We start from the raw sequence: 225,472 nt of genomic DNA on the forward strand, positions 1-225,472 counted from the left end.
AATATGCTTGCCCTTGCTTACCAGCCAGTTCGCTGTTTTGTCATGAAAATCTTTGCGCTGAGATAGTGGTTAGTGGATAGTCACTATTCACTATCTACTGGTCACTATCCACTAGTCACTAGCCATAGGCGGTTTGACCCTTTCTTCTCGCGAGACAAGGCTCGCTGCAACCTCTTGAGCCTGAGCTCTGCCTTGCGATAGTACTGGGGAACTGGAACAGACTCCCCCGCATCGGTCACCAAAAAGGAGTCCAGTCCCACGTCGATCCCTGTAGTGTTTTCCAGCGTTGCAGACTCAGGAGTAAACTCAGGGACGGACGAATCTTGCAGGCTCAAGGTCACATACCACCCGTCTGCCTTGCGGGTGATGGTAGCCGCCTTAATCACAAAGCCCTCAGGCAAAGGACGGTGCTGAATTATCCGAACAGCACCGATTTTGGGCAGATGGATAAACTGCCCGCAAATGCAGTCCTGTTGCATCGGGGGGAAACTGAAGGAGCGATACCGCCCAGCTCCCTTAAATCTGGGTTTCCCTGCCCGCTTGCCGTTACCGTCCCCCTTCAGCCACCGGTCGAATGCTTTGTGCACTCGCTCTATGCAGTTTTGCAGGACTTGCGAATGGACTGCTCTGTACTCCGGAAACAGGGCTTTCGTGCTCACCAAGTCCCGTTTCTGGGAGTAGAAATCGGGCTTGTCTTTCAGCTCAGGCAAGTGACAGATTAAGGGACAAGCATTGCTATCACAGCGATTGTGTTCCCACCACGCAAAGCGCTCTGCCAAGCGGTAGTTGTACTGCTTGCGTAACAAGTCTAGCCATTGGTCCATCAGAGCAACTTGGCTAGAAGTAGGGCGTAAGCGATACTGGTAAGCAGTTCTCATGATGAGGGTATAAAATCCTGCTACGCCGGTCATAGCACCAGTAAGGACGAAGCATCGTGTCCTCGCCTTTTATCCCGACCCTCACCCTGGATAGTGGTGAGTGGATAGTGACCAGCCACTAGTCACTAACAGAAGGCGGGGCTTCCCGCCGGTCTAGCTAACAAAGCCAATCCCCAAAGATCGAAAATGGCCCCCTGGCTGCGCCTCAGCCCCTCCATCTCTCCTGCAGCTTGAGCTCCATCTGCAGATCCCGCGCCGGGACAGGGTCAGCTTCCAGTCTTGCTGCCCATCTCGGCAGCTTGGATCAAGGCCCTGGCTCGCTGTTGATCCAACTTGGCTTGCAAGCGCTCTTGCTTGTCGCTGCTGGTATTCAAAACTTTGCTTGCTTCGTCCAAGAGGGCCTGAGCCGCTGCCTTATCCACTTTTTCACCCCGCTCTGCTCGGTTGACCAGGACGGTTACCTCGTTATTTTCGACTTCTGCAAATCCGCCCATGACCGCAATGGCCAACCACTTTCCATCGGCTTTGACCCGCATAACGCCATTGCCGATGGCGGTCAAGAGGGGGGCGTGCCCAGTGAGAATGCCCAATTGGCCCGAAGTGGCAGGGAGGATCACTTCCTCGCTGGGGGCATCCCAAACCGTGCGGTCGGGGGTAATCACACGAACCATCAGCGTCACGACAGATCTCCTGAGGGCTTGAACACTTTCGCGTCGGCGGTGCGGAGCACCCTGCTTCCGATCCTACCGGATCCGGATCCCTGCAGCTTTGCCGGGTTCTCCTTTTGTCTCTTCTCTCGAGGCAGCCACACTTAACCTGTGCATAACTTTGCCTTTACCTCAGGCTGGAAGGCAAGCGCTAAGGTGTTGTCGGGAACACTTATCTCTCGCCCCCACCTCAGCATTGACGGCCAGCCCATTGCTGTTGGTTTGCAGAAGGGAGCCCAACGACCGGTGCGCCCAGTTTCCCTAGCGGAGCCAGCCTATGCCTGAAGCGATGCCTAGCCATTTTGCTGCCGGCCTGTCCACACGGGAGCGCCAGCTGCTAGAAGACCTCTACCGAAGCCGCAGTTTATCCCCCTACACTCCCGGCCAGGTTATCCCTCTGTTTCCTGATGAATGGGTGATCGTCTGTCGGGGCGTGGTACAGTTGACCACCCTCTATCCCAATGGCGGTGAGGCGTTGTTGGGGTTTGCCGGCCCCTCCATGCCCCTGGGATCCCCTCTGACGATGCTGGATCCCTACCAAGCTAAGGCTTTGACGGCAGTTGATGTGCTGCGGCTGCCGGCAGCAGAGGTGGAAGCCTCAGAGATCCTGAGTCAAGGGCTGCTCAAGCAGGTGGTGCGTCGGCTGCGCCAAACCGAAGCATTGCTTGCCTTGGCCGGACGGCGGCGGGTAGAGGATCGGCTGCGCCAGTTGCTCTCCCTTTTGGCTGTGGAGCTGGGATCCCCGGTTGCAACAGGGGTGCGCCTGCAAGTGCGCCTTACCCACCAGGACTTGGCCAATGCCATCGGCACTACCCGGGTCACCATTACCCGTCTCCTAAACCGCTTTCGTCAGCAGGGCTGGGTTGCGGTGGACAAAAACCGGCACCTTGTCATCAAACTCGCCCACGCTCCGTAAAACCTTTAGAAACTGAGCAGGATCTGCTCCTAGGGCATGGCTGAAAGCTGGCAGTTTTTGGCTCGTAGTTAACTGCTGGGAGATGGAGCTGACGGGAGTCGAACCCGTGTCCGAGATGGGTACTGAGGGATCACTCATTCACAGGTTTAGCCTCTTTGACCCTCGAGGCGGGGATCGCCGCTTGGATCCCGGCGATGGGAGTTCTCCGCCTAATCTTAGTCTCTCCCTCGACGGAGCCAGAGTAGAGAGCTGCACCCGTTGGGGTTGTGATCCGCCCACTTAACGGGGTCGTGAGCAGATCCTCGAGCTCAGAGTAAGTTTTCGGTTACTGAGCCTTAGGCAGCCAAAGCAGCTGCTTTACGAGCAAAGGGTACGACGTTGTTCGCACGTACTGTTTTGAGCCTGGTGGTAACGGGATAAGCTCAATCCCGACCTGCATCATGAACCCATGTTCGCCACCCCGTCGAAACCGTTACAGCCCCGGGGTTGACTTGAGTCCAGCATAGCAAGATTTTTGGGGATACGGCCAGAACCTTTGCGAATGTGACAGAAGCTTTGCTAATATGACGAAGCTGCAAACTTGGGTCGGTAGCTCAGCGGTAGAGCACTCGGCTTTTAACCGATTGGCCCAGGGTTCGAATCCCTGCCGACCCATGTCAGTCTTCTTCTTCCAAAATGCGAGGCACCTTGAAGAACATGTCAGCTCGATCAGGGGCGTTGGCCAGGATCCCTTCGATATCCGGGTAGGGCTCAACTTCATCGGGGCGAGTGGGCAGTTCCATGTCCAGGACATGAAAGGTGGGCTCTACCCCCTCCGTGTCCAGCTCCTTCAGTTGCTCCACGTAGGCCAAGATGTCTGTTAGCTGCTCTGTGAACTGGATCTCTTCCTCCTCGGTCAGCTCCAGACGAGCCAAGTGAGCAACATGTTGGACTTCTTCCCGTTGCAGCATCCTCTCCTCCGGCTCCCAGATTATCGACTTGACTTAGCCCAGGGTAGCCGAGATCAACCGTTCGCGTTAACGGAACGGAGTCCTTCTGCAGGAAAGCTCAGTACACCTCCAGGTTGGCGCGCCCGGTGGTTTTCAGCCAGTTTTGGGCCTCGATGTAGTTGTTGGGGGCAATGCGAATGGCCCGAATCCAGTACTGGGCAGCCTCGTTGAACAGGGCCTCTGCTGTTTCCTCATCCCCGGCTTGCAGGCTCAGCTCGCCCTTGTGGTGCAGCAATACGGCAATGTTGTTCAGGGCAGAGCAAAGTCTTGGGTTCAACTCCAGAGCTTGGTGATAGTACTCCAGAGCCTTGTCCAGTTCGCCGTTGCTCTGGTAGATCAGGCCCATGTTGTAGAGAATGTAGCTGCGGTCTTCTTCCCCTTGCTCGAGGGCGAGGGCTTCTCTGTAGTTTTCTAGGGCCTCGGCGTATTCTCCTTCGCTCTGAGCGGCCATGCCATCCCGGTAGTAGGCAAAGGCTTTCTTTTCCTCGGAACTCACCCCTGGCAGCAGTTTCAGAATTAGATCGGCCATGACGGTGAAGGTCTTGTCAATGAAGTTGTCGTTCTTCATGCTGCGCGGCATGGCTGACCCCTTTTAAGTTTAGGACTAAGGATCTCTACTCTTGCGTTGTATCACGCCCAAGGCGGGATCCGAAACACAACCCCGTACTGCCCACCCCACCTCTGGTGAGGTTTTTGCTATGCCTGCGGGAGGGGAACTGCAACGCTGCTGCAACGAGGCTGCGAACGGCTTGGCCAAGGAACTTCCGAGCCTGTTAAGACCGTGTCGAGGAGCGCTTGCTCAGGCGCACAGGATGCCACTGCACGGTTTCGCCGGGGGAAACTTCGATCTCACAGGCGGTGTCGATCAGCCGCTGTGCCTGCGCTTGAGGGGTGGGATAGCGGGCCAGATCTGCATCCACTAAGTGGGGATGTTCCTGCAACAGCCGCATGAGAAACTCCTGCAATTCCTCGGGGCTGAGAAATTGCTCCGGCAAGCCCGGTATCAGCAGCACATAGTGGTTGGCAGCACGCAACAGTTCGGGTTCTGAGTCTAACATGGTGTGGGGTTGGGCGTCTTTTTTCCATCATGAACCAACGGGTTGCGCCTCTCTTGATATCCTGAAAAAGACTTTCCTTGCTCTTGTCCTCCGTCTTGTTGGCGTTTGAGATCTGCTTTCCCTATGGCCAAGCCGCGCACCCTCTCTGGCATTCAGCCCTCTGGCGAACTGCATTTGGGCAACTACTTGGGGGCAATTAAAAACTGGGTGGCCGAGCAGGAGCACTACGAGAACTTTTTTTGCATCGTCGATCAACACGCCATCACCGTTCCTCAGGATCCTAAGCTGCTGAGGGAGCGAACCCGTTCGCTGTTTGCCCTTTATTTGGCCTGCGGTCTCAGCCTGGAGCATTGCGTGCTATTCGTCCAGTCCCACGTGCCTGCCCATACGGAGCTGGCCTGGCTGTTCAACACCATCACCCCCATGAACTGGGCGGAGCGCATGATCCAATACAAGGAGAAGAAAGAAAAACAGGGAGAGGAGACCAGCGTTGGCTTGTTCAGCTACCCGATTTTGCAGGCGGCAGATATTTTGCTCTACCAGCCCAAGTATGTGCCGGTGGGGGAGGATCAGCGGCAGCATATTGAGCTGTGTCGGGACATCGCTCGCCGCTTCAATGACCGTTTTGGAGAGGTGTTTCTGATCCCAGAGGCCCTGATTCGTCCGGAGGGGGCGCGGGTGATGAGCTTAACCGACGGTACGCGGAAGATGTCCAAGTCGGATCCCTCGGATTTCAGCCGTATTCATCTGCTGGATGACCCGGATACCATCCGCAAGAAGATCCAAAAATGCAAGACCGACCCCATTCGGGGCATTACTTTTGACGATCCGGCTCGTCCCGAAGCCCACAATTTGTTGACGATTTACATGCTCACCTCCGGCAAAAGCAAGGAGGTAGTGGCGGCTGAGTGTGCCGAGATGGGGTGGGGGCAGTTCAAGCCCCTCCTTGCCGACAGCATCATCGCTGCCCTGGAGCCCATTCAGCAGCGCTACCGGGAACTGTGGAGCAACCCGGACCACCTGCTCGTTCTGATACGAGAGAATGCCGCTAAGGCCCGTGCCATCGCCGAGCAAACGCTAAAAACGGTGAGAGAGGCTATGGGGTTCTTACCCCCCTGAGGGATCCCTGCCCAAGCTTTGATCAGTCGGGGTTGCCATCGCGGATCTCGACGGTGCTCAAGGCGCTCACCAGCCAGTCTAAACCCAGCTCTGAGAGGATCCCTTTCCAGCCCAGGTGGAGGCGCTCCTGCCATTCTTGCCGGTGGTTAATCAAGTACACACAGACCAGAGTGATGCCCACTCCCAGCCATTGCAGCCGCGTCAGCGATTCCCCCAGAAAGGTGCTGCCAAACAGCAGGGCAAAGATGGGGGTGAGGAAGGTCAGGGAGCTGAACTCGGTGAGGTTTTCCTGGGAGGCGAAATAGAAGAAGAGGGCATAGGCCAAGGCGCTCCCCATCACCGAAGCGTAGAGAAGGCCCAGCCAGTGGGTTCCGCTCAGGTGTTGCCATTGCTGAGTCTCCGTCAGTCCCGACAGCAGGATCAAGGGCAGGCTGCCCAACACCATGTGCCAGCCCGTCGCCAGCACCGGATCCGCCACCTCCGCCACCTTGGGCATCATCACGGTGCCAACTGCCATCGACAGGGAGGCCATCAACATCCAAACGACGCCGGCCCCCAACTGCAGGGATCCCCCACCGGATAGGCCGATGAGGCCAATGCCGAAAACTCCCAGCCCCAGGCTCAGCCAGCCTAGGGATCCCATCCGCTCGCGGTAAAACCAGGTGGCCATCAGAGCCACCGCCAGCGGCTGCGAGTCGATTAGCACGGATCCCAGGCCTGCCCCTGTCTCTTTCAGCCCTTGGGCCAAAAATCCCTGAAAACATGTGCCATCCACCAGCGCAAACGCCAACACCCATAGCCAGCCGCGCAGCCCTCTGGGATGCCAGGCGTGAGACGCAGAACCCCGCCCCTGCCAGAGCCGAAAGGCAAGAACCAGGATCCCTGCCGGCAGCAACCGCAGAATGGCAATGAAGAGGGGGGTGGTCTCGGAGAGGGCATCTCGCATCACCACCATCGCCGAGCCCCACAGGAAAAAGGGGGCAATCATCAGGAGGCGTTGCCAGATAGGCTGAAAGAACAGGTCAGACTGAGCCATAAGTGCTTCAAACTTGGAGACGGAAGTTAACCCCATGTTAAGCGCTGGGGCAGCTCAGTTACAAATCTTAACTGTTGATGCATATTATGCCTGGCATGGGATCCCTGGAGGGCTTTCTCAACCTGGACAAGCCGGCGGGGCTCACCTCCCACGACTGTGTGGCAGTGGTGCGGCGGGTCTTGCGCACCCGCAAGGTGGGGCATGGGGGCACCTTGGATCCGGCGGCAACGGGGGTTTTGCCGATTGCGGTGGGACGGGCAACACGCTTTTTGTCGTTTTTGTCGGGGGATAAGGTGTATCAAGCAACCTTCCGATTGGGACAGCGCAGCGACACCGACGATGCCGAAGGGCAGATCCGAGTGGGATCCCCTTGTCCTGAGTTGAGTCGCGAGCAGGTAGAGCAGTGCTTGCGGGAGTTTACCGGCGAGATCTGGCAGGTGCCGCCCCTCTACAGCGCCCTTAAGCGCCAGGGGAAAAAGCTCTACCAGTTGGCCCGTGCCGGCGTGGAGGCTGCGGAACTCCAGTTGGAACCCCGACGGGTGGTCATTCGGCAACTGCGCATCCTGGGCTGGCGAGCCGGAGACTTTCCGGAAGTGGATCTGGAAGTTGCCTGTGGCCCCGGCACCTACATTCGTGCCCTTGCCCGCGATGTGGGGGAAAAATTGGGCTGTGGAGGGCTGATGAGCCGGCTGCGACGGCTGCAAAGTGGCCCCTTTCGCATCGCAGAAAGCCTGCCCCTGGAGAAATGGCAGGGATCCGCGGATCCCGCTGCCGCCCTGTTGCCCATTGAGTGGGGATTTGCCGATTGGGAGGCAGTAGAACTCTCTTCCGCCAAAGCGGAGCAGTGGCTGCAGGGTCAGGCCATTCCCCTCGACCGGCCTGTTGTCGATGCCCCTACTTTGCGGGTGCTGGACGAGGCGGGCAAGTTTTTGGGCTTGGGGTATGGTCAGGCAGGCCAGCTCAAGCCGCTGCGGGTGTTGCCGCCGGATCCCTAGAGTGTTGCAGAAAGGTTACATTTTTGTAACAACATTGGCCATTGTCTCAGGGGGAAGCGGGAAAGAAACCCCTGCATGCTAAACTTCTGAGGGCGAAGGGGAGACTGAAGCGTCGCCGTTGCCGGGCTCTGGCTCAATTTTCCAAGGTTGACCTTTGGATGTTGTCCGGCAAAATCTCTTCTCATTTTTTCATCTCAAGCTACTTTACAAAATAAAGTCACAAGAATGGAGCTGGGGATATGCGGGATGCCGTAACCACACTGATCAAAACCTACGACCTGACGGGCCGCTACTTGGATCGGGAGGCAATGGATGCGCTCAAGGCTTTTTATGACTCGGGGCTGCGGCGCATCAAGGCTGTGAACGTGATCAATCTCAACTCAGTGGATATCGTCAAAACGGCTGCTGCGGCCATGTTCGCCCAGGTGCCGGATCTCATCCGTCCGGGAGGCAACGCCTACACCACCCGCCGCTACGCCACCTGTTTGCGGGATATGGACTACTTCTTGCGCTACGCTTCCTACGCGCTGGTGGCTGCCGATAACAGCATTCTGGATGAGCGGGTGTTGGCGGGCTTGCGGGAGACCTACAACTCCCTCGGTGTGCCCATCGCCCCGACGGTGATTGGGATCCAAAACATGAAAACCCGCACCCTGGAGCTGCTTGGCTCCGGCGAAGACTATAGCTTTGTGGCCGAGCCCTTCGATTACCTGAGCGCCAAGCTGAGCGAAACCGATATCTGAGCGCCTACTCTCACTCGTCGGCGTAGGGATTGGCCGGCACCGGTATCGGCTCCAGCCGCTCGGCAACGATCACCAACTGAGATAATCCATCCCGCTGCTCCACGGCCATGCGCCCCTCCAGACGCAGCCAACTGTCGGCAGTTAACTGTTCTGCCTCTGGCCAGCGCACCGGCAAGCCCACGGGGTAAGCATCGGCAGCACAGCAGCTAACCAAAAACCGAGCAATAACAAAGTGGTCGGGTCGCTCGTCAGGAATGACGAACCCCTGCACCCGCACCGGCTGGTCTTCATAGGTGTAGGGATCCGGGTAAACATCCAAGGTGCGCACCCAGTCCAGCAGAGTACGCTGACGGGGGTCGAGCTTGGGGCGAAAAGCCTGCGGCTGGCTACGAGATACCCCCAGATAGGGAGATACCCCTCGGTTGAGGGCAGTTTGGCTGGAGAGCGGGCGTGGCTCGACCCAAAACCCCAGCAGGGCCGTCAGGATCAACAGTCCTGCGCCCAGCCGCGGCCCCAATAGTGAGGCATGGACTTCAGAAGAGGCAACTTTGGCTCCTCGCCAACGGCCAATCCCCAAGCCCAACAGACACAGCCCGGCCAACAGCGCCACATTCACGTAGCCGGGATTGATCAACATCAGCAGGGTGCCCCGCCAGCGATAAACGATCAGCAGGATCCCTAGCAACATCAGCCCAGCCGCCTCCCAGTAGGCCGTATTGCCCCACCGCAGCAGTTTGGACTCCCTGCTGCTGAGGCGACCACCGAGCCAAGACATAACCTTAGCTTTGGCGTGCGCTTCCTCTGGATTTTGCTTTATCTCGAACACGACCAGAACTGCTTTTGGGCATGGGTTGCAGCTTTTTCACACCACTCCGAGCCTAAGTTTAGCAATCCTCGCGGAAGTGCCCACTGCCGGCGTTGGGGAATGCCTGTGCTGCCAATTTCCCAGTCACAGGTATCGGGTTGCCCGAATAAGGCAAGGACTCCGTCCCCCTAACGCGAACAGCAAAACATTTCGTTTGGCTCACGTTCTTTGATTGCCGTCTTTACAGCTTCAGGGATCCCATCATCAATTCAACAAATCCAGCCACAGATAACCTCACATTGATATCCCATTGATAACGGACTTTAGCGTGATGGACAGGGTTGTAGGCGGGTGTATAAAGCCTAGGGAGTTGCTGCAATTTTGGCGGTCTGCTCTACAGTGGGATAGAGACAACTGAGATAGCACACGCGAATGTTGGCAAGGATACCTAGCTGGCTGCGGGGCGTGAGCTACGCCATCTATGGTTTTCTCTACCTGCCAATTCTGCTTATTGCGGTCTATTCCTTTAACCGCGCCCGCTTTGGGCTGGTATGGACGGGCTTTACCTTCGATTGGTACTTGGCTCTCTTTCGGAATGCCTCGATCTGGCAGGCGACGCAAAATACCCTCGTCCTGGCGTTGGTCAGCACGCTGGTCAGCACGCTGCTGGGATCCCTGCTGGGCTATGGGCTGTATCGCTATCGCTTCCCCGGTAAAAAGATCCTGCAGGGGCTGATGCTGTTGCCGGTGATCGTCCCCGATATTGTGATGGCCATCGCGCTGCTGCTGTTCTACCAGTTTGTGCGCTTTTACACGGGCCTCTTTGAGCTGGGCCTGGGGACGATGATCTTGGCCCACATTACGTTTCAGATTGCTTTTGTGGCTATTGTGGTGCGCAGCCGTCTCCAACTTTTGGATCCCGCCCTGGAAGAAGCAGCCTATGACCTCTATGCAAACACCTGGCAAAAGCTACGCTATGTCACCTTGCCCTTGGCCATGCCAGGGATCCAAGCTGCCGCTTTGCTGGCTTTTACCCTTTCGATAGATGATTTTGTCATCTCCTTTTTTACCAGTGGGCCGGAGAGCCTGACCTTGCCAATTTTGATCTACAGCACGGCGCGACGAGGAGTTACCCCGGAAATCAATGCCCTCTCCACCTTGATCATTCTGGTTACCTTGATCTTGGTCGTTGGCTTCCCCCTGCGGAGTGCTCCGCACCGCTGACGCGAACAGCCGCTCCCGCCTGGGATCCCGCTAGCCGTTCTCGACAGTTCCCCCTCTCCCCCTGAGAGAGGTTGGAGATGAGGGCCTAAGCCTAAGTGTTGAAGTAGCGGGCTGCCGGATGGTAAGCAACGATGGCGGTGGTGGACTGTTCCGGATCCAATTGATCGCTTTCGTCCATGGTGAGGCCAATGCGCTCGGCCTGGAGCAGCTCCAGCAGAATCCGTTGGTCGGCGATGTTTGGGCAGGCGGGATAGCCGAAGCTGTAGCGGGATCCCCGATAGCCCTGGTGCAGGATCTTGCGGATGTCGGGGCTATCTTCGTGGCCGAACCCCAGCTCCCGCCGGATGCGGGCATGGCACCATTCCGCCAGGGCTTCCGCCAGGGTCACAGCCAGGCCGTGGAAATACAGGTAGTCGGTGTACTGGCCTTCGGCAAACAGGCGCTGGGCATAGGCGGTGGCTTCTGCCCCTACCGTGACCGCCTGCATGGGGAAAACATCCACCAATCCTGTGGAGCGAGCGGCGAAGAAGTCGGCGATACAGTAGCGGTGGCCGGTTTTTTGGCGGGGGAAGGTGAAGCGGGCCAATTCCCGCACCCCTGGAGAGAGTTGCGGGCGCTCCACCGTGGGCAGTTGGAAATAGGTGGTGGAGCCTGGCTCCAGGGAAAACAGCTCGGGGAAGCTGGCCGGGTCGAAGAGGATCAAAGTGTTCCCCTCTGCCTGGGCCGGGAAATAGCCGTAGACAATCTGGGGGTGCAGCAGATCTTCTGCCAGGATCCGCTCTTTCCAGCGCTCGATCACCGGATCCACCTGGGTGGCGATAAACTCGGCAAACTCCTCTGCCGACTGGTCGCGGGGCTTGCGAATCTGCCATTGTCCGGCCACCAGGGCCTGCTTGTCGATGTAGAAGAAGACTTCCGGCCAAGGGATCTGATCTGAGGTGAGAACCTGGGATCCCCAGAAAGGCGGGATGGGTCGCTCGGTCTCCAGGGCAACGGCTTCAGAGCGGCGGGTGTCTTGGGACTCGGAGAGGGTGAGGGCGGGAGCAGCTCCCACGGTGGTCTCCGCAGGGGGCAGGCTGGGATCCGTTTCCTCTGGAACCCAAGAAGCCTCTTTCTGGCCATTGGCAGAGGGGGATCCCTGCTCCAAGTCATCCAGAAAACCCAGCCGGTCGTCCCAGCGTCCGGCAGCTTTGGCCTGCATCAGCCGATCCATAAAGTGGAGATCGACGAAGGCGTCGCGGCCATAGATCACCTGGCCTTTGTAGGTCTTGCGGCAGTCTTCTTCCACAAAGCGGCGGGTGAGGGCAGCCCCTCCCAAAATGACGGGAACCGTGATGCCCCGCTCGTTAAACACCTCCAAGTTCTCCTTCATAAAGGCGGTGGATTTTACCAACAGGCCGCTCATGGCAATGCAGTCGGCCTTGCTCTTTTCATAGGCTTCGATGATGTTCTCCACCGGCTGCTTGATGCCCAAGTTAATTACCCTGTAGCCGTTGTTGGTGAGGATGATGTCCACCAAGTTTTTGCCGATGTCGTGGACATCCCCCTTGACGGTGGCAATCAAAAGAGTGCCTTTGCACACTTCCCCTCCCACCTTTTCCATGAAGGGCTCCAGGTATTTCACCGCCGCTTTCATGGTTTCTGCCGACTGCAGCACAAAGGGCAGTTGCATCTTGCCGGCACCGAACAGCTCCCCCACCTCTTTCATGCCATCCAGCAAAAAGGTGTTGATGATCTCCAGGGGAGGATATTTCTGCAGTGCCTCCGCCAGGGTCTCCTCCAGGCCAATCCGCTCCCCGTCAATGATGTGCCGCCGCAGGCGCTCCTCCAGAGGCAGCGTGGCCAGGGATCTGGCTGCCCGCAGCTCTTGGCTGGAAACTCCCGCAAACAGCTCCGTCAGCCGCGCCAGGGGATCGTAGGTGCAAATGCCCGAGGACTCCGTCCCGCTAACGCGAACGGCGTTAAACTGCCGCCGATCCCAGATCAAATCCCGACACACCTGCTGCTGCTCTTCGGGGATCTTGTTCAGGGGCAGGATCTTGGCGGCACTGACGATAGCGGCATCCAGGCCGGCCTCGCGGCACTCGTGCAAAAACACCGAGTTCAACACCACGCGGGCTGCCGGCGAGAGCCCAAAGGAGATGTTGGAAATGCCCAAGAGAATGTGGGTCTCCGGGAAAGCCTGGCGGATACGGCGGATGGCCTCCAGGGTGGCTGCTCCGTTGCTACGGTCTTCCTCGATGCCGGTGGAAATGGGCAAAGCCAGGGGGTCAAAGAAAATCTCGTAGGGCGGGATCCCGTACTCAACCGCCTGGCGATAGGCCCGCTCGGCAATCTGGAACTTCTTGTCGGCGGTGCGGGCCATGCCCTCTTCGTCGATGGTGCCGATGACCACCCCGGCGCCGTAGGTTTTAGCTAGCTCCAGCACCTTGAAGAAGCGCTCTTCCCCGTCTTCGTAGTTGGTGGAGTTGAGCAGACATTTGCCCCCCGCCACCTTGAGGCCCGCTTCCATCTTTTGCCAATCGGTGGAGTCCAGCATCAGGGGGATTTGGATTTGGGTGACCAGCCGGGACACCAGCTCCCGCATATCCCGCACCCCATCCCGGCCCACATAGTCCACGTTGACATCCAACACATGGGATCCCTCCCGCACCTGCTCGCGGGCCAGGGCCACCAGGCCATCCCAGTCTTCGGCATTAAGCAGCTCCCGCATCTTTTTGGAGCCGCTGGCGTTGAGGCGCTCGCCGATGATTAAAAACGAGTTGTCCTGCAGGTAGGGCTGAGGGGCATAAATCGAGGCAGCAGCCTGGATCCGTTCGATGCTACGACGTTTGGGCCGCAACCCCTGCACGGCTTCCACCAAGGCGGCAATGTGCTCGGGACGGGTGCCGCAACACCCTCCCACCACCGCTACCCCCAGATCCCGCACAAAATGCTCCAGGTGGAAGCGCAACTGCTCCGGCGTGAGCTTGTAGTGGGCTTTGCCGCCGATGTTTTCCGGCAGGCCGGCGTTGGGAATGCAGGAGATGGGAAAGGGGGAATGCCGAGAGAGGTAGCGGATGTGCTCCACCATTTTGTCGGGGCCAGTGGCACAGTTGAGGCCCAGCACATCGATGGGATAGGGCTCCAGGATGGCCAGGGCCGCCCCGATCTCCGTGCCCACCAGCATTGTCCCCTGCACCTCAAAGGTCAGGGACACCACCACCGGCAGGCGGATCCCGCGTCGGGCAAACTCCTGCTGCACGGCCACCAGGGCCGCCTTGGTCTGCAAAATGTCCTGGCAGGTCTCGATGATCAGCAGATCCGCCCCACCGTCAACTAGCCCCTGCACCTGCTCCTCGTAGGCAGCCCGCATCTCATCAAAGCTGATGTGCCCCAGGGTGGGCAGCTTGGTGGTGGGGCCGATGGAGCCGGCCACAAAACGGGGCTTTTCCGGCGTCGAAAACTCGGCTGCTACCCGCTTGGCCAAACGGGCTGCTGCCACGTTCAGCTCGTAGGCTTTTTCCGGGATCCCGTACTCGGCCAAAACGATGGAGGTGGCCCCAAAGGTATTGGTCTCAACAACGTCGGCCCCCACTTCCAGAAAGCCGCGGTGTACCCGCTCCACCGCCTCCGGCTTGGTCAGCACCAGCATCTCGTTGCAACCCTCCAGCTCCGGCCCACCAAAATCCGCTGCCGTCAGGTTCTGGGCCTGGAGGGAGGATCCCATCGCCCCATCAAAGACAATCACACGTTCCTGGAGATGCTGCAGGAAGGGATGGGTCATAGAAGTCAAAGTCAGGCAGGGTGTCATCGACCTAGAGTCTGATTTAAGTTAGCATCGAGCCATTTGCTCGGACTAGGCCGAAGGATGGATCCCTGGCCAGGGCTTCCATTCTGGCCATTGTTGAGGTGAATTTAACATTTTCTTTGCCTGCCCCGTTGCTGTTTCCCCCAGGTCGGGCTAATTTAGGGAAGACGTTTTGGTGTGAACGGCTACAGTTGCTCGCAAGTGTTCCTCCCAGGGTCACTTGCCGCCTGCTGTAGAGCGATCTTCTCCTCGCAGGTTGGAGTGGTTGAGGTGCTGAATGTTCCGTCCCCTTGGTAAAGTGCCTCGCACTCCGTCGCAGGATCGACGAAGAGAAAGATCCACCTTTCGCCACCTCGAGAGGCCCCGTCCATCAAGACGAGTCTTGCGCCAGTTCAGTTGAGCTCCATGAGCGATATCTGCTTCCAGATTGACCCGAGCAATCGGTTATTCAGAAGCGGGCAGGCTGGCCTAGGGCAAGTCAGGCTTTGGCTTGCGGATATCGGCTCCCTCACTCTGGCGTTGTGGGATGCAGCAGAGCTGCAACTTGCTCCTCTCCCTTTGGCGTCTAAGCTCCCTTAGTCACCTTTAGTTGTCTGTGATTAGGATCACGAGGAACTCAGCATGGCTCAAGCAAAGGAATTGGTGAAATCGGGTAAAACAGCTCTTCTCGAACCGGATCTGGAAAATCCACCTTCCAGCGCCCTGGAGTTGGACACCGAGACAGATACCCTCGAGAGCGAACTGGATACCGGTGACACTGATGCTTTTGATGAGGATGACGACGACGAAGAGGCAGCAGAGGAGGATGGAGAGACTGCCGCTACCGGTGCCAAAGGTCGCTCAAAGCGCAAGGCGGCCAGTAAGAAAAAGCCCTACACCGATGACTCTATCCGGGTCTACTTACAGGAAATTGGGCGTATTCGGCTGCTGCGGGCCGATGAAGAAATCGAGCTAGCCCGAAAAATTGCCGATCTGCTGGAGCTAGAGCGCGCTCGCGAGGCCGTTTTTCAGCGTATGGGCCTCTGGTCAGACCCAGAAGAGGTGCCGGACACCCTCTGGGCAGAAGAGGTCAAGATGTCCTTGCCGGAGTTTCGGCGGCGGTTGCATCGGGGGCGGCGGGCCAAAGAAAAGATGGTGCAGTCTAATCTGCGTTTGGTGGTGTCCATCGCCAAAAAGTACATGAACCGGGGCCTGTCTTTTCAGGATTTGATTCAGGAGGGATCCCTGGGCCTGATTCGGGCAGCCGAGAAATTCGACCACGAGAAGGGCTACAAGTTCTCCACCTATGCGACGTGGTGGATTCGACAGGCCATCACCCGCGCCATTGCCGACCAATCCCGCACCATTCGCCTGCCTGTCCACCTCTACGAGACGATCTCCCGCATCAAAAAGGTAACCAAGTTGCTTTCCCAGGAATTGGGCCGCAAGCCCACCGAAGAGGAGATCGCCACCCGCATGGAGATCACCATCGAGAAGTTGCGCTTTATCGCCAAGTCGGCCCAGCTTCCCATCTCTTTGGAAACCCCCATCGGCAAGGAAGAGGATTCTCGGCTGGGAGACTTTATCGAGTCGGATGGGGAGACGCCGGAGGATCGGGTGGCCAAAGTCTTGCTCAGAGAAGATCTGGAAAGCGTTTTGGAAACCCTCACCGCCCGCGAACGGGATGTGTTGAAGTTGCGCTACGGCTTGGATGATGGCCGCATGAAAACTCTGGAGGAAATCGGCCAGATCTTTAATGTCACCCGTGAGCGAATCCGGCAGATCGAGGCTAAGGCTCTGCGCAAGTTGCGCCACCCCAACCGCAACAGCGTGTTGAAGGAATACATCCGGTGACTCTGGGGCCCATTCCTTCTAGCTCTCAGGGAGAGCCGGGGCAAGGGATCCAAGAGAGTTCCCGGCCCCCTAAGGCAGACTGAGTTGGAACTGCCAACCCGCGCGATGGAGGATCTTCAGCATGAACTCGAACCAGACTCCGCGGATCCCAGTCTTTCTGAAAAAGCAGCCCTCTTTCTGGTGTTGGCCGCGGTGTGCGCCATCGGAGCTTTGGTGGCCAAGCTCACCATTGTCAAGCTCACCATTGTGGTGGGGCGCACCGTTCGCAAGGATTCCTATTTTCTCTCCCAGAGGGCTGGATTGGCGGATCCCTTTACACAGACTCAAGGACTGAGCGATTGCGGCGCTTCTGGGCAGCCTTGACTTTCTACACGGCCCTGCCTCTGGGGTGGGTCGGAGACTTGCCGTTTGAGGGCATTGCCGCCTGGCTGCCAGGGGTAGGTGTGTTGCTGGGCGGGATCCTCTCCCTGGCTGGGATCCTGTTGCAGATTTTCCCCAATCCGGTGCGGGCCGCTTTGCTCTTGGCCCTGTGGGTTCTCTTGACCGGTGGGCTGCACCTGGACGGGGTGGCCGATACTGCCGATGGCTTGGCGATCAATGTCCACAAGAATCCTTACAAAGGGGATCCGGAACGGTCAACTGAGGATGGACAAAAATCTGACTTGCAGGGATCCCGTCGCCGTCTGCAGGTGATGAGCGATAGCCACACCGGGGCCTATGGGGTACTGGCCTTGGTGCTGCTGCTGCTGCTGAAATTTGCTGCCCTGAGCAGCGTTCGAGCTTGGCCCCTCTTGCTGCTGGTGCCCGCCTGGGGGCGTTGGGGCCAGTTGCTCGCCATTGCCCTGTACCCCTATCTGCGAGAGCAGGGATCCGCCCGCTTCCTCAAAGACTCCACTTCCCTGCCGGGATCCCTGTGGCCGGGCACTCTGCTTGTGCTGGCCATCACCGGGGGGTTGGGCTGGGTCGGGCTCTTGGCTTGGCCCCCTTTGCTGCTCTGGACGCTGGGATCCGCCCTGGGGGCTTGGGCCGTGGGCTACTGGATCTACCGCCAGTTGGGAGGACACACGGGCGATACCTACGGAGCTACGGTGGAATGGTCAGAAGCGATAGCATTGCTGTGGGGATCTCTCATCGGGCCATCATGAATCTCCTGACCGTCCTGAAGACTTCCTTCCAGATTACCCTGGCTCCCCTATCCATCGACCGTGTCCACCAAGAGGCCTCCCATCCGGGCAATGGAGCTGTGGTGGTGATGAGCGGCACTGTTCGAGACAACACCAATGGCCGCCCTGTCGATTACCTGGAATACCAAGCCTACGAGCCCATGGCTCTGAAGGTCTTCGCCGATATTGCCCGACAAATTCAGCAGCACTGGCCAGATGCCAACAGTGTGGTCATCCACCACCGCATCGGCAAGCTGCACATTGGCGAGATCAGCGTCTTGGTGGCGGTGGGCACCCCTCATCGGGCCGAAGGGTTTGCTGCCTGCCAATTTGCCATCGACACCCTCAAGCACAACGCCCCCATCTGGAAAAAAGAATACTGGCGAGATGGCACCAGCGCCTGGGTGAGCATCGGTGCTTGCGAGCTCTCTTCGGCATAGATCCCCCTACACCATACCCACTTGCTCAGCCAAACCCAATTGCTGGCGGGCTGTTTGGCAATCTTGCTGAATTTGCTGAATCAAATCTGCCACCGTGGGAAATCTCCGCTCTGGGCGGATAAAGCCCCGTAGCGCCACCCGCACCTCTTGCCCGTAGAGATCTCCTGTCCAATCCAATAGATGCACCTCGACGGTGTGCTGTAAACCGGCAAAGGTGGGCCGATGGCCAATGTTCATCACCCCAGGTAGAGCTGCCGCAGCAGCAGGCACATCCACCCAAACGCTGTACACCCCATCGCGGGGCAAAAACTTCTCCGGAGGCAAGCGGAGGTTGGCGGTGGGAAAGCCCAGTTGTCGGCCCCGCTGATCCCCTTGCACCACTTCTCCCGTTAGCCGGTAAGGACGACCCAAGAGCGCTTCGGCGGTGGACACCTCCCCAGTCGCCAAGGCAGCTCGAATGCGAGAGCTGCTCACCCGTTCCCCGTTCAGTTTCGCCTCCGGGATCACCTCCACCGGAATGCAGCGCTCGGATCCCCAAGCCTGGAGCGTTTGGGCGTTGCCGGAGCGACGGTGACCAAAGCAAAAATCCCAACCGACGCTGAGATGGCGAACGCGCAGGCCCTGTTCAAGTACCGTTTGGATAAACTCTTGGGGGGGCTGGCAGGCAAATGCAGGGGTGAAGGGGAGCAGTACCACCTGCTCAAAGCCCATTTGCGCCAACAGATCCAGCTTTTCGGCAGGGGGAGTGAGCAACAGCTGAGGCCGCCTCGTCAAGACTTCCTGGGGATGGGGATGAAAGGTGAGGACAGTACGTACCCCCTGAAGAGAATCTCGAATCGGCTGCAGCACCTTCTGATGGCCCAGATGCAAGCCATCGAAGTTCCCGATGGCCACAGCGGTGGGTCGCAAGGTTTGAGCCAGATCAGAAGTGATGTGCACTGTCCGGGATCCTAAAAACAGCCAACCAACTGCCTACCCCAGAGGCCACAGCAGGGCCACCAACCCACTCAAGCCCACTACGCCCCACAAGCTCCGTCGCAGGCGCTGCAACACAGGATCAATCTGATACCTGACAATCAGCCGATGCTGAGCCAGCTCCTCTTCTGACTTGGCATACATCGCCCCATCGTACCAGCCACTTTCTTCATAGGGAATCTGGGCTTGTACCAAGCGCCGCCGCACATAAGCCCATCCCAAGTAGAGATGGAGCAACACCAGGCCGAGCAAGACATTGGCCCCCAGCACCGACCCAGAGACAAAGTGGCCCCAATCTCCGGCAAAGCTGCTCCAAACCAGCGGGGAAACCGCCAGCACAACAGCTCCCCAAACCCCAAAGATTCGTTTTAAGTAAGGGATCCACCCCAAAGCAGGCCAGGAAAAAGGAAAGGCTTCCCTCAGCTCTGCATATTGCCGGAGCGGCTGTTGCTCAGCGGGAATGGGATGGAAGGGATCCAGCATACGCCTTAACGTATCTACACAAAATGATACCGGTCGGGTCGGCCCCCCGCCAAGCCCATCCTCAGACCTCCATCTCCCAGCAGAGGCGGCTCAGAAATCGAGCCCGGATACCCCCCATCAACCGAAGGCAAGCGGGGTATCGTATTAAAGTGTGGTCGCGTCTAGAATTCATCTCATCATGAGCGTCACGAGCGAATCTGCCGCCACTGCCGCACCCTACGTGATCTTAAAAGAGCCGGATGGCAGCCAGAGGAAACACATTCTCTCGGGAGCGACCGCTTGGACCCTAGGCCGCGATGAAGACAACGCCATCGTCTTGAGCGATCCCAGCGTTTCCCGCCAACATGCCCTGCTGCAATACCTCGACAACAACAGCATCTATCTCATTGATCTGGGCAGCCGCAACGGCTCGTTTGTCAACAATCGCCGCGTCAGCATTCCCACCCTGCTGCAGGATGGGGATCACCTCACCCTTGGACAATCCCAGCTGGAGTTCCACAGCGGATCCCTGGCCAGCTCGGAACCCAGCCCTGCGGCCAAACCTTCGGACACCCTGGTTTTACAAACCCGCTGGCTGATCTCGGTGGCGGTGGTGGATGTGCGAGGTTACGGACAACTGACTCAACAACTGGACGAGCGCCTGCTTTCCCAGGTGATGGGCGATTGGTTCCGGCGGGGTGGGGATATCATTCAGCAGTACGGGGGCACTGTCGATAAATACATTGGCGATGCGATTATGGCCGTTTGGTTCCATGTGCCCCAAGCCAACACTGCTTCTCTGGGCACGGAAGTGCCGGGAATTCACCTCGATGTGAAGTCGGTTTTGCAGGCCATAGCGAAGCTGTTTCAAATGACCGAGCAGCTGAACGGTGAGTTTCCGCTGCCTTCTCCCATTCGTCTGGGGGCAGGGGTCAACACAGGCTCGGCAATCGTGCGCCAGGTGGGCAACAACACCCGCCAAGAATATACGGCTCTGGGAGATACGGTGAATTTGGCCTTTCGCATCGAGAGCGCTACCCGCACCCTCAACGCCGACCTGGCGATCAGCCAGGACACCTATACCTGCTTGGCCAAACAGCTGGGGCAGGCAGCCGCCTGCTTCTCCCATCAGGCTGTGGAGCTGAAGGGGTATGCCCACCGCCATCAGGTGTACTACTGCGATGTGCGGTCTTTGCAAGCCGTTCTCAGCCCCTAGACTTGGATCCGACTACCCGGAGATGTCTTGCCGCTGTCTGCTGTCTGACAGAGCAAGGTGGGGGATCCCGCTGTTCTTTTAGAACCTCCTGCTGCTCCTTGAGCCGATAAGATGGCAAGGCCCATTTCGACTGCACAAGAGCCTGGCCCATGACTCTGGTCAATCGCCCCGAGGTGGTGGCAGAGCTAACCGAACTCTACCATCAGTACGAAGCTGCCCTGACGAGCAATGATGTGCCCACCCTGAACCGCCTGTTTTGGGATGGCCCCCAGGTGGTGCGCTTTGGTGTGGGGGAAAATCTCTACGGGGGAGACGAGATCAAGGCTTTTCGCCAACGGCGTCCTCCCACGAATTTGGCCCGCGAGATGCTGCGTTTGCAGGTAGTCACCTTTGGGGCGGATTGCGGCTCGGTCACCTTAGAGTTTCGCCGTCCGGTGAACGGGATCCCTCGCTTGGGCCGCCAAAGCCAGATGGGGTACAGGTTCCCCGATATCGGCTGGAAGATTGTCTCTGCCCACGTGTCGTTTTTGGAAAAAGAAGAAATTGAGGGATCCATACAGCCCAGCAAGATCAGGTCAGCTTGCGCTCCCGGTGGGGCTTGGAGTTGGCGATCAAGCCCAGCCGTTAAGTATTCTTCACAAAAAGAATTAAGAAACATTGCTGCACAAGCTGCCGATTAGGAAAGACTTCTATATCTCTGAGGATAGATCTTTCCAAAAAAACTTGGGGGCAACAATCCACTCAAAAACTGAAATTATTTGTTAAGCAGGGATGATCAAAACCTGGTCAACCCGATGATAGGGATGAGGATAGAAATAAGGCATCCAGTCTGATTTGGGAGCAGTACCATGACTCAAACCATTGCCCAGTGTGCTCTACAAGGGGCCTCAGAGTTGCTCAGCCGCTACCAGCGGGGAGAGCGCCATTTTCCCCAGTCCTGCTTGGAGTATGCCTTTTTGAGGGGGGTCGATCTGCGAGGGGCCAATCTCGAGGGATCCGATTTGCATGGGGCTAACCTGCGCTACGCCAACCTGCGGGGCAGCAATCTGGCGAAGGCTGATCTGCGCTGTGCCGACCTGCGCTATGCCGACCTTGAGGGAGCCTGCTTGGAAGGAGCCAATTTGAGTGGCTCCCTCTACAATCACAACACCTGTTTCCCGGTGGGGTTTGATCCGGTGACGGCAGGGATGCAGCCCTTTGAATTTTGATTGGGGAAGGAGAGGGGATCCCTGAGCCCTCAGGCCAAGGGAAAGCGCTCCCGCAAATCTCGAATCACCGGAGCGGGCACCAGATGATCGATGGGGCCGCCCAGCTTGGCGACCTCCTTCACCAGGCTGCTGCTGACAAAACTGTGCTCGCTGGCGGTGGCAAGGAACAAGGTTTCCAGTTCGGGAGCCAAAAGCTTGTTGGTGTGGGCCATTTGCAGCTCCACATCGAAGTCCGACAAGACTCGCAAGCCGCGCACGATCACCTTTGCCCCCCGTTGACGGGCGTAGGCCACCGTCAGACCTGAAAACGTATCAACCTCAACATTTTTGAGATGGGCCGTGGACAGGCTAATCTGGGCTTGCCGCTGCTCGGGGCTGAACAGAGGGGTTTTGTTGGGGTTTTTCAAGACGGCGACAATCACCTTAGAAAAGAGACGACTGGCTCGCTCGATAACATCGAGATGCCCAAGGGTAATGGGGTCAAAGCTGCCGGGGTAGAGGGCGATCATGGCCAACTGTGCACTATTCCCTAGCCTACCTGGTCTCGGGCCCAAGCCAAATAGGTTGTGCTCACTTGAGTGGCTGCCAGAGCCAGGATCTCGGGCTCAGCGTAGGGGTGCAGCTCTCGCAGCCGTTGTTCCAGGCGGGGATAGGCAGTTGCGGGCAATTTGAGCAGGATGAGGAACTCGGCATCGGTCTGCAGGGATCCCTGCCAGCGATAGTAGGACGTGATCCCGGGCAAGACCTGGGCACAGGCCACATAACGTTCGGCCACCAAGGTATGAGCCAAGCGATGGGCCTCGGTTTCGGATCCCACCGTGGTCATGACAACCGCGAGGGTATCGGGTGTGATCTTGTCGTCCATGCGGGGCGGGGAAGTTGTTAGCCGGGCGGTTTCTCCCTATCCTATCGCCCGCCGGGCTAGGCGTTCCTAGCTCACCGAGGGCTTGGCTTTCCCAAAGTAGGGTCGCTTCTGGTGCCAGCGCCAGGCAGTTTGAATGATCTCGGCCAAGTCGGTGTAGAGAGGTTTCCAGTTGAGATCGCGAAGGATGGCACCGGCATCGCCCACCAAGCGCGGGGGATCCCCAGGGCGGCGCGCTCCCATTTGCATGGGGATCTGTCTTCCGGTCACGGCTGCTGCGGTGGCAATGACCTCTTTGACGGAAAAGCCTTGGCCATTGCCCAGGTTGTAGGCTGCTGGTACGGGTCGGCCAGAGGCCAGCGCTTCTATTGCCAACACGTGGGCTTGCGCCAGGTCGGTGACATGGATGTAGTCTCGGATACAGGTGCCATCGGGGGTATCGTAGTCCTCTCCAAAGACCGTGATGTGAGGACGTTGGCCGCCGGCGACCTCCAACACCAAGGGGATCAAGTGGGTTTCCGGGTCGTGGGCCTCCCCAATTTCACCATCGGGATCGGCTCCGGCGGCATTGAAGTAGCGCAGGCTAATGGATCGGATCCCGTGGGCAACCTGGAAATCTCGCAAGATCTGCTCCACCATCAGCTTGCTCTGGCCGTAGGGGTTGATGGGACGTTGCGGATGACTTTCGGGAATAGGGATCCGCTCTGGCACCCCGTAAGTGGCACAGGTGCTGGAGAGCACCAGGTAAGGGATCCCGTGATCTCGCATGGCCTCCAGCAAGTTCAGGGATCCGGCCACATTGTTGCGGTAGTATTTGCCGGGATCCTTGACCGACTCGCCCACATAGGCATAGGCAGCAAAGTGAATCACCCCTTCTGGGCGATAGTGCTGGATGACTTGATCAAGCCGCTTCCGGTCGGCAAGATCCCCAATCTCCAACGGCCCCCAGCGAACTGCCCAGGGGTGCCCGTAAACCAAGTTGTCGTAAGTGATGGGCAGATGGCCAGAGGCCGCCAGAGCTTTGCAAGTGTGGCTGCCGATGTAGCCCGCCCCGCCGGTAACCAGGAGACGCATAGGCAAACGTCAGATGGAAGATCCCACCCAGGGTAAAGGTTGTCAACGGGATCCCTTCAAGCTCCAAAAGCTTCTTTGGCGGCGTACATGACCTCCACACTGATCTCGGTCAAGCCCCGTTCGCGGGCAAATTTTTCGGTGTTGCGTTTAACCTTGCCGCGCACAAAGCCGGGCACCTTGTTCAGCTCCGCCTGGGCTTCCCGCGTCCAGATGAGGTCGGAATCGGCGCTCAGGCTCTTGTGAATCACCTCCTTGGTGTCGTGGCCACCGAAGATCTCCAACAGGTGATCTTCCATGCCCAGGGTAAAGGAGTTGTAGATCAAATCCACAATTTGGTTGGCGCCCTCGTAGCCCAAAAAGGGCCGGTAGCCGATAGGGAAATCCTGCACGTGGATGGGGGCCGAGATGACCCCACAAGGGATCCGCAGCCGTTTGCCCACATGCCGCTCCATCTGGGTGCCGAAAATCGCGGCAGGTTCCGCCTGGGCAATGGCGTCCGCCACGCGGGTGTGGTCCTCTGTCATCAAGACCTGATCGCAATATTCCCCCACCTCTGCCTGGAACCACTCTCCATCGTAGGTGCAATAGCTGCCCGCCCACACCACGTGGATCCCCATCTCGCGGGCCAAGATCTTGGTGATCGCTGCCGCGTGGGTGCAATCCCCGAAGACCACCGCTTTTTTGCCGGTCAGGTTTTGGCAGTCGATGGAGCGGGAAAACCAGGCCGCTTGGGAAATGTGCAGCGTTTGCTCCTGGATGTAGGCTTCATAATCGACAGGGATCCCTTGCTCATTCAGGATCTTCTGGATCTGGCGGATGAAGCGGGCCGTTTCCACCACCCCCATCGGGGTGATCTCGATGGAAGGCGTGCCAAACTCCTCCTGCAAGTAGCGAGCTGTCATCAGCCCCAGCTCCCGATAGGGCACCACATTAAACCAGGCCCGCCCCAGGTGTTTGAGATCGTGGACACTGGCCCCTTGCGGGATCACCAGGTTGAGCTGGATCCCCAGATCTCGCAGCAGCGCCTTCAGCTCCCGCAGATCGTGGGCATTGTGAAACCCCAGGCTGGAAATGCCAAGGATGTTACAGGAAGGACGCTCCGTCTTTTGGGGCGAGTCGTTCAGCTCCCCCTGTTTGCGAGCTTTGGTGATGTAGAACTCCACAATCTGGTGCAGGGTGCGATCTGCTGCCTGCAATTCGTTAACCCGGTAGTGGTTGACATCTGCCAGCATTACGTCGCAGCGACTGGCCAACTGGGCCTGCCGGACAAAGTGATGCAGATCTTCCTGCAAAATGCTGGAAGTGCAGGTGGGGGTGACCACGATCAAATCCGGGTGCTCCTCGCCGTCTTTGCGGACGATGTTGCGAATCACCTTTTCGTCGGATCCCCGCGCCAACACCTGCCGGTCAACGACGCTAGTGGTTACCGGAGTAAAATCCCGCTCTCGCTCCAACATGGAACGCATCACGTTGAAATAGTCGTCTCCCAGAGGAGCGTGCATGATGCTGTGAACGTTTTTGAAGGAGCTGGCCACCCGCAGCGTGCCAATATGGGCAGGGCCAGCGTACATCCAATAGGCCAATTTCATGGGCAGCCTCTCAAGAAAGCCAGAGACAAAATCAAGGATCCCAACCCACCGCCGGATGTGCACCCGCTGGGAATCTCTCCTGGCATTGTAGAACGCTCAGCAGCCGGCATCCCTTGGCTGTTATCCTCCGTAACTCCCAACCGAGACGCTCCCAAGCCAAACTCGATCAAAAGAAAAACAACCCTGCCAAGGCAAGTGTGATTACGGGGATCCCCCTACTCCGCCCAAAGGGCTTGTTCCATCCTAGAAATAGGAGCGATGGATACCCATCTGGCCCCAAAGTTCAAGCTGAGGAACCTCAGGGATCCTGACAGGGAATCGGCTGGTGGACAAGAGCAGAGGAGTTTTTGTATTTTTCGTTACATGTTAACTTTTGGAGACAAAACATGTAGCTCTACAACGTTGAGCAGAGATTCTTGTTTACAGAAGCAAGCTTTCTGTTGAGGAAGGCAGACTAACAGAGGGAAGAGAGATGGCTGATGTTTCCCTCAATACAAACTCGACACAGAGAATTGTCGATGGCTAGTAATTTTGCGCGCCGTAACCGACCAAAGGCTGCTGCTTCTTCAAAGGTTGAGGTGAAAGCTTATGGGTTCCACAACGATTTCTTGGCAACGTGCTCGCAAAGCTCCTCAGGAGCTGCCTGGTTCCATGACTTCTGTGCTTTTCAAGTCCACGGGTCGCCTGCGCGACTGGTTGCAGGCTCCGTTGCGTCCCATTCAATCGGCTATGGATAACTTTAGCATCCGCGATCCACGCTTGGCCCATTTCCTTTGCCAGTGGATCCCGGCCCGCTGCCCCTTTGAGCGAGATGTGGTGCTGTTTGGCCATAAGGTGATGCACATTCCGCCCATGTGTAAGCTCAACCCCCTCTACGACCAGGTGGCAGGGCTGCGCTTCCGGGCCTTGTCGTTTTTGGCGGAGCGAGGAGAAGACATTAGCCGTTACCTGTAAGGCAGCTTTTTCCACTAAATCTTTTTTCAAGGGATCCCTGGCCATCCAAAGCCTGCTGCCAAACTCCGGAGCGGATCCCATTAGAAGCGGGTCTCAAACTCGATGGAAATGACATTGTTGCCCTCGAGGTCGGTGCTGGCGCGGGTGAGGGTTTGCTCGTTGAGGCGGTAGCGGGCGCTGTAGCGGGTGGGCTGAAAGGGATCCGTTAGGTTGCGCTGCACCGAGATGGAAGTGGCTGGCCCCAGATCGCGGGCCACCTCCAGCGCTAGCCCTATCGAGGAGCGGTTGGCAGCGCGGGTATCGACCTGGGGGACGGGGCTAATGCGCACCTCGTCTAGGCCCAGGGTGTCCCGCAGCGTGTCCAGCACATCGTTGAGCAAGGCAGTTCCGGCCAGGCCGGCCACTCCCGCTTCGGGGTTGAGGCGGGCCAGAGCTGTGCCTCCCAGGAGGGCGACGATCTCTTCGGGGGAGCGGCTGGGGCTGCTGGAAAGGGCCAGAACCCCGTTGCGGGGATCCGCCTCAGCCAGCTGGCTGGCCCGCCCGTTGACCGTGGCGAAAATCTCGATGCTCTGCTGGGATCCCGGCAGGTTGCGGTTGGTGTCGAAGGGGGAGAGCTCTTGGGGAAAGCGATAGACCTCGATGGCCTGGGTCATCAAGCGCAGGTTCAGGAAGGGATCGAAGGGGTTGTCTAGGTCAAAAGTGGCGGTATTGGAGCGGGAGCGATCCAGGCGAAAGTTGGCAAGGGGCAGGTTGATGCGGCCTCGCTCTAGGGCAATGGTGCCCGCTGGGCGCAGATCCTGGGGAGTGCCAAACAGGCGCAAGGTGCCGGCAGCATTGAATTCAAACAGATTGGGACGCTGCACGCGGATCCCTGGCCCCAAGACCAGCTCCAGTCCGTTGAGCCGCGGCTGCCAGAAGGGATCCGGCGAAGTCGAGCCGGCGGCAGCTGTTGCGGCCTCAGGTTCTGCCCGGCGGGGGCTGACATCCACGATCCCTTGAGAAACCTCCAGCCGCCCCTCGAGCAAAGGTTGCAGAAGCAGCCCTCTGACAGCCACCTCGCCGTCCAGATGGCCAGTGTAGAGGCTGGGCAGGTTGAGCTGGATCCCTTGGAGTTGCAGAGTTAAGGGTGGCGAGGTTTCGTCCATCTGCAGGGCACCGCGAGAGTTGACGGGCAAGAAGCCTTCAGCCAAAAGGGATCCACCCCCCAACTGTCCCCGCAGCTCCTGGACTTGCAGCTGATTGAGGTTAAAGGCGATCTGGCCTGTGAGGTCGGTAATGGGCTCCGGCAGGGCTGCCAGCTTGAGGATCCCCGAGTTGACGCTCAAGTTCCCCTGCAGGCTGGGCTCTCGCAAGGTGCCGCGGATGGCCAGCTCCAGTTGGCTTTGGCCGCCTTCCCAGCGCACCTGGTCGGTGAAGAGGTTGATCAGGCGCAGACCGCCATGCTTGGCTTGCAGGGTGAGGTCGATCTGGTCGGATTCGGCCCGCACCTCGGCAAAGGGCAGGGTGTAGGGCACCAGGCCAAAGAGGCGAATGGGTTCGTCACCATTGGCCAGCAGGGCGCCGCCCAGGCGCAGCTGCCCCCGCTGGTAGTCAAATTGTCCTCCCACCTCCCGCAGCGGCACCTGGTTGATCTGGGCGTTGACCACTGTCAGGGATCCGCGGGCATGGGGATCCCGCAGGTTGCCGGCCAGCTCCACGTCCAGGTTGAGATCCCCCTGCAGCTCCAGCTCCTCTGGCAGGAAGCGGTCCAGCAAAGCCAGAGGCAATCCTTGGATTTGCAAGGATCCCGACTGTTCCTCTAGGCCCAGCTTGCCCACAAAAAGGGCTTGACGTTCGCCACTGCGCAACCGCAGCGGCTCCAACACCACTGCATCTCCAGCCAGGCTGCCCCTGGCAGTAAGGCTTTCGATGCCAAACTCCTCTGCCTGCCAATTCTGGCCCTCAAGGTAAAAGCTGACGCTAGGCCGGTTGAGGCTGCCGACCAGGCTAACGCTGGCTTGGAATTCCCCTCGCAGACTTGTGGGCGGCGGGAAAGTGCTCCGCACCGCTGACGCGAACAGCGGATCCATGCGGCTGGCCAAGGTCTCCAGGTGGACAGCCAGGATCTGGGCATAGTACTCCAGCTGCTCCAGGAGAGGATGGTTGGGCAAACCAACCGGGTCGGTCTTTAACACCGAGGCAGGGCCCAAGGGGGGCAATTGGAAACCCCGGGTGGTGAGGTCGCGCCACTGCCGCCACTTGAAGGCGGAGATGATATCTTCTAGCCGACCTTGATGGGTGCTGATCTCTAGGTCAATTTGGGGAGCGAGAGCCGCCAAGGTGGGATCCAAACCGGCTTGCAGAAGAGTTGCAGGCAGCTCTAAGGTGCCCCTAGCCGTATAGGTGCTCTCGAACAAATCCAGTTGGGCTTGAGCAATGGTCAGCCGGGGAGAGCCGGAGTCGCCCGCAGTCTGGTAGTCAAAATCCACCGAGAAGCCCTGCACTTTCATCCCTCCCCACTGCAGATCCGCTACCGCAGCCCGTCCTTGGGCAGCACCACTCGCCAGGTCAACTGCCACCTCCCCATCGAGGTTCCCCTGTAGGCTGGCCCACGGCCCGGCAGCTAAGCCCCCCAGCAAAGCCAGCGGCAGCCGATTCACCGTCACCTGGAGCTGTTCCTGCTGTCGTTGACCTACTGCCTCCGCCTCCCCTCGCCGGACTTGAAATTGCAAAGGCTGCAACTGGGGATCCAACTGCAACGCCAGCCTGTCCTGCTGTCCCTGGAGATCCACCTCTACCCCTCGAGCAGACCCCTGGAAGGATCCGGCCAAGTCTTCAAATTCAACTCCTGCTATGCTGAGGCCCTGGAGCCGAGCCTCTCCCTCCACCTCTAGGTTGTCCAGGGATCCCCGAATCTGCCCCGAACCTTGCAGCACCCCCTCCACCAAGGGTGGCAGGCCGGGCACTTCTGCCAAGGAAACCCCATCCACAGCCAAGGCCAAATCCAGGGATCCCACCTGCAGGGTTTGAGGATCCACCGGGATCCGCCCCCGTATGCCGGCCAGCCGAGTTGCGTCGGCCAAGATCTCACCTTCTTGGATCACTAGGCCCGCCCCATCCCAGGCCACCTGGCCCCTTGCCTCTCCCAGAGGCTGCGACAGGATCACCGAGCCCTGCGCCCGCAGCGCCCCCAAAAAGCCCAGCTCCGACACCTCAGCCGTGTTCACCTGCGCCGTCAGCTCGCCAGAGAGGGATCCCGGCCATTGGGGGTTGAAAAAGGCCAGCGGCACCTCCTGAGGAGCCAACTGCGTCTGGAGCTGTCCCCCCGCCCACCGCCCCGCCACCGCCACCCGGCCTCCGCCCACGTCCAGCACCGCCTGCGGCACCTGCACCACCCAGTCCCGACCCTCCGGCAAAACCTGCAGCTGCCCTCTTCCGGCGATCTCTCCCCCTTGGGTTGCCCAGGTGGCCTCCGCCCGCGGTTGGGATCCCGTCAGCGCCACCTGCACTTGAGCGGAAACCGGCCCCACCCAAGGAAGAGCGCCCCGGCGGGGCAGGTTGAGGCCGTAAAGGGCCAGCACCTGCTCCACGTCGGCTCCGCTGACTTGAAGATCGAACTGGCCTGCCAAGCCGGCAGCCCATTGCAGCTGGCCGGAGCCTTGGATGCGACCCCCTGCAGTCTTGAGGTCAATTGCTTCCAAGGCCAAGGTTTGATCCGCAAAGCGGAAGCCAAAGGCATACTCCGACACCGGCAGGCGATCCACCTGCCCCGGCGAAAGCCCCCGCAACTGTCCCCGGATCTGCGGCTGATCCAAGGCTCCAGTGACCGCTACGGATCCCCCTACCACCCCCTCCACCGCCACCGGCAGGCCAAAGGCAAACGTCTCTTGGATCTGCTGCAGGCGGGCCGGCGCTACTTCCGCCTGCAAACCAAACCCCTGTCCTTGCTCCCAGACCACCGGGCCTTTTAGCTCGGCAAAGGAAAGCTGACCAAAGCGACCGCTCACCCCCTCCAGCTCCAACCCCTGCAAGGTAAAGCGAACGGAGCCCTTCACCTCTTCAAAAGGATGGGGCAACCTCTCCAGATCCAGCCGAGCCTGTTGAACCTGGGCCTGCCCCGTCAACTCCAGCGGTTGATCCCGCCGCCAGAGCACCTGGAGATCCAAGCCAGTTTCCCCCTGCACCTCCGCAAAAGGGGCCGCCGGCACCACACTGGGCAAGAGATCCAAAGGCAGACGAGCCGCAGAAAGCGTCACCGAACCGGAAGCCTGGGCAAAATCCGCCACCCCCCTGAGCTGCAGCGGGTATCCCCTCCTCCCCTCCCGAGGGAGCAACCGTGCCGTCGCCTGGAAACTGGCCCGCCCCCCGAAAAGATCCTCCTCTCCTGGCGGGGCATTGTGGGGCAGCCACACCTGCACCTGGCCCTGCAGCCGATCAAACTGGCGTCGCTCCCCCACCAAAGGGATGGCCGTCAGGGATCCCTGGCGCAAGCGAATATTCAGCCCCTGGAAAGGCAGGGATCCCTCCCCTTCGGGCAGTTGAAACTGCACATCCGCCCAGCCGCGATCCAGCGTTTCCATCAGCAGCAGTTGTGGCCGATTTAAGGTAACATTGAGCACCCGTTCCCCCGTCCGCAGCCAAGTCCAGAAATCGGGGCTGAGGTCGATGGAGCCGATGGTGGCCAGATGTTCAACGCGGCTTTCTCCCAAGCTCACCTGCCAGGGGGCCAGAAACCTCACCTCCCCCAATTCCACGCGCCGGCGCATCGCTTGCGAGAGGGTTGCTTCCACCTGCGGCAGCACGTGATCTTGAAGGTAGATCCCTGTTCCCCAGGCGGCACCAAAGGCGGCAGCCGTCAAGCCCAAACCCACCCCAGCTAGAGTGATGGGGGAAAGGTTGAATCGTTGCTGCTGCATCTTTGGATCTTGGTGATCCTCTCCCAACCGCCTACCCCTTAAAAACCTGACAGGCTCCCAAAAGCCATTCGTGCACTGCGGGCCGACCTTGCCGGCACAGTTGCCCCCATCCTACCCAAGGTCTCCTGGCTTGCCACGAGGGAACAGAAAGAAGAGATCCCTGCTCCCAGGCGTAATTCCCCCGAAGACCCCGCGGAAAAATACCGTCTCCCGCGGAGAACGGGGATGCTAAGCTATCTCCACACCCGAGATTGAACTCACCCTGGGGCCTCTCTCAGGTGTTCCCTTCTGTCGAGATGGTTGAAAGGAGAAGAGCCATTCCGGAACCCCTATCTCTGACGGTCAGCTTGCGCGGCAGCCGCGAGGCGCTGGAAAACTGCCAGGTCTTTCACCTGACTGGCCTTCTGGATGCCTTTTCCGAGCCGGTCTTTGTTAAGGTGGTCACCAAATACCTGGAAGAGGGATCCCCTAACCTGATCCTGGATTTGACAGGGATCGACTTCATCGACAGCTCTGGCGTCGGCGCCCTGGTGCAATTGGCCAAGCTGGTGCAGAGCCGTGCGGGTGTCTTTCAGGTGGTGAGCAATCCCCGCATCACCCAAACGGTGAAGCTGGTGCGCCTGGAGAAGTTCCTGTCTTTGCGCAACTCCTTGCAGGAAGCCTTGGATCGCCTGAAGGAAGGAAGTACGGGCAGTACAGAGACCGCCTGATACGTAATAAGTATGGGTCTGGGAACCTTTTGGGGGATCAGTGCTGGAGCAGGGGATCCCGACTGGATAACGGTCAAAGCAGCCCGCATCCTCAGCACGGTCAACTGGGTGGCCTGTCCCCAAAATGCCGCCGGCCAGCCGGGCCTGGCCTATCAGATTGTGCGCCCTTGGCTGCGACCGGAACAAACCCTCTTGCCGCTTCGCCTGCCCTTTGTCACCCAGCCGGAAGTCCTGCAAGCTGCCTGGCGAGTGGCTGCCCAGCAACTAGCCCCACTCCTAGAAAGGGGAGAAGATGTCGCCTTCATCTGTGAGGGAGACGTGGGCCTCTACAGCACCTTCGCCTACGTGGCCCAAGCCCTGCGGCAGCGGATCCCCGCCTTGCCCATCCAGGCCATACCGGGGGTGTGCTCTCCCTTAGCCGCTGCTGCTGCCCTGGGATCCCCCTTGGTGCTCGGCTCCGAGAAATTGGCGATTTTACCGGCTCTGTTTGCCCTCTCGGAACTGGAGCAGGCTTGTGCCTGGGCTGAGGTAGTCGTCCTCATGAAAGTGGCCTCTGTCTACCCTCAGGTTTGGCAGTGGCTGGCCGAAAGAGGTTGGCTGCAACAAGCCAGCTTGGTGGTCTGGGCCGGCTGGCCCCAGCAAACCCTCTTCCCCACCCTGGAAGGACTGGCCGACTACCAGCCCCCCTACTTTTCCCTGCTGATCCTGCGTTCTCGGCCCCGAAATCAAGATTCTCTTAACCTGGAAAACGAGCTACAGCTGGAATGAGTTTTCTAGGATAGGGAATGAGTTCCTTCCGGCGATTAAGCCCGAAGCAGGGGTTGGTCGTTGTTTTTTTGCGTTTATTTCTGTTTAGCTCAAGGCTCGCGCCGAGCCAGCTTGTTTCCCCAAAAAATCAGGTGTCCTGTGACGGAAAGAGGCTGAGGAATCCGAATCGAGAATGCTGGGATCCCTCATTGACCTGAACCAAAAAGAGATGAAAAGACCAAGTTAAAGGAATGATCCAGCCTGTTAAGAATGGTTGCCGCCCTTGGTGGAGAGATCGGCTATAGGTTAGATTATGAATGTAGTGATTCAGGCGAGGAGGATAATATCTCATCCCCATCTCAAATGCGAGGCACCGCTTCTCGATTGAATCAAATCCAAAATTCAAGTCCAAAATTCTCTGTCGGTCAACGCTTTGATCCAAGCTTCCGATCCGTTGCTTCGGCAGACTCTCCTGAGAAGTGGTTGTCTCGCTCAGCAGAGCACCTGGTACCTACGACAGGTTTTCCTCAAAGCAGAACAAGGGAGTTAGGCAGATAGCAGTTGGGCTTGCTGCACAAGCCACTGGGAAAGTGAGAGAGCGCTCTAGGTGTTCCTCAAATAATCCTCAAATAAAAGTGGTTTTGCCAGATCAACAAGCTCAGCCGGCTATTTTGAATCTCCATTCATGAGCGAGTCAGGGTGGGAAAATCGGTGATCGGGTTCAGGTGCTCTCAACCTGCAAGCTCTGCGAGTCGGAACCAGCGCTCAGTGGGACAAGGACTGCGGGCTTTAGCAATTCGAGGTTCTCTCAGTTCATAGTTTCACTCTCACTTTCAGGAGGTTGCTATGTTTACCTTTCTCTCAAAGATTGCTAGAGCAATTATCCGCATATTTGCTCCTGCCAAGTCCGATCTGGTGGAAGTGGGTTACCAGCCCATCACGGATGATATCTATCGCATCAACGGCTCAGCCTGCCATTTTAGCGATCTGGAGATCTCATCGTAAACCTCAGAGTCGGATTCTGGTGTCGGAGCGGCCACTGGCGCTGGCCTAGAAATTGGAAAGGAAATTGGAAAGGAAATTGGAAAGCTACAAGTTAAGACAACTGAATAAGTCTTAGTTAAGTCTTGGATGCGGTTAGTCCGCGTCGGCAGGGGTGGTTTTCCTCCCTGTGGCCAAGTTCTACCGGTTCAGTGGTGGCTCCCCGTGGGGGTCACCACTTATTGTTTTGTTGTTTGCAAGTTGTTTGGGAAAATAAGGAGAATGCTTGCGGTTGCCCTATCTCAACCTGTGTTGCCTTCCCCCGTAGTTTACCCAGCTACATCGAATGATCTGGATCCCTTGGCCGAAGTTCTAGCCCAGGTTTTTCATCCCCCCTCAGGTCTGCAACGCTGGATCTACCCAATTCGCAAGCTGGGCATTCGCGAAGAGTTGCGCCTCAGGCTGGCCGCAAGGGATCCCCACTACTGCTGTCTGGCAGCTGCGGTGGGATCCGAAGTGGTGGGCACTGCCGAGATCTCTTTGCGGGTCACAGCCCACGGGAAGTATCCCTACCTCTCCAACTTGGCGGTGCTGCCCGGCTGGCGGCGGCGAGGAATTGCTCGTCTGCTTTTGCTCAGTGCTGAAGGGGTGGCGAAAGGGTGGGGCTACCGCTGTTTGCATCTGCACGTATTGGAAGACAATCTCCCCGCGCGGCAACTGTACGCTCAACTGCGCTATACCCCCATCGAACGCACCTCTCAACTCTGGCGATGGTTGGGGATCCCTCCGCAGCTTTTGCTCTGCAAGTGGTTACCTTGAATTGGCAAAGGAATTGGCAAAGCGGCAACATTGAGCTGGCAGAGTGGAGATGCTTCCCACCCCGCTGGCTTGCTTCTGCGCAGTGAGGCGAGTTCCTGGACTCATATAAAGTTATGTAAGCTAGAGATGGGTTCTAGAGAGGTCTCGGAGGGGCAGTGAGGGAATTGGGCAGGGTTTTCATGGGATTGGTTGTGGGCCTGCTTGTGGGCTTTGGGATGACTCAGCCTGCCTGGGCTCAGTGGGGAACTACTCCTCTCCCGCCAATAGGTTCTCCGGCACCGGAGTTCGCATTGCCAGATCAAGCCGGGCAAATACGGCGGCTGGCGGATTTTCGGGGGGAGTGGGTGGTGTTGTATTTTTACCCCCGCGACTTCACTTCCGGCTGTACGATTGAGGCCCGCCGCTTTCAGCAAGATTTGCCCAAGTTCCGGGCCATGGGGGCACAGGTTGTGGGCGTGAGCGCTGACTCGGTGGACTCTCACAGGCGCTTTTGCTCGGCAGAGGGGCTACAGTTTCCTTTGCTGTCGGATCCCGACGGCACGGTCAGTCGAGCTTACGGCTCCTGGATGGGCGATGTTGCCCTGCGCAATACGTTCTTGATCGACCCCGAGGGAATTTTGCGAGAAATCGACCCAATTGTAAACCCCAGCCGCCACAGCGCTGAGGTTCTGGCCCAGTTGCAACGGCTTGTCGGTAGCTAGCCCTCTAGCTTTCCGGGCCAAAAGTCTGCTCAAACTCGTGGAGCAACTCGTCGATCTCCTCCAGCGCTTGGTTGACATCCACGCGCAAGCTGCCCAAGTCTGGCTTTTCCAACAGCTTGGCTACCGCTGGCCGGCGTTCGCGGATTAGCTTGATGCGCTCTTTCAAGGCGGCAATTTCGGCGGCGTCCATAGCTTCAGAGACCTAATTGACTCTCCTAGCTTATCGCTTCCGCTGGGGGAGTGTCGCCTGCTGGGATCCCTTTCTGAACCACCGAGAGCCAATCATAATAGAGCTGCGCAACCTGGCACTCAACCCCGCTTCAGAGGTGCTGACATGCTCCCCTACACCCAGATCGTCGCCCACCGTGGGGAGCACACCCACGCCGAGGAAAACACGCTGGCCGCTTTTGCTGCCGCTATTGAGGTGGGGGCCGAGCAAATTGAGCTGGATGTGCGCTGTAGCCGAGATGGGATCCCACTGGTTGTTCACGATGCCGATTTGGATGGACAGCCTTTGGCCGCATTAACTTGGGCCGAGATTCGGGCCCGCAAACCCACGATTCCCACTCTTGAAGAGACCCTGTCACATATCAAGGGCAAGATCACCCTCGATATCGAACTCAAAGAAGCAGGCTATGAGGAACAAGTCCTTGCCCTCGTTAGCGATATTTTGACCCCCGAAGAATTTGTGATCACCTCTTTTTTGCCTCAGGTGGTGCAGCGGGTTAAAACGCTTTTGTCCCCGCAACCCAAGGTTGGCCTGTTGATCGAGGCAAAGGCTGAGGAGCAAGCCAAGGGATCTTTACTTACCCGTTGCCGGGAGTTGGGAGCGGATTTTCTGGCCCCCCACTACAGTTGGGTGAACTTGCAGTTCTTGGCTGAAGCTGAACAGGCCGGGATCCCTCTGTACGTTTGGACGGTGAACGATCCTGAAGTGATGAAGTTGTGCTTGCAGCCATTTGCCGGCTCAGTAGGACAAAATCCCGTTGTTCAAGGGTTGATTACCGACCGTCCCCAATTGGCTTTGCAAATTCGCGCCCACCTTTTGGCAGGAGTAGAGGGGGCAAAACCCTAGACCATGGGCACAAACTGCACCGGAAAAGCCCCTTTTTGAACCCATCCTTGGGCTGTTTTGCAGAGGATCAGCAAGGACTGGGATCCCTGGGCACCGGAGTCCGAAGGGCTTTCTCCCACCGGCACCACCAAGGTGCCCCCCACCGCCAGTTGATCCAGCAGCACCATGGGCACAGTTGGGGGCGCTGCCGTCACCAGAATGGCATCGTAGGGAGCATGCTCTGGCCAACCTTGGTAGCCATCCCCCTGACGCACTTCCACGTTGCGATAGCCCAGGGCAGCGAGGGTTTGTTGAGCTTGAGCAGCCAATGGGGACAGACGCTCCAGGCTATACACTTGCCGGGCCAGCTCTGCCAAAACAGCCGCCTGATAGCCGGAGCCGGTGCCGATTTCCAACACCACCGATTCAGGCGTGAGGCGAGCAGCTTCTGTCATAAAAGCAACAATATAGGGCTGAGAAATGGTCTGGCCATAGCCGATGGGCAGAGGGCAATCCCTGTAGGCCCGATCCCGCAGATCAGAGGGGACAAAAAGGTGACGCGGCACTTTTCCCATGGCTTCCAGTACCCGTGGATCTCGGATCCCTCGTTTGATGAGCTGTTTCTTGACCATCTGCTCCCGTTGGGAAGCAAAAGGATCGGAAGCGTCTGGGGGCTGAGGTTCAACTTCTGGGATCCCAGCTGGAGAGCGAGAAGAATGTCTCCACCGGAAGGATGAGAATGGGTTGATCACCGATACACAACCTCCAGAAACGATGAGCTGCTCAGCTAGAAATCGCAGGAGCCCCGTACCGTACCCGTAGGGTCAGTGTCGGGAGGAATGCTATAATGGTACTGCGGGCACCAGAAACAGCTGTTTAGGGCACTGGTAACGGTCGATTGGGGGTGCAGTAAACCACCCCAGAGGCTCGCGGTTGGCTTGCTAACTGCAGGGCTACTAAAAGCCCGCTTCGTACCGCCTAGCGGTCGGTGTCGGGTAGTTTACATGAAGCTTACAGCCGGGATCCCCATGGGAGATATGGGATCCGGTTTGATCAAAATTGTAAAGTTTTGTGCGCAATCTGCCGGGGCGAGCAATCACCACCCTGGTTCTGCCAGCGCAAGATTTTATAGTGTTGATCCCTACCTTTTCCCCGCAAGGGGAAGATGGTGAATGGGGTGACAGGCTGGGAACTGTCCTAGCGACACCTGGGGAGAGAGGCTGGGTTTAATAGACTGTAAACGTAATTTACGGTACAGATCTATGACAACTGCTGCCGCTTCTGCTACTCCCACTGCCCCTGAGACGACGCTGCTGAACGTTTGGCAAGTGCTGGCGGAAGAGTTTGCCGGTCAGGTTGCCCTACGGGATCCCCACGCGCAGACAGTTTTCGAGATGTCTTATGGAGAGCTGTTTCGCCGCATTCAAACCCTGGCGGCTGGCCTGCAGGCTTTGGGCATTTGCCCGGGGGATCGGGTGGCCATTTTTGCCGATAACTCCCCCCGCTGGCTGATGGCCGATCTGGCCACGATGTTCACGGGAGCTGTGAATGTGCCCCGCAGCGCTGTGGCGGATCCCAGTGAGCTGGGCTACATCTTGCGCCACTCCGGTAGCACGGCCCTGATTGCTCAGGATCTGAAGACCCTGAGGCGGATCCGGCCGGATGTGCAGGAGCTGGGCCTGGAACGGCTGCTGTTGCTTTCCGATGAGCAGGAAGCAGGGGTGCTGAACTTTTCCCAATGGCTGCAAAAGGGTCGGGAACACACCTACCAACCCCCAAAGCTGGAGCGATCCCAACTGGCCACCATCATCTACACCTCCGGCACTTCCGGTCGGCCCAAGGGGGTGATGCTCAGCCACGGCAACCTGATGCACCAGGTGGAGAACTTGGGCGTGGTTGTACAGCCACAGCCGGGGAATAAGGTGTTGACCCTTCTGCCCACTTGGCACTCCTATGAGCGGGCTTGCGAGTATTTTCTCCTCAGCCGTGCCTGCATGTTGGTCTATACCAGCCCTCGCTTTATCAAACAAGATTTCCAACAGGAGCACCCCCATTTTCTGGTGGCAGTGCCGCGGATTTGGGAAACCGTTTATGAAGGGATCCAACGGCAATTCAAAGAGAAAAGCCCCCTGATGCAGCGGCTGATCCGCGCTCTGATGGCCGTGAGTGAGAGCCATGTGCTCTCTGGACGGATAGCCCGCAACCAGTCGATTTTGCATTACGGAGTCAGCCCCTGGGTGCGCCTGCAGGCTCGCCTGCAACATTGGCTGCTCTGGCCCCTGCACCGATTGGCCGATGTGCTGATCTACCGCAAGGTACGACGGGCGTTGGGCCCCAATTTTCAACATGCCATCAGCGGCGGTGGATCCCTGCCTGCCTACTTGGATCTGTTCTACGAGGTGGTGGGCATTTCCATCTTGAATGGCTACGGCCTCACCGAAACTTCGCCGGTGTTGTGCGCGCGGCGTCCAGACAACAATGTGCGCGGTACGGCTGGCCTCCCTTTGCCGGGGACGGAGTTTCGCATTGTGGATCCTGAAACTCGACAGCCGCTGCCCCCTGGAGAAAAAGGACTAATCCTGGCCCGTGGCCCGCAGGTGATGATGGGCTACTACAACAACCCGGAAGCCACTGCCAAGGTGCTCAGCTCCGACGGCTGGTTTGAAACGGGGGATCTGGGCTGGCTCACCCCCGACGGGCAACTGGTGATCACCGGCAGAGCCAAGGATGTCATCGTCCTACTCAACGGGGAGAATATTGAGCCCCAGCCGCTGGAAGATGCTTGTCTGCAATCTCCTTACATCAGTCAGATCGTGATCGTCGGGCAAGACCAAAAGAAATTGGCTGCCCTCATCTACCCCAACCTCGATGCCCTCAAAGCCTGGGCTGCCGAGCAAGGGATCCCGGCTGAGGATGCCGAGCTGCTGGCCCAGCCCCAGACCCGCACCTTGATTTTGCAGGAGGTGCGCCGCCGCATCCAAGAGCGCCCTGGCTATCGGCCCGACGAGCAAGTTGCTGACTTTCGCTTCTTGCCAGAGCCCCTGAGTGTGGAAAATGGCCTCATGACCCAGACGCTGAAAATTAAGCGCAACCCCGTGGCGGAGCGCTACGCTCACCTCATCGAGGAGATGTACCGATCTTTGAAGTAGAGCCAGCCTTCTAGGTTTGGGATCCCCGTTGTTGCTCCAAGTAGCGCCGGAATTGCTCCGGTGGAATGGCCCCTCGGTAGGCTCCACAGTAGTAGAGGGTGAGCACCGCCTTGTAGGCCCAGTCGGTCGCCACCACGTCTGGGAAAGGGCTGGGCAGGGTATCGGCTTGGTTGGCGGCGCAGGCTTGCAGGATCTGCTCTGTGGTGAGCTGTTCCGCCAGATCGGGGGGGAGCTCCCGCAGGTTAGCCTGGGCCAGAACCGCTCCCGGCAGGCACAAGCTGGCGAGGGTCGCCGCCCAAAAAGCGCGAGTGAAGAGGTGTTGCCAGTTCATGGCTCTCCAGAGGGAATAGTTCGGACAAGTTCTGATACATTTACGCTGAACACTGCTGAACATCACTGTTCAACTATGCAGCGATAGCATTCTGTTTGTTTCCATTCGCGTTAGCGGGACGGAGTCCAAACAGAATGGCGGTATCCCGCAAAGCTTTGAGTAGAATACCCAAAGCGCAGTTTCCGTGTCGTCTTACTACCAATTTTCTGCTTTGCTTTGGCTACCATGTTGGCAGACTCGAAAGTAAACAGAAAGATCAACTGGTAGTAATCCGTACTGAACATATTATACATTATTTTCAGTATAGTTGAGCTTATTATTGACTAGAGTCATGCTCTAGGTTAGAGTTACCGCAGGCAGCAGCGTTCCTGCTAGGGGTGCGAAGCGCCCACACGGGGGAGCCTGTTGCAATGTTTTAATGAGTAGACAATTGCATGCTGCAGGAGGACAGTGAGATGAGCACAATTCCGCCGAACTTGCTGGACTATCAGCGCAGAGCTCTGGCGATGCGGGAGAGTTCATACATTGACTTTCCAGCTCATGTCCATCTGGAAACGATGGCACGTTGCAACGCTGCCTGCAACTTTTGTCCCTATTCTTCACTGGAAAGAAAGGGAGCAAAGATGGATGATTCTCTAATAGAAAAAATTGTCAATGACCTCAAAGACATTCCGCGTCTTCATCGCTTTCAATTAAGTCCTTTTAAGGTTAATGAGCCACTTTTAAGGTTAATGAGCCATTTTTGGATACACGGATCTTCGATTTGCTTACATATCTTCAGTCTGAGCTACCGCACGCTACCATCACCTTGACTACCAATGGCTCCCTCATCAACGAGCGGATTGTGGAACGATTAACACAGTTTCCCAATCTTGGTTACTTGTGGGTTAGCTTCAACGATCACCGCCCAGACGAATACGAGGCAACGATGAAGTTGCCCTACAGACGGACTCGCGAAAGCCTGGACAGACTTCACAAAGCAAAAGCTGAGGGACGCTTGCCAATGCGCATTGTGCTATCCCGTGTTGGAGACGGCACAGCAGCTGATGAGGATTTCATTACCTGGGTAAGGACAACGTATCCATTGTTCGAAGTTAGCATTTTTCCGCGCACGAACTGGCTTGGCCAGGTCGATGTGTCGCCTCCCACGGCACCGCCCATAGCCTGCACTCGCTGGTTTGACATATCAATCACGGCAACGGGTGTGGTAGCCCACTGTTGCGCCGATGGCCAGGCACGCTACCCCATAGGCAACGTTCGGGAGCAGCATGTCCTCGACATCTACAACAGCCCAAGCTATCGCCGACTGCGCGCGACGGTGGACAACCGTCTGCAGGTAGAGCCATGCCGCCGCTGCAACTTCCTTTAAACAAGGAGAGCATGACTCTAGTCAATAATAAGCTCAACTATACTGAAAATAATGTATAATATGTTCAGTACGGATTACTACCAGTTGATCTTTCTGTTTACTTTCGAGTCTGCCAACATGGTAGCCAAAGCAAAGCAGAAAATTGGTAGTAAGACGACACGGAAACTGCGCTTTGGGTATTCTACTCAAAGCTTTGCGGGATACCGCCATTCTGTTTGGAAACAAACAGAATGCTATCGCTGCATAGTTGAACAGTGATGTTCAGCAGTGTTCAGCGTAAATGTATCAGATCCATGGCTATCACTGCCATCGAATACGTTCTATTTAGCCAAATGCGGCAACAAAACGCTATTCCGCTTGGAGGCGACTGTTTGGAACTGGGCGAGGCCAACTGGTACGGCGACGTGGCTGTCGAGCAGCTTGGCCAAGACATTTATCGCTTTGCCAAAGAGGAAGAACGTACTGCCCTCTTCCGTCAACTTGATGAAATTACTCAGGCTAAGCGCCCTGGAATGCTGTTCGAGATCGCCAAGGTCTTTTGGCGCACCTTCTGGCAGCCACGTTCGATGACAGCGGTGGATCTTCATGGCACGGAGGCAGCTCTCAAGCTGGATCTCAATTTCCCTATCGAGTTGCCTCAGCGTTACCATGCTGTTTTTAACCTTGGCACAGCCGAGCACATCTTCAATAATATTGCCCAGGTGATGAAAACCATACACGACTACACGCTGCCTGGTGGCCTAATGATCCACGGTCTGCCATTTACCGGCTGGCTCGATCACGGTTTTTACAACGTGCAGCCGACCTTTTTCTGGGATCTAGCCCAGGCAAACAGCTACACGATAATGGCCTATCTCTACGTCGAGTATAATCCACTGAAGTTCGTACAGCTATGGAAACGCGAGGATATCCTCGAACTGGTCACTAAAAACCAGATTGGCCAAAACGCCTTGCTTTACTGTGTTCTGCGCAAGCCTGCTGAAGATCAACCGTTTTGCTTTCCGATTCAGGGCTACTCTGCCGGCACTCTCTCCCAGGAGGCAGCAGAGCATGCCTCTAACCCCCAAAACCCTGAACTTTGCTGAATTTACTGAGCTTTAGGCGGTTTGGCAAAAGTCATTGAGAGGGATATAGTAGACCAAGTTTCCCCCTGATCCTTGAGTCCACCGCAACGGTTGCCGGGAAGTGAAGGGGGAAAGCGCTCGGGGGGTATTCCTCAGGGCTTTGCGGGATACCGCCTTCCTGCTCAGAGATAGGCAGGATGCGATCGCTTCTTTCCTGAACCATGTTCAGGAGAGTTCAGCGTGAATGTATCAGGCTTGGAAGACTTTACGATAAGCGAGGGTGAAAATGAAGCGACTCAAGGAGCAATTTGCAGAACTTGGCTATTGCCATATTCCCCAGTTTGTTCCGCCTGTCTTGCTGAATGAATGGGCAGACGACCTGCACTGGCTGGTCGCTACCCAGCTTAAACGATTTGGCCTTGCAGCAAGTGAAGAAAGTGACCCTGTGCGTCGTTTGTCACGTTCACTGATCGCTCTCTGGAGAGCCAAGCCAGAGGCGCAGTCTTGGATTTACGAGGAGGTCAATCGGCGGCCTTGGATGTTTGAGCTGGCAAGTAGCCGTTTGCTCACCAGTTGGGCTATGGAAGTATTGGGCAGCGAGCGCATTGCCATCCATCCCCGCCTGCTCATGATCATCAGCATGCCTGGCCACGAGTGGAATGTTGCCTACTGGCATCAGGATCGTTTCTACGGCCCACACGTACACGTAGTGGCCTACATTCCGTTACAGAATACCGGTGCCTTTAATGGCGGGTTGATGGTTGCACCTGGCGAGCACAAGCGAGGCCTGATGCCGCACGCCCACAATGAGGCACTGAGTGGAAAGAACAAGTGGATTACGCTTCCGCCAGAAGTCATTGCTTCGTTTAAGGAACAGCGTCAGCTCGAACTGATGGCGGGCGACCTGGTTCTTTTTGACGGACTATTGCCGCATTCGGCCAACCTGAACTGCAGTGAGGATGTAAGGTTCGCAGTTGCGCTGCGCTACACTGATCTGACCGATCCTTTCTTTATTGAACGAGGCTGGCGCTGGGAGGATTTGGCAGAAGAAGGACGGAGAGCACTTGCCAGAAAGGAGAACGCACCATGAGCGGCAATGGCAATCCATTGAGCGGTATGATCCGTGAGTCATCTAACCAAAGCGAAGCCAATATCAGGTGCCTGGCAGAACTGGAGCGCTACTGGGCCGAAAGCCCGGGCAGTGCCAACGTCAAGCTGGAGAATTTTACCAAATATGTCACACGGGAAAGCCTGACCAAGTTTTTGGCGCGTGCCGAGGTGTTCCAAAAGCAATTGCATGTTCATGGCTCAGTGGTTGAGATGGGGGTTGCCCGTGGCGCCAGCCTCATGACGTGGTATCACCTAAGCTCAATCTTCGAGCCAACCAATTACCTGCGCGAGATCATCGGCTTTGACACCTTCACTGGCTTTCCAGAAGTGTCCGAAGTCGATTTAAGAGGCCAAGCAGTCTCTGAACATACCCGCCTCGGTGGCTTCGCCGTCGAAAGCGGCATGGCCAACGACATTATGCGTGCCGCGTCCATCCATGATTTGACGCGCTTTCTAGGGCACATACCAAAACTAAAGCTGGTTGAGGGCGATCTGCGTGTTACATTGCCCAAGTATCTTGAAGATAACCCCCATCTGGTTGTCTCTTTGCTGCATCTCGATGTCGACCTCTACGAGCCGACAAAGCTAGCGCTGGAGTTGCTTGTGCCACGCATGCCAAAGGGAGCTGTGATCTTGTTCGATGAGCTCAACATGCGTCAGTTTCCGGGTGAAACACTGGCAACGATCGAGATGCTGGGCCTCCGCAATCTCCGTCTCTTTCGCTTCCCTTACGCGACGAACATGTCTTATGCTGTGCTCGAGTAAGTGTAGAGCATGACTCCTCTTTATACGGATCCCTGTCCTGCCTGTGGCGAATCAGTGGCTCACCCTTTTTTTGACGGAGGGGCTGCGCCACTTGCCACATTGGGCTGGCCACGTACTGAAGAGGAGGCACGGGCCATGCCCCCCTATCGGCTTGACTTTGTGCAGTGCCTCGCCTGTGGCCATGTCTGGAATCGCGCCTTCCGCTATGAGGATGTCCCGTACGGCAGTCAGCCGAACCTCATGTTCAACGCCGGGGTCTTGTGGAACCGGCATCTGGCGCAACTGGTCGATGAGGTGCTGACCCGCCTACCTGAGAACCCAACCGTGGTTGAGATTGGCTGCGGTTGTGGTCACTTTCTGCGGTCTTTGGCTGCTCGCCGGCAAGGGCGGTACATTGGATTTGACCCTAACCAACCGGACGACTTCCCCAGTGAGTTTCAATTTGAGGCGCGGCTTTTTGACCCTGTTGAAGATCTGCTGCATCTCCAGCCGGATCTGGTGGTGATGCGTCATGTCCTGGAGCACTTTAGCCAACCAGCAGCCTTCCTACAGCAGTTGGCATGGGCTGCAGGTTGCTGTAAAAAGACTGTGCGCCTGCTTGTTGAAGTGCCCTGTATCGACCGGGTCTTTGCCACAGGGCGACTGGTGGATTTTTACTACGAACACCCCCAGCAGTTTAGCACTGAGTCGCTGCGTGCCCTGCTACAGCGCGTCGGTGCAATTGTGAGCTTGTGGCACGCCTACGATGGGGAAGTGGTGTTGGCCATCGTTGAGCTGCAGCTACCGCTAGCCTGGCGGCTCCGGGCTGAAGCAGCAGCCAAATTTGAGCAAGGCAGCCAAGAGGCTCGCCGCAAAATTGCTGCCCAGCTTCAAGAGCTGGCTAACAGTGGCCTGCGAGTTGCCCTCTGGGGAGGCACGGGGAAAGGGGCAGCCTTCATGCACCACTTTGGGGTTAAGACCAATTGGCTTACCTGGGTTGTCGATTCCGATCCAAACAAAGTTGGCACCTATGTTGCCGGCGTTGGCCAGCAAATTGTCAGCCCAGAGGAGCTGAAAACGCAGACCCCAGACGTGGTCATCATCCCAACCCAATGGCGCGCCGCTGACATTGTTGCCGAGATGGCTAGGCTTGGGATAGAGCCAAAGCAGGTGCTTATCGAGCACCAAGGGCAACTAGTCGACTACTGGCATTCTGCTCATCCCTATGCCTTGCCCAAACTAGAGGGCCGATGATGGAGCTAAGCAACCTTCTGCAGCAAGCTATTGACCACCACCAGCAGGGGCACCTGGAAGAAGCAGAGCGGCTCTATCGGGCCATCCTGCAGGTTGCCCCCCGCCACCACTACGCCCACCACCTTCTGGGCCAGCTTGCCCGTCAGCGGGGGCAGCCCCGGTCGGCACTGTCCCATTTGATGACGGCAGTCAGCGCCAATCCAACGGTTGGTCAATATTGGCTAGCTTTGGTTGAAGCCCTGCTGGAGTGTGGTGAATACGGGGAGGCCGAGCGGGTTCTTGCCGAAGCGTGCGCCCACGGTTTGGAAGGGCCCGCTGTTGTCGAGCTAACTGCGCGGCTAGCGGCCGCCACCCTGAAGGGAGAAGCTCCCTCTCCTGACCCTCTGCCAGCAACGCAGCCCCCCACCGAGGAAGAAGCCAGCGAGCTACAGGAAGCAGCAGCTGCCTACAACAGTGGCAACCTAGCCCTTGCTTTGGAAAAAGCCCAGCGGCTACTTGCCAAAAACCCAGGTCTTGCCCTGGCCTGGACCATTATTGCCCAGGTGCGCTGGGAACAGGGGGAGGCAGTGGCAGCGGAAGAGGCAGCTCGGCGGGCTCTTGCCATTGAGCCCAATCAGCGCGAGGCCCTGCTTGCCCTGGCCGTATCTCTTCAGGACCAAGAGCGCTATGAGGAAAGTGAAGCTCTCTTCCGGCAGGCACTGCTGGCTTATCCCGAGGATGCCGAGATATACAGCAATTTTTCAGCTCTGTTGCAAGAGATTGGCAAATGGCCTGAAGCGCAAGCGGTTGCCTTGCGGGCAATTGAGCTTAACCCAACCTATGCCGACGCTTGGGTCAACTATGGAAGTGCGCTGTTGGGAAGTGGCGAATGGGAGCGAGCTGCAAGCGCCTACCAAGCGGCACTGCAGTTCAACCCACAGCGGGTAGAAGCACTCTACTGCCTTGGACGATTGGCCGCAGTTAACCGTGACTTTCCCAAGGCGCTGGATTACTTTGACAAAGCCCTAACCCTTTGTCCCCACTTTGTTGAGAGCCTCCTGGCAAAGGTAGGAGTCTACGAGTTTTCTGACCAACTCCAAGAAGCAGAAAGCTGTGCGCGCCTTGCCCTGCAGAAAAAGCCGCACCACTTCTACGCCCATCTAGCTTTGGCCTTTGCTTTGGCAGCTCAAGGAAAGGATGGGGAAGCTGAGGAAGTGTTACAGGCGGCCCGCCAATGTAGACCCCAGCCCTCCGATGCGGCCGAGCGGATCCTTGCCACCCAGATTGCGGGTCGGCTTCACTTACTAGCCATCCCCGAGTCCCAAGCGGCCATTGCCCACTGGCGAGCTCGCTATCGGGAGGGCCTTAACGCTCTGCTGGACCTGCCTGGAACCTTGACCGACCCAACCCAATACTTCAGCAGCTCTCTTTCCTTCTACCTTGCCTACCACAACGCCGACGACCGAGCGCTCATGGAAGGTCTCTGTCGGCTCTTTCGGGCTAAGGCGCCGCAGTTGAACTTTGAAGCGCCGCATGTTGCCCGCTGGCAGTTCCCTACAGGTCGGCGCATCCGGGTTGGCTTTTGCTCCCAGTTGCTTGTCGGCCACACCATCGGCAAGCTCTACCAGGGCCTTCTGGTTCAGCTTGACCGTTCCCGCTTTGAGGTCATCCTCATCTACCCACCACAAGCCCAGCGTGACCAACTGCGAGCTAGGTTGGAAGCTGCTTGCGACCGAACGGTAACCCTCAGCGGTCGACTTCCCCAGTGGCAAGCACAAGTTGCAGCCCTTGAACTCGATGCCCTCTTCTACCCCGACATTGGCATGTGGCCATCCACCTACTTTCTGGCCTATGCGCGGCTTGCGCCTGTGCAGATGGTTAGTTACGGCCATCCGGATACCACCGGCATCGATACAGTTGATTACTTCCTAGGGGGAGATGCGCCGATGGAACCGGAAGGAGCAGAAGCCTACTACAGTGAGCGCTTGGTGCGTTTTACCCGCCTCCCCTTTTGCTACCAACTTTTCAGCTTGCCAACGTCAATTCCCTCCCGCACAGAACTGGGCCTGCCAGAGCACGGCCGGCTCTACGGCTGCCCTCAATCTTTGTTTAAGCTGCACCCTGACTTCGACGCGGTGCTAGCAGCCATTGCTGAGGGCGACCCCGAGGGCCACATTGTCATGATTGAGGACTACGCCAAGGCTCGGAGCGAGCAGCTCAGGGCGCGCTGGGCAAAGAGTGCCCCTATCCTCAACGAACGGGTCTGCTTCCTGCCGTACCAGCCGCTTGATCGCTTCATGGCTTTGGTGGCCCACTGTAATGTTTTGCTGGATCCCATTCATTTCGGCTCAGGCAACACTCTCTACGAGTCCATGGCTTACGGCAAACCAATTGTCACCTGGCCTGGGCGCTTTGCCCGTGGGCGTTTTGTGGCAGCAGCCTACGAGCAGATGGGGATCGCCGAGATTGCGCCTATTGCCCCCTCCATCGAGGACTATGCGCCCACAGCCCTTGCTTTTGCTCGTGACCAAGAACGCTGCCTCGCTTTTGCCAGCAAGGCTGTAGCAGCAGCCAAAACGCACCTGTACTTCGACCTAGGGGCGGTGCGTCAATTCGAAGCCTTCCTCCTAGCGGCGCTGGAAGCGGCTGCCCAGGGCGAGAAGCTGCCAAGTGGCTTCCGGGTGCCGCCTCCCAAGGGCGGGAGCTGACCTTTTTGGGAGGCTCTGGCCAGGCCTGGCAGCTTTGCTCTGCCGTGGGATGTAATCAGCCCCCTCACTCTGGGATTAAGATGCAGAAAAACTGCAGGCAGGATGGCAAGCTGCCAATTGTCTCCCCGCATGGCCATGTAGAGCTGAGAGCGCGATAGGTCGAAGCCAATGAGTTTATCGCAAGGGCCGGGTTTTGATGGGGTGGATCCCCCGGATCCGAAGCTGATCGATGCCTGTGTGCACTGTGGGTTTTGCCTGACCACCTGCCCCAGCTATCGCGTCCTCGGCAAGGAGATGGACTCACCTCGGGGCCGCATCTACCAGATGGACGCCCTCAATCAGGGCCAAATCTCTCTCTCAGCGGCAGTGGTTTCCCACTTCGACAGTTGTTTGGGCTGTTTGGCCTGTGTTACGGCCTGTCCATCGGGGGTGCAATATGACCGCTTAATTGCCGCCACCCGCCCGCAAATCGAACGCAACTACCCACGTAGCCTTTGGGATCGACTGTACCGCCAGTTGATTTTTTTCCTCTTCCCCTATCCGGAGCGGCTGCGACCGCTGCTCTGGCCCCTCTGGCTCTACCAAAAGATGGGGATCGGCGCCTGGGTCCACAAGGGGCTGGAAAAGATCTCCCCGCGGCTAGCGGCCATGGAATCCCTGATGCCCCCCCTCGAGGTAGAGCAACTGCTGCCCAAGCGCTACCCTGAGCGGATCCCGGCGGTGGGAGAACGCCGTTTCCGGGTGGGGCTCATTTTGGGCTGCGTGCAGCGCCTGTTTGCCCCGCAGGTGAATGAGGCCAGCATTCGCGTCTTGACCCACAACGGCTGTGAGGTGGTGATCCCGCCTGTCCAGGGCTGTTGTGCGGCCTTGCCCCACCATCAAGGGCAACTGCAGCAGGCGGAAACCCTGGCCCGCCAGATGATCGATGCCTTTGCCAATTGTGAGTTAGATGCCATTCTGATCACCGCTTCCGGCTGCGGACATACCCTGAAAGACTATGGCCACCTATTGGCCAGGGATCCCGACTACAAAGAGAAGGCAGCCCGATTTGCCGCCCAGGTCAAGGACATTCAGGAGTTTCTCGCTCAGGTGGGGTTAACGGCTCCTCTACATCCGCTACAGCCGGAACCCCTGGTGCTGGTCTACCAGGATGCCTGTCACATGCTGCATGGGCAGCGGCTCAGCCAGGAACCCCGACACCTGCTGCGGCAAATCCCAGGGCTGGAGCTGCGGGATCCCGTCGATGCGGCCCTCTGCTGTGGTAGCTCCGGCGTCTACAACCTGTTGCAACCCCAGGTAGCGGACGAGCTGGGATCCCAAAAGGTGGCCAACCTCCTCAACACCGGCGCCCAGGGGATCGTCTCCGCCAACATCGGCTGCCGCTTGCAAATCCAAAAGCACCTGCGCCTGCAAGGCAAGGCCGGGATCCCCATCTATCACCCGATGGAATTGTTGGATCGCGCCCTCGCCGCTCCGCGACGCTTTCGCGAACAAGCTACAGGGACTTCTTCGGGTCAGGCAGAGGTAGCCGAGGCAACCGGTTGAGTGGATCCTGGATTTCCGGTCGCGCTGGCGTAACCTGGCGCAACATAGCCTCCCACCCCACTTCTCTCCCCCATCGCCGATGGGCTATTCCATCAACAGGCCCAAGTCCAGGTGAGGCTGCCACAGATCGGCCAGGCGCTCCAGCAATTGCTCCCGCTGCTGAGCATAGTGGCCCTCCAGCTCCGGCAAGGGATCCCAGCCTTTTTGTCGGCGCAGCCCGTTCAGCCAATGTCGCCGCCACAGGTGGTTGTCAAAGAGGCCATGCAGATAGCTGCCCCAAATCCGACCCGTGGGATCCCGCCAGCCCAGGTTCTCTTGCTCGAACAGCGGCAGGCAGCCAGAGGGATCCGCCTGGGTGGATCCCTGATGAATTTCGTACCCCTGAATGGGGGCCAGGGCAGGCCATCGGCTTTGGGTCTGCACCTGCTGGGTGACCTTGGTGGGCTGTAAAACGGTGGTCAAAGGGAGAAAGCCCAACCCCGAGTAGGTGCCGGCGATCCCCTCCCAGCCTTCGGGATCGGCGATGGTCTCTCCCAACATTTGCAGCCCACCGCAAATGCCGATGATATGGCCGGAGTATTGGCGCAGTTGATCGGCCAGGCCGGTCTTTTGCAACGCGAACAGATCGTTGAGGGTGGTCTTGCTACCGGGCAGGATAACCACATCCGGGGATCCCAAACTTTGGCCAAGGTGAACCCAGCGCAGATGGACGGTGGGCTCCGCCAACAAGGGGTCAAAATCCGAGAAGTTGGCTACCTGGGGCAAACGCACCACAGCAATCTCCAGGCGCCCTTCCCTCAGGGCTTGGCCACCGGCCCGGTCGCGGCGATCTTCCCAAAGCAGGGGGTTGGCTGCAATTCCCATCGAATCCTCTTGGGGCAGAACCCAGTCCACCCAAGGCAAGACCCCGACAACTGGGATCCCGGTGTAGTTTTCCAGCCAATCCAGGCCGGGCTGCAACAGTTCCCGCGAGCCCCGAAACTTGTTGATGACAATGCCCCGGATCAGGGCCCGTTCTTCGGGTTCCAGCAGTTGGAGTGTGCCCACCACATGGGCCAGCGCCCCACCTCGGTCGATGTCCGCCACCAGCCAAGTGGGGGATCCCAAATGCAAGGCAACCCGCATATTTGCCAAGTCCCGATGTTTGAGGTTCACCTCTGCCGGACTGCCTGCCCCCTCGCAAAGGATCCAGTCGTACTGCTGTTGTAGGCGAGCAAGGGCTTCTTTGACCGCTTGCCAGGCCGGCGCAAACCAGCGCTCGTAATACTCTCCGGCGCGGTAGGTGCCCACCGCCACTCCGTTCAAGACGATCTGGGAAGTCAGGTTGCCCTGGGGCTTCAGAAGAATCGGGTTCATTTCCACCGCAGGGGGGATCCCGGCAGCCCAAGCTTGCAGAGCCTGCGCGTAGGCGATCTCTTTGCCCTCTGGGGTGACATAGGCGTTGAGGGACATATTCTGAGCTTTGAAGGGGGCGACCCTTTTTCCCGCTTTCTTGAGAATGCGACAGAGGGCTGTCACCAAAAGGGTTTTGCCCACATGGGAAGAAGTTCCCACCACCATCAAGGATCGACCTGAACAGCTCACCCCGGATCCCTCGCCCTTGGTTTCTGGTTGTTGCCATTCTCCCCGCGGCCAGCCTCGCCAAGCTAGGGCCTCCGTTGGCAAAAGCGACCCCATGATTCCTCAGTTCCCCAGAGCAACGCGCCCTGCTGATGCCCAGAGCCGCACCCTCCGGTCTGCACGGGATCCCAGGGGCTTGCGCTTTGTGCTTTCGACAGGATTTTGAGCTGGGGCAGATGGATTCGAACCACCGAATGGCGGGACCAAAACCCGCTGCCTTACCGCTTGGCGATGCCCCAATTCACATTGCTTAACCAGTTTAATTAATCTAGCGATGCAGCTTCGGGTCTGTCAACAGTTGCAGTGAGCTCCTATGCGTGGGGAAGCTGAAGCTCTTCGCCAAGGTCAGGGCCAATGTCAAGAGGAGTCACGGGGAGAGTGCGGGCTACCTCAAAGAAATAGGCGCGGATCTCCGGCCCGAAATAGATGACATCTCCGCTCCTCAGGTAGTGAGTAGCCACCCGCGTGCCGTTGACAAACACCCCATTGGTACTGGACTGGCCCTTGCGGTTGCCGTCGATCAGGCAATAGGTAAACCCTGTCCGGTTGGACTTGGTGGGCACCCGCACCAGGTAAGCGTGGCGACGCGAGACAAACCGATTGACGATCTGGATGGCGTTGGAGGGATCCCGTCCAAGCGTATAGATACTCTCCCGCAGGATGTAGCTGCAGGGCCGGACAGGATGGCAGATGGACAGGGTGAACTCCGGATGGGACACCGGCCGTTCAGGGACTTGATCGAACAAATCCGCCGGCAGATCAAAGCCCTGGCTGGGAAGAGGACTTTTCCCGCCAACCTCTGTGATGGAGGTGAAAAAATCGTCGTAGCTATGTGGCAAAGGTCTTCCCCCCTCAACGCTCAACGCCATTTACAGCAGCTTGGCTTTCCAAATTCAAAGTCTTATCTATAGTTCCCCAAAACCCTACTGCTTTCAAAGGAACTCTGGTCTTGGCGGGCTGCCGGAAAACCCACAAGCCCCAGTGTACTGTACTATACACCACAGGCAGCCTTGGAGATACCCCCTTTCCCCGGAAACTGGGCTTGGGCTCAGGTTGGGCCTATTTTGGCTTTCAGGGATCCCTTGGGAGCCTCAGCCTTCGCGGGCTATCCTGAGTAACAGATTCTTGAGGTAGGGGTGTGACAGAGGCCCTGCTGCGTCGGTTGGATGTGGCCACAGAAGCTGCCCTGGAGGCAGGAGCTTTGCTGCGCAGTTATGTGGGGGGCACCCTTGCCATTGAGGAGAAACGTCCGGGCGACTTGGTGACGGCGGCGGATCGCGCTTCCGAGGATCTCATCTTGAAAATCTTGAGGCGGCACTTCCCCGAAGATGTCATCTTGACCGAGGAATCAGGCCAGCAGGGATCTCCGGAGGGCGCCTATGCTTGGATGATCGATCCCCTGGATGGCACCACCAACTTTGCCCACGGTTACCCTTTTGCCGCCGTCTCCATCGGTTTGCTGCAGGGGCGGGAGCCGGTTTTGGGGGTTGTTTGTGACGTTTTTCGCGGGGATCTGTTTCGCGCCGTCCAAGGGATGGGGGCCACCCGCAACCGTCAACCCATTCGAGTCTCCACAACGGCTGAATTGTCTCGGAGCCTGCTGGTTACCGGCTTTGCCTACGATCGTCGCGAAACCCCCGACAACAACTACGCCGAGTTTTGCCACTTTACCCATCTCACCCAAGGAGTACGGCGCGGCGGATCTGCAGCTCTGGATTTGGCCTATGTGGCCACCGGCCAGTTGGATGGCTACTGGGAGCGGGGCCTCTCCCCTTGGGACATTGCCGCAGGGATCGTTCTGGTGCGGGAGGCAGGCGGCAAGGTGACCGCTTATGATGGCAGCCCGGTGGATGTTTACAGTGGCCGACTGTTGGCCAGCAATGGCTGGTTACACGCTGCTCTGCAAGAAGAACTGGCCCAGGTGCGGCCTTTGCCGGTCTCCTTTCCCATGCGGCGGGATCCCCACCCAACCTAGAAAAACCGGGAAAGCTTGCCGGTTGAACGAGTTGAATTCGAGACAGAAGTAGTTGAAGAATAATTGAAGAATAATCAAGAAGACTACAAAACATCCGTGTCGGGCAGGGTAGGTAGAAGATTGGTTAGCAAGCTCCACAGAAAACAGCGACATGGCTGCCGGGCGGCACAGTTCGGCCTGGCCCTCATCTTGGGAGCAATGGCCCTTGGGGTCGCCACTGCTGGCCCCGGCTACCCTCAGCCGGAACAAGGGAAGGTTGCCCCCACCGAGCGGGCACAGCCCCTCGATTCCCGTTGGGCCGAGATCCAGGCCCGGGGGCGCATTCGGGTTGGCTTGGATCCCAGTCTGGGGCCGGCCTATCTCTATACCGACTTGGAGCGACAAACCTACGCCGGCTTCGAGTGGGATATCCTGGAGGCGCTTGCCCAAACCCTTCAGGTGCAGGTGGATCCCATCTACGTGGCCTGGAGCGAGCAGTTGGCGGCCTTGCAAGCGGATGAGGTGGACTTGATCTGGGGAGCGCGGGAAGCTTTGGGCTTGGATCCGGAGCAGTTTCTGGCCACCCGGCCCTACTATCTCAGCCCGCAGCGCTTGGTGGTACGGGATCCCTTCCCCACCTCTGGGCCAGAGGAACCGGCCATTGAAGCACTATCGCAATTATTTGGCCGCAAAGTGGGCATTGTAGTTAACAGTACGGGGGCAGCCCTGCTGGAGGCGTACAACGAGAGGAGAGGCAACGCCATTCGTCTCTTTGCCACCAGTAACCCTGAGCGCTTGTTTGCTCAGCTACAGGCTGGCCAGTTGGATGCTGTGCTGGTCGATCAGCCCGTTGCCGCCCTGAACCTGCGCCAAGCTGGATCCCGACTGCGCCTGGTGGGGCCGCCCCTGTTCCCCATGCCTCTGGTGGGAGTAGTATCCTCTCAGCATCCTTCCCTGAAGGAAGCTGTGGATGGGGCGATTTCCAGCCTGATCGAAAACGGAACCTTGCAGCAGATTTTAGAGAAGTGGCAACTATGGGATCCAACTCTAATGTCCCCCGCCTCAACCGAGGACTAGCCCGCTACGAGACTGACCATTTCGCCATCTTAGGCGTGCCCCTTACCGCCGACTCCAAGGGGATCCGGCGCGGCTACCTGCAGGCGGCCAAGGCCCTCCACCCGGATCGGTTTGTGGGGGATCCCGAAGGTGCAGAACGCGCCAACATCCTCTTTGCCAAGCTGGTCAACCCGGCCAACGAAGTGCTGACCAAAGAGCGGGAGCGAGGGGAATACGAAACGGTGCTCAAAATGCGGATTAAACGCCTTTTGGAGACGCCCCCCCCGGATCTTTGGCCCTCTGGGGAAGCTGTCAAGGGCTTGGCCGAGCACCCCCATTGGCAAGAAGAGTATGTCAGGCGGGTGGAGAAGCTGGCCAAAGAGCAATACAGCTCCATGGAAACCCTGCTCGAGAAAACCGAGCAATTGAGCGAGCTGAACCTGGCCTATTTGTTGCTCAAAGCCGGCTACCAGGGGAGCCTAGCCCCTGCCTCTAGAACCACTACCGCGACCGGGATCCCAACCCCTTCCCCCAGCCGTACCACTGTGGGTGGGATCCCAGCCTCCCCCGTCGTTGCTCCGCCCAGCCGTCCCCCTGTTCAGCCCGTTCCCACCCCACCTCCGGCTCCCAAGCTCAGCCCTGCGGAAACCCGCTTTATCCAAGCCTTGGACATGATCGAGCGCAAGCAATACCGGGATGCGGTGCAGTATCTGAACTTTGCCATCAGCGCTGAGCCCAACGTGGCCCGCTACTACCTGCACCGGGGCATTGCCCACCTGAAGCAGGGTAATACCGGCATGGCCAAAGCAGACTTTATGCAAGCCAGTCGCCTAGAACCTGCCAACGCCGAGTTGATGGCAGAAGTGCGCCGTTGGATGCAGCAAGTCACCACTCAACAGCCCGTTCCCGTCCCCAAGGACTCCGTCCCGCCAACGCGAGTGGCCAGCCGTCAAACGTCACAGGCTCAGAAAGTGGTGCCACCTCCCCGTAAGGAGGACAACGGCGGGTTCTTGAGCCGCTTCTTCGGCAGGAAAAAGTAGGCAGAGCCCCCCTTAACGCGCACCCCCTAGCACCAGCAGCGTGACCAGGGATCCCGTATTCCAGAGGCTGTGCAGTAGGATGGGAGCCAGCAGGTTGCGGCTGTGGCTGTACACCACCCCCAGCACCACCCCCAGCATGGTCAAAGGCAGCAGATCGGAAAGGTTGAGGTGGGCAAGGGCAAAGGTGAAGGCGCTAAGCCCAATGGCGGCCCCCATAGGCAGGTAGCGGCTTAGAGTAGGCAGCCAAAAGCCCCGGAACAGCACCTCCTCAAAAACAGGGGCACAGACAGACACCACGGCCAAAAACACCAACCGCGCCCCCCAACCATGGCTATCCAGCAGCAGGGGCAAAATGGGATTCCCACCCCCCGCCTGCGGCAGCAGCAACTGCGACAGCGCCGCTGCCAGCACCACCAAAGGCAAGGCCACCCAGTAGCCACACAAGCCCCACAGCAGCCAAGGACCCCACAACCGCACCTGCAGCACCCTCTGCCAGCCGGGGTAGGCGTGCAAGAGACGGTACAATAACCCTGCCCCCAGCAAAGCGCCGGAATTGTAGGTGAGAAACAGGGCTACCGCCTGCTGCCAAGGGCTGAGCTGCCGTGCCCCCAGGCCGAGGATGATGATGTAAAGTCGAGGCACCAAAGCGTTGAGGGCGATAAACCCCAAAAACCAGCCGGTCAACACCGCTTGCGCCCCGATCCCCGGCCAAGGCACTTCCCAAGCAGGGCCCAGGAGCGGACGTTTGCGCCAAAGGCTCCAGCTCAGCCAGCCCAACAAGAGCATCAACCCCAGCAGTGCCCCCAGCACGGGGATCCCGCCCACCACCGCCAGTCGAAATAGAGCCGCCAAGGCCAATTTTTCCTGCTGTTGGTTGAGGGCATTTAGGCTATCGCTGCGCTGCTGCAGTCGGTAAAGCTGTTGCAGAGCCACCGCCTCAAACCAACCATCCAGATGATTGCGGATCTGCACTTCCGCCTCTGGCAAGATGCGCCGCGGTGTTCCCCACAGTCCCTGTAGAACCTGGGCTGCTCTCTTTTGACTCGATTCCACCTCCATCGCGCCAGCGGCGCGGAGCACTTTGGGACGTTCCAGGTCGATGATCTGCTGCCATTGCTGCTGAGCGGCCTCCAGATCTTCTTGGTAGGCATAGAGCAAGCCAAGGCGCAGCCACAGTGCATCCAGCTCCGTCTGCAAATCTTGCATTGAGGCCAAAAGGGCGGGATCCACCTCTGGAGATTGGGCCAGTTCTGGGCTGGCCGCCTCAGATTCGCCAGCAGGAGTTAAACGGGCCAGCCGTTTCAAACGTTTCAGGCGTTCGGTGTAGTTATCGGCGGTCTGCTGATAGCGATTTTGGGCCACCTTGAACACATCCTGACCCAAAAGTGCCCGTGCCAGATCCTGATAGCGGGGATCATCGAGGGTGCGGGAAGCCTGCAGGGCGAGATCGGTTTGCAACAAATCCAACTGCGTTTGGGGCGGCGGCTGAAACCAACTGCTGGAAAGAGAAAGCCCGACAATCACAATGGCCAATAGGCTCAGCAGGTTGAGGATCCCACGGCGAACAGAAAACCAAGCAGAGGAGGGGTCGGCAGAGGCCGTGGTTTCAGAGTGAGACATTGCGGCGACGGATCCAACTCAAGCGGGTTATATCCTATCTTCTGTATTGTCTTGGCGGAATGGAGTTGTTATTACTGCATTACGGATTTGTCCTGTTGTCACCGTCGCTCCAGCCAATAGCGATAGATGGGCAGGCCCAGTTGTAGGCAGTGCCACTCCCGCTCCGTGGGGATGCCGAGGGGATTGGAGTCCAAAGGCCCCTGATGGGGATCCCAAAACTGCGGATGCTCTAAAAATCGAGCTGCCATTTCTTCGGCCACCTCTTGGATATCCGATTGCAGGAAGACAGGGCTGCCCGGTCGCAGCAGCAGAGCCAGATCCGCCACCAGTTGGGGCTGGACAATCCGCCGTTTGTGATGGCGCTTTTTGAACCAGGGATCCGGAAATAGGATGGTCACCCGGCTGAGATCCCCCGGCGCAAACAGATGCCGCAAAGAGACATTGATGTTGGCAAACAGAAAATGGACGTTATCCAGCCCCAGCTCATCCCGCCAGGCATTGGCCCGCTCCACCAGCGCCTGCCGAATCTCTACCCCTAGGAAGTTCCAGTCGGGCTGCTCCTGAGCGAGGCGCAGCAGAAATCGTCCGCTCCCTGTGCCGATATCCAGATGAAAGGGCTGCCCCAGCCGTCGGTATACCCGCTCCCAGTGGGGTGGGGGGGTGGGCTGCTGATACTGCGCCTGCAGGGGATTGACGTGCTGCCGTACCCGGTGACCGAGGCCCCTCTGTAAGGGGATCCCGGCCCAAGGCGGAGAAGGGGGGCGCTTCTCCAGTTGGCCCTCAGGCGATTGCTGCCCCTGTTGCACCTCTGCTTCCATAGACCACCTCCTGCCGCCAGCTGCGGCCCTCGCCCACTGACCAAGGGATCCCCCAGCTTGGAGGGGAGCGACAAAAGTCCAGGAGATCTAGGCTACCACCGGATGCTGTCGATGACTTGCCGCAAGATCTGGGCCGAGCGGTGCAGCTGCTTGCGCTCGCTCTCGGTGAGGGACATGGCCAGCGTGCGTTCCACCCCCTGCCGCCCGACCACTCTGGGCAAGCTGAGACAGACCTCTGGCAGATCGTACTCCCCTTGGGTGAGGCTGCTCACGGTTAAAACGCGGTGTTGATCCCGCAGCAGGGCTTGGACAATTTGCGTCACCCCTAACCCGATGGCGTAGCTGGTGGCCCCTTTGCGACGGATGATCTCGTAGGCAGCGTTGCGCACCTGCTCGAAGATATCCCCCAAATGGGCGGGATCCCAGTCCGGCGAGAGTTCCCCAATCGGGGTGCCGGCGATGTTCACCTTGCTCCAAACGGCCACCTCGCTATCTCCATGTTCGCCGATGATGTAGGCGTGCAGGCTACGCGGATCCACCCCCAGGCGCTCCGCCAAAAGATAGCGAAAGCGGGCTGTGTCCAAAACCGTCCCCGACCCAATTACCTGCCCTGCCGGCAACCCCGACAACTTCAGGGAAACGTAAGTCATGATGTCAACGGGATTGCTCACCACCAAAAGGAGTGTGTCAGGGCAATGGGCCATCAAGGCCGGGATCAAGCCTTTGAAGATCTCGACGTTGCGCTGCACCAAATCCAAACGGGTTTCTCCAGGCCGCTGCTTAGCCCCTGCCGTTAAAATCACTACATCTGACCCGGCGCAATCAGCCAGTTCCCCTGCCCGTATCCGCGTCGGCTCCACAAAGGGGATCCCGTGCACCAGATCCATCACTTCCCCTTCCAGCTTGTTGCGGTCGATGTCGTGAAGGACCAGCTCATCCAGAGTGTTCTGGATTACCATCGAGTAGGCACAGGCCATGCCTACCTGGCCGGCGCCGATGATGGATCCCTTCAAAAGGCGGCGAGAAGTCAGCCCCTCGACCTGCTGCTGGGAGCGCTGCTTGGGTTGGTGCTTAGAAACAGTCATGGCTGCAGCCGCTACTCTTCGTTCTCCAGCTTAAGCCTGCCTAGAGGAAGAAAAAAACAGGCTACCGCTCTCCAGAAGAACTGGAAAGGCGAGAAGAGGCAGGATCGGTTGCCGCAGCGGACTGGATCCATCTGAAACAATAAAGCCCTCTAACCTTCAACAGTCCTCAACCCGGCTGCTGGGTTAGCCGCTGCCAAAGCTGCGGAGGAATGCGCTCGTGAGGACACTTTAGGGACTGAATCTGAGCTAAATCTTCCGGCATGTAGTGCAAGGCTACCCGCGCTGCCGGATCCAAAAGGCTGCGCCGTCGTCGGTTACATTGCTCCGCTTCTCCCAGAAACACGTCCAGCCAGCCATCTCGCTCTTGGTAGCGAATCCTCAAAGCAGAGAGAGAAGGCAGAGCAGAGGAAACTTCTTTGCGGTAGAGCCGAAAGCCCTGCTCCAGACTCCAGCCCAACCACCACTGAGGCGCCAATTGCCCCAACTGCCTACACCACACCCCCGCCTGAACCTGTTGCCATGCCATGCTTGCCACTCCGCAGCTTGTTCTCCTGAGAAGACTTAACTGCAAATCTTTAGCAATTGCTACTTGGGTAAGCACTCTACCAGACTCCTCAAGCTTAATGCAAGTCTTTATCAAAGAGGATCCCTACTTTGCCGGCACGCTATTGAAAGCTAATCTCAATAGAGCTATGCTGTTACTCGGTTGAGTGGTGGAGTTGTATCCATCAGTCTTCCTCTCTTGCCTTGGATGCATCGGGGATCCCACGCCCGCGGAATTAGCCATCCTGGGTCTGGCAGGGATCCCTTTTCCAGGGCTAGCTGAGGTTCTTTCTAATGAGAGCAGTTCTAACTAATAGGAGCCTGGTTCCTTCCCAAGCGTGTCGGTGTACGGGTAGAACAAGTTCGGGAGCCAGAAGCGGTTTAACCTTGAAAACGGCGACGCATAGCCCTTCACGTCGGCAGGACAGGCTTTTTAATAATTCTTTTAATTAACCTCAAGAGTTGCTTCAAAGAATATCCCCTCCGGAGCACCCAAAAGCCCGTGCCAGCCCGGGGATCTTTTGTATCGAGAGACACACAAACTCCCCCAACAATTCCATAGGATGACCGTAGAATGGCAGAGACAGCGTGAATTCATAGCTGTTTTTTTCGGCTTGCCCTCCCCGTTGCCCGAGCGTCTACTGGGTGTTCCTAGCCTATGGTTGAAAGGGGGACTGCTGGGCCAGACCAGGCTGGCAGCGTTTATGATGCGCTGACGCGGGCCGATCTGTGGAATCCCCAAGTCATGTACCGTGGGCGCCCGGTGCAAACTCGGGGGCGGGCTGTGCTGCGCACCATGTTCGAGAGCGTCAGCGATGGGTTGTTTGTCCTTGAGTGTCTGCCCCCGGAGCCAGAAAGAGGCTCACCTCAACCGCGCTGTCGGTTTTTGGTGGGTAACCCGGCCTTTCGCAGGATGTTTTTTCTCTCCTCTCGACCTATCGAGGGAGAAGAGCTCCAGAGTTGTCTACCGCCTTCTCTGGCTGCGCAGATTCAACTGCACACCGAACACTGCCTCAGCCATGGCCGGCAAGTGAGCTTTGAGCTGAGCCTAACGGCCTCTGCCGCTCCCGACCCAGAGTCGACCCATGTTCTAATCGTTACCCTTTCTCCAGTAGTTGAGGAGAACAAGCCAATCAGCCGAATTGTCGGCTCCTGTCAGGACATCACAGCACGCAAGCAAGTGGAGTGGCAGCTACAGCGCAGCCAAAAGCAACTGTTGGAGCACAACCGGGCTCTGATGGAGCTCACCCGGCACAAAGCCCTCAGCCAAGGAGACTTACAAGCTGCTCTGCAACAGATTTGTACTACAGCCGCCCATACCCTGGGGGTGGCACGGGTGGGGGTCTGGCTCTACACGTCGGAGCGCTCCAGCATTCGCTGCATCAATCAATTCGAGATCACCCCAGACAACCCCGAGGGATCCCATACTCAAGGGGCGGAGATCTGGGCCAAAGACTATCCCCGTTATTTTCAAGCCCTGGAGCAAGAGCGCACCATTGCTGCCGACCAAGTGGTGGCGGATCCCCGCACCGCCGAGTTCGGCAATTCCTACCTGACAGCAATGGGAGTGGTCTCGATGCTGGATGCCCCCATTCGACTGGAAGGACGGATGGTGGGTGTTCTCTGCCACGAGCACATTGGCTCCCCTCGCCACTGGACCTTAGAAGAGCAAAACTTCGCCGGATCCCTGGCGGATTTGGTGTCTCTGGCCCTCGAGATCTCGGAGCGTCGGCAAGTGGAAGAGGAGCTGCGTCAGGCTGAGGAGCGCTATCGCAATTTTTTCGAGAATGCGGTAGAGGGCATTTTTTTCACCGATGCGGCAGGTCGGTATCTCTCCGCCAACCCGATGCTGGCCCAAATCTGCGGCTACAGCTCCCCTGAAGAATTGATGCGCGAGGCGAGAGAGGTGGGCAAGCGGCAGTTCTATGTGGATCCCAGCCAGTGGGAAGAATTTGTGCGGCTATTGCAGGAACAGGGATCCGTACGCGGCTTTGAGTACCGGCTGCGGCGGCGGGATGGCTCGATCATCTGGGTCCGAGAAAAGGCCCGTTTGGTTAAAGATAAAGCCGGAAACATCCTCGGCTATGAAGGCATCTGCGAAGACATCACCGCCCAAAAGCAGAGCTTAGCCTACATGGAGTTTCGCGCTCATCATGATGCCCTGACAGGTTTGGTGAACCGCGAAGGCTTTCGAGAGCGGCTGCAGCAGGCCCTGCAGCAATACTACAGTGAATCACTGGCCCTCTTCTTTGTGGATTTGGATCACTTCAAAGACATCAACGATACCTTCGGCCACGGTGTCGGCGATGCCCTGTTGCAGGGGGTAGCTGAACGGTTAACCAAGTGCGTTCGACCTGGAGATATCGTCGCCCGCTGGGGAGGGGATGAGTTCACCCTGCTGCTGCCCCGAATTGGCAGCCCCACAGTGGCAGCGCGTCTGGCTCAGCGGATTGTCGATGTCTTCCAAACTCCCTTCTCCTGCGAGGGCCATTCCCTTTCCGTGACCTGCAGCATCGGCGTCGCCCTCTACCCCCAAGACGGCGTAGAAGTGTCCACCCTTTTGCACCATGCCGACTTGGCCCTCTACCAGGTCAAAGAAAAGGGTCGCAGCGGCTTTCAGCTCTACCGGCCAGTTTCAGGGATCCCGGCAGCAGTCCGCAACACTATCCTGTAAGCTGGTTGGGTCAGAGGCCCTTCTGGTTTGTGATTTGTGCATCCGGGTCGTAGCTATCGCCGTCTCATTCCCTTCATTCGGCCCCATCTGTGGATGTTGTTGCTGGGGCTAACCTGTACCCTTGGCTTTGTGCTAACCATGCCCGCCCTCGCCTACTTGATCGAGTGGGTGGCCCGCTCCATCGGTGCCGGGGATCTGGGGCAACTGCGGATGCTGGCCTTGATTGGGGTGGTGTTTTTCTTGGTGCGCGGCGCTTTCCAATATGGCCAAGACACCCTGATGGCGAGGGCCTCCTTGCAAATGGTTTTGGAATTGCGCCAACAGATCTATGCCCACCTGCAGGCACTGGATGTGGACTATTTTTCCGGCAGCCGCACCGGCGATCTGGTCTATCGCCTCACGGGGGATCTGGATCGGGTGGGAGAGGTGGTGCAGCGGTTTTTCCATCGCTTCATCCCCAGCGTGCTCACCATCTTGGCGGTGGTGGCCTACCTGTTCTATCTCAACGGCATTCTCACCTTGACCACCTTGCTGATAGCCCCCCTGATGGGAGCCTTGATCAGTTGGTTTGGGGATCGCCTTTTGTTTCGCTCCCGCCTCAACCAAGAGAAGATGTCGGATTTGGCCGCCCTCTTGACAGAGGTGTTTGCCGGCATCAGCCTCACTCGCGCCTTTGCGGCTGAGGACTACGAAATTCGCCGCTTCAGTGCCATTGCCGAAAGCAACCGCCTGGCCCGGTTTCAGACCGAACAGATGAGAGCCATCCAAGACCCGGTGGTGGGCTTCCTGTACGCCATGAGCGTGTTGGGGGTGTTTTGGGTGGGCGGCTGGCAAATTAGCCAGGGCAACCTGACCGGCAGCCAGTTTCTCGGCTTTATCGCCGGTGTTGCGATGTTGATCGACCCTATTGTTCACATCACCAACAACTACAGCGAGCTGAAACAGGGTGAGGCTTCGGTGGAGCGGATCTTCGAGCTGCTGAACACCCGCTCCCAGATCCGGGAGCTGCCCGGTGCCCGCCCCATGCCTCCCATTCAGGGTTGGGTGGAGTTCGACCAAGTTTCCTTTGCCTACAAACCGGATCAGCCGGTGCTCAAACAGATCAGCTTTCAGGTGTCTCCCGGCGAGATTGTGGCCCTGGTGGGATCCTCCGGCGCCGGCAAATCCACCCTGGTGAGCCTGATTCCCCGCTTTTACGATCCCCAGCAGGGCTGCATCCGCATCGACGGCATCGACATCCGCACCGTCACCCTCAAGAGCCTGCGCCGGCAGATCGGCATTGTGCCGCAGGAGATCACCCTGTTTTCGGGAACCATTGCCAGCAACATCGCCTACGGACAAGAGCATTTTGACCTGGAAGCGGTGCGCCAGGCGGCCCAGGTGGCCAACATTGACACCTTTATCGAGAGCTTGCCCGATGGCTACGCCACCCGCGTGGGAGAACGGGGGGTCACCCTCTCCGGTGGACAACGGCAACGGCTGGCCATTGCCCGCGCCGTGTTGCTCAACCCCAAGATCTTGATCCTGGACGAGGCTACCTCTGCTTTGGACAACGAGTCAGAAGCGTTGGTGCAGGAAGCGCTGCAACGGCTGATGCAACGCTGCACCGTTTTTGTGATTGCCCACCGCCTCTCGACAGTGCGCACCGCCCACCGCATTTTCGTCTTGGAGCAGGGGCAATTGCTGGAGCAGGGAAATCACCGAGAATTGCTGGGCAAAGGGGGTCGCTACGCCCAGTTTCACCTGCGCCAGTAATCCCTTGGCCTCTAGATCCCCCACGCCTGCCGGAAGGGCCGGTAAAACTCCGGATCCGCAGGCGCTCCCCCCGGGATCCCGCAGATGGCCGCCGCAAATTGCACAGCCCGTTGCACCAGAATCGCCTCCGGCCATCCCCGCAACAGCCCCAGGATGGCTACGGCGCTAAACGCATCTCCCGCCCCCACCGTATCCACCATCTGAGGCGCAGGAACCGGGTCGGCCCGATAGACCTGAGCAGGGGTGATCAGCAGCGCGCCTGCCGCTCCCAAGGTCAGAAATAGACCTTTCAGGTTCAGATGAGCCTGGAGGATCTGTCCTTGCTCCAGCACGTCTCCGGCAGGGATCCCTTCCAGTTGGGCCACTTGCTCCAGCTCTGCCTGGTTCAGCTTCAGCCAAGTGCAGGTGCGCAGCATCTCCTGGATGGCGTCTGGATGCCACCAGGGATCCCGCAGGTTGAGATCCAGAAACACCGGACAGCCCAAAGCGGGGATCCCCTCTTGAAAGTGGCGATGGGCTGCCTCCCGGCGGGCTGCCAAGCTGCCCCGGTAGAGCAGGCTGGGCTGGAGAGCTTGCAGAGCCCCGATATCCAACTGGATGTAGTCGTAGGCTTGGTCGGGCAAGATGGCGAAGGTGGGGATCCCTTGCTCATCCAGGGTTACTTGAACCTTGCCGGTGGGGTGAACAGAATCCTGCTGCAGACCCTCCAGGCGCAGCCCCTGCCGTCGCAAGGCCCCCAGCAGCTCTCTGGCGGCCTCGTCTTGGCCAACACGACTGAGCAAGAGGGGATCGGATCCCAGCCCCTTGAGGTTCCAAGCCACATTCAAAGCCGCCCCACCCAGCACAACCTCGGTGGGGAAGCAGTCGAAAAGCACCTCCCCCAAGATGAGCGGCAAACCCAGGGGCACATGAGAGGGATCCATCTTGAGCACTCAGGAAGCAGCCGTTGACGTCCGCGGTGCGGAGCCCAATCCCTGGAGCTCCAGGATCTGCTGATAGGTGTTGCTGCGGAACCAACGCTCGATTTCTCTGGCCCGCAGCACCGGCAGCGGATGGGTGCGCCCCACCGTTTGCATCTGCTTCAGCTCCATCTGCCACAGATCCCCGTCCAGCTCGTCGTAAGTACGGGCCTGCTCCAAAAAGGCGTCCACGTTCAGCTTGGAGGCCAATTGCGGGGATCCCCCACACAATTTCATCAACACCGAGATCACCGTCTTGGCATCTTGGGCTACCAACAGCGCCGCCCGGTCACAGGTAAACTCGGCACACCGCAGCCAGTGCATCAGTTGATCCTGCAACGCCTGATAAAACAACCCCCCGAAGGGGAGCAAGCTGGTGGAGAGCATGAGAATGTTGGCCATCGTCAAGTAGACCCCGTGATTGCACTTCAAGTGGCCCAACTCATGAGCGATCACGGCCTGAATTTCCGGCGGCTCCAACAGATCCAGCAGAGAGCTGTGCAAGACAATGAAGGGCTTTTTCCCCTGCATGGCAAAGGTGTAAGCATTGGGCGTGGGGTTCTGCCGCACGTAGAGCTGGGGCACCTCCAGATCCAAGATGCGACAGGCCTGCACCAAAAGCTGATGAATTTCCGGCAACTGATGCTCGTTAATTTGGATACTAGAAGCAATGTTGTCCAGATAAAATATCTGTCCTGCCGTTGAGCCAAGCCAATTTTGAATCAGCAGGCCCAGCCCCGGCACTTGCTGCAGAGAGCGGGTGGCTTGCAGATCCACGGGATGACGAAATTGGTCGGCCCGCAGGCCCAACAGAATGCGAGGTTCTCGTTGAATGGACGACATAGACAATAGACAACAGAGGGAGAAAGGACTTCGGTTACAACTCGTAGGGCACAAACTGGCGGTGGCGATTCAACAAAAATAGCCGCTCCGGCGGCGGATCCGGCAGGGCCGGCTTGTTGGTAAAGTCAAACGGGTTTTCTCCAGAGGGGATCTCCCAATAGACCACATGATCTTGAATGCGAGTGCCATCGGTAACAAAGCGCCCAGTATCGGCGGCAGCACGCTCAGCGCGGCGATAGAGTCGCCCTTGCCAGGTCAAGTGCGGGGGCAGCCCCAATCCCAAAAACAGTTGCTGCCGACTGGATTCCTGGTTGAACACCGTTTGCAGGCGATCCGCCCAGATCCTTGCCAGATCTGCCGGTTGGGGAGCAGCATGAGCCTCTGCATCGGCTGGAGTTACCTCCAACAGCAGTTGCTGGTTCAAAAGAATCCGAGCGGCTTGAGCTGGGGGATCCCCGCTGCCGGTCGTCGAGGGATTGGGACTGGGGATATCCAGACTGACCTGCACCTGAGGGCTGCTGGCCTGTAGCAAAATCTCTTCCAACCGTTGCTTCAGCAGACGGAGGCGAGCGGGGGCATCGGGGGTGCGCAGGGTCAAAACCAGCTCACTCCCCACCCGAAACTCGCTTTCTGCCCAGGTTGCCTCACTCCGCCAACTCCCCATCAGCCCACCCACGAGCAGGATCCCTGCCCACCTCGCCATCCTTGCCGGCCCCCTTACCGGGGGTGAAGCGCTCCTCTGTGGCCTTGACAAGTTCACTAACCTCGCCTCTCCCCTGCAGGACTCCTTGATCTTAGCCGCTACCCTAGATACATCTGTTCTCTTGACCCTATGCCGTTGGCAAGCTCGGCTTCTTTGTCATTGTTCTAAGGTCATCATGCGGATCCCGACTTCCACCTATCGCATTCAGTTTCATGCTGGGTTTGACTTCGACGCAGCACGACAGATTGTTCCCTACCTGAAGTTGCTGGGCATCAGTGACTTGTATGCCTCTCCCATCTTCCAAGCCCGCAAAGGCAGCACCCACGGCTACGACGTGGTGGATCCCAGGCAGATTAACCAGGAACTGGGGGGAAGCGAAAAGTTTGAGCTCTTGTGGGAAGCCCTCAATCAGCAGGGAATAGGCTGGATCCAGGACATTGTGCCCAATCACATGGCCTACGATGGCCAGAACCAGATGCTCATGGATGTTCTGGAGAGCGGCCCCAACTCAGATTTTATTGACTACTTTGATGTGAATTGGAATCACTCTTACCTGGGGATCAAGGGCAGAATCTTAGCTCCCTTCTTGGGAGATTTCTACGACAAATGTTTGGAGTCGGGTCAAATCCAGCTTCGTTATGATGCCGATGGCCTAAGTATTAACTACTACAACTTGAGGTTCCCCCTCAATATTGACACCTATGCGGATGTTTTTACCTACAACCTGAGCAAGCTGCGGCGAAAATTGGGACGCAGCCATCCCGACTACGTCAAGTTGCTCGGGATCCTCTTCAGCCTGAAATTTATCCCTAGCAAGGAAGATCTCCTGGAGCGCACCGATCAAATTAGCTTTGCCAAGCATTCTTTGTGGGAACTCTACACGTCTAGCCAACCTATCCAGAGCTTTTTTGACGAGAACATTGCCATTTTTAACGGCAAGCCAGGGGATCCGTCGAGCTTTGACCTGCTGGATAGTCTTCTGGCGCGGCAACATTTCCGCCTTTCCTTCTGGAAGGTGGGTGCTGAGGAGATCAATTATCGTCGTTTCTTTACCATTAACGAGCTGATCTCGCTGCGGGTAGAAGATCGCGAAGTGTTTCGCAAAACCCATCAGCTTATCTTTAAGCTTGCAGAACAGGGACGATTTAATGGTTTGCGCATCGATCATATCGATGGCTTGTTCAATCCCGAAGAGTATCTCCATCGCCTGCGGGAACGCTGCCCAAATCTTTACATCGTGGTAGAGAAAATACTAGAGGCCAATGAAAGTCTGCCCCAAAGCTGGCCGGTTCAAGGCACAACGGGTTACGATTTTTTGGCTAAGCTCAACGGCATCTTTTGTCAAGAAGAAAATGCGGAGGCTTTTGACTCTCTCTATCAAAACTTCACAAATCTGCGATATGCCCCAGAGCAGGTTATCGAAGATAAAAAACGCTTGATCATCGAGCGCAACCTGTCAGGGGATATGGATAATCTTGCTTTTTTGCTCAAGCAGATCACCAGCCATCATCGCTATGCCAATGACTTTACCCTCTACAGCTTACGTCGAGCTTTGGTAGAAGTTTTGGTGTGCTTTCCGGTCTACCGCGTCTATATCCACGAAGGGATCCTCAGTCCAGAAGGTCAACAGGTGGTTCGTCAAGCTGTGGAGAAGGCCAAGGAGAACCTGCCCGTTTTGGTGAATGAGCTGAATTTTATTCAGCGCTTTCTCTGCCTGGAGTCTCTGGACAATTTATCAGACCAGGAGAAAAATGAGCAGATCCATTTTGCCATGCGCTTGCAGCAGTTGGCCGGCCCTCTCATGGCCAAAGGGGTAGAAGATACTGCTTTTTATGTGTACAACCGCCTTTTATCTCTCAATGAAGTCGGCGGGGATCCCTGTCGCTTTGGCCTTTCGGTGCAAGAGTTTCACCGCTTTAATCAAGAGCGGGCAGCTCGGTGGCCTCTGTCCATGAATGCTTCTGCCACCCACGACACCAAGCGTGGCGAAGATGTGCGGGCCCGGCTGAATGTGCTTTCTGAAATCCCCGCCGAGTGGGAAAAGCACATCAACCTTTGGCATGAACTGAACCTCGGCTACAAAGTCCGCAGCAAACAAGCCAAGCGCTCAGAACTGCCGGATCGCAATGACGAGTATTTGCTCTACCAGACATTGCTCGGCTCTTATCCCTTCCAACCGGAAGAGGTGCCCCAGTTCGTACAGCGGGTCAAAGACTATGCCATCAAAGCAGTGCGGGAAGCTAAGGTCCACACCGCTTGGCTTCGCCCCGATACCGAATACGAAGAAGCCACTACCGCTTTTATCGAACGGATCCTTCAAGGCCCTAACCCCTTTTTGGAGTCCTTTTTGCCTTTCCAACGGAAAGTTGCCCACTTTGGCATTTTTAATTCCCTCTCGCAGACGCTGATCAAACTGACCAGCCCTGGGATCCCGGATATTTACCAAGGCACGGAACTGTGGGATTTGAGCATGGTGGATCCCGACAATCGTCGGCCTGTGGATTTTTCCCGTCGCCTCGCCTATTTGGAAGAAATTCAGCGGCGGGTTAAACAGGATCCTCTCCAACTCATCGCGGATTTGCTCCTGCACCGCAGCGACGGACGCATTAAGCTGTTTCTGATTTACCACGTGCTCAAGGCCCGCCAGGAACAGCCCCAATTGTTTCTCGAGGGCAGCTACATTCCTCTGCAAATCAGCGGATCCCATGCTGACCATGTTGTGGCTTTTGCCCGTCAGCACAGTAAGCAGGTATTGCTCACGGCGGTGCCGCGTTTCCTGACAAAGTTGATCGACGAAACCCAAGATCCTCTGGGAGAATCCGTTTGGGCAGATACCGAAATTCATCTGCCGCGCTGGAAGCGGCTGGACTGGGTGAATGGGCTAACCCAGGAAAGGGTCCCTGCCGGCGAAACCTTGCCGGTGGGCGTTGTCTTGAAATCCTTCCCGGTGGCCCTGCTGTGGGGACAATCCCGCTAGCGGCCTAGGCGGGAGCTAGGGCCTGAAAGTTGACGATGCGGGCAAACTCTTGGGGGTCTAGGCTGGCCCCTCCCACCAACACGCCGTCGATCTCAGGCTGGGCCATCAGCTCATCGATGTTGCCGGCCTTCACCGAGCCGCCATACAAAATGGGCAGTTGGGCATTGCCCAGGTGTTGCCGGATCAAGCCGATGACCCGGTTGGCCTCTTGAGCTGCACAAGTCTGGCCGGTGCCGATGGCCCAAATTGGCTCATAGGCAATCACCAAGTTCTCCAGATCGATCCCCGGCAAGGCGCGATCCAACTGCCCCACAATCCAAGACTCGGTCAAGCCTTGCTCCCGCTGCTGCTGGCTTTCTCCCACACAGAGGATGGGGGTAAGGCCGTGCCGCTGGGCGGCTGCCAGACGCCGATTGACGGTTTCGTCCGTCTCGCCGAAGTACTGCCGCCGTTCGCTGTGGCCGACGATGACATAGCGCACCCCCAATTCCGCCAGCATGGGGCCGGAAATTTCCCCGGTAAAGGCCCCCTGATCCTCCCAATGCAGGTTTTGTGCTCCCACGGCTATGTCGGATCCGCGGCTTTGCTCTGCCACCACCGCCAGGTCTGTAAAGGGCACACATAGGATGATCTGCCGCTGGGATGCTGACCCTGACGGCGATGACCGTAAAGCCAGGCCCAACTCTCGCAGAAACTCGCGAGCCTCAGCCTGAGTCTTGTGCATTTTCCAGTTGCCGGCGATGAGGATGGGGCGCAAGATGAGATCCTCCCTTAAAGACAACAGAAGGAAGGGATCCCGCAAGCAGAAAGCCCAATAAAACAGCAGGGATCCCAGCTTTGTTTTTTCGTATGACACAGTTTACCAGCAAGCGATCCCGAAAATACGGCGACGGGATCCCCTCTCCAAGCGCTGGTTAACCCTTCAACCAGCATGCAGACGGGACAGGCCAAGACCCAACAGGGAAGGCAGCTTCCTACAGCCCAACGATCTGGGTGTTTTCAAAAGTAGCCAGGATTTCATCCAGATCCTTGTTTTGCACCGAGTAGGTAGCAGTGGCATCGTTGCCAAACTGAATCTCGTCCCCGTCCTCCAGATCCCGAAATTCCACCCGTTGCCCACGCACGTAAAGGCCGTTGGTGCTGGGGGTGCCCTGAATGTCTCCGTCGATGATTTGGTAAGTGAACCCATCGGGAGAAGAGGGGGATTCTGTTTTGACCAAAATGGCGTGGTAGCGAGAGGCGTACTGGGAGTCGATGCGAATGCTGTTGCGTGGATCCCGGCCTAAGGAGTAGAGCTCAGCCGTCAACCAGTAGGCTTTTGGCCCATGACGATCCTTGACGATGAGCACGTGATTGAGGGCCGGTCGGCGAGGGGGCGTGGTCATGAAAGGCACCCGCTTGCACAACACTGAGGGCAAGATAGCCAAAACATAACATAGGATCCCCCTGGTGGATCCCTGTGTCCACCGGATAAGTCTCTTCAGGTCGGCATCCCAGGCTGGTGCGGGATCCCCCTGAGCAACAAGAAAGGGTCTGAGTAGATTTTTGTAACAATTCCTCTCATAATAGGATCGACGATGCAGATGGATCCCTGACCATGAATGGCTCGCAACCGGATCCCGGTGCTCAACCCCGTTCTCCCCAGACACCGAAGCTCATTGAGTTGCCGGAAGATGAAACCGATGCGCAGCTCAGCGATCCCCTGCGGATGCAGCGTTACGAATGTCGTTCTTGTGGCTATGTTTACGAACCGGCTAAGGGGGATCAGCTCAATCGGATCCCGGCGGGCGTGCCGTTTGAGGAATTGCCAGCCGATTGGAAATGTCCGGTGTGCCGAGCCGACAAGCGCTTGTTCCAAGCAGTGGGTGCCAAAGGCAAGCCTTCGGGTTTTCAAGAGAACCTGCGCTATGGCCTGGGGGTGAATGTGATGACCCCTGCCCAAAAGAACCTGCTGATCTTTTTGGGATTGGCGCTGGGATTTTTATTTTTGATGAGTTTTTATTTCGTCGAGTGAGGGTCAAGATGTTCAAACCCCTGAGGCTGGTGCTGCTGGTTGCTGTCTCGGTGCTGCTGATGGCGGCGGGGATGCCCAACATGCGGGTGGTCCCCTGGCAGCAGGTGGAAGTGCCCACCCAGAACATTCTGCTGGACATTGCCTTCACCGGCACCACCCCTTCCCATGGCTGGTTGGTGGGAGACAAGGCGACGCTGCTGGAATCCCGCGATGGGGGTCTGCACTGGCAGGTGCGGGAGCTGCCGGGTCTGGAGCCGGAAGCCTACCTGGCCTCCATTAGCTTTGCTGGGGCAGAAGGCTGGGTGGCCGGGCAGCCGAAGATCCTCCTCCACACCCTAAACGAGGGATCCGACTGGACTTCCATCCGCCTCAACAACCAACTGCCAGGGGAGCCGCTCTTGATCCAGGCTCTGGGCCCTGGCGCCGCCGAAATGGTGACCAATGTGGGGGCCATCTACCGCACCGAAGATGGCGGTCAGACCTGGCATGCCCAAGTGGATGAGCCGATTGGGGCCATCAAAAACATTGCCCGCGGCCCTGAAGGCGAATATATGGCGGTGTCGTCGCGGGGCAGCTTCTACTTTCTGTACACTCCTGAAAGTCGCACCTGGAAGCCCTACCCGCGGGAAAGCTCCCGCCGCATTCAAAACATGGGCTTTGGCCCCCACGGCAGCGCTTGGAAATTGAACCAAGGGGCGGAGATCGCCTTTACCGATGACTTCACCTCCGGCCAGTGGTCGTCGCCGCTGCGTCCGGGGCGGGCCCTCAGCTTTGGCTACCTCAATGCCGCCTATCAAAACGACCACGACCTGTGGGTGGTGGGGGGTGGCGCTACCCTGATCCACAGCCCTGACGGTGGCAAAACCTGGGAGCAGGCCAAGAAACTCAGCAACATCCCCGCCAACTTCTACAGTATTGAGTTTTTTGGCCCCGAGCAAGGGTTTATTCTGGGGCAGCGGGGCACCCTCTTGCGCTATGTCAGCTCCAACAACTCCTGAAGGTCTCAGGGATCCCTAATCGGCACACGGGTGGATATACGCGCCAAGGATCCAGCTTCACGCCCGCGGCTGCTGGTTGCTGCCAGTGGCACTGGTGGCCACATTTTTCCGGCTTTGGCTATTGCCGAGCAGTTGCCCGACTGGCAGATCGAATGGCTGGGGGTGCCGGATCGGATGGAAGGGAAGCTGGTGCGGGAGCGGTATCCCTTGCACCGGGTCGTCATGTCGGGCTGGCAGGGATCCCCTCTCCGCAAGCTGCAGGCCTTGGCCCAACTGGCCCGTGCGACCCTACAAGTGCGCCAACTCCTCAAGTTGGGACGGTTTGACGTTGTTCTGACCACCGGCGGGTACATTGCCGCTCCGGCCATTTTGGCCGCCCGCTCGCTGGGGGTACCGGTGTTGCTGCACGAGTCCAATCGGATCCCGGGCAAAGTGACCCGTTGGCTGGGGAGATTTTGTCAGGTGGTGGCGCTGGGCATGGCGGAGACGGCAGAGCATTTGCCAGGGGTGGCCGCCCAAGTGGTGGGCACGCCAGTGCGGGCCGAGTTCTACACGCCCCAGCCTTTCCCTGCCGACCTCCCCATTCCCGACGGGGATCCCCTCATTGTGGTCATGGGGGGCAGCCAAGGGGCGCGGGGCCTCAACCGCATGGTGGCCACCTGTGCCCCAGCTTGGTTGGAGGCGGGGGCCTGGATTGTGCATTTGACCGGCGACAGCGAAGCTCAAGATCCGGAAGCCAGGATCCCCAGCCATCCCCGCTACCGGCCCTTTCCTTTCCGTCGAGATGTAGCTGCCTTGTTGCAGCGGGCCAACTTTGCCATTAGCCGCGCCGGAGCCATGAGCCTGGCGGAGTTGCTGACCACCGCCACCCCAGCCATTTTGATCCCCTATCCCTTTGCCGCTGAGGATCATCAGTATCAGAATGCTCTGGCCTTTGTGGGGCGCGGTGGGGGGGTGGTCATGCGAGAATCCGAAGAGAATCTGGACTTGCTGCGGCAAACGGTGTTGACCTGGTTGGCTCAGCCGCAGGTGGTTGCCCAAATGGCCGCCCACTTGCAAGCCACAGCTCCCCCCAATGCCAGCAAGGCCATCGCCCGTCTGTTGCAGGAAATCCGCCAAAGTTCTGCCCGTTAAGCTGTGGTCCAGCAGAGAGTGGATGGTCTTTCCCACTGCCCGCCTGCGCCCGCTCAAGCAGCGGAGCCCCCTGCCCTGCTGGCGGAACTCCCGCCCGCCGACAGGATGGAATCGCTGTTGATGCGGCTAGAACAGTGCTTTGGGATCCCTCAGCAGGCTCCCAATGGCCTTTCCCCTCACCCCGATCTCCTGGACGAGTTGGTGGGCACGATCCTTTCCCAGAACACCACTGACACCAACAGCAGCCGTGCCTTCCGCGCCCTCAAAGCCGCCTTTCCCTCTTGGGAAGCGGTCTTGGCTGCCGACCCGGCAGATCTGGCCCAGGTGATTCGCCCCGGCGGCTTAGCCCACCTCAAGGCAGTCCGAATTCAGGAGATCCTGGCTGCCATTCAAGAACGACAGGGATCCCTGAGTCTGGACTTTCTAAGAGAGCTAGACGATGCTGGCGCCCTCGATTTTTTGCTCTCCCTGAAAGGGGTGGGGCTGAAGACCGCCACCTGTGTGTTGTTGTTCGGCCTGGGTCGGGATCTCTGCCCGGTGGATACCCATGTGCATCGAGTGGCCAACCGTCTGGGCTTGGTGCGGGCCAAACATCCCGACGACACTTTTGCTCAGCTTTCCCCTCAGATCCCCAGAGGCAAAGCCTATTCCCTGCACGTCAACTTTGTCCGGCTGGGCAAGCGCATTTGCAAGGCCCGTATGCCCGAATGTGGCCGCTGCCCGCTGCGTCCCACCTGCCCCTCTGGGCGGCAGCGTTGATCCCGACAGCAGGGCTCTATTCTGCGGGCGCAGTAGAAGCATCGGGGATCCCCTCTTGTCCGTTCCTGCCGGCGTCTCTCTCTGCTGGGGGAACTTCCAACTCCAGGGCTTGCCGCACCGATTGAATCTCTTGGGAGAGCAGCACCCGCTCTCGATCCAACAGGCCGACGATCTGCTCCGGGTCTTCCCGCGAAACCACCGGCAATTGGCGCAAATCGTATTCGTACATCGGCTCGGCTGCCACTGCCACCGCCTCATCGGGGAAGGTGGTGAGAACTGGGGATTGGCTGACCTCCTGCACGGTCAGCTCCGCCAACTCCGCCGCCTCCTTATGGGCCAAGGCCCGCTCCAGATCTTCCAGGGTGAGAATGCCCCGCAGCCGCTCCTGTCCGTCCACCACCAACGCGCTATGGCACTTTTGCTGCAGCAAACTCTCCAGAGCTTCTCGCAGCGGTGTGTCTTGCCGAAGCAAAAGAGATGGGGGCACCATCACCTCTTGCACCGTCAGCTCTCTAGGCTCCTGCCCAAGGACTCCGTCAAGCGTTGCGTGGCGAGAACGACGGGCGGAAGGGTAGATGGCCGGCGAATGCAACTGCTCCGTCAGCCAGATGCTCAAACCCACTGCCGCCATCACCGGCAGCGCAATGTGATAGTCCCGCGTCATCTCAAACAGCAGCAAGATGGCCGTTAGCGGAGCCCGCACACTGGCCGCCAACACAGCCGCCATGCCCACCATGGCGTAGGCAGCGGGGGGAGACAAGGCAATCAGGGGCAAAGCTTGGGATAGCACCTGACCGTAGCCTGCCCCCAGCACTGCCCCCATGAACAAAGCCGGGGCGAAGGTTCCCCCCACAAAGCCGCTGCCCAAGCTCAAAGCGCTCAGCAACAGCTTGCCAAGCAAGAGCAAGCCCAGATGGCCAAGAGAAAAGGGAACGGCCTGCAGAATCGACTCAATGGTTTCATAGCCCACCCCCAACGCCAATGGGATCCCCAAACCTGCGCAGCCCAGGATCCCGCCCCCCAAAATGGGCTTGCTCCAAGCCGGCCAGGCCGCCAGGGGGCCACTGTTGAACAGGTGCTTGCCCCACTCCAGGGTGTAGCTGAAGGCCATAGAAACCAGGCTGGCCAAAAAGCCCAAGCCGAGATACAGAGGTACCTCCAGCAAGCTGTGGATCTCGTAGTCCGGCAGGACGAAGGCCGGCTGGGTGATGGTGGGCAAAAGAAAAGCGGGTTGTGCCCCCAACCCCACCTGGGCGATCAAGGCGGAGACCACCGCCGCCAACACCACCACACTGACAGCAGAAGTGGTGAAGGTGCGGGCCAAAGCCAGCTCCAGCGCCAAAAACACCCCGGCAATGGGCGCGTTAAACCCTGCCGCCAGGCCAGCCGCTGCTCCGGCAGCCATCAACAGTTGCACCCGCTCCCGCGAGAGGCGTAGGTTTTGCCCCAGCAGGGATCCCAGCAAAGCGCCACTTTCCACACTGGGGGCCTCAGGGCCAAGGGAAGCTCCCGCGCCCAACGAGATGGCAGCCGCCAAGAGCTTGAGCGGGATCCACCAGGGCTGAAGTGCCAAAGGACGAGCAGGACTCACCAAGCCGGAGAGGCTCAAGTTGGGAAAGGGCACAACTGCCCCCAAAGCGCCGATCAGCAGGCCCCCCAGCACCGGCGCCAGAGCCAGTGTCCAGGATCCCAGCAGCCACAGGCCATAGTGTTCTGCAGCCCTGCCGAGGCCATCGACGAGGGTGTCCTGCAGCAGATAGCGCCACCAGCCAATCAAGTAGCGAAATCCAACCACCAACAGCCCCGTGGCCAACCCCACTGCCGCCGCCAGCAGCAGCAGAAGGTTCTCGGAGGAGAGGCGCAGGCGGAGAGCGGGGGCGCTGTTCATGATCGGCTCAGGGGCTTTGGGAAGGCAGGGTCAAGATCTCTACACCGGTTTCGGTAACGGCGACCGTATGTTCAAATTGCGCCGAGAGCTTGCCATCCAAAGTGACCGCCGTCCACCCGTCGGAGAGCACCTTCACCTCCCAGGTGCCCTCGTTGATCATCGGCTCGATGGTGAACACCATGCCGGGGCGGAGTTTCTCCCCTTTTCCCCGTTCGCCGTAGTGGGGGATCTGGGGGGCCGTGTGGAATTGCCGTCCCACCCCATGCCCGACAAAATCGCGCACCACGCTGTAGCCCTGGGCCTCGGCATATTCTTGGATGGCAGCGCCAATGTCGCCGACTCTCCCCCCCGGCTTGACGGCAGCAATGCCCCGCCGCAGACATTCTTCGGTCACCTCCACCAAGCGCCGCGCCCGCTCAGAAGGCTGTCCGACAAAGAAGGTTTTGGACGTATCGCCGTGGTAGCCATCCAAAACCGGGGTGACATCGATGTTGATGATGTCGCCTTCTCGCAGGATCTGCTTGGGGCTGGGAATGCCGTGGCAAACCACGTGGTTGACGCTGGTGCAGATGGACTTGGGAAAGCCATGGTAGCCCAAAGGGGCGCTTCTGGCCCCATGCGCCCGCGTCCATCGCTCGGCCTCGTCGTTGAGCTCTTGAGTGGTGACCCCTGGCCGCACCATCGGCTCCAAGTGCTTGAGCAGATCTGCCGCCAGGCGACAAGCCCGCCGCATTTTCTCCAGTTCCCGCGAAGAGAGCAACACAATGGGCTGAGGGGCTTGCGTGAGCTGGTTCATACCCGTCTGCAAAGCGGATCCCAACTGCTCCCCCCATCGCTGGGAGCGACGGCTGAGGTCTGTCAACAACGCTCGCATGTCTTCCATCATGAGACCTTATCTGTGAAAAGCTCTGTGAAAACGGATGGATCTCTGCACCTGCAGACTGTCCAGGATTGGGTTCTCAGGTTGGGATTCTGAATCGCCTTGCGCCCATTCACAGACCCCTGCCGGCCATTTTCTGCCGCCGACGAATCCGCTGCACCAACCACAGCCCCAGAAAATAGCTGACGAGGGATCCCCAAAAACCGACAAACGCACAGCCGACAAACAGCGTGCCCGACATCTCCAAGCCCCACTGCATCCAGTTTTGCCAGGTGGCCGCCACCAGCTCTGTGGTGGGAAGGACAGTTCGGGATCCCAGTAGCCATTCTCCCACCTGGTAGTTGAATGCATAGATGGGCACATAGGTGAAGGGGTTACTCACCCAGGTCCCTGCCGCCGCCGCCAGCTTGTTGCCCCGAAACGGAACAGCCAACACCAGAGCGGCCAACGTTTGAAAGCCGAAGATGGGGAAACAGCCGGCAAAAACCCCCACCGCCAAGCCACGGGCAATTTCTTTTGGCGACGATTGCAGCCGCAACAGGCGCAGATAAAGATAGCGCAGACAACGCTTCCAGGAAGGATCCCGGCGGGCTAGGGTCGGCCCTGGTTGAGATCCAGAGTAGGATCTGGAATAAAGCTTAAGGGATCCCGGCGAAGGCCAGGAGAAAGAGGGCAGCCTCAACCAAAAGAGGGGGCTCATGGCGGTCAGGGGGGGCAACTGAGAGAAGGTGTTAAGTCCTGTAAATCCAGTGTATCTTTCCTGCCGTCGGCGACAAAGGGCTATCGGCAAATCTGGGCCGGCAGCACCTGGGTGATGCTGAGGGATCAGTTTGCTCAGTTTACAAAGTAAGCAGTTAGCTGAGCTTGTCCACCAAGGCCAGCACGAAGTTAAGACCCAAGTAGGAAACCAGCACCACCAAGAATAGGAACAGGGCAATGTTCAGCCCGGATCGCAGGGCAGAGGGCAGGGATCCCGATTTCATTTTGGGATCAGGCTTTTCGGGGGGAGTTGTCATCTGGAGTTCTGGGGAAGACTGTGAATCTAGGATCCCATCTTGGCTGTGCAGGTGTACCCATCGGCTTACTTTCCGAAGATTGAAGGCCTCTTCTCTGAACACGGAGCAAGCCCAGTTCCTGGCCCCCGGCCAATGGGAGCGACTTGGATCGAGAATACCTGGCTGAGGAGATCGCATCTCAGAGAAGACAACGGCACCGGGAACCATCTGAATCGCTCACCTGTTGAAGATGATGAGTTTTTCCCAGATGGACAATGGGAGTGGATCCGCTGTCTGCAAACTGAGTTATCCTGCCGCCAGAATTGCCTCCAACAAGGGATCTGCCCCAAAGCGCACCACATCTGTACAGGGCCGTCCGGTCTCAGCCTCCACCCGGCGGATCTGCTCCAGGGCCGCTTCTTCCTCCCAGCCGAAGGTATTGAGGGCAATCCCCACCACGGGCGCGGGGGCAAAAGCCCCGGCAGCTGCCGCCACCTGTTCATACAGCTCAATCACCTTGGGTAAGGGCGGGATGGGCACGTAGTCTATCCCCTTGATGTGGGTCTGGCCGGCGCGGTGTACCAGGATAAGGTGGGTGGGCTGGGATCCACGCAACAGGGGCAAGGTGGCCGTAGAGGCGGGGTTGAGCAGGGATCCCTGGCCTTCCAGATGCAGAATGTCGTGGTCAGAGCCATAGCGCATGATCAGTTGCTCCACCGCCCCACTGGCATAGTCCACTCGCACCGCATCCAAAGGGATCCCCTCGCCGCCGATCAGGATCCCGGTTTGCCCGGTGGCCAAAAAGCGGGAGCGCAGGCCCCGACTCAGGCTGGCCCGGTGCAGCTCTAGGCTGGTGGACATTTTGCCCACGCTCATGTCGGTGCCCACCGTCAACACCCGTTTACAGGGCAGGGTGCGGGCCAGGGCTTTCCCCACCGACAGGTTGGGGGGCTCGCGGCGAATATCCCAGATCCAGGCCCCCGGCTGCAACCACTGCCGAAACTGGGGATCCTCGGCCAAAGGCGTGTGCAGCCCATTCACCAGAGACAGGCCAGCTCGCAGGGCCAGGCCCAACTCCTCCCGCCAGGCTGGCGGCAACTGCCCCCCTGAAGGGGCGATCCCAATCACCAGAACTTCAGGCCGGTGGGCCAGCGCCTCCTCCACCGAGGCCACGATGGGAATGTCTTTGGCAATTCCGGTCAGATGGGCCAGGGATCCCCCCGCCTGCTCCCGGTCGATCACCGCCACCACCGGGAAGGAGCCGTAGCGCAGCAGCCCCAGCCCCGTTTTCCCATGCTCCCCCAGCAATCCCCCGTGGAGCAGGATGGCCACGCGACTTTCGCTGGACAGGGATCCTGGCTTTCCCATCATTCCTCCCTCAGCTCTACCCCCAAACCCGGTCGGTCGGTGGGGAGCAGGCAGCCGTCCTGCAGGATGGCCCCGGCAAAGGGATCGTCGATGAGGTTGAGGTGGCTATCCAAGTCCAGGTAATCCACCAGGGGAGCCAAGTGGGCCGCCGCCGTATTCCCCAGAGCTGTGTTGCTGTAGCAGCCCAACATCACCTGTAGGCCGTGGGCTTTGGCGGTGTGGATCATGCGCCAGGCTTCGCTGAGGCCTCCGCACTTCATCAGCTTAATGTTGATCCCGTGGACGCGATCCACCAGAGGGGGGATATCGCGGCTGTCCATACAGCTCTCATCCACAAAAATGGGCAGCTTCGACTCGTGCCAGAGGGTGATCAGCTTTGCTTCCTGCCCCCTCTCCAAAGGCTGCTCCAGGTAGCTCACCCCTTGCCCCGCCAGCCAGTTGCTCATGCTCAGGGTTTGTTCCACCGTCCAAGCGCCGTTGGCATCTACCGTAATCAGGGATCCCAGCGGGATCACCTCTTGTACAGCAATCAGCATGTTCTGATCCGCCATCAGCCCCGAGCCGCTGCCCAGCTTGATCTTAAAGGCCCGCGCTTGGGTCTGTTCCATCCAGGCCAAGGCGCGCTGGCGGGCCGCCTGCGGGGTGGAGATGCCGATCGTCATCGTCGTGGGCGGAATGCGGGAGCGATCCAGCCCCCACAACTGCCACAGGGGCCTCCCCAGCCGTTTGCCCATCCAATCGTGCAGGGCCATATCCACCGCTGCCCGCGCTGCCGAAGGGATCCCGGCCCGCAGCAGTTCTGCCTCGATTGGCTGTCGCTCCCAGGGGGAATGGCGGCGCAGGATCCCTTTGGCCACGTCCAAGCCCATCAGGATGTCGTCCAGAGACTGGTGGTAGTCGTCGCTCACCGAAAAAGGGCAAGCCTCTCCCCACCCTTCAACTCCCTCCTCCTCAATTCGCACCCAAGCCAAGGTTGTATCGCTGTGGGTACCTCGGCTGATGGTCAAGGCGTAGCGCTTGTGAACGGTGAAAGGTTCGACGTAGAGCCGCATGGGCATCTCCAGAAGAGGAAGCTTGGAGGGGCAATTGGGCCTGGGCCGCCCCTTTGAGCTTAGCTTGGTTCCCAGCCCAGCCTGCCCCCGTCCCCAAGCCCAGAAAACAAGTTATCCCTTGCCCCGTCCGCCGTCTATGGTGGGATCCAGATCCACCGTTCTCCATACCCTTGCCACCATGAATACCGCCGAACTGCTGGTTCGCTGCCTGGAAAATGAGGGGGTGCAGTACATCTTCGGCGTTCCTGGCGAAGAAAACCTGGAAGTCCTGCAAGCCCTGCGCCGCTCCTCAATTCGCTTTATCACCACCCGCCACGAACAGGGGGCCGCCTTCATGGCCGATGTCTATGGCCGGCTGACGGGCAGAGCGGGGGTGTGTCTCTCCACCTTGGGGCCGGGCGCCACCAACCTGATGACCGGAGTTGCCGATGCCAACCTGGATGGAGCGCCCCTGGTGGCTATTACCGGCCAAGTCGGCACCGACCGCATGCACATCGAATCCCATCAATACCTGGATTTGGTGGCCATGTTTGCCCCCGTCACCAAGTGGAATGCCCAGATCGTGCGCCCCAGCATCACCCCGGAGATCGTGCGCAAGGCTTTCAAATTGGCCCAAACCGAGAAGCCCGGGGCCGTCCACATCGACTTGCCGGAAAACATCGCCGCCATGGAAGCCAGCGGCACTCCCTTGAGGAGAGATCGCCTGGACAAAACCTACGCCTCCTATCAAAGCCTGAACGAAGCGGCGTCCCTGATCTCCCGCGCCCGCAACCCCTTGATTTTGGCCGGCAATGGGGCCATTCGCGCCCAAGCCAGCAGCGCCCTCACGGAATTTGCCACCCGCTTGAACATCCCCGTGGTCAACACCTTCATGGGCAAAGGAGTGATCCCCTACACCCACCCCTTGTCCTTGTGGGCCGTTGGCCTACAGCAGCGGGATCTGATCAGTTGTGGCTTCGACCGAACCGATCTGTTGATCGCCATCGGCTACGACCTCATCGAGTACTCTCCCAAGAAATGGAACCCCGACGGCACCATCCCCATCGTTCACATCGCTGCCCTGCCCGCAGAAATCGACAGCAGCTACATTCCGCAAGTGGAGGTGGTGGGAGACATTTCCGACTCCCTGATGGAGATCCTGCGCCGCTGCGATCGCACGGGCAAGCCGGATCCCTATGGCATCAGCCTGCGGCAGAACATCGTCCGCGAGTACACCTGCTATGCCCAGGATCAGAGCTACCCGATCAAGCCCCAAAAGCTGATCTACGACCTGCGCCAAGTCCTGCAACCGGAAGACATCGTCATCTCCGATGTCGGCGCCCACAAGATGTGGATGGCCCGCCTCTACCACTGTGACAAACCCAACACCTGTCTCATCTCCAACGGCTTTGCCGCCATGGGCATCGCCATTCCGGGGGCCTTGGCCGCCAAACTGGTGCATCCTGACCGGCGCGTTGTGGCCGTAACCGGAGATGGGGGGTTCATGATGAACTGCCAAGAGCTGGAAACTGCCCTCAGGGTGGGCACCCCCTTTGTAACTCTCATCTTCAACGATGGCGGCTATGGGCTGATCGAGTGGAAGCAACACAATCAATACAACGAGGCTGCTTTCGTCAAGTTCGGCAATCCAGACTTCGTCAAGCTGGCGGAGAGCATGGGCCTCAAGGGCTACCGCGTCGAAAAGGCTGCCGACCTGATCCCCATCCTGAAGCAGGCCCTCGAGCAGCCGGTGCCCACCCTCATCGACTGCCCTGTCGATTACAGCGAAAACCTTTACCTAACCCAGCGGTCGCAAGCGCTGGTCTGCGAGACTTAGGGGGTGAGGTGGATAGGAATGCGAGATTTGAGCCGAGTTGGGGCATAGTAAGCCCAGGGTTGGCGGCCTCTGGGAAGTCCAGACTTATGTATCTTTACCGTTGACCCTTAGCAGCCAAGTGCAGTGAAATAGAGGCATTGTGGGTGACCCGCCAGCATGAGCGATCTTCCTTCCCCTCCCTTTACCTCGCGCCGCGCCGGCGCTGCCAGCAAAGCTCTGGCCATCGCCAACGTCAGCATTACCCCCTTTGGCCGCAAGTTAAAGGAGCTGGGCTTTGCCGACGATAAGCAGATCCAGGACATCCAAAACGCCCTCAAAGCGGATCGAGAGGGCAACAGCAAGGCCCTGGCTCTGGTGGTCAAGGATATCGTGGGCAAAGAGATCACCCCTGACCTGGAGCGGGCTTACAAACGGCAGCAGCTCTTTGAACTGAAAATCATCTACGGGATCCCCTCCCTGGATGTCGACCTGGAGCCGGTGGAGATCTCCGAGATGATTGGGCTGATCGACTCGATCTTGCCCCTCGACATCTGCAACCGCTACAAGTTCTTGCCCATTCGCCGTCGAGACAATCAGGTGACGGTGGCGATGGTCAAGCCAGACAACCTGCAGGCACTGGACGACATTCAACGGCGCTTCCGCATCCAGGGGCTGAAGCTGCAGCGGCGGGTCTTCACCCAGCGGGATTTCGAGACCCTGATCAACCGCTACATGGATGCGCAGGCGGAGCTGCTGGCCATCAAGGGGATCAACGACGCGGCTGCTGCCCAACAGGAAGAAGAGGTGGTGGTCAACACTGCCGAAATCGATCTGGACAGCATCGAGGATGTGACTGCCGATGAGGTCGGCGAGGGATCCCTGGAGCAGCAGCTCAAATCGGCAGATGATGCCCCGATTATTAAACTGGCCAACCAGATCCTGGTCAAAGCCCTGCAGGAAGGAGCGTCTGACATCCACATCGAGCCACAAGAAGAATACCTGCGCATCCGCTTCCGCAAAGATGGGGTGTTGCGGCAGGCTTTTGAAAACTTTCCCAAGAAGATCGTCCCTGCCCTTACCGCTCGCTTCAAAATCATGTCCAATTTGAACATTGCCGAGCGGCGCATGCCCCAGGATGGGCGGATTCGGCGGGTCTTCAAGGGGCGCAAGGTGGACTTTCGGGTCAGCACCCTGCCCTCCCGCTATGGGGAGAAGATCGTGCTGCGGATCCTGGACAACTCCGCCACCCAACTGGGGCTGGACAAGCTGATCACCGACCCAGAGACCTTGGAAAGCTTCAAGGAGATTGTCAAGCGACCCTTTGGCCTAATCTTGGTGACCGGGCCAACGGGATCCGGGAAAACCACCACCCTCTACTCGGCCCTGGCGGAGGTGAACGACCCGGGCATCAACATCAGCACCGCCGAGGATCCCATTGAATACTCGCTGCCGGGGATCACTCAGGTGCAGGTGATCCGAGAAAAGGGCATGGACTTTGCCATGATCCTGCGGGCCTTCTTGCGGCAAGACCCGGATGTCATCCTGGTGGGGGAAACCCGCGACCACGAGACGGCCAAAACCGCCATCGAAGCCTCCCTCACGGGCCACTTGGTGTTGACCACGCTGCACACCAACGATGCCCCTGGCGCCATTGCCCGTCTGACGGAGATGGGGATCGAGCCATTTATGATCTCCAGCTCGTTGCTGGGGGTGTTGGCCCAGCGCTTGATGCGCCGGGTGTGTACCGAATGTCGGATCCCCTACCACCCCACGCCGGAGGAGCTGGCCCGCTATGGCCTTACCCTCAGTGGCGACGGCGAGCAGCTCACCTTCTACAAAGCCAACAAGCTCTCCCCCAAAGAAGTGGAGCAGCGCAAGGCCACCGGCAAGCCCATCTGCGAGAAGTGTGGGGGCGTGGGCTACAAAGGTCGGGTAGGGGTGTACGAGTTCATGCGCATGAACGACCGCCTTGCGGACTTGATCAACAAAGAGGCCCCCACGGAGGTGATCAAAGAAGCGGCGGTGGAAAGTGGCATGAAAACCCTGCTGGCCTACAGTTTGATGCTGGTGAAGCAGGGCCTCACCACGCTGGAGGAGGTGGATCGGGTGACCCTCACCGACAAGGGTCTGGAAAGCGAGCTGAAGGCCCGTGCCAAGGCTCTCAGCACCTGCCGCAACTGTGGCGCGGCCTTGCATGTGGACTGGATGGACTGCCCCTATTGCCTGACCCCGAAGTTTTAGGAAGTCGGCTTGGCACTTGACGATGTTGGGGTGCCGACTATAACAGTCCTATACAGTTGCCTTTCTCACATGGCTTTGGCCGGCGGCTCTTTTGATAGACAGTTCTACTCGCCTTTGGAGAACCCAACCCTATGCCCCAACTGATGATCGAAGACCTCATGGAAGCAATCGTCCAAAAGGGCGGTTCCGACATTCATATCTCGGCGGGTTTGCCCCCCTACTTCCGCATCAATGGTCACCTTGAGCCGACAGAGCATGAGCCTCTCTCGGCAGAGGAGGTGCAGCGGTTGATCTTCAGCATGCTGAACAACAACCAGCGCAAGCAGCTGGAGCAAAACTGGGAATTGGACTGCTCCTATGGGGTGCGGGGGATCGGGCGCTTCCGCGTGAACGTCTACCGCGATCGCGGCACCTATGCTTGCGCCATGCGGGCCCTGGCTTCTGAGATCCCCAACATCGACAAGCTGGGCCTGCCGGATGTGTGTAAGGAAGCAGCTCGCCTGCCGCGGGGCTTGGTGCTGGTAACCGGCCCAACGGGATCTGGCAAATCGACTACGCTGGCTTCCATGATCGACATGATCAACCGCGAACGGGCCGAGCACATCCTCACCATCGAGGATCCCATTGAGTACATCTACACCCCCATTCGCAGCATCATCCACCAGCGGCAACTGGGGGAAGACACCAAGAGTTTTGCCAATGCCCTGCGGGCAGCGATGCGGGAGGATCCGGATGTGATCCTGATCGGGGAGATGCGGGATCTGGAGACCATCCAGTTGGCCATTACCGCCGCCGAGACGGGCCACCTCTGCTTTGCCACGGTACACACCAGTTCTGCCGCCCAGACGGTGGATCGCTTGGTGGATGTGTTTCCGCCCGAGCAGCAGCAGCAGATTCGCGTGCAGCTCTCCAACTCCCTCAAGGCCGTCTTCTCCCAAACTCTGGCCCGCCGCCTCAATCCCAAGCCAGGAGAGCCTGGACGGGTGCTGGTGCAGGAAATCATGGTGGTGACGCCGGCCATTGCCAACCTGATTCGGGAGGGCAAAACTGCCCAGATCTACTCGGCTATCCAGACGGGGGGCAAGCAGGGCATGAAAACGCTGGAGCAAGATCTGGCTAACCTTTACCTACAGGGCAAGATCGACTTCGATACGGCCATGTCTAAGACCTCTCGCCCCGAGGAGTTGCAACGGCTTTTGGGCAACGTTACCGGGCCCTCGCCAGCCGCGGCTGCCCAGCAACAGCGGCCAGCAGCAGTTGCCGCCCGTCGCTAAACCTCGTTGCCACCAGGCAGTGCTGGGATCCCCGGGTGAGGGTTCATTGCCGATCTCTAGCCGCTGACTTGATTTGTGGCTAAGCTCTAGCTGAGAGATTGTTGATCTGCCCAAGGTTTGGGCTGACTTCTCTTTTGCACCTGCGAAACATTTAAAGCCATTTCGTTATTTAGAGCGATCTAGCCGGGGGTACAGCCATGCCGCGCTACAAGGTTCGGGGGTTAAAGGCCGGTCAGCCGGTACGCCTGACGGTGGTGGCCAACAGCTTGACCGAAGTTCGTGCACGGCTGCGCCGAGACGGGATTTTTGCCAAACAGGAAGACATTCAGGAGGAGAAACCCTTCTTTTCCTTGGATACGTCTTTCGATTTCTCAATGCTGGGATCCATCGACATTCGCGACAAGGCAGTGTTCTCCCGGCAATTTGCTGCCTTGATCAACGCCGGCGTGTCGATGGTGCGCTCTCTCACCATCATGGAGGAGCAAACCGGCAACCCCAAACTCAAAAAGTACCTGCGGGCTATCCGAGCGGAGGTGGAGGCGGGGAAAAACCTCTCCGACTCCATCCGCCCTTATCCCGACGCCTTCGACGGCCTCTACTGCAGCATGGTGCAGGCGGGGGAGGTGGGCGGCGTGCTGGACGAAGTGCTCAACCGCCTGGCCAAGCTGCTGGAGGACATGGATCGCCTGCAGAAGCAGATCAAGTCAGCCATGACCTACCCGGTGGTGGTGACGATCTTGGCTGTCTTGATTTTCTTGGGCATGGTGCTGTTCATCTTGCCCACGTTTGAGAGCATCTACAACGACTTGGGTGGGGAGCTGCCCGCCTTTACCCAGTTTTTCATCAACATCAGCAAGTTCCTGCGCACGCCCCAGTACAGCTTGGGGCTGGTGGGCTTTCTAGGGGCCGTCTATTTTGCTTTCCGGCGCTTTTACCGCACCCCTGCCGGCAAGGAGACCATCGACGCGCTGGCCCTCAAGCTCCCTATCTTCGGGGATCTGATCCAGAAGTCGGCGGTGGCTCGCTTCTGCCGCACCTTTGGCGCTCTCACCCGCTCCGGGGTGCCGGTGCTGACTTCCTTGGAAATTGTGCGCGACACCTCCGGCAACCAGGTGGTGGCCAACGCCATTGACGCCGCCCGCCAATCCATCTCAGAGGGAGGGCAGATTGCCCCTGCTCTGGACAAGGCCAAGGTCTTCCCAGTCATGGCCATTCAGATGATCAGCGTGGGGGAAGAGACAGGGGAGCTGGACGCGATGCTGATGAAGACGGCGGATTTCTACGAGCTGGAGGTGGAGGAGGCGGTACGCGCCCTCACCAGCCTGCTGGAGCCGTTGATGATCGTGATCCTGGGCGGTATGGTGGGCTGCATTATCGTGGCCATGTACCTGCCCATGTTCAACGTGTTCGAGTTGGTGAAGTAGTGGATTGGGCTGACCCTTGAACCCCCAGGGCGGCCAGGGCACAGGGTAGGAGCAACAAAGGAAAGGGATCCCATGCTGAGGCGATGGTTAGCGGCCCTGGTGCTGTTGTTGGGGGTGGGGCTGGCAGTTTTGCTTTCCGAACAGCCGACGGGATCCCTGGTGGGACGGGTGGAGCTACCGGCAGGGGTAGCTCTGGAGAGCGTCCGGGTGATCGCCGCCGGCCCGGCCACTCGCAGCTCCAGCTTGACCGCAGATGGCGAATATCGCTTGGATCGATTGCCTGTTGGGGAATACCAGGTGACGGTGCAGGGGAGCGGCCTGGAAACGGTGGGCAGCGAGGGATCCGTTCTGGTGCGGGAGGGGGCAACGGTTCGGATCCCCACCTTGCGCCCTCAGCTTGTCCCCCCCGGTCTCCATCTCTACAGCACCAGCCAGGTGTTCACGACCGCAGAACCGGCGCGGCTGCAGTGGCGGGCCACCAGCCTGGGCTCGGTGCAGCTCAGCCTCTATCGCTTTTCCCTGGCGGATCTGCAGGGCTCCCCTCTCTTGCGGGATTTGGCGGATGCTGGCTATGGCTCCCTGAATCCGGCTCTGTATCCCACCCTGCGGCGGGAGCTTGTGCGCAGTTGGCAGCAGCCGGTGCCACGACGAGCGGGAGAGGGGTGGACAGCCCAAACCTTGGAGCTGGGGATCCTGCCGCCGGGGGCCTACTGGGTGGAGGCGGAGGGCCGGGAGCCGCTGAATGCGGCTGCACCCTTGCCCCGTTTCGACCATTGGTTTTTGGTGAGCGATCTCGGCCTCATCCAGAAGCAGGATGCCAGCCAGTTGGTGGTGCAGGCGGTGCACCTGCGGGAGCTGCGTCCCCTGGCCGGGATCCAGATCCAAGTTTTCGGGGAGTGGGGGGATCCCCTGACGGCCACCACCGATGCAGAGGGGCTGGCCCGCTTTGGCCTGCCGGCGAGAGAGGGTTCTTCCCTGGTGGTCTATGGCCGCAGTGCCGACAACACCCTGCAGGCTTTGTCCCGCAGCTATGCCTATGGCTGGAACCAGCCTCACCGGATCTACGCCTACACCGATCGTCCCCTCTACCGCCCTGGCCAAACCGTCTATTTCCGCGCCCTGGTGCGAGAGCAAACCCGCCTCACGCCGCCCCCCCCAGGACAAGCAGTGCAACTGACCCTTACGGCCCCCAACGGGGATGTGTTGAGCGAACAAACCCTGGCCACCAATGCTTTTGGCAGTGTCCATGGGGAGTTTCAACTGCCAGAAGAAGCGTCCCTGGGCAGCTACGGCCTGGAGTGGCAGGTGTCAGGGCCGCAGGGATCCAGCCGCGAATACACCTCTTTTCAGGTGGAAGCCTACCGCAAGCCGGAGTTTGAGGTGGCGGTGGTGCCCGACCGACCTTGGCTGGTGCGGGGGGGATCCCTGAAGGTGCAGGTGGAGGCCGAGTATCTTTTCGGCGCGCCGGTGGCCGCTGCCCAGCTCCGCTACCGAGTTTACAGCAGCCCCGACTGGAGCCTGCGCTATGGGCTGTTGCCCCGTTCTGCCGAGGAAGACTATTTCGCCGACGACCTGGGAGAGGAGCAGGGCTACTACGGCGGCTACGGCCAGTTGGTGGCGGAAGGGGAAGGGGTGACGGATGCCCAAGGGCGGGCGGAGTTTCGCCTGGATCGCCTGCTGCAGGATCTCAACTGGGAAGAAGACAGCTACTGGGGCCCCCAAGAGGTGCAGCAGTTGCGCATCGAGGTGGAGGTGACCGATATCAGCCGCCGGACGGTAACAGGATCGGCGCGGGCCTGGGTCACGGCTGGCGAATTTGCTCTGTTTGCGGAAGTGAACCGCCACCTGCCCGCTCCGGGGGATACCCTCACCTACCGGCTGCAAGCCCGCGATTACGATGGCCGCCCCGTCAGCGCCACCGGAGAGCTGAGCCTGGAGCGCTGGCGCTGGGATCCCAAGAGCAACACCTACCAACGGCAAGGTACCCTGCTGCGGCAGCCTTTTCAGATTGTCAACGGGGAAGGCAGCCTCGACCTCCACCTGCCCGCCGACCTGGAGCCGGGAGACTACCGGGTGCGGTTGACGGCATGGAATCCCCGCCGTCAAAGTGCTCCGCACCGCTGGCGCGAACGGGTGCAGGAGGTGGACTATCTCTGGGTGGTGGAGCCGGGCAGCCCCCTACAAAGTTGGGGATCCCTGCCCAGCCTGGAAGTGGTGGCGGATCGGCAGATCTACCAGGTGGGGGAAGAGGCCCAGATCCTGATAGTCTCGCCGCTGCCGGATGTGGCGGTGCTGGTGGGCATTGAGGGATCCCGGCTGCACCAGGTGCAGGTGCTGCGTCTCCAGGGGCATACGGCCACGCTGCGGCTGCCCATCCGCGGCGACTATCGTCCCAATCTCTACGTCACTGCCACTGCCATCGGCCCAGAGCGGCGGCTGTACCGAAGCGAGGCCCTGCTGCGGGTCTCCCCCTTGGATCGCTTTTTGCAGGTGGAGCTGCAAACCGATAAACCCACCTATCGACCGGGCGAGACCGCCCAAATCCAAATCCGCACCCGCGATGCCCAAGGGCAGCCGGTGAGCGCCGAGGTGGGCCTAGGGATTGTGGACAATGCCCTCTACCTATTGCGACCCGACTTCACCCCGGATATTCGCCGCTTCTTCTATGGGCGCCAGTACAACCAAGTTACTACCACTACCTCTTTCCCTCAGCAATATCCCGGCGGTGCCGACAAGCTGGCCGGCCAAGTGCGGGAAGACTTTCGCGATACCGCCGCCTGGTTTCCGGATCTGGTCACCGATGCCGATGGCCTGGCTCAGGTGCAGGTGCGCTGGCCCGACAACCTGACCACCTGGCGCTTGACCGCCCGCGCTGCCACTGCCGACACCCAGGTGGGATCCGCTCTTGCCACGGTCTCAGTCAGCAAAGACCTGGTGGTGCGCTTGGCCGCTCCCCGCTTTTTCCGGGTGGGGGATCAGCTCACCTTGGCGGCCATTGTGCAAAACCGCACGGGTCAAGCCCAAGCGGTGGAGGTGCGGCTGGAAGTTCCTGTTCCTGCCGGTGGGATCTTGAAATTGCAAGGCCCGGAACGACAACGCCTCACCGTGCCGGCCCAAGGAGCGGGGCGGGTGGAATGGCCTCTCCAGGTTCTGGGGGCCGGAGATACCTCTCTGCGGGTCTGGGCGGAAGGGAATGGGCTGAAAGATGCGTTGCAACTGCGGATCCCCATCCAGCCCTTTGGGGCGGCGCATCGCTTCTCCCAAGTGGGCCAACTGGGAACCCCGTCTGGCTTGCGTGAAGGGGAGTCTGGCAGTCTGGAGTTGCCGCTGGATTGGCCCGCCACCTGGGTGCCGGGATCCCGGCAGCTTCACCTGGAACTGGCCGCTAGCCCGGCAGCAACCCTGCTGGGGCCGCTGGATTACCTGGTGAAGTTCCCCTACGGCTGCACCGAGCAAACCCTGAGTCGCTTCTTGCCCGCCCTAGCCGTCGCCCAAGTCAGCGAGCAGTTGGGCTTGAACCTGCGCTGTTGCTCCGCAACGCCGACGCGACCGCAAACCCTGGAGCGGCTGCCTCGAGTGCTTCGATCCGGCTTGCAGCGACTGGAGGGATCCCAGAACTACGATGGGGGCTGGGGCTGGTGGGCCCATGACCGGAGCAACCCCTATCTGACCGGATACATCCTGCAGGGATATCATCTTGCCCAAGCCGCCGGCTATGCCCTCAAAGATTGGCAGGTGCGGCAGGCCTTGGACTATCTGGCCGCTCAACTGGCCCAGCCCCAAGCCCTCTCCCCCGATCTGCAGGCTTTTGTCGCCTACAGCCTGGCCCTCTGGGATCCCGCCTTGGTGACTGCCGACCTGCCGCCGCCGGAGCGGCTCTCCACCTTTGGCCTGGCCTACCATGGCCTGGCTGCCCTGCAACTGGGCCAGAGGGATCTTGCCCAGGCAGCCCTGGATGAGGTTCTGGAGCGGCGGCAACAGGATCCCCAAGGGCGCTGGTTTATCCCGGCTGCCTCTTCCTTGGCAACCCACGAGCGCTCCACCTACGACGACATGGAGGTGGCCGGCCCGCTTTTGCAATTGGCCGTTCGCTTGCAGGATGACCGGGCTGCCCAGATTGCCGAGGCCCTTCTCCAACAGCGGCAAAACAACCGCTGGCGCACCACCAAAGCCACCGCCGATGCTCTCCTCGGCCTGTCCGCCTACTACCAAGCCCAGCAGCAGCAGCTTCCCGGCCCCGGCGAGGTGCGGGTGTTGGATGGGACAACCGGATCCCTTCTCGGTCGCTGGCAGGCCGGCGCTGGGGATCCCCGCTATGGGCTGGATTGGGCTGACGCAGAAGTGGGGAACCTGAGCAGCCTGCGCCTGGAAAAGTCCGGCCCCGGCCCCCTTTACTACAGCTTGAGGGGAGAAGCCTTCGTCCCCAACCCTCTGCCCTCTCAAGCCCAAGGCTTTGCGGTGAGCCGCAGCTACTTCCGCCTACAGCCCCAGCCCCAACCCAACGGGAAGATCCGCTACCGAGAGCAGCCGCTGCGCCCTGGCGACACAGTAAGGGCCGGAGAAATCCTCCTGGCCCGGTTGACGGTGGAAGCCGAGCGGGACAGCCACTACGTGGTGGTCGAGGATCCCCTGCCCAGCGGCGCCGAGATCACCTCCCAGGATCCGCGAGAGTTCACCGGCTTGGCCCCAGACTACTGGTGGGACTGGTTTTGGACCCGCCAAGAGAATCGGGATGACCGCGTGGCCTTTTTCAGCACCGAGCTCAAGCAGGGTCGCCATGAGTTTGTCTATCTCTTCCGTCCGGAGATCCCCGGCCAATTCCAGGTGGCTCCTGCTTTGGCAGAAGAAATGTACGACCCCAGCCGCTATGGCCGCAGCGCCGCTTACTCCCTCGAAGTTCTCCCTTGAATGCCTCGAACCTGCCCACTTGGCCAGAAACGAAGTGACCAGTTGCGTCAGTGTGGCCCAAGGGCTGACGCAATGAGCAGCTGCGCATGGCTGGGCCGCCCCCAAAGCACCTGCTCCTGTTTGTAAACGACCATGCCGGGCGGGGATCCCTTGGGTTTGAACACCAGTTTCGGGCGAGTGTAGACTACCGGCACCTGTTCGCTGAGGCGACCGCGGCTGAAATGGGCCGCCAAATCAGCAGCCGCCTGCAGATCTTCGCTTTCTGCTACAGCCCCGGGGGGCAAGCGCAGCAGCACATGACTGCCGGGGATCTCTTGGGCATGAAACCACCAATCGTGTTCCTGAGCCACGCGAAAGGTGAGCTGATCATTTTGCAGGTTGTTGCGCCCCACCCAAATGGAGAAGCCACTGGGGCTGGTAAAGCGGTGGGGGTTGAAGGTTGCCGGTGAGGCATGTTTTGAGCTCGCCCGCAGAGACTCTGTCCCGCTGTTGCGAGTGGGACTCTCCAAGTAGCGCTGTTCAATCAGCTCGGTCTCAATTTCCTTGAGGGTGGTCAAGTCTTGGGGATCCCGATAGGTTTCCAGCTGCTGTAGAGACGCTTCCACCTGCTCGAGGTAGAGGATCTCTTGGCCGAGCGCCTCTTGTAAAGGTCGGAGGGCATCCTGGGCCCGTTTTTGTTTGCGGTGCTTGCGGTAGTAGGCTTGGGCATTGAGAATGGCATTTTTTTCGGGGTCGAGAGGGATCTTGACCGTCTGGCCGCTGGCAAAATCCGGCAGCTCGATGTGATGCAACCCTGGCCGCCAGAGGTGGAGGTGGGCCATCAACAAGTCGGCAGCCTGCTTGGAGGCTTCCGCTTGGGTGGAGTCGGCCAGCATTGCCTCAAATTGCTCTCGCCGCTGATAGAGCTTTTTCAGCAGGGTGGATACCCTTTGCAGCAGACGGTGGCGCTCTCGCTCAAACTGTTCGCGGTTAAGCTGAGCCTGGTAGTAGCCTTCCAGAAGTTGGTGCAGATTGAGTCGAGAAGGTTGTTGCAGGGACTCCGTCCCGCTAACGGGAACGGCACCGCTTGCCCAGCCGAGAACGGTGTATCCCTGGGGAGTGGGAGCTGGGTCAAACTGGCCTGTTTCCAGACGGGTTAACCAGTCTTGCCACCTGGCAAACAGTGCCTGCCAATCCTGGGCAGAGAGGTGATCGGTGGAGGTTTGCGGCGGGATCCCAGCCTGATGGCACATCGCTTCCACCAAGTGCCGACTGAGGCCGCGATAACAGCGCAACAGCCGTTGGCCGATGGGGCCAGGGATCAGGGCGACGCGCTCTTGCCACCAGGAAAAGGGCTCGGATCGCTGCGGGATCGGGTCGGTTAGGGCCGGAGGAGCCTCGTAGGGCAGGCCCGGCTGTACCGGACGGATTCGCGATTGGCGCTCGCTTACCCCATGGCCACTGGCCAAGATCATGCCCGCCTCGTCCACCAAAATGGCATTGCTGTGCTTGCCCATCACCTCCAGGTAGAGATGGCGATAAGGGGGATCCCCGGGCCGAGGGGCAAAGCGCAAGTCAATCACCCGTTCCCAATCCTCCAGCAGAGCCAGCTCCGTCAGAGCCAAACCCTTCAGGTGCCGTTGGAGGAACTGGCTAAATTGAAAGCCATCCGGCTCTTTGGGAGGAGGCTGACAGAGGTGGAGACGGGCCGCCTGAGGATGCCAGCACAACAGCAAGCAGGGGCGGGCAGTGAGGGTGCGCAAGCCAATGACCACCGTCCACAGATCGGTCTGTTGGATCCATTCCACGCGGGCAGGCAACACTGGATCCCGACCTGTCTTAGCCTGGGTTAGATCGGCGAGCACAGCACGCAGGGTGGTTAAATCAACCGGCTGCATCCCTGTTGCTCCTTCGCTACGCAATGCTCAGGCGGCTGGTCTGAGGCTGGCTTATTCTGACCCTTGGCCCGCAGATCCGACGCCCCCGACAGATGTTGAGACGGGTCTGGAGTGGCTGGTGAAAAACTCTGGGCAAGTTTTACCGGGTAGTTTCACCACCTCTATCCCTATGGTGCTCCGCACCGCCGAGGCGACTGGCTGGGCAGGAGTATCCAACTCGGCAGAACAGAAGGGGTTGACCGCCTAATCTTCGTCCTCATCTTCTTCCTCATCTCCGTCTTCCCATTCCTCATCGAGATCCAGCAGCAGGGCATAGAGCTGATCAAAAAGCTCTGGCGGCTCATCGGGGGTGAGCAGGTAGGGATCCCCTTCGTCAGGCAGAGCGGCGTAGAGCAAAACGGGATCGAGGGGGGTAAAGATGCCGTATTTCTTCTCTTGGTAGAAAAAGGTAGCTAGCAGTTGAAACTCCTGGGCATCTTCCTCGCTCTCGCCCAGCTCGAACACATCTTCCTCTTCGACTGGGGGCAATTCCCCCTGAACCGTGAGGATGTCGAAGCCATTTTGCTGCAAGGTGAGGTTCAACTCCCCCAAGACAGCCTGGATGGTGGGCAGGGTAGCCTGTAGCTCTTCGGGATCCGGCTCGTCCAGGATCCCTTCCATGTTGGCATCGCCGTTCACCGCTTGGCTGGGTTCTTCTTCCCCTTCCCAAACCAGCACTTTGATCACAGCATCAACGGGAGTCACCAGAGCATAGGTCTGCTCATCGATGACCACCTGCCGCAGGATCTCGCACTTGAGAGGCTGGTTTTGCTCGTCGCGGAGCACCAAGGTTTCATGGGATCCAGTCATTGAAAACAGCCCAGGAAAGATGGGGGTGTACAGAAGCTCATTCTCCCATGTTCTGCCCCCCCTGCAATGCTGAGGGATCCCTTCCAGGCCCACCGGCAGAACTCTATGCTTCGGCTTCTCCTTCTGCTTGGGTTAAGGCTTCCAGAGCCAATAAAATCTCCTCTTCTCGGCGGGCGTAGGTTTCTTCGTCAATTTCTCCCAAATCTAGCTGAATTTGCAGGGCCGTAAGTTCTTTTTGCAGGTTTTCTTTGCTATCCAGCTGTGCTTCGGCGCGTTCTTGGATCTGCTCTGCTAGCCAAAGCAAACTTTGGGCCGGCCAAGTCAACAATTGCCAAACCATCCCAGGGCCCCTAAAGCAGATGATGAGTCTTCGTAATCCTATCAATTTGGATTCTCAGGTGGCCATTGCCCCGGCCTAGCCGTGAAACTTTTTGTTCCCTTCCTCCCCAAGCTGGAAAGACTGGGACACGCACGAAGCGCCAGGGGAAACACTGGCTATTGGTGCTCAGGCAAGTCCTAGCCGCGAAGACTAATCCTCTCGCTGGTGCTTCTCGATCCACTCCATGAGCTCCCCCTCCGAATGGGTACACAGGCGCTCTCCCGTGATTGGGTCTTGGACAGACCACCAGACCATGCCGCTGCCATCTACCCACTGCCGCACCCGCAGTTCATCGCAGGCCGCCAAGACTGCCTTCAGGCTCTGCCAAAGGTGGCGCAGTCCTCTGAAGAGCGCTGAAGAGAAGGGATCCCTGCCGCCGTACTCGGCTGCCAGCTGCCGCTCTTCTTGTTTCAGCAGCTCCATCAAGCGGGTGTTGTTGGCCGCCCTAGCTGCTTCCAAACGACGGGCCAGGGAGGCTGCTATGTTTTGGCGATGGCGGGCCAGGAGACTTGTCCCCCTCATTTCAGCGATTGCACTCATAAGGCTGCTCTACATACCAGTACCTCTACACGATCAATCCTACCAAAAAATCTGTAGTCAAGGATACGAAAAGTGCAAAACCATCAGTCCTGCACGCTAACGTGCGGGATCCGATCCCAGTGCCCTGCCTGGGAGCTGCCGGAAGTTAATCCAACAAGGGGCCACCTGAGCAGCTCAGATCAATCGGCGGCTTCCCCGGACGGATTTAACGGGGGCTAATCCACAGGCAGCAAATTCAAGCGGAGCGGCAACCGGAGTTTTTCTGCGTCTTGCAGGAAAAAATGCTTGCAAGCCTACTTCCACGGAGCTGCCACAACTCGGAACGAGCCGACCAAAACAGCTTAGGCAGGAGGTGGAGAGGAAAAGGATGGGGGACTATCAACTTCAATGTAGCCTAACCCTCTCTTCTGGACGATGGTCCGTAGCTCCTGAATCAACTTTTGATCTTGGGAAGCGGTACGTGCTCCTGACTCGGCAGCCCATTCTTTCAAGCTTTGAATTTGGTCACGAGCGATGGCAGCTAGAGGAACCGTTTGGCGAATGGCGGTCAGGATATCTTCTTGGGTGAACTCGCGGGGTGGATCCTGATTAAAGGCCATGTGCATGGCATCGTAAATGGTCTGTTCAATTTCCGCCCCGCTGAAATCTTCTGCAGCCATGGCCAGCTCAGTATAGGAGAAGTCTCGTACTCGGTTGGACCGTAGCCGTTGGACATGGACTCGAAAAATCTCTTCCCGCTCCCGTTGGTTGGGCAAATTGACGAAGAAAATTTCGTCAAACCGGCCTTTGCGCAGCAGCTCGGCCGGCAAGATGCGGACATTGTTGGCGGTGGCAACAATAAAAACGGGTTTGGTTTTTTCCTGCATCCAGGTGATCAGGTTGCCGAAGACCCGCTTGCTGGTGCCCGAATCCCCTGAAAACTCGCTGTTGACGCCGCCAAAGGCTTTATCCAACTCATCAATCCACAACACACAAGGGGCCATGGCTTCGGCAATTTGGATCATCTGGCGCACGCGGCTTTCGCTTTCGCCGACGATCCCGCCGAAGAGTCGCCCCACATCCAGCCTGAGCAAGGGCATGCGCCACTCGCGGGCTATGGTTTTGGCACATAGAGACTTGCCGGTGCCCTGGATCCCGGCCAGCAAAATGCCCTTAGGACTGGGCAAGCCATAGGCACGGGCCTGGGCACTAAAACTGTTGCGGCGCTGCCGAATCCAGGCTTTGAGGTTTTCCAGGCCGCCGACATTTTGCAAGGTCTCGGAGGGGTTGTAAAACTCCAGGATTTCCGTCTGGCGGATGTATTGTTTTTTCTCTTCCAGAACAAGGTCAATATCGCCCTCGCTGACCTTGCCCTTGGCGGCTAGGGCGCGGGCCAGGATCCGCTCAATGCGCTGCCGGGTCAGTCCTTGGCAGGCTCGAACCAGTTGTTCCCGCGCCGGGCCGCTTAGCTCCAGTTGACGGGCAGGGATCGCGCGGGTAATGATCCGCTCAATTTCGGCGATGCTGGGCAGGGGAAAATCATAGACCACAATTTCCTCGCGCAGCTCGGCAGGGACAACGGCTTCTTGGCCCAAGAGGATGATGGACTTGCGGCTGTGGCGGCTCTCTCTGGCCAGGGTTTTCAGGTAGCGGATGACGGGGTAATTGTCCGAGCGTTCCGGATTTCTCAGGGTGGGGTTTAGGTCTTTGAGAACACAAATAACCGCCTCGTCCTCTTTGATGGCGCCGATGCGGCCCAGAGCAGGCATCAATTGGCCTTTGTTTTGGCCGTTATCTGACCAGCCGGAGACGATATCCCAGATTAGGAGTTTGCGCTTGGGCTTGAGGGAATCGGCTAGAACTTGCAGGAGCTCCTCTGCCGGGGCTTCTTCGGGAGTAACCAGGTAGATCAAAGGGTAGCGGGCGCGAACCACTAAGTCCAGCAGTGTGAGGATGTCTTGGTGATTGCTGGCAAAGGCGAGATCTGAGGGACTCATGGATCCACTGAGAGCGGCTGTAGGTAGTGTAGCCAAGGGATCAGGCTAGGGATGGATGGCTCCGTCGGGGAGGATGGCCCCTTTCAAGTCGGCGAATTGATCCCAGCCGGGACTTAGTTTTGCGCCCCATAGGTTTGCCCCCTTTAGGTTCGTGCCACCCAGCTTTGCTCCCCTCAAGTTGGCTCCCCTCAGGTCAGCCCTGCTCAGGTTGGCCCCGCTCAGGTTGGCCCCGCTCAGGTAGGCCCCGCTCAGGTAGGCCCAGCTCAGGTAGGCCCCGCTCAGGTAGGCCCAGCTCAGGTTGGCCTGGCTCAGGTCGGCCCCGCTCAGGTCGGCCCCGCTCAGGTAGGCCCAGCTCAGGTCGGCCCAGCGGAAATCCCGCTCTCCCGCTTTATACCTTGCTCGGACATCTCCAACCTGTCGGAGGGGAAGTCGATGGGACTTTGCCACCTGCACCTGCTGCGGATCCTTCGATTCCAGCAGCGTCTCCCAAGCCGCAAACTGCACTTCCCAGTTGTGATCATTTCGCAGGGCTTGGATGACAAGATCCGCTCCTTTTGCGCCATATTGGAGAGCCCTCTTAATTGCTCGGATTCTCACCTTGGGATCCGGGCTAGCTAGAGCTTGCTGAATAGCCACCAGGCCACCCATGACTGGATCAAATCCACCCGGCCCTTGTCCCCCCAAAACAGGATCGAAGTTCTCGGCCACTGAATCACCTCCCTCATTCTTCCAAGCGACTCTCTACAAACCTTGGGGCCACAAAGTCTAAGGATGGCGTGTCCCATCGGGGAGAATTGTGTCCGTCAAATCTTTGAACCATCCCCATCCAAGATTGAGCCTGGCACCTGCTAGGTTGGCCCCTCTAAGTTGAGTACCCCACAGCTTGGCCCAGCTTAGGTCAGCCCCACTTAGGTTGGCCCGGCTCAAATTAGCCTCGTCCAAATCAGCCCCAATGAGCCGAGCTCTGCTCAGGTTGGCCCCAGTGAGGTTGGCACCTCTCAGGTTGGCGCCTATCAGGTAAGCCCCAGCCAGGTTAGCTTCTTGCAGATCGGCCCTGCTTAGGTCGGCCTCAATTAGGTTAGCGTCGCGCAGGTCGGTTCCATATAGGTTGGCTTCACCCAGGCTAGCTCTGCTCAGGTTGCTCCCGCTCAAGTTGGCCCCGCTCAGGTCAGCTCCGCTTAGGTTCTTCAGGCCGGCCTGACTGTTGACGATTTCCCAGACTAACCGCCACTTGGGATCTAGCTGGGTCGTTTCAGAAACAAACGATCCCCTCAGGTTGGCCCCGCTTAGGTCGGCTTTGCTCAGGTTGGCCCTGTTCAGGTTGGCTCTGCCCAGGTCAGCCCCCCTCAGGTCAGCCCCCCTTAGGTCAGCCTCATTCAGGTTGGCCCTGCTCAGGTTGGCCCTGCTCAGGTTGGCCCTGCTCAGGTTGGCTCTGCTTAGGCTGGCTCCACTCAGGTCAGCCTCACTTAGGTCAGCCTCATTCAGGTTGGCCCTGCTCAGGTTGGCCTCGCTCAGGTTGGCTCTGCTTAGGCTGGCACCGCTCAGGTCAGCCCCACTTAGGTCAGCCTCATTCAGGTTGGCCCTGCTCAGGTTGGCCTCGCTCAGGTTGGCTCTGCTTAGGCTGGCACCGCTCAGGTCAGCCCCCCCTAGGTCAGCCCTGCTCAGGTTGGCACCGCTCAGGTTAGCCGTGCCTAGATTGGCTTCCCTCAGGTTAGCCCCGCCCAGGTTGGCCTCGCTCAGGTCAGCCCTGCTCAGGTCAGCCCAGCTTAGGTCAGCCCCGCTTAGGTTCTTCAGGTTAGCCCGACCGTTGACGATTTCCCAGACCAGCCGCCACTTGGGATCTAGCCGGGTTGCTTCAGAAATAACCGACTCCCTCAAGTTAGCCCCGCTCAGGTTGGCCCCGCTTAGGTCGGCTTTGCTCAGGTTGGCCCTGTTCAGGTTGGCTCTGCCCAGGTCAGCCCCCCTCAGGTCAGCCCCGCTCAGGTCAGCCCTGCTCAGGTTGGCCCCGCTCAGGTTGGCCCCGCTCAGGTCAGCCCTGCTCAGGTTGGCCCCGCTCAGGTTGGCCCCGCTCAGGTCAGCCCTGCTCAGGTTGTCCCCGCTCAGGTTGGCCCCGCTCAGGTCAGCCCTGCTCAGGTTGGCCCCGCTCAGGTCAGCCCTGCTCAGGTCGGCCTTGCTCAGGTTGGCCCCGCTCAGGTCAGCCTCGCTCAGGTTGGCCTCAATCAGGTCGGCCCAGCTCAGGTTGGCCTGGCTCAGGTTGGCCTGGCTCAGGTTGGCCTTGCTCAGGTTGGCCCCGCTCAGGTCAGCCCTGCTCAGGTTGGCCTCAATCAGGTCGGCCCAGCTCAGGTCGGCCCTGCTCAGGTTGGCCTGGCTCAGGTTGGCCTCAATCAGGTCGGCCCAGCTCAGGTTGGCCTGGCTCAGGTTGGCCTGGCTCAGGTTGGCCTGGCTCAGGTTGGCCTGGCTCAGGTTGGCCTCAATCAGGTCGGCCCCGCTCAGGTTGGCCCAGATCAGGTTGGCCCAGATCAGGTTGGCCTGGCTCAGGTTGGCCTGGCTCAGGTTGGCCTGGCTCAGGTTGGCCTCAATCAGGTCGGCCCCGCTCAGGTTGGCCTCGCTCAGGTTGGCCTGGCTCAGGTTGGCCTCAATCAGGTCGGCCCCGCTCAGGTTGGCCCTGCTCAGGTCGGCTCTGCTTAGGTCGGTCTTGCTCAGGTTGGCCCAGCTCAGGTTGGCCTGGCTCAGGTTGGCCTCAATCAGGTCGGCCCAGATCAGGTTGGCCTGGCTCAGGTTGGCCTCGCTCAGGTCGGCCCAGCTCAGGTCGGCCCTGCTCAGGTCGGCCCCAATCAGGTTGGCCTCGCTCAGGTCGGCCCAGATCAGGTTGGCCTCGCTCAGGTTGGCCCCACTCAGGTCGGCCCAGCTCAGGTCGGCCCAGATCAGGTTGGCCTGGCTCAGGTTGGCCTGGCTCAGGTTGGCCTCAATCAGGTCGGCCCAGATCAGGTTGGCCTGGCTCAGGTTGGCCTCAATCAGGTCGGCCCAGCTCAGGTCGGCCCTGCTCAGGTCGGCCCCAATCAGGTTGGCCTCGCTCAGGTCGGCCCAGCTCAGGTTGGCCTGGCTCAGGTTGGCCTCAATCAGGTCGGCCTCAATCAGGTCGGCCTCAATCAGGTCGGCCCAGCTCAGGTCGGCCTCAATCAGGTCGGCCTCAATCAGGTCGGCCCAGCTCAGGTCGGCCCCCCTCAGGTTGGCCCAGCGGAAATCCCGCTCTCCCGCTTTATACCTTGCTCGGACATCTCCAACCTGTCGGAGGGGAAGTCGATGGGACTTTGCCACCTGCACCTGCTGCGGATCCTTCGATTCCAGCAGCGTCTCCCAAGCCGCAAACTGCACTTCCCAGTTGGGATCATTTCGCAGGGCTTGGATAACAAGCTCGGCCCCTCTGGATCCGTACCTCAGAGCACCCTTGATTGCTTGGATTCTCACCTTGGGATTCGGACTGCCCAGGGCTTGCTCAATGCCCACCAAGCCTCCCATGACCGGATCGGATCCGGCTGGTTGCTGTCCACCCAGAACAGGATCAAAGTTTTCCGCCATCCCTAACCTCCATCCCTAACCTCAAGTTAACCTTCCAACCACCTGCTGCTGCATAAGGGTCTTTTGAGTTTGCAAATCTACTACCGTTACCCGCAAAGTTCGCCCGGCATCGACGGCAAAGGTGACCTGCAAACGATCCACTCCCACCCGCCCTAGCGGCTTGAGGGGAATGGAAAGCTGGTTGTGGATCCCAAGGGGACGAAAGCTAGAAGCTGCGGTGCTGTTGCGGATCTGCATCCGACCGTCGGGATCGTAAACAACCTCAGTTGCCCCTTCCTCGGCCATCTCACCAACCACCAGGTTGATGTGGCTTTGCCCATTGGCGTTGGCCTGCAAGGGAGGCAGTTCCACCGTGGCAGGATAAGCCGTGCCGCTCTTAAAGAGAGGGAAAAAGTCGGGCGCCTGCAAATAGGGATTCCAGAGCCGCAGGGCATAGGTATGGCGGAGATGATCTTGAAGGCGGGCAAACTGGGTGAAGGCCAGAGCGCCGTGGGCCACTGCCTCAAACGGCTTGTGGTACTTGACCTTGTCGCGGCCAAAGAGGCTAATGACCTGATGCTGCACTCCTGGGATGAGGCTGGTGCCACCCACCAACACCACCTGGTGGATATCTCGTTTAGAGATCCCTTTATTGTGGGCTTTCTCGATGACCTCATCGATGGCTTCTCTCAGCCGCGTCAGCAGGCCGCGCTCTTCCAACAGCTCCTGGAGTTGCTCGCGCTGAAGCGTTAAAGTGTGGGTCTCAAAGGAGTCTTCATCCAGCCAGGCCTCGCTGGCCTGAGAATGGCTGGAGAGGCGGATCTTGAGCCGCTCGGCAACCTCGCACAGAACCTGGAAGCTGCTGGCCGGGACCTGCTGTCGCTTGCGGCCCAACTGCTCCAGCACCCATTCGGCAATCCAGATATCGATATCGACGCCGCCACAGCCATAGGCCCGGTCAGTTTTGGCAATGACCTCAGCTCGGTAAGCAGTGCCCTGCTCTGGCTTCAAGATTTTGACCAAAGAGAGGTCGAGAGTTCCGCCCCCCAAATCGATCACCAAAATCAGGGATCCCGGCTCCTGGATCCCGTAGCCCAAAGCAGCCGCGGTGGACTCGTCGAGGAACACGACCTGTTGGATCCCTAGGGAGCCAAACACCTCTTGCAGGTTGTGCAAATAGCCCTCGTAGGCTCCCACCGGCACGGTCAAGATCACCTTATCGGGCTGCCAGCCCTCTGCCTGGAGTTTGGCAAGAAGCTGCTGCAGAAAGATCCGCGTGGCCTCTTGGGCTGTGTAGGCCTGTCCATCCACATAGGTTGGAGCCGGCTGGAATTGTTGAGAGAGATCCCGCTTAAAGCCTTTGAATAGGCGCTTGGGATCCCGTTTGGCCTGGGCAGGTGCCCCAATCAAAAATTGCTGATTTTGGCCGACAAAGAGAACCGAGGGAATTAGAGGGGGGCTGCCGTCGTAGCGGTGGGTGATCCCTGGTATATCGATTGCAAGGGGTTTTTGGTTTTGGTAGGCACAGACCACCGTATTGGAAGTGCCAAAATCAATAGCCAACGTCGTCATGCTGCCAAGGAAGGTAGAGTGCGACTGACTTTGGCTCGAACTAAAACTTGATCCCTAAGTCGATAGCCCACAAAGCGAACGTAGACCGGCTCTCCCGCCTGGATATCCTCTTCATCGGGCTGGTGGCTTTCTGGGTCATAGGCCACCTGTTGCCACACCTGGCCAATGGTTTCCAACTGCCAGTCTTCCAACAAGTTGCCCAGACAGGTCAGCAAAGCCAAGACTTGCTGCGCGGGGTAATCCGGTCGCCTCTGCACAACCTGCTGCAGGGTAGGATATTGCACCAAAAGAGGCTTGAGCTTTTCCACCAGTTCGGCGCGGATTTGATGGCGCAATTGCCCTTCCTGCTGTTCTAGCTGTTTGTGCAGCCGCTGCAATTCCTGAGCCGTTTCTACAGACTCCGATGCTAGCTCAATTCCGCTAAAATCCTGAATAAGGTTCGGCAAGGGTACTTGCAAAATGCTGGCCGCTCGATTGAGATCGGCTAACTTCAGCTTTTCGGCCTGTCCAGTTCTCAGGGCATTTAGGGCTCCTCGACTCAGTTTGGCCTTTTGTCGAAGCTCTCGCCAGGTTGAGATACCGGCAGCCTGCATGAGATTGCGCAGCAGGGCATCATGACTTTTCATTTCAGAGTTACGACTCCAAAATGGAATCCTAGCCAGAGTCTTTTGGATCCCTTTGGTTAAACCAGACAGAGGATCAAGAAAGGGGTTTGGGGCATTCATAGACGCTCCACCTGACGCTGGACATCTTCTTCTATGACTGGTACCTGGTCATATTCAGGCAACAGTTCCCTTTTTTGAACTGTGCCCAATGCCCTTTCTATTTCCTCAGTTAGTTCAAGGCAGCCCTTGCCTTTGACATTGAGCACGCGCTCAATCACGTTGCCATCTTTGTCGATGATGTATTCAACCTGTTGATATTCCGCCATAATGCCTCCTCAAGCCCAGCGCCCCAACACAATCCTGATCTGCCCTTTTTCATCCACAGATTCCGACTCTACCGTAAATCCCTTCTCCGCGGCCGTCGCAAGAAGCTGCTCGCGGGTATAGGCTTGGCGGATTGGCGCTAAGAAAGCCTCAGCGCTGACTCCCGTTCCCCAAAAGTCGGCAATCATCTCCAGGCTGTCCCCCCGTTGGCGAAAGCCAATGTCGTAGCCGTTGCTGCGCCTAACCACCAGATCTGCCTGGACACGGTTCCCTCCATACCCCCGGACATAAGTGTTTTCCAAGACCTCGTGACCTTGGGCAACCAAAGCGCCTTTCAGGATCTCTTTATTTTTGAACTGAACCTTGATGCTGGTGAAGTGCGACACTGTGGGGATTCTCCTCAGAAGAACATGCTTTATCCTAGAGCAGTCCTCTTGGCTTGAAAAGTTTTGCTAGGGCACAAAGCCGCGTGGCCCTAACCAAAGAAATTGAGGGAGCCAACCATTAGTTTCCCTTGGCTAGAGGATGCCGGTGGGGATCCGAGGTAGCAGGAGGAAGCAGGCGAGGGACATCGCGGTAACCAAACCAGACGCTCGCCAAACTTTTGAACCAAAGGGAGAGCCAGGTCAACTTCCACTGAAAATCAAGTCTTGCGCCCTGGAGATTTGCGCCTCCTACCTTGGCATGGTCTAGGTTGGATCCTTCCAGGCTGGTGTAGCTTAGGTCGGCCCAACTGAGATTGGATCCGCTGAGGTTGGCCCGGCTGAGGTCAGCCCCCCTCAGTCCGGTTCCAACTAGGCTGGCTCCCCTCAAGTTTGCACCGACCAGTTTCGCCCCGCTCAGGTTAGTCCAGTTCAGGTTGGCGCCGCTCAGGTCAGCTCCACTCAAGTTTCTCTTGGAGGCGTGACCGTTGACGATCTCCCACACCAGCCGCCACTTGGCCTCGATCTGGGTTTCAGGAGAAAGGATCACTCGTTGCAGATTGGCCAGCTCCAGATTTGCCCCTCTCAGGTCGGCGCCGCTTAGGTTGGCTCTGCCCAGATAAGCCCTACTGAGCTGGGTTCCACTGAGATCGGCTTGGGTTAGGTTGGCCCCACCCAGCTTGGCCCTCTTCAGATTGGCTCCACCTAGGTTGGCCTCGCTCAGATCTGCCCCAATCAAGTAAGCCCGGCTTAGGTTGGCTCCGCTGAGCCTTACCCCCCTGAGGTCTGCCTGGCTAAGGTTGGCCTTTCTCAAGTCCGCCTCTCTCAAGTCCGTCCGGCTCAGCTCCTGCGAATGGGCGCAAGCATGGAGAATAATTAACCACCAGCGACTCTCCGGGCTGTCCTCTGCAGAAATCACCGCCCCTCTCAAGATAGGCAAGTTTAGGCTTGTCTTGCCCAGTTTGGCTTCGCCGAGGTCGGCCCCGATGAGGCTAGCCCCCCTTAGATCTGCGCCGTTCAGTTTAGCCCGCCTCAGCCTGGCTCCGATGAGCTTGGCCTGTGTCAACTTGGCCCCCACGAGTTTAGCCTTGGCTAGTTCGGTCTTGATCAAGCTGGCGCCACTGAGGTTGGCAGCGCTTAGGTCTGCGCCGCTGAGATCTGCTTGGTTTAGATTGGCCCCCCTCAGATCCGCCTGGCTCAGATTGGCTTTGCTCAACTCTGCCCACTTTAAGTCTGCGCCGCAGAGGTTAGCCCCTCTCAGGTCGGCTCCCACCAAGTTCACGCCGGTGAGGTTGAGCCCGCTCAGATTTGCCCAGCTCAAGTTCGCCCCGCTCAAGTCTGCCTGAGCTAGATTTTTCCCCTGGGCGTGGCCGTTGACAATTTCCCAGATCAGTTGCCACTTGCGGTCAATTTGCGTTTGAGGGGAAAGGATGGCTCCTCGCAGGCTGGCCAAATGTAGGCAAGCGGCGTCCAGGTCGGCCTGCCTGAGGTCGGCTCCCTCCAAGTTGGCCCACCTGAGGTCGGTTCCCCTCAGGTTAGCTTCTCTCAAGTTGGCGCCGGCAAGTCTTGCTCCCCTCAGGTCTGCTTGAGCCAAGTTGGCCCCACTCAGGTCAGCCCAATCCAGGTTCGCCCCGCTCAAGTCTGCCTGAGCTAGATTTTTCCCCTGGGCGTGGCCGTTGACAATTTCCCAGATCAGTTGCCACTTGCGGTCAATTTGCGTTTCGCGGGAAATGACGACCCACTTCAAGTTGGCGTCTGCTAGATTGGCTCCCCGCAGGTTGGCCCCAATGAGATTGGCCCCCATCAAGTTGGCTCCGCTTAAGTCGGCTCCCCTCAAGTCTGCACCACTGAGGTCTGCCTGACTGAGGTTGGCTCCAACCAGGCTGGCGTGGCTTAGATTGACCTGGCCCAGTCTCGCTCGACTCAAGCTGGCCCCGCTTAAGTCCACCCCCCTTAGGTTTAGCCCGCTGAGGTTGGCCCTCCTCAGATCTGCCCAGCGAAAGTCCCGCTCGCCGGCTCTATATCGTTCTCGGATGTCTCCAACCGGACGCAGGGGAACTTGATAGGTTTTTGCTACTTGCACCAGTTGAGGTATGCCAGAGCTTAGTAAGGTCTTCCAAACTGCAAACTGCACCTGCCAATCCAGATGCTGCTGCGTTGTCTGTAGAAGAATCTTTCTGCTTTTTTCACCAAAGCTTCCAACAGTCCCGTTTCCCCCATAAGGATGGCCACTCCTAAGGACTAGCTGAACGGCTCCTGAACTGCCGGCAACTCCTTCAGCTTTAGTCTTTCCATATCCAGTTGTAGCCACAGCCCACTCCCTGTCGGCTAACTTCGTTTCTATTTTTACTTTGGCCCTGGATAAAGACAAGGTCAGACTTGGGGAGTTCTCACCGGGAAGGTATTCTTCGATATACTAATATTTCGATATGCTAATATGTTCAACTTCAACCTTTCAAACGTGCCAGCTTTGAGGATAGGAATTCAAACTTGGCAAAGGGATCCCTTGGGCCAGGCAGATAAGTATTGCAGTTTACAGAAAAAGAGCTTCAGTCCTTTTCTGCCAAGGGATCCCGGCAGCGCTCACAGACAGCCGGTAGATAAAGGGTGTCACGGCGGCCAAACCACTCGTAGCGGTGATCCCGGATCTGGGCATAGCTCCAGTCTCCCAAAAGCTTGAGGCCGGGAAGGTTGTGGTAGAGGGCCAGCCACAGGGATCCGCTGGGCAAGAGGGCGGCAATTTGTTCGACGGCGGCGGAGCCCTGCCAGCGGCGCTGCGGCTGCTCCAGGTCGATCAGGATCATCCCCAATTCCATCTGCTCTGGCGGGATCCCCCATTGGGCCAGGGTAGAAGCATCTTGCATGGGGGCGTAGCAAAACTGCCGTCCGCGATCCAGTCGCTCCAAGAGCTGAACACCGGTGGCACAGAGGTTGCAGAGGCCGTCGTAGATAACCATGTAGGGCATGGTGGGATCCCTCAGGCAGGGGGCTGACCCAAAATCTGGGCTTGGTACTGGGCTTCGGTAAGCAGTTGCCGAGGCTGCCGCTGCAGGAACACCCGACCCATCAGGTGATCGTATTCGTGCTGAAAGATCCGCGCCGGAAAATCCTGCCAGACCACCCTTTGCTGAACGCCTTCTGGAGTGTAATACTCCACCTCCACTTCGCGGGCGCGGGCCACCAGACCACGGCAATTGGGCACACTCAAGCAGCCTTCCCAACCCAGCACCTGGTCAGAACTGCAAGCCAGCAGACGGGGGTTAACCATCACCAAAGGCTGCATTTGCGGCGCTTCCGGGTAGCGGGGATTGGGACGAGAGGCCACGATCAGCACTTGGAGCAGGGATCCCACCTGAGGAGCAGCCAAGCCCACCCCCTGCGCCTCTTTCAGGGTAGCCAGCATACCTTCTATAAGATCCTGCAAGGCCGGCGTTTTGAACTCCGTCACCGGCTCGGCCACTTGCGTCAGGATGGGATCCCCCAATTGGCGTAGGCGAAAAGTCATGGCTTGCCCCAAGCAATTCTTCTTCTCAGTCTAGCGGGGATCCCTGAGCAGCCTAGCGGCTCTTGCCAGTAGCCACCAGTTCCAGGGCCAGCTTGGAGCGCTTCAGCCCTTCTGGGATGGGGATGGGGTAGTGGCCGGTAAAGCAAGCGGAGCAGAACGAGTTGGGATCCCGGCCCGTGGCAGCCAGCATGCCTTCCCAGCTCAGGTAGGCCAAAGAATCCACTCCAATCTTCTCGGCGATTTCCTCTACGGAATGCTGGGCAGCAATCAACTGATCCTGGCTATCGGTATCGATGCCGTAGAAGCAGGGATGGGTGACCGGGGGGCTGGAAATGCGCATGTGGACCTGGGTAGCCCCCGCCTGGCGCAGGGCCTTGACGATTTTCTGGCTGGTGGTGCCCCGCACAATTGAGTCGTCCACAATAACAATCCGCTTCCCCCCCAGCACATCCTCCAGGGGGTTGAGCTTCATGCGAATGCCCCGCTCCCGCATGGATTGGGTGGGCTGGATAAAGGTGCGGCCCACGTAGCGATTTTTGATCAGCCCTTCGGTGTAAGGGATCCCCGACTGGCGAGCATAGCCAATGGCTGCCGGCGTGCCGGAATCGGGAACGGAGATCACCCAGTCGGCCTCTGCCGGGGCCTCCTTGGCCAGTTGTTCTCCCAAACGCACCCGGTAGGAGTAGAGGCTTTCCCCGTGCATCCAACTGTCTGGGCGGGCGAAGTAGATCATCTCGAAGATGCACAACTTGGGGGTGGCCTCCGCCCAACGCACCGATTGCAGCCCCTGACGGCTGATCCACACCAACTCTCCCGGCTCCACCTGCCGCAGAGGGTCGGCCCCAATGATATCCAAAGCACAGGTTTCTGAAGCCAATACATAATGCAGCGGCTCGGCCTCGGGGTGGCTGAGGGTGCCGTCGCTGCAGATGATCTCCAGCATCTCTGACTGCAGCAGCTCATCCAAAGCAGGGTTGCTGCTCAAAAGCCCCAACACCAGCGGACGCACCCCATAGGGATCCCGTGCCCCGATCAGGCCCTCTGGCGTGCCGATCACCAGACTAAAAGCCCCCTGACAGCGGCGCAAAGCTTGGCAAGTGGCCGCGATCCAATCTTGACCTTGGTTCACCGCCTGGGCAATGGCGTGGGCAATACACTCGGAGTCGGTGCTGCTGGTTAGGTGCCGGTCGGCGGCCTCCAGTTCCTTCCGCAGCTCTTCCGCATTGACCAAATTGCCGTTGTGGGCCAGAGCCAGCGGCCCCAGGCGAGTCTCCACGATCACCGGCTGAGCATTGGCCACGCGGCTGGATCCAGTGGTGGAGTAGCGGGTGTGACCAACCGCCAGATCCCCGGTCAGTTGGGCCAAGTTCACTTCATCGAAGACCTGGGAGACCAAGCCCATCGCCTTGTGAACCCGGCAAAAGGATCCCTCAAAAGTGGCGATCCCTGCCGATTCTTGGCCGCGATGCTGCAAGGCAAATAGGCCAAAGTAGGCCAGCTTGGCCACCTCCTCTCCTGGAGCCAGGATGCCAAAGACCCCGCAAGCCTCTTGCAGCTCTTCCCGGGCATACCCCGCCCCGCTGATGTTTTCTGAGGGGTACAGGGCATCAACGCCAACGGCAGTCTGCCCCTCTGCTTCTCCACAGCCAGAAGATGGTTCTGCTCCCGCCCTTGCTGCCATGGATCCTCGTCTTGCTGTCACGCTTACCAGTCTAACTCGGCCCAGGTCGTTCCCCTCTGTCTAGCTTCACCCCCAAAGGGGGAGTCCACAGATGGGGTTTGCAAAAAACTAATGCTCTATCTATAGTGTTAGCAGCGTGTGAGACGCTCCTGCTTTTGCGGCTGAGGAAGCAGGTTGGCCGGGTTTTTGAGTTGAATGCCACCGAAGCTCGGCTCTCCCAGAACCGGCAGGATCCCAAAGCTTTGTGTTGTGAGGAGTCAAACCCCATGAGACAGCAGCCCCATAGGTTCCGTCAGAGCTGGACGTTAGCAGCCTCCTCTGTAATAAGGGCCAGTGTAGCCGCTCTTCTGTCGTTGTCACTGGTGGCTTGCCAAGAAGATGCTGGCGAACAGCCTGCGGTTACCATCACGCCGATAGCGGTGGTGGCTCCAACGCCCACTCCTTTCCTCATCCCCAGTCCTGTCCCTACGCCGCCGCCCACCCCTCTGCCTACCCCGACCCCCACTCCCTTCTTGAATCCTTTCCCCACTCCCAGCCCCTCTCCCACTGCTTCCTTTGCAGCAGAGCCGCCTTCGATTGCCGTGGTGGCCCTGACGGACGCGCGACAGACGGTACCCTTCAACGTGCTGGTGGCCGTGACGACTCCTGCAGGTTTGGGGGCCGGCATCAGCTTCCGGGTGGAAATCCGACAAAGCCCCCTCACCCTCACCTTTGATTTCACTGCCGCTGCCGTCGGCTGTCAGCCCAACAGCAGAGCCTGCATTGGCACCATCCCCATCACCATTCCCACTTCTGCTCCCACCGGGGATTATGAGGTGACGGCAATGGTGGCGGATACCCAGGGCCGAATTGCTTCGGCCAAAGCTCCTTTACGGGTGTTGCCTGCGCCCAGTCCCTCCCCCTCGCCAACGCCGACCGGCACCCCCAATCCCTTTCCCTCGGTATCCCCTTCGCCCAGACCCAGTCCCTCTCCCAGTCCTTCGCCGACGCCCAGCCCCAGAAGCTTCTAACTCCCTCAGGCAGTCTCTCTTGTCGATTCAGGACTAAGGTAGCTCTTGAAGAACTCGCTTCAGGGTGGCGATCAGGTGTTCAATATGGGCTTCCTCGATGATCAAAGGCGGGGAAAGGGCAATGGTATCACCTGTAGTGCGAATCAATACCCCACGTTCGTAGCAGCGCAAAAAAGCTTCAAAAGCCCGCGCTGTCGGTCGGCCAGGGATCCCTTCCAATTCAATTGCCCCCACCAAGCCGAGGTTGCGCACATCGATGACATGAGGCAAGCCCCGTAGGGAATGGAGAGCCTCCTCCCAGAGGGGAGCGAGGTTGGCAGCCCGCTCGAACAAGCCTTCTTCTCGATACAGGTTCAGGGTAGCCAAGCCGGCGGCACTGGCAACTGGGTGGCCGGAGTAGGTGTAGCCGTGGAAAAACTCGATGGGGCTCCAGGACAGCGTCCTGCTGTTGTCCCCTGGACGGTGCAGGTCATCAGCGGAACCAGCAGCCTCCATGAAGGCGCTGTAGATCTCTTGCTTGACGATCACTGCGCCCATCGGGATGGTGCCATTGGTGAGGCCCTTGGCACAGCAAATCAGATCCGGCACCACCCCAAAGTAATTGGCCGCAAAAGGGGATCCCAGCCGCCCAAAGCCGGTGATCACCTCATCGAAGATGAGGAGAATGCCGTACTTGTCGCAAATGGCCCGCAGCTTTTCCAAATAGCCCACCGGCGGCAGCAACACCCCCGTTGAACCGGCAACCGGCTCTACGATCACCGCTGCAATCGTGCTGGCATCGTGGAGAGCGACGATCCGCTCCAAGTCTTCTGCCAAGTGGGATCCCCAGCGAGGCAGGCCGCGGCTAAAGGCGTTTTGCTCCAGGTTGTGGGTGTGGGGTAGGTGGTCTACGCCGGGAATGAGGCTGCCAAAAAACTTGCGGTTGTTGGAGATGCCCCCGACCGAGATGCCCCCAAAGCCAACGCCGTGGTAGCCCCGTTCCCGGCCAATCAGCCGCTGCCGGGATCCCTGTCCGCGTAAGCGATGGTAGGCGATGGCCATTTTCAGGGCCGTATCCACCGCCTCAGAGCCAGAGTTGGTGAAAAAAACGTGATCCAGTCCGGCAGGAGTGAGCTGAATGAGCTGCTCTGCCAGTTGAAAGGCTTTGGGATGGCCCATTTGAAAAGCTGGGGCGTAGTCCAGTTGGGCCACCTGCTGTTGGATTGCTTCCACAATCGGGGGACGACAGTGGCCAGCATTCACACACCACAGCCCGGCAGTCCCATCTAGGATTTGGCGGCCATCGTGGCTGGTGTAGTACATGTCTCGGGCGGCAACCAACAGGCGCGGGTTGGCTTTAAATTGCCGATTGGCCGTAAAGGGCATCCAAAAAGGCTCCAGATTCAGCTCCGCTTGCAGGGCGACGGCTGCTTTCTCCAGGGTTTCTTGCATGGCTGGCCCTCCGGCAGTAGACGAGATTTCAAGCTGGCGAAGATGGAATCCCTAGATATTGGATAATTTTGAAAGGGGCTCCATCCTGCTAACGGGAACGATAGAGCAATCCTAATCGGCCTGGGAGGCCTCTGGAAAGTTAGTATTTTCGCTCCTGAGGGGGAAACCGGGTGATCACCACGGGGCGATAGCTGATCTGAGGGGATCCCTCCCGAAAAGCGGCCAAGGTGTGTTGTAAAAACCGTTGATCATCCCGTTGGGGGTAATCTTCCCGCGCGTGGGAGCCACGGCTTTCCCGCCGTTCCAGGGCGCTGGCGAGGATCAAAGCCCCCACCGTCATGAGGTTGTCCAGCTCCAGCGCTTCGATCAGCTCGGTGTTCCACACCTTGCCCCGATCGTCCAAATGCAAATCCCGCTCGTAACGCTGGCGGATCTGTTGCCATGTTTGGATCCCTTCTTGGAGAACCGATTCGGTGCGGTAGACGCCGCAATGCTCGGTCATGCAATCTTGAAATTGCCGCCGCACCTGATCAATGCGGCTCTTTCCTGATCGTTCTAGCAGCCTTGTGATCCGCCCGGCGGCCTGTTTGAGTAGGGATCCCTCGTCCACTTTCGGCAAGGCTCGACCTCTGACGGCCTCTACCATGGCTGCCCCTGTGCGCCGCCCGAAAACAACGCACTCCAGGAGAGAGTTGCTGCCCAGCCGGTTAGCCCCATGCACCGAAACACAGGCCGTTTCACCGGCAGCGAACAGCCCTTCCACACGGGTTTGGACATCCCGCAACACCTGCCCATCCACCGTCACCGGGATCCCACCCATGCAGTAGTGCACCGTCGGTCGCACCGGAATGGGATCGACAACCGCATCGATGCCCAAGTGGCGATGGGCCTCCTCCCAACAGAAGGGCAGCCGAGTGTGGATCTTTTCTGCCCCCAGATGCCGCAGGTCTAAGTAGACAAAATCTTTGCCGTCAATACCGCGCCCGGCCCGCACCTCCGTGACAATTGCCCGCGAGGTGATGTCCCGTGGGGCCAATTCCATCTGGCTGGGGGCATAGGCGGCCATGAAGCGCTCCCCCTTCCCATTGATCAGATAGGCCCCCTCTCCACGCACTGCCTCTGAGATCAACACCCCCACCGGATACAGGCCCGTGGGATGAAACTGCACAAACTCAATATCTTGCAGAGGCAGGCCGGCCCGCGCCACCATTGCCATGCCATCGCCGGTGGAAGCAAAGTCGTTGGACGTGGAGTTGTAGATGCGCCCATAGCCGCCTGTAGCCAACATAACCGCCTTGGCCCGCAGCACTTCCAGCCGTCCGCTGGCCTGCTCCAACATCACCACGCCCTGGGCTTGGTTGTCCTCCAGGATCAGATCCAGCACATACCATTCGCTGTAGAGCTTGACCCCAAAACGCTTGAGGTTGCTCACCAACTCGTGCAAAATGGCGTGCCCGGTTTTGTCGGCGGCATAACAGGTGCGCGGGTGGCTGTGTCCCCCAAAGGCCCGCTGGGCAATGCGGCCATCCGGCAGGCGGGAGAACAAGACCCCCAGGTGTTCCAGGTCAATGATCACCTCAGGGGCTTCCCGGGCTAGAATCTCCACCGCATCTTGATCCGCTAGGTAGTCGGATCCCTTGACGGTATCGAAGGCATGAGCCTCCCAGGAATCTTGCGGATCGACATTTTGTAAGGCGGCGGCAATGCCCCCTTGGGCTGCTACCGAGTGGCTGCGAATGGGATGGGTTTTGGACACCAAGGCCAGGTCGAGGCTGGGATCCCGTCGCATAACCTCCAAAGCCGCTCGGCAACCGGCCAGCCCTCCCCCGATGATGACAATGTCGTGTTCCAGCATGGATGCAGGCAAGCTCTCGCAAAGGATTCCGCCACAGCCAGGATGGCGTTTTCCCATTATGGCCGGCCCCAGCAGCCTCTCCAGCAGCACCTGAGTATAGCTCGTTATCAGCAGCGGTGCGGTGCCGTAGGCTTACCACTTTCTGCTCTGAACAAAGACTGTCAGGCTGGAAATGGGATACTTTCTGAGAAACCCGTCCTGAGAAACCTGCCCAACAGGCTTAGCCGGCTACGATAGAGGTTGGGCCTGGCCCTGGATTCTACCTTTAGCTTTGGCCCTGAAGAACGTCGCGGCTTGTGCCGTGGACGAGAAGACTGTTTTGGGCAAACTCTGGAAGTGCTATTGAGCCCAGCCTGACGAACAGCTTTAAGTTGCATCGCTTCCTAACTTCCCTCTTCCCCTGGGAGTGGTCGCGGAAGCAGCGCGGAACGCTTGGGGAGTGTCCCAATCCAGTTTGGAATGGCTATGGCTTGCATGGCGAAGCCATACACTGTTGCCCAGGGCTGCAGCGATTGCATCCTGCTCGTTGCCAAACAGAATGGCAGTATCCCGCAAAGCTCTGATCTCTGACGCTGCGAGACTTCGGGTCTTTGCTCTCTCGAAAGGCCAACCCTGCCTCTTGAATGGCGTTCCGCTTGAGGTGGCAGGGATCCTCTTTCACCCACTGCGGCAGGTCAGTGCAGGATGATGTCCCCCAGCTTTCTGGCTGTTTTTGGAGCCCCCTGCTATCGCGAACGGCACAGCCGGTCTTTGTGGGCAACCACAAACGTATGCAAGCAGACACCAAAGTAATGGCCGGATTAGAGTCAGGCTCCTCTAGCGGGCCAGGTACCGTTCCAAGCGTCCCTGGAAAAATGACAAGATCAACGTCAGCAGCCAGTACCACAGCGCTGCCACCACCAAAGCCTCAAAAAAATGTTGGCGCGGCAAACCTGCCTGTCGAGCCCGGCCCATCAACTCCTGCAAAGCAATGGCACTGGCCAGGGCAGTGTCTTTCTGCATGGCGATGAATTGGTTGCCAATGTCCGGTAAGACAATTCGAAAAGCTTGCGGCAGAACAATGCACCATAGGGTTTGCCAAGGCTTAAGCCCCAGGGCATAGGCAGCTTCCCGCTGCCCAATGGGAATGGCTTGGATCCCGGCCCGGAAGATCTCGCTCATGTAGGCGCCATAGTTCAGGCTCAAGGCCAGCACCGCCGAAGTAAACGAGCCGAACACCAGACCCAGTTGCGGCAAAGCCTGGTAGATAAACAAAAACTGCAGGAATAGAGGTGTGCCCCGCATCAGCGAGACATAGAGAGCAGAGAGGCTGCTTAGAGGGGCAATCTGGGAGAGCCCCGCCAGTGCCGACAAAAAGGCCAACGTGGTAGCGCAGAGGATGGAGACCAAGGACAGTTGAAAAGTAGTGCCCACCCCTTGCGAGATGAACCACCACCACTCGCGCACAAAGTTGCCGTTGAGACGCAAGGTACGGATGGGGATCCCGGCCAACTCCAACTGTACCCCGCTGAAGGTGAACACCAACAACAGCAGCCACAAAACCAACCACAACCCCTGGGCCACCGGGAACGGGATCCCTTTTCGAATCCGGGGCGGTGGGTAAATGGGCTGCTCCAGTGGGATAGAGTCTTTGCTCACTCAGCTTTTTTCGTCAGATCAATGCCGTAATACCGCTTCGAGAGGGCTGTTAGCGTGCCGTCGGCGTGCATGGATTCTAAGATTTCGTTGATTTTGGCTTGCAAGCTCTCGGAAGGGGCAGGGCTGGAGCGATCCAAGGCCACAGCCAAGGCTTCATAGTAGACCGGATCCCCCAGAGTTTTCAGGGGCAGCCCTTCCCGAATGGCATTTTCAGCCGTCGGCAAAGCCGTCAAGACTGCATCCAGGCGGGTGCCATCCCCCAGTGCCAAGTCCTGCAGAGCCAGGCTATCGGTGTCGTAGATGCGAATGTCCACCCGCGGGGCTGGAACTTGGATGGTCTCTCCTTCCAGGGTGAGGTTGCCCTCCAGGTAGGCTTGATAGGTGGTGGCGGTGCCCACCCCGACTCGCTTTCCTTCCAAGGCGGCAATATCTGTCAAGGTCGAGGCTTGGTGGACCACGAAGCTGGCGGGGGTGTAGTAGTAGGGAATGGTAAACAGCAGAGCTTTCTGGCGTTCGGCAGTTACGGTCATCGACCCGACATTGACATCCCAGCGGCCATTCCAAGATCCGGCGGTGATGACATCGAAGTTGATATCCAAAAACTCAGCCTTTACCCCCAAGCGCCTGGCAATCTCGCGCGCCACATCCACGTCAAATCCTTCCCAACTGCCGTCGGGATTGAGGTAGCTCTGAGGCCGGTAATTGGAGTCGGTGGAAATCCGGAGCACCCCCCGCTCTTGAACTTGAGCCAACAAATCGCTACCTTGGGCCAGCAGGGATCCCTGGTGTGTGCCTAGAGCCCAGCATCCGGCCAGGGTCAAGCAAAGGGCTTGTAGGGATCGGCGTCGAGAAACAGACATCGGCAAAACCTCAGATGAAGGTGAAGGGCAAACCCATTGGAATCCATCCAAGCTATCCAAGGCTGTCACAATTCCCGTTGCAAGGTAGTATCACCTGACACTGCCGCTTTGGGTGGCTATTCCCGACTGGGGCGAGCGGGTCGCAATTCTCCAAACATGCTCTAAAAAAGGCAAATCAACTGTCTCAGGATTGAGCTTATGAATCCCAATTGAGATTGAAATATCTCCTCCAGAAAGGCATCCCCTGAGACTTGCGATCAAGACTCGTGCTGTGTTGCCCGGGGGGGCAATCCGTATCCCTCTGTGGGCAACGGAGAATCGACGTTCTGGGTAGCAGAAAACATTTGGCTCGACCCAATGGATCCCCCTTAGCAATTGGGCGGAGAGGATGTCAATATCTTTGGAAGAGAACGGGGTTGAGGGTGGTTATGCAAGCGGTGATCTTGGCGGGTGGGAAAGGAACTCGTTTACGGCCCTTTACCTTTTTGCAACCCAAGCCTTTGTTGCCCCTTTTGGATGTGCCCTTTTTGGAGTGGCTGATCGGGCGCTGCCGCCGAGCCGGCTTGACGGATATTTTGCTCAGCGTGGGTTATCTGGGCCAACAAATTGAGGCTGCTCTGGGAGATGGCGCTGCTTTGGGGGTGAAGCTCCGCTACATTCCCGAAGAGACGCCTTTGGATACGGCAGGAGCTTTGGTGCTGGCTCAGCCCTATTTCACCGGGGATCCCTTGGTGGTTTTCAATGCCGACATCCTCACGGATCTGGATTTGCAGGCGTTGATGCAATGTCATGTGCAGAGCAAGGCCATGGCCACCCTCACCCTCGCCCGCGTGGAAGATATCACCGCCTATGGCCTGGTGGAAGTTGGGGAAGGGGGCCAGATCCAATCTTTTCGGGAAAAACCCACCCCTGCAGAAGCCCTCACCCTCACCACCGACACGATCAACGCCGGCACCTATGTCTTGGATCCGGCCATTTTTAAAGACTACCCCAGTGGGGATCCCCTCAGCTTTGAGCGGCGTGTCTTCCCCGATTTGCTCAGGCAAGGGCACCGGCTGCAAGCTTATCTCCACGCAGGCTACTGGCGGGATCTGGGCACGCCGGCCAGCTACTACCACGGCCAACTGGACATTCTTCTGGGCCGAATGACGGATTTTCCCTTAGAAAATGTGCAGCAACAGGCGCCGGGGATATGGGCGCACAAAACGGCTGAGATCCATCCCAGCGCTCAACTGCACGCCCCCTGCTACATTGGCGCCCACACCCGGCTGGGATCCCAAGCTCAGATTCCGGCAGGCACCATCCTCGGCAGCCACAGTTGGGTGAATGGATCCCTGCAGCCGGGAGCCTACGGGCCGAGAGTCCTGGTAGTGTAGGTTAAGTGCAAGTTAAGTCCACAACCATCCACGACAAAGCCATCAACAGATGGAGTTACCACAAACTGGGGAACGCTGGGATCCCTACCTTGCTGCCGTAGCTGCTCGCTTCAATCGGGAGCTGGAAATTCAACTGGGTCGGCCAGGTTGGCAACTTCCCCCAGACCTGGAGCAACTGCCTTTTTGGCAAGCCCAGCAGCGGGATCACCTGCAAGAACGCCTCGGGATCCCCTTTTGGCAACTGCGTGCCCCCAAAAAACGGGAAGCCTGTTTGGATTTGGGCTGTGGGGTAAGCTTCCTGACCTATCCCTGGAACGATTGGCAAGCCTACTTTTACGGCCATGAGCTGAGCGGTGAGATTGTGCGCTTTATTCGCTCGCGGGCACCCCAGCTTAACTCCAAGCTGTTCAAGTCAATGCAACAGGGATCCGCCCACCATTTGGAAAACTACGAGTCGGAGCAATTTGATCTGGCCATTGCCACCGGATTTTTGTACTACTACCCGATTGAGTACTTCGACGCGGTTTGGGCAGAGTTGATGCGAGTGTTGCGACCGGCTGCACCTGTGATTATTGAAGTGGTCAATCCCGACTCGGTGTGGGCGGAACAATGGGGCCTCATCGAGCTATTCAAAGGCACCGAACCGATTTTCACCCCCCTAACGGAGTGGGAGCGGCGCATCGCAGCCTTGGGGGGCAAAATTCAGAAACAGGCCAGTGGCGAACTGTTCACCACCTATTGGATTCAGCGCAGACCGTGATCTGCTCACAACCGGGAAAGTATCGGAGCATTCGGAGTAGTGGGGTAACCTTTAAGGCTGGGTACTAAGATTAAAAATAAGATAAAGATTAAGATTAAGAAGTGTGATCCCGGACAAGGGATCCACCGCCATCCATGCAAGCCTCCTCTCCCACCTTCCTCTTGGTTGATGGCTACAACATCATCGGAGCTTGGCCCACCCTGAGCCAGTTAGCGCGTCGCTCCCTGATGGAATTGGCCCGTCTGCGCTTGGTGGAATCTTTGGCCAACTATGTGGCCTTCCGGGGCTACCAGGCGACCGTGGTGTACGATGCCTACGCCCAACCCACTCCAGCCCGGCAAGAGCGCTCCCCTTCGGGTATCGAGATCCTGTATACCTCCTATGGCGAGACCGCCGACAGTTGTATTGAACGGCTGTGTGCCCAGTTGCAGAGGGATGGGTGTCGGGTACGGGTGGCTACCTCCGATCGTGTCCAGCAATTGGTGATCGGTGGCTACAACGCCGAATGGGTCTCGGCAGAACAACTGTGGGATGAAGTGCAGCAGGCCCAGCAGCAGATCCGGCGCGTCCAACCAAAACGGCTATCGAGCAAGCGGGGCATTGATGCCTACTTGGATGCAGATACCCTCTCGCGCCTAAACCGCTGGCGGCTGTCCGGCCAAGATCCCGTGGGCTAAATACCGTCGTAGGGAACGGTGGGAGCTCCATACCAAAGATGCTCTTCATCTGGCGAGGCAGTGGGCAACTGCTCCTGTGAAGGATCCGCCGGAGCCAGCTCCCGCTCATCCACCAACACCAGCACCCGCACAACTCGATTTTTGGGCAATTGTTCCTGCGCCTTCATGGGCAAGATCAGTTGACCTTGGCTGTCGGTACGGGCCCAGAACTCATGTGCTTCCATGCTGTTTCCCTGAGATGGCTAGGAATATACCAGCTTGCCCCAAGCTCTGCCTTCGGCGCAGTCAAAAAAAGACTCCGTCCTGCCGACGGGAACAGATGAGATCCCATCATTGAGACCGGGATCCCTGGGCCAAGCCGTGTTCTCGAAACCAAGCCTGCAACCGTTCCCAAGCGTCACCAGCCGCTTCTGGGCGATAGGTGGGGCGATAATCGGCAAAAAAGGCGTGGGGAGCATCCGGGTAGATGATCAACTGCGATGGATCTCCGCAAGCTTCCAGAGCTGACTTCATTTGCTCCACCGTTTCCAAGGGAATGCTGGTATCTGCACCACCATACAAACCCAACACAGGTGCCTTCAGGCTGGCTGCCACATCCAGCGGATGCCTTGGGGTTAAGAGTGTGGACTCTCCCACCAAACGACCGTACCAGGCAACACCCGCCTTCAAGCCGGGTCGGTGAGCCGCGTACAACCAAGTGATTCGACCACCCCAGCAAAAGCCAGTAATGCCCACCCGCTCTGGATCCGCACCTGAGTTGCCAATTGCCCAATCCACCGCCGCATCCAAATCCGACATCACCTGAGCATCGGGCACCTGGGAGACGATGGCGCGAATCTCCTCAAGGCTCTGCAGCTGAGAAACATCCCCCTGCCGGAAAAACAGCTCGGGAGCCACTGCCACATAGCCCAACTTCCCCAAGCGGCGACAAATGTCTTGAATGTGCTCGTGTACACCAAAGATCTCTTGCACCACCAAAACCAGTGGAAAAGGGCCAGAGCCGGTCGGCTTGGCACGATAGCCAGGGATCTCGCCATCTGGGGTGGGAATGGTGACGGGGCCGGCTTCCAATCCTTCGCTATCGGTGATGATGGTTTGGGCAAAGATCGGCTGTACTGCCGAGGCAAACCCAGCAGCGACGTTGGCCAGCTTCAACTGACGGCGCTTCCAGCTGCTGGAGGATCCCCCCTTGGGTTGCTCCGCATACATAGGCCCAATCCTCAAAAACACAAACCCCTCTTCTCAGGATAAACAATATTTTGTCTGTAAAGATTCTTTCTGCTGACAGTCTCGATGCAAATCTTGCCTATCCTGTCTGAGATCTGCATCGTAGAGCTGTTAAGATCGGCTCGGCACAGCGATGCTGATCAACGGAAATGCAACTCAAGAGACAGTTAAAAATCAGTTAAAAACCGGAAATCTTTGGGTTAAGCATTTCAAGAAGCATCGATGCCATCTCGCACTTTGGAGCTTATTTGGCAGTTGCCGAAATTGTTGGATGATGGCAGCGTTGGTCAGAGCCAAAAAGACAAACTGAGCGTTTGGCAATAGCAGCAAAACGGCAATTGTACTGGTGCAGATGGCCTTGACAAGTGAGATAAGTTTGCTTCAACAAATCTCAAAAAATCTCAAAAGCTGCTTGCAGGTAATCAACCAAAGCGTAGCTTACCCCTTCCCTGGAGGCCCGACGTTCTATCAGCGCAACATCAAAACGGCAGGACAACTCGGAGAGGTGGGGATGCTGGCTCAAGAAGGCCTGGGCAGCCCGGATCAAGCGTCGCTGCTTGGGGATCCCAACCGCCAAAAGCCCGCCTCGATCCCAGCTACCGGGGCTACGGGTTTTCACCTCTACGAAAATCAGCACATCAGCTTTGTGGGCAACCAGATCCAGCTCGCCCCAAGGGCAGCGCCACCGCTGGGCCAGGATCTGCCAGCCCTGCTGACAGAGATATTGCCGCACCCAGCCCTCGCCGACGTTGCCTGTATTCTGGAGGGAAGCCCTTCTGGGCAAGGGATCCATAAAAAAATCACCAGCGCCCGGCTCTAATGAGCAGAGCCATTGCCGTGATACTTGTCGGTGTCGTAAAAGCCGTTGCGGGTGCCGAAGTAGAAACTTGCCAGAGAGAGGACAAGAGCAACCCCCACCAAGACTAACTTTGCATCCACGTGGTTTTCCCCTGATTTTCTCCTCAACCGTGATCATAATAGCCTGCCGCTCCTTCACAATCCTCTGGTAAGCGATGCGCGGCACTGATATCGGCCAAGTCACAGCAAGTCTTGGGGGATCCCATTGGAGAGCTTTTCTTGAATGCTTGAATGAATGACTCCCACTGGGAGCTCAGCATGCTACCATTTAGACGGAAAGGGAGTAGTCAGGCGGCTTACCGCCCTCTGTATCGACATACTGGCTAAAAACAGCCCGGTGCAGGAGACGAAGCAAGCCCGGCAGGCTGCTTTGGTGACGAGACTTTCACTGAGTTCACGCAGAGGTGAGCTTGGTGAGTCCGTCTGACTTTCCCAGCCTTCACCTCTAGGTGTGAACCGATTCCACACACAAGAGAGGTTGGAGGCTAAACGATGTGGGCTGGTTTTGCGTCAAGTTTGCTGTTGGTCACCGTAGCGGAGTTTGGGGATAAAACCTTTTTTACCCCCCTGATTCTGGCTATGCGGCACCCGCGCCGCTGGGTTTTCTTGGGAACGTGGCTGGCTTTGGCCGTGATGACCTTGCTGGCGGTGGTGGCCGGGAAGGTGCTTTTCAAGCTGCTGCCACCCCTGGGCGTGAGAGTGTTATCGGCTGGGGTTTTCGCGGCTTTTGGGCTGAGAATGCTCTGGCAAGCTTACAAGATGACTCCCCAGCAGGAAAAAGAAGAAGAGGAAGAAGCCCTCAGGCTGGTGGAGCAGGCAGAAGAAAAAGGGGCGGGCCGCGGCGGTGCTTGGGCTGTGGTGTGGGAAGCCTTTAGCTTGACAGCCTTGGCCGAGTTCGGGGATAAAACCCAGATTGCCACCGTCTCCTTGGCGGCTACCCACCCGGGATTGAGTGTATGGGCAGGGGCTACCCTTGGCCATGGACTGATGGTGGGGCTGGCGGTGGTGGGAGGTCGTTTTTTAGCAGCTCACATCTCTGAACGCGCCGTGCATTGGGTGGGGGGCGGCTTATTTCTGGTGTTTGCGTTGCTGACCGGTTGGGAGTTGGCAGGATGAGGGATCAGCCAAATTCTTGTTCGATGATCCGCCATCGGGCAGTGATCACGCCTGGCTCTAGGCTGAGGCGGCTGACGACAAGTTCTAGGGCCTGGTCATCGCGGGTTTGGGTGACTAGCTCTGCTTCGACTTTGACCAGATCGGGCTTGTCCTCCAGGTCTTCGCTGTAGAGGGCACGCAGTTTGAGATGGGTGGGAGCTATGCCTTGCAAGAGCAAGGCGCGGATGTGGGCCTCTGCTTGGCTTTTGCAGATGAACGAACACTCATAGACCAGTTCCAGTTCTGTGCCTTTCAAAGGCTGCTGGTTGATGCGGTAGCCCAGCGGACGCAGCACAACGTTGGAGATCAACACAGCTGCGGCCCCAATGGCAGCTTGGGGAATGTACCCCGATCCGGCAAAGGCTCCCACCGCGGCTGCACACCAGATGGTGGCGGCAGTGTTCAGGCCACGGACGCTGGCTCCTTCCTTAAGAATCACGCCCCCGGCCAAAAAGCCAATCCCCGATACCACTTGGGCCGCAATACGGGTCGGGCTGCTTTCATCAGGGGTGAGAACCGAGAGCATGACAAACAAAGCTGCACCCGTGGCCACCAGGGTATTGGTGCGCAAGCCGGCCATGCGCTGCCGCCACTGTCGCTCCAGGCCAATGAGGGATCCCAGGACAAAGGCAACGGCCAAACGCAAGGTGAAGTCAATCCAGGTCATGCTCCGGTTCTCGTGAAAGGATAAAGTTTAGCCATCCTCATCTGGGATCCCAAGGGCAGTGGCTTCCTGTTGCAAGGTTTGCCAGAGGGCTTCCAGTTGAGCAAAGGCGGATTCTGGGGCCAGCTTACCACCTGTTTCTAAAGCACAGGTTATGCCCACCCGATAGGCATACTGCTGCAGCCGTGACCGAAATTGAGCAGCAGCCAAGGGAGATAGAACTTTCAAGGTCATGGCACACCTCCTAAATGTTTGCTGTAACCCTTCGTTGGTCAAAGGACACCTCGTAAAAGTGCTCTGCGCTGCCGTCGCGATGGCCTTGTGGCGAGACTCTGAAAGGCTGATTTCTCAAGAAGGGCTGGATTATTCGTTCCTGGAACGCGCTTTGCCGGTGAGGTGCCCCCTGGATCCAGCGCCGGCGCAGCCCTAGAGCTCCACTTCAATCCCGACTAGCCAAGCCACCAGGGTGAAATACACCCAGAGGCCGGTGAAGTCTTTAATGGTGGTGATAAAAGGATCCGCTCCGGGAGCGTGGTCAAAGCCCAGCTTTAACATCACCCAGGGCAAAATGGCGCCCAAGATAGCCCCCAAAGTGAGGACAATGGCCAGAGCCAAGCCCACCGCTAGACCCAATTGTGGGATCCCATTGGGTGCCCCCTGCCAGAAGTAGGCAATCACCCCAGCCGTGGCCCCCAGGATCAGACCGATAATGCCACCAATGCTGGCTTCCCGCAGCAAATAGGGGAAAAACTGCCGCACGTTGATGTGGCCCCAAGCCAAGCCACGGGCAAAGATGGTCGTAGATTGGGTGCCGACATTACCGCCCATATCCATGACCAAGGGGATGAAAATAGCCGCTGCCGTCACTGCTTGCAACACTTCCTCAAAGGTTTGGATCACTCCCCCCACCACCATGCCGCCAATCAAGGTGATGATTAAAAACGTGATGCGCAGGCGGACGGCATACCAACGGGAGCCTTTAACCAGGCGCTCGCTCCAAACCTTGTCTCGGCTGAGCAAGTTGCCCACCCCTGCTTGGGCCAGAGCAGCATCCGTAGCCTCTTCTTCCACCAAATTGATCACATCTTCAAAAGTGATGTCACCCACCAAGCGTCCTTCACTGTCGACCACCGGAATAGCCGGCAAGCCCGAATCCTTGAGCAAACGAGCTGCCTGGAGATCCCGGTCGGTAACCCGCGCCACAGTATCAACCCCTTCAATCAGCTCCCGAATCGGTAGGTCGGGATCCGCCTTCACCAGCCGCACAGTGCGGATGAGACCCTTGTAGAACCGCTGATCGTCCACCACAAAAATCACATCCAGCTCATCGTCTCCCAGTTGGGAGTCCCGCACGCTGGCCAGAGCAGCCCCGACGGTGAGGGTATCCCGTACCGACAAGTAGCGCAGGTTCATCAGCCGACCGGCACTGCGCTCTGGATAACCCAGCAAGATATTCACTGCTTCCCGAGCTTCTGGGCTGAGGTTGGCAATGAGGCGCTTGGTTACTTTGGCCGGCAACTCCTCAAACAGACGTACCCGCTCATCAGGTGGCAGAGCTTCTATGAGCTGGATCACCTCTGGGCTTTCCATGCTGCGAATGAGATCGGCCTGCTCTTCGGGCCGCAGATACTCAAACACTGCAATGGCTTTGTCTTTTTCCAGCAAGCGGAAAGCCAAAGCCCGCTGCCGAGGTGAAATCTCCATCAACTGCTGCACCAGCTCGGCAATGGGAGCGCGGTTGGCCTCTCGCTTGGCGGCTTCCAAGGAAGCAGGGGTTAGGAGATCGCGAAGAACGTTGTGCCGCATGATAAACCTCCGAACGTTGGGGTCAGCCGGGATGAAGAGAACCAGGAGGTCAACAGCCAACCGGTGCTCCGAGGCTCACAGGGAAGCCCTGAAACCCTTGGATGGCCGCGCAGCAAGCCGTAGGTCTAGCGCCAGGCCTCCAAGCCCAGCTTGGATCGCAAGCGCCCAAGCCGATAAAAGGGACTCCAAGGGATCCCCAGGCCTGCGGAAACCCCAAAACCCACAACAGGAAAGTCAAGGGGAATCCCCTCGGAATTACTCCTGATCTCCCCTTTTCTGAACAGGGCTGTACAAACCCATTGCTCAGTTAAGGCTCTGCTCAGCTCATCTGTTCGTCGCCGACTGAGAGAGCCACCCAAGTCAAAAGCTAGCCGGGAAAACTCTCCCACCCCTTCGCGTTGGCGAAACGGGATCCTCTCAAGCGACGACAGAAGCTGTCAGCGGGGAAAAGGAAGACACCAGTAAGAGCCCAATCTTCAAGAACGTGCTCCTCGAAGACCATCCACTGGTGGCTGGCGCTACAACTACCGGAAGCGTCCATGCTGTTGAACGTTTTCCTCCAAAAAGGTTAGCCGAAACAACCCGGACAGCCAGAAGAGGATCTCTTCAGCCCCCTTTAGGCTAGTTGCAGGAGTGGGATCCCGTCAACCCTTTTTCTCCAGCTCATCCGGTGAAAAATTGGTGGGGCAGCTGGAGGGGTAAGATCGGGGTGAGCAGCAATAGCCCCCTTGTGGTTCCTCTCGTCTCGACATTGCCCTCAGCCTGACTCAGCAGAGTCTACATCTCGGTGGCTTGCGACCTTGAGCAACCCACGCCCTTCGCCGCCTCTGTTTTGTTAGTGGTTTTTGTTAGTGGTTTGTTGGTGGCCTTGCTTCAATGAGCTGCGCTTCCCATCTCCTACAGGTGCCAATGTCCTTGAGCTTATGGCCTCCCTTCCCCTCATTGCCGTGATCTTGGGCACACGGCCCGAAGCCATTAAGCTGGCCCCGGTGATTCAAGCCCTGCGTGCCAGTCCCCATCTGCGCACCGAGCTGATCTTGACCGGACAACATCGGGAAATGGTGGATCAGGTGATGCGGCTATTCGGTCTGCAAGCGGATCGGGATCTGGCGATCATGCGCCCCCGCCAAAGCTTGACGGACATCACCGAAGCCACCTTGCGGGGCCTGGAACTCTACTTTCAAGAGCAACATCCTCAACTGGTTTTGGTGCAGGGAGATACCACCACCGCCTTTGCGGCTGCCTTGGCAGCTTTCTACCACCGGATCCCGGTTGGGCATGTGGAAGCCGGACTGCGCACCGATGATCTCTACAATCCTTTCCCCGAAGAGGCCAATCGCCGCCTGATCTCCCAGTTGGCCAGCCTGCACTTTGCCCCTACCCCCCAAGCCGTTGACAACCTGAAGCGAAGCCACGTGGTGGGATCCATCCATTGCACCGGCAACACTGTCATCGACGCCCTACTGCAAGTGGCCTCCCAAGGGATCCCCTGCCCCATTCCCGGGCTGGACTGGCAGCGCTACCGTGTCCTGTTGGTTACCGTGCACCGGCGGGAAAATTGGGGGGATCCCCTAACCGCCATCGGCAAGGCTCTGCTGCAGATCTTGGCCGAGTTTCCCGATACCGCCCTTCTCTTGCCCCTCCATCCCAACCCCTTGGTGCGGGATCCCCTGCAAGCCCTGTTGGGATCCCATGAGCGGGCTTTTCTCACCGAGCCTCTGGACTATCCCCTCTGGGTGAGCGCCATGCAGCGCTGTACCCTCATCCTCAGCGACTCCGGCGGCATTCAAGAAGAGGCCCCTGCCCTGGGCAAACCGGTGCTGGTGCTGCGGCAGACCACCGAACGTCCTGAAGCGATTGCTGCCGGCACCGCCCGCCTGGTAGGCACACACCCCGAAAAGATCCTGAAGGCAGCCCGAGAATTGCTCACAGACCCACAAGCCTATGCCCGCATGGCCCAAGCCCAAAACCCCTTTGGCGATGGCACTGCCGCCCGGCAAATTCGCCACATCATCGAGCGGTGGTTTAACCCGCAAAGCCCTCGAGAAGAACAAAGTTAAGAATTAAAAGTTAAGAATAAATTAAGAATCAAAGATGTATAGACAGTTACCGGGAAAACCGTTTCTTTACCTATTGCTCTCAATAAGACAATTAATCTCAATAAGACAATTAATTAAGATAGAAAGCCTGACTCCAATCCAATTGACCCCAGTCCAATCAAGAGCGAGGATGCAAACCATGAGCACGACTGCAACTGCCACCACCGTTGTCCGGGTGCCGATTGTGGATGCCACCCCAGAAAATGTGCAACCCTTCGGCCAACTTATAGGGGACGATGTGGCCAATCCTGGGCTGGGGATCCCCTTTTATCAGGGGCGTGTCCTGGAAGGACAGAACATCGACTTTCAATACACCGGCAGAGCCGTTATCCGTACGGCTAAGATCCTGCCCGGATATCCACCTGTGCTCTGGCTGGAGCGCCACATGCGTATGACCCAGTTGTTTGTCGGCCTGGGGCAAGAGCCGTTCATCATGGTGATGGCTCCTCCCAACCATCCCAAAGCAGCTCCCGATCTCGACAAAGTACAAGCCCTGCGATTCCCTGCCGGGCATGGGCTGCTGCTGCACCTCGGCACGTGGCACGATTTCCCCATTGCCTGCGAGCGCCCCGTTGTGGTGCTAACCGCCAACTCCGAAGAAGTGGTGGAAGCCCTGGCCAGCATGGAAGATGCCCACGAAATGAATCAGGGAGATGTATTCAAAATTTCCCTCCCCCAACGGCTAAAAGCGGAGATCCACCTAGAGCTGGTCTGAATGCAAGTCCGGATCCCTGAATCTCTACAGGATGCCAAAGCCTCAGTTCTACAAAGTGGCGCTCTATCAGCCTTTGGCTGGATAGGGGACTCTTCGCCTTAACTGGGCCTTAACTAGGGCCAGACTCTTGTACCGAAACCTCCCTTTGGACCCTTCTTCCCCTGCAAGGGTCTAAGTATTCGAGAACACCTATTCTTACACACAAAAGCTTCGAGACAAGTTCAGAGAGAAATGCCTCTAGGCAAGAAAGGCTACCTGAGATTCTGCCGACAGGCGTCTTTAGGAGGGCCGTATTCAGCGGGAAGATTCACAAACGTCGGCAGCGTTGGCATCTGGAGGGAGTTGCTCTATATTAAATCAGCTAGCATATTCGATATTTGCCAGAATTTAAGTTATTGTGAGAGCTGACATGCCATCCAATTGGTCAGACATCCATCCTCCCAATCCTGGGCAAGGGTTGGGTTCAGCCCAGTCTGCGCCTTCCCATTGGAATGAGCGCCACAGGGGAGAAGGCTCTCACGCCGAGTATGAGAGGAACGGATCTCAGACCAGAGCGGCGGATCGTCCAGAGGAGATCATGCCGAGCAATGCCGCAAAGATTAAGGTAGTAGGCGTGGGGGGTGGGGGTGGCAACGCGGTCAGTCGGATGGCGGCCAGCAACCTTGTGGGCGTCGAGTTTTGGAGCGTCAACACCGATGCGCAGGCCCTTGCCCAGTCCTCGGCAGTGAACCGCTTGCAAATTGGGCAGAAGCTGACTCGAGGCTTGGGTGCAGGCGGTAACCCGGCCATTGGCCAGAAAGCTGCAGAGGAATCCAGCGAAGAAATATCGGCAGCCATCAAAGGGGCAGATCTGGTCTTCATTGCCGCCGGCATGGGGGGAGGCACGGGCACGGGTGGAGCACCCGTCATCGCCCAAATTGCCAAAGCCAGTGGTGCCCTGACGGTGGGAGTGGTGACACGGCCTTTTTCCTTTGAGGGCAAACGCCGCAGCAAGCAGGCCGAGGAAGGGATCCAAGCGCTGCGGGAGGCAGTTGATACCCTGATTGTAATTCCCAATGACAAGTTGCTTTCGGTGATCTCCGAGCAAACCCCTGTCCAAGAGGCTTTTCGCGTTGCTGATGATGTGCTGCGGCAGGGGGTGCAGGGCATCTCGGATATCATTCTCATTCCCGGCATGATCAATGTGGATTTTGCCGATGTGCGCAGCGTGATGGCCGATGCCGGCTCTGCCTTGATGGGAATTGGCATGGGATCCGGCAAGTCCCGCGCCCGCGAAGCCGCCATTACCGCTGTATCTTCGCCGCTTTTGGAAACCTCCATCGAAGGGGCTAAAGGTGTCCTCTTCAACATTACCGGTGGGCCGGATTTGTCCTTGCATGAGGTCACGGTGGCTGCCGAGATCATCGCCGAGGCAGTGGATCCCGAGGCCAACATCATCTTCGGCACCGTCCAAGACGAGCGCATGCAGGGGGAAGTGCGCATCACGGTCATCGCCACCGGTTTCCAAGAGAAAGCCCGTCCAGCCGCCATCCCTGCTGCAACCAAAGTTTCTGCCTCCAACAAGTCGGGGGTTCCCAAGCCCACTCCCACGGGCTCTGGGCTGCCGCCTCGACAGCCTCCGGAGCCTGAGCCGCCGATGTCTGGAGGCTTAGATATTCCCGAGTTCTTGCGCCGCCGACGGCCCCCTTCGTAGGGTAGGGTGAAGGTATGCTGGTATCTTGGTGCCGGTTGTTGAGGGTGGGGAGTGCTTCGGGGTTAGGCCATGAACATTGTTGTCTTGGCGGGGGGGCGTTCGGCAGAACGTCAAGTCTCTTGGGTAACGGGTAAAGCCTGCAAACGGGCTTTGGAGGACCTGGGCCATCGGGTCAAGGTAATCGACCCAGATGAGGATCTGCCTCTGCGCCTTTGGCAGGAACGGCAAGCCGGCTGCGACTTCGTTTGGATTGCCTTGCATGGCCCTGGTGGCGAGGATGGGGTGGTACAGGGAATGCTGGACTGGCTGGGCCTGCCCTACCAGGGATCCGGGCCGCTGGCCAGTGCTCTGGCCATGGATAAGCTGGTCTCCAAGCAGATCTTTCGCGCCGCGGGGATCCCTACCCCCGATTGGCAGGTTTGGGACGACCAAAGCCCCCTCACTTGGGCTGACTGTGCGGCAGAGTTGGGATCCCCACTGGTGATTAAGCCCAGCAACAACGGCTCGACGGTGGGCATCAGCATTGTCCGGGATGAGAGGTCATTTGCTCAGGGGCTGGAGTTGGCCCGCTCAGTCTCGTCGCGGATTTTTCTGGAGCGCTATGTTCCCGGAAAGGAGATCACCCTCTCGATCTTGTCCGGCCAAGTTCTTCCGGCCATTGAGATCATCCCCGCCCAAGGCGACTTCTACGACTACGAAGCCAAGTACGCACCCGGTGGCTCGCGGCATTTGATCCCCTGTTCCCTCAGCCCGGCAGGGTTGGCCCGCTGTGAGGCGGCAGGTCTGAAGGCCTACCAGGCGTTGGGGTGCGAAGGCTTGGCGCGGGTGGATCTGCGGGTGGATCCGGAGGAAAATCCTTGGGTGTTGGAGGTGAATACACTGCCCGGCATGACCCCCACTTCCCTCTGTCCCGATGCGGCGGCAGCTCTGGGGTGGACGTTCACCGAATTGGTGGAGCGAATGCTGCAGGATGCCCTGCGAAAGGCAAACTTGACCGGATCCCGGCGTTCTCAAAGTCCATCGGCGACCCTCGGCAACGCTCCCTGAGGCTTTTCCCAAGACAAGAACAAGAACCTTTACCCAGCTCTTTCAGGGAAGGGCAACCAGCAAAAGAATCACCCCAATTCCAACAATCAGTACAGCTCCCCCCAGCCACACCCAGGAGATGCGGGACCTGCTGCCTATGTCGGTTTTCCCGACAGGATTCTCCGGCGCGGGTTCAGGCTTTGAGTTGACCGAATCCGGGGCAACAACTGTCAGATCCTGCAGTAGGCGATCGCCTTTTTTTTCCAACAGAACTGTGGTTTCTTCTGAGGCCAGCAGCGGGTTCAACAAGGGGGCCGTTTGCTCCCACTCGTATTCAGAATGTCCCGACTCACGCCCGTACACCGTGACCTGCTCTAAGCCGGGCAAGCCCAACGCCCTGAGCTCCACCCGCACCCGTTCCATGAGATGGGGGTAGTCCACTCGGGCCGAGGAGGATCGATTCAGTAGAACATGCAGATGACCTTGGCGGCGTTTGACCGCGATTTTGACCGGGGCAGCCAACCGAGCCTGCAACGCTTGGGCAATCTCAGCTTCGGTCATGGCACAGCATCCAAGGCATGCGAGTTAATTCTAATACAATCCTAGGGCAACGATGCAGAGGGTTACGGGGCCTCGGGGTAGAATGGGATGCGCGTTGGCGAAGAAAAGCAGAGCGTTCATCTTTTTCTCTCGCCGGATCCCTAGCTGGAAGTTCTATGCAAGAGAAAACCATTGTCCGCGATTACTTCAACTCCGTTGGCTTCGAGCGCTGGCGGCGCATTTATGGTGAAGAAGAAGTCAATTTCGTCCAAAAAGACATCCGCCTTGGCCATGCTCGCACAGTAGAGACGGTGTTGCAGTGGTTGGGGGATCCCTCGGGTTTACGCATTTGTGATGCCGGATGCGGGGTGGGCAGCCTCAGTTTGCCCTTGGCCACCAGAGGGGCGCAGGTGTTCGCCAGCGACATCTCGGAACAAATGGTGAACGAAGCACGCCGCCGCCAGCAAATGGAGTTGGGATCCACAGACAACCCACACTTTTGGGTCTCGGATCTGGAGGAATTGACGGGGGAATACGATGTCGTCATCTGCCTCGATGTGATGATCCACTACCCTGAAGCCGAGGCCCTGCGCATGCTAAAGCACCTGACCCGCCTGGCTCGGTCCCGCCTGATCTTCAGTTTTGCCCCCAAAACCCCCTGGCTGACGCTGCTGAAGAAAGTGGGAGAGTTCTTCCCCGGCCCCAGCAAAACCACCCGCGCCTATCAACACCGAGAGGCGACCTTGGTGAGCCAATTAACCGAATGGGGCTGGAAAGTGCAGCAGCGACAAACCATTCGCAGCCGCTTCTACTTTGCTTGGCTCCTCGATCTGGTTCGGTGACACTCGATCTGGTTCGTTAAACGGGAATGAAACATTTTCGTCTAGCTCCCCTCTCCCTCTGGCAGCGAGGCTGGGAGTAGGGGCAGCAGCGTGGAATGCTTGGGGAGTGTCTCAATCTAGTTTAAAAATGACTATAACGATCAGCTGAGGTTATCCAGTTGCTCCAGCAAATCGGGATCTGCCAGCTTTTGTAGGGCAAGCCGCGCGTCATCCCGAACCCCCCAATCGGGATCGTGGCGGGCGCTGGTCAGCAACTGCCTTGTTAGCATTGCGTAAACGGCGGGATCCTCGAGAGCCAGTTTCACCTGTTGCCCCAGGATCCCTAAGCTCCAGGCACAGTTGCCGCGTACCGCCGCGATTGGATCTTGAGCCAAACCCCGGCAGAGAGCTGCGACCACCTCATCCAATGCCGGGCCGGGCAACGCCTGCGCCTGAGCCAATTGTCCGAGGGCACTGGCAGCCCACAATCGCACTGCCGCGATATCCCCGGCCAACACTTCCAGCAACACCGGGTAGGCGCGCGGATCCTTGGCATTGCCCAACGCCCACACCAAACCTTTGCGCACATAGCCGTTCCAATCCCAGCGCAAGCCCTCGATCAGCACCTCCACCTCAGCGGGATCCGGATTCCGACCTAGGGCATAGGCTGCTCCCACCCGCACCAACGGGCAGGGATCCCGGACTAGGGCCAGCAGGGGTTTAACGGCGCGGGGTTCTTCGATCTCACAGAAGGCGCGGGCCGCCTGCATCCGCAAATAGGGATCCGGATCCTGCAACTGCTGCAGCATCAGCTCCACATCCACCTCCGGCGGTGAGTGAGGTGGCAGCTCGTCTAGGGGCTCAAGGGGGGAAAAAGCGTCTTCTTGCATGAAAGGGTGCCCAGGTGTTGGCGGAGGGGACGGGGGCAAAACTTGCCCTTCCCCAAGGCAAAAGCCAGAGCCACAACAACCAAACCAGCAGCAGAGTTGCTGCCCATCATAAACTGCCGGGATCCTCCATCTGATCTGCTCTTTCCGGTTGGGATCCCGGCACCCTAAGCAAGTCCGCTCCTTCCAACACCCGCGCCGAGCGGATCACATCTCCCACCTGGATGCGCTCCACCCACTCCATCCCCTCGGTGACGTAGCCGAACACGGCATAGCGCCCGTCCAAAATCGGCAGAGCAGAGAGGGTGATGTAAAACTGGGAAGAGGCTGAGTCAAGTGGGCTAGAACGGGCCATGGCCACCGCCCCCAAACGATGGGGCAAGAGCAACTTACTCAGAGCAGCGGGATCCTGGATCAAGGTGTTGTAGCGGGGGTAGGGTTCCCCACGCAGCTGAATTTCCAGGGGGATGGTGCGCAGGCGGTTGCTCCCCGGCTCTGTTGCACCCCCTGTACCGTCACCACGGGGATCCCCACCCTGCACCACAAAAGGCTGCGGATCCTTTTCCACCCGATGGAAGGTGAGGCCATTGTAAAAGCCCCGCTGAACCAAATCCACGAACTGGCCGCCGGTCAGGGGTGCCGCTTCCCCGTGGATCGCCAAGATCACCTTGCCTACCCCCTCAGCAGTTTGCACCTCCATCTCCACCACTGCCTTCCCTTGCAGTTGCGGGCGGCTAGCATAGGCCGCCGGGATCCCAGAGGGGGATTCTGAGAGGGGGGGTGTACTGCGACAAGCGGACAGCCCGAGACAGAGGTATCCCAGAACTAAGCCCACTCCCACTCTGCAGCGGCTCATTCGCCCCAGCTTGGCGAATTTCATCTGCCCCTTCTCCTTCAATCCAATCTCCCACCCTCCAGGCGCTGCTCAACCCAGCAGGGATCCCTATCCAGGTGATTCAGATCCGCTGCGACAGCCCCAACTGCAAGGTAACGCTTTGAGCGCCATTGCTCACCCTCACACCGTAGGGGCTGATGGCGGTAACCCGCCACTCTGCTTTTACCGCATGGCCAACAGCCACCTGACGTACTACGTTGTCGATCAAAATCAGGGCCTTGGGAGCACCTGGATCGTGGATCAATCCCACCAGCTTCATCTGCGGCAGAGGCTGGGGTGGGATCCGCGCTGGCACCGGAGGCGCAGGTACCCTGGGGGGAGAAGGAGCACCGACCCCTCTTGAAGCAAGAGGAGCGACAACAGTCGGCGGTTTTGCCGGTTCGACCAAGACAGCCTTCGCCGAATCGCTGGGGGGAGTTTCAGGATTTTCATCCACCTCAGCAACGGAGGAAAGCAGGGGCTTCCGGTGAGAATCAGAATGGGATGAATCGGCTGCCTCAGCCAAGGGATCCCGAGTGGCCTGCGAAAAAACCACCGCCCGCGGGCGCAGGGTCATCCAAAAAGCCAGCCCTGCCACCAAGGTAGCGGCCAAAGCCATACCCAGCAGTAATCCTCCGGCAGCAGAGAAGCGCCGGGAAGGCAGTGGGGGCCGTGTGCCGAGGTAAGGATATTCGCCGGCTTCTGACAGCCCCTCTTCCAAGCTGTTCTCCAAATCCTCGAACAGCTCATCCAACAGAGAATCTGCCTGCTTGACTTGGCCAGACCATGCCCAAGGGGAACGACGGCCTCTGCCCGCTGAAGCATCTAACCCGGACATACAACCTCCCTAGCCTGAGCGGCGGGGATCCCGAGGAGTTGAGACACTCAGCCAACAGTTGCCGTCTATCGCCCAAAGGCTCTCAAAGGAGCCGCATTTCCGGGTACTCGGTCAACAGCGCCTCTGCCGACAGGGTGTCTCCCTCCAACTGCGGCGTCCACAGCACTTCGATGGCCACAATCCGATCTGCCGGAATCGAAGCCAGCTGCAACAGGCACTGCCGCAGATCCGCCATGGAGTTAACTACAGGTAGTGTACCCAAGTTACCACGATACGCAACCAGTAGAGTCACCAGCAGGTACTCGCCAACATCTGGGATCCCAGCAGCAGATCGCTGCAGCGCCGCTTGGGAGACTTGTTGGATCTGGTTGTTGCGGTTGCTGAGGCTTTCGACGCTGAACTTGCTCCGTTCTTGTAAAGAGGCTTGATAGAACAGGGATTCGGCGCGGGAGAGGGGCAGCTTCTCCGCTTGGGCATGGCCATAGGCCCAGTAGTCGCTGTAGCGCATCAAGCCAAGGGTGACCTCTTGCAACAGTTGGCTCAGCCCTTCTGGCGACTGAGTATCCGCCTCCAGAGCCAGGGCGTTCATGTCTTTTTGCAGTTGCCGGGCGCTGGCCAGCAGTCCCACTTTTACCTGCGCAACAGTTACCTGGGGATCGCGAACCCCAATGCTATCGTCCCCTTCTTCGGATCTGATCCCCGAGCGCAGCGTCTGCACCAAAAAGCTACCTGCCCCAACCAAGAGCAGCAGCGTCAGCAGGCCGCCACCCCCCCCTCCCCAGAAAAAGGGCACCAGCAGCGGAAAACCAAAGCCGCCTCCATAGCTGGGGTAGACAGGAGCTGAGTAGTGCGGGCCAATCGAGCGGGGGGCAGAGAACGTCGGAGACCGGAAAGATCCGCCGCCAATGCGACCGCCACTGCGTGCCCAAACAGCGCCTATGGGAGCCAGGGCCAAGGTCAAGGCCAGGGCAATGGCCAGCAAAGGCCGGCAGACGCGACCGATTCGTTTCAGCATGATCACAATGTTTTCGTCCATCACGGGGCTAGTCTTTCTTAATTCTACGCTTTCTCGTTGGCGGGAATAGGGGCGGAAACCGATCCCCCACCCGGCCATCTCACTTGTTCAATTCTTCTGTGTTGATTCTTTGTGTACTGAGCCGGCCAATGACCGTCAACCAATCGAGGCAGAGCCATGCTACGGTCTGGAAGGTTGCCAGGAGGAGGGCAAACAACAGCAATGCAAACTCAGGCTAACGTCCAAGCCGAGGAAAGAGAGCGGGCATCTTCTCCACCCCGTGCCCAGATTCGGCTGTTGGTGGTGGATATCGATGGCACGATTGCTGGGCCTTCCAACCAGGTTTCAGAGCCGGTTCGGGAGGCCATTCAGAAGGCCAAAGCAGCAGGGGTGCGAGTAGCCATCGCTACGGGTCGCATGCATCGTTCTGCCGAGCGGTTCCACTACGCGATTGGGGCCGATATGCCCCTATGCAGCTACCAGGGGGCTTTAATTCGGGATCCCGATAGCCAAAAGACCCTAAAGCACTGGAGCCTGGACTGGCCGCTGGCCGAGGAGTTGTTGCAAGCGTTGCAGGATCAGCCGGTGGGGGTTCACCTCTACATCGATGACCAGCTCTACTTACGGGAGCTGAGCCCTCTCAGTCAGGCCTATGCTGAGCGCTCTCAGGTGCCGTTCCAGATGTTCTCTTCCGCCCAATACGGACGAAGCCCCACCAAGATCCTGGCTGTTTCTGAGGATACCGAGTTCCTGCAGGAATTGCAGGGATCCCTGCGGCGGCGGTATTCCCCTGACCAGCTCTATCTCACCCGTTCGGAGCCAATTTTTCTGGAGGCTACCCATCCGGCGGTGAACAAGGGCAATGCCGTTCGTTTTTTGGCGGAGGAAATGCTGGGGTTGTCGGCGGAGCAGGTGATGGCCATTGGCGATGGCGACAACGACATTGAGATGATTCAATACGCCGGGATCGGGGTGGCGATGGGAAATGCCTCGCCAGCTCTCTTGCCCCATGCCGATTGGATTGCCCCTCCTGTGGCAGAAGACGGGGTGGCGGCAGCCATCGAGACCTTCATCCTCAGCTAGGCAGGGATCCCATGCTGGGTCTGGCTTCTTCTCCCTTTCCTGAGGTCACCCTGCGTCCGGCGCAGCAACAGGCGTTGGCCTACCAATCGGGGCCGCTGGGGATCGCCGCCGTTCCGGGGAGCGGCAAGACCTTTATTCTGGAGCTGTTGATCGCCGATTTAATTCTCAATCGGGGGATCCCACCGGAGCGCATCGGGGTGTTCACCTACATGCGTTCGGCGCGGGGCAACTTGATCAGCCGCATCAATCAACGTTTGCAACGGGCGGGGTATCCGGATCGCTTTACCCAGGCCTTTACCCTGCATTCTTTGTCGTTGCGGGTGTTGCGGGAGGCCCCCAGCCGTTGGGAGGAGCTGTCTATTTTGGAGGGATACGAACAGGAGCGGTTGCTCAGCCGCCTGTGCCGCGCTTGGCTCGTCCGCCATACTCAGCTCTGGGAGCCGCTGATCCCCGGCGACAACAACCCGCAAAAGATCGCCCAAAACCGAGCCCAGTTCCGGCGCAGTTTCCAGCAGATGGTGCAGGTGGTCATCAGCAGGGCCAAGAATCTGCGCCTGGGGCCAGAAGTGATCCCCAGCGAGGGCTATCTGGGCTGGGCTGCTCCCATCTACGCCGGTTATCAAGCGGAATTGCGTCGCCTGGGCAAGTTAGACTACGACGACCTGGGCTGGCAAGCAGTGGATTTGATCGAGGGCAGTCCAGAGCTGCGGGAGCAGGTGCAGAACTGGTACGACTACCTGTTCGAGGATGAGGCCCAAGACAGTTCCCCCCTGCAGGAAGAGCTGCTGCGGCTGCTCAGCCAACGCACCGGCAACCTGGTGCGGGTGGGGGATCCCAACCAGAGCATCATGGGCACCTTTACCAGCGCCGAGCCGCGGCTGTTTCGCGCCTTTTGCCAGGCCAGTCCTCAGGTGGTGCTCTTGGATGAATCCAGCCGCAGCGCCCCCCAGATCATCGCTTTGGCCAACCGCCTGGTGGAGTGGGTGAATCAGCAGCACCCCATCCCGGCTTTGCGCACCGCTCTGGCCCCCCAGCCCATTCAACTGGCCACCTCCGGTGGCCAAAACCCCCCGGCCAGCGAGGGTGGTGTGGACTTTCTGCGGGTTGTCGGATCCCCGGAAGAGGAGCTGCAACAGGTGGCGCGGCAGGCCATTGCAGCCGCCCAAGCTTTTCCCGGCCAAACGGTGGCCATTCTGGTCACCACCAACGAGCTGGGGGGCAAAGCCCTCAGCTATCTCCAGGAAATGGGAGCGGAGCGGGTGATCGATCTGTTGCGGGGCAGTCCCAGTCAGCGGCGGGTGTTGTTGCAGCTCAAGGGAATCATCGACTGGTTTGCCCAGCCCACTGCCCCCACTCGCTTGGCTGCTGCTGTGGATTGCTTGGCGGATTGGGCGGGGATCCCACGTGCTGAACTGGGACCGATGTTGAGCTGGATCCGCGCCTCTCTGCCGGAGCGGCTGCTATTTCCCAACTTTGGTGAGGCTCCCGCTCTGCCCGATGGCCCGCCTTGGCAGAACTTGGGCAGGCTGCTGCGCACCCTTGCCGGTTGGCTCCGGGCCGGGCGCTCCCCTTGGCCGGAGGTGCTGAATGTGATCGTTCAAAGCCTCTACCGCAAGCCGGAAGAGCTGTTTGTGGGTCGCTATGTAATCGATCAGCTGGAGCAGGTGCTGGGATCCCTGCCCGAAACCGATTGGCAGGAGATCGCCCAAGAATTTCAAGTGATTCTGGATCACCGCCTCAACAACTTGCCTTCGGAGATCTTCGCCTTCGACCCCGAGCCGGGCAGCATCACTGTCACGACTCTGCATCGCGCCAAGGGGCTGGAATGGGATCAGGTCTTCATCCCCCAAGTGTCGGCCTACGAGTTTCCCACCCAGTACGGGGAGCGAACCCTGGGGCTGAAGTTTTTGGATGAAGTGGATATGCAGGCAGAGGCCCTGGCTCAGTTGCGACAGCTCAGCCCCAAAGGCGGCTGGGATCTGCAGGCCGACTCGGCCACCAAGCAAGCCTTTTTGGACTTGGCAGCGGAGCGGCTGCGGCTGCTGTATGTGGGCATCACCCGCAGCAAACGACGGCTCACCCTCTCGGTATCCAGCCAATCTCGCTTTGGCACAGAGCAGAGTTCATCTTTGGTGTTTCGGGTGTTAAGTCGCAGTTTTAGGGCCGGTTGACCGGGTGAGTCTCTCGTTCTTCATGGATTGGCAACCTGCTAGCATGGCTAAGCCCGATAGCGCTTGCGCGCCGCCTTGCGGCAATGGGGCAGTCTTTCAGAAGCTATGGATATTCTGCAATGCAACCTCGGCGTATTGCCCGCGAACTGGCCCTGCTGGGGGTCAATCAACTGCCAGCCACGGCGGCCAAACTGAGCGAAAAACAACTGGAGGACTTGCTGCTGGCAGCCATCCGCGCCCTGAGTGAAGAGACCCATGAAACCCTCTCCACAGCGGCGGCGGAAATCCAGCGCAGCGACCGTTTGTTGCACGAGAGCGATCCTCTATTGTTGGCCGATTCGGATCCCAAAGAAGAGGGTGGATCCCGCTCCGTCACCCTCCGCCTTCATCAAGCCCAACGGCACCTGCAGCGCCTGGAAATTACTCTAAAGGAGGCGAAGGTTCCTGACCCCAATGCCTTACGGGGGGAATTGCTGGAGCTAATCCAGCAGGTGCAAGTGGCCCTCGGCAACGCCGGCCAAGCCTTAGAACACCTGGAACAGCGGCTGCACAGCGTCCGCCACATCTTGGATGAGGTTGTCCAGTTGTCCCAAAGAGCAGTCAACCGGGTGGGCGTTGCCCTGTCCATGCCGGAACTGTTGTACATTGCCCAATCCCAAGAAGTGCGCGCCTACGCTTTGCAACTGTTAACTGCCCTGCGAACCCACAAGGAGGCGATTGATGCTCGTTTGCAAAAGGCTTTGGTGGGTTGGCAATTGCAGCGGGTTGGTCGGATCGAACGAGATATCCTGCGCCTGGCGGTGGTGGAGATGGAAATACTGGCCAGCAGCCCCGTGAAGGTTGCCATCAACGAAGCTGTAGAATTGGCCAAAAAATACGGGGATCCTGAGGCCGCCGCTTTCGTCAACGGAGTGCTGCGACGGGTAGTGGACAGCCAGATGGAGACCCACCGGGGTCGGGATCCCTCCCTCCCTGGTTCTGGTTCCGGGGGCTGAGCAGATCACTGGGGATCTTCCTTGCCAGGATAAAAGTCGGGATCCATCACCTGCTCAAATGTGTAGGGACACTGGGCAGGCAGATCTGCTTCAGACAATGGTGTTTCTCTCACCACCAACAGGATCCCGTCCTGGTGAGCCTCTTGCAGGGCTGCCGAAAGATCGGGCTTGAGGCTGGGACTGTCTTTGAGCAATCGCTGGATCTGGCGGCGTTGTTCAGTAATCGTTGCCCGCCAACTTTTGCCTCGCAGGTGGGGTTGCAATTGCCACTTCAGCAAATGCCCTACCAGGATCCCCAGCCGGTGCAGCAATTCCCGGCGTTCTTGCCTGCCCAAAGCCTCGATTTCCTCCACCAAGTTGGCGATATCCAGTTGATCCCACTGCCCCGATTTCAGCAGTGCGGCTTGCTTTTGCGTCCAGGCATAGAAGTCGTACTCGTAAAGTTGCATGCTTCCTTACCCTGAGCCCATCGATTTCCCGGACTAGGCCAAATCCGGGAATGCTTGTGGGAAGCGGGTTTTGCGGGTTGGTTGGGGAAAGCGGGCGATGAGACTCGAACTCACGACATCCAGCTTGGGAAGCTAGCGTTCTACCACTGAACTACGCCCGCGTAAATCAGTCTCAAGTTTAGCAAGCTGAAACCCTTGCTGAATCTAACCTATCACGTTCCCGACCCCTTGAGTAGGTGGGGAGTCGGGGGGCATATTTTGCCCGCAATTTGACCAGCAGGGAATGACGTCGAGAGACAAAGCTATCGTGCATGCTGGGGCAGGGCGAGAGTGGGTTAATCATCTTTCACATGGGATCCCTGGTACAACTGAGGCAGTATTCTGTCTGCGGCCTATGTCCAGCATCCTCCTGCTCTCCGGTAGTCCCAGCACTCCTTCTCGCTCAGAAGCCGTTTTACATCACGCTGCCGGGATCCTGTCCGATCTGGGATTGACCACTCAGTTTGTTTCGGTGCGGGATTTGCCCCCAGAGGATCTGGCACTGGCCAAGTTCGATAGCCCTCAACTCAAGGCAATTCAGCAAAAGGTGGCCCAAGCTACCGGGATCGTCATCTCTGCTCCCGTTTACAAAGCCTCCTATCCAGGTGTGTTGAAGGCACTGCTGGATTTGCTGGATCAAGACGCCTTTACCGGTAAAGTGATTCTCCCCATTGCCACCGGGGGAACCCTGGCCCATCTGCTGTCCATCGACTTTGCGATGAAACCTGTGCTGGCGGTGATGGGGGCAACCCACATCCTGAGAGGGGTTTATATCCTGAGTTCTCAAATTCAGTTGGACGCTGCCGGAACACTACAGCTAGAGGCCGACATCGAGGAACGTCTGCGAGCAGGGCTGCAGGCACTTGCGCAGGCGGTGAAATAGAAGAAATCAGAATTTTGCGGAGACTGGCCGAATACGGGATTGGTGCCCTGGGCCCGGAACCGGTTGCGGCAATCTATTCCGAAAAGTGCATAGGTGATTGCCCAGTCAGGCCCGAGAAGCCGCGGAAGAGCCGACGGCAAGGGATCCCTTTTGCGGGTATGGCCGGATTAAATTTCTATAAATCCCCCAAAAAACCTGCAAAACCGTAAGTTATGATACAGACATAGGATAAATCGTTCACCTCTGCAGTTGGCTCACCAGTGGCCTGGAGCTGTGCAGAGACGGAAGTAGGGGTCTTCCCGAAGGAACGCGCCTCAACTGAATCGCGCCACTCTTTCCGTGGCGTAGGGCCCAACGACAACAAACTCAACCCTTCGTTGATGGAGGCGATATATGAAACTCTCTTTCCGTGGCAACACCTTTGACTACGTTCCCGCGCATACTCAGCTCAGTGATGAGGAGTTGCAAGCTCAGTATCGCGGTCAAACCTTCTGTGTGCACCACACCAGCAAGAAAGCGATGCCTCACCCTCATCAGCCCCTGACCTACCGGGGCGTAAGCTACTGAGGTGAATACTGTTTGCCCTTGTAGGTGAGGTGGGGATCCTCTGGAAATCTCCATAAGGGCTGGATAAAGACTGGGCGGCCCCGTTTGGGGTCGTTTTTTGAGGCAAAGCAACACCCCCAGAAGGAGCAGCACCCGTTCCACCTGAGAAGCAAGTAGATGGGTCTGGGCCTGCCGAGTTGAGTTTGAACGAGTTGAGTTTGAAATGGGAGCGATGCCGAGGCAGGGTGCGCTAAGATGAGGTTCCAAGCGATAATGGCTTTGGCAACTTGCCCTACGGGGATCCGCTGCGATGGAAGCGTTTTTCGAGTTTCTCTGGTCGGCTTCGGCCATCTTGCTGGTGATCTTGGTGCTGCTGCACAGCCCTAAGGGGGATGGGTTGGCGGGCATTGGCGGGCAGGCCCAGCTGTTCTCCAGCTCCAAGAGTGCTGAGCAAAACCTCAACCGCATCACCTGGACGGTAGCGACCCTTTTCCTCTCCATCAGCGTGGTGTTGGGGGCGGGCTGGCTCTCGGCAGCTACAGGGCCATAGGGATCCCTTTCCGTGTTGGCGATTTACCTGCATGGATTCGGCTCTGGGCCGCAGTCGGCCAAGGCAACTTTCTTTCGGCAGCGGCTGCAGCAGGTGGGGATCCCTGTTCAGGTGCCTGATCTGAACCAGGACAATTTTGCCCAGCTCACCTTGACCCGCCAGATCCAGCAGGTTTCCAGCCAGCTTGCCGAGATGAACTACCCCCCTGTCACCCTCATCGGCTCTAGCTTGGGGGGCCTGGTGGCTGCTTGGGTTGCCGAACAACAACCTTGCGTGCAGCGCTTGGTGCTCTTGGCGCCGGCTTTCGGCTTTCTGGGCCATTGGCTACCGCGGTTGGGGGCAGAGGCGGTGGAGACTTGGCAGCGAACCGGACAGCTCATGGTGTTTCACTACGGAGAAGGCCGTCCTCTCCCTTTGGAGTACGGCTTTGTTGCCGATGCCCAACGCTACCCGGATGGGGCGTTGCGACGGCCTGTGCCCACCCTAATTGTGCACGGGATCCAAGATGAAACCATCCCCATTCAAGCCAGCCGAGACTACGTGGCCCGTCGCCCCTGGGCCCAACTGGTGGCGGTGGAGAGCGACCACGCGCTGACCGATGTGTTGGATCCCATTTGGCAGATCACCAGCCGCTTCTGCGGGTGGGGGATGGAGACGGGGCAGTATGGTTGTTAAAGGGGATCCCTGTCCCGTGCTTGCCCATTCGCGAAAGCGTCGCGTAGCGATAATGTCTATGCAATCCAAAGTGCTGTGCCTACAACAGGGGAAGGCTGACGTGACTGCCGGCTTGCTCTTCGATATGGACGGGGTGATTGTGGATTCGGAACCAATCCATGCCCGCGCCGGGGCCATTGCCCTGCAACGCTGCCACCTATCCCTGGATTTGGCCCCCATCTCCCTGCAGTTCAAGGGGCGCACCGACCGCGACATGTTCGAGTACCTTGTCCAACACCAGACGGACACCCCACCTGCAGAACGGCCCCTGCTGGTGCAGCGCTTGATCGAGGAAAAGGCCAAGGCTTTTGGCGAGCTGCTGGCAGAGGTACCCCTGGTGCCGGGGGTGCTGGAGTTTTTGGCGGCCAGCCGCCGGCGCTTTTCTGCCCTGGCCGTCACTACCTCAGCTATCCGCCGAGATCAGGCGCAGATTTTCCAGCGCTTCGACCTGCACCGCTGGTTTGACGCGGTGATTACCGCCGAAGATATTCAGCGGGCCAAGCCCGACCCAGAGCCCTACCTGAAAACGGCTGCCGCTGTGGGGTTGGATCCGGCGTTGTGTTGGGTGATTGAAGATTCTACCCATGGGATCCGCGCCGCTAAGGGGGCTGGCTGTTTTGCGGTGGGCCTCACCACGGCTTTCACCGCCGAGGAACTGCGCCACGCCGGGGCAGATGTGGTGGTGGACAGCTTTGCGGAGTTGGCCGCACTCCTGTTCGCGAGAGCGTCGCGTAGCGATAACCTGCCTGTGTAGGGAGCCCAGCCCATTCGCGAGAGCGTCGCGTAGCGATATGCCAGCACCCACTTTTTTGCGGCAGGCCCTGGATCGCTATCCGTTTGCTTCGCGGCGACGGGTGGTGATGGGCAGACAGGGATCCGTGGCCACCAGCCAACCTTTGGCGGCAATGGCGGGCATGGAGATGTTCTGGGCGGGCGGCAATGCTGTGGATGCAGCCGTGGCAATGGCGGTGGCTTTGACGGTGGTGGAGCCAACCTCCAATGGCATTGGCGGCGATGCCTTTGCTCTGGTGTGGGAGGGGGGGGAGGAGGGTCAGCTGTACGGGTTGAATGCTTCCGGTCGCAGCCCAGCCGCCCTGACGCCGGAGCGGTACCGGGACCATGGGCGGATCCCCCCCTACGATTGGTTAGCGGTGACGGTGCCGGGGGCAGTTTCCGCTTGGCAGACCTTGCACCGGCGCTGGGGAAAGCTGCCGTTCGAGCGTCTGTTTGTGCCTGCCCTTCGTCTGGCGCAAGAGGGATTTCCGGTCTCTCCCCGGGTGGCCCAACTGTGGCAGGCGGCGGAGTCCATCTATTTGCCCCTGCCAGATCCCCGCCACGAGGCCTTCAAGGCCGTTTTCTTTCCCCAAGGGCGTGCCCCACGGGCTGGGGAGCGCTGGAGCAGCCCCCTGCATGCCCAAACCCTGAAGGCCATTGCCCACAGCGGGGGTGAGAGTTTTTACCGGGGGGAGCTGGCGGAGAAGTTGCTGGCTTTCTCGGAGGCCACGGGCGGCTTCCTGTCGCCCGCTGACTTGGCCCAGCACCAGGCCGATTGGGTGGAACCCATCCATACAGATTACCGCGGCTACACCGTCTGGGAGATCCCCCCCAACGGGCAGGGCATTGCCGCTTTGATGGCGCTCAACCTTTTGGAGGGTTTTGAGCTGGGTCGGATCTCCTACGATGCCGGCGAGCGCTATCACCTGCAGATTGAGGCAATGAAGCTGGCCTTTGCCGATGTGAGCCGACAGGTGGCGGATCCGGAGTATGTGCGGGTCAGTCCTGCCCAGATGCTGGATAACGCTTATGCGCAGCGGCGGCGGCAGTTGATCGGGAGGGAGGCGATCCCCCTGGCCCAGCCAGGGCTGCCGGAGGGGGGAACGGTTTACCTGGCTGCAGCTGATGGTGAGTTGATGGTGTCTTTGATTCAGTCGAATTTCGATGGCTTCGGCAGTGGTCTGCTGGTTCCGGGCACGGGCATTGCTCTCCACAACCGCGGCACGGGTTTCACCCTGGAGCCTGGCCATCCCAACCAGGTGGGCCCCCGCAAGCGCCCCTACCACACGATCATCCCCGCTTTTCTATCCAGAGAAGGGATCCCCCTCGGCCCTTTTGGTGTCATGGGGGGGGCAATGCAGCCCCAAGGCCATGTGCAGGTGGTGGTGAACTTGGTGGATTACGGCCTAAACCCCCAAGCGGCTCTGGATGCGCCCCGCTGGCGAGTGCTGTTGGATCAGGGGATCCCGCAGGTGGCGCTGGAGAGCACGGTGCCGCCCCAGGTGGTGCGCGAACTCTCCGCCCGCGGCCATGCAGTGCAGGTGGTGGACGCAGAAGAGGATTGCGGTCTTTTTGGCCGGGGACAGATCCTCTTGCGGGATGGGGATCACTTCATTGCGGCTTCCGAACCCCGTGCCGATGGCCTAGCCCTGGCGTGGTAGAGTGCCTAGCTCATCACCATGCCACCATCGATGGCAAAAACCTGTCCCGTGATGTAGGCCGCCGCCGGATCTGCCGCCAAAAAACGCACCAGCCCCGCCACTTCTGCCGGGGATCCCAGTCGCCCCAGGGGGATCTGCGCCAAAATCGGGCCAGGATCCAGTTTTTCGGTCATTTGGGTGGTGATGAACCCCGGTGCCACGGCGTTGACGGTGATGTTGCGGCTGGCCAGCTCGCGAGCTGCTGTCTTGGTGAGGCCCACCACCCCTGCTTTGGCGGCGCTGTAGTTGGCCTGGCCGGCATTGCCCACCAAGCCCACCACCGAGGTGATGTTGATGATGCGCCCCTGGCGCTGCTTCACCATGATCTTGGCAGCTGCCTTCAGGCAGAGAAAGACCCCCGTCAGGTTGAGATCCAGCACCGCCTGCCAATCTTCTGGCTTCATGCGCAGCAGCAGGGTGTCGCGGGCCATGCCGGCATTGTTCACCAGCACATCCACCCGACCCCACCGCTCCATCACCTGGGCAAACAGGCTCTCCACCGCCTCTGGGCAAGACACATCGGCGGCCACAGGGATCCCTTCTCCCCCCAGGGCCGCGATCTCCTCCACCAGGGACTCGGCTTCGGCAGCGGAGCGGGCGTAGTTGATCGCCACTTTTGCTCCAATGGCCCCCAGGTGCAGGGCAATCGCCCGGCCAATGCCCCGGCTGGCTCCGGTGACCACAGCCACCCGGTCTTGGAGGGAAGGCAAAGGGAGAAGCTCAGACATAAGCGGCAGGTTCCTCGTGATTCGGACAGCGTGATTAGGACAGCCGCAACAGTATAGGATGCTTTGGGGCCGTCTGGCTGCCACGGACTTCCCGGCAACCGCCTGCGCCATGTCCGTCCTAACCGCCGATGGCCTCGGCAGGAGGGATCCCGTGGTTCCAAGCGGCCACCCTGACGGCAAGATTTGTTGCTGGAGGGATTCGCATGGCACAAAAGTGCAGGAGCTTTGGGCGTTGCACCAATGGGCGAGCAGAGCCAGATTAAGATCAGAAGCTGGGCCCCATCGCGTCAGCGGGCCGTAGGCCTTGCAGAGGAACTGTCCATGCAAGTGGAGTTTCGCGAGTGCGATCCGGGAAATCTGTGGATCTGGTTTGAGTTTGCCGAGCCGCCGGTCGAAGCTGAGCTGGAGTACCTCAACGAGGTGCTGGAGTCGTGGTACGTGTTGGGCAAGCTGGGCGGATTTAACGCCGAGCGTCTGGTGGCCCAAGAGGCCGAGGTGGATCTGAGCTATCTGGAGTATCCCAACGAATCGGAGCCCTTGCCTTCCCTAATGCACAACATGGGATCCCTGGAAGAGAAGGACAACTGGGCCCGCTGCTGGTTTGATCTGGGCACCGCCGATGCGATGGCGCTGGATGTGTTGATCAACGCCCTGCGCACCCTCAGCCTGGAATACATCGGCCTCAGCCGCGTGATTATCGGCGGGCAAAATGAGGATTGGCCAACGGCGGATCCGGAGGAGATGGATGACATGGATGACTACGATCTAAACGGCTATGTGCGGGATCACAGGGAGGAGGAAGGAGGGCTGGAATAGCGGGATCCCTGCCTACTCCAAGTAGCCCAGCTCTTGCATCTGCCGCACCAAGTCGGCATCGCTTTCCACATTCACCTTGCGAGGAGCCGTGCTGGGCTGTCGGGATTCTGCCCAGCTCACCCACGTTCTCAGCCCCTGCTGCAGGCGAGCCAGCCAAGCCTGGGGGGAAAGGGATCCCCAGCCGGCTTCCCCCGCCGACCCGTCGTGACAGCGTTGCGGATCAGCATCAGGGAGAGAGGACACGGGATCCCCGTCGCCGACCCAGAGCAGATCCCGCAGCTCCGCCGGATCCTGCTCCAAGTTGTAGAGGCTGGGACGATCCCCCGTTTGGATGAGCTTGGTCATCCCCTCATAGAGGGCACGGCGGATGTCGTAACAGGCACGCGCCCGCAGCAGGCTGTCGTTACGGCTTTCCATAGCCCGAATGAGGAGGTGGGGCGGGAAGGCTTCGCTGAGCACTGTTCCCTGCTCGGGATCTTCCCCTGCCAAGGTGCGGGCCAAGCTGAGGCGGGCGACCTCGCGGCGGAGCTTGAGGCTGACACAGGGGGCACCGTTGGGGGAAAGGTTGGGGCTAAAGCCGGCAGCTTCCAGGAGGGTATGGAAGAGGCGGCGGGTGGAAACGGGGGTGGCAATGCGTTTTCCTGCCGGGAAGTGGCCGGGATAGCGCAGGATGAGGGGCACGCGGATCAGCTCTTCGTAGACCACAAAGGCGTGGCCGACGAAGTCGTGTTCTCCCAGGCCTTCGCCGTGATCGGCGACGATGGCCACCAGCGTGTTCTGCTCCAGGCCGGTGTGGCGCAGGGTGTCGAAGACGGATCCCAGTAGGTGATCTTGGTAGGCCACCTCAGCATCGTAGATATCCCGCAGCACCTGCGCTTGCAGTGGAGAAAGGGGCTGCGGCAGGGGCGCCATCCAGCGGTAGGGTTGGGCGTTGTATTGGCGCAAAAAGTCGCGGGCCTCGCGGTTGCTTTTGAAATAGGGGGCGTATTTCTGCACAAAGGGCTCCGGCGGCCAGTAGGGCAGATGGGGCTCCATCAGGTTGACAAAGCAAAAGAAGGGCCGTGCTCCGGGATCCGACCGGCGGCGGGCCATCTGCTGCAGGTAGCGGTTGAGGTCGGCAATCGAGGCGGCGGTGTTGCCTTTGAAGTTGAGCAGGCGGGTCCAGAGGGAGGCAAACCAGGGGTGCAGCGCCAGTTGGAAGAGGGTGTCGGAGCGGGCAAAGGCGTTTTGCACCGGGTAGGAGAGCCGCCGCCAAAATTGGGTGTAGGCGGCCAGCCAGCGGTTCAAGGGGGCGGGCAAGGGGGTGCCTTCGGGGGGGCGGGTGGGCAGAGCGCCACCGTAGTTGTAAAAGGTTTCAAAGCCGCGCCGCAAGCCGTTTTTCAGGATCCCCACCAGAGGGTTGTTGCAAAAGCCCACAGTGGTATAGCCGCTCAGCTGCAACAGCTCTGCCAGGGTGGGCAAGGCGGGGCTCAGCTCCAGATCTGCTTGGACGGTCTGGTGGGTGCTGGGGTATTCCCCCGTAAACAGGGAAGCGTGGGAGGGGATGGTCCATTGGGCGGGGGCAATGGCCCGCTCGAAGAGGGTGGATTCGGCAGCCAGCCGATCCAGGTTGGGGCTGGTGGGCAGTTGGCGGGCACGCTCCGCTTCTGACCAATAGCAGGAGAGACGATCCGCCCGCTGGGTATCCAGCACGATCAGCAGGATGTTGGGGCGTTCTACGGCAGCAGCGCCGGCCCTTGCGGGGGAATGTCCTGTTTGCGCCACTCGGACGGAGTCCTCAAAGCTCACCACAACTCACCCGATACTTTTCCTTAAAGGTATCCCTATCCTGCCATGCTCTCGGCCAGCTTTCTGCTTCCCCCCAGCCCCCCTTAGGGCAAAGTGAGCTGGGTTTGGCTGTTGCCCTGGATCCGAGCAGTGTTGGCCTGCCAATCCAGGATCCCTTGGTTGCCTCTGACAGTCAAAGCCTGGCCGGGCTGGCGGTAGCGCACGTTGCCCTGGGCCTGCAGCTGGGTGGAGCCGATGCGCCAGCGGATCTCCTGGGCCTGCAGCTCTTGACCGGTTTGCTCGGCTTTGGCTTGCCCGTTGCCCAATATGCGCAACTCGGTTAGAGGCAGGGGAGCCCGCAACTGCTCGCCCCTGAGGCGCAAAGCTTGTAAGGGAGCGTAAACCTCTACAGACCCTACTGCCTGCACTTCCCCGACGCCAAATTGCCACAGAAAACGGCTGGCAGCCAGCTCCAGATCCGGATCCCGGTACTCTGCCCGCACCGGCTGAGTGGGATCCCAGTTCTCCAGCTGCATCTGGGCTTGGCCAAAGTCGACGAGCAGCCGCTCCCCCTGCAGGGATCCCTGGCCCTCCAACAGCTCCACTTTCACCTGGCCCTCAGCTTGGAGGAGGCGCTGTTCCGGCAGCCATTCCACCTGCTGGGCCTCCAGACGCAGGTTGTCTCGCTCCGATTCCACCTCGACTTGACCCGTCAATTCCAGACGTCGTTCGCCGGGGTAGGCAGAGCCTTGCTCGGCGCGGGTGCGGATGGCGCGGTTGTCTTCGTCGAAAAATTCTCCCTCAACGGCCTGCAAATGGGCGGATCCCAACTGCACAGGAGCGGCACCATTTTCTGGGGGGGACTCATATTCGGCCAGGCGAGCCTGTAAGCGCCAAAGAATGCCGCCGTCGGGCCTGGCTTGGGTGAGGGTGATGTCTTCGTAGATCAACTGGGGGGTGGAGATGGGCTCGGAAGGCGCATCGGGATCCCACTCCGGCCCGCCACAGCCCGCGCTCAGCAGGGCCAAAACGGCCAGGAAACGGAGGACAGACAAAGACCTGGACTGCATGGATCTTCCTTGGGGGCTTTCTCCCCTACCCTAGCTTTCTTAGGACTCCGTCCCGCTGGCGCGATCAGCCGTATCCTTCCGCTGCGCTGAGCCGGATCCCGCTCTCGGCAAACCCGTGGCATCATCAGGGCAAAGTGTTTTTGGGGGCAAGCGTGACCCAACTGTTGCAACTTTTCATCTACGGCCTTGTCTTGGGCAGCATCTACGCCCTGGGAGCAATTGGGGTGTCGCTGACCTTTGGCATTTTGCGCTTTGCCAACTTTGCCCACGGGGATCTGATGACCCTGGGGGCCTACTTCGGCCTGACATTTGTTGGGTTGGGTTGGCCAATTGGGGTCAGCCTGCTCCCGGCAGCTTTGGCCACGGTACTTTGTGCAGTTGGGATCGACCAACTCATTTATCGCCGCCTGCGCCGGGAGGCCCCGGTGATCTTGCTCATTTCTTCTTTTGGCACCGCCCTGATTCTGCGCAGCCTGGTGCAGATCATCTGGGGGCCCAACAATCAGGTGTACCGCAGCGGGATCCAGTTGCCGTGGCGGCTTGGGGAGCTGCGCATTAAGCCCGATTGGGCGGTAATCCTGGCGGGAACAGCCCTGTTGGTGGTGGCCCTGCATCTCTTCTTACAACGCACGCGGGTGGGCAAAGCGATGCGGGCCATGGCCGACAATTTTGAGCTGGCCAAGATTACCGGCATTGATACAGAGCGGATCGTCCTCTGGACTTGGGCCATTGGCGCAGCCTTGGCCTGTGCAGCAGGTGTGTTCCTGGGCATGGATACCCGGCTGCACCCCACCATGGGCTGGCGGCTATTGCTGCCCATTTTTGCAGCGGCCATTCTCGGCGGCATTGGTCGCCCTTACGGGGCCATTGCCGGAGGGCTGGTGATTGGCCTGGCGGAAGAATTCTCGACCTTGGTGATCAACCCGGCCTATAAAACCGGGGTGGCCTTCGCCATATTGGTATTGCTGCTGATCTTCCGACCCACAGGATTACTGGGATCCCCGGGTGGGGGGGATGTCTGATGTTGAGCTACGGCATTTTCTTTTTGATTTTGGTGGGGATCTACGGCGTGCTGGTGCTGGGCCTCAATATCCAGTGGGGCTACGCCGGCATGTTCAACATCGGGGTGGGGGCTTTTTTTGCCGTGGGAGCCTATGCCAGCGCCATTGTCACCACACCCCCAAGCGCCGAGCATTTGGGCGGCTTCAATCTGCCCTTTTGGGTGGGTTTTGCCATAGCTGTGGCTGTCGCCGGGGCGATTGCCTTTTTGATCGGCTTGATTACCCTGAAGCTGCGTTCCGACTACTTGGCCATCGCCACCATCGGCATTGCTGAGATCATCAGCCAAATCCTGAGAAATGAGGGCTGGCTGACCAATGGCGTACGGGGAATTACCCGCATTCCACGACCCTTTCGCGGCTGGATCCCAGGTCAGGATACTCTTCTCTACTTGGGCTTGGTGCTGTTGATCTTGGCGGCGGTCTACTGGGCCACGGAGCGGGCCTATCGCTCCCCCTGGGGGCGGGTGTTGCGGGCCATTCGCGAGGATGAACCGGCAACCATGGCCGCCGGCAAAGATGTGCTCCAGTTTCGCCTGCAGGCGTTTGTGCTGGGATCCATGCTCATGGGGTTGGCGGGGGCCCTCTACGCCCATTTTGTCAATTTCATCAGCCCAGAAGCCTTTCAACCGGAGTTTGCCACCTTTATCGTTTGGGTAATGCTGATCGCGGGGGGCAGTGGCAACAATCGCGGCGCCTTGCTGGGAGCGCTGGTAATTTGGGGGGTGTGGTCGGGCAGCGAGTGGCTCACCAACCGTTTGCCGCCCCAGTGGGCCACCCGGGCTGGCCCTTTGCGCATTTTGTTGATCGGGATCCTGCTCCAGGTCATTCTTCTGACGCGCTCTCAAGGATTGTTGCCTGAACGTCCGCCCAAGCCCGTCTTGGGCACTTCTCCTTCGCCTAAGCAGAACCCCGCAGGATAGGATTGGGTCGGCTCCAGCTGTTGTTGACGTGTTTGAGATAACCCAGCCCTCTGTCGTCATGACTCCGCGTCCCAAGGAAACTGACCCTTCCTGGCCACCCTGCAACCCCGACACGACGGGCTGCCCCCCGGATGCCGGACAACCAGGGATCCGGACTACACCCATCCAAGAGGGCTATGCTCTGCCGGAGCAGTATTTCAACCGGGAGCTGAGCTGGATTGAATTCAATGCCCGGGTTTTGCACGAGGCCCTGGATGAGCGCACACCTCTGCTGGAGCGGCTGAAGTTTCTGGCCATCTTTGAGAGCAACCTGGACGAATTTTTCATGGTGCGGGTGGCGGTGATCCGTCGTCAGTTGGAAACGGGCGTGTTGGTGCTAACCCCGGATGGCCTTACACCGCAGCAGCAGTTGCAGCAGATCTCGAGCCACCTGCGCCCCCTGATTCGAAAATTGCACACTTGCTTCCGGCAGGAACTGGTGCCCAAGCTGGCGGAACAGGGCATTCACATCCGCGATTTTTCCGAGCTGGCCGAGTCGGAACGGCAGGAGCTGCGGGACTACTTTGAGAGGCGTTTGTTTCCAGTGCTCACCCCCTTGGCGGTGGATCCAGGCCATCCTTTTCCCTACATCTCCAACCTCAGCCTCAGCTTGGCGGTGGTGGTGCGGGATCCAGAGACTGGCAAGGAGCATTTTGCTCGCGTGAAGGTGCCCAACACCTTGCCCCGCTTTGTGCCGCTGCGGGATGGGGTGAGCTTTGTGCCGCTGGATCAGGTGATTGCCCACCATCTGGAGTCCCTGTTTGTCGGCATGCAGGTGCTGGAGTACTACCCCTTCCGCATCACCCGGGATGCCGATCTGGAAATCCAAGAGGACGAGGCCGACGATCTGCTGGCTGCCATTCAAGAAGAGCTGCGCAAACGACGCTTTGGCTCGGTGGTGCGCATGGAAATTGCCAGCCAAACTCCGGCAGCCATCCGACAACGGCTCAGCGAAGAGATGCGCCTCAACAGTGACTCGGTGTACGAAGTGGATGGCCTCTTGAGTATGGGGGGGGTGATGGCGTTTCTCAGCCTGGATCGGCCCGATTTGAAGGATCCCCCTTGGGGGCCGGTCACCCCGCCCCGCCTGCGCACTGCCTCGGTCAGCGATGAGCCGGTGGATATCTTTGCCGTCATCCGGGAAGGGGATCTGTTGGTGCATCACCCCTACGATTCTTTTGCCGCCAGCGTGGAACGGTTTTTGGAGGAGGCCGCCAACGATCCGCAGGTGCTCACCATTAAGCAAACCCTCTACCGCACCTCCGGCGACTCGACGGTGGTGAAATCCCTCATTCAGGCCGCCGAAAACGGCAAGCAGGTGGCCGCTCTGGTGGAGCTCAAAGCCCGTTTCGACGAAGAAAACAACATCCTCTGGGCCAAAAAGCTGGAGAAAGCCGGGGTCCACGTGGCCTACGGCCTGCCGGGGCTGAAAATCCACTGCAAACTGGCTTTGGTGGTGCGGGAAGAGGAGGGATCCCTGCGCCGCTACGTCCACATCGGTACCGGCAACTACAACCCCAAAACCGCCCGTATCTATACCGACCTAGGGCTGTTCACTTGCGATGAGACCCTCTGCAACGATGTTACGGAATTGTTCAACCTACTGACGGGCTACTCACGGCAACGGCAATTCCGCAAGCTCTTGGTGGCCCCCAGAACCCTACGCCAAGGCATGGAAGCCCTGATCCGCCGCGAGATGCGCCATGCCCAAGCGGGGGGCCAGGGGCGTATCATCGTCAAGATCAACTCTCTCACCGACCCGGAAATGATCCGGCTGCTCTACGAGGCCAGCCAAGCCGGGGTGGAGATCGACCTCATTGTGCGCGGCATGTGCTGCCTCAAGCCGGGGATCCCCGGCCTAAGCGAACGCATCCGCGTGATCAGCATCATCGGGCGCTTCCTGGAGCACTCCCGCATCTTCTACTTCTACAATGGCGGCCAGGAAGAGTACTTCATCGGCAGTGCCGACTACATGACCCGCAACCTGGATCGGCGCGTTGAGGTGGTTACCCCTGTGGAGGATCCCGCGTTGCAGCGGGAGCTCAAGGCGATCTTGGACATCTGCCTGACGGACAACCGGCAAGCCTGGGAGTTGCGCCCTGATGGCACCTACGTGCAGCGGCAACCCAAGCCAGGAGAGCCTGTGCGCTCCACCCACCAACGCCTGATGGAGCGGGCCGCCAGCCGCATTTAGCAGGATGACTCTCACTGCTAACCTCTCTCAGAGGGAGAGAGGAGCAGCCTCGCCGCTATCGGGAATGGCCACCAAAGCTCAGGATCCGGTGGTCTTGGCGGCCTCGGCCTCTTCCTCGCCCAGCGCAATTACCCGTTCCGTGGCCTGCAACGAAGACTGCAAGCTCTCCAACTTTTCCCGGCTGGCGCGGTTCAGCCACGACTCGATTGCATTCACCAAGAGCTGATCCACAGAGAACCAGCCGCCCCCATTCACCGCAAAGGCCAGGAAGATCGCTGCGTAGATGGCGGATAGCTCCAAGTAGGGAACGCTGAAGCCGGCCACCTTAATGTGATGGAACATGGCCACCGCCATCGTGGCGAACAAGCCCAGTGCTGCCCCTCGGGTCAACAAACCCAACGCCACCATCGGAGCTGCGATCAGCTCGGTATAGGCAGCCACATAAGCGAAGAAGATCGGGAAGGGCAACCCGATCACTTCTACATAAGCCGTCGCAAACCCTTCAATATCTGCCAGTTTGTCAAGGCCGTTGTGAATCATGAATAGCCCTGCCACCACCCGCAAAACGGTCCACGCCACTTGAGACCAGCGCGGAGTTACGCTGTCGTGACGCAAAGCTGAGGCGAGTAGCACGGGAAACTGCTGAGAGGGTGCCATAGGATAAAACCTGCGATGCAAAGATGAGCAAAGATTCTAACTTATTGTAACGATTCTAAATTTCTGTAACAAGGGTGGGACTCAGATCCCCAGTGGTCAAGGGATCCCATCCAGAAACAAGGTCTCCGGCCCGCTTTCGCGAAAAGCCTCCGGCCCGCTTTCGCGACCGGTCGGGTGGGTTTCCGGCGAGCTTTCACCGCAGGCGATTGCGCCACACTATCTCTGCTCTCGGCCTGGGACTTTTCCGGCCTTGCTGAGACCTGTCAACCTCTGTAAATGGATCCCTACATAATGGGTTCATTTGCTGCCTGTGTCGATATGGTTGCCGAATCTGTCCTCGCCTCTGATGTCAGCTCCGCCAAATCCCAAGCCGGGAGAGAGGAGGGATCCCCGCCTGCCATTCGTTTGCGGAGGGTCAGCCGCAACTTTTCCGGGATCCAAGCGGTGGACGGGGTGGATTTGGAGGTGCAGCAGGGGGAGTTTTTTACGTTGTTGGGGCCGTCGGGTTCGGGCAAAACCACCTGTTTGCGGATGATCGCGGGCTTTGAGCGTCCGGATGAGGGGCAGATCGAATTGAACGGCCAGAATGTTTTGGGTCTGCCGCCCTACCGACGGCCTGTGAACACGGTGTTTCAGGACTATGCTCTCTTCCCCCACATGACGGTGGCGGAGAACGTTGGCTACAGCTTGATGATCCGCGGCATACCGCCGAAGGAGCGCCAAAAGCGAGTGCAAGAGGCGCTGGAGCTGGTACAACTGCCCGATCTGGGATCCCGTAAACCCAGCCAACTTTCAGGGGGGCAACGGCAACGGGTGGCCTTGGCGCGGGCTTTGGTTGGCCGACCGCAGGTGCTCTTGCTGGATGAACCTTTGGGGGCGCTGGATTTGAAGTTGCGCCAACAGATGCAGTTTGAACTCAAGGCCCTACAACACCGCCTTGGTCTCACCTTTTTGTACGTCACCCACGACCAAGAAGAGGCCCTGACCATGAGCGATCGTATTGCCGTGTTCAATCGCGGGCGCATCGAACAGGTGGGATCCCCGGCAGAGCTCTACGAGCGACCTGCCACCCGGTTTGTAGCCGGTTTTATCGGCCAAACCAACTTGATCGAGGGATCCCTGGCGGAACGATGCGTGGGAGAAGCGGCCCTGTTTGCTTTGCGCCCGGAGCACATTCGGATTGACTTATCTGAAGAAGGGATCCCCGATGGCCACTGCCGCTTGCGGGGACGGATTTGCGACACTGCTTATCTAGGGGCTTTCATTCGCTATCAGGTATGGGTGTCGGGCTGTGAGGTGAAACTTTTGGCTGTGCAACCCAACCCCGGCCTGAATTTGCAGCAGTTGCCGGAAGGGACGGAGGTGACTTTAAGTTGGGATCCCAGCCGGATGCACCGCATCCCCGAATAGGGCTCTCAATCCCGATCTCCTCTGGAGCTTGTCTATCCGGCGTCGGCGCTATCTTGCAGGCAGTTGACACTCCCGCCGACTGAAGTCGAGGGATTCTTACGTAGCCCAGAAACGGGCTCGCAACGGCGTTGTCAAAGGGAGAAAAACGGGCCATGATGCGCATTTCCATCCAGCCGGGGAGCGGGATCCCTGGCTCCGTGCAGCTCTTTAATTTGCTCTGCTTCGCCATTGCCTGTGGGCAGTTTCCTCCCGGCTGCCGCCTGCCCAGCACCCGTCAATTGGCCATGCAAACGGGCCTGCACCGCAATACCATCCACAAGGTTTACCACCAACTCGAGGCTATGGGCCTGGTGGAAACCCGCGCTGGATCTGGCATTTACGTGAGCCGCTCCGCCCGCCAGGTGGTTAACTACTCTCGCGGCCTGGGGGAAAACCTGGATCGATCCCGACAGGTCCTGGAGCAGGTGCGCCAGGGCATCGACCAGCTGCTGCAGCAGGGGTTTTCTTTGGAGCAGGTGCGGGATCTGCTGCTAGCGGAGATCGATTGGCGATTGCGCTGCAGTGCTCAAGTGCTGGTGTGTGTGCCCAACCGGGATTTGGGTACAGGACAACTGATGGCCCAGCAAATCCAGCAGACCTTGGGCATCCGGGTCCAGTTGGTGCCCCTGGAGGAGCTGGCCACCGTTCTGGATCAGATCCATTCCGGCACTGTGGTGACGCTGCACTATTTTCTCAGCGCCGTCGAGGCCATTGCCCAACCCCGGGGGGCCCGTGTTCTGACGGTGGAGGTGTCCGACTACGCCCGCGAAATTGCCCTGATCCGCCAATTGCCTTCCTACGCCTGTCTGGGGCTGGTGAGCATCAGCACTGCCCTGCTGGAGGTTGCCGAGGTGATTGTCTACAGTCTGCGGGGAGACCTGCTGGTGCTGACGGCAGTGATCTCGGATACGGAACGGGTGGGATCCCTAATCCGCCGCGCCCATACGCTGATTTGCGATGAGGCCAGCTACCCTACCCTGCGCGCCTTGGTGCGCCAAGCCCGAGCCGATCTAATCCGCACACCCAACTTGGTCTGTGCCGCCCCTCACATCGGAGAAGCGGCTATGGCCGAGCTGAGACGGGAATTGGGTGGGATCCCTGGAGCCGGAGGGGATAGAGAGGCGGGCGGCAGCGGTTTGCAGAGTAAAAAAACGCATTAAGCCTTGTTGCAGGTGAGCCATTTTGCGGATGACAGGCTGCCCAAGATCGTGCTTAAGTGAAAATACGGTAAAAGCTCTCTCATTTTGATTCATCGCTGATCAGTCTTTACACGCATGGTGATCCTCGACTACGCCTCCGCCAATCACGACTATGTGGCGGTTACACGGGAAGGTTTCTGGGAGGCCATCCGCTTCCAAGACCATTTTTACGTCTTCAACCGGGGCTTTTCTCAGCTGCAAGAGGCCATCGCCAGTTGCCGCTACGACATGGATCACGGATCCCTGATCAGCCTGGTGGTGGTGCGCCCTCAGGGCTATGAAGTGTGGTCGCAGGTGGGATCCGACATTCCCGTCTTGCCGAAGCAACTGTTGAGCCCGACAGCCAGGGACTCCCTCCTACCGGCGCGTTCGGTTCCATCTTTGCCCAAACGTCCTTTCTGGTCTTTTTGGGGTTGGGGATCCAAGGCTTATGTGGTGGATGGCGAGCCGGCTGCACCCCAGTCTTTGTTCCACCATAGCCCTCGGCCCTACAACGCGCTACAGGCTTGAGCCGGAATCGGTTGCGCCAGCGTCGTGCAGCAACAGTTTCAGGGAACAGGACGGCTCCACATGCAAATTGAGATCCGGCTCTTCCACCAGCAGGGGCACGCGCTCGGCCACTTCCAGGCCAAATCCTTTCAAGCCGCTGATGTGGCGAGAGGTATTGCTGATCAGGCGCATTTTGCGCACCCCTACATCCCGTAGGATCTGGGCGCCGATGCCGTAATCGCGCAAGTCCATCGCCACTGGTGGCGCGGTTTCAGAAAGTCCCAGATCTTGCCGGGCGTAGGACTTGATTTGCTCGATGAGACTCAGCTCCTGCTCTTGCCGGCGCAGGTACACCAGTACCCCCTTGCCTTGGTGGTCGATCATCTTCAGGGCCGCTGTCAATTGGCGGCGACAATCGCAGCGCAGGGATCCCAGCGCATCCCCTAGGGGACACTCCACATGGACGCGCACCAGGACGGGCTCAGCGGCAAATTGGGTCGGATCCCCTTTCACCAGAGCCAGGTGCTCGACTTGGTTAAGGCTGTCGCGGTAGCCGTAAACCCGAAACTGGCCGAACTCCGTCGGCAGGATAGCAGCAGCCTCTCGGTGAACCAGTTGTTCGGTGCGCAGGCGGTACTCGATGAGGTGGGCGATGGTGATGATCTTCAAATCGTGCTGACGGGCATATTCGATCAACTGGGGCAGGCGGGCCATGGAGCCATCCGGGTTTTGGATCTCGCAAATCACCCCTGCCGGATACAGCCCGGCCAACATCGCCAGATCCACCGCTGCTTCCGTATGGCCAGCCCGTTTGAGTACTCCGCCCTCCCGTGCCCGCAGCGGAAAGACATGCCCAGGCCGGCGCAGATCTTCCGGTCGCGTGTGCGGGTGAATGGCCGCCTGAATGGTGCGAGAGCGATCGGCAGCGGAAATGCCGGTGGAAACTCCAGCCTCTGGCCCAGCATCAATGCTGACGGTGAAGGCAGTTTGGTTGCTGTCGGTGTTCTGCCCCACCATCAGGGGGATCTTCAGCTCATCGAGGCGGGATCCTTGCATAGCCAGGCAGATAAGGCCCCGCCCGTAGGTGGCCATGAAGTTGATGGCCTGCGGAGTGGCAAACTGGGCAGCACAGACCAGATCCCCTTCGTTTTCTCGGTTTTCGTCATCGACCACGATGACCATGCGACCACACTTGAGGTCTTCGAGGGCTTCGGGGATGGAGTGGAAGATCGTTTCTGTCTCGGCCTGCGGGATGGCGCTCATGGAAAAGGGGACGCAAAAAGGGAAAACCTGGCACAGCCGGCTCTGGGCACCGGATCTGCCAGATCTATGCTAGAGCAAACCGGGCAACAGCTAGGGATCCTGAGACAGAGTCAGTACTTGGGAATCGAGGGATCGTAAGCCTCTGCCCAGGCGAGGATCCCCCCGCGCAGGTTTTTTCCTTGGATCCCAGCAGCTTGTAGGATCTTCAGGGCTTTGGCCGAGCGTGCCCCACTCTTGCAGTGGACGATCAGCTCTGAGCCGTTAAGGAGGCGACGCACCTGCTCCACCCCGTCGCCGTTTTCAATTTGGGGCAGGGGGATCAGGTGAGCACCAGGGATCCGGCCTATCTCCCACTCATTTGGGTTGCGCACATCGACCAACACAAAGTCTTGGTGAGCATCCATCCGCGCTTTCAGCTCGGCCACAGTGATCTCGGGGATCTCTGTCTGGCCAGCTTGTTCTGTGGCTTGGGCTGGCGGGATCCCGCAGAACTGCTCATAGTCGATAAGCTGGGTGATGGGAGGAGTGGCGGGGTTTTTGCGCAGCTTCAGCTCCCGGAAGCTCATGTTCAGGGCATCGTAAAGCAGCAGCCGCCCACTTAGGGTTGTGCCCACGCCCAGCAGGATCTTCACGGTTTCGGTAGCTTGAATAACACCGATGATGCCGGGGAGGATCCCCAACACTCCCCCTTCGGCGCAGGAGGGCACCAGTCCTGGTGGGGGCGGCTCGGGGTAGAGATCCCGGTAGTTGGGCCCATCTTCGTAGTTGAAGACCGTCGCTTGTCCCTCGAAGCGGAAGATCGAGCCGTAGACATTGGGCTTGCCCGTCAACACACAGGCATCGTTCACCAGGTAACGGGTGGGGAAGTTATCGGTGCCATCCACGATCACGTCGTAGTTGGCAAACAGCTCCAGAGCGTTGTGGGCCTTCAGGGCGGTGTTGTAAACATCCACTTGACAGTGGGGGTTGATCTCCAGGATGCGGTTCTTGGCCGATTCCACCTTCGGCTTGCCCACCCAGGAGGTGCCGTGGATCACCTGCCGCTGCAGGTTGGACACATCCACCACATCAAAATCGACAATGCCGATCCGCCCCACGCCGGCTGCCGCCAAGTACAGCAACAGGGGCGAGCCAAGGCCGCCTGTGCCGATGCACAGCACTTTGCCCGCTTTCAGCCGCTTCTGTCCTTCTAGGCCCACCTCGGGCAGGATCAAATGCCGAGAAAACCGCTCCATCTCTTCGCGGGAGAGGCTAACTTGGCTGGTATCCAGGTTCAACATGCTCACAACCCTCCGGCAATAGCAGGAACGATGCTGATGACGGCTTGTTCTCCCACGGGGGTGCTGTCGCCTTGGGGCAACGTGCGCACATCCTCGTCGTTGAGGTAGACATTGACAAAATTGCGCAGCTTCCCATCCTCGGTGTAGAGGTGGCGCTTCAGCTCGCCGTAGCGGGCGATGAGGTTGCCCATCACTTCGCCAACATTGCTGCCCTCGATCTCGACAGCTTCCAGGTTGTCGGTGTAGGGGCGCAGGGGAGAGGGGATCAGAACTTTGGTTGCCATGGGAGTTCGGGGAGAGATCTTGGGTATCTACTGGAGACTTTTGAGGATCCAGAGGATCTGGGCTGACCTATCCGTTTGTCGATCTTGTTGGGGCTGTCTACTGACTTTGAGGATTCAGCTATGTTACAGACAAGGTTCAGCACTAGACTACCGCTTTTTCCGGTGGCACCCATCCCAGCTTTCAAGGATCCCAACTGTACTTAGCCGTGAACTTCAGCCTCAAACAGCGGCAAAGCCCAAACGACTCTAGCTTGCCAAAGCCGGGAGCGGGGGGATGCGAATGTCTTCCAGCATCTGCATCGGCTCCCGTTGGGGCTGCTCCTGCTCATCCAAAACCCAGCTCACCACCTCTTCTGCCTTGCCCTCGCGCACACTGACGATCACACAGGAAAAGCCCCAGGGAAAAGCATGCTGCCGATCAAACTCGGAGGGAATGGCCGCATGGTTGGGATGGGAATGATAGGTGCCCAGGATCCCCAGCCCTTTGCGCACCGCGTGGTCGTTGGCCCGCTTGAAATCCGCCGGATCGATCAAGAAGCGGCGGCGGCTGGATTCCCCGTCTGCCAGAGGGTTTTCCGCTTGATCCCAGGTGTTGGTCACCGACCAAAGCTCGTGGATGATCTTGTCGGATCCCCGGATTTCCCCAATTAAAATGCCGCAGCTCTCGTGGGGAAAGGCTTGTTCGCCGTGCTGGCGGATGCTGTGAAGGTGGTCTGCCGAGAGGTAGAGGGCCATGAATCTCGCCTTTGCCGATGGAGTTACCGTTCTTTTATTCTGGCACAAGTTGGCCGGGGATCCCTCAACCTGGCTACAGCGGATGCCATTGGGGCGCAACGGGCAGGCCGTTCCGCAGAGGCCGCCGCTGCTGAAAATGTTCGGCCACCAGTGTGGCGCGGTCAGACCCGTCCATCGAGTGAACCCAGAGGTGGCTCTGGCTTTGGAGGGGTGACGGGGGCATAGTGGGGGCAACCCTGGCACGGCCCTTGGGGATGGACGGCACAGCGCAACCAAGCCGAGTGGGCACTGAAAACACAAGAGGGATCCCCCAGGGGTGGGCCAAATTCGCCGGCCCGTTGACGGCGCAGCAGCACCACTTGCCGTCGCCAATCTTGCAAAAATCGGCTGTAGGCGCGTTCCCGCCAGCGACGCTTGGCCGCATGTTCTAGGACACGGACGGTAAGGTTATCCAACATGGAACGATACCCAAGGAAGAGGCCAACAGGCTGGGAGTTGCGTTGGATGGCTGAGAACCTCAGGATGGCACACACTGGCGAGAAGAACCCAAGAATTGCAAACTCTCCTTGAGTTCAGTTTAAGTTTGTGGAGTTTCTTCCGATGGCTCTGGCTGCTGGTGGCGGGCCTGGGCCCGTTGCAGGGCTGCTCGCACCACAGCAAAGCCCGTTCCCCCGGCGCTGAGCCGCGTGGCCACCACCTGGCGGGGCTCAATGGCCGTCAAAATGTCCGCCTCAAAGGCCGGGTGGAAGGTTTTCCAGCGCTCCAAGGGCAGATCCCGCAGCAGGATCCCCTCTGCCAAACAAATGCGCACAATCTGCCCCACCAAATCATGGGCTGTGCGAAAGGGGATCCCTTTGCGCACCAAGTAGTCGGCCACATCGGTGGCGTTGGAGAAATCTTCCTGCACAGCAGCCGCCATGCGCTCAGGTTGAAATTGGATCCCTTCCCGCAGCAGAATGGTCATCGCCTCTAGGCAGGCTTTCAGGGTATCGACCGTGTCGAATAGCCCCTCTTTGTCTTCTTGGAGGTCTTTGTTGTAGGCCAGCGGCAGCCCCTTCAAGGTGACCAACAAAGCCTGGAGATGGCCAAACACCCGCCCCGCCTTGCCGCGCACCAGCTCCGGCACATCGGGATTTTTCTTCTGGGGCATGAGGCTGGAGCCGGTGGCACAGGCATCGGTGAGGGTGACAAAGCCGAACTCCTGGGAAGCCCAGAGGATCATCTCTTCCGAGAGGCGGCTGAGATGCACCAAAATCAAGCTGGCGGCAGCGTGGAACTCCACCAGGTAGTCCCGGTCGCTGACGGCATCCAAGCTGTTGGCGCTGATCCGCTCAAATCCCAGCAGATGGGCGGTGAGCTGCCGATCAATGGGCAGGGAAGTGCCGGCCAAAGCTCCGGATCCGAGAGGACAGACATTCGCCTCTTCCCGCACCCGCCCCAGCCGTTGCCAGTCTCGCCAGAGCATTTCTTCATAGGCCAAGAGGTGGTGGGCTAAGCTAATCGGCTGAGCCCGTTGCAGATGGGTGTAGCCGGGCAGGATCGTCTCCAGATGCCGCTCGGCCAAGTCCAACAAAACTCCGCGCAGCTCCCAGAGAGCTTGACGAAGGTGATCGATCTGATCTCGCAGATAGAGACGCAGATCGGTGGCCACTTGGTCATTGCGGGAGCGCCCGGTATGCAGTTTTTTTCCCACTTCCCCCACCAAAGCCACCAAACGACGCTCGACGGCATAGTGGACATCCTCTGCCTCTGGATCGGGCCGGAAGGTGCCGGCAGCCGCCTCCTGTTGGATCTGCTCCAATCCCTGCCGGATCTGGTCGGCCTCTTGCTGGGTCAGGATGCCACAAGCGGCCAACATTTGCACATGAGCCAGGGATCCGGCCACATCGTAGGGCAGCAGGCGGATGTCGAAGCCGATGCTGGCGTTGAAGCGGGCGATGGCAGGATGCAGGGATCCCTCGAAGCGTTGGCTCCAGGGGCGAGGGGTGGAAGTTACCGTCGGCTCAGGCATTGGCTGGGAACCGGAAGAATGGGGAGAAGGATTGACCACCGTAGGAAGACCCCACTGCAGTTGTGGAGAAAAAACACAGAAACCGACCGCCGACGGCCAAAACCCCGCCGGCCCAGGCCCAATGGATCCAGCTAGAGCAATGGCGACAAGGCTCTAGTGGGAGCTGGTGATGCTCTTGAGCATGTAGCCCGCCACGATCCCTATCAAAAGCGCCCAAATTTGGCCCGATTCCACAAAGCCATTCCAACCCTTGCGGATATCGCCCAGCACATCCTGTCGGAACACCTGCCCGACAATCATTTCCGTCTGGAAAGCCGTGGGGGCCGGCAAGTAAACCGAAGCGGTCTCAGACCCAGAAGGAGAGAAGTTCATGGTTGTACCTCAGGTGTAGATAACACAGTGCAGCCAACCTGGTAGCTCCACCAGCTAGAGCGTACCGCTCTGAAAGACCTACGAAACGCCAACAAACACTTCCACTCGCACCGGCGGCGCGGAGTGCTCAGCGTCTGCCGCGCTTCTGCTTTCTTCCTGCCTTAACGAACTATGGCTGGCAGCAGAGATCACCCCCACTGCCCCGCCAGAGGGATCTCCACAGGCGTGACTTCCCCGCAAGCTGCAGGTAGCCGCTCCTTGCTCTCTGAGAGAGCCACACAGACTAAAGCTGGAGCAGGCTTTAGCCCATGCAGAACGCATGCCAGAACTAACCAACTAGCCTAGTAGTCCGGCAAAACCACGTCAACCAACCCACCGTTGCTGCCCAGCCCAGTAGCGTTGAGTAGCTTGCTTGAGCTATTGTGAGCGTTGCGGCCTGCTGTCATTAACCCTGAGTTTGAACTTTTTTAGCTAGGCTGGCTCGGAGTCGGGCAACACCTTCAACACCACCAGCGTTGTGTCGTCCACGGGCTCAGGCCGCAGGGAAATCTCGTCCTGCAACAGGAGCTCTGGATCCTCGGGCAGCCATAGGGGAAGAGGATGGGATCCCCGACGGCCTCGGAAGGCATCCATCTGCTCAAACAAGCTCTCCAAAATGTCTTCGGGGGAGTCGTAGCGACGGGCAGCGTACTGGATGGCGTCCATCAGCCCAGAGGTTTCCAAGCGCTCGCCGCGGGTGTTGGCTGTCTCCGTGTAGCCATCGGTGTAGTACACCACCACATCCCCGGGTTGCAGTTGCACGCAGCTTTCCGAGTAGTGGCTGTTTTCTTCCAAGCCGATCAGCGCCCCCTCTGTGTCCAGGGGTTGAATTTCTCGGGTGCGGGCCTGCCACCACAGGGTGGGGTTGTGGGCCGCGTTGCTGAAGCAGAGGCGATGGGAGCGGGGATCGTACTCCGAATAAAACAGGCTGATGAAGCGATTGGAGTTTTCCAGGTCACTGTACATGGCCCGGTTCAGATGTTGCAGAACACGGGCCGGCGAATGGCGGTTGAGGGCCTCCGCCCGCACCATGGCGCGGGTCATGGTCATCAACAGGCCGGCGGGCACCCCTTTGCCCATCACATCCCCAATGACGATGGCCAAGCGAAAGCCTGCCGTTTCTTCAGATGAGTCGGATGTTTCCAGGCGTTCGCCGGGAATCTTGATGAAGTCATAGTAGTCGCCTCCCACTTTGCTGGCCACCCGGCAACGGGCTGCCAAGCGAATCCCCTTGACTTGAGGGCACTCCCGAGGTAGCAGTTGGGTCTGGATGTAAGAGCCAATCTCCATTTCTTTTTCCAGGGCCATCTTGCGGCGCAAGGCTGCCGTCAAGCGGTCATTTTCGATGGCCACCCCTGCCTGATCGGCGACCAAGCGCAACAGTTGTTGGCGACGTTCATCCCAGTGGTAGCCAGGCTGACGGCTGAAGACGTACAAGCGACCCTGGACAGAGTTGCGAATCAGCAGCGGCGTGCCGAAAAGGCGTACATCCGGCCCCAAGCTCTGGCGGAACCGTTCGTCCAAGAGGTGTTCAAGGGCAGGGATCTTAACAGACAGGGATCCCTCCGTTTTGAGAATGGGCTCTTGAGCCGAGAGGGTCTGGGTAATTTGCTCCATCTCAGCCCGAATCTGCTCGCGGTGATTGAGATCAGAGCAATGCAGTTGATCCAACTGGATGGTGCCGTTGGGATTGAACAAAACCAGGGCTCCGCCTTCGGCATCGGTCAGTTGGCTGGCCACAAAAGCCGTCAGCTCCAGGATCTGGTTCAAGTTGTTAAAAGAGCGCAGAGCAAAAGCCAGCCACGCCAGCAGATACTGCATCCGATGGTGTTCTCTCTCCAGTTCTGCCACCCGATCCGGCATTGCAGGGGCAGGCACAATGGCCGGCTTGACCTCCGGCAGCTCTCTATCATCGGACGCAACGGCACCTGAAGAGGTGGGATCCTCATCCTGGCCGGTCTGAGCTGAGCGCAAGTCCCCCGAATTGTCCGTGGGCGACAGCGACGGAGCATTGGGGGGGAGGGGATTTTTGCCCGAATCCTGGGCCAGCAAGGACTCTGACCACAAAGAATCTGACAGCCCGGCAGGGGGCTGCCCTAAAACGGCCTTTTGGGGGCTGTGATCATCCATCGGGAAGACTGGCGTTAATCCCTTGGAAACGTAACGAAACAGCTTAGCAAAAATATCACAAGCTTCATCACACTCATCCCTCACACCCGGCGAGGCTGACGGGATCCCTGGCACAGCTCTCGGTAGAGCTGTTCCACCTGGCTGAGGTTGTGGCTGAGGGTATAGCGCTCCAGCACCCGCTGGCGGGCCTTCATCCCCAGCAGTTGGGTAAACTCCCGTTGATCCCGCAGCAAAGGCAGCAGCGTTTGCAGCTCTGCTGTCACCCGTGTCGGATCCAGCGGGATCCCAGCTCCATCGGCCAAAACCTCTCCATCAGCGCCGACATCGGTGGCTACCGCTGCCACCCCACAGGCCATCGCCTCCAACAGGGACAAAGAGAGCCCCTCGATCAAGGAGGGCAAAACAAACACATCAGCCCCTCGCAAGATCTCGATGCGCTGCTGCTCGTCGGCAATATAGCCCAGCCAGTGGATCCCATGTTGAAGGGTGTAGCAGGGCTTGAGGGTGTTGAGCAGTGGCCCATCCCCCACGATCAGCAGACCACACTTCTCCCCCATTTGGGCGTGTTTCCAAGCCTTGAGTAGGGCTTCCAGGTTTTTTTCCGGCGAGACCCGCCCTTGATAGACGAAGATCCGCTCCAGTCCCAACCGCTGTTTGAGGGTGGAGGGCCCAGGCGCGTACTTGTCCACATCCACACCATTGGGAATGACCACCACCTGTTGGGGGCGCACCCCCAGCTTGACCAAGATCTCCCGCTGCGTTTCCGAGAAGACGATGGTGCGGTGATAGTTGGCCAAACACGGGGCGTAGAGCTGGTAGGCCAAGTATTGGGTGCGAGAGGCGATGTTGCGCCGCCGCCGGTCGAAGGCCGGGTGGAAGGTGGCCACCAGCGGCTGGTTGAGCTCAGCACAGATCTCCGGCAGCACAAAGTCGATGGGAGAAATGGTCAAGGAGGCATGTACCAGATCCGGCTGCAATTCCTTTAGGGCCTGGGTGAGCAACCGCTTGGCGTTGGGGGCCGGGATCGTGTAAATCTGCGACTTGTACAGACAGGGGAGGGAAACGTCTCGACGATCCAGCTCCGCCCTCCAGCCTTCACCTCCAGGATCCAGGGCGGGCGGTTGGCCGTCGTTGGTGAAGTGAAAAAAGCTAACCTGATGTCCCCGATCCAAAAGGCCGTTGGTCACCTCGCGGCTATAGGTGACGTTGCCACAGAAAGGTGTTTTTTTGCCTATCCAGGCGATGTGCATGGGCGGATCCCCGCGGAGCTAAAACGCTGAGCTGCAAAGGGAGTCTCGATGCTCAAGCCTCTACAAGAGTAGCAGAGTTAGCTCCTGCCTTGGCCCGTCCCCTCGGAAGAGGATATCCAACCTCGCGCTGCGGCAGGATTTACGAGACCTCTCTGCCCAATAGGCTCCAGGTGTACAGCCCCGCCAGCCCCGCCAGAACAGACAGGGCCACAAACATCCAGGGAAGGCCAAGGCGGGCTTCTGCCAATCCCGTGAACACCAGCGGCAAACTGAGGGCAATGTTGGCGGCGTTGTTCTGGAGCCCAAAGATCTTGCCTCGCAGATGGTCAGGCGTTTCCTCTTGGATCAAGGTTTGCATCGGCACCGCCACCAGAGCCCCGCCACAGCCCAACAGGGCAATCCAGCCCAAGCTGGGCAGCAGCCAGTGGGTCGTCCAGGAGAGGGCTGCCAGAGCCCCACAGAGCAGCAGGGATCCCAGGCCAACCCAGGCGCGGCGGCTCACCCGTCGGCCCGTATGGCCCACCCAAAAGGCGCCGATCCCCATGCCCAGGCCAGCAGCGGCCAACAACACCCCGAACTGATCCGGCTTCAGCTCTGCCATCACTTCGGCCATGCGCACCGCCAAAACTGCCAGCGCCGCAAACAGCGAGTAGAGCACCACCACCTGCACCAAAGCAGCTCGGATCAGGGGCACCTGGCCGACATAGTGCAGGCCCAGCCGGAGATCTTCCCAGAGGTGAGGGACTTCCCAACGCCGGGGCTCCAGCTTCTCGTGGGGTTGTAGCAGCAACAGCAGGGATCCCGCCAAGAGGTAGGCTCCCCCCACCAACAGCTCCGGCCCCACTTCCCAGCCCGGCAACCAATGGCGTACCCAACGATCTGCCAGGGTTAACAGCGGCTCCCCCACGGCAAACCCGACGATCAGCGAAGCCATCATCGTGGTGGTGTACAGGGAGTTGGCCGCCAGCAGCTCTCGCTTCGGCAGGATCAGGGGCAAAGTCGCCTGCTCGGCAGGAGCAAAAAACTGGGTCAGAACCGAGACGGCAAAGCTCACCAGCAACAGCCCCGCAAACCCCAAGGGGATCCCCGGCCAAAGGTCGCGCCCGGCAGTGAGCCAGAGCAGCGGCGGCAACAGCAGCACTAGGATCCCACGCCCCAGGTTGGAGAGCACCAACACCCCTTTTTTTAGCCAGCGATCCACAAATACCCCTGCCAGGCTGCCCAGTAGCATCGCCGGCAGCGTAAAAGCCAGCATGATGGCCGAAACCTGACCGCTGATGGAAGCCCCTTCGGGTTGAAATTCGCGGGCAACCAAGCCGATCAGCAGCACCAACAACACCTTGTCCGCCAACTGGGAACACACCTGCCCCATCCACAGCAGCAGGAAATTGCGCCGGCGCAGCACGGTTACAAAGTTGCTCAGGCCCGGCTCAGACAGACCTTGATCTTCCTTCTCTGCTTTTTGCCCCTTTTCGGGATCTTCAGGAGATGGCTCTGGCAAGGGATCCCCGGAAGAATGCTCCAGCAAGCTGAGGGCGGGGCTTGCTGTCGGCTCAGGCAAGAGAGCTTCTGACTTCAGCCCCCAAGTTGGCGTTGACGCAGGTGGGGGATTCTGGAGAGGGGAACTGGGGTGGCAGATCCCTGCCCCTCCCTCCGGCCAGCCCCATCGTTGCTCCAAAGTCATCATGCTCCCCAGGTGACCTGCCCATTTCCCCGACGTCGGCCCCACAACAGAATGGGATCCCGTCAGCAAACAAAAGTGGAAATGGGGTGCCCCGATCTTATCTTGGCCCGCCTTCCAATCCACCAACCCAAATCTTGGGAATCGGCAGGCCTAGCTTCCTGCGGCAGACAAGGAGCGCAAGGGATCCGGGATCGACTCGCTTGGAGCCACAAAGCTGCCCTTCTCTACAAAGGTTAAGCGCAGGCTCAGCCAACGAATAAAATCCGCGTTGGTGGATACCACTGCCCCCAGGGGCTCCTTCAACTTGTCCCGCAGGGGCTTTAACTCTGGAGCTTCCATGAAGGCCGGCTGCGGCACCCAGAAGAAATCGACAGGGCAATGGCGCTCCTCGCAGTATCGACGACGCTCCTCCAGCACCTCTTCCAGAGGCTCAGAACGTAAGAAAGACAGGCTGGCAACGACAAAATGATAGGTAGTCGGTTCGGCAGCAGACATAAGATTGCTGTGGAACTGTGTTGAGAATAAAGGCTAGAGCCGGGCGTCCACCGCTCCTTGCAGATCCTCTCCCTCAGAGAGAGGCAGATTTGAGCAGATGCGGAGCCGGATCGCGGGAGCTACACAGCGGCTGACAGTCTTCCAACTGCCGGAGAACGGGTAGCCGCGCCATGACTTCCTCAGGGGGCATGGAGTGTTCTGAAGCCTGCTTGAGGGTCGGTAGAGCCTGAGCTGCCCATTCCCGAGCCCAGGGAGCGGACTCAGGAGTTTCCTTCTCCTCCAACAGCTCTTGGCAAAGGGCAGTTGAGCGCTCCAAGTCACCGCTGCCCTGATAAGCCATAATCAGAGCCACACGAGCCAAAACGCATTCTTCCGGATTTGCCCTCGAGCCATTGCGCTCGCTCAGGCGGTGCTCCTGTCTCTCTTGGATGGAACAGCAGTAGCAGAACGACTCGAGAAGGTTGATCGCCTCCAGGTAGCGCTCCTGCTTGAGAGCAGTAATGCCGGCGCGGAGGGATCCATGAGGGTGAGACATGAGCCTAAGCACAAGAAAAAGATCTTAGACGGACTTGCACCCAAGGGTTATCAAGGGTTATCCAGTTAGTGACCCGTCTTCTTATCCAAGGTTTCGTGTCTAAAACTACTATACACCCTCTGGACAAGTGACCGCCGATTTACTCTTCCTCTTAAGCTTGTGGAAGGGGCGCTCAACCTTTACGGGCTAGGGTGTAGGCGCTGACATAGTGAGTCTCCCGGCGCAGCACCGCACAGCCTGCCTGTTGCAGGCGCACCCCCAGATCGTCGTGGATGTAGTCGCGGTAGTAGGGTTCGTGGAAGGTTTGCATAAAGGCTTCCATCGTCTCCTTCAGCTCTGGCGAATCCAGCAGTTGCACCGAGTCGCAGATGACCACCACGCCCCCTGGCTTCACCACCCGACTCATCTCGTTGATGACATTTTGTCTGGCCGGGCCAGGCAGCTCATGAAAGAGAAAAACGCTGATGACGGCGTCAAAGGTGGCATCGGCATAGGGCATGGCCTCGGCGTTGGCGCGGATAAGCTGGGGCAGCTCCCCCGGCAGCTCCTGCAACAGTCGGTTGGCCTTGCGCAGATAGGCAGGAGAAAGATCCAGGCCATACAAAGCTGCTTTGGGCAGGGATCCCCGCAGCAAGCGCAGCATCCGCCCCGTGCCACAGGCTACATCGAGGATGTGGGGGCTGACCAAGGTGGGATCCAAGGCATCTTTGAGCAGGCGAATCACCCGACGGCGCATCGCGTCCGCTGTGCCCCCAAACAGCAGCTCCACCTGCAGGTCATAAAGCTCAGCCGAGCTGTCGCTCAGGTAGCCGTTGGTTTGGTAATGGAAATTTTGCAGGTAGTATTTCGGATAGCCCTCGGTGGAGATGTCTTGAGAAAACTCTTGGTAACGCTTGCTGTGAACCCGCCGAGTAATTTGCGGCAAATCCAACCACACCTGTGGGTAATAGCGGGCAAAGTCCAGCCAGGGGTTGTCGAACAGGAGCGCGTGAGGGTAGTACCCTGCCTCAGCATCTTGCCAGTCCGCTTGCAGGAGTTGTTCGTAACGGGCCCGCAACACCTGTAGCGTGTCAGCGCTCACCCGCACCTTGGCCCGCGGCGGCGGGGTCCTCCCGGAGGAGAAGCTTTGCAGATCCCTGAGCACGGAGAGCATCAGATCTGAAGCTTGGGTGGAGAGCGCTTTGTGGGCAAAGCCGAAGATGTTTTTGCCCCACTGAAAAGCGCGGTAGGCAGCTTCTCCGACTGGAGATGGGATCGGCAGCGACAGCTCAGGACTTAGTTGTAGGCTCATAACCCTGCAAGGTGCGAATGAAGAATGAAGGCTTAACGTTTGTTTACACTTAATTATAGCAAGGCGGCCACGCCGGGCCGGCAGCCGCTGGGCGCGGGGAAAACCTGGCGGAATTGGATCCCTGAGCACACCCCATCTGGCCAAGCAGGGGAGTACTCTAGTGGTGTCCTCAAAAGGATGTCCCCGATTGCCCTATGAGCTGGAGGAAGGGGCTGATCAGGTCGATTTGATAATGGGAAGAGGGAGCGCCTCAGCATGACAACCAAGACGGTGTTGGTCATTGACGATAGCATCATGATTCGCAAGATGGTGGCCAGCATCTTGGCCGATCAGTTCCAAGTGGTGGAGGCCAAAGACGGGTTGACAGGGCTGGAAGCGGCCAAAAAACATCACCCCGACCTGATCCTGCTGGATTTTGTCATGCCCAAGATGGATGGCTACGACACCTTGCAGGCCATCCGCCGCGAAGACAGTCTGAAAAATACTCCTATCATCATGATGTCGGGGCTGAAGGAACAGGTGACTGCCCGCATTCCTGAGCCCTTTGTCGATTTTGATTTCATCGAGAAACCGTTTGAGGCAGATGCCCTTTTGGCTCTTATCCAAAAGGTCCTCCAGGTTGCCCCTGCCGCTGCACCGGAGCCGGGATCCGAAACCAACACCCAACTGATTCTGAACCGGCTCACCGCCATCGAGACGCTGCTGATTCAAGGTACGGAAAACTTGATCCAGCGGGAGGTGGTGGCGCGGCTTTCTGGGATCAACCAACGCCTGGCGCGTCAGGAATCCCGCAGCAGCAATCTGGAGGCCCAGATCAGCAAGCTCGCCGGCGAAGTGGAGCGACATGCCCAGGGTTTGGCCTTGATCGTCAAGGAGCTGCGGCACATTCGTAAGTTGTTGGGGGGATCCTGATGTCTGAGAGGGTTTTTGAGCGAGCTTATCGACACCTAGATGCGGTGACGGCTCTATTTGTGGCCGTGCTGCTGATTTCCAACATCGCCTCGACCAAGATCGTTCTTCTGGGGCCCTTTACCTTTGACGGGGGCACCATTCTCTTCCCCCTCAGCTATATCTTTGGCGACATCCTCACCGAAGTCTATGGCTATGCCCGCTCGCGGCGGGTGATCTGGCTGGGATTTATCTCGGCGGCCCTCATGTCGGTAACGTTCATGATCGTGGGATCCCTGCCTGCGGCCCCCGACTGGCCCTATCAAGAAGCCTACGACCAGATTCTGGGCCTGACGCCCCGCATTGTCCTGGCCAGCTTAATCGCCTATTGGGGAGGCAGCTTTGCCAACGCCTATGTACTGGCCCGCATGAAGGTGTGGACTCGGGGACGGTGGCTGTGGACACGCACCATCGGCTCTACCTTGGTGGGCCAAGCGGTGGATACTGGACTGTTTGTCACCTTGGCCTTCTGGGGGGTGTTCCCTGGCCTGGGCAGCTTAATACTCTCCAACTATGTGTTCAAGTGTGCCGTTGAGGCGGCGTTCACGCCCCTGACCTATGCCATTACCGGCTGGCTAAAGCAGCAAGAACAAGAAGACTACTTCGATGTGGCAACCGACTTTAACCCCTTCCGCCTCCAGCCTGTGTCTAGATGAATCCATCAGCCGCCTCAACGGATCTGGCCTTGGGAGGGATCCTATTTTGGTATAGTCAGAGCGTCATCCTATTTATCCTGCTGCCATCCGGTGTTACCGGGAGCTTTTATCCAAGACAAGACTTTTGTGAGGGATCCGAAAGATGATGCTCGTTTTCCAAATTGCTTTGTTGGTGTTGGTGCTTTACAGCTTGCTCTTGGTGGTGGCGGTGCCAGTGCTCTACAGCTCAGCCAGCGACTGGAGCCGGGCCAAGAATGTGATTTTGGTGGGATCCCTGCTCTGGGTGCTGATGGTGATTGGGGTGGGGGTGCTGAGTTTCCTCAAGTGAAGCCGTAGAAGGGCGAGGGCCAATCCACCGAAGGTCACCTTGTGGTCGCAATCAGCGTTGCGTGGGAGCTGCACCGTGGGTGTGGCGGCCCAAAGTTTTTGTCTGGGATCCTAGACGAACTACGCACTTCCGCACCTCGATAAGCCTTAAGCTCTCTCGGTAGAGGGGATCCCATCCCCTACAATGGACGGCGAGGCGTCGGCCTTGCTTGCCATCGGTCAGGCTGTCTACAGGCCGCGCTAGTGAGCTTTGAAGGTGCTGAGGTGTTTCAACCAGCGGAGGTTTGGGTGTTGAGAGCAGTGATGAGAGCAGGGAAATGTTCGCAGGAACTTGGCCTTGCCCGGCGAGGCATGAGGCTGGCCTTGGCGGTTCTGGTGATGGGGAGCCTGGGATCCCTGGTGATGCCCCATTCTGCAGAGGCGCAGTCGGGTTTGGTGATCACCGGCAGTGAAGGGGTACCTGTCCTCAGCTATCGGCTCGATTTTGGCGGGGTTCGCAGTCGTTTGGATCGCTACCGCCTGACGATCCCCCCCCAGAATGTGGCGGTGGCAGAAGTGCAGATCAACGGGGACAGGAATTTCGATGGCCGCATCGATCCGGAAAGTGTCCGCCTGGAGGTAGAAGGCCGGCCTGTAGAGCTGGATCAAGTGTACTGGAACGAGGAGTTTCGCTCTCTAGAGGTGGTGGCCCGTCAACCCATTGCTGCCGGTCAGGAGATCCGTCTGGTGCTCTCCAACGTGCGCAACCCTTCATCTGCCGGTATCTACCGTGTGGAGGCGCGGGTACGGGGTACGGAACCCAACCCCCTCTTCCGGAATGTGGGCAACTGGCTGATTACCATTGAAGACCCAGAGCGGATTGGCTTCTGATCTATTGACCCGATGATCTGACCTACTGTTGATCTTTGCGGCGATCCTATAGGCACAGCCCTTTTGCGGGTCTGGGACAGCGACACCCAAGTTCCCGGCCAGTTGGGGTGGGATCCCTCTGCAAGTGTTTGTTCGCCGTGGTATGGGCTGCTGGAAAAAGCCGGAGTTCTGAGTTTTTCTAAGAATGGGGATTGTGCAAATCCGGCAAGTTTGGGTGGGGGAGTGTTTACCTTGTTGCTTGCTGACACTTGGTATCCCGATTGGTGGCAGGCTCTAATTTTGGGCATGGTGCAAGGGATCACCGAATTTCTGCCCATTAGCAGCACGGCCCATCTGCGGGTGTTTCCGGCTTTGGTGGGATGGCCGGATGCGGGCGCTTCTTTTACGGCGGTGATCCAGTTGGGCAGTTTGGGGGCGGTGCTGATCTACTTTGCCTCTGACCTGCGCCAGTTGATCCTCGGCTCTTGCAAGGCTTGGCGAGAACGAGATTTTCAGCAGGAGCCTTGGCGGCTGCTGGTAGGGATCCTGGTGGGAACAGTGCCAATTGTGGTTGCCGGCTGGGCCATCAAGGCCATTTGGGGATCCCCGCCCCGCCAATTGTGGGTGATCGCCGTCGCAGCCATCGGCTTGGCTGTGTTGTTGGGCTGGGCAGAGCAAACGGGCAAACGCCAGCGAGACCTTCACAGCTTAGGCATTTGGGATGGGATCTGGGTGGGGCTGGCCCAAGCTTTGTCCCTGATCCCTGGGGTGTCGCGCTCCGGCTCGACGCTGACGGCAGGGCTGTTTCTCCATTTGCAACGCCCGGCTGCCGCTCGCTACTCCTTCTTGCTGGGGATCCCGGCATTATTTTTGGCGGGGGTTGTGGAGTTTATCTCCGAGTTCGAGGCAGAGGCCCTGCTGCCGCAGGGGTTGGGGACGCTTTCGGCCTTCGTCTTTTCCTACTTGTCTATCGATTGGCTAATTCAGTTTTTGCAGCGCAGCAGCACCTGGCTGTTCATCGTCTATCGGATTGGCTTTGGCCTGTTCATTTTCTTGGGGTTGGCACTGGGGTTCCTGAAACCCTAGGCTGGGTTTTGCAGCTCCTTCCTTCACCCTTGCTCCCGCAGGCTCTGCAGCGTCTTGGGCAGGTGCTCCGCCAGGTGGGCCGGATCCACCCCTGTTAGACCGCGTTCCCGCGCCAGCTGGATAGCCGCTTGGGCATGCCACCACACCCCGGCACAGGCGCAACTGAGCAGCTCAGCAATCTCCAAGGGCCGACCCACTTGGGCCGTTCGGCGGGCCACCAGGCCACCAATCAGGCCAGTCAAGACATCGCCGCTGCCACCGCGGGCCAAAGCCGGTGTGCTCTCCGGGTTCACCCAGCATTTCCCAGTGGGAGAGGCGATCACCGTCCGCGCCCCCTTCAAAACCACCACTGCTCCACTCTGGGCTGCCGCCCTTTGGGCTGCCTCGATGCGATCCCCAAGCGGGATCCCCGGAAAAAGCCGCCGAAATTCCCCCAGGTGGGGGGTGAGAATGGCTTGGATCCCGTTTTCTGGCAGGCGCTCTACCCCCATCTCAGCGAGAGCATTGAGGCCATCCGCATCGATCACCCAGGGGATCCCGGCCCAATCCCGCAGCAGGATCTCCAGCAGCGGTAAGCGGGTTTCTCCCAAGCCCGGCCCCACGGCCACCGCCTGAAAGGGTTTCAAGGACTTCGTCCCGCTGTCGCGATCAGCCACCTGGGGCAAAGCGGGGATCCCCTCCCAGGCATAGACCAAGACTTCCGGCAGGGCGCTGTGGATCACTCCTTTCAACTCCGCCGGCACCGCCATCGTCACCATACCCACCCCACTGGCGCGGGATCCCAGCCCCGCCAACAGGGCCGCCCCGGCATAGGCCGCCGAGCCTGCCACCCCTAGCAGGGATCCCTGGCGGTATTTGTGGGTATCCAAAGGGGGATCCGCAGGAAAGTGCTGCCAAGGCCGCAGCAACAACCGGGGAACCTCATCCTCTGGGCAGGCCCAAGCGGGGATCCCAAAATCAACGCGATGTAACCGTCCTACCCAAGGCAGAGCTGCTTCCTGCCACAGCCCCCGTTTCCAAAGGCCAAGGGTATAGGTATGGCTGGCGCGAATGCAGCAGCCCCAGACTTCCCCGGTTTGGTCGTTGAGGCCAGACGGCAAATCCAGGCTAAGGATGGGGATCCCACTGCCATTGGCCCACCCCACCGCCCCCGCCCAAGGCTCCCCCAGAGGCCGGTTCAGACCGATCCCAAACAGGGCATCAATTAACAAATCGCAATCGGCCAGCTCTTCAAGACTCTCCACAAACTCTGCCCCCAGCGCCTTGAGATAGCGGGCGTGGTCTGCCGTCAGGGGTTTGAGATCCGGCTTGCCCAGCCACACCTTCACCGACTTTTGGGCCAGCCATAGCTCCCGCCCAACCACCAACCCATCGCCACCGTTGTGCCCTGTCCCACAGAGGATCCCAATGCGATGGGCTTGCGGAAAATCCTTCTGCAACTGAGCAACAACGGCCAGCCCCACCTTCTCCATCAGAGCGGCAACGGGCATGCCGGCAGAGAAGATCTGCTCCTCAATGCGCTGCATCTGTGCGGAACTGACCAGGCTGATGGCCGGATCGAACTGGCAACGAGAACCCATATCGCTACGCAACGCTGTTGCAACCGGCGGCATTGCTGAGGGGAGATGGCTCATGGCTAAGTTGCGCTAATCGAGCTTAGCTCTATCACATTCCCATCCGGATCCCGGACAAACACAGCCGCTCGCCCGGAAGCGCTCGGTTGCACCTCATACCCTTCCTGCCGCAGGCGAGCCTTCACCGCTTCCAAGTCATCTACCCCCAGCGCCACATGGGGATTACGCCCCCACTTTGAGGATCCCGTTCCGCTTCGCTGCCGTGGATCCATCGGCTCCTCGGCCACGATTAAATGAATTTGGGAGGAACCCACTTGATACCAAGCGCCGGGAAAGTCAAACGGCAACCGTTCCACCTTGGGGATCCCAAGCACTGTCCCGTAAAAATGTTCGGCTCTGGCCAGATCGCTCACCCAAAGGGCGGTGTGCAGGTGATGATAGGTTGGCTTTCGTGGAGTAGTCATCGTCTTGGCGGCGGATCTTGACCCGAGGGCTTTGCAGGATCTGGTGCAAACAGGTTTATTTTCTCGCAACAGCCAGCCAAACCTGTGAGCTAAGGTGGAGCTAACGCACCGGCGACGACCCTACTCTTGTTCTCGCACAGGGGTTGACCTATGGGATCCCGCACCAAGTTTTTCGGCACGGTCTTGGCCATGCTGGCCGTGAACAGCATCTACATGCAGTTGCAGCAGCTTTCCCTGAGGCTGGAGGAAAGGGATCCCGCCCCCTCTGAGCAGTCTTCTCCAGAGCCTCAAAGCAGCCAGGACTCCGTCCTGCTTCCGCGAGCGGAACGGCTGGATCCCTGGCGTCGTGTTGCCCAAGTCTTGCAGGGTCTGTGGCCCGGCGATGCGAGCTTGAAAGGACTCCGTTCCGCCAACGCGAACGGGATCCTGTCGCGAGAGTCCACGTCCCCCCTGGAGCCTTGAGTGCCAAGCTGAGAGGGGATATGACGCTTTGCAAAGGGGATCAAACCCCGTACCATAGAGGAGCAGGTTTCTCCGTTTCTCTGTTTTCAATCCCCAGGACTCACCATGGTGCAGCCGTCAGCGACCTCTGGGCAAAAGCCGATTGTGATCGCCCCTTCCATCCTTTCAGCCGATTTCAGCCGGTTGGGGGAGGAAGTACGGGCAGTGGATGAGGCGGGGGCCGACTGGATCCATGTGGATGTGATGGATGGCCGCTTTGTGCCCAATATCACCATCGGCCCGTTGGTGGTGGAAGCGCTGCGCCCGGTGACGGCTAAGCCCCTGGACGTCCACCTGATGATTGTAGAGCCGGAGAACTATGTGGCGGATTTTGCCAAGGCAGGGGCCGACATTATTTCCGTGCACGCAGAGTCCAGCTCCACCATCCACCTGCATCGCACCCTCAGCCAAATCAAGGATCTGGGCAAGCAAGCGGGCGTGGTGCTCAATCCGGCCAGCCCCCTGGAGCTGATCCAATACGTGCTGGAGCTGGTGGATCTGGTGCTGATCATGAGCGTCAACCCCGGCTTTGGCGGCCAGAGCTTTATTCCAGCAGTGGTGCCCAAAATTCGCCAGTTACGGGCCATGTGTGATGAGCGCGGCCTGGATCCCTGGATCGAGGTGGATGGTGGCTTGAAGGGAAGCAACGCTTGGCAGGTGATCGAGGCAGGAGCCAATGCCATTGTGGCCGGTTCGGCAGTGTTCAAGGCCAAAGACTATGCAGAAGCCATTCGCAGCATTCGCAACAGCCGCCGTCCCGAGCTGGTGACAGTTTAAGGTGACAGTTCATTTTGAAGGAAACTGCTCCCTTACTGAAATCCGGCTTGACCCCAGCGCTGCGCTGAGCCAACTCCTCACGTGCCTTTAGCGCAAAGCAGCAGCCCCTTTCTGGGCAGCGTAAGGCCCCGTCCCGCTGTTGGCAGCAGTCGTGCCCAAGCAATGGGGAGGCCCATCGACGGAGGGGGGGATGATCGGCTGGGGCGAAGTGGGGCTGAGAAAAGTCTGACAAAAAGGCACGCGGTTGCGCCGAATATCGGCAAGGTAGGGGGGAGGAATGGTGCCCAGATAGGCGCCCAGCACCTGCTGCTCGGGATCCTCTGGCAGTATTTGGTAATGCAACATCAGGCGATTATCGGGAAACCAGGCGCGGATAAGCCTTTGCAGGGCCTTCAAGTTGAAGCCCGGCTCTTCAGGGTTGCGAATCAGGTGCATTCCCGCCAGGCGCCCGCCGACAAAATAGGCTTGCACATAAAACCCACGGGCATAGATGGGGGGCTCCAAGGAGTTCTGAGATGAAGGGGAATCGGGCAGGTAAAGGGCTTCACCCCCAGGACGCAGTTGCCAGCGGCTCCAGCGGGGATCCTCCCGGTCGCTGGAAATGGTCTCCCAATTGTTGGCGCGGGCGTAGCTCAAGAAGCGCTCCTCGACCATGCCCAGATAGAGCATTTCCATTTGCAAGGGCAGCCGAGCCCGGGTTTGCAGCAGGGGCAGAGTGCGCACTTCTCCCTGCTTGAGCACCAAGGTCTCCCCCCGCGCCGAGCAAGGGACACCTATGAGCATAGCCATCAGCAACCCTGTTCCAATTGCCCGTCCAATCTGGCTGAGGCCGCGCCTTGCGAACAGCTCTAGCCGGAGAGGTAAAAACTGCGCCACTGGCTGCGGCTGTGGCCCATTGCCCCTCAAAACCGTCGAAGCAGGAATGTAGGATGAGATCAGCACAGCAAAAAAGCAGGGTAGTAAGTAACCGATCCTAACCCAAAGAGACAAGGTTCTTCGAGAATCTTAATCTGGTCTCTGAGGAAAGTTGCTTGCCAGTCTGCCCTGCCGATGGTTTGGGTAGCGAATGCGCATTACCCTCGAGAATGGCATTCCCGCTGCAGCAGCTTCTGACCGGACAGAATGGCCGGGATTGATCGTCATTGCCGGCCCCACGGCCACCGGGAAATCTCGACAGGCGCTGCTTTTGGCCCAACGGCTGGGATCCCCCCTGTTGAACGCCGACTCCCGCCAGGTCTACCGCGAGTTTGACATCGGCACGGCCAAGCCCACCCCTGCTGAGCGGGCTCTCTGGCCCCACGAGCTGATTGACTTTGTGGATCCCCGCCACACCTACACGGTGGCCGAGTTTCAGCAGGCGGCCCAAGCCCGCATCGCCGAGGCCCATCGGCAGGGACAGACTCCCATCTTGGTGGGGGGCACCGGTCTCTACATCCAATCGGTGACTGCTGGCCTAGGGATCCCTGCGGTACCTCCGCAGCCCCAACTGAGAAGACAACTGGAAACTTGGCCCCCTGAGATCCGCTACGCCTGGCTGCAGCAGTTGGATCCCGTTGCCGCCCAGCACATTCATCCCCATGACGCAGTGCGCACGCTGCGTGCTTTGGAGATCGTTTACACCACCGGGAAGCCGGCTTCCAGCCTACGGCAGGCCCATCCCCCCCATTACCCCATCTTGATCCTGGGGCTGCGCTGCCCAATGCCCCGTTTGGAACAACGCATTGCCCGGCGCACGGCGGAGATGATGGAGCGGGGGTGGATCGAGGAGGTGAAAACCCTGCGGGAGCGCTACGGGCCAGACTTACCCCTCTTGCAGACCTTGGGCTATGCGGAGATCGGCGCTTACCTGGAGGGGCGGATCCCGGAAGCCGAGCTGCAGCCCCTGATTGTGCGGCGCACCCGCCAATTTGCCAAGCGGCAGATGACCTGGTTCCGGGCCCTGCCAGGGATCCAGTGGCTGGACTGCGAAGCTGAGGATTTGCCGGAGCAGATCTGGAAGCAGGTCAAGGCTTGGATGGCAGCTCCGACCACTGTTGAAACCAGTCCCGCCGCCGCTGAGCATCGGCTTTTCGATCCGTAAGGATCTCCAACACCCGCACCCCTTGGGCAGGCAAGGGATCCAAAGCTTGGGCCAGCTCCTGCCAGCTTTCCACCCGCCGGTGGGGAATGCCGTGGGCTTGGCAGAGGAGGGCAAGATCCACCGACTGGGGAGTAGCAAAGTAGGGCTCAAAGGGCGGATCTGGCCCTTGACGGCCCACTTCAGCAATGGGCAGCAGCTCGAAAATCCCACCCCCCTGGTTGTTGATGAGGAGAATGGTCAGGGATCCCCGCACCTGTTGGCCGAGCCGTAGGCCACTGCTGTCGTGGAGAAAGGCCAGATCCCCGGTTAGCAACACCGTCGGGCGCTGCCGGTGGGCCACCCCGAAGGCGGTAGAGAGAAGGCCATCGATGCCGTTGGTGCCGCGGTTGAAGTAGGGCCGGATGCGGCGGTCGTTGGGGGGCCAAAACCACTCCACATCCCGCACCGGCGTGCTGTTGGCAATGAATAGCGGCGTCTCTGGCGGCAGGTGGCGGGCCAGCCACCAGGCTATCCTACCCTCAAACCACTCCGGCAGGTCAGCCATAGCCTGGTCTAAGGCGGTCCGGATTTGCGCTTCGGCTGTCAGCCAGCCCTGCAGAAAAGTTGTTCGCTTGGCCGGCGCTTCCGGGATCCCGGAGACCCACTCTTCCACGGCAAAAGGCAAATGGGTGGTGGGGTTGTGCAGGGGATCCCCATTGTCGGGACGGGGATCCAACCGCCAAACGCGGGGAGCAACCTTGGCCAGGGTTTGCCGCAGCGCTTTGCTGGTGGGCAGGGATCCCAGTTGGATGACTTGCTGCGGCCAAAGCTGGGGATCATCCCGCTGCAGGATGAGGTCGTAGGTGGTGATGAGATAGGGGTTGAGGGAAGCGTAGTTCCGCAGGGGAGAAAGCCCCTCCGCCAGCACCGGCCAGCCCAAAGCCGTCGCCAAACGGGCCACTGCCTCCACATAACGCTGGGGATCCGCCGGTTGAGCCGGCCCCGCCAAGATCACCCCCCGCTCACAGCCGCGCCACTCCTGCCAAAAAGAAGCTGTCTCCGTCTGCAGAGGGCTCCGCACCGCCTGGAAGGAAGAGCCGGTGCATGGCGGAACAACTCCACGAAAAAAGGTCTTCTCAAACTCCGGATCTTCCTGCAAATGAATCAAAGGCGCAGTGCTGCCGTCAGCAATGGGAGCCAGGGGATCCCGGAAAGGCACATTTAAATGCACCGGGCCGGGAAAAGGGTAAAGGGTGCGCTCCCAGGCGTGAACCAGGGTCTGGCGCAAGTAGGCCAGGGCTTCTGGATCCGCGCTGGGCACGGCCAATTCCGCCTGCCAGTTGGGGTAATGGCCGTAGAGCTTCACTTGGTCAATCGCTTGGCCGGCGCGACAGTGGCGCAGCTCTGGAGGCCGATCCGCCGTCAGGATCAACAGGGGAAAGCCACTTTCTGCCGCCTCGATGAGAGCTGGGAAAAAGTGAGCGCCAGCGCTGCCGGAAGTACACACCAGGGGAATGGGCCGCCGGGTTTGCTGGGCCAATCCCAGCGCAAAAAAGGCTGCCGACCGCTCATCCAGCACCGGGATCGCCTCGATGTCGGGGTGCTGGGCCAGCGCGTAGGTCAGGGGTGCTGAGCGGGATCCCGGACACACCACCGCCAAACGGCAACCCAGCCGACTCAAGGTTTCGGCCAACAGGGATCCCCAGAGGGTGTTGAGGTTGCGCCAGTCCAGCCGCCTCGGCAGGACAAAGTTTTCACCGGTCACAGCGGAGACAAGGTGTTGAGATCGAATCGGGATCCCGGCGGCAAAAAGTGAATGCGGGCATTGTGCAGCCGAAAATACTCATCCGCCGCCGCCTCCTGAACGGTCGAGTACAGTTGCGTCCCGTCCACAATCGTCACCGTCCCCAAGCCGATCACCTCCATCACATCGTTGGCCTGGATCACCACCGCCGTATTCTCATCAATGCCGATACCCAAACATTGGGGATAGTGGGCCACCGCCGTGACCAGCCGCACCAGGCGATTGCGCTGATGGAAATGTTGATCGATGATGACGCGAGGCAAAAGGCCCAGGCCTGTCTTCACCGTTACAATTGCCGGCGTGGGCGGTTCTCCGCTGTAGCCGCGGGAGATCATCTGCTGCCCCAACGCAGAAGCTCCGGCGCTGGTTCCGGCAATCACCGTCTGCCCCCGCTGCCACTGCTGTCGAATGGCCTCCATCAGCTCGCTGTGGGCCAGCACCTCCGCCAGCCGCTCCTGATCCCCACCCGTAAAGTAGATGCCGGTGGAGAAGCGGATTTTCTCAACGTTATCGGGATCCCTCGCCTCCATCGGGCTGCGGATATCTAGAACTTGGAGGCTGGCCGCCCCCATCTGCTGAAAAATGTTGGCGTAGATCTCCCCCAGCACCGCCGGGATCCCAGAAGCCGCGGGCACGATGGTGATGTGGGCAGACTTTCCCCCCGCTCGGCGGAAGAATTCCCAAAGGATGTGGCGCTCATTTTCCTTGTCCTCTGCTCCCCCGACGGCGATGATGTCGGAACGGGCAGTGATGGGATCCTTCACAGTAGGGCGGCTTAGGGGTTGGGCGTCGTTTGTCGGCGTGGAAGGAACTCCGTTCCACTCCAGCTCACGGTGGGCGGCAGAAACATCAGGCAAATGGGGCATGGAGCGCGAGGAAGATTAAAATGGGCACATTTCACTTTCACTATGCTACGGCTTGGAATTCGGTTTGGCGCAGCTCAATTCCAGATTTCACGGAAGAGTCAGGGGTTGGTTAGGGGTCTCGAAAGGGGGAATAATGTTCATAAGAACACCCCTCGTCTCGTCCTTCGGTTCACCCAGCAGGAGCATCCATGGCCAGAAAACCTGACGGATATCTTGTCCACATCATGCTGGAAGGTGGACAAACCATGCAGGTACGGGTCAAAGAAGCCAGAGAATACACCGAGCTGATCAACAACCTCATGGTGGGCGGCGAAGAGTTCATCACCTTGCCCAAGCAAATGGACAATGAGTACATGATCGTGCGTCCTCAACGGGTGTCCGGCGTGTCGGTGGAGGCGATCTACGCTTCCAGCGTTGGCATCGACCTATAGAGCCTATAGAGCAGACCAAGGTCAGGGATCCCTTGAGTATCGCCGGGCTGACAACGCAAAGCCCCCACCACTAGGGGCAGGGGCTGCCAGAGGACTAGACCCCGCAGGATTTAGAACCTCAGTACCGACAGGTTAGCTTTGCGGGGGCAGGATCACCTTGTCGATGACGTGGATCACGCCGTTGGAAGCTTCAATGTCGGCTGTCACACATTAGCATCGTTGACCTTGACACCATCAGCCAAAGAGATCTCCACAGGAGATCCTTCGACCGTAACCACTTCCCCAGCTTCCAAAGAGGTAGAGAGAACTTTGCCGGGCACTGCATGGTAAGTGAGAAATCGAAAAAAGTCCCCGAAAAAGATGTTTCTACTGCCCCAAGATGCTTTCTTACAAAGGCTGCGGGGGTATCTTCCACTAAGGTTAGATTTGCAACAATCATCGCAGGGTGGTGGTGAGCAATCCAAAACAGGCTGAAAAAGGATCCCTTGAGGCTGAGGGATCAGTTACGTTTGTCTGCATCTATAGTCATTCTGATTCAAACTAAAACGCTGCACCCACACCTGAAGCGTTGAATGCGCGGGGCTGGAAGACTTTTCTTGGTACCTCAGGCGTCTCACTCTAACCTGAAACGACTGTACTGTTTTGTTTGCTCGAGCTGTCTATCCAGCGGCAGCACAAAAAATAACACCCTCACGGTGCCGAGCAAAGGGATAAATGAGTTAACGAGCTCGTAATAATCCTGGCAGTTGTGCTTACTCTTCTTCCGGCTCGAAGTCTTCGTCGTAGTCGTCCCCGATCAAATCGTCGATATCGTCGATGTCTTCTTCCAAAATCATCTCAGGGACCTCAATGGGCTGCTCGATCAACCGGCCCTCTTTGCGCAACCAGTCAAGAATGGAGAGGCTGCTAGGAGAGGGCACCACCGTTGGCGGCTGATCGCGGGGCTCTTCGCGCAGAGAGGGATTGTGGTAGTACATGCCGTATGGAAAAAGGGCAGTTATCGACGAGGAATGAACTCGGCTTGGATTGATCTCCTCTCAACCGAGGGACGCGGGCTTTCCATCGATATATCCCTCAGTTTAGCCTATGCCTGCCACTCCTGCAAAAAGCGGCGCAGCACCCGCTCCAGTTCAACAGCTCGCGCTGCCTTGAACAGCAGCCGATCCCCGGCTTGCACGTGATGGAGCAAGATTTCCAGTAGTTCGGATACCTCCTCGCAGCGTTCTGTCTGGGCTGCTGGTTTTTGGTCGAGCAGCGGTTGCATCTCCCCTTCCGGATCCAAGAGCAAGACCCGATCCAGCCCCAAAGGGGCAGCCGCCCGACCCACCTCCGCATAGAGCTGAGGTGCATGCTCTCCCAATTCCCGCATCGGGCCGAGAATAGCCCAGCGCCGTTTCCCCGGGGTTTGAGCCAATAGGTGCAGAGCCGCAATCATCGCTTCCGGCGAGGCATTGTAGGTTTCATCCCAGATTTCCACATCTCCCGCCAGCTTGAGATGGCGGTTGCGCCCCTCCAGATGGGTGGGCAAGGCGATGGGTTCTCGGAGCCGCTCCCAATCCAGCCCCAAGCTGCGCAAAGCAGCCAGCACCCCCATCCAGTTGAGGGCATGATGCCTTCCCGGCAGAGGCACCGGCAGCGTTAGGCCCTCCACGGTTACCGTTTGGGCTTGGGGATCCCATTCTCCCCGTAAGTCCCCCCGATCCAGACCATAGGTAAGGGTTTGTCCCGACCACAGGCTGGCGGCGGTAGACAACAGCAAGGGATCTTCTCCATTCAGCAGAGCCACCCCCTGCCCTAGCTCCTGCAGCAGCTCGCACTTGGCAGCAGCAATGGCCGCGCGGGATCCCAGTCTGCCGATGTGGGCGGTGCCAATATGGGTGATCAAGGCGTGGGTGGGCTGAGCCATCTGAGCCAGGCGGCGAATTTCTCCGGGGCCTCGCATGGCCATTTCCAGAACCACAAACTGATGCTCCGGTCGCATCTGGAGCAGGGTTTGAGCAACCCCGATGTCGTTGTTGTGGTTGGCCTCACTTTTGAGAACTGTGCCGTAGCGGGATAGGGCAGCCGCCAACATTTCCTTGGTGGTGGTTTTGCCTGCTGAGCCCGTGATGGCCAGTATGGGGGGGGGAAACTGCTCCCGCCAGCCTCTGGCGATGCGCTGGTAGGCAGCTAGGGTATCTGAGACTTGAAAATGGGGCCCAGCCACCGGACGCTGGCTGATGACGGCAACGGCCCCCCTTGCCAAAGCTTGTGGAATAAAGTTGTGTCCATCAAACCGTTCCCCCCGCAGCGCCACAAAGACTGACCCCGGCTGCAATTGGCGGCTGTCGGTGCAAATGGCTTGGAGGGGAAGACCCAACAAATGGGGATCCCCCTGCAGAGGAGTTTGCAGCAGGTCGGCCACAGTTTGTAGAGTCAGCATGGGGCAGAAGGTTGGTCTAGAGCCCACAGTGAGAAGTGAGAAAAGAGAAACGAGAAAAGAGCAGCGAGTAGTGAGAAGGAAGTATGAAGTATCCTCACTCCTCACTTCTCTCTCCTCACTCCTCTCTCCTCACAGCCTGGCTGCAGCGTTTCGATCCCAGATGGGAGCGCGATGATGGCCTCTTTGGCCATACCGATGAACAGGCCATGCTCCACAACCCCCACCGTCCCCTTGAGTTGATCGGCGATCTTGGCAGGATCCGCCATGGGGCCGAATTGGCAGTCGAGGATGTAGTGCTGCTCGTCCGTCAAGTAGGGATCCCCGTTGGCATTCCGCCGTAAGGTGGCTGTGCACCCCAGAGCCTCTACCCGCGCCAAGGTGGTTTTCCAGCCAAAGCGCACCACCTCTACCGGCACCGGGAAGCGAATGCCCAACTGCGCGACTTTTTTAGAGGCATCGGCAACGATGATCAGCTCGGCGGCGCTGGCCTCCACCAACTTTTCCCGCAACAGGGCCCCTCCTGCCCCTTTGATCAGGTTGAGGGATCCCACTTCAATCTCGTCGGCCCCATCGATGGCCAGATCCAGGCGCGGCTGCTCTTCTAGGGTAGCCAGCGGGATCCCCAGGGAGCGGGCCTGTTCAGCCGTGCGCTCGGAGGTGGGCACACCGAGGATCTGCAGACCCTCGCTTTGCATCCGCTCTGCTAGGGCGCTCACGGCAAAGGCGGCTGTGGATCCCGTGCCCAGCCCCACCACCATCCCCGACTGCACCTTTTGAACCGCGGCTCGGGCTGCTGCTTGTTTCAGATCATCTAGAGACTCTGTCCCGCTGACGCGAAGGGTAGTCATTCCCAGCTCCTCTCCCGTGGATGAAGATCCTACCAAAGTGCTTTGCACCGCTACCGCCCGCTCCAGCTAAAACCCTCCGGCGCTGCCACCACTTGGCCAAAGAGATCATAGGGCTCGGCGTGGGTGATCTGCACCGGCACCAGGGATCCCAGAGAGCCCTCCCCACGCACGTACACCACCCCGTCCACTTCGGGGGCAAAGCGAGGGGAGCGGCCAATCCACTCGCCGGTTCTGGGGTTTTCCTGCTCCAAAAGTACAGGTACCACTCGGCCCACCTGCTCGCGGTTGCGGCGGAAGGCAATGCCTTGCTGCAGTTGCATTAGACGGGCGCGGCGCTCTTGTTTGACAGCCTCTGGAACCTGATGGGGGAGGTGGTAGGCAGGGGTGCCCTCTTCGGGAGAAAAGGTAAACACCCCCACATGGTCAAACTGATGGCGCTGGACAAAGTCTAGTAGATGCTGGAAGTGCTCCTCCGTCTCCCCAGGAAAGCCGACGATAAAGCTGGTGCGCAGCACGGCATTGGGCAACGCCTGGCGCAGCCGCTCGATCACCCGGTCGTTGACCTGCCCTTGCCAGGGGCGATTCATGGCCTTGAGGATCTCAGGATGGCTGTGCTGTAAAGGCAGATCCAGGTAAGGCAGGAAATTGGCGGTCTCTTGAATGGCCTCCACCACGGCGGGGGTAATGCCCGTGGGGTAGGCGTAGAGCATGCGGATCCAGGGAATGGGGATCTGGCCCAGGGCGCGGATAAGCTCAGCCAAGCGCGGCTCCCCGTAGAGGTCGATCCCGTAGTGGGTGGTGATCTGGGAAATCAAAATCAGCTCCCGCACTCCTTCCTCGGCCAGCTGTTCTGCTTCCCGGAGGATGGACTCGATGGAGCGAGAGCGTTGGTCGCCCCGCAAGTGGGGGATGATGCAGAAAGAGCAGCGGTAGTTACAGCCCTCAGCTACCCGCAGGTAGGCCACCGGCGCGTGGGTGGTGCGGTAGCGGGGGACAGTCTCATCGGCAATGTAATCCAGGCTAGAAGTAACGGCATTGACCCGCTCTCCCCGCTCCACCCGCTCGATGATTTGGACGATCTGGTGATAGTCGCCCGTACCCACGATAGCCACCGCCTCCGGGATCTCCTGCAGCAGCTCCTCCTGGAAGTGCTGCGCCAGGCAGCCGGCAATGATGATCTTTTTGCCTTGTACCGCCAGCTCCATCAGGGTACTGACCGACTCCCGTCGCGCTGCTTCAATGAAGCTACAGGTATTGACGATCACATAGTCAGCACTCTCTTCGTCCCCATCCACCCGGTAGCCTGCTCGAGCCAGCAAGCCCAGCATGTGCTCGGTGTCCACCCGGTTTTTCTCGCAGCCCAGGTGTAAAACGGCAACCGACGCCTTTGTACGCTGCACCGCTGTTCGCGTAAGCGGGACGGAGTCCTTAACGGATGGGAAACTGGAGACGGTCGCTTCTAACCCATTCATGGACTGAGCATCAAAAAGGGGGCAGCTTGCCAGAGGCTTATCTATTCTAGTTGAGGGCCGCATCAGCGTTGCGGAGCAATAGAGCCGTAGCCACGGCCAACGCGGTGGCCGCCCAACTGTAGGGATCCCCGCCAGCCGCCGTCGGAAACAGAGGCGCTTGTCCATAGCCCCGCAGGCGCAAAGCCTGATAAACCCTCTGCGAGCGCTCGTAGCTGCGCACCAACAGGGTGCCCACCGAAGCAGCCAGGAAGGGTAGGTCTTGCCTCAAAGCCGGCCCAGGACGCCACAGGGATCCCCGCGGTCGCCAACCCCTCAGCCGGGCTGCCCGTTGCATCTGCTGCCACTGAGTGGCCACCTCCTGCAAATAGCGCTGGGTGAGCCAGGCCAGTTCCAGCAGGAGGTCTGGGATCCCCAGTTGCCGCAACGCTGCCAACAGTTCCGATGTGGGGGTGGTCTCCAGCAGCAGCATCGTGAGGGCAAATAGGGCCAGCCCTCTCCCCCCAATGCGAAGCGCCATCTGCAGCCCCTCCCAACGCAGAGCCAGGGATCCCCACTGCCACAGGATGGTTTCCCCCGCCCAGAAGGGAAGGATCCCCATCAACCCTGCCACCAACAGCCCTGGGGCTGCCAGCCGCCTCAGCCCGAGGCTCCAAGGCAATCCCGACAGGCTCCACAGTCCAGCCACCAGCGCCCAGATGAGCGGCAAGAGGGCCAGGCACCTCACCGAGGCGAAAGCCGCCATCAGCGCCATCAGGCCCATCACCTTGGGCAGAGGTTGCCACCGGTGCAGCCAGGAAAGGGGTTTGGAGGGGTGAGGATGGGATTGTTGACCGCGCCAGCAGCAAGGGATCCCTGAGCCGGCTTCATCTCTTGCCATACTCTCCCAGCAGCGCCGGTTGTACCCGCTGCAAAAACAGCACCACCCAACTGGTGAACAACCCCTCCACCACCATCAGGGGGATGTGGGCCACCACCAAGCTCCCAAGAGCCAGGCGACCGGCTTCTGTGGAGAGGATCCCGCTGCCAGCGTCAACCACAGCAGCCATGACCACCCCGTAAAACAACAGCACTGCTAGACCCACCCCAACCGCTCCCGCCAAGAAGGCAGACACTCCGGCCCCCATCACCCGACGGCCTGCCCGAAAAATCCCACCGGCCAGGAGCGCCGGGATCCCCATAATGGCGGCGTTGATGCCCAATGTGGTCAGGCCCCCATGGCCAAAGGCCACCGCCTGAAAAAACAAGCCCACTACAATCGCCGGATAGGCCAAAGCCCCCAACATCAGACCCATCAACCCGTTCAGCACCAGATGCAGGCTGGCCGGGGGAAAGGGCAGGTGAATCGAAGAGGCCACAAAAAAGACAGCCGTGAGCAAAGCCGCTTTGGGCAACTGGTCGCGACAGCGTTGCGTAGCAATATGGCGGGGATCCCGTTCCCACCAAGGACATTGCTCGGCAACGCCGGCGCGACGGAGAAGCCGCAAGCTGTAGCTGGTGATCAGGGCGGTGATGCCATAGCCCCCCAGCCAAAGCGGTGCCGGCAAAATGCCATCGCTAATGTGCATGGCCAGTCCTACTCCAGAGCGGAGGGGCTAACCTGGGATGACCCCGGAGATGCTGAAACCGATGGGCTCTCCACCGCTCCATAAACAGACTGACGCGGCCTGGAGAAGAAGAGAGCTGTGCCCAGACAGCCCCAAATGACACAGGCGGCCATAACCCCCCGCTGCAAAGGCCCAAAGGGTGGGGAAGCGCTGGGGATCCCTTCTGTCTGAGGGAACTCCTCGCCCACCGGCACGTTGACCAACACCCCATGCCCCGCCTGGCGAATCCGCACCTGCCAGAGGCCCGTCAGGTTGGGATCCGGCTGCAGCAGAAATCGTCCCCGCGCATCCGTCTGTCCCTCCTGCCAAGGGGTAGTGGGATCCGTCGGCGCAAATACCGTCACCCGGGCGGATCCCATCGGTTCCCCAGAATCGTAGCGGGCCTGGATCTCAAAAGCGGGAACTGCCCGCCAAGAGGCCTCCACCCCGTGGCCCCAAGCGGGAGCAGACAGGAGCAGGCCGAAAGCCAGCAAGCTCAACCGTGCTCCGCATCGCTGACGCGACGCCGCAATCAGGCTCAGTCGGCAGGAAGGGATCCAAAGTTTTGGCCAGACTCGGTTCATTGGTTAGCTGAGGACAGACGACAATCTCTACGCTCTGCAGGCGACCGGTCTTAGAAAAGCCAAGACTTCAGGGCGAAGACTCTGTCTGGGCAGGGCCAGAGGCAGCGCGGCAGTGGCCTTCCCCCACATGGCCCAAGTGGTGCAGGAGCTCCAATGCGGCCTTAGCCGCAGGGGATCCCTCCTGCAGATCCCCCCAGTCCACTTCCAGAAGGTCGGATCCCCCCCCAGTGCTCCGCGCCGCTGACGCGGCCAGCCGCTGACGCGGCCAGCCGCTGCTCCAGGGAGACAGGATCCAACTTCACCAAAGGGGCAAACCCCAGAGCTGCTTGATTGAGGCTGTCGTTGGGGGGCAAGCTTCCATCTCCAAACAGGTGGTCGAAATGGAAGGTGACCTCCAGATCTGCCACCTGGCCGACGCGCACAAAGCCTTTGCGCTCCTCCCCCACATACTCTCCGCAGGTGAAGGCCACCTCAGGGCTGAACTTGAGCACAAACGGCATCTCCCCAGCCCCTTCCTTTGTCGGTCGGGCTTGGCCTTCGATCCAGAGGGAATAGCCCTTTGCCGGCCCCTCCAGTGCTGGCACCAGCCGCCACCCCAGGGCGTTGTAGTGGCTAGGGGGTGCCTCTAGGGATCCCAGTAAGGCCCGCTCCGCCGGGGGAGCCGTGATCAAATCAACCGTGATGGGGCCGGAGAGGCTGACCAATGCCCGTGCCAGCAAATCTGCATTTCCTTCCGGATCAAAGGGCGGATCGGTTTGGTAGGCGGTTATGTCCGCCAGCGTCACGTACACGTGCTCAAAGCTCAGTTCCCAGCCGTCTTTGGAGACAAACCCCTCCCGAATGAAGTCCTCGCCGTTGGCCCAAAACTCCAGAGTACCCATCTCTGCCTTTGCTTGGGCTAGGGGTGCTTCCTGCCTGACCTTTTCCGCTCCAGCGTTAGAAGCCGGTCGGCAGGCGCCTAGAGAGAAGGCCAACCCAAGGGCCAGAAAGGGTAAAGCTAACCCCTTGCCCCAGGGATCCCTTGTTGAAGCACCAAGCCGAAATGGAGTGTGTTTCACCAGTTCCCCTGCCAAGGACTCGGTTCCGATGACGCAAACGGCACTGCTCTAGCGAAACACAGGCTTCCCTGGTGTTACAATCCCCCACCAGGGCATCTGTAGGGCTATGCCTATGGCAAGGGCTACTCCTGCGCTAAATTCCCCGCCCGCACCCAACCTTCCTGCCCATTCTGACGGCGAATGCGCTGCCAACGGCCATCTTCGCTGAGGCCCAGCACCGTCACCACCTCGTTCATGGGCACACCGCCAATGTAGGTTCCCTCCCGCTCTGGAGTGGCCCGCAGCGCCAGGCCAATGGGCTCGATCACCCGTCCCCGCTCACCTGGGGAAACCACTGCTGCCGTGGGGGGTCGAGTCGGCAAAGGAGTTGATTCAGGGTTGGGTTCAACTGTGGGAGCTGTAGAAGTTGAAGCTGAAGCACCATCCACAGGGCCCAAATTGCCGGCGCGCACCCAGCCCTCTTGTCCGTTCAACTCCCGCCGCACCCGTTGCCAACGACCATCGGCGCTGTACTCCAACACCGTCACCGTTTCCCCCACCACAATTCCCCCTTGGTAGGCTCCATCGGCAGAAGGTTGGCTGCGGATTGCCAGGCCAATGGGCTCGATCACCCGCCCACGGCTGCCGGGGGGAAATCCCTCAGGGTCAACAGTGCCTGCAGCAGGGCCAGAGGGGGGAGAGGGAAAACTGGCTGGGCGGGGCAAGGGATCCAAGCGCACGGCCTGCGGAAATTGAGGCGGGGCAGGGGGGGCCAACATGGGGGCGACGAGCTGCCACAACTGCCAAGCCAAGGCGGCCAGAGCCCCAACCGAGACACTCACCACCACCAAGGTGCCCAAGGGAAAACCGCCAGAAGCAGGAGAAGAACGGCCTCGCATCGGGTAGTTAGCCATCCGAAATACCTTCCCGCAATGCTGCAGGCAAGAATCCGCAGAGAAGATGGGATCCCCGTCAAAACCGGGGATTTACGAAAGCCAGAGCACGACTGCTGCGCAACGCTGACGTGATTGCATCCCAATGTATCGTGTTCCGCAGCGCTCTTGCTAGGCCTGTGCAGAGGAATCGCAACGCTGACGGGGCGACGCGACCCCAGAGGGCAAGGGCGTCGGAGATTAGCTTCTACTTATTGGTGTTGGTGAACTTATTCTGCCAGTCGGTCGTCAAAATCTCTCGGCCAAATACCCATCCTGCCAGAAGGAGGGGCAATGCCAAGCCCAGAAAGCCAAAAAGACTGACCACCTGAGCCACTTGCCGCTGGGCTTGTTTTCTCCTGGGATCCGGGATGTTGTTAGCAGCCAGCACCACTTTAGAACAAAAAGCCACCACCACCGCCCCCACCGGCCCCAAAACCAAAGAGGGCCACAGCCAAGCCGCCACTTGCGAGAATGCGTAGGCTCCGGTGAATGGGATAATCACGAAACAAGCCAGCTCCAGGATCCCCCAGGTGAAGAGGGCCAACCAGACATCTTTGCGGAAGACTTCATCGGGATTGGTGTACATAAGCCTCCGGGATAAACCGCCCACACTAAGGCCAGACCTCGAGACAGGAACGGAAGCGCCACGGCTTCCAGATTAACTCCAGGTGCAAGGATCTGCTTGACGGATTTCCTCTGCCATTCAGGCAACTCAGTAAGATAATGCCCAAGATTCTTGGATAAGCCTCCGTTGATTTACGCACAGGAGGGCGGCCTCGGCAAGGATAAACTCCCCGCGCGACCCCACACGTAAAGACTTGAAATAAGATTTAGGTGTTCAATAACTCATGAATCACCTGCGTTTGTTGCCCTTTCCAGCCGAGGTTGGGGTCAAGCCTGCCCTGTTGATAAGGCTCTTTTTCCCCTCCCACCTGGCGAGCTGAGGGCCTATTGCCTCTATGTGATGGTTGCCTATGGACTGCCGAAGGGATCCCCACACCCCAACGCCCTGCAACCTTGTCTCCTGCTGACTTCGAGAGTGCCAAGCTGCCATGTCACGCATCCTCATCATCGATGATGATCCCAGCATTTGTGCTCTACTGCAGCGGTACTTGCAGCGGCAGGGGTATTCGGTTGAGGTGGCGATGACGGGGGCCGAGGGCTTACAGCAGTTGCGCGCTTTTCAGCCGGCCTTGGTAATTTTGGATCTGAACTTGCCGGATGTGAGCGGCTACGATCTCTGCCAGCAAATGCAAAAAGAGACCGGCGTGTACGTGTTGATGTTGACCAGCCGCGTCAGCCCTGCTGATAAGTTGCACGGATTCCAGTTGGGGGCAGATGACTACCTGACCAAGCCCTTCAGCCTGCCGGAGTTACAGGCGCGAGTGCAAGCCATTCTGCGGCGGCAACGCATGAAGACCGAAGTTGCCAGCGCACCGGTCTTGACCTTTGCCTCTTTGGTAATCGACCCGGAAACCCGAGCAGTCATCCGCGAGCAGCGCCTGATCAACTTAACAGCACTGGAGTTCGATTTGCTCTATGCTATGGCTCGACATCCGGGGCGGGTTTGGCGACGGGCTGAGCTGATTCAAGAGGTGTGGGATTTTAACCACGAGGGAGATGAACGGGTGGTCGATGTCCACATTGGCCAAATTCGCAAGAAACTAGAGACTGATACCAGCCAACCGGAGTTGATCCGCACCGTGCGTGGAGTTGGCTACAAGTTTGAGCCCCCCGCTCCGAAGGAGGGATGGGGAGAGGAAAAACCTTAACCCCCAAATAACTCTCCCCTCTTCACGTTGGGAGAGGGGCCAGGGGTGAGGGCCCGTTAATCCAAGCGGCGGCCTGTCAAACGCACAAAAATGTCTTCTAAGTTGGCCGGGCGCACCATGAGGCCGGTTTTGTCAGGTTCAGCTTCCAACTGCCGCTGAGCTTCCGCCAAGCTGGGGAAAAAGGTGTACTCCACCTCCCGGCCAGGACAGGATCGCACCAGCAGGGCCTCTCCATACTTGGCCCGCAGTTGCTCGGTGCTGCCCAACTCGATTAACCTTCCCCCATCCATGATGCCGATGCGGTCGCACAGCTCTTCTGCCTCCTCCATGTAGTGGGTGGTAATCAGCAAGGTCATGCCCTGCCGATTGAGATCCCGCAAGATCTCCCACAACAGCCGCCGCGCCTGGGGATCCAACCCGACGGTGGGCTCGTCCAAAAACAAAATCTGGGGGCGATGCAGTAACGCCCTGGCCACCTGCAAGCGTCGTTTCATTCCCCCTGAGAGGGTTTTCACTTTGTCTTGCCGGCGATCCGCCAGCCGCACATACTCCAGCCATTCATCGATGCGCCGTTGCCGCTCTGGGTTGGGGATGTGGTGCATACGCCCGTGGAACTCCAGGTTTTCCCAAACGGTCAGCTCTGCCTCTAGGGTGATAGGCTGCAGAACTACGCCAATTTGCTGCCGCACCGCCACCGGATCCCGCACCACGTCATACCCCCCCACCCGGATGGATCCCTGGCTGGGTCGGGTAAGGCTAGTAAGCATGCGGATGGTGGTGGATTTGCCGGCGCCGTTGGGCCCCAACAGGGCAAACACTTCCCCCTGGGGGATCTGCAGGCTCAAATCTTGAACGGCAACCTGCTGCCCAAAGCGCTTCCACACCCCCTGCATTTCCACCGCCACCGTCTTGGTTTGGGGCAAGGTTGGGGCCGTCGAAAGAGCTGTCACAGTCCGCTCCGGTAAAGTGTAAAGAAATCTTTATTCTCCAGCATACGCCAGCCGTGTCAGCAAGCTGCAGGTCTTATCAGGGATCCCTGCTGCTGGCAGCAGTCTGGGTTGTCTCTTGAGCTTTTGCGTGGCTGTGATTTCGTTCTCTGGGGTTTTTCTCTGGATCTTGCAAAATAGTACACATTGCGTCTGAAGGGTGAACCGCACTCCCAAGACAACACCTGTACAGACTCTGGAAGGGGAAATTGGGCTGGATAGCTCATGGCATATCTGTACGTATCTGTACGTATGGGTAGCAATAAAGACACAAGCTTGAGCGGGCTGACTGTTCGGCTTGGGGCTTTTTCTTGGTGAAGTGACTTCCCTTCAGCGCCCACCGATAACCTCTACTAACCAATGTAAGGAAAATGCAGAGCAAAGACCGGTTCGACCAAATTGACTTCCGGCTGGATCGCCTGGTTGGGGCTGTGTTGACCTTGGCCGAGACCGTCAGCTTCGTCAAGGATGACCTGACCCATCTGAAAGCCATTGTTCAACAACAGGTGCTGATATCCCAGGAGCAGAGCACTTGGCTGGGAGAGTTAAAGGCAATATGTCAACAGCAAGCCGATACAGCTCGTCGCCAATCTGAGACGATTGAGCGGATCATCGCCCATCTCCTGCCCGCTCAGGATCCCAAGTCTTGAAGGATCAGAGGGCAACCTGGGGGCGTGCCACAATGGCAGCAGAGCTGAGGTTTTCCACCGTTGGAGTGCCAGGTTGCAGCAGCAGGACAGGGTTCTGTTGAGGCTGAGGAGCTGCTTGCTTTCTTTCGTTGCCGACGCTTGCCTTACCTGGATCGCTTTGGCCCTCAAGAGGCCAAGCTGCCGCCGGACAACCTGCTGGAGCAATGGCGGCGGGATCGCCAAGCCCTGGCAGCCGCTGTGTTTGAGCGATTCCCCGGAGAACGGGTTGCGCCGGGCAATGAAGCTCTCTTGGCAGCCATGGCCGACGGGGCGGAGCGGATCTACGGCGGACGGATTGCCGCAGAGCTGTTTTGGCAACCGCAGGAAGATCTCAACTGTACTGCTGAGGCAGAGCTGTTGCAGCTTGCTTCTGAACCTGTCCCTCACTCCTCCTCTCCAAGGGATCCCATCCCTGCCCCAGAAGACTGCGAGATGGTGCCCGCTCTTGCGTTGCCGCCTGAAGCTGTTCCAGAGGGACGTTCAGTTTGGGTGAGCAGCTCCCTGGATCTGCTGATTCGGGATCCCGCTCTCGTTGGCAGAAGTCGCCACGCCGCCCGATCCTCTTACCTGCCGGTTCATATTCGTATCGGCAAACGCCCCAAACCGGAATACGAATTGTTGCTGGCTTTGCAGGCAGAGTTGCTCGGATCCCTGCAGGGAAACGTTCCCAAGCGGGGCATTTTGATCCTGAAAGATGGGAAGTGGCACCCCGTCCACCTGAGCCGCCGACGAGCACAGGTGCGGCAATTGCTGCAGGAGTACCTGCACTCCCTCAACCAGCCGGAACCACCGCAGGTGTTCATGGCCCGCAGCCGCTGCCATCTTTGCCACTGGCGGGAGCATTGTCGCCAGTTGAACGCCGCCGCTCAACCCCTCAGCCTGCTGCCGGGCGTAACGGGATCCCGCTATCCCCTTTTGCAAGAGGCGGGGATCCACTCGATTGAAGCCCTGGCCAACGCTCAGTTGGATAGGTTGCAAGCCATTCCCAAGTTGGGATCCGGCGTGGCCCTGCAACTGCAGCTGCAAGCCCGTGCCACCCTCAGCCGGCAGCCTCTCTGGATTCAATCCCCCCCGGAAACCCTGCCCACCACACCCGTAGAGCTGTACTTCGATATCGAGGCGGATCCCCGCCACAACGTCGCCTATCTGCTGGGCCTGCTGGTGGTGGAGCAAGCCGAGGGGAAAAAGGTTGCGAGCTATCACAGTTGCCTGGCCGCCGAGCCGCGGGAAGAAAGGCAAGCTTGGGAGCAATTCTTGCAACTGGCACAACGCTATCCTGACGCTCCCATCTACCACTTTCACGGCTTTGAGGTGCAGACCTGCCGACGGCTGGGGGAGCAATACCGCACGGATCCCCGACAGCTGCGGCAGTTGTTGCAGCGCTTTGTGGATTTACAGGCCTGGGTGCAACGCTCGGTGGTGCTGCCGATCGAGAGCTATTCCCTGAAAAACATCGCCCGCTGGTTGGGGTTTCAGTGGCGTCTGCCTGATGCCAATGGCGCCCAGTCCATTTATTGGTATAGCCAATGGCTGGAAACTCGGGAGCGCAGATATTTGGAGCACTCGCTTATCTACAACGAGGATGACTGCCGGGCTACCCACCGCCTAAAAGACTGGCTGTCCCAAGGAGTCCTCCATGCCGAATGATGCGAATAAATTGACAAAGACGGCCTATCCCCAGCCGCAAATGCCGCAGCTTGCGCTGCCGGTCTTGTGGTCAATGGCTGAGGCTTCGTTTAGAATTAGACAGGCCCATTTAGTTCATTAAATTAAATTAAGGGGATCCCATGCTGTTGAAATCTCATGAATCTCCTCGCCATCAGGGCAGAAACCGTCGCGGTCGTGGGGGATCGGCACGCAAGCGCCAACTGGACAAACGGAACCGCGCCTTGATGCAACGATTACGACAACGAGAGCAAGCTCTCAACTCTCGATCTTCTCGGCGGGGGCAAGTTAACCCTGCCTTTTTTGTGCTTGCTTCTTTTTTCCCTCAGCCTGGCTACAAGGGATCCCGCTTGGCTGCCTGACCCACCCATTCGATGGCATCGAAGAGTTTGCTTCTCGCGCCTTCAAGACAAAGACTGCGCCTCCACCAATAGACGCCCGCTTTAGCAGTTAGCAACATCAATGGGAAGATTTTGGGGCCCTGGATAAGCGCGAAGCTATCGGCCAAGAACGCGAATGGCTCTGTTCTTGGTGCAGGCAGGATCGGGATGACAGGATTTGAACCTGCGGCCCTCTGCTCCCAAAGCAGATGCGCTACCAAGCTGCGCTACATCCCGGCTTAGCTTTTGTGATTATGCCAGATCCCCGCCTCTGATGCACCCCTAAGCAGGGATCCCTCGCTCAAGGCAACAAGGGAAACAAACATTTGTCCAGGTCAGGACTTGAGCATCTTGGCCGGCATGACAATGAGGGTATTTCCCTGTCGCTCCACCACGTAGAGCTCCTGCCCGGCTTGGATTTCTAGGTTGGGGATGCTGCACTTGGCGTTCCAGGTGGAACCCAGATAAGAAACCCGCCCCCGTTCGCCCGGCGGAATGGTGGTGATTGCCCGCGCCTCGCGAGATTCCTCTACCTGAACCGATCCATGGGGCACCAGACGGCGGCTGAGGATAATCAACACCACCGATGCCCCAATCCAGCTGGCAAATTGTACCCAGATCGGCAGCCCCAAATAAGCCAAAAGCCCCGCCAAGAGCGCCGCCAGCCCCACCGAGCCGGCAACCAATTCTGGCAAAAACAATTCGGCAGAAATTAGGACTAACCCGATGATGATCCAAGGCCAAACCATAGAATCCAGGGATCCCACCAAATTCAGTATGGCTCAAAACCCCTGGATCCTCAGCAGGGATCCCTTGTCCTTAGGGAGACTGGTTGGGGCTTACCCGCCCAAGCGGTAGTTCTCCAAAAACTGCAGGGGATCCATCTCTTCCTGAGGGGAGCTTTTGGGTAGGTTCTTGGATTCGGCGATCCGCATCAAGGTCTCCCAGTCGGTGCTCATGACAAAGGCCACGGCTTGGCGAGCCGCCTCTCGGTGGGGGCAGTCCTCTCCCAAGACACAGCCATCTCGACAGAGGGTGGCGCAATCGTGCGCAGTGCTCCTGGGATCCGGGCCAGCCATGATGTCTTCCTCTCGGTGGGTTTCACGTTTTCTTTAGGATACCTGAAGAGAATCTTGCGCTTGCAGGAGATTTGGGTCAGGGCGGGTAGCTTGGATGAGGAGATGAGGCGACAAGACCTGTTCAAGCAAGAGGAGCCTTATGGAGTTTTCGCAATTGCAAGCGCTGGTGGATCGAGCCTTGGAAGACAAGAAGCTCACCCGCACAGAGGTGGATCAAATCGTCAGCGCCATCCGGGCCGACGGCAAAATCTCCCCCGAAGAGATAGGCTTGCTGGAGTCCATTCGCGAAATGGTGCTCCGTCGGGAGATTCAGGTGGTGGAAACGGCAGATTGAGGGGCAGGGATCCCCTGTTGCAAGTAGAGGGTGACTTCGCTGCGATTGTGAAACAGGTGGCGGGCTCTCACCAGGGGGAAGGCACTACCCAAAATCTCCAGACTTTGCCGCAGCACCCGCAGGCGGTGTTGGTGGGGTAGCTTCAGGGTCATCACAGCTCTCCCCTGTGGCTCCAGATGGGGAGCAAAAGCCACCATCAGGCGGGCAGAAGCCGGGCCATCCATGCGCATGTCGTTGAGGATCAGGTGAAACCGGCCTGGGCCACGGGCCAGGTAGGCTTGGGCGCTGAGGCAATGGTGGCGGATCCCCGGATCTTGGCTGAGGCGCTCGTGCAAGTCCCCCGGATCCACTGCTGTGACCTGCTGGCCATATAGGCGCAAAATGCGCGACCATCCCCCCGGTGCTGCCCCCAGATCCAGAGCCTGTCCCCCCGGCACCAAGGGAATCTGAAACACCTGGATGGCCTCCAGCAGCTTAAACTCGGAGCGGCTGATTTGCTCTGGATCCCGCCGAAAGCGATGGATCCCACCGGCCCAGTTGGAGAGGTTCTGGGCAGCCAAGGATAGGCCCAGCCAAGCGCGAATGCCCATCGGTTGAGCCAGGATCACCACCGAGATCACCTGCTGTGGGTCTTTGACCTCCAGGGGGGATCCCACCGCTGCCATCACCTGTTCGGCCAGGGTTTCATTGACCTGGAAGGGCTTGAGAGCCGGCTCTCCAAACAGGCGCGTCTGAACCGAAAAGCTGAGGGCGGGGTCAATGGCTGCCAACATTTCCCCATCAAGGCGCAATTCAACTAAGGATCCCTCGGCCAGCCGCCGTTCTTGGTGAATGGGGCAGATGTGGCGTAAAAAAATGGGCGGGTCAGCTTGCCAAGCCTCAGCCAGGTCAGCAAATGAGCGTTGGCTGCACACCCATACCAAGCCAGGTGCTTCCTTTAGCCGCTGCACGGCAGCCTCTGGATCCGCAGCTTCTATCTCCCGGATCGCCAAATCCAGAAAATCTGGGTCAGCACTGCCCAGCCATGTATGGGTATCAGGGGGGAGAGGATTGCTCAACGGGCTCGCTGCCAACGCACGTAGGGTAAAGAAGCGGCTACTTGCTGAATCTGGGCTTGGGCGGCCAGCAGTTGTCCTGTGGCGTCCCAGGTGCCCTGCACCAGCATTTGCCAGGCTCCCTGGGGGATCTCCACAGCAGCGGTATTTGCCTCCCAGCGCACCTGTTTGTTGGGCAGATCCAGCGTCAACTGGAGCTGGGGATTTTCCGCCACCGCCTTCTGCAGGGCTTGAATCACAGCCGGGGGTGCCGTAACACAAGGGATCCCTAGAGCCAAGCAGTTGCCGAAGAAGATCTCGGCAAAGCTTTCACCGATGAGAGCGCGGATCCCCCATTTGGCCAGCGCTTGGGGGGCATGCTCCCGGCTGGAACCACAGCCAAAATTGGCATTGACCACGAGGATCTGGGCTCCCTGGTACTGAGGCTGATCGAAGGGGTGTTGGCCGGGATCCTGGGCGCGGTCGTCGGCAAACACGTGCTGGCCCAAGCCGTCGAAGGTGACGCACTTCAAAAAGCGGGCCGGGATAATCCGATCGGTGTCGATGTCGTTGCCCAGCAGGGGGATCCCTCGGCCTGTGACGGTCAAAACTTCGCTTGACATAGGAACTTGATGAATTCTCCCAGAGAGGACTTCAGGGTATCGCAACGTTCGGCAAAACCCTGCCCAACGGCAAAGGAAAGCCGGCAAAAGGGGAAGGCTCAGCTCGGCTACCGGCGGTAAACCTGATTTTCCAAATTGCGCACCTGCCGCTCCAGCCGATCCAGCCGCCCGCGCAGCTCGTCCATTTCCGATTGGCGGGGCACGCCCAGATCCTGCAGGACGTTGCGCACCTGCCGCTGAACATAGGATTCAAAGTTGCTCTGCTCGGCTTTCACCTGGTTGAGCAGGTTGTTGATGACATTGGATGCCTCTTCTGGGTTGAGCTGCCCCTTCTGCACCAAGTCGTCGGCAGCCTTTCTCAACTGTTCTGCCAGCAGAGTGGTTGTGCCCACGCCCATTAGCAAGAGCTGACGTAAGATACTGTTGTTGTCCAATGCTGCCCTCCAAAGGACGCTTCGCGAACGGTACGGGCCTCCATGACTACCCATTTTCCTCAGTTTGCCCTCAACTTCGCAACCGGCTCGGCCAGTTTCTCCCTTTCGCCAGAGGTGGCACAACAATGGCACAAGGCTCTGCAAATCCTCTTGGAGCGACTCAAGATCCGTTCCCGACAGCAGCCTCAGGAGCCGGTTGAGTTTCGTTACCCTACTGAAGATTTCAGCTTGGAGATGTTCTGCAACCCCAACATCTGGGCTGGCCCCCACGCAGCCAAGGTCTTGGTTACTGTGAAAACGGAAGGGCTGCGCTTTTCCACTGAGGTGGAGTTCTCTCGCCTTCAAGAAGACCTCAGCCAATATCTGGAGTCTCTGGCATGAGCGAAGATCCCCATGCTGCAGGAGAGGATCCCGCGGCCATTACGGTGACGCAACTGCTGGACGAGCCGTCAGAGGGGATCCCCGGCCACTTGGAAGTGGTTGCCCTCACTTGGCACGACCGCCAGCGATCCCGGCAACGGCTGGTGAGCGACTGGGGCACCGAGATCCAGCTGATGCTGCCCCGCGGCACCCATCTTCACGATGGGGATCTGCTCTATGCGGATGCGCAGCGACACATTCGGGTCAGAGCCCAACCCGAACCGGTGCTCTTGATTCAACCTGAAAACCCCATCCAGATGGGCCAAGTGATTCATCAACTGGGCAACTGGCACCGTCCGGCCCACGTTTCCCCCCAAGGGCAGATCCTGGCGCTGGCCGATGATCCGCTGCAGGACTGGCTGGCCCACATGGGGATCCCGTTTCGGTTGGAGATGGCTGTCTTCGAGCCCAACCTGTTGGCCCACAGCCATTAATTCGACCCATTGAGCAGTCATCATCAGATGTCCAAGTTCTCGATCCGAACCGGCTCAAGAGGTTCTGCCAGCGGAAACCCCAGCACCTGGGCATAAAAGTAAAGCTCTGCCTCCAAGGCCCTTTTGATGTTGGCCGCCTGGCGAAAGCCGTGTTGCTCTCCCTCGAAAGGCACATAGGCCACCGGGATCCCTTTGGCCCGTAGGGCTGCCACCATCCTCTCCGCCTGATTGGGGGGCACGATGGCGTCTTCCAACCCTTGGAAGAAGATAACCGGACAATTGAGGCCCTCCAGGTGATGAATGGGGGAACGCTCCCGGTAGAGATCCCGCCGCTCTGGGTAGGGGCCAATGAGGCTGTCCAAGTAGCGAGACTCGAACTTGTGGGTCTCCTGGGCTAGGGCTTCCAGATCGCTCACCCCGTAGTAGCTGGCACCTGCTCGGAAGACCCTGTGGAAGGTCAAGGCCGCCAACGTGGTATAGCCGCCAGCGCTGCCCCCTTGAATGAGCAGCCGTTCCCCATCCACCTTGCCCTGTTCTGCCAAAAATTGGGATCCGGCAATGCAATCTTCCACATCTACCAGGCCCCACCGGCCTTTGAGAGCATCCCGATAGGCCCGTCCGTAGCCGCTGCTGCCCCGGTAGTTCACATCCAAAACGGCAATCCCCCGACTGGTCCAGTATTGGATCCCCAGGTTGAGCACGGCTGCCGTCGCCCCGGTGGGCCCGCCGTGGCTTTTCACCAGCAGGGGTGGCTTTTCGCCAGCAGGGGCAACAAAGTCTCGGTTTTTGGGGGGATAGAAGAAGGCGTAGGCCACTTCCTTGCCGCCACCGGTGGGAAAAACAATGGGCTCTGGGATCGACAGATAGTCGGGATCCACCGCCACGCTGCTGGAACGGGCCACCACTTCCACCTGTCCAGAAGGCAAATCCAAACAAACCAAGGCTATGGCTTCCGTCGGGGATCCGGCCAGGAAAGCGGCTTTTTCCCCACTTACCTGCAAACCGCTGATCTGGGTGTAGGGCAAGGGGATCCCTGCCAACTGTCCTGAATGGGGATCCAGATAAGCCAGATGAGACAGCCCGTCTTGTTCATAACAGGCCAGGATGCGCCCATCGCCACAGAAGCCGTAGGTGCTCAGGCCAAACACCCACTGCGGCTCTCCAAACTCCGCTTCCATAGGGCAGAGGGGAATGGGGCCCTGGGGATCCCAGCGATAGAGGTTCCACCAGCCGCTGCGATCCGAAACAAAGTAGAGATCCCCCTCCGGTGACCACTGGGGCTGGAAGATCGACTCGGCAGGGCCACCGGCTAGCTTTTGGGGCTCTCCTAGAGTGCCATCTGCTGCCACCTCTGCTCGCCACAGTTCCGTCCCATCCCAGGGCATCTGGGGGTGATCCCAGGTCAGCCATACCAAGGTCTGGCCATCGGGGCTGAGGCGAGGGTTGGCGTAGAAATTGTGCCCAGAGGCCAAAATCTGCTGGGATCCACTTGCTAAGTCAATCGAGACAAGGCTGTTTTCCGGCTCTCCCTGGCGGCTGTGATCCTCCCGCACACAGAGGATGCGTCCACGCGCCCGATCCACCACCCCGTCGGCGTAGCGATAGGGGCCTGCTTCCGTCAGGGGCTGGGGATCCGAACCCGGCAGCAGGCGGTAGAGCCGTTGGTCAGCGAAGTTGCAAAAATACACTACCCCTGCCGACACCCAATAAGCTCCACCCCCATACTCATGCACCCGCGTCCGCACATTGAAGGGTGCTGGCGTGAGTTCCACAGGGATCCCGTCGGCAGAGCACCGCATCAGCACGTTTCGCCCCTTCTCTTGTGGGCGACCCTCCGTCCAGTAGAGATCCCCCTGATCCCAAACCATCTGTCCCAAGCGCAGGGATCCCGTCACCACCAGGTCAGCGGTAATCGGGGATCGCCAAGATCCATAGCCGGCCTGCTGCACCATAAGCTGTTAACTCTAAGCTGTTAACTCTCAACTAATTCTCGACCCCAGAACCCCTATTATGCCGGCAGCAAGGGATCCCTGCCTTTGCCTACAGCCTGTGGGGAAAGGGAGCCGAGAACAGGCTCGGATTCTGGGAAAAGGTATCCCGCGATACAATTCTCTCCGGGCTGAATGGGTTTGATGGAACACGTTAAGGCAACAGGGATGCACAACGCTTTCTCGACTGCAGGATTAGCCTTTTCCTCTGTTGATGTTGGGAAGGCATTCGGTGAAAGCCTCAGCCGACTGCAGTTGGGCAAATTTAACACATGGGCGAGGTGATGAGCTAAGTGTTTCCCTCTGTTGGCCGGGCTGCTGCAACAACTGGACTTTTTAATACCCTTTGCACTCACTTCGTTTCGGAGATCACCGATGGCTCTATCATTTAATCGTCGTCAAGTGCTGAAAATGGGCGCTCTGGCCGGAGCCGGGGCTGCCCTAGGGCCGCAGATCTGGGTGAAGCGATCCGTGCCCGCCTACGCCCAGGGAGAGACCATTCGCGTTGGCATTTTGCACTCCCTCAGCGGCACCATGGCCATTTCGGAAACCAGCGTGGTGGATGCGGAAAAGCTGGCTATCAAAGAGATCAATGCCGCCGGTGGGGTTTTGGGCAAGCAGATCGAGCCGATTATCGAGGACGGGGCTTCCGATTGGCCAACCTTTGCCGAGAAAGCCACCAAATTGATCGATGTGGACAAGGTGGCAACGGTATTCGGCTGCTGGACTTCGGCCAGTCGCAAAGCCGTGTTGCCGGTGTTTGAATCCAAGCAGCACCTGCTCTGGTATCCCGTGCAGTACGAAGGACAAGAGTGCTCCAAAAACATCTTCTACACCGGCGCTGCCCCCAACCAGCAGATCGAGCCTTCCGTGGAATGGCTGCTCAACAATAAAGGTAAAGAGTTCTTCCTGGTGGGATCCGACTACGTGTTCCCCCGCACGGCCAACACCATCATCAAGGCCCAGTTGGAAGCCCTGGGGGGCAAGGTGGTGGGTGAAGACTATCTGCCTTTGGGCAACACAGAAGTTACCCCCATCATCAGCAAGATCCGGGCCGCTCTTCCCAATGGCGGTGTGATCTACAACAGCTTGAACGGCGACAGCAACGTGGCCTTTTTCAAACAACTGGAAGGGGCAGGGCTGGGGCCAGATCGCTATCCTTCCATGTCCGTCAGCATTGCTGAAGAAGAGGTACAGGCCATCGGCCCCGAATTCTTGGAAGGGCACTTCGCCGCCTGGAACTACTTTATGACGGTGGATACGCCTGCCAACAAGAAGTTTGTGGAAGCTTTCAAGGCAGAATACGGCCAAAACCGCGTCACCAACGACCCGATGGAAGCCGCCTACATCATGGTTTACATCTGGAAGCAGGCAGTGGAAAAAGCGGGAACAGTGGAAATCGACGCCGTGCGGCAGGCAGCCTATGGCCAGACCTTTGATGCCCCAGAAGGCTTGGTAACCATGAACACCAATCACCACCTGACCAAGTATGTGCGGATCGGCCAGGTGCGCTCTGACGGTTTGTTTGATGTCATCTTTTCTACGGATGCCGTGGAGCCGCAGCCCTGGAACCAGTTTGTGGCAGAGACCAAGGGCTTTGCCTGCGATTGGTCAGATCCGGCCAAGGGCGGTCGCTACAAAGTCAAAGTCAGCTAGTCCTGGCCAGGGCTGGGATCCCTTGCCGTTTGGATAGGGTCGGGGATCCCGCCTAGATGCTCGGTTAGCCTCCCTAGTTTAGTTGGAAGGAGGATCCCCTGCCGATGACCTTGCTCTTGGATAGCTTGTTTAACGGCCTTAGCATCGGCACCGTCTTGCTAATAGCCGCTCTGGGCTTGGCCATTGTTTTCGGCCTCATGGGGGTCATCAACATGGCCCATGGGGAGCTGATGATGTTGGGGGCCTACACCACTTTTGTGGTTCAAAATGCCTTTCGTCCCCTAGGGGATCCCTGGCGGGATTTGTACATCTTTCCAGCTTTGGTAGCTGCCTTTGCCGTCACTGCTCTGGTGGGACTAGCCCTGGAGCGGGGGGTGATTCGCTTTTTGTATGGCCGACCGCTGGAAACCCTTCTGGCCACTTGGGGTGTGAGCCTGATCCTGCAGCAGTTTGTGCGCAGCGTCAATTGGGTGCTGGCTTTCCGCTTGGGGGCCTTCGCGGTGCTCTTTTTTGGCGGCTGGTGGCTCTTGGCCAGGCGAACGGATTGGCCGCGCCTCAAAAGGTGGACGCTGGCGCTGCTACTGGTGCTTTCCACGGCAATTGCAGCGGTGGGGGGGCGGGTGCTGGCGCAAACCTATGCTTTAGCAGTCACTCAACCCTGGTTTGGAGCCCAGAACAAAGATGTGACCGCTCCCCGTTGGCTGGGGGGTGGGATCCCGGTGGGCAGCCTGTTTTTGCCCAATACCCGCCTGTTTATCATCGCCCTCACTGTCTTCTGCATCCTAGGGCTGTACTTCTTCTTGCAGCGCACCCGCTGGGGGCTGCGCATCCGGGCGGTTACCCAGAATCGGGCCATGAGTGCCTGTGTAGGGATCCCCACGCAAAAGGTGGATGCCCTTACCTTTGCCATCGGCTCGGGTCTGGCGGGAGTGGCCGGCGTAGCGGTCAGCCTGCTGGGATCCGTGGGGCCGAACACCGGCCAAAACTACATCGTGGATACCTTTATGGTGGTCGTCGTGGGGGGTGTCGGTAAGCTTTTGGGCAGCATTGTGGCAGCGCTTGGGATCGGGATTGCCAACTTTGTCATCGGTTCCGGGACGCTGGCTTTGATTTTTCCCAACGTGCCCATCCTGACCGATACCCTCAACTTTTTTGCCACCACGAGCATGGCCAAGGTGATGGTCTTTGCTTTGATCGTGGCCTTTTTGCAGGTGCGACCCCGTGGCCTTTTCCCCGAAAAAGGTCGTATGGTGGATGCCTAGGGAATGATCTCGCTTGGCGAAAACTCTAGGACCAGACTCTCCATCTTCTACTCCCTCACAAAGCCCATGAAACTGGTTCATTCCCCCCGTGCTGATCATGAAGTGGCTGCTCCCGCCGCGGGTGGGGATCCCAATTCTTCTCGCAAGCTTCTGTGGGAGGCCGGGATCCTCATCGTTTTGGTGCTGGCCTTGATCTTTGTGGCCCCAACTGTGCTGTCTGGCTTTCGGCTCAACTTGTTGGGGCGGTTTCTGGCCCTCAGCATTGTAGCTTTGGGAATCGACCTCATCTGGGGCTATACCGGCATGCTCAGTCTGGGACATGGGGTGTTCTTCGCCTTGGGGGGCTACGCTCTGGGGATGCACCTGAAATTGCAATTGCCGGAAGGTCAGATACCGGAGTTTTTCAGCCTCTATGGGGTAACGGAATTGCCCTGGTTTTGGTATCCCTTTTATTCGTTTCCGTTTACGGCTGTTGCTGTGGTCTTGATCCCGGCTTTGGTGGCGGCAGCCCTGGGGTATTTGGTGGTGAGAAATCGCATCCGAGGGGTTTATTTTTCCATTTTAACTCAGGCCACCACGATCATTTTCTTTAACTTCTTCAACGGCCAACAGCGCTTAATCAACGGCACCAACGGCCTGACCAACTTCCAGACTTTGTTTGGCCTGGATGTCAACTCGTCCGAGATGCGCTTCGCTGTCTATGTCACTACAGTTCTGGCGGTGGTTTTGGCTTACCTTCTCTGTCGTTGGCTGACCAGCGGCCTATTCGGTCGGATCCTGGTAGCCATTCGAGATGACGAGCCGCGGGTTCGTTTTTCCGGCTACAATCCCACCGGCTTTAAAGTTCTGGTGTTTGCCGTGTCTGCTGCCCTGGCGGGTGTTGCCGGAGCTTTGTTTACCTTGCAAACTGGGATCATCTCTCCCAATGCGATGGCCGTTCCCTTTTCCATTGAGATGGTAATCTGGGTGGCGGTGGGCGGTCGGGCCAGTTTGGTGGGGGCGGTGCTGGGGGCTCTGTTGGTTAACTTTGCCAAGAGCTTGCTGAGCGAAAATTTTCCCGAAATTTGGTTGTTTTTCCAAGGGGGATTGTTCCTGCTGGTGGTGCTGGTGTTGCCGGATGGACTGGTGGGTTGGGTGCGCACCCAAGGCAGGCAGCTTTGGGTCACTGTCCAGCTTTGGCGCAGGCGCTTGGCAGATACTTCCCCAGCTTAAATCTGGCTTTCTGTCGATGTGCATCATACGCAAGGTGCAAGTTCAGAGTAAAAGGATCCCAGATCTGATGGGTAAGCCAGCGATGCCAAGTGTCCTCTCTTATTTATTTGATGGGTTGAGTTTGATGGGTTGAGAACCCTGTTCGCCCTCTGCCCTTTCCGTTCTTGGATGTGATCCCCATGCTTACTGCAGCTCCCACCGCCACCCGACAAATTTTACAAACTCAGGATCTCACCGTCAGCTTCGACGGCTTTAAGGCTTTAGATGGGTTGAACTTCTCTCTGGAGGAAGGGGAGCTGCGGGTGGTCATCGGTCCCAATGGGGCGGGTAAGACTACATTTCTCGATGTGCTGACGGGCAAGGTTAAGCCCACCCGAGGCCGGGTGCTGTTCAAAGGAAAGGATCTGGCCAAGCTCAAGGAACACGAGATCTCGATTTTGGGTGTTGGGCGCAAGTTTCAGACGCCGCGGGTCTATCAAAACTTGAGCGTGCGAGAAAACTTGGAGCTATCCCTCAACCCTGACAAAAGGGTTTTTTCCACCCTATTGGGCAAAAAGCATCTGCGAGAAAAAACGGATGCTCTTTTGGAAACCATTGGCCTCAGCCGTAAGGATCGGGTTCCGGCAGGGCTGCTTTCCCACGGAGAAAAGCAATGGCTGGAGATCGGCATGGTGATTGCTCAAGATCCGGATTTGCTGCTGCTGGATGAATGCGTGGCCGGGATGACGGACAAAGAAACAGAAGCTACAGGAGAGTTAATTCAATCCTTAGCCCAAAGCCACACCATTTTGGTGATCGAACATGACATGGTGTTTGTCCGACAAATTGCCCGCAAGGTTACCGTTTTACACCAAGGCTCGGTGCTGTGCGAAGGTACCTTTGAGGATGTGAAAAACGACCCGCGAGTGATTGAGGTCTATCTCGGATCCCACAAGGGGAAAAACTAAGCAAAGAGGCTATAGCTCTGTATCTAATCGACTCATGCGCAGGCCTATGAATACGGAAAACGCGACCGCAACACAAAACTTATCCCGAGATGGATCCGGGCCTCTCCTGGAGGTCTCCAACTTGAGGGTTTACTATGGTCAGAGTTTAATTGTGAAGGATCTCTCTTTTAAGATCTTTCCCGGCCAAGCGGTTTGCCTTCTGGGCCGCAATGGTATGGGCAAAACCACCACACTTAAAGCCCTGATGGGACTTCTGAAAGACTGCACAGGCAAAATTGCTTTTGAGGGCCGTCCTATCAACCATTACCCTCCCAATTGGCGAGCCCGTGCCGGTATCGGCTATGTACCCCAAGGTCGAGAGATATTTCCCCGCCTAACGGTTGAGGAAAACCTGCTGGTGGGGCTAGAAGCGGCACCGGACAGAGAACGGACCATACCTGAGTTTGTCTATGACCTATTCCCAATTCTGCGTTCTTTTCTTAAACGGCTGGGTGGGGATTTGAGCGGTGGGCAGCAGCAGCAACTGGCCATCGCCAGAGCTTTGGTGGCAGAGCCCAAACTTTTGCTCCTGGATGAGCCTACAGAAGGGATCCAACCCTCCATCATCATCGAGATTGAAGAAGCCATCACCCGTATTCAAAAGGAGCGGGGCGTTTCGGTGTTGCTGGTGGAGCAGTATTTTGAGTTTGCCCAAAGTCTGGCCGATTACTTTTATCTTATGGAAAATGGATCCCTTATCATGGAGGGGCCGACTGACCAAATGGACGAAGAAAAAGTCCGAGCTCACCTTTCTATCTGAGGTGGCACCTGGAGAGCCTGAAAACCTCTATAACTTTTTTGAGAGCGGCAAATGGCATCCTGCATGTTCCAGAGACCTTGCCTAAACTTCTGGAAAAGCGAGAAGTCCACCTGCGAGGGGATAGGCTAGGGTTAGCCCTGGGCTTCCTTGAGCAGCAGCGTTGCTAAGCTAGAAACTGTTCAAGATTGCGCTAGCTTGCCATTTCCATCCACAGGTTTGTGTCTCCTCCGATTCACTTCACTGCAGAGCCCTGGCTGCACACCTACAGCGAAATTATCGATGTGCGCTCTCCGGCAGAGTTCGCAGAGGATCATTGGCCGGGAGCCATCAACTTGCCTGTACTCTACGATACAGAACGGGCGGAGGTGGGCACGCTCTACAAGCAGGTGGATCCCTTTACAGCCCGCAAACGAGGGGCAAGCTTGGTGGCCCAGAACATCAGTCGCCACTTGCAAACCCATTTTGCCGATAAAGATCGCGATTACCGGCCCCTAATCTACTGCTGGCGGGGAGGGCAGCGCTCTGCCAGCTTGGCATTGGTGTTGTCCCAGGTGGGCTGGCAGGTTACGGTTTTGCAAGGTGGCTACAAAACCTACCGGGCCTGGGTGCGCCGACAGCTGCAGATCTTGCCCCAGGAATTTACCTACCGAGTGCTCTGCGGACCAACAGGGAGCGGCAAAACCCAGTTGCTTCACCATCTGCGCCAACAGGGATCCCAAGTTCTCGATCTGGAAAAGCTGGCCTGTCACCGGGGATCCCTTCTGGGGGCCGAGTGGGGGGTGCCACAGCCCAGTCAGAAGAGCTTTGAAAGTCAACTGGTGCAGGTTTTTCTCCGGTGGGATCCCGCCAAGCCAGTCTGGGTAGAAGCTGAGAGTGCCAAAGTGGGCCAGCTCCATCTGCCGCCTGCCCTTTGGCAAGCCCTTACCCAAGCCGACTGTGTCGAAGTGCAGTTGCCTCTAGAGGAGCGGGTGAAGGGGTTAATCGCCCACTATCCCCACTGGATTGCTCACCCCCAAGCGCTAAAGGAAAAATTGCTGCCTCTGAAGTCCCGTCTTGGCCAGGCCCGCCTGCAGCATTGGTTTGAGCTGATCGACGCCCAAGACTGGCCGCAGTTTGTGCAGGAGTTGCTGGAGCAGCACTATGACCCCACCTATCGGCACGGGCTGCAGCAAAACTTCAATCGCCTTCGGGCCCGGATTGAGCTGTCCGACCTTTCCGAGACCAGCCTCAGGGAAGCCGCCGCTCGCCTCATCGAGATGCCGCTTGGATCCCCATCGGTCGCGGCTAGGTGAGCACAATAAACTCCAAAGCCCGCAACACCTCAAACCAGTCGGAAACTTCCAGCCGAACCGTGGAATCGGCAATCCACCGGCAGCCGGGATAAAAAGACTTGCGGTAGGCCCGAGCGGGATCCTTGTAGTCCACTTCCAATTGAAAGTGATCCGGCAGTGGGCGAGGCCGGTAGGCCGGCAGCCGCCTCAGGGATCCCTCTACACCTTGGCGGATGGCCTGTAGAACCTGCTGCGGATGTGGCGTAATGACCGACTGGCCTATCCCTTTGTGGGTGACCACCGTCTCGATTTGGGCGTCATAAGCTTTTGCTTCAGCACACACCTCCGCATCTCCGGCTACAAACACAACCGGGACTCCCTCATAGGCAGCCGTGAGGCTGACCAGGTGAAACTCGGCGATGGCCTGGCCGTTCAGTCGGATTTGGCTAACTTCGGTGGTGTAGGTGTGGGCGAGGGGGTTGGCAGCAGAACCGGCGCGGGCATGATAGCCGATCAAGATCAGGGCATTGTAACTGCGATCCAGCTCTTGCACCATACAGTAGGGGTGGCCGCTCCAACCGCGGATGAGTTGCACCGGCTCCGGCAACCGTTCGGGGATGAGGTTCCGCCCGGAGTCATGGGCATCTTTGACCGTGATCTGCGTGGCTCCGGCAGCCAGGGATCCCTCACAAGCCGCGATCACTGCTCGGGTCATCTGCTCTCGGAATGCCTCGTAACCCGGCTGGCCGATGGTGGCCTCATCCCAATGGCTGATGCCGGCGATCCCCTCGATATCAGCGCTGATATAAACCTTCATGTTTGGCTCAGTAGACTCAGCATTGGATTCTGTCGGGCTCTATCCACCCTCAGATGCCGCTCAGCATCGCTCTGCACAAGGGATCCAAGCCGTTATTTCCCTTGCGAAAATTGCCCCCGGCTCTGCTGTGGATCCCTTCCCTGTTTTCGAGAAGTCGGGATGAAAAACAAGGACTCCATCCCGCTGAGGGGATCAGAGAGCCACCAAAGAAGCAGATACCCCCTGCTGTAACTCCGACAACAATGAGGCCGGACGCCCCTTGTAGGGCCAGGCAAAAGCGTGACGAAAGGCTGCTTCCTGGCAGTGTTTGAGCTGCTCGAAATCGATAATGTCGTGGGTTAGCAGGTTTTCGTACTCAAACGGCAGCCGCACATTGTGCAAGCCGGCGTTGTCGGTGCAGATGGCGATATCCACCCCCGCCTCAAAGCAGCGGTCAAAGACAATCTTGAGGGGCTCCAAACTGGGCAGGGTTCCCGTTTTTAGATAGGTGGTGGGACAAACTTCTAGGCATTGGCCTCGCCGCGCCAGCTCCGGCAGCAATTCTGGATAGTGGAGAGGGATCTGAATGCCGTGGCCGATCCGCGAGACATAGGGCAGCAACTGTGGGTAGCAGCCATCCAAAGTTTCGTACAGGTGGGCAGTGGTTTTCAGGCCGCGGGCCAGCGCATACTTGAACAGCTCAATCCACTCGTCCATCCGTTCGCCGTAGGGCTTGTCTCCCCCGGCCAGGTCGATGGCACACACATACTCCGACTCAGCGGCAGCTTCCACCATGGCCCGGTTGATGTGGCTGGGCAAGCGCGAGTGCAAACAGACGATCTGGGTGGTGACGATGGGATACTCCCGCTGCTGGCTGGCCTGCCCCACCGTCTCGATTACCTGGCGCATCTGCTTGAGGCGCTCCGCCTCATCCAGGCTGGGATCCGTGCGCAGGTAGGGGGTGTAGCGAATCTCTAGGTAGGCCAGATCCTCAAAGATGTAGGCTCCCCGCAGCAGGCGGTAGATAAAATAGGGCAGGGTTTCCAGGGTCTGCACCTGTTCCACCAGCGTGTGCAGCTCCAGGTAATCCTCGAGGGTGTTGCGCGGGCGGGTGTAGAACTCCTCAAACTCGGCATAGGTGGGAAAGCGCTCTGCCAAAGGGGATCCCTGGCGGTGAAAATAGCGCCACAGAATTCGGGGGACAACCGAACCGCCCAAATGACGGTGCAACTCCGCGTGAAGTGCCATAAACGCTCTACAGTGGCCCGCCAGGGGGCAGACTTGGTTTGTTTAAGTACTATTTCTACTCTTATCCTACTCTTATCCAACCGCCTCAGGCTTGTCCAGGTCTAATCCCGCAAGCCCGGCTAGAAGTTTAGATCGTCAAGCCGATCCCCTGCCCATCGTGATAGGCGGCCAGCAGTAGGTCGGTGGTGGTATCCCAAGCAATCTCGCCCGAGCGCGATAGAGCAATGGCCCCAAAGGAGCGGCGACGTTGGCGGGCCTCTTGAAAAGACTTGGCCATGGCAGCCTTCAGGCTGAGGCCATCTTCCACTCGAATCACAATCCGCGCCGCCAAGCTCTCATCCAAAATATCTTCCCCGACACCAGTACAACTGACCCCCGCCGCCGCACTGGCATAGGTTCCCGCTGGAGTGGCCGAATCGCTTACTCGCCCCACCCGTTCAAACCCCCGCCCGCCGGTGGAGGTGCCGGCACAGATTTGCCCCTGTTGATCCAGCGCCACCGCCCCCACCGTGCCCATGGCCAGAGCAGTGAGAACCCTAGTTGGGGGATGGGTTTGGCGCAACTGCACCCACTCTTGAACCCGCTTGAGAGTGGCCGGGTCATAGACCGGCAACTGCAGCTCCCGCGCCAGCTCTGCTGCCCCTTGTTCGGCCACCACGCGATCCGGGCTTGATTGCAGAGCCTGGGCCATGAGGATGGGATGCTGAACTCGGCTGACGTTGATCACCCCGCTAAAAGACTGGGTGGCCCCGTTCATGAGAGCGGCGCTCATGCGGATTTGCCCATCCGATTGCAAGACCGACCCCGTCCCGGCATTGTAGAGCGGATCATCCTCCAGCAACTGGCAGGCATGCATCACCGCCGCCTCGGCACTCTGCCCAGCCAACAGCAGCTCGTAGGTGCTCTCCACCACCTGCTGCAGGGATCCCCTCACTTTTTCCAGGCTGCTTTCCCCTTCCAGGGCGCTGCCGGCTCCGCCGTGGATGATCAGTTTGGGCTGAGGCATGATGAGATCGGTTACCTTGTGAGAACAGTGGAAGACTATATTTTGATTTTCGGGTACAACATCCACCCATGCATCTGCTCCATCCCAGGGATCCCAACGCAAAGGGAGAGGGAGCCTTAAGATAATCCTGTAGATTTGCTAAGCATAGATACTCAAGGGCGATTCTGGTAAAGGGCTGTCGGATTGCAGCCGGCAGGGATCCCCCTGATGGTATGGCACAAGCGAGGTTACATCCATGGCGCTGCCCAGCTTGCACGAGTTTCCTTGGCTGACCACGGTCATCGCTTACCCTGTGTTGGCCGCCCTATTTATTCCCCTGATCCCAGCACCGGCTGGGGATCCCAGTACCCGCGCCTACGCACAAAAGTTGGCCGAGCGGATCCGCTGGTTTGCTTTGTTCATTGCAGTCACGGATCTGCTGATTCTGCTGGCCGGCTTCTATGTTGGCTACGATCCCGGCCAGACAGGTTTGCAACTGCTGGAGCGCTACACCTGGGTACCCCAAGTGGGCTTGAGTTGGTCGGTGGGGGCTGATGGCCTCTCCATGCCCCTGATCCTGCTCACGGCGTTTATTACCACGCTGGCCATCTTGGCCGCTTGGCCGGTCACCCTCAAACCTCGCCTCTTCTACTTTTTGATGCTGGCCATGTATGGCGGGCAGATCGGGGTGTTTGCCGTGCAGGACATGTTGCTGTTTTTCCTGATGTGGGAATTGGAGCTCATCCCGGTGTACTTGCTCCTCTCCATTTGGGGTGGGGCAAACCGCCTCTATGCGGCCACCAAGTTCATCCTCTACACGGCCCTCAGCTCCCTGTTTATCTTGGTGGCAGGTCTGGCCATGGCCTTCTACGGGGATCCCATCAGCTTTGACATGACGGATCTGGCCCACAAGACCTATCCGCTCACCTTCCAACTGCTGATGTATGGGGCCTTCCTCATTGCCTATGGGGTGAAGCTGCCCATTTTCCCCTTGCACACTTGGCTGCCCGATGCCCACGGCGAGGCCACTGCGCCGGTGCACATGTTGCTGGCCGGGATCCTGCTCAAGATGGGGGGCTATGCCCTGATGCGCATGAATGCGGGCATGCTGCCGGATGCTCATCTTTACTTTGCGCCAGTGCTGATCGTGCTGGGGGTGGTGAACATCATCTTTGCCGCCCTCACCTCTTTTGCCCAGCGCAACCTGAAACGGAAGATCGCCTATTCTTCCATCAGCCACATGGGCTTCGTGCTCATCGGTATCGGATCCCTGACGGAGATCGGCATGAGCGGCGCCATGCTGCAGATGATCTCCCACGGGCTGATCGGGGCCAGCCTGTTCTTTTTGGTGGGGGCCACCTACGACCGCACCCATACGCTGGAGCTGGAGGAAATGGGCGGCGTTGGCCTGAAGATGCCCAAGATCTTCTCCATGTTCACCGCCTGCTCCCTGGCTTCGCTAGCCCTACCCGGCATGAGCGGCTTTGTGGCCGAGATCATGGTGTTTATCGGCATGGCCACCACCGATGCCTACTCTCTCCCCTTCCGGTTGGTGGTGGTTTTCCTGGCAGCAGTTGGGGTGATCCTGACCCCCATCTACCTGCTGTCGATGTTGCGGCAGATTTTCTTTGGCCCGGAGAACAAAGAGCTCACCGAACACGAAGAATTGGTAGATGCTGAGCCACGCGAGGTGTTCATCATCGCCTGCCTGTTGATCCCCATCATTGGCATTGGGCTCTACCCCAAGCTGGTGACCAGCCTCTACGACCAATCCACCAACGCCTTGGTGGCGCTGCTGCGGCAGGAGCTGCCTCAAACTGGTGAGACGGTTGCCCAAGCTCCTGCCCTCTACAACAACTGAATAATAATGTTGAATTGAGATGAGAACTGAGGGTCGGAAAGGGATCCACTCTTTTTCTATCCCGCATTGGACTTGTGGCTCTCGCCAGCTTGAACTTGCATCCAGCCGAACAAAGTTGCGATTGTCAGTTGGATCCCTTGGGCAAACGCAGGAGTGGGGATCACCTCTTGGGGATCCTCATGCACCGTCGGCTGCTGCCCGGCAGGGTAGGCGAAAACAACCCTTTCTTCGGGAGCCACGATCCACCCCATTTGGCAGCCGTGATCCAGGCCGATCAAGATTTTTTTGACCAGCTTCATTGGATTTTGATCAGGAGAGAAAATCTCGATCATCCAATCCGGGCAAAAGGGGATGAGATTTTGAATGGTGCCATCTTCATCTACAGGGATCCGATCCCAGGGGATCACAGAAATATCGGGCACAATCGCGTATCCGGCGAAGGTGCAGCGCAGCTCTGGAAATGCCATTCCCAGTTGAGAAGGCTCCAACATCTCGTTAATGAAGCTACCCAGTTTTAGTTGGAGACGGCTATGTTTTCCCTGTGGCATGGGCTTCTGGATAATTTCTCCTTTGATGAACTCGCTGGCGGGCTGAGTTTCCGGCTGTTGTAGAAAGTCTTCCAGAGTTAGAGGCTTGGCAGATAGACTGACCATGGCTTTCTCCCATCACGCTGCTATCCGATTAACAATAGACTGAGAAAGTATCAAAGCTGATCAAATCAAAACAGATCCCTGTCACGTTGTTGCCAAGTCATTTGGCGGTCATAAGGGCTTTTGCCGGAAAACAACCCCATCAGCGGCCCCAAAATGGCCCCAAACACAAAACCGCCCGCATGGGCCCAGTAAGCAATTCCCCCACCCTGCATACCGATATTGGTAGGCGTCTGTAGGCTGGCAATGCCGTAGAAAGCTTGCTGGATGAACCAAAAGCCCAGGAACACCCAAGCCGGAACGTAGAGGGTTGTGATGAAAATACCCAAGGGCACCAAGGTTAGGATCTCGGCCCGTGGAAAGCGCAAAATATACGCTCCCAATACGCCGGCAATAGCGCCGCTTGCCCCCAGTGAAGGAATGGGGGATCCCATATCGAAAAACCACTGCGTTAGCGCAGCCAAAGCTCCGCAAGCCAGGTAAAAGATGAGGTAGCGCACATGGCCCAAGCGATCCTCAACGTTGTTGCCGAAAACCCACAAAAAAAGCATGTTCCCGCCAATGTGGAGAAAGCCCCCATGCAGAAATTGTGAGGTGAATAGGGTTACCCATTCTGGACGCGACGAAGAGGTGAGCTCCCCTCGAAAACTGGCCGTCAACTCTATCGGTACCACTGCCCACTCTCGGAAAAAAGCTGCCAGCTCTTGTGGCGACAGGGTTAGCTGGTACAGAAAAATTAAGATGTTAACGATCACCAAGGCATAAGTGACATAGGCTGTGCGGGTGGTTGGGTTGCGATCTTGCAGGGGTACCACAGTTAAGATCCAGTCGACGTCACCCTCTAGCCTAACCTGTCCTTTGCCACCCCCCCAGGCTCACCTCTAAGCCCCTACCTGAGGCTACACTGGGGTAACCTGCTGGGAGCTTTGCTGGTGAACCTATTTCAGTTTTCAGTCAAGCCCGCCCGGCAGAGGATAAACTGCAAGGCTGGACTAGAGGAGTGGATTGATGTCCGAGGTTGAAAGCCCCACTGCCCCGCTCAAGTTTTTGATCGTCGAAGATCATCCAGAGGTGGCTCAAAACAACTGTGAGTGGCTGCAACGTATTGCAGCAGATGCTCAATGTATTACGGTCACCAATCCCATGGACGCCATCCTACGCCTGCAGCGGGAACAACCGGACTTGGTTGTAGCCGATCTGCTCTATGGTCAAACCAGCGGAGAGCAGTCTGCCGAGCCTGGCCTAGAGTTCCTGCGCCATATCTTTGAGAACTACCCCACCTTGAATGTGATGGCCTATTCCAGCGAGCCGCTGCTGCTCACTCCATTGGTGGGCCTGATCAGCAAACACCAGGGTGGGTTTGCCGCGGTCAACAAAATGGAACGGCGCACCGTGTTTCTGGAGGGGGCCAAAAGTGCCCTCAATGGAGAATTGCGCATGCCGCGGGAGTTGCGCGGTCTTACGAAGCTGACGGAACGAGAAATTGAGGTCTTGAATTTGCTCTGCAAAGAAGCCCTCACCGACCAAGCCATTGCCGATCGCATTCACACCAGCAAGAAGACCGTACAAAACTGTATCCAAAGGCTCAAAGAAAAGCTAGATATTTTCGGCTCTGAGGATGAGATCAATGCTCGCGTTGCCATGTGTATGACAGCCGTTCAGAAAAAGATTATCCAGTGGTAAAGGCTGAAGGCCAGCAGTGACTTGCATCTGCGGCCAGCTCCAGCTTGGGGTACTGGCAAAGGCTTAGTCAAAGCCAGAAGAAGAGAGGCGGAGCTCTCCGGCTGCCATTTTCCAATTCTTCCAGCCATCAGACAGCTTTCAACTGGAATCAGCGGATCCCCAGTGCAGAGGCAAACACGCTGTGGCCCACTATGGCCTCTACCACAACACTGATGGCAAACCCCAGCATGGCCAGCCGTCCGTTCCATCGCTCGGCCTTCTCCGTCCAGCCAATCTCCCACTCCGGCGGGGTATCGCCGTCTTGACCGTACTGCGGCACGTACCGCGGGCGACCGGCGCCTTCCCAGCCAGCAGGGCGCTTGGAGTTGAAGAAAGCCATCGAGCCAATCACAACAGCGGCCACCAGCCCGGCCACCATGACGGCAATGTAGGGGAGGAAGGGATTGTCAAGCATCATCGGACTGTCGAGATAGGGATTGAAGGGTGAAAAAGCTCCCAAAAAGGGTAGAGCTGTAACATCTCAAAGCCGAAGAGAAAGTCTGTGAGATGTCCAATGTGGCTCTACCGAAAAGTTCTTCGACAAATTATTGCAGGTTATTGCAGACCTAGCCACTGGGCGAGAGTGCTGGCAAAAACACTGTGGCCCAGCACCGCTTCTGTAGCAATGCTGATCACCAAGCCCAACATGGCCAAGCGTCCATTCCAACGCTCCGCTTGCTCCGTCCAGCCTGGGATCCAGTCGTTGGTGGTGTCGTAGTACTGGGCAACAGAAGCGGAGTCCAGACGAGAAGGGATTCTGGGAGACGATTGCATTGCTAATACCTCGTATTGGTTGCTGTAACCAAACTTAACACAAAGTTACATTTTGTGACAAGCTTCGCTTTCAGGTCAGGGAGGAAGGGATCCCTGGATGCTGGAAGGGATTGGGCGGATGGGTTTGCCGAAGGCTGGCCGGAAGCGATGTCATACTGAGGGAAGCAGGCTTTTTGCGCAGACCATGGCGGTATCCCCCCTTTCTTCTCTCAAGCTTGACCATTCTTTCGATCTGGCTGCCCAGGTGCGGTCAGATTTTCCGATTTTGCAGCGCCAGGTCAACGGCCACCCGCTAATCTACTTTGACAATGCCGCCACTTCTCAAAAGCCACTGGCAGTCCTGCAGGCGATGGATCATTACTATCGACACTGCAACGCCAACGTGCATCGCGGGGTGCATACGCTGAGCAACGAAGCCACAGATGCCTATGAGGGGGCGCGGGAAAAGATCGCTCGGTTTGTGAACGCGCCTTCTCCTCAGGAGATCATCTACACCCGCAATGCCAGCGAAGCCATCAATCTGGTGGCCTACAGTTGGGGCTTGAGCCATCTGGAGCGGGGGGATGAGATCGTCCTCTCGGTGATGGAGCACCACAGCAACCTGATCCCGTGGCAATGGGTGGCCCAGAAGACGGGAGCCCACCTCAAGTTCATCCAGATCACGCCAGAGGGAGAGCTTGATCTGGAGCACTACCGGTCTTTGCTCAGCGACCGCACCCGCTTGGTGGCGGTAACCCAGGTCTCCAACATGCTGGGATCCATCAATCCCGTCCAGGAGATGACTGAGCTGGCCCATCGCTACGGGGCCAAGGTTCTGCTGGATGCCTGCCAGAGCGTGCCCCACATGCCTGTGGATGTCCAGGCGCTGGATTGCGATTGGTTGGCCTTTTCGGGGCACAAGATGTGTGGCCCAACGGGGATTGGCGTCCTCTACGGCAGGCGGGAGCTGCTGCGAGCGATGCCCCCTTTTTTGGGTGGGGGAGAGATGATCGCCGATGTGTACTGGGATCACGCCACCTATGCGGATATCCCCCACAAATTTGAGGCTGGTACGCCGGCGATTGCCCAGGCGGTGGGGCTGGGGGCAGCCGTAGATTACTTGAGCCAGATCGGTCTGGAGCGGGTTCATGCCCATGAACAAAGGTTGATTACCCACCTGTTGGACGGGATCCAGCGCATAGCGGGTATTAGGGTTTATGGCCCCAAGGATCCGGCGCGACGGGCAGGGCTGGTTAGCTTTTCGGTGGAGGCTGTCCATCCCCATGACCTGTCTACTTTGCTGGATGAGCAAGGCATTGCCGTTCGAGCGGGGCACCACTGCACTCAACCCCTCCATCGCTATTTGGGAGTACAATCCACTGCCCGAGCCAGTGTTTACCTGTACAACACGTTGGCGGAGGTGGATCGCTTTTTAGACGTGTTGGCAGAAGCGGTGGAGTTCTTCGGCGCTGCCCTAAGCTAGGGATCCGGGATAGACCTCTGAAGAGATGAGCATGCCTCTAACCCCCAAAACCCTGAACTTTGCTGAATTTACTGAGCTTTAGGCGGTTTGGCAAAAGTCATTGAGAGGGATATAGTAGACCAAGTTTCCCCCTGATCCTTGAGTCCACCGCAACGGTTGCCGGGAAGTGAAGGGGGAAAGCGCTCGGGGGGTATTCCTCAGGGCTTTGCGGGATACCGCCTTCCTGCTCAGAGATAGGCAGGATGCGATCGCTTCTTTCCTGAACCATGTTCAGGAGAGTTCAGCGTGAATGTATCAGGTAGACTCATGCCTTGGGATCTGGGGCGGTTCTGGAACACGCTCACCTACTATGAGGCCCTGCCTTGGGCTGAGGTGTGGCGTCGGGTTCAAAATGGGTTCCAGGCCGTGGAGGATGATTTTGTGCCACCTTCTCTTTCCGAGCCGGTCGCTATCCAGATAGGGGTGGTGGGGGAAGGTTTGCCTGACGGGTTGGCGGAGGCCCTGCGGCAGCAGGGCGTGGAGGTGAGCCATACGCCAGATTGGGCGACAGCAACCGTGATCCTAGGTTTGGGGGATCCACCAACGGCCAAGGCTTATCTGGAGCAATTGCGCAGCAGTGGGCAAACGGAGCGGATGCTGTTCGACTTTCGCCGGCCCAACCCGGATTTGCATCGGTTTTGGGGCATTTTGGACGATGTGGTGATGGGCGGGGCGAGCCAAAGCCAACTGCTCTGGGGAAAGGAGGAGCTGCTGTTCGCAGGCCAGGTTTCCACGGCCAACTTTGGGGGGTTTGTTTCCACGCGCACCCGCAATTGGCAGCCGCCGCTGGACTTGTCGGGGTTTGCCGGTCTGGAGCTGCGCCTGCGAGGGGATGGGCAGCGGTATAAGGTCTTACTGCGGGATCAAGGCGGCTGGGACAGCCCCGCCTACGGCTATGCGTTCGACACTGCGCCGGGAGAAGAGCAGACCGTTCAGATCCCCTTTGCGGAGATGGTTGCCACGTTCCGCGCCCGCCGGGTTTCTGCTCCCCCTCTCAATAGTCGCCAGATCTACTCGCTGCAACTGATGCTAAGCAAGTTCGAGGCCGATGGCAGCCCAAACCCCCGCTTCCGGCCTGGGCCCTTTCAGCTGGCCGTGCGCTGGATCGGGCTGTATCGTCGGGAGCCTCTGCCGCAATTGATCGGGGTGGCGCGGGGATCCCTTGCCCCGGAGTGGATAGCTGCCCTGCAGGGTAGCTCCAGCCGTTGGTGTGGGGTGGAGATTCCGGTAGAGACAGAGGGATCCGCTCTGGCAGCCCAGTTGCTCCGCCTCCTGCGCTCGCCTCAGAGCGTGGGCCGGGTGGTGTCTTCAGAAGCTTTCCATGCCTAGCTTTCTGGGCCGCCTCAAGGGATCCCTGGGGATGGGGCTTTTGGCCGGCCTGTGGCTGTGGGTAGGTCAGGGGATCCCCTATCTGTTCGACTGGGATGAGCTGATCTACGCCAGCTTGGCGCGGCAGATGCTGGCCAGCGGGGATCCGCTCTCGTTGGCGATCAACGGGGAGCCCTTTTTTGAAAAGCCGCCCCTGTTTTTTTGGCTGCAGGCCCTGTCCATGGCTGTTTTGGGGATGAACGAATGGGCGGCGCGGTTGACCAATGCCTGGGTGGGCGGGATCACAGTGGCGCTATTGGTGGGGTGGGGATCCCATCTGCGTGGGGTGGAGTTTGGCTGCCTGTGGGGGATCCTACTGCTGACGGGCTACCTGCCCTTGTTTTTTTACAAAACTGGTCTCATCGACCCGCTACTCAACCTGGGCATGGGTGTGGGGCTGGGATCCCTTTGGGCCGCCGAGGAGGCCTGGCGGGCCGGGTACTCTGGACGCAGGTGGAGAGCGGTGGGGGCGCTGGCCCTGGGCTTGGCAGTGTTGGCCAAAGGGCCGGTGGGGCTGGTGTTGCCCCTGGCTATTTGGATCCTCTACAAGCTCTGGCAACGGGATCCTCCCCTTCGATGGGGGGAGAGCCTGGTTTTCCTCAGCCTAGCTGTGGCTGTTCCCCTCGCTTGGCTGGCGTTGGAGGGGGTGCAACGGGGGCCAGAATGGGTGGAAGAGTTTGGGCGCTACCAATGGCGCATCCTCACCAGCTCAGATGGGCATCCCGGCCCGGTTTATTTTCATCTGCTGGCCTTTGCCTTGGGGTGCTTTCCCTGGGGCGCTCTGGCCTTGGCCGGGATCCTGCAGACGATCCCCAGGAGCGTGGGCTCGGTGGATTTGACTCGGCGGGCAGAATCTCTGCTGTTGGTGGCTTTTGGGGTGGTGCTGGCCTTGTTTTCGCTGCTGGTGCAAACCAAGCTGGTACACTACACCTCGCTGCTGTATCCCATTGGGGCCTACTTTGCTGCCGTGCGCCTGCAGCGGCTGGGGTTAGAAGAGGCCCGGCTCAGCTTTTGGGAAGGTTGCTGGATCCTGCTGAGCGGCTTGTTTTGGCTGGCCCTGTGGCTGGTGCTGCCCTGGCTGGGATCCCAGGACCCCGCTGGGCTAGTCCAAGCATGGGTCTTTGCCGGCATCCCTGACGACTTTTCCAGCAGCTTGGTGCTGGGATACCTGCAGGCTGAGGTGGAGTGGCCGGTGTTGACCTACGTCCCCGCCGCGATCCTGCTGCTGGGAATTCTCCTTTGGAGTCGAGGACGGCGGCGGGCTTGGGGCTGGACAGTTTTGCTCTTGGCCACGGGACTGAGCGCCCAACTGGCCTGGTGCTGGGTCTTCCCCCGCCTGCTGCAACACACCCAGGGGGGAGCCGTCCACTTTTTCCGGCAGTTTGCCACTTCCGAAAACAACGCCCAGCCGGCTCTCTCTGGAACGGTGGGCCTGTACGGCTTTCGCTCTTTTGTACCCTATTTTTATGGCCCGCTGCAGGTTCCCTACGCCGCCAGCCCAGAAGAGCTGGCCGACTGGCAAGCCCAGGGGCAGGCGCCCGACTACCTGGTTACCTGGGATCCCTTTGTAGCTGAACTTACAGCTCCCGAGGGCGAACAGGCAGCTATTCTGGGATCTTGGCGGGTCGTCGAGCGCCGCAGTCCCTTTTGGCTGTTGAAAAAAACCTCTTCTCCTCCCTAGGCCCCAGATGAGCCAGTACGTGCTGCGCATCAGCGATATTCCCGCCCAAGATCGCCCCCGCGAGCGGCTGCTCAGCCAAGGAGCAAGGAACCTCTCCCATGCGGAGCTGCTGGCCATTCTGCTCAACACCGGACAGGGGCCGGGCAAACTCTCAGCAGTCGGCCTAGCCCAGTTGCTCCTGAAAAAGTTAGAAGCCCAAGGGGATCCCTTGGCCCAACTGCGCCAGGTGGAGGCAGGGGAGCTGCTGCAAATTGAAGGCATTGGCCCGGCCAAGGCAGCAACGGTGTTGGCCGCCATCGAGCTGGGGCGACGGGTGTTTTTGGGTCGCCCGCCAGAACGCACGGTGATCGAGTCGCCGGAACAGGCAGCCATGGCCCTGAGCGGCGACCTGATGTGGGAGACCCAGGAGCATTTTGCCGTTTTGCACCTAGATATCAAGCACCGCCTCATTGGCCAGCAGATCGTAACCCGGGGGACAGCCACCGAAACCCTCACCCATCCGCGGGAAACCTTCCGCAGCGCCATCAAGCAAGGAGCCAGCCGCATCCTGGTGGCCCACAACCACCCTTCCGGCAGCTTGGATCCCAGCCCAGAAGATCTTGCCCTTACCCGGCAACTCTTGCAGGCGGGGCAGCTGCTGCAGATCCCGGTTTTGGACCACCTCATCTTGGGCGGCGGACAGTTCCTCAGCTTGCGCCAACGCACCACCCTTTGGCAGGAGTTTCCCCAGCCGGAGTAAGCCTCACCCTCTCCCAGAGGGAGAGGGGAGTAATGCAACGGAAATGTTTCATTCATTACTGTATTCGCCACCATTTATTCGCCACCATTTGGGTTGACCACGCCCAAGGGATCCCTGTGTGTGGGCTCTCAAGAATTGGGCAGCGGCTCAAAGCGCATTCCCACCTTGAGCTGGCCGCCATTGACCAGGTCCCAAGCGGACTGTTCTTTTTTGCCAGGCAGCTGCGCCCGCCGGATCAACAGGGATCCCTCTCCTGTGGCTACGTAGATCCCTTCTCCTCTGGCCAACCCCACCACTTCTCCGGGACTGCCCTGGGGGATTTCAGGGGGTGGCGAGTGCAGTTGGGGAGAGGCGGAGCGGACAATCTTTATCCGCTGTCCCTCTATACCGGTGAAACAGTTGGGGGAAAAGGCGCGAATTTGATTGTGCAAGGCCTGGGCAGGGCGCTGCCAGTCGAGGTGAAAGTCTTGTTTTTTGAGCAAAGGGGCGTAGGTTGCCCGGGATCCATCCTGAGGAATAGGGGTGAGTTCCCCTTTCTCCAATTTCAAGAGCGTTTCCACCAAGAGTTCTGCCCCCAGTTGAGCCAGTTGGAGTGCCAATTCCAGGCTGGTTTGCTCTGGCCCAATGGGTAGCTTGGTCTGGAGCAAGATGGCTCCTGTATCCATTCCCTCATCCATGAGCATCGTGGTTACGCCGGTCTCGGTTTCGCCGTTGGCAATAGCCCACTGGATGGGGGCAGCGCCACGATAGGCGGGCAGGAGGGATCCATGCACATTCACACAGCCCAGCTTGGGCATCTGCAACACCGTCAGGGGCAAGATCTGGCCGTAGGCCACCACCACAAACACATCGGCAGCCAGGGCCTGCAAAGCTGCCAGCACCTCTGCATCCCGCCGCAAGCGGACAGGCTGCCACACAGGGATCCCGTGGGCTTGAGCCAACACTTTGGTAGCGGGCGGGAGCACCTTTTGCCCTCGCCCCTGGGGCCGATCCGGCTGACAGACCAATCCCACCACTTCAAAGGGGGACTGCGGCTGCAACAGGATCTGCAGCGAAGGCAGGGCAAACTCTGGCGTGCCGAAAAAAACAACCCGCATGGCCAACCCCAACGAGCACTGTCCTTCAGAATACGCTCAGCCAGCGGCTGCAAACGCTCGGCTACTTACTATCTCCTCCGTCAACTGACACCCGGAGATTCAGTCTGGGAGGCAGGAGAAGGGGGTGGCGGCTTATCCAGCGGAGAGATTTCTCTCTCTGAGATGGGGGATCGCCCGGTCAAGGGCACCTGCGGGGACTGCCAAAAGGCAGGCTGTTTGAGATCGAACTCTTGGCTCCAGGCCGGGAAAAAAGAGCCCAGTTTCTGCCCAGAAAGCCGCAGCCGTTGCAAAAAAGTCCATTCCAGACGGGTCAAGGCTCGCCGCAGAAAATCCTTAGCCCAAGCCGGATCCGGAGCTTCTGCCGCCTGCAAGTTCACCTGCAAGAGGCCCAGCTTGGGATGGAAATGAACCCGTGCTTGGATCCCTTCTGGACGCAACAGGTAATTCAGTACCTGCTGGATGGCTACCCCATCCCCCCGCTGAGCGCGATACAG

The 225,472-nt window shown here is 58.8% G+C and carries 209 protein-coding genes, 4 tRNA genes, 1 other RNA gene, 4 pseudogenes and 1 riboswitch (1 of these 219 cut by a window edge); of the genes and pseudogenes, 97 read left to right on the plus strand and 121 right to left on the minus strand.

Translation table 11 applies throughout. The features are described 5' to 3' along the window. Positions 1-128: 128 nt before the first annotated feature. Together ACVWZG_RS03685 and atpC are read right to left on the minus strand one after the other, a co-directional pair. Positions 129-878 (minus strand): annotated as a pseudogene (locus ACVWZG_RS03685) (RNA-guided endonuclease InsQ/TnpB family protein); the annotation flags it as partial. Between the two features lie 266 nt (positions 879-1,144). Further along, complete coding sequence (gene atpC / locus ACVWZG_RS03690; RefSeq protein WP_011433800.1) at positions 1,145-1,558, minus strand: ATP synthase F1 subunit epsilon; 414 nt, start codon at positions 1,556-1,558, stop codon at positions 1,145-1,147. A gap of 304 nt (positions 1,559-1,862) precedes the next feature. On the opposite strand from atpC, the gene ACVWZG_RS03695 reads away from it, so the two are divergent. Beyond that, positions 1,863-2,501: a Crp/Fnr family transcriptional regulator gene (locus ACVWZG_RS03695; protein WP_414342684.1), complete on the plus strand. Its 639-nt coding sequence runs from the start codon at positions 1,863-1,865 to the stop codon at positions 2,499-2,501. A gap of 80 nt (positions 2,502-2,581) precedes the next feature. Here the strand turns inward: ACVWZG_RS03695 and ssrA are convergent. Further along, positions 2,582-2,983, minus strand: a transfer-messenger RNA (tmRNA) gene (gene ssrA / locus ACVWZG_RS03700). Between the two features lie 100 nt (positions 2,984-3,083). On the opposite strand from ssrA, the gene ACVWZG_RS03705 reads away from it, so the two are divergent. Further along, positions 3,084-3,155: transfer RNA gene (locus ACVWZG_RS03705), tRNA-Lys, on the plus strand. 2 nt (positions 3,156-3,157) lie between these two features. Here ACVWZG_RS03705 and gatC read toward each other — a convergent pair. The 3 genes from gatC to ACVWZG_RS03720 form a co-directional block, all read right to left on the minus strand. Continuing rightward, the gene (gatC, locus tag ACVWZG_RS03710) at positions 3,158-3,451 is read right to left on the minus strand and encodes an Asp-tRNA(Asn)/Glu-tRNA(Gln) amidotransferase subunit GatC (protein ID WP_414330390.1); all 294 of its coding nucleotides are present in this window, start codon (positions 3,449-3,451) and stop codon (positions 3,158-3,160) included. Between the two features lie 97 nt (positions 3,452-3,548). Continuing rightward, complete coding sequence (locus ACVWZG_RS03715; protein WP_414342688.1) at positions 3,549-4,070, minus strand: photosystem I assembly protein Ycf3; 522 nt, start codon at positions 4,068-4,070, stop codon at positions 3,549-3,551. A gap of 193 nt (positions 4,071-4,263) precedes the next feature. Further along, positions 4,264-4,548: a chlororespiratory reduction protein 7 gene (locus tag ACVWZG_RS03720; protein ID WP_457406443.1), complete on the minus strand. Its 285-nt coding sequence runs from the start codon at positions 4,546-4,548 to the stop codon at positions 4,264-4,266. 123 nt (positions 4,549-4,671) lie between these two features. On the opposite strand from ACVWZG_RS03720, the gene trpS reads away from it, so the two are divergent. Beyond that, a complete protein-coding gene (gene trpS / locus ACVWZG_RS03725; protein ID WP_457406440.1) occupies positions 4,672-5,667 on the plus strand; it encodes a tryptophan--tRNA ligase in 996 nt (331 codons plus the stop codon). A gap of 22 nt (positions 5,668-5,689) precedes the next feature. On the opposite strand, the gene ACVWZG_RS03730 is transcribed toward trpS, so the two are convergent. Continuing rightward, complete coding sequence (locus tag ACVWZG_RS03730; protein WP_457415218.1) at positions 5,690-6,703, minus strand: DMT family transporter; 1,014 nt, start codon at positions 6,701-6,703, stop codon at positions 5,690-5,692. Positions 6,704-6,798: 95 nt separating this feature from the next. On the opposite strand from ACVWZG_RS03730, the gene truB reads away from it, so the two are divergent. Together truB and apcB are read left to right on the plus strand one after the other, a co-directional pair. Further along, a complete protein-coding gene (truB, locus tag ACVWZG_RS03735) occupies positions 6,799-7,698 on the plus strand; it encodes a tRNA pseudouridine(55) synthase TruB (RefSeq protein WP_457406454.1) in 900 nt (299 codons plus the stop codon). A gap of 239 nt (positions 7,699-7,937) precedes the next feature. Further along, positions 7,938-8,441: an allophycocyanin subunit beta gene (gene apcB / locus ACVWZG_RS03740; protein WP_011433791.1), complete on the plus strand. Its 504-nt coding sequence runs from the start codon at positions 7,938-7,940 to the stop codon at positions 8,439-8,441. A 10-nt stretch (positions 8,442-8,451) separates the two neighbouring features. Here apcB and ACVWZG_RS03745 read toward each other — a convergent pair whose 3' ends face one another. Further along, the gene (locus tag ACVWZG_RS03745) at positions 8,452-9,216 is read right to left on the minus strand and encodes a TIGR03943 family putative permease subunit (RefSeq protein WP_457406435.1); all 765 of its coding nucleotides are present in this window, start codon (positions 9,214-9,216) and stop codon (positions 8,452-8,454) included. A gap of 462 nt (positions 9,217-9,678) precedes the next feature. Here ACVWZG_RS03745 and ACVWZG_RS03750 point away from each other — a divergent pair, with 462 nt between their 5' ends. Next, positions 9,679-10,470: an ABC transporter permease gene (locus tag ACVWZG_RS03750; protein WP_457393522.1), complete on the plus strand. Its 792-nt coding sequence runs from the start codon at positions 9,679-9,681 to the stop codon at positions 10,468-10,470. Positions 10,471-10,561: 91 nt separating this feature from the next. On the opposite strand, the gene metH is transcribed toward ACVWZG_RS03750, so the two are convergent. After that, complete coding sequence (metH, locus tag ACVWZG_RS03755; protein WP_457406434.1) at positions 10,562-14,236, minus strand: methionine synthase; 3,675 nt, start codon at positions 14,234-14,236, stop codon at positions 10,562-10,564. 645 nt (positions 14,237-14,881) lie between these two features. On the opposite strand from metH, the gene rpoD reads away from it, so the two are divergent. The 4 genes from rpoD to ACVWZG_RS03775 all read left to right on the plus strand — a co-directional run bounded on the left by rpoD (position 14,882) and on the right by ACVWZG_RS03775 (position 17,696). Then, positions 14,882-16,093, plus strand: coding sequence for an RNA polymerase sigma factor RpoD (gene rpoD, locus ACVWZG_RS03760; RefSeq protein ID WP_414390936.1), 1,212 nt, complete (start codon positions 14,882-14,884; stop codon positions 16,091-16,093). A gap of 105 nt (positions 16,094-16,198) precedes the next feature. Beyond that, positions 16,199-16,456, plus strand: coding sequence for a hypothetical protein (locus ACVWZG_RS03765; RefSeq protein WP_457406432.1), 258 nt, complete (start codon positions 16,199-16,201; stop codon positions 16,454-16,456). After that, positions 16,453-17,238 carry an adenosylcobinamide-GDP ribazoletransferase gene (locus tag ACVWZG_RS03770; RefSeq protein WP_457406430.1) on the plus strand — a complete coding sequence of 262 codons (786 nt, stop codon included), beginning with the start codon at positions 16,453-16,455 and terminating at the stop codon, positions 17,236-17,238. Before ACVWZG_RS03765 ends, ACVWZG_RS03770 begins: the two co-directional genes overlap by 4 nt. Continuing rightward, a complete protein-coding gene (locus ACVWZG_RS03775; protein WP_457406428.1) occupies positions 17,235-17,696 on the plus strand; it encodes a molybdenum cofactor biosynthesis protein MoaE in 462 nt (153 codons plus the stop codon). Before ACVWZG_RS03770 ends, ACVWZG_RS03775 begins: the two co-directional genes overlap by 4 nt. A gap of 6 nt (positions 17,697-17,702) precedes the next feature. Here ACVWZG_RS03775 and ACVWZG_RS03780 read toward each other — a convergent pair whose 3' ends face one another. Further along, positions 17,703-18,635, minus strand: coding sequence for a bifunctional riboflavin kinase/FAD synthetase (locus tag ACVWZG_RS03780; protein WP_414355748.1), 933 nt, complete (start codon positions 18,633-18,635; stop codon positions 17,703-17,705). A gap of 33 nt (positions 18,636-18,668) precedes the next feature. Next, on the minus strand, positions 18,669-19,154 hold the full coding sequence (locus ACVWZG_RS03785; protein ID WP_414390435.1) for a CGLD27 family protein: 486 nt from the start codon (positions 19,152-19,154) through the stop codon (positions 18,669-18,671). Positions 19,155-19,332: 178 nt separating this feature from the next. Here ACVWZG_RS03785 and ACVWZG_RS03790 point away from each other — a divergent pair, with 178 nt between their 5' ends. The 3 genes from ACVWZG_RS03790 (at position 19,333) to ACVWZG_RS03800 (ending at position 21,557) form a co-directional block, all read left to right on the plus strand. Further along, the gene (locus tag ACVWZG_RS03790; RefSeq protein ID WP_414522977.1) at positions 19,333-20,349 is read left to right on the plus strand and encodes an FHA domain-containing protein; all 1,017 of its coding nucleotides are present in this window, start codon (positions 19,333-19,335) and stop codon (positions 20,347-20,349) included. A 149-nt stretch (positions 20,350-20,498) separates the two neighbouring features. Then, the gene (hpxZ, locus tag ACVWZG_RS03795; protein ID WP_457406425.1) at positions 20,499-21,029 is read left to right on the plus strand and encodes an oxalurate catabolism protein HpxZ; all 531 of its coding nucleotides are present in this window, start codon (positions 20,499-20,501) and stop codon (positions 21,027-21,029) included. Between the two features lie 168 nt (positions 21,030-21,197). Further along, a complete protein-coding gene (locus tag ACVWZG_RS03800; RefSeq protein ID WP_414408536.1) occupies positions 21,198-21,557 on the plus strand; it encodes a pentapeptide repeat-containing protein in 360 nt (119 codons plus the stop codon). Positions 21,558-21,586: 29 nt separating this feature from the next. Here the strand turns inward: ACVWZG_RS03800 and coaD are convergent, their stop codons facing one another. The 4 genes from coaD to bchB form a co-directional block, all read right to left on the minus strand. Then, positions 21,587-22,066 (minus strand): pantetheine-phosphate adenylyltransferase, encoded by a 480-nt coding sequence (gene coaD / locus ACVWZG_RS03805; RefSeq protein WP_011433776.1) that lies wholly within the window; start codon positions 22,064-22,066, stop codon positions 21,587-21,589. Between the two features lie 20 nt (positions 22,067-22,086). Next, entirely contained in the window at positions 22,087-22,422 is a 336-nt protein-coding gene (gene cutA, locus ACVWZG_RS03810; RefSeq protein ID WP_414330961.1) for a divalent-cation tolerance protein CutA, read from the minus strand. A 66-nt stretch (positions 22,423-22,488) separates the two neighbouring features. Continuing rightward, positions 22,489-23,493 carry a UDP-glucose 4-epimerase GalE gene (gene galE, locus ACVWZG_RS03815; protein WP_457406424.1) on the minus strand — a complete coding sequence of 335 codons (1,005 nt, stop codon included), beginning with the start codon at positions 23,491-23,493 and terminating at the stop codon, positions 22,489-22,491. Between the two features lie 56 nt (positions 23,494-23,549). Continuing rightward, on the minus strand, positions 23,550-25,082 hold the full coding sequence (bchB, locus tag ACVWZG_RS03820; RefSeq protein WP_457406422.1) for a ferredoxin:protochlorophyllide reductase (ATP-dependent) subunit B: 1,533 nt from the start codon (positions 25,080-25,082) through the stop codon (positions 23,550-23,552). 708 nt (positions 25,083-25,790) lie between these two features. Here bchB and ACVWZG_RS03825 point away from each other — a divergent pair. After that, positions 25,791-26,036: pseudogene (locus ACVWZG_RS03825) on the plus strand (Mo-dependent nitrogenase C-terminal domain-containing protein); the annotation flags it as partial. Positions 26,037-26,116: 80 nt separating this feature from the next. On the opposite strand, the gene ACVWZG_RS03830 reads toward ACVWZG_RS03825, so the two are convergent. After that, on the minus strand, positions 26,117-30,931 hold the full coding sequence (locus tag ACVWZG_RS03830) for a translocation/assembly module TamB domain-containing protein (protein WP_457406420.1): 4,815 nt from the start codon (positions 30,929-30,931) through the stop codon (positions 26,117-26,119). Between the two features lie 296 nt (positions 30,932-31,227). Between ACVWZG_RS03830 and ACVWZG_RS03835 the strand changes: the two genes are divergently transcribed. From ACVWZG_RS03835 to ACVWZG_RS03855, 5 genes are all read left to right on the plus strand, one after another. Beyond that, complete coding sequence (locus tag ACVWZG_RS03835) at positions 31,228-31,641, plus strand: STAS domain-containing protein (protein WP_414329363.1); 414 nt, start codon at positions 31,228-31,230, stop codon at positions 31,639-31,641. A 12-nt stretch (positions 31,642-31,653) separates the two neighbouring features. Next, positions 31,654-32,409 (plus strand): precorrin-2 C(20)-methyltransferase, encoded by a 756-nt coding sequence (locus ACVWZG_RS03840; RefSeq protein ID WP_414406588.1) that lies wholly within the window; start codon positions 31,654-31,656, stop codon positions 32,407-32,409. An 825-nt stretch (positions 32,410-33,234) separates the two neighbouring features. Then, a complete protein-coding gene (locus tag ACVWZG_RS03845; protein WP_414329361.1) occupies positions 33,235-33,393 on the plus strand; it encodes a hypothetical protein in 159 nt (52 codons plus the stop codon). 336 nt (positions 33,394-33,729) lie between these two features. Beyond that, positions 33,730-34,188, plus strand: a complete 459-nt coding sequence (locus ACVWZG_RS03850) for a GNAT family N-acetyltransferase (protein ID WP_414344496.1) — start codon at positions 33,730-33,732, stop codon at positions 34,186-34,188. A gap of 179 nt (positions 34,189-34,367) precedes the next feature. Next, on the plus strand, positions 34,368-34,889 hold the full coding sequence (locus tag ACVWZG_RS03855; RefSeq protein WP_457393503.1) for a peroxiredoxin: 522 nt from the start codon (positions 34,368-34,370) through the stop codon (positions 34,887-34,889). A 4-nt stretch (positions 34,890-34,893) separates the two neighbouring features. Here the strand turns inward: ACVWZG_RS03855 and ACVWZG_RS03860 are convergent, their stop codons facing one another. After that, positions 34,894-35,079, minus strand: coding sequence for a hypothetical protein (locus ACVWZG_RS03860; RefSeq protein ID WP_011433765.1), 186 nt, complete (start codon positions 35,077-35,079; stop codon positions 34,894-34,896). Between the two features lie 144 nt (positions 35,080-35,223). Between ACVWZG_RS03860 and ACVWZG_RS03865 the strand changes: the two genes are divergently transcribed. After that, positions 35,224-35,964 (plus strand): glycerophosphodiester phosphodiesterase, encoded by a 741-nt coding sequence (locus ACVWZG_RS03865; RefSeq protein ID WP_414332228.1) that lies wholly within the window; start codon positions 35,224-35,226, stop codon positions 35,962-35,964. On the opposite strand, the gene ACVWZG_RS03870 is transcribed toward ACVWZG_RS03865, so the two are convergent. Beyond that, entirely contained in the window at positions 35,961-36,695 is a 735-nt protein-coding gene (locus ACVWZG_RS03870) for a protein-L-isoaspartate(D-aspartate) O-methyltransferase (protein ID WP_011433763.1), read from the minus strand. The two genes, ACVWZG_RS03865 and ACVWZG_RS03870, sit on opposite strands and share 4 nt — an antisense overlap. A 510-nt stretch (positions 36,696-37,205) precedes the next feature. Here ACVWZG_RS03870 and ACVWZG_RS03875 point away from each other — a divergent pair. Then, positions 37,206-39,092 carry an AMP-dependent synthetase/ligase gene (locus ACVWZG_RS03875; protein WP_457415221.1) on the plus strand — a complete coding sequence of 629 codons (1,887 nt, stop codon included), beginning with the start codon at positions 37,206-37,208 and terminating at the stop codon, positions 39,090-39,092. 10 nt (positions 39,093-39,102) lie between these two features. On the opposite strand, the gene ACVWZG_RS03880 is transcribed toward ACVWZG_RS03875, so the two are convergent. Continuing rightward, entirely contained in the window at positions 39,103-39,423 is a 321-nt protein-coding gene (locus ACVWZG_RS03880) for a hypothetical protein (protein WP_457415223.1), read from the minus strand. Positions 39,424-40,558: 1,135 nt separating this feature from the next. Between ACVWZG_RS03880 and ACVWZG_RS03885 the strand changes: the two genes are divergently transcribed. The 7 genes from ACVWZG_RS03885 to ACVWZG_RS03915 all read left to right on the plus strand — a co-directional run bounded on the left by ACVWZG_RS03885 (position 40,559) and on the right by ACVWZG_RS03915 (position 49,196). Beyond that, positions 40,559-40,792: an SPASM domain-containing protein gene (locus ACVWZG_RS03885; RefSeq protein WP_457415225.1), complete on the plus strand. Its 234-nt coding sequence runs from the start codon at positions 40,559-40,561 to the stop codon at positions 40,790-40,792. 293 nt (positions 40,793-41,085) lie between these two features. Next, positions 41,086-41,877: a hypothetical protein gene (locus tag ACVWZG_RS03890; protein ID WP_457415227.1), complete on the plus strand. Its 792-nt coding sequence runs from the start codon at positions 41,086-41,088 to the stop codon at positions 41,875-41,877. 265 nt (positions 41,878-42,142) lie between these two features. Then, entirely contained in the window at positions 42,143-42,946 is an 804-nt protein-coding gene (locus ACVWZG_RS03895) for a phytanoyl-CoA dioxygenase family protein (protein ID WP_457415230.1), read from the plus strand. Beyond that, on the plus strand, positions 42,943-43,731 hold the full coding sequence (locus ACVWZG_RS03900) for a TylF/MycF/NovP-related O-methyltransferase (protein WP_457415232.1): 789 nt from the start codon (positions 42,943-42,945) through the stop codon (positions 43,729-43,731). The genes ACVWZG_RS03895 and ACVWZG_RS03900 overlap by 4 nt, the downstream gene beginning before the upstream one ends. Positions 43,732-43,740: 9 nt before the next feature. Next, entirely contained in the window at positions 43,741-44,964 is a 1,224-nt protein-coding gene (locus ACVWZG_RS03905; RefSeq protein ID WP_457415235.1) for a class I SAM-dependent methyltransferase, read from the plus strand. Next, on the plus strand, positions 44,961-47,651 hold the full coding sequence (locus ACVWZG_RS03910) for a tetratricopeptide repeat protein (RefSeq protein WP_457406405.1): 2,691 nt from the start codon (positions 44,961-44,963) through the stop codon (positions 47,649-47,651). Before ACVWZG_RS03905 ends, ACVWZG_RS03910 begins: the two co-directional genes overlap by 4 nt. A 168-nt stretch (positions 47,652-47,819) precedes the next feature. After that, positions 47,820-49,196, plus strand: coding sequence for a (Fe-S)-binding protein (locus ACVWZG_RS03915; RefSeq protein WP_457406403.1), 1,377 nt, complete (start codon positions 47,820-47,822; stop codon positions 49,194-49,196). A gap of 84 nt (positions 49,197-49,280) precedes the next feature. On the opposite strand, the gene ACVWZG_RS03920 is transcribed toward ACVWZG_RS03915, so the two are convergent. From ACVWZG_RS03920 to ACVWZG_RS03930, 3 genes are all read right to left on the minus strand, one after another. Next, positions 49,281-50,780: a cobyric acid synthase gene (locus tag ACVWZG_RS03920; protein WP_457406452.1), complete on the minus strand. Its 1,500-nt coding sequence runs from the start codon at positions 50,778-50,780 to the stop codon at positions 49,281-49,283. Between the two features lie 203 nt (positions 50,781-50,983). Continuing rightward, a tRNA-Gln gene (locus ACVWZG_RS03925) sits at positions 50,984-51,055 on the minus strand. 72 nt (positions 51,056-51,127) lie between these two features. Further along, positions 51,128-51,685, minus strand: coding sequence for an FHA domain-containing protein (locus ACVWZG_RS03930; RefSeq protein WP_414356749.1), 558 nt, complete (start codon positions 51,683-51,685; stop codon positions 51,128-51,130). Positions 51,686-51,954: 269 nt separating this feature from the next. On the opposite strand from ACVWZG_RS03930, the gene ACVWZG_RS03935 reads away from it, so the two are divergent. The 3 genes from ACVWZG_RS03935 to ACVWZG_RS03945 all read left to right on the plus strand — a co-directional run bounded on the left by ACVWZG_RS03935 (position 51,955) and on the right by ACVWZG_RS03945 (position 54,866). Beyond that, positions 51,955-52,791 carry an inositol monophosphatase family protein gene (locus tag ACVWZG_RS03935; RefSeq protein ID WP_414356752.1) on the plus strand — a complete coding sequence of 279 codons (837 nt, stop codon included), beginning with the start codon at positions 51,955-51,957 and terminating at the stop codon, positions 52,789-52,791. A 198-nt stretch (positions 52,792-52,989) separates the two neighbouring features. Continuing rightward, positions 52,990-53,847 (plus strand): ABC transporter substrate-binding protein, encoded by an 858-nt coding sequence (locus ACVWZG_RS03940; RefSeq protein ID WP_457406401.1) that lies wholly within the window; start codon positions 52,990-52,992, stop codon positions 53,845-53,847. Then, positions 53,805-54,866 carry a J domain-containing protein gene (locus tag ACVWZG_RS03945; protein ID WP_457406398.1) on the plus strand — a complete coding sequence of 354 codons (1,062 nt, stop codon included), beginning with the start codon at positions 53,805-53,807 and terminating at the stop codon, positions 54,864-54,866. The genes ACVWZG_RS03940 and ACVWZG_RS03945 overlap by 43 nt, the downstream gene beginning before the upstream one ends. Positions 54,867-54,878: 12 nt before the next feature. Here the strand turns inward: ACVWZG_RS03945 and ACVWZG_RS03950 are convergent, their stop codons facing one another. The 4 genes from ACVWZG_RS03950 to ACVWZG_RS03965 form a co-directional block, all read right to left on the minus strand. Continuing rightward, a complete protein-coding gene (locus ACVWZG_RS03950; RefSeq protein WP_457406395.1) occupies positions 54,879-56,486 on the minus strand; it encodes a CPBP family intramembrane glutamic endopeptidase in 1,608 nt (535 codons plus the stop codon). A 98-nt stretch (positions 56,487-56,584) separates the two neighbouring features. Continuing rightward, on the minus strand, positions 56,585-57,304 hold the full coding sequence (gene trmB / locus ACVWZG_RS03955) for a tRNA (guanosine(46)-N7)-methyltransferase TrmB (RefSeq protein ID WP_414343030.1): 720 nt from the start codon (positions 57,302-57,304) through the stop codon (positions 56,585-56,587). A 92-nt stretch (positions 57,305-57,396) separates the two neighbouring features. Then, positions 57,397-58,317, minus strand: a complete 921-nt coding sequence (locus tag ACVWZG_RS03960; protein ID WP_414416634.1) for an L-lactate dehydrogenase — start codon at positions 58,315-58,317, stop codon at positions 57,397-57,399. 238 nt (positions 58,318-58,555) lie between these two features. Continuing rightward, a complete protein-coding gene (locus tag ACVWZG_RS03965; RefSeq protein ID WP_011433745.1) occupies positions 58,556-58,915 on the minus strand; it encodes a hypothetical protein in 360 nt (119 codons plus the stop codon). 675 nt (positions 58,916-59,590) lie between these two features. On the opposite strand from ACVWZG_RS03965, the gene ACVWZG_RS03970 reads away from it, so the two are divergent. Both ACVWZG_RS03970 and ACVWZG_RS03975 read left to right on the plus strand, forming a co-directional pair. Then, on the plus strand, positions 59,591-61,606 hold the full coding sequence (locus ACVWZG_RS03970; RefSeq protein ID WP_457406393.1) for a diguanylate cyclase domain-containing protein: 2,016 nt from the start codon (positions 59,591-59,593) through the stop codon (positions 61,604-61,606). Positions 61,607-61,642: 36 nt separating this feature from the next. Next, a complete protein-coding gene (locus ACVWZG_RS03975; RefSeq protein WP_457406391.1) occupies positions 61,643-63,361 on the plus strand; it encodes an ABC transporter ATP-binding protein in 1,719 nt (572 codons plus the stop codon). A gap of 11 nt (positions 63,362-63,372) precedes the next feature. On the opposite strand, the gene ACVWZG_RS03980 is transcribed toward ACVWZG_RS03975, so the two are convergent. The 3 genes from ACVWZG_RS03980 to ACVWZG_RS03990 are packed head-to-tail and all read right to left on the minus strand — an operon-like array spanning position 63,373 to position 65,866. Then, positions 63,373-64,284 carry a PfkB family carbohydrate kinase gene (locus tag ACVWZG_RS03980; RefSeq protein ID WP_457406388.1) on the minus strand — a complete coding sequence of 304 codons (912 nt, stop codon included), beginning with the start codon at positions 64,282-64,284 and terminating at the stop codon, positions 63,373-63,375. A gap of 9 nt (positions 64,285-64,293) precedes the next feature. After that, positions 64,294-65,163: a M48 family metallopeptidase gene (locus ACVWZG_RS03985; RefSeq protein ID WP_011433741.1), complete on the minus strand. Its 870-nt coding sequence runs from the start codon at positions 65,161-65,163 to the stop codon at positions 64,294-64,296. A 34-nt stretch (positions 65,164-65,197) separates the two neighbouring features. Beyond that, entirely contained in the window at positions 65,198-65,866 is a 669-nt protein-coding gene (locus tag ACVWZG_RS03990) for a hypothetical protein (RefSeq protein ID WP_457406386.1), read from the minus strand. 175 nt (positions 65,867-66,041) lie between these two features. Here ACVWZG_RS03990 and treY point away from each other — a divergent pair, with 175 nt between their 5' ends. After that, positions 66,042-68,843 (plus strand): malto-oligosyltrehalose synthase, encoded by a 2,802-nt coding sequence (gene treY, locus ACVWZG_RS03995; protein WP_457406384.1) that lies wholly within the window; start codon positions 66,042-66,044, stop codon positions 68,841-68,843. Between the two features lie 4 nt (positions 68,844-68,847). Here treY and tpiA read toward each other — a convergent pair whose 3' ends face one another. Both tpiA and ACVWZG_RS04005 read right to left on the minus strand, forming a co-directional pair. Continuing rightward, positions 68,848-69,600 carry a triose-phosphate isomerase gene (tpiA, locus tag ACVWZG_RS04000; RefSeq protein WP_457406450.1) on the minus strand — a complete coding sequence of 251 codons (753 nt, stop codon included), beginning with the start codon at positions 69,598-69,600 and terminating at the stop codon, positions 68,848-68,850. A gap of 217 nt (positions 69,601-69,817) precedes the next feature. Next, positions 69,818-70,228 (minus strand): FHA domain-containing protein, encoded by a 411-nt coding sequence (locus tag ACVWZG_RS04005; protein WP_414389244.1) that lies wholly within the window; start codon positions 70,226-70,228, stop codon positions 69,818-69,820. A gap of 323 nt (positions 70,229-70,551) precedes the next feature. Between ACVWZG_RS04005 and ACVWZG_RS04010 the strand changes: the two genes are divergently transcribed. Genes ACVWZG_RS04010 through ACVWZG_RS04025 form a run of 4 tightly spaced genes read left to right on the plus strand, consistent with a single transcriptional unit; the run spans position 70,552 to position 73,748 of the window. Continuing rightward, a complete protein-coding gene (locus ACVWZG_RS04010; RefSeq protein ID WP_457384587.1) occupies positions 70,552-70,857 on the plus strand; it encodes a rubredoxin in 306 nt (101 codons plus the stop codon). 8 nt (positions 70,858-70,865) lie between these two features. Further along, on the plus strand, positions 70,866-71,855 hold the full coding sequence (locus ACVWZG_RS04015; protein ID WP_457406381.1) for a photosynthesis system II assembly factor Ycf48: 990 nt from the start codon (positions 70,866-70,868) through the stop codon (positions 71,853-71,855). A 30-nt stretch (positions 71,856-71,885) separates the two neighbouring features. Next, positions 71,886-72,989 carry an undecaprenyldiphospho-muramoylpentapeptide beta-N-acetylglucosaminyltransferase gene (gene murG / locus ACVWZG_RS04020; RefSeq protein ID WP_457406380.1) on the plus strand — a complete coding sequence of 368 codons (1,104 nt, stop codon included), beginning with the start codon at positions 71,886-71,888 and terminating at the stop codon, positions 72,987-72,989. A gap of 18 nt (positions 72,990-73,007) precedes the next feature. After that, the gene (locus ACVWZG_RS04025) at positions 73,008-73,748 is read left to right on the plus strand and encodes an endonuclease III domain-containing protein (RefSeq protein WP_457415237.1); all 741 of its coding nucleotides are present in this window, start codon (positions 73,008-73,010) and stop codon (positions 73,746-73,748) included. Between the two features lie 16 nt (positions 73,749-73,764). Here the strand turns inward: ACVWZG_RS04025 and ACVWZG_RS04030 are convergent, their stop codons facing one another. From ACVWZG_RS04030 to ACVWZG_RS04055, 6 genes are all read right to left on the minus strand, one after another. Further along, positions 73,765-75,636 (minus strand): chloride channel protein, encoded by a 1,872-nt coding sequence (locus ACVWZG_RS04030; RefSeq protein ID WP_457406376.1) that lies wholly within the window; start codon positions 75,634-75,636, stop codon positions 73,765-73,767. Positions 75,637-75,643: 7 nt separating this feature from the next. Beyond that, entirely contained in the window at positions 75,644-76,432 is a 789-nt protein-coding gene (gene map, locus ACVWZG_RS04035) for a type I methionyl aminopeptidase (protein WP_011433730.1), read from the minus strand. Between the two features lie 196 nt (positions 76,433-76,628). Further along, positions 76,629-77,216 (minus strand): DUF2062 domain-containing protein, encoded by a 588-nt coding sequence (locus tag ACVWZG_RS04040; RefSeq protein ID WP_457406374.1) that lies wholly within the window; start codon positions 77,214-77,216, stop codon positions 76,629-76,631. Between the two features lie 154 nt (positions 77,217-77,370). Further along, positions 77,371-77,532 (minus strand): hypothetical protein, encoded by a 162-nt coding sequence (locus ACVWZG_RS04045; RefSeq protein WP_457406372.1) that lies wholly within the window; start codon positions 77,530-77,532, stop codon positions 77,371-77,373. A 285-nt stretch (positions 77,533-77,817) separates the two neighbouring features. Then, positions 77,818-78,879, minus strand: coding sequence for a DUF1611 domain-containing protein (locus ACVWZG_RS04050; RefSeq protein ID WP_457406449.1), 1,062 nt, complete (start codon positions 78,877-78,879; stop codon positions 77,818-77,820). Further along, a complete protein-coding gene (locus tag ACVWZG_RS04055; RefSeq protein WP_414342327.1) occupies positions 78,879-79,931 on the minus strand; it encodes a dipeptide epimerase in 1,053 nt (350 codons plus the stop codon). The genes ACVWZG_RS04050 and ACVWZG_RS04055 overlap by 1 nt, the downstream gene beginning before the upstream one ends. Positions 79,932-80,109: 178 nt before the next feature. On the opposite strand from ACVWZG_RS04055, the gene ACVWZG_RS04060 reads away from it, so the two are divergent. The 5 genes from ACVWZG_RS04060 to ACVWZG_RS04080 all read left to right on the plus strand — a co-directional run bounded on the left by ACVWZG_RS04060 (position 80,110) and on the right by ACVWZG_RS04080 (position 91,573). Next, entirely contained in the window at positions 80,110-81,747 is a 1,638-nt protein-coding gene (locus tag ACVWZG_RS04060; RefSeq protein WP_457406446.1) for an acetolactate synthase large subunit, read from the plus strand. A gap of 156 nt (positions 81,748-81,903) precedes the next feature. After that, the gene (locus ACVWZG_RS04065) at positions 81,904-83,967 is read left to right on the plus strand and encodes a GspE/PulE family protein (protein WP_457406371.1); all 2,064 of its coding nucleotides are present in this window, start codon (positions 81,904-81,906) and stop codon (positions 83,965-83,967) included. 131 nt (positions 83,968-84,098) lie between these two features. Then, on the plus strand, positions 84,099-85,241 hold the full coding sequence (locus ACVWZG_RS04070) for a type IV pilus twitching motility protein PilT (RefSeq protein WP_238376760.1): 1,143 nt from the start codon (positions 84,099-84,101) through the stop codon (positions 85,239-85,241). 197 nt (positions 85,242-85,438) lie between these two features. Further along, complete coding sequence (locus ACVWZG_RS04075; protein WP_011433722.1) at positions 85,439-86,665, plus strand: type II secretion system F family protein; 1,227 nt, start codon at positions 85,439-85,441, stop codon at positions 86,663-86,665. Between the two features lie 72 nt (positions 86,666-86,737). Beyond that, positions 86,738-91,573 carry an alpha-2-macroglobulin family protein gene (locus ACVWZG_RS04080; RefSeq protein ID WP_457406370.1) on the plus strand — a complete coding sequence of 1,612 codons (4,836 nt, stop codon included), beginning with the start codon at positions 86,738-86,740 and terminating at the stop codon, positions 91,571-91,573. A gap of 47 nt (positions 91,574-91,620) precedes the next feature. Here the strand turns inward: ACVWZG_RS04080 and ACVWZG_RS04085 are convergent, their stop codons facing one another. From ACVWZG_RS04085 to purF, 15 genes are all read right to left on the minus strand, one after another. Continuing rightward, complete coding sequence (locus tag ACVWZG_RS04085) at positions 91,621-93,450, minus strand: Rqc2 family fibronectin-binding protein (protein WP_457406368.1); 1,830 nt, start codon at positions 93,448-93,450, stop codon at positions 91,621-91,623. A gap of 243 nt (positions 93,451-93,693) precedes the next feature. Next, positions 93,694-94,299, minus strand: coding sequence for a DUF3727 domain-containing protein (locus ACVWZG_RS04090; RefSeq protein ID WP_457406367.1), 606 nt, complete (start codon positions 94,297-94,299; stop codon positions 93,694-93,696). A 103-nt stretch (positions 94,300-94,402) separates the two neighbouring features. Next, the gene (locus ACVWZG_RS04095) at positions 94,403-94,639 is read right to left on the minus strand and encodes a gas vesicle protein GvpG (RefSeq protein ID WP_011433717.1); all 237 of its coding nucleotides are present in this window, start codon (positions 94,637-94,639) and stop codon (positions 94,403-94,405) included. 189 nt (positions 94,640-94,828) lie between these two features. Then, positions 94,829-95,218 carry a hypothetical protein gene (locus ACVWZG_RS04100; protein WP_414342319.1) on the minus strand — a complete coding sequence of 130 codons (390 nt, stop codon included), beginning with the start codon at positions 95,216-95,218 and terminating at the stop codon, positions 94,829-94,831. A 341-nt stretch (positions 95,219-95,559) separates the two neighbouring features. Beyond that, entirely contained in the window at positions 95,560-97,194 is a 1,635-nt protein-coding gene (locus ACVWZG_RS04105) for an AAA family ATPase (RefSeq protein ID WP_457406365.1), read from the minus strand. A gap of 45 nt (positions 97,195-97,239) precedes the next feature. Beyond that, on the minus strand, positions 97,240-97,902 hold the full coding sequence (locus ACVWZG_RS04110) for a pentapeptide repeat-containing protein (protein ID WP_457415240.1): 663 nt from the start codon (positions 97,900-97,902) through the stop codon (positions 97,240-97,242). 57 nt (positions 97,903-97,959) lie between these two features. Then, entirely contained in the window at positions 97,960-100,773 is a 2,814-nt protein-coding gene (locus ACVWZG_RS04115; RefSeq protein WP_457415243.1) for a pentapeptide repeat-containing protein, read from the minus strand. 21 nt (positions 100,774-100,794) lie between these two features. Beyond that, entirely contained in the window at positions 100,795-102,324 is a 1,530-nt protein-coding gene (locus tag ACVWZG_RS04120; protein ID WP_414351930.1) for an Hsp70 family protein, read from the minus strand. Next, complete coding sequence (locus ACVWZG_RS04125; protein ID WP_168173627.1) at positions 102,321-102,950, minus strand: helix-turn-helix domain-containing protein; 630 nt, start codon at positions 102,948-102,950, stop codon at positions 102,321-102,323. The genes ACVWZG_RS04120 and ACVWZG_RS04125 overlap by 4 nt, the downstream gene beginning before the upstream one ends. Positions 102,951-103,045: 95 nt before the next feature. Then, positions 103,046-103,255, minus strand: a complete 210-nt coding sequence (locus tag ACVWZG_RS04130; protein WP_099812547.1) for a DUF2997 domain-containing protein — start codon at positions 103,253-103,255, stop codon at positions 103,046-103,048. Between the two features lie 9 nt (positions 103,256-103,264). Continuing rightward, positions 103,265-103,639: a DUF1257 domain-containing protein gene (locus ACVWZG_RS04135; RefSeq protein WP_099812548.1), complete on the minus strand. Its 375-nt coding sequence runs from the start codon at positions 103,637-103,639 to the stop codon at positions 103,265-103,267. Positions 103,640-103,757: 118 nt separating this feature from the next. After that, positions 103,758-105,809 carry a pentapeptide repeat-containing protein gene (locus tag ACVWZG_RS04140; protein WP_457415246.1) on the minus strand — a complete coding sequence of 684 codons (2,052 nt, stop codon included), beginning with the start codon at positions 105,807-105,809 and terminating at the stop codon, positions 103,758-103,760. Between the two features lie 415 nt (positions 105,810-106,224). Further along, positions 106,225-106,641, minus strand: coding sequence for a thiol-disulfide oxidoreductase DCC family protein (locus ACVWZG_RS04145; RefSeq protein WP_457415248.1), 417 nt, complete (start codon positions 106,639-106,641; stop codon positions 106,225-106,227). Between the two features lie 11 nt (positions 106,642-106,652). Continuing rightward, positions 106,653-107,180, minus strand: coding sequence for a peptide deformylase (gene def / locus ACVWZG_RS04150; protein ID WP_457415250.1), 528 nt, complete (start codon positions 107,178-107,180; stop codon positions 106,653-106,655). 52 nt (positions 107,181-107,232) lie between these two features. After that, positions 107,233-108,861 (minus strand): amidophosphoribosyltransferase, encoded by a 1,629-nt coding sequence (gene purF, locus ACVWZG_RS04155; RefSeq protein ID WP_011433712.1) that lies wholly within the window; start codon positions 108,859-108,861, stop codon positions 107,233-107,235. A gap of 353 nt (positions 108,862-109,214) precedes the next feature. Here purF and ACVWZG_RS04160 point away from each other — a divergent pair, with 353 nt between their 5' ends. After that, positions 109,215-109,871, plus strand: coding sequence for a hypothetical protein (locus tag ACVWZG_RS04160; RefSeq protein WP_457406232.1), 657 nt, complete (start codon positions 109,215-109,217; stop codon positions 109,869-109,871). Positions 109,872-109,904: 33 nt separating this feature from the next. On the opposite strand, the gene ACVWZG_RS04165 is transcribed toward ACVWZG_RS04160, so the two are convergent. From ACVWZG_RS04165 to ACVWZG_RS04185, 5 genes and pseudogenes are all read right to left on the minus strand, one after another. Beyond that, positions 109,905-111,302 carry an aspartate aminotransferase family protein gene (locus tag ACVWZG_RS04165; protein ID WP_011429583.1) on the minus strand — a complete coding sequence of 466 codons (1,398 nt, stop codon included), beginning with the start codon at positions 111,300-111,302 and terminating at the stop codon, positions 109,905-109,907. Positions 111,303-111,441: 139 nt separating this feature from the next. Continuing rightward, on the minus strand, positions 111,442-113,157 hold the full coding sequence (locus tag ACVWZG_RS04170; RefSeq protein ID WP_457406235.1) for a succinate dehydrogenase/fumarate reductase flavoprotein subunit: 1,716 nt from the start codon (positions 113,155-113,157) through the stop codon (positions 111,442-111,444). 556 nt (positions 113,158-113,713) lie between these two features. Continuing rightward, a pseudogene (locus tag ACVWZG_RS04175) lies at positions 113,714-113,879 on the minus strand (RNA-guided endonuclease InsQ/TnpB family protein); the annotation flags it as partial. A gap of 94 nt (positions 113,880-113,973) precedes the next feature. Continuing rightward, positions 113,974-114,795 carry an amino acid ABC transporter permease gene (locus tag ACVWZG_RS04180; protein ID WP_457406238.1) on the minus strand — a complete coding sequence of 274 codons (822 nt, stop codon included), beginning with the start codon at positions 114,793-114,795 and terminating at the stop codon, positions 113,974-113,976. Next, positions 114,792-115,655 (minus strand): ABC transporter substrate-binding protein, encoded by an 864-nt coding sequence (locus ACVWZG_RS04185; RefSeq protein WP_457406240.1) that lies wholly within the window; start codon positions 115,653-115,655, stop codon positions 114,792-114,794. The genes ACVWZG_RS04180 and ACVWZG_RS04185 overlap by 4 nt, the downstream gene beginning before the upstream one ends. A 428-nt stretch (positions 115,656-116,083) precedes the next feature. Here ACVWZG_RS04185 and ACVWZG_RS04190 point away from each other — a divergent pair, with 428 nt between their 5' ends. The 3 genes from ACVWZG_RS04190 (at position 116,084) to ACVWZG_RS04200 (ending at position 118,468) form a co-directional block, all read left to right on the plus strand. Then, the gene (locus ACVWZG_RS04190) at positions 116,084-117,031 is read left to right on the plus strand and encodes a sugar phosphate nucleotidyltransferase (RefSeq protein ID WP_457406242.1); all 948 of its coding nucleotides are present in this window, start codon (positions 116,084-116,086) and stop codon (positions 117,029-117,031) included. Between the two features lie 49 nt (positions 117,032-117,080). Continuing rightward, on the plus strand, positions 117,081-117,791 hold the full coding sequence (locus ACVWZG_RS04195) for a class I SAM-dependent methyltransferase (RefSeq protein WP_011429577.1): 711 nt from the start codon (positions 117,081-117,083) through the stop codon (positions 117,789-117,791). 134 nt (positions 117,792-117,925) lie between these two features. Further along, positions 117,926-118,468, plus strand: coding sequence for an NYN domain-containing protein (locus ACVWZG_RS04200; protein ID WP_457406245.1), 543 nt, complete (start codon positions 117,926-117,928; stop codon positions 118,466-118,468). Here ACVWZG_RS04200 and ACVWZG_RS04205 read toward each other — a convergent pair. From ACVWZG_RS04205 to ACVWZG_RS04220, 4 genes are all read right to left on the minus strand, one after another. Further along, positions 118,465-118,692 carry a hypothetical protein gene (locus ACVWZG_RS04205; protein ID WP_414330530.1) on the minus strand — a complete coding sequence of 76 codons (228 nt, stop codon included), beginning with the start codon at positions 118,690-118,692 and terminating at the stop codon, positions 118,465-118,467. The genes ACVWZG_RS04200 and ACVWZG_RS04205 overlap by 4 nt on opposite strands. Positions 118,693-118,798: 106 nt before the next feature. Further along, positions 118,799-119,677, minus strand: a complete 879-nt coding sequence (locus ACVWZG_RS04210; RefSeq protein ID WP_414383579.1) for a dienelactone hydrolase family protein — start codon at positions 119,675-119,677, stop codon at positions 118,799-118,801. A 409-nt stretch (positions 119,678-120,086) separates the two neighbouring features. Then, the gene (locus ACVWZG_RS04215) at positions 120,087-120,488 is read right to left on the minus strand and encodes a YraN family protein (protein ID WP_457406249.1); all 402 of its coding nucleotides are present in this window, start codon (positions 120,486-120,488) and stop codon (positions 120,087-120,089) included. A 23-nt stretch (positions 120,489-120,511) separates the two neighbouring features. Continuing rightward, positions 120,512-120,634 carry a hypothetical protein gene (locus ACVWZG_RS04220; protein WP_011429573.1) on the minus strand — a complete coding sequence of 41 codons (123 nt, stop codon included), beginning with the start codon at positions 120,632-120,634 and terminating at the stop codon, positions 120,512-120,514. A gap of 411 nt (positions 120,635-121,045) precedes the next feature. Between ACVWZG_RS04220 and ACVWZG_RS04225 the strand changes: the two genes are divergently transcribed. Then, positions 121,046-121,669: a TMEM165/GDT1 family protein gene (locus ACVWZG_RS04225; protein ID WP_414412424.1), complete on the plus strand. Its 624-nt coding sequence runs from the start codon at positions 121,046-121,048 to the stop codon at positions 121,667-121,669. A gap of 4 nt (positions 121,670-121,673) precedes the next feature. Here the strand turns inward: ACVWZG_RS04225 and ACVWZG_RS04230 are convergent, their stop codons facing one another. From ACVWZG_RS04230 to mgtE, 3 genes are all read right to left on the minus strand, one after another. Further along, positions 121,674-122,375, minus strand: coding sequence for an MgtC/SapB family protein (locus ACVWZG_RS04230; protein ID WP_414388027.1), 702 nt, complete (start codon positions 122,373-122,375; stop codon positions 121,674-121,676). 27 nt (positions 122,376-122,402) lie between these two features. Beyond that, positions 122,403-122,606: a DUF7219 family protein gene (locus ACVWZG_RS04235; RefSeq protein ID WP_238376758.1), complete on the minus strand. Its 204-nt coding sequence runs from the start codon at positions 122,604-122,606 to the stop codon at positions 122,403-122,405. 192 nt (positions 122,607-122,798) lie between these two features. Further along, positions 122,799-124,178 carry a magnesium transporter gene (gene mgtE, locus ACVWZG_RS04240; RefSeq protein WP_457406254.1) on the minus strand — a complete coding sequence of 460 codons (1,380 nt, stop codon included), beginning with the start codon at positions 124,176-124,178 and terminating at the stop codon, positions 122,799-122,801. A gap of 923 nt (positions 124,179-125,101) precedes the next feature. Here mgtE and wecB point away from each other — a divergent pair. From wecB to ACVWZG_RS04260, 4 genes are all read left to right on the plus strand, one after another. Then, positions 125,102-126,238 carry a non-hydrolyzing UDP-N-acetylglucosamine 2-epimerase gene (wecB, locus tag ACVWZG_RS04245; protein ID WP_414419533.1) on the plus strand — a complete coding sequence of 379 codons (1,137 nt, stop codon included), beginning with the start codon at positions 125,102-125,104 and terminating at the stop codon, positions 126,236-126,238. Positions 126,239-126,416: 178 nt separating this feature from the next. Further along, positions 126,417-126,992 (plus strand): ureidoglycolate lyase, encoded by a 576-nt coding sequence (locus tag ACVWZG_RS04250; protein WP_041437468.1) that lies wholly within the window; start codon positions 126,417-126,419, stop codon positions 126,990-126,992. 409 nt (positions 126,993-127,401) lie between these two features. After that, positions 127,402-128,685 carry a cell division protein FtsZ gene (gene ftsZ / locus ACVWZG_RS04255; RefSeq protein ID WP_457406258.1) on the plus strand — a complete coding sequence of 428 codons (1,284 nt, stop codon included), beginning with the start codon at positions 127,402-127,404 and terminating at the stop codon, positions 128,683-128,685. Positions 128,686-128,754: 69 nt separating this feature from the next. Beyond that, complete coding sequence (locus ACVWZG_RS04260) at positions 128,755-129,732, plus strand: D-alanine--D-alanine ligase family protein (protein ID WP_457393447.1); 978 nt, start codon at positions 128,755-128,757, stop codon at positions 129,730-129,732. A gap of 42 nt (positions 129,733-129,774) precedes the next feature. On the opposite strand, the gene ACVWZG_RS04265 is transcribed toward ACVWZG_RS04260, so the two are convergent. Next, positions 129,775-130,272 carry a hypothetical protein gene (locus tag ACVWZG_RS04265; RefSeq protein WP_457406260.1) on the minus strand — a complete coding sequence of 166 codons (498 nt, stop codon included), beginning with the start codon at positions 130,270-130,272 and terminating at the stop codon, positions 129,775-129,777. Between the two features lie 155 nt (positions 130,273-130,427). On the opposite strand from ACVWZG_RS04265, the gene bchM reads away from it, so the two are divergent. Then, entirely contained in the window at positions 130,428-131,093 is a 666-nt protein-coding gene (bchM, locus tag ACVWZG_RS04270; protein WP_414343655.1) for a magnesium protoporphyrin IX methyltransferase, read from the plus strand. A 140-nt stretch (positions 131,094-131,233) separates the two neighbouring features. On the opposite strand, the gene ACVWZG_RS04275 is transcribed toward bchM, so the two are convergent. The 4 genes from ACVWZG_RS04275 to ACVWZG_RS04290 all read right to left on the minus strand — a co-directional run bounded on the left by ACVWZG_RS04275 (position 131,234) and on the right by ACVWZG_RS04290 (position 134,707). After that, positions 131,234-131,962, minus strand: coding sequence for a HEAT repeat domain-containing protein (locus ACVWZG_RS04275; RefSeq protein WP_011433687.1), 729 nt, complete (start codon positions 131,960-131,962; stop codon positions 131,234-131,236). 106 nt (positions 131,963-132,068) lie between these two features. After that, positions 132,069-132,839, minus strand: coding sequence for a peptidylprolyl isomerase (locus ACVWZG_RS04280; RefSeq protein ID WP_457406263.1), 771 nt, complete (start codon positions 132,837-132,839; stop codon positions 132,069-132,071). A gap of 76 nt (positions 132,840-132,915) precedes the next feature. Continuing rightward, positions 132,916-133,671, minus strand: a complete 756-nt coding sequence (locus tag ACVWZG_RS04285) for a hypothetical protein (protein WP_457406265.1) — start codon at positions 133,669-133,671, stop codon at positions 132,916-132,918. 82 nt (positions 133,672-133,753) lie between these two features. After that, positions 133,754-134,707, minus strand: coding sequence for a DUF1517 domain-containing protein (locus ACVWZG_RS04290; protein ID WP_238376757.1), 954 nt, complete (start codon positions 134,705-134,707; stop codon positions 133,754-133,756). A gap of 201 nt (positions 134,708-134,908) precedes the next feature. Here ACVWZG_RS04290 and ACVWZG_RS04295 point away from each other — a divergent pair, with 201 nt between their 5' ends. From ACVWZG_RS04295 to nusB, 3 genes are all read left to right on the plus strand, one after another. After that, positions 134,909-135,769: a Cof-type HAD-IIB family hydrolase gene (locus ACVWZG_RS04295; protein ID WP_414388302.1), complete on the plus strand. Its 861-nt coding sequence runs from the start codon at positions 134,909-134,911 to the stop codon at positions 135,767-135,769. An 11-nt stretch (positions 135,770-135,780) separates the two neighbouring features. Beyond that, the gene (locus ACVWZG_RS04300) at positions 135,781-137,940 is read left to right on the plus strand and encodes an ATP-dependent helicase (RefSeq protein WP_414343663.1); all 2,160 of its coding nucleotides are present in this window, start codon (positions 135,781-135,783) and stop codon (positions 137,938-137,940) included. A gap of 119 nt (positions 137,941-138,059) precedes the next feature. Then, positions 138,060-138,935, plus strand: a complete 876-nt coding sequence (gene nusB / locus ACVWZG_RS04305; protein ID WP_457406268.1) for a transcription antitermination factor NusB — start codon at positions 138,060-138,062, stop codon at positions 138,933-138,935. A 5-nt stretch (positions 138,936-138,940) separates the two neighbouring features. On the opposite strand, the gene ACVWZG_RS04310 is transcribed toward nusB, so the two are convergent. Then, positions 138,941-139,384 (minus strand): DUF29 domain-containing protein, encoded by a 444-nt coding sequence (locus tag ACVWZG_RS04310; protein WP_414331397.1) that lies wholly within the window; start codon positions 139,382-139,384, stop codon positions 138,941-138,943. An 89-nt stretch (positions 139,385-139,473) separates the two neighbouring features. Further along, positions 139,474-139,545 (minus strand) — tRNA-Gly (locus ACVWZG_RS04315). A gap of 233 nt (positions 139,546-139,778) precedes the next feature. Here ACVWZG_RS04315 and ssuE point away from each other — a divergent pair. The 6 genes from ssuE to ACVWZG_RS04345 all read left to right on the plus strand — a co-directional run bounded on the left by ssuE (position 139,779) and on the right by ACVWZG_RS04345 (position 144,551). Further along, positions 139,779-140,306 (plus strand): NADPH-dependent FMN reductase, encoded by a 528-nt coding sequence (ssuE, locus tag ACVWZG_RS04320; protein ID WP_414331394.1) that lies wholly within the window; start codon positions 139,779-139,781, stop codon positions 140,304-140,306. 232 nt (positions 140,307-140,538) lie between these two features. After that, positions 140,539-140,620, plus strand: a riboswitch (Glutamine riboswitch). Between the two features lie 79 nt (positions 140,621-140,699). Continuing rightward, on the plus strand, positions 140,700-140,873 hold the full coding sequence (locus ACVWZG_RS04325; protein ID WP_083757650.1) for a DUF4278 domain-containing protein: 174 nt from the start codon (positions 140,700-140,702) through the stop codon (positions 140,871-140,873). 289 nt (positions 140,874-141,162) lie between these two features. Then, positions 141,163-141,402 (plus strand): preprotein translocase subunit SecG, encoded by a 240-nt coding sequence (secG, locus tag ACVWZG_RS04330; RefSeq protein WP_011433676.1) that lies wholly within the window; start codon positions 141,163-141,165, stop codon positions 141,400-141,402. Between the two features lie 12 nt (positions 141,403-141,414). After that, positions 141,415-142,077: a YqiA/YcfP family alpha/beta fold hydrolase gene (locus tag ACVWZG_RS04335; protein WP_457406271.1), complete on the plus strand. Its 663-nt coding sequence runs from the start codon at positions 141,415-141,417 to the stop codon at positions 142,075-142,077. A 58-nt stretch (positions 142,078-142,135) separates the two neighbouring features. Beyond that, positions 142,136-142,870 (plus strand): HAD family hydrolase, encoded by a 735-nt coding sequence (locus ACVWZG_RS04340; RefSeq protein ID WP_414398532.1) that lies wholly within the window; start codon positions 142,136-142,138, stop codon positions 142,868-142,870. A gap of 37 nt (positions 142,871-142,907) precedes the next feature. Further along, complete coding sequence (locus tag ACVWZG_RS04345) at positions 142,908-144,551, plus strand: gamma-glutamyltransferase family protein (protein ID WP_457406275.1); 1,644 nt, start codon at positions 142,908-142,910, stop codon at positions 144,549-144,551. Positions 144,552-144,556: 5 nt separating this feature from the next. On the opposite strand, the gene fabG is transcribed toward ACVWZG_RS04345, so the two are convergent. After that, positions 144,557-145,318, minus strand: coding sequence for a 3-oxoacyl-[acyl-carrier-protein] reductase (fabG, locus tag ACVWZG_RS04350; RefSeq protein WP_011433672.1), 762 nt, complete (start codon positions 145,316-145,318; stop codon positions 144,557-144,559). Positions 145,319-145,639: 321 nt separating this feature from the next. Between fabG and ACVWZG_RS04355 the strand changes: the two genes are divergently transcribed. After that, complete coding sequence (locus tag ACVWZG_RS04355; RefSeq protein WP_414331319.1) at positions 145,640-146,134, plus strand: DUF3531 family protein; 495 nt, start codon at positions 145,640-145,642, stop codon at positions 146,132-146,134. 12 nt (positions 146,135-146,146) lie between these two features. On the opposite strand, the gene ACVWZG_RS04360 is transcribed toward ACVWZG_RS04355, so the two are convergent. Further along, positions 146,147-147,922 (minus strand): sulfatase, encoded by a 1,776-nt coding sequence (locus ACVWZG_RS04360; protein ID WP_457415254.1) that lies wholly within the window; start codon positions 147,920-147,922, stop codon positions 146,147-146,149. A gap of 83 nt (positions 147,923-148,005) precedes the next feature. Then, positions 148,006-148,956, minus strand: coding sequence for an LPS export ABC transporter periplasmic protein LptC (gene lptC, locus ACVWZG_RS04365; RefSeq protein WP_457415256.1), 951 nt, complete (start codon positions 148,954-148,956; stop codon positions 148,006-148,008). 167 nt (positions 148,957-149,123) lie between these two features. On the opposite strand from lptC, the gene ACVWZG_RS04370 reads away from it, so the two are divergent. Genes ACVWZG_RS04370 through ACVWZG_RS04380 form a run of 3 tightly spaced genes read left to right on the plus strand, consistent with a single transcriptional unit; the run spans position 149,124 to position 153,185 of the window. Then, a complete protein-coding gene (locus tag ACVWZG_RS04370; protein WP_414418242.1) occupies positions 149,124-149,993 on the plus strand; it encodes a branched-chain amino acid ABC transporter permease in 870 nt (289 codons plus the stop codon). Beyond that, entirely contained in the window at positions 149,993-150,952 is a 960-nt protein-coding gene (locus ACVWZG_RS04375) for a branched-chain amino acid ABC transporter permease (RefSeq protein ID WP_414350027.1), read from the plus strand. The genes ACVWZG_RS04370 and ACVWZG_RS04375 overlap by 1 nt, the downstream gene beginning before the upstream one ends. Positions 150,953-151,010: 58 nt before the next feature. Next, the gene (locus tag ACVWZG_RS04380; RefSeq protein ID WP_457406352.1) at positions 151,011-153,185 is read left to right on the plus strand and encodes an RNA degradosome polyphosphate kinase; all 2,175 of its coding nucleotides are present in this window, start codon (positions 151,011-151,013) and stop codon (positions 153,183-153,185) included. A 78-nt stretch (positions 153,186-153,263) separates the two neighbouring features. On the opposite strand, the gene ACVWZG_RS04385 is transcribed toward ACVWZG_RS04380, so the two are convergent. After that, complete coding sequence (locus ACVWZG_RS04385; RefSeq protein ID WP_049749590.1) at positions 153,264-153,842, minus strand: DoxX family protein; 579 nt, start codon at positions 153,840-153,842, stop codon at positions 153,264-153,266. A gap of 318 nt (positions 153,843-154,160) precedes the next feature. Here ACVWZG_RS04385 and ACVWZG_RS04390 point away from each other — a divergent pair, with 318 nt between their 5' ends. The 3 genes from ACVWZG_RS04390 to ACVWZG_RS04400 all read left to right on the plus strand — a co-directional run bounded on the left by ACVWZG_RS04390 (position 154,161) and on the right by ACVWZG_RS04400 (position 157,000). Then, positions 154,161-155,252, plus strand: a complete 1,092-nt coding sequence (locus ACVWZG_RS04390) for an ABC transporter ATP-binding protein (RefSeq protein WP_457406284.1) — start codon at positions 154,161-154,163, stop codon at positions 155,250-155,252. A 155-nt stretch (positions 155,253-155,407) separates the two neighbouring features. Continuing rightward, positions 155,408-156,451, plus strand: coding sequence for a GntR family transcriptional regulator (locus ACVWZG_RS04395; RefSeq protein ID WP_457406354.1), 1,044 nt, complete (start codon positions 155,408-155,410; stop codon positions 156,449-156,451). Between the two features lie 114 nt (positions 156,452-156,565). Then, a complete protein-coding gene (locus ACVWZG_RS04400) occupies positions 156,566-157,000 on the plus strand; it encodes a hypothetical protein (RefSeq protein WP_457406287.1) in 435 nt (144 codons plus the stop codon). Here the strand turns inward: ACVWZG_RS04400 and ribB are convergent. The 13 genes from ribB to ACVWZG_RS04465 all read right to left on the minus strand — a co-directional run bounded on the left by ribB (position 156,989) and on the right by ACVWZG_RS04465 (position 170,348). Beyond that, positions 156,989-158,242 carry a 3,4-dihydroxy-2-butanone-4-phosphate synthase gene (gene ribB, locus ACVWZG_RS04405; protein WP_457406289.1) on the minus strand — a complete coding sequence of 418 codons (1,254 nt, stop codon included), beginning with the start codon at positions 158,240-158,242 and terminating at the stop codon, positions 156,989-156,991. The genes ACVWZG_RS04400 and ribB overlap by 12 nt on opposite strands. 110 nt (positions 158,243-158,352) lie before the next feature. Continuing rightward, positions 158,353-159,522: a molybdopterin-synthase adenylyltransferase MoeB gene (moeB, locus tag ACVWZG_RS04410; RefSeq protein WP_011433659.1), complete on the minus strand. Its 1,170-nt coding sequence runs from the start codon at positions 159,520-159,522 to the stop codon at positions 158,353-158,355. A 2-nt stretch (positions 159,523-159,524) separates the two neighbouring features. Continuing rightward, a complete protein-coding gene (locus ACVWZG_RS04415) occupies positions 159,525-159,806 on the minus strand; it encodes a MoaD/ThiS family protein (protein WP_414329337.1) in 282 nt (93 codons plus the stop codon). A 246-nt stretch (positions 159,807-160,052) separates the two neighbouring features. Beyond that, entirely contained in the window at positions 160,053-160,541 is a 489-nt protein-coding gene (locus ACVWZG_RS04420) for a M67 family metallopeptidase (protein ID WP_011433657.1), read from the minus strand. A gap of 161 nt (positions 160,542-160,702) precedes the next feature. Beyond that, positions 160,703-160,999, minus strand: coding sequence for a DUF6464 family protein (locus tag ACVWZG_RS04425; protein ID WP_011433656.1), 297 nt, complete (start codon positions 160,997-160,999; stop codon positions 160,703-160,705). A 119-nt stretch (positions 161,000-161,118) separates the two neighbouring features. Then, positions 161,119-162,552, minus strand: coding sequence for an argininosuccinate lyase (gene argH / locus ACVWZG_RS04430; RefSeq protein WP_457406357.1), 1,434 nt, complete (start codon positions 162,550-162,552; stop codon positions 161,119-161,121). Between the two features lie 153 nt (positions 162,553-162,705). Then, complete coding sequence (locus ACVWZG_RS04435) at positions 162,706-162,924, minus strand: hypothetical protein (protein WP_011433653.1); 219 nt, start codon at positions 162,922-162,924, stop codon at positions 162,706-162,708. 471 nt (positions 162,925-163,395) lie between these two features. Continuing rightward, positions 163,396-165,093, minus strand: a complete 1,698-nt coding sequence (locus ACVWZG_RS04440) for a PP2C family protein-serine/threonine phosphatase (protein ID WP_238376753.1) — start codon at positions 165,091-165,093, stop codon at positions 163,396-163,398. A gap of 80 nt (positions 165,094-165,173) precedes the next feature. Beyond that, positions 165,174-166,343, minus strand: coding sequence for a glycosyltransferase family 4 protein (locus ACVWZG_RS04445; RefSeq protein ID WP_457406291.1), 1,170 nt, complete (start codon positions 166,341-166,343; stop codon positions 165,174-165,176). Between the two features lie 139 nt (positions 166,344-166,482). After that, positions 166,483-168,150: an MFS transporter gene (locus ACVWZG_RS04450; RefSeq protein WP_457415259.1), complete on the minus strand. Its 1,668-nt coding sequence runs from the start codon at positions 168,148-168,150 to the stop codon at positions 166,483-166,485. 27 nt (positions 168,151-168,177) lie between these two features. Continuing rightward, complete coding sequence (locus tag ACVWZG_RS04455; RefSeq protein ID WP_414329330.1) at positions 168,178-168,522, minus strand: MgPME-cyclase complex family protein; 345 nt, start codon at positions 168,520-168,522, stop codon at positions 168,178-168,180. Positions 168,523-168,595: 73 nt separating this feature from the next. After that, positions 168,596-169,057 (minus strand): hypothetical protein, encoded by a 462-nt coding sequence (locus ACVWZG_RS04460; RefSeq protein ID WP_457406293.1) that lies wholly within the window; start codon positions 169,055-169,057, stop codon positions 168,596-168,598. Between the two features lie 172 nt (positions 169,058-169,229). Then, complete coding sequence (locus ACVWZG_RS04465) at positions 169,230-170,348, minus strand: class I SAM-dependent methyltransferase (RefSeq protein ID WP_011433647.1); 1,119 nt, start codon at positions 170,346-170,348, stop codon at positions 169,230-169,232. 255 nt (positions 170,349-170,603) lie between these two features. On the opposite strand from ACVWZG_RS04465, the gene ACVWZG_RS04470 reads away from it, so the two are divergent. The 5 genes from ACVWZG_RS04470 (at position 170,604) to ACVWZG_RS04490 (ending at position 174,214) form a co-directional block, all read left to right on the plus strand. Further along, entirely contained in the window at positions 170,604-171,260 is a 657-nt protein-coding gene (locus ACVWZG_RS04470; protein WP_457406296.1) for a response regulator, read from the plus strand. Further along, entirely contained in the window at positions 171,260-171,952 is a 693-nt protein-coding gene (locus ACVWZG_RS04475; RefSeq protein ID WP_414522381.1) for a queuosine precursor transporter, read from the plus strand. The genes ACVWZG_RS04470 and ACVWZG_RS04475 overlap by 1 nt, the downstream gene beginning before the upstream one ends. A gap of 142 nt (positions 171,953-172,094) precedes the next feature. Next, positions 172,095-172,280, plus strand: a complete 186-nt coding sequence (gene psbZ / locus ACVWZG_RS04480; protein ID WP_011433643.1) for a photosystem II reaction center protein PsbZ — start codon at positions 172,095-172,097, stop codon at positions 172,278-172,280. 350 nt (positions 172,281-172,630) lie between these two features. Beyond that, positions 172,631-173,149 carry a DUF2808 domain-containing protein gene (locus tag ACVWZG_RS04485; RefSeq protein WP_238376751.1) on the plus strand — a complete coding sequence of 173 codons (519 nt, stop codon included), beginning with the start codon at positions 172,631-172,633 and terminating at the stop codon, positions 173,147-173,149. Between the two features lie 222 nt (positions 173,150-173,371). Then, complete coding sequence (locus ACVWZG_RS04490) at positions 173,372-174,214, plus strand: undecaprenyl-diphosphate phosphatase (protein ID WP_457406298.1); 843 nt, start codon at positions 173,372-173,374, stop codon at positions 174,212-174,214. A gap of 23 nt (positions 174,215-174,237) precedes the next feature. On the opposite strand, the gene ACVWZG_RS04495 is transcribed toward ACVWZG_RS04490, so the two are convergent. Together ACVWZG_RS04495 and ACVWZG_RS04500 are read right to left on the minus strand one after the other, a co-directional pair. Then, positions 174,238-175,794 carry an NAD(P)H-hydrate dehydratase gene (locus tag ACVWZG_RS04495; protein WP_457406300.1) on the minus strand — a complete coding sequence of 519 codons (1,557 nt, stop codon included), beginning with the start codon at positions 175,792-175,794 and terminating at the stop codon, positions 174,238-174,240. Between the two features lie 56 nt (positions 175,795-175,850). Further along, on the minus strand, positions 175,851-176,252 hold the full coding sequence (locus ACVWZG_RS04500; protein WP_457406303.1) for a VOC family protein: 402 nt from the start codon (positions 176,250-176,252) through the stop codon (positions 175,851-175,853). Between the two features lie 150 nt (positions 176,253-176,402). Here ACVWZG_RS04500 and ACVWZG_RS04505 point away from each other — a divergent pair, with 150 nt between their 5' ends. Further along, positions 176,403-176,714 (plus strand): hypothetical protein, encoded by a 312-nt coding sequence (locus tag ACVWZG_RS04505; protein ID WP_457406304.1) that lies wholly within the window; start codon positions 176,403-176,405, stop codon positions 176,712-176,714. Between the two features lie 105 nt (positions 176,715-176,819). Continuing rightward, positions 176,820-177,530, plus strand: coding sequence for a ribulose-phosphate 3-epimerase (rpe, locus tag ACVWZG_RS04510; protein WP_414331302.1), 711 nt, complete (start codon positions 176,820-176,822; stop codon positions 177,528-177,530). 87 nt (positions 177,531-177,617) lie between these two features. Here the strand turns inward: rpe and ACVWZG_RS04515 are convergent, their stop codons facing one another. Then, positions 177,618-178,319 (minus strand): hypothetical protein, encoded by a 702-nt coding sequence (locus tag ACVWZG_RS04515; RefSeq protein WP_457415261.1) that lies wholly within the window; start codon positions 178,317-178,319, stop codon positions 177,618-177,620. A 277-nt stretch (positions 178,320-178,596) separates the two neighbouring features. On the opposite strand from ACVWZG_RS04515, the gene miaA reads away from it, so the two are divergent. After that, positions 178,597-179,610 carry a tRNA (adenosine(37)-N6)-dimethylallyltransferase MiaA gene (gene miaA, locus ACVWZG_RS04520; RefSeq protein WP_457406307.1) on the plus strand — a complete coding sequence of 338 codons (1,014 nt, stop codon included), beginning with the start codon at positions 178,597-178,599 and terminating at the stop codon, positions 179,608-179,610. Here the strand turns inward: miaA and menD are convergent. After that, on the minus strand, positions 179,534-181,354 hold the full coding sequence (gene menD, locus ACVWZG_RS04525) for a 2-succinyl-5-enolpyruvyl-6-hydroxy-3-cyclohexene-1-carboxylic-acid synthase (protein WP_457406309.1): 1,821 nt from the start codon (positions 181,352-181,354) through the stop codon (positions 179,534-179,536). The genes miaA and menD overlap by 77 nt on opposite strands. Next, positions 181,351-182,259 carry a cyanophycinase gene (locus ACVWZG_RS04530; protein ID WP_414357386.1) on the minus strand — a complete coding sequence of 303 codons (909 nt, stop codon included), beginning with the start codon at positions 182,257-182,259 and terminating at the stop codon, positions 181,351-181,353. The genes menD and ACVWZG_RS04530 overlap by 4 nt, the downstream gene beginning before the upstream one ends. A gap of 188 nt (positions 182,260-182,447) precedes the next feature. Between ACVWZG_RS04530 and ACVWZG_RS04535 the strand changes: the two genes are divergently transcribed. Next, positions 182,448-182,690, plus strand: coding sequence for a hypothetical protein (locus ACVWZG_RS04535; protein WP_011433628.1), 243 nt, complete (start codon positions 182,448-182,450; stop codon positions 182,688-182,690). A 132-nt stretch (positions 182,691-182,822) separates the two neighbouring features. Here the strand turns inward: ACVWZG_RS04535 and ACVWZG_RS04540 are convergent. The 11 genes and pseudogenes from ACVWZG_RS04540 to ACVWZG_RS04590 form a co-directional block, all read right to left on the minus strand. Further along, positions 182,823-183,025: pseudogene (locus tag ACVWZG_RS04540) on the minus strand (fasciclin domain-containing protein); the annotation flags it as partial. A 417-nt stretch (positions 183,026-183,442) separates the two neighbouring features. Next, the gene (locus tag ACVWZG_RS04545) at positions 183,443-183,667 is read right to left on the minus strand and encodes a DUF3134 family protein (protein ID WP_011433626.1); all 225 of its coding nucleotides are present in this window, start codon (positions 183,665-183,667) and stop codon (positions 183,443-183,445) included. Positions 183,668-183,774: 107 nt separating this feature from the next. Then, positions 183,775-185,112: a UDP-N-acetylmuramoyl-tripeptide--D-alanyl-D-alanine ligase gene (locus ACVWZG_RS04550; protein ID WP_457406311.1), complete on the minus strand. Its 1,338-nt coding sequence runs from the start codon at positions 185,110-185,112 to the stop codon at positions 183,775-183,777. A 101-nt stretch (positions 185,113-185,213) separates the two neighbouring features. Further along, on the minus strand, positions 185,214-185,960 hold the full coding sequence (rpiA, locus tag ACVWZG_RS04555; protein WP_457406313.1) for a ribose 5-phosphate isomerase A: 747 nt from the start codon (positions 185,958-185,960) through the stop codon (positions 185,214-185,216). Positions 185,961-186,010: 50 nt separating this feature from the next. Continuing rightward, the gene (gene rimO / locus ACVWZG_RS04560) at positions 186,011-187,495 is read right to left on the minus strand and encodes a 30S ribosomal protein S12 methylthiotransferase RimO (protein WP_457406315.1); all 1,485 of its coding nucleotides are present in this window, start codon (positions 187,493-187,495) and stop codon (positions 186,011-186,013) included. Beyond that, positions 187,479-188,309 (minus strand): cobalt ECF transporter T component CbiQ, encoded by an 831-nt coding sequence (cbiQ, locus tag ACVWZG_RS04565; protein ID WP_457406317.1) that lies wholly within the window; start codon positions 188,307-188,309, stop codon positions 187,479-187,481. The genes rimO and cbiQ overlap by 17 nt, the downstream gene beginning before the upstream one ends. Further along, entirely contained in the window at positions 188,296-188,997 is a 702-nt protein-coding gene (gene cbiM / locus ACVWZG_RS04570) for a cobalt transporter CbiM (protein ID WP_457396142.1), read from the minus strand. The genes cbiQ and cbiM overlap by 14 nt, the downstream gene beginning before the upstream one ends. An 8-nt stretch (positions 188,998-189,005) precedes the next feature. Beyond that, entirely contained in the window at positions 189,006-189,515 is a 510-nt protein-coding gene (locus ACVWZG_RS04575) for a hypothetical protein (RefSeq protein WP_457415264.1), read from the minus strand. Between the two features lie 245 nt (positions 189,516-189,760). Continuing rightward, positions 189,761-190,480, minus strand: a complete 720-nt coding sequence (locus ACVWZG_RS04580) for a DUF4382 domain-containing protein (RefSeq protein WP_457415266.1) — start codon at positions 190,478-190,480, stop codon at positions 189,761-189,763. 299 nt (positions 190,481-190,779) lie between these two features. Beyond that, a complete protein-coding gene (locus tag ACVWZG_RS04585; protein ID WP_457406321.1) occupies positions 190,780-191,550 on the minus strand; it encodes an SH3 domain-containing protein in 771 nt (256 codons plus the stop codon). Between the two features lie 226 nt (positions 191,551-191,776). After that, positions 191,777-192,157: a hypothetical protein gene (locus ACVWZG_RS04590; protein ID WP_011433618.1), complete on the minus strand. Its 381-nt coding sequence runs from the start codon at positions 192,155-192,157 to the stop codon at positions 191,777-191,779. 466 nt (positions 192,158-192,623) lie between these two features. Here ACVWZG_RS04590 and ACVWZG_RS04595 point away from each other — a divergent pair, with 466 nt between their 5' ends. Continuing rightward, the gene (locus ACVWZG_RS04595) at positions 192,624-193,343 is read left to right on the plus strand and encodes a response regulator transcription factor (RefSeq protein ID WP_011433617.1); all 720 of its coding nucleotides are present in this window, start codon (positions 192,624-192,626) and stop codon (positions 193,341-193,343) included. A 56-nt stretch (positions 193,344-193,399) separates the two neighbouring features. Here the strand turns inward: ACVWZG_RS04595 and ACVWZG_RS04600 are convergent, their stop codons facing one another. Further along, positions 193,400-194,248, minus strand: a complete 849-nt coding sequence (locus tag ACVWZG_RS04600; RefSeq protein ID WP_011433616.1) for an ABC transporter ATP-binding protein — start codon at positions 194,246-194,248, stop codon at positions 193,400-193,402. Positions 194,249-194,700: 452 nt separating this feature from the next. Here ACVWZG_RS04600 and ACVWZG_RS04605 point away from each other — a divergent pair, with 452 nt between their 5' ends. The 3 genes from ACVWZG_RS04605 to ACVWZG_RS04615 all read left to right on the plus strand — a co-directional run bounded on the left by ACVWZG_RS04605 (position 194,701) and on the right by ACVWZG_RS04615 (position 197,045). Continuing rightward, positions 194,701-194,979: a hypothetical protein gene (locus ACVWZG_RS04605; protein WP_011431115.1), complete on the plus strand. Its 279-nt coding sequence runs from the start codon at positions 194,701-194,703 to the stop codon at positions 194,977-194,979. 60 nt (positions 194,980-195,039) lie between these two features. Continuing rightward, positions 195,040-196,665, plus strand: a complete 1,626-nt coding sequence (locus ACVWZG_RS04610) for a TM0106 family RecB-like putative nuclease (RefSeq protein ID WP_457393381.1) — start codon at positions 195,040-195,042, stop codon at positions 196,663-196,665. Positions 196,666-196,805: 140 nt separating this feature from the next. Next, a complete protein-coding gene (locus ACVWZG_RS04615) occupies positions 196,806-197,045 on the plus strand; it encodes a hypothetical protein (protein WP_457393379.1) in 240 nt (79 codons plus the stop codon). A gap of 181 nt (positions 197,046-197,226) precedes the next feature. Here the strand turns inward: ACVWZG_RS04615 and ACVWZG_RS04620 are convergent. The 3 genes from ACVWZG_RS04620 to ACVWZG_RS04630 all read right to left on the minus strand — a co-directional run bounded on the left by ACVWZG_RS04620 (position 197,227) and on the right by ACVWZG_RS04630 (position 198,142). Continuing rightward, a tRNA-Pro gene (locus ACVWZG_RS04620) sits at positions 197,227-197,300 on the minus strand. Positions 197,301-197,398: 98 nt separating this feature from the next. Further along, positions 197,399-197,812: an NfeD family protein gene (locus ACVWZG_RS04625; RefSeq protein WP_414407407.1), complete on the minus strand. Its 414-nt coding sequence runs from the start codon at positions 197,810-197,812 to the stop codon at positions 197,399-197,401. 90 nt (positions 197,813-197,902) lie between these two features. Then, the gene (locus ACVWZG_RS04630) at positions 197,903-198,142 is read right to left on the minus strand and encodes a hypothetical protein (protein WP_011433611.1); all 240 of its coding nucleotides are present in this window, start codon (positions 198,140-198,142) and stop codon (positions 197,903-197,905) included. A 139-nt stretch (positions 198,143-198,281) separates the two neighbouring features. On the opposite strand from ACVWZG_RS04630, the gene ACVWZG_RS04635 reads away from it, so the two are divergent. Next, on the plus strand, positions 198,282-198,476 hold the full coding sequence (locus tag ACVWZG_RS04635; RefSeq protein ID WP_414384228.1) for a hypothetical protein: 195 nt from the start codon (positions 198,282-198,284) through the stop codon (positions 198,474-198,476). Here the strand turns inward: ACVWZG_RS04635 and ACVWZG_RS04640 are convergent. The 3 genes from ACVWZG_RS04640 to ACVWZG_RS04650 all read right to left on the minus strand — a co-directional run bounded on the left by ACVWZG_RS04640 (position 198,452) and on the right by ACVWZG_RS04650 (position 200,567). Beyond that, a complete protein-coding gene (locus tag ACVWZG_RS04640; RefSeq protein WP_457406323.1) occupies positions 198,452-199,534 on the minus strand; it encodes an SAM-dependent methyltransferase in 1,083 nt (360 codons plus the stop codon). The two genes, ACVWZG_RS04635 and ACVWZG_RS04640, sit on opposite strands and share 25 nt — an antisense overlap. Then, positions 199,531-200,133 (minus strand): 3-isopropylmalate dehydratase small subunit, encoded by a 603-nt coding sequence (leuD, locus tag ACVWZG_RS04645; protein WP_414342404.1) that lies wholly within the window; start codon positions 200,131-200,133, stop codon positions 199,531-199,533. Before leuD ends, ACVWZG_RS04640 begins: the two co-directional genes overlap by 4 nt. A gap of 107 nt (positions 200,134-200,240) precedes the next feature. After that, positions 200,241-200,567 (minus strand): phasin family protein, encoded by a 327-nt coding sequence (locus tag ACVWZG_RS04650; RefSeq protein ID WP_011433607.1) that lies wholly within the window; start codon positions 200,565-200,567, stop codon positions 200,241-200,243. A 42-nt stretch (positions 200,568-200,609) separates the two neighbouring features. Here ACVWZG_RS04650 and ACVWZG_RS04655 point away from each other — a divergent pair, with 42 nt between their 5' ends. Next, complete coding sequence (locus tag ACVWZG_RS04655; protein ID WP_457406324.1) at positions 200,610-200,948, plus strand: hypothetical protein; 339 nt, start codon at positions 200,610-200,612, stop codon at positions 200,946-200,948. Continuing rightward, positions 200,945-201,421, plus strand: a complete 477-nt coding sequence (locus tag ACVWZG_RS04660) for an urease accessory protein UreE (protein ID WP_414384221.1) — start codon at positions 200,945-200,947, stop codon at positions 201,419-201,421. Before ACVWZG_RS04655 ends, ACVWZG_RS04660 begins: the two co-directional genes overlap by 4 nt. A gap of 23 nt (positions 201,422-201,444) precedes the next feature. Here the strand turns inward: ACVWZG_RS04660 and ACVWZG_RS04665 are convergent, their stop codons facing one another. Next, positions 201,445-203,373: a S9 family peptidase gene (locus tag ACVWZG_RS04665; protein ID WP_457406326.1), complete on the minus strand. Its 1,929-nt coding sequence runs from the start codon at positions 203,371-203,373 to the stop codon at positions 201,445-201,447. A gap of 411 nt (positions 203,374-203,784) precedes the next feature. Between ACVWZG_RS04665 and urtA the strand changes: the two genes are divergently transcribed. The 6 genes from urtA to mnmH all read left to right on the plus strand — a co-directional run bounded on the left by urtA (position 203,785) and on the right by mnmH (position 210,577). Next, the gene (urtA, locus tag ACVWZG_RS04670; RefSeq protein ID WP_457387636.1) at positions 203,785-205,065 is read left to right on the plus strand and encodes an urea ABC transporter substrate-binding protein; all 1,281 of its coding nucleotides are present in this window, start codon (positions 203,785-203,787) and stop codon (positions 205,063-205,065) included. Between the two features lie 104 nt (positions 205,066-205,169). Continuing rightward, positions 205,170-206,327: an ABC transporter permease gene (locus ACVWZG_RS04675; RefSeq protein WP_457393368.1), complete on the plus strand. Its 1,158-nt coding sequence runs from the start codon at positions 205,170-205,172 to the stop codon at positions 206,325-206,327. A gap of 3 nt (positions 206,328-206,330) precedes the next feature. Beyond that, positions 206,331-207,539 (plus strand): urea ABC transporter permease subunit UrtC, encoded by a 1,209-nt coding sequence (urtC, locus tag ACVWZG_RS04680; RefSeq protein ID WP_457393366.1) that lies wholly within the window; start codon positions 206,331-206,333, stop codon positions 207,537-207,539. 179 nt (positions 207,540-207,718) lie between these two features. Next, the gene (gene urtD, locus ACVWZG_RS04685) at positions 207,719-208,486 is read left to right on the plus strand and encodes an urea ABC transporter ATP-binding protein UrtD (protein WP_457393364.1); all 768 of its coding nucleotides are present in this window, start codon (positions 207,719-207,721) and stop codon (positions 208,484-208,486) included. Between the two features lie 34 nt (positions 208,487-208,520). After that, entirely contained in the window at positions 208,521-209,285 is a 765-nt protein-coding gene (urtE, locus tag ACVWZG_RS04690; RefSeq protein ID WP_457406329.1) for an urea ABC transporter ATP-binding subunit UrtE, read from the plus strand. 218 nt (positions 209,286-209,503) lie between these two features. Beyond that, complete coding sequence (gene mnmH / locus ACVWZG_RS04695) at positions 209,504-210,577, plus strand: tRNA 2-selenouridine(34) synthase MnmH (RefSeq protein WP_457406331.1); 1,074 nt, start codon at positions 209,504-209,506, stop codon at positions 210,575-210,577. On the opposite strand, the gene ACVWZG_RS04700 is transcribed toward mnmH, so the two are convergent. From ACVWZG_RS04700 to ACVWZG_RS04710, 3 genes are all read right to left on the minus strand, one after another. Beyond that, positions 210,570-211,373, minus strand: coding sequence for a M55 family metallopeptidase (locus tag ACVWZG_RS04700; RefSeq protein ID WP_457406332.1), 804 nt, complete (start codon positions 211,371-211,373; stop codon positions 210,570-210,572). The genes mnmH and ACVWZG_RS04700 overlap by 8 nt on opposite strands. 192 nt (positions 211,374-211,565) lie before the next feature. After that, positions 211,566-212,600, minus strand: a complete 1,035-nt coding sequence (locus ACVWZG_RS04705) for an amidohydrolase family protein (protein WP_414357521.1) — start codon at positions 212,598-212,600, stop codon at positions 211,566-211,568. A gap of 127 nt (positions 212,601-212,727) precedes the next feature. Further along, positions 212,728-213,606, minus strand: a complete 879-nt coding sequence (locus tag ACVWZG_RS04710) for an isoaspartyl peptidase/L-asparaginase (protein WP_011433592.1) — start codon at positions 213,604-213,606, stop codon at positions 212,728-212,730. Between the two features lie 235 nt (positions 213,607-213,841). On the opposite strand from ACVWZG_RS04710, the gene ACVWZG_RS04715 reads away from it, so the two are divergent. After that, positions 213,842-215,446 carry an NAD(P)H-quinone oxidoreductase subunit 4 gene (locus tag ACVWZG_RS04715; protein WP_414331642.1) on the plus strand — a complete coding sequence of 535 codons (1,605 nt, stop codon included), beginning with the start codon at positions 213,842-213,844 and terminating at the stop codon, positions 215,444-215,446. 56 nt (positions 215,447-215,502) lie between these two features. On the opposite strand, the gene ACVWZG_RS04720 is transcribed toward ACVWZG_RS04715, so the two are convergent. Then, positions 215,503-216,099: a Uma2 family endonuclease gene (locus ACVWZG_RS04720; protein WP_457406334.1), complete on the minus strand. Its 597-nt coding sequence runs from the start codon at positions 216,097-216,099 to the stop codon at positions 215,503-215,505. 65 nt (positions 216,100-216,164) lie between these two features. Further along, a complete protein-coding gene (locus ACVWZG_RS04725) occupies positions 216,165-216,911 on the minus strand; it encodes a rhomboid family intramembrane serine protease (RefSeq protein ID WP_414412638.1) in 747 nt (248 codons plus the stop codon). Between the two features lie 193 nt (positions 216,912-217,104). Here ACVWZG_RS04725 and ACVWZG_RS04730 point away from each other — a divergent pair, with 193 nt between their 5' ends. Continuing rightward, on the plus strand, positions 217,105-217,779 hold the full coding sequence (locus tag ACVWZG_RS04730) for a response regulator transcription factor (protein ID WP_011433588.1): 675 nt from the start codon (positions 217,105-217,107) through the stop codon (positions 217,777-217,779). A 148-nt stretch (positions 217,780-217,927) separates the two neighbouring features. Here the strand turns inward: ACVWZG_RS04730 and psb35 are convergent, their stop codons facing one another. Both psb35 and ACVWZG_RS04740 read right to left on the minus strand, forming a co-directional pair. Continuing rightward, complete coding sequence (gene psb35, locus ACVWZG_RS04735; protein ID WP_414422025.1) at positions 217,928-218,236, minus strand: photosystem II assembly protein Psb35; 309 nt, start codon at positions 218,234-218,236, stop codon at positions 217,928-217,930. Positions 218,237-218,373: 137 nt separating this feature from the next. Next, positions 218,374-218,592, minus strand: coding sequence for a hypothetical protein (locus tag ACVWZG_RS04740; RefSeq protein ID WP_011433585.1), 219 nt, complete (start codon positions 218,590-218,592; stop codon positions 218,374-218,376). A gap of 184 nt (positions 218,593-218,776) precedes the next feature. Between ACVWZG_RS04740 and ACVWZG_RS04745 the strand changes: the two genes are divergently transcribed. The 4 genes from ACVWZG_RS04745 (at position 218,777) to radC (ending at position 223,881) form a co-directional block, all read left to right on the plus strand. Continuing rightward, the gene (locus ACVWZG_RS04745) at positions 218,777-220,054 is read left to right on the plus strand and encodes a cysteine desulfurase (protein ID WP_457406336.1); all 1,278 of its coding nucleotides are present in this window, start codon (positions 218,777-218,779) and stop codon (positions 220,052-220,054) included. Between the two features lie 306 nt (positions 220,055-220,360). Beyond that, entirely contained in the window at positions 220,361-221,422 is a 1,062-nt protein-coding gene (locus ACVWZG_RS04750; RefSeq protein ID WP_414387795.1) for a CIA30 family protein, read from the plus strand. Continuing rightward, a complete protein-coding gene (locus ACVWZG_RS04755) occupies positions 221,415-223,142 on the plus strand; it encodes an ArnT family glycosyltransferase (RefSeq protein WP_457406338.1) in 1,728 nt (575 codons plus the stop codon). The genes ACVWZG_RS04750 and ACVWZG_RS04755 overlap by 8 nt, the downstream gene beginning before the upstream one ends. 7 nt (positions 223,143-223,149) lie before the next feature. Beyond that, on the plus strand, positions 223,150-223,881 hold the full coding sequence (gene radC / locus ACVWZG_RS04760) for a RadC family protein (RefSeq protein ID WP_457406340.1): 732 nt from the start codon (positions 223,150-223,152) through the stop codon (positions 223,879-223,881). 128 nt (positions 223,882-224,009) lie between these two features. Here the strand turns inward: radC and fmt are convergent, their stop codons facing one another. Together fmt and ACVWZG_RS04770 are read right to left on the minus strand one after the other, a co-directional pair. After that, entirely contained in the window at positions 224,010-224,978 is a 969-nt protein-coding gene (gene fmt, locus ACVWZG_RS04765) for a methionyl-tRNA formyltransferase (RefSeq protein WP_457406341.1), read from the minus strand. Positions 224,979-225,058: 80 nt separating this feature from the next. Further along, positions 225,059-225,472 carry the 3' portion of a hypothetical protein gene (locus tag ACVWZG_RS04770; protein WP_457406343.1) on the minus strand. 315 nt of this gene lie beyond the right edge of the window, so only the last 414 of its 729 coding nucleotides appear in the window; the start codon falls outside the window, past its right edge — the gene reads right to left on this strand; its stop codon occupies positions 225,059-225,061.

Source organism: Thermostichus sp. OS-CIW-33, assembly GCF_054059615.1.

Bases quoted from the DNA above. Each gene is read 5' to 3' on its own strand.
- ACVWZG_RS03695 (WP_414342684.1), top strand. From the start codon at position 1,863: ATGCCTGAAGCGATGCCTAGCCATTTTGCTGCCGGCCTGTCCACACGG.
- gatC (WP_414330390.1), bottom strand. From the start codon at position 3,451: ATGCTGCAACGGGAAGAAGTCCAACATGTTGCTCACTTGGCTCGTCTG.
- ACVWZG_RS03715 (WP_414342688.1), bottom strand. From the start codon at position 4,070: ATGCCGCGCAGCATGAAGAACGACAACTTCATTGACAAGACCTTCACC.
- ACVWZG_RS03720 (WP_457406443.1), bottom strand. From the start codon at position 4,548: ATGTTAGACTCAGAACCCGAACTGTTGCGTGCTGCCAACCACTATGTG.
- trpS (WP_457406440.1), top strand. From the start codon at position 4,672: ATGGCCAAGCCGCGCACCCTCTCTGGCATTCAGCCCTCTGGCGAACTG.
- ACVWZG_RS03730 (WP_457415218.1), bottom strand. From the start codon at position 6,703: ATGGCTCAGTCTGACCTGTTCTTTCAGCCTATCTGGCAACGCCTCCTG.
- truB (WP_457406454.1), top strand. From the start codon at position 6,799: ATGGGATCCCTGGAGGGCTTTCTCAACCTGGACAAGCCGGCGGGGCTC.
- apcB (WP_011433791.1), top strand. From the start codon at position 7,938: ATGCGGGATGCCGTAACCACACTGATCAAAACCTACGACCTGACGGGC.
- ACVWZG_RS03745 (WP_457406435.1), bottom strand. From the start codon at position 9,216: ATGTCTTGGCTCGGTGGTCGCCTCAGCAGCAGGGAGTCCAAACTGCTG.
- ACVWZG_RS03750 (WP_457393522.1), top strand. From the start codon at position 9,679: ATGTTGGCAAGGATACCTAGCTGGCTGCGGGGCGTGAGCTACGCCATC.
- metH (WP_457406434.1), bottom strand. From the start codon at position 14,236: ATGACCCATCCCTTCCTGCAGCATCTCCAGGAACGTGTGATTGTCTTT.
- rpoD (WP_414390936.1), top strand. From the start codon at position 14,882: ATGGCTCAAGCAAAGGAATTGGTGAAATCGGGTAAAACAGCTCTTCTC.
- ACVWZG_RS03765 (WP_457406432.1), top strand. From the start codon at position 16,199: ATGGAGGATCTTCAGCATGAACTCGAACCAGACTCCGCGGATCCCAGT.
- ACVWZG_RS03775 (WP_457406428.1), top strand. From the start codon at position 17,235: ATGAATCTCCTGACCGTCCTGAAGACTTCCTTCCAGATTACCCTGGCT.
- ACVWZG_RS03785 (WP_414390435.1), bottom strand. From the start codon at position 19,154: ATGCTGGATCCCTTCCATCCCATTCCCGCTGAGCAACAGCCGCTCCGG.
- ACVWZG_RS03790 (WP_414522977.1), top strand. From the start codon at position 19,333: ATGAGCGTCACGAGCGAATCTGCCGCCACTGCCGCACCCTACGTGATC.
- hpxZ (WP_457406425.1), top strand. From the start codon at position 20,499: ATGACTCTGGTCAATCGCCCCGAGGTGGTGGCAGAGCTAACCGAACTC.
- ACVWZG_RS03800 (WP_414408536.1), top strand. From the start codon at position 21,198: ATGACTCAAACCATTGCCCAGTGTGCTCTACAAGGGGCCTCAGAGTTG.
- coaD (WP_011433776.1), bottom strand. From the start codon at position 22,066: ATGATCGCCCTCTACCCCGGCAGCTTTGACCCCATTACCCTTGGGCAT.
- cutA (WP_414330961.1), bottom strand. From the start codon at position 22,422: ATGGACGACAAGATCACACCCGATACCCTCGCGGTTGTCATGACCACG.
- galE (WP_457406424.1), bottom strand. From the start codon at position 23,493: ATGCGTCTCCTGGTTACCGGCGGGGCGGGCTACATCGGCAGCCACACT.
- bchB (WP_457406422.1), bottom strand. From the start codon at position 25,082: ATGAAATTGGCCTATTGGATGTACGCTGGCCCTGCCCATATTGGCACG.
- ACVWZG_RS03830 (WP_457406420.1), bottom strand. From the start codon at position 30,931: ATGCAGCAGCAACGATTCAACCTTTCCCCCATCACTCTAGCTGGGGTG.
- ACVWZG_RS03835 (WP_414329363.1), top strand. From the start codon at position 31,228: ATGGTTGAAAGGAGAAGAGCCATTCCGGAACCCCTATCTCTGACGGTC.
- ACVWZG_RS03840 (WP_414406588.1), top strand. From the start codon at position 31,654: ATGGGTCTGGGAACCTTTTGGGGGATCAGTGCTGGAGCAGGGGATCCC.
- ACVWZG_RS03845 (WP_414329361.1), top strand. From the start codon at position 33,235: ATGTTTACCTTTCTCTCAAAGATTGCTAGAGCAATTATCCGCATATTT.
- ACVWZG_RS03855 (WP_457393503.1), top strand. From the start codon at position 34,368: ATGGGATTGGTTGTGGGCCTGCTTGTGGGCTTTGGGATGACTCAGCCT.
- ACVWZG_RS03860 (WP_011433765.1), bottom strand. From the start codon at position 35,079: ATGGACGCCGCCGAAATTGCCGCCTTGAAAGAGCGCATCAAGCTAATC.
- ACVWZG_RS03865 (WP_414332228.1), top strand. From the start codon at position 35,224: ATGCTCCCCTACACCCAGATCGTCGCCCACCGTGGGGAGCACACCCAC.
- ACVWZG_RS03875 (WP_457415221.1), top strand. From the start codon at position 37,206: ATGACAACTGCTGCCGCTTCTGCTACTCCCACTGCCCCTGAGACGACG.
- ACVWZG_RS03880 (WP_457415223.1), bottom strand. From the start codon at position 39,423: ATGAACTGGCAACACCTCTTCACTCGCGCTTTTTGGGCGGCGACCCTC.
- ACVWZG_RS03890 (WP_457415227.1), top strand. From the start codon at position 41,086: ATGGCTATCACTGCCATCGAATACGTTCTATTTAGCCAAATGCGGCAA.
- ACVWZG_RS03895 (WP_457415230.1), top strand. From the start codon at position 42,143: ATGAAGCGACTCAAGGAGCAATTTGCAGAACTTGGCTATTGCCATATT.
- ACVWZG_RS03900 (WP_457415232.1), top strand. From the start codon at position 42,943: ATGAGCGGCAATGGCAATCCATTGAGCGGTATGATCCGTGAGTCATCT.
- ACVWZG_RS03905 (WP_457415235.1), top strand. From the start codon at position 43,741: ATGACTCCTCTTTATACGGATCCCTGTCCTGCCTGTGGCGAATCAGTG.
- ACVWZG_RS03910 (WP_457406405.1), top strand. From the start codon at position 44,961: ATGATGGAGCTAAGCAACCTTCTGCAGCAAGCTATTGACCACCACCAG.
- ACVWZG_RS03915 (WP_457406403.1), top strand. From the start codon at position 47,820: ATGAGTTTATCGCAAGGGCCGGGTTTTGATGGGGTGGATCCCCCGGAT.
- ACVWZG_RS03930 (WP_414356749.1), bottom strand. From the start codon at position 51,685: ATGGCGTTGAGCGTTGAGGGGGGAAGACCTTTGCCACATAGCTACGAC.
- ACVWZG_RS03940 (WP_457406401.1), top strand. From the start codon at position 52,990: ATGGCCCTTGGGGTCGCCACTGCTGGCCCCGGCTACCCTCAGCCGGAA.
- ACVWZG_RS03945 (WP_457406398.1), top strand. From the start codon at position 53,805: ATGGGATCCAACTCTAATGTCCCCCGCCTCAACCGAGGACTAGCCCGC.
- ACVWZG_RS03950 (WP_457406395.1), bottom strand. From the start codon at position 56,486: ATGTCTCACTCTGAAACCACGGCCTCTGCCGACCCCTCCTCTGCTTGG.
- trmB (WP_414343030.1), bottom strand. From the start codon at position 57,304: ATGGAAGCAGAGGTGCAACAGGGGCAGCAATCGCCTGAGGGCCAACTG.
- ACVWZG_RS03965 (WP_011433745.1), bottom strand. From the start codon at position 58,915: ATGGCATGGCAACAGGTTCAGGCGGGGGTGTGGTGTAGGCAGTTGGGG.
- ACVWZG_RS03970 (WP_457406393.1), top strand. From the start codon at position 59,591: ATGGTTGAAAGGGGGACTGCTGGGCCAGACCAGGCTGGCAGCGTTTAT.
- ACVWZG_RS03980 (WP_457406388.1), bottom strand. From the start codon at position 64,284: ATGGATCCCTCTCATGTGCCCCTGGGTTTGCCGCTCATCTTGGGGGAG.
- ACVWZG_RS03985 (WP_011433741.1), bottom strand. From the start codon at position 65,163: ATGTCGTCCATTCAACGAGAACCTCGCATTCTGTTGGGCCTGCGGGCC.
- ACVWZG_RS03990 (WP_457406386.1), bottom strand. From the start codon at position 65,866: ATGGCGAGGTGGGCAGGGATCCTGCTCGTGGGTGGGCTGATGGGGAGT.
- treY (WP_457406384.1), top strand. From the start codon at position 66,042: ATGCGGATCCCGACTTCCACCTATCGCATTCAGTTTCATGCTGGGTTT.
- ACVWZG_RS04005 (WP_414389244.1), bottom strand. From the start codon at position 70,228: ATGACCACGCCCCCTCGCCGACCGGCCCTCAATCACGTGCTCATCGTC.
- ACVWZG_RS04010 (WP_457384587.1), top strand. From the start codon at position 70,552: ATGCAGCGTTACGAATGTCGTTCTTGTGGCTATGTTTACGAACCGGCT.
- ACVWZG_RS04015 (WP_457406381.1), top strand. From the start codon at position 70,866: ATGTTCAAACCCCTGAGGCTGGTGCTGCTGGTTGCTGTCTCGGTGCTG.
- ACVWZG_RS04030 (WP_457406376.1), bottom strand. From the start codon at position 75,636: ATGAACAGCGCCCCCGCTCTCCGCCTGCGCCTCTCCTCCGAGAACCTT.
- map (WP_011433730.1), bottom strand. From the start codon at position 76,432: ATGAACCAGCTCACGCAAGCCCCTCAGCCCATTGTGTTGCTCTCTTCG.
- ACVWZG_RS04040 (WP_457406374.1), bottom strand. From the start codon at position 77,216: ATGAGCCCCCTCTTTTGGTTGAGGCTGCCCTCTTTCTCCTGGCCTTCG.
- ACVWZG_RS04045 (WP_457406372.1), bottom strand. From the start codon at position 77,532: ATGACAACTCCCCCCGAAAAGCCTGATCCCAAAATGAAATCGGGATCC.
- ACVWZG_RS04050 (WP_457406449.1), bottom strand. From the start codon at position 78,879: ATGGGAAAGCCAGGATCCCTGTCCAGCGAAAGTCGCGTGGCCATCCTG.
- ACVWZG_RS04055 (WP_414342327.1), bottom strand. From the start codon at position 79,931: ATGCGGCTCTACGTCGAACCTTTCACCGTTCACAAGCGCTACGCCTTG.
- ACVWZG_RS04060 (WP_457406446.1), top strand. From the start codon at position 80,110: ATGAATACCGCCGAACTGCTGGTTCGCTGCCTGGAAAATGAGGGGGTG.
- ACVWZG_RS04065 (WP_457406371.1), top strand. From the start codon at position 81,904: ATGAGCGATCTTCCTTCCCCTCCCTTTACCTCGCGCCGCGCCGGCGCT.
- ACVWZG_RS04070 (WP_238376760.1), top strand. From the start codon at position 84,099: ATGCCCCAACTGATGATCGAAGACCTCATGGAAGCAATCGTCCAAAAG.
- ACVWZG_RS04075 (WP_011433722.1), top strand. From the start codon at position 85,439: ATGCCGCGCTACAAGGTTCGGGGGTTAAAGGCCGGTCAGCCGGTACGC.
- ACVWZG_RS04080 (WP_457406370.1), top strand. From the start codon at position 86,738: ATGCTGAGGCGATGGTTAGCGGCCCTGGTGCTGTTGTTGGGGGTGGGG.
- ACVWZG_RS04085 (WP_457406368.1), bottom strand. From the start codon at position 93,450: ATGCAGCCGGTTGATTTAACCACCCTGCGTGCTGTGCTCGCCGATCTA.
- ACVWZG_RS04090 (WP_457406367.1), bottom strand. From the start codon at position 94,299: ATGACTGGATCCCATGAAACCTTGGTGCTCCGCGACGAGCAAAACCAG.
- ACVWZG_RS04095 (WP_011433717.1), bottom strand. From the start codon at position 94,639: ATGGTTTGGCAATTGTTGACTTGGCCGGCCCAAAGTTTGCTTTGGCTA.
- ACVWZG_RS04100 (WP_414342319.1), bottom strand. From the start codon at position 95,218: ATGAGTGCAATCGCTGAAATGAGGGGGACAAGTCTCCTGGCCCGCCAT.
- ACVWZG_RS04105 (WP_457406365.1), bottom strand. From the start codon at position 97,194: ATGAGTCCCTCAGATCTCGCCTTTGCCAGCAATCACCAAGACATCCTC.
- ACVWZG_RS04115 (WP_457415243.1), bottom strand. From the start codon at position 100,773: ATGGCGGAAAACTTTGATCCTGTTCTGGGTGGACAGCAACCAGCCGGA.
- ACVWZG_RS04120 (WP_414351930.1), bottom strand. From the start codon at position 102,324: ATGACGACGTTGGCTATTGATTTTGGCACTTCCAATACGGTGGTCTGT.
- ACVWZG_RS04125 (WP_168173627.1), bottom strand. From the start codon at position 102,950: ATGAAAAGTCATGATGCCCTGCTGCGCAATCTCATGCAGGCTGCCGGT.
- ACVWZG_RS04130 (WP_099812547.1), bottom strand. From the start codon at position 103,255: ATGGCGGAATATCAACAGGTTGAATACATCATCGACAAAGATGGCAAC.
- ACVWZG_RS04145 (WP_457415248.1), bottom strand. From the start codon at position 106,641: ATGCCCTACATGGTTATCTACGACGGCCTCTGCAACCTCTGTGCCACC.
- def (WP_457415250.1), bottom strand. From the start codon at position 107,180: ATGACTTTTCGCCTACGCCAATTGGGGGATCCCATCCTGACGCAAGTG.
- purF (WP_011433712.1), bottom strand. From the start codon at position 108,861: ATGGCAGCAAGGGCGGGAGCAGAACCATCTTCTGGCTGTGGAGAAGCA.
- ACVWZG_RS04165 (WP_011429583.1), bottom strand. From the start codon at position 111,302: ATGCAAGAAACCCTGGAGAAAGCAGCCGTCGCCCTGCAAGCGGAGCTG.
- ACVWZG_RS04170 (WP_457406235.1), bottom strand. From the start codon at position 113,157: ATGCTGGAACACGACATTGTCATCATCGGGGGAGGGCTGGCCGGTTGC.
- ACVWZG_RS04185 (WP_457406240.1), bottom strand. From the start codon at position 115,655: ATGTCTGTTTCTCGACGCCGATCCCTACAAGCCCTTTGCTTGACCCTG.
- ACVWZG_RS04190 (WP_457406242.1), top strand. From the start codon at position 116,084: ATGCAAGCGGTGATCTTGGCGGGTGGGAAAGGAACTCGTTTACGGCCC.
- ACVWZG_RS04195 (WP_011429577.1), top strand. From the start codon at position 117,081: ATGGAGTTACCACAAACTGGGGAACGCTGGGATCCCTACCTTGCTGCC.
- ACVWZG_RS04200 (WP_457406245.1), top strand. From the start codon at position 117,926: ATGCAAGCCTCCTCTCCCACCTTCCTCTTGGTTGATGGCTACAACATC.
- ACVWZG_RS04205 (WP_414330530.1), bottom strand. From the start codon at position 118,692: ATGGAAGCACATGAGTTCTGGGCCCGTACCGACAGCCAAGGTCAACTG.
- ACVWZG_RS04210 (WP_414383579.1), bottom strand. From the start codon at position 119,677: ATGTATGCGGAGCAACCCAAGGGGGGATCCTCCAGCAGCTGGAAGCGC.
- ACVWZG_RS04215 (WP_457406249.1), bottom strand. From the start codon at position 120,488: ATGGATCCCTTGCCCAGAAGGGCTTCCCTCCAGAATACAGGCAACGTC.
- ACVWZG_RS04225 (WP_414412424.1), top strand. From the start codon at position 121,046: ATGTGGGCTGGTTTTGCGTCAAGTTTGCTGTTGGTCACCGTAGCGGAG.
- ACVWZG_RS04230 (WP_414388027.1), bottom strand. From the start codon at position 122,375: ATGACCTGGATTGACTTCACCTTGCGTTTGGCCGTTGCCTTTGTCCTG.
- ACVWZG_RS04235 (WP_238376758.1), bottom strand. From the start codon at position 122,606: ATGACCTTGAAAGTTCTATCTCCCTTGGCTGCTGCTCAATTTCGGTCA.
- mgtE (WP_457406254.1), bottom strand. From the start codon at position 124,178: ATGCGGCACAACGTTCTTCGCGATCTCCTAACCCCTGCTTCCTTGGAA.
- wecB (WP_414419533.1), top strand. From the start codon at position 125,102: ATGGCCTCCCTTCCCCTCATTGCCGTGATCTTGGGCACACGGCCCGAA.
- ACVWZG_RS04250 (WP_041437468.1), top strand. From the start codon at position 126,417: ATGAGCACGACTGCAACTGCCACCACCGTTGTCCGGGTGCCGATTGTG.
- ftsZ (WP_457406258.1), top strand. From the start codon at position 127,402: ATGCCATCCAATTGGTCAGACATCCATCCTCCCAATCCTGGGCAAGGG.
- ACVWZG_RS04260 (WP_457393447.1), top strand. From the start codon at position 128,755: ATGAACATTGTTGTCTTGGCGGGGGGGCGTTCGGCAGAACGTCAAGTC.
- ACVWZG_RS04265 (WP_457406260.1), bottom strand. From the start codon at position 130,272: ATGACCGAAGCTGAGATTGCCCAAGCGTTGCAGGCTCGGTTGGCTGCC.
- bchM (WP_414343655.1), top strand. From the start codon at position 130,428: ATGCAAGAGAAAACCATTGTCCGCGATTACTTCAACTCCGTTGGCTTC.
- ACVWZG_RS04275 (WP_011433687.1), bottom strand. From the start codon at position 131,962: ATGCAAGAAGACGCTTTTTCCCCCCTTGAGCCCCTAGACGAGCTGCCA.
- ACVWZG_RS04280 (WP_457406263.1), bottom strand. From the start codon at position 132,839: ATGAAATTCGCCAAGCTGGGGCGAATGAGCCGCTGCAGAGTGGGAGTG.
- ACVWZG_RS04285 (WP_457406265.1), bottom strand. From the start codon at position 133,671: ATGTCCGGGTTAGATGCTTCAGCGGGCAGAGGCCGTCGTTCCCCTTGG.
- ACVWZG_RS04290 (WP_238376757.1), bottom strand. From the start codon at position 134,707: ATGGACGAAAACATTGTGATCATGCTGAAACGAATCGGTCGCGTCTGC.
- ACVWZG_RS04295 (WP_414388302.1), top strand. From the start codon at position 134,909: ATGCAAACTCAGGCTAACGTCCAAGCCGAGGAAAGAGAGCGGGCATCT.
- ACVWZG_RS04300 (WP_414343663.1), top strand. From the start codon at position 135,781: ATGCTGGGTCTGGCTTCTTCTCCCTTTCCTGAGGTCACCCTGCGTCCG.
- nusB (WP_457406268.1), top strand. From the start codon at position 138,060: ATGCAACCTCGGCGTATTGCCCGCGAACTGGCCCTGCTGGGGGTCAAT.
- ACVWZG_RS04310 (WP_414331397.1), bottom strand. From the start codon at position 139,384: ATGCAACTTTACGAGTACGACTTCTATGCCTGGACGCAAAAGCAAGCC.
- ssuE (WP_414331394.1), top strand. From the start codon at position 139,779: ATGTCCAGCATCCTCCTGCTCTCCGGTAGTCCCAGCACTCCTTCTCGC.
- ACVWZG_RS04325 (WP_083757650.1), top strand. From the start codon at position 140,700: ATGAAACTCTCTTTCCGTGGCAACACCTTTGACTACGTTCCCGCGCAT.
- secG (WP_011433676.1), top strand. From the start codon at position 141,163: ATGGAAGCGTTTTTCGAGTTTCTCTGGTCGGCTTCGGCCATCTTGCTG.
- ACVWZG_RS04340 (WP_414398532.1), top strand. From the start codon at position 142,136: ATGCAATCCAAAGTGCTGTGCCTACAACAGGGGAAGGCTGACGTGACT.
- ACVWZG_RS04345 (WP_457406275.1), top strand. From the start codon at position 142,908: ATGCCAGCACCCACTTTTTTGCGGCAGGCCCTGGATCGCTATCCGTTT.
- fabG (WP_011433672.1), bottom strand. From the start codon at position 145,318: ATGTCTGAGCTTCTCCCTTTGCCTTCCCTCCAAGACCGGGTGGCTGTG.
- ACVWZG_RS04355 (WP_414331319.1), top strand. From the start codon at position 145,640: ATGCAAGTGGAGTTTCGCGAGTGCGATCCGGGAAATCTGTGGATCTGG.
- ACVWZG_RS04375 (WP_414350027.1), top strand. From the start codon at position 149,993: ATGTTGAGCTACGGCATTTTCTTTTTGATTTTGGTGGGGATCTACGGC.
- ACVWZG_RS04380 (WP_457406352.1), top strand. From the start codon at position 151,011: ATGACTCCGCGTCCCAAGGAAACTGACCCTTCCTGGCCACCCTGCAAC.
- ACVWZG_RS04385 (WP_049749590.1), bottom strand. From the start codon at position 153,842: ATGGCACCCTCTCAGCAGTTTCCCGTGCTACTCGCCTCAGCTTTGCGT.
- ACVWZG_RS04390 (WP_457406284.1), top strand. From the start codon at position 154,161: ATGGTTGCCGAATCTGTCCTCGCCTCTGATGTCAGCTCCGCCAAATCC.
- ACVWZG_RS04395 (WP_457406354.1), top strand. From the start codon at position 155,408: ATGCGCATTTCCATCCAGCCGGGGAGCGGGATCCCTGGCTCCGTGCAG.
- ACVWZG_RS04400 (WP_457406287.1), top strand. From the start codon at position 156,566: ATGGTGATCCTCGACTACGCCTCCGCCAATCACGACTATGTGGCGGTT.
- ribB (WP_457406289.1), bottom strand. From the start codon at position 158,242: ATGAGCGCCATCCCGCAGGCCGAGACAGAAACGATCTTCCACTCCATC.
- moeB (WP_011433659.1), bottom strand. From the start codon at position 159,522: ATGTTGAACCTGGATACCAGCCAAGTTAGCCTCTCCCGCGAAGAGATG.
- ACVWZG_RS04415 (WP_414329337.1), bottom strand. From the start codon at position 159,806: ATGGCAACCAAAGTTCTGATCCCCTCTCCCCTGCGCCCCTACACCGAC.
- ACVWZG_RS04420 (WP_011433657.1), bottom strand. From the start codon at position 160,541: ATGGCCCTCTACCTCTCGGCAGACCACCTTCACAGCATCCGCCAGCAC.
- ACVWZG_RS04425 (WP_011433656.1), bottom strand. From the start codon at position 160,999: ATGTTGGATAACCTTACCGTCCGTGTCCTAGAACATGCGGCCAAGCGT.
- argH (WP_457406357.1), bottom strand. From the start codon at position 162,552: ATGCCTGAGCCGACGGTAACTTCCACCCCTCGCCCCTGGAGCCAACGC.
- ACVWZG_RS04435 (WP_011433653.1), bottom strand. From the start codon at position 162,924: ATGAACTTCTCTCCTTCTGGGTCTGAGACCGCTTCGGTTTACTTGCCG.
- ACVWZG_RS04440 (WP_238376753.1), bottom strand. From the start codon at position 165,093: ATGGATGATCACAGCCCCCAAAAGGCCGTTTTAGGGCAGCCCCCTGCC.
- ACVWZG_RS04445 (WP_457406291.1), bottom strand. From the start codon at position 166,343: ATGCACATCGCCTGGATAGGCAAAAAAACACCTTTCTGTGGCAACGTC.
- ACVWZG_RS04455 (WP_414329330.1), bottom strand. From the start codon at position 168,522: ATGTCTGCTGCCGAACCGACTACCTATCATTTTGTCGTTGCCAGCCTG.
- ACVWZG_RS04460 (WP_457406293.1), bottom strand. From the start codon at position 169,057: ATGTCTCACCCTCATGGATCCCTCCGCGCCGGCATTACTGCTCTCAAG.
- ACVWZG_RS04465 (WP_011433647.1), bottom strand. From the start codon at position 170,348: ATGAGCCTACAACTAAGTCCTGAGCTGTCGCTGCCGATCCCATCTCCA.
- ACVWZG_RS04470 (WP_457406296.1), top strand. From the start codon at position 170,604: ATGACAACCAAGACGGTGTTGGTCATTGACGATAGCATCATGATTCGC.
- ACVWZG_RS04475 (WP_414522381.1), top strand. From the start codon at position 171,260: ATGTCTGAGAGGGTTTTTGAGCGAGCTTATCGACACCTAGATGCGGTG.
- psbZ (WP_011433643.1), top strand. From the start codon at position 172,095: ATGATGCTCGTTTTCCAAATTGCTTTGTTGGTGTTGGTGCTTTACAGC.
- ACVWZG_RS04485 (WP_238376751.1), top strand. From the start codon at position 172,631: ATGAGGCTGGCCTTGGCGGTTCTGGTGATGGGGAGCCTGGGATCCCTG.
- ACVWZG_RS04495 (WP_457406300.1), bottom strand. From the start codon at position 175,794: ATGGGTTCTCGTTGCCAGTTCGATCCGGCCATCAGCCTGGTCAGTTCC.
- ACVWZG_RS04500 (WP_457406303.1), bottom strand. From the start codon at position 176,252: ATGACTACTCCACGAAAGCCAACCTATCATCACCTGCACACCGCCCTT.
- ACVWZG_RS04505 (WP_457406304.1), top strand. From the start codon at position 176,403: ATGGGATCCCGCACCAAGTTTTTCGGCACGGTCTTGGCCATGCTGGCC.
- rpe (WP_414331302.1), top strand. From the start codon at position 176,820: ATGGTGCAGCCGTCAGCGACCTCTGGGCAAAAGCCGATTGTGATCGCC.
- ACVWZG_RS04515 (WP_457415261.1), bottom strand. From the start codon at position 178,319: ATGGCTATGCTCATAGGTGTCCCTTGCTCGGCGCGGGGGGAGACCTTG.
- miaA (WP_457406307.1), top strand. From the start codon at position 178,597: ATGCGCATTACCCTCGAGAATGGCATTCCCGCTGCAGCAGCTTCTGAC.
- ACVWZG_RS04530 (WP_414357386.1), bottom strand. From the start codon at position 182,259: ATGCCCCATTTGCCTGATGTTTCTGCCGCCCACCGTGAGCTGGAGTGG.
- ACVWZG_RS04535 (WP_011433628.1), top strand. From the start codon at position 182,448: ATGGCCAGAAAACCTGACGGATATCTTGTCCACATCATGCTGGAAGGT.
- ACVWZG_RS04545 (WP_011433626.1), bottom strand. From the start codon at position 183,667: ATGTACTACCACAATCCCTCTCTGCGCGAAGAGCCCCGCGATCAGCCG.
- ACVWZG_RS04550 (WP_457406311.1), bottom strand. From the start codon at position 185,112: ATGCTGACTCTACAAACTGTGGCCGACCTGCTGCAAACTCCTCTGCAG.
- rpiA (WP_457406313.1), bottom strand. From the start codon at position 185,960: ATGACTACCCTTCGCGTCAGCGGGACAGAGTCTCTAGATGATCTGAAA.
- rimO (WP_457406315.1), bottom strand. From the start codon at position 187,495: ATGCGGCCCTCAACTAGAATAGATAAGCCTCTGGCAAGCTGCCCCCTT.
- cbiQ (WP_457406317.1), bottom strand. From the start codon at position 188,309: ATGGCAAGAGATGAAGCCGGCTCAGGGATCCCTTGCTGCTGGCGCGGT.
- cbiM (WP_457396142.1), bottom strand. From the start codon at position 188,997: ATGCACATTAGCGATGGCATTTTGCCGGCACCGCTTTGGCTGGGGGGC.
- ACVWZG_RS04580 (WP_457415266.1), bottom strand. From the start codon at position 190,480: ATGGGTACTCTGGAGTTTTGGGCCAACGGCGAGGACTTCATTCGGGAG.
- ACVWZG_RS04585 (WP_457406321.1), bottom strand. From the start codon at position 191,550: ATGGCTAACTACCCGATGCGAGGCCGTTCTTCTCCTGCTTCTGGCGGT.
- ACVWZG_RS04590 (WP_011433618.1), bottom strand. From the start codon at position 192,157: ATGTACACCAATCCCGATGAAGTCTTCCGCAAAGATGTCTGGTTGGCC.
- ACVWZG_RS04595 (WP_011433617.1), top strand. From the start codon at position 192,624: ATGTCACGCATCCTCATCATCGATGATGATCCCAGCATTTGTGCTCTA.
- ACVWZG_RS04605 (WP_011431115.1), top strand. From the start codon at position 194,701: ATGCAGAGCAAAGACCGGTTCGACCAAATTGACTTCCGGCTGGATCGC.
- ACVWZG_RS04615 (WP_457393379.1), top strand. From the start codon at position 196,806: ATGCTGTTGAAATCTCATGAATCTCCTCGCCATCAGGGCAGAAACCGT.
- ACVWZG_RS04625 (WP_414407407.1), bottom strand. From the start codon at position 197,812: ATGGTTTGGCCTTGGATCATCATCGGGTTAGTCCTAATTTCTGCCGAA.
- ACVWZG_RS04630 (WP_011433611.1), bottom strand. From the start codon at position 198,142: ATGGCTGGCCCGGATCCCAGGAGCACTGCGCACGATTGCGCCACCCTC.
- ACVWZG_RS04635 (WP_414384228.1), top strand. From the start codon at position 198,282: ATGGAGTTTTCGCAATTGCAAGCGCTGGTGGATCGAGCCTTGGAAGAC.
- leuD (WP_414342404.1), bottom strand. From the start codon at position 200,133: ATGTCAAGCGAAGTTTTGACCGTCACAGGCCGAGGGATCCCCCTGCTG.
- ACVWZG_RS04655 (WP_457406324.1), top strand. From the start codon at position 200,610: ATGACTACCCATTTTCCTCAGTTTGCCCTCAACTTCGCAACCGGCTCG.
- ACVWZG_RS04660 (WP_414384221.1), top strand. From the start codon at position 200,945: ATGAGCGAAGATCCCCATGCTGCAGGAGAGGATCCCGCGGCCATTACG.
- ACVWZG_RS04665 (WP_457406326.1), bottom strand. From the start codon at position 203,373: ATGGTGCAGCAGGCCGGCTATGGATCTTGGCGATCCCCGATTACCGCT.
- urtA (WP_457387636.1), top strand. From the start codon at position 203,785: ATGGCTCTATCATTTAATCGTCGTCAAGTGCTGAAAATGGGCGCTCTG.
- ACVWZG_RS04675 (WP_457393368.1), top strand. From the start codon at position 205,170: ATGACCTTGCTCTTGGATAGCTTGTTTAACGGCCTTAGCATCGGCACC.
- urtC (WP_457393366.1), top strand. From the start codon at position 206,331: ATGATCTCGCTTGGCGAAAACTCTAGGACCAGACTCTCCATCTTCTAC.
- urtD (WP_457393364.1), top strand. From the start codon at position 207,719: ATGCTTACTGCAGCTCCCACCGCCACCCGACAAATTTTACAAACTCAG.
- urtE (WP_457406329.1), top strand. From the start codon at position 208,521: ATGCGCAGGCCTATGAATACGGAAAACGCGACCGCAACACAAAACTTA.
- ACVWZG_RS04700 (WP_457406332.1), bottom strand. From the start codon at position 211,373: ATGAAGGTTTATATCAGCGCTGATATCGAGGGGATCGCCGGCATCAGC.
- ACVWZG_RS04705 (WP_414357521.1), bottom strand. From the start codon at position 212,600: ATGGCACTTCACGCGGAGTTGCACCGTCATTTGGGCGGTTCGGTTGTC.
- ACVWZG_RS04710 (WP_011433592.1), bottom strand. From the start codon at position 213,606: ATGCCTCAGCCCAAACTGATCATCCACGGCGGAGCCGGCAGCGCCCTG.
- ACVWZG_RS04715 (WP_414331642.1), top strand. From the start codon at position 213,842: ATGGCGCTGCCCAGCTTGCACGAGTTTCCTTGGCTGACCACGGTCATC.
- ACVWZG_RS04720 (WP_457406334.1), bottom strand. From the start codon at position 216,099: ATGGTCAGTCTATCTGCCAAGCCTCTAACTCTGGAAGACTTTCTACAA.
- ACVWZG_RS04730 (WP_011433588.1), top strand. From the start codon at position 217,105: ATGTCCGAGGTTGAAAGCCCCACTGCCCCGCTCAAGTTTTTGATCGTC.
- psb35 (WP_414422025.1), bottom strand. From the start codon at position 218,236: ATGATGCTTGACAATCCCTTCCTCCCCTACATTGCCGTCATGGTGGCC.
- ACVWZG_RS04740 (WP_011433585.1), bottom strand. From the start codon at position 218,592: ATGCAATCGTCTCCCAGAATCCCTTCTCGTCTGGACTCCGCTTCTGTT.
- ACVWZG_RS04745 (WP_457406336.1), top strand. From the start codon at position 218,777: ATGGCGGTATCCCCCCTTTCTTCTCTCAAGCTTGACCATTCTTTCGAT.
- ACVWZG_RS04750 (WP_414387795.1), top strand. From the start codon at position 220,361: ATGCCTTGGGATCTGGGGCGGTTCTGGAACACGCTCACCTACTATGAG.
- ACVWZG_RS04755 (WP_457406338.1), top strand. From the start codon at position 221,415: ATGCCTAGCTTTCTGGGCCGCCTCAAGGGATCCCTGGGGATGGGGCTT.
- radC (WP_457406340.1), top strand. From the start codon at position 223,150: ATGAGCCAGTACGTGCTGCGCATCAGCGATATTCCCGCCCAAGATCGC.
- fmt (WP_457406341.1), bottom strand. From the start codon at position 224,978: ATGCGGGTTGTTTTTTTCGGCACGCCAGAGTTTGCCCTGCCTTCGCTG.